Here is a 227,912-nt window from a genome sequence, read left to right as displayed (position 1 = left end):
TTCATCGGGAGGGTTTCCTGTCGGGTGCTGTGACCATGGTGAACCTTCTCAGCTTGCCTGAGCAGGGGCGTCCCGTCGTCATGTGTCGGCCGACACTCCCGGCTACTGAGAACGCAGTAGCAAACGACCGGTATGTCCTACCTGAGCATGACGAGCGGTCCGGCGTGCACGTCTGCCGCGCGCGGGGGACACGGGTGCCGGACAGGCCCTAGTCGTCGGTCACCAGGATGAGGTCGAGGAAACGGTTCAGCGGTTCGATGATGTCGAGGCGCTGGTTGAGCAGCCACTGCGCCTGCAGGCCGTTGAGTACCGCCTGGAAAAGGGTCGCCGCACTGTCCGGACCGAGGCCCTCCCGCAGCTTCCCCTCCGCCTCCAGCTCCCTCAGGCGCCGCGTGACATGGGTGCGGCTGCGCTCGTACCGCTCGACGAAGTAACCGTGCGCGGGGTGGTCCGGCCGCGAGGCGGCCGCCGCCAGCTCCAGCCACAGACGCATCAGCTCGGGGGTCTTCTGGTGGCGCACCAGCAGAGTGCCGAGGTAGGGCGCGAGCGCTTCCAGGCTGTCGACCTCGGCCACGCCCTCCTCCCACTCCTCGGTGTCGCGCTGGGCGAGCACCTCGGCGAGCAGCTCGTCCTTGCTGCGGAAGTGGTGCAGGAGGCCGGCGTGGGTGATGCCGGCCCGCTCGGCGATGTCGCGGAGGGAGGCCCGGGCGTATCCGCGCTCGGCGAAGCTGTCGCGCGCCGCACGCACGATCTCCGCTCGCCGGGCCGGTGTCTTCGCGTACGGGCCACGTGCCTTCCCCTGATCCACCAGCGCATCGTAGCGCTGTGTGAGCGCTTGCTACGGGGACGGCATCAACCGGGTCCGCGCGGCAAGGCTTCGGTGACGAACGTCAGTCATGAACGTCAGTCACGAACGCCGGTGACGAACTCCGGTCTCGAACTCCGGTCACGATCTCGGGACGCGCACACCGGCGCCCGCTTCGGCGTCGGTGTGCTCCGCACGGTCCTTGTCCGCATCCGAGCGCGTCCGCGCCTTGCCCGGCGCACTCGATCGGAGGGGGCTCGGCCTGTGCCCGAGCCCCTCTCGGAACTTACTTGAGTCAGGCAAGCAGTGCTACCTTGGGTCCATGCCTACACCAGTGCCGCAGGCGCCCGCCTCGTCCGACGTGGTCGAGATCGAGCGAGCCCTCAATCGCATCTCCTACCTGAACAGCCGGGTCCGGCAGCACGATCGCCTGATGGCCATGGCAGGACTGCGGCTGGACCGTGCCGCCGTGGCGCTGCTGCGGCAGATGGCCGACTCCGATCCCCTGCGCCCCGGTGAGCTGGCGGCCCGGCTGGGGGTGGAGGCGTCCCACGTCACCCGTCAGGCGCAGCAACTGCAGAAGGCGGGCTATGTGAGCCGCGCGCCGGACCCGGACGACCGGCGGGCCCAGCGCATCGAGCTGACGCCGGCCGGCCGGGACGCGATCGACCGGATCCGTGCGACGAGCTCGCGAGGCATGCAGATGGCGTTGGCGGAGTGGACACCGGCGGAGCTGCGGCGCCTCGCGACGCTGTTCCACGGGATGGTCGACGACTTTCTCGCGCATGCCACCGAGGACGAGGAGAGCGAGGGTCGGCCCGGGGTGGCCGGGCCCTCGGGTGGTGTGGGCGAGGTGCGGGATGGGGTGGCCGGGGGTGGAGGGGTGACGTGGTCGGAGTGAGGATGCGGAGGTATCGCCCTTGAGGGGGAGGGGTGTGGTCGCCCGTGGAGGGGGCCCGCGCGAACTCCAGCCCCTGGGTGGGCGCGGCGTCGATGTGGTGAGCGCCTGGTCGTCCGTGGCGACCCTGGCCGGTAGGTCGGCGGCCGTCATTCGGACGTTCTGACGCACCGACCGGCGAGGTCGACCGGGTGAGGCCGTGAAGTCGTGATGTTCCAGCTCCGCACGAATGGTCGTTCCAGGGATGGAAACATGAGTGAGAAGCGGTCGCCGGCTCGCGGCGACGGACCACATGTGCTGGTCGTCGTCGAGGACGCCGAGACCACCGAACTGCTCGCGACGACCATGGAGTTGGCGGGCTATCGGGTCAGTGCGGTGAGCACCGGCGCCGAGGCCATGGTGCGCCTCGTCGAGCACCGCTTCGACCTGGTCGTCCTCGACGTGACCCTGCCCGATCTGCAGGGCCTCTCCCGCGGGAGCCGCTTCACGCCCGCCGAGCGCCCCCCGGTGCTCTTCCTGACCACCTATCAGACCCTGGCTCGACTCGTCCCCGAACTCGGTGCCGGCAGGGAGGACTACGTCACCAAGCCGTTCCGGATCGCCGAGGTCCTCGCGCGGGCCGAGGTGCTGCTGCGCGACCGGGGTCCCGAACGGGAAGGACCGTCCTACGGAGACCTGGTCCTGGACGACGACACCTGTCAGGCGTGGCGCGGCCAACGGGAGATCGACCTCACCCCCGCGGAATACCGACTGTTGCGGCATCTGCTGGTCAACGCCGAGCGGGTGCTGTCCAAGGAACAGATCTGCCGTCATGTGTGGGGCGAGGGCCGCGCCGACAACGCGATCGAGAAGCTCGTCTCCCGTCTGCGCCACAAGGTGGACCGGGAAGGTCCCGCGCTGATCCACACCCGCAGGGGCTTCGGGTACTGGCTCGGCCACTGACCTCGCCCGGGGTGGTGATCTGCGTCACGTCAGCTTGTGGTCAGGGAACTGACCGGAGCGTGTCAGTCCGGTCCGGTTGCCTATGCGTACTGGCCTTTCCGCCGTTCTTCGTTCTCCGTCCCGACGGAGCCCCCGCCGAGGAGTGACATGGCTGCGCCCCTGGCAGGCGCCGTGCGCGACGCGGCCCGCCTGATCGCCGGGTTCTCGACGTCCGCGGCTACGAGCGGCCGCCCCTGCGCGTCGGCCCCGGTACCGGTGGAGCCGCGTGACCCGAAGACGGTCGCAAAGGTTCGCATGTGGGACGAGAGCACATCTTGGCTCATCGCCCACTTGGGCGGTTTCCCGCATGTGACCGAGCACCGGGAGTGGATCGCGAAGATCACCCCGATGTGAGTTCTCCCCTTGCGAATGCGATCGCGGCCGCGCGCCGACCTGTACCGACCGAAAGGAAAAGATCATGCGTGTGGAACTGGACGAACCGAAGTGCGTCGCGTCGGGGCAGTGCGTGATGGCCTCGCCGGAGGTGTTCGACCAGCGGGAGGACGACGGCGTCGCGATCCTCCTGGCGGAGGAGCCCGGCGCCGAACTGCTCGACGGCGTGCGCGAGGCCGTCGCGATCTGCCCGGCCGCGGCGATCCGGCTGGTCGAGAAGTGAGGCGGATCCTGGTCGTCGGCGCCTCGGCCGCCGGGCTCGCGGCGGCCGAGACGCTGCGCCGGGAGGGGTACGACGGCACGCTCACCCTCGTCGGTGAGGAGGCCCACCCGCCCTACGACCGTCCGCCGCTGTCCAAGCAGATCCTCTCCGGCGAGTGGAGCCCGGAGCGGCTGCCGCTGCGCGCCCGTGCCGATCTCGACGCCCTCGACCTCGATCTGCTTCTGGGGCACGCCGCGACCGGCCTCGACCTCGCCGGGCGCGCGGTACTGCTGGCCGACGGGGCGCGACTGCCGTACGACGGCCTGATCGTGGCGACCGGCGTACGGCCGCGCAGGCTGCCCGGCGAGGGGGACGCGCATGTGCTGCGCACCCTGGACGACGCGCTGGCCCTCAGGGACCGGCTGGGTCCCGGGCGGCGACTCGTGGTCGTCGGTGCGGGGTTCCTCGGCGCGGAGGCCGCCGCGGTGGCGCGGGGGCTGGGCACGGAGGTCACGCTCCTCGAGCCGGCGCCGGTTCCGCTGGCGCACGCGGTCGGTGAGCAGGTGGGACGGGTCCTGTCGGGGGCTCATCTGGACCATGGCGTGGACCTGCGCACCGGGGTCGGTGTGGCCGAGGTGTCCGACAGCGGCGTACGGCTCACGGACGGGGAACTGGTCGCGGCCGACGAGGTGTTGGTGGCGATCGGTTCGCTGCCGAACACCGAGTGGCTGGAGGGCAGCGGTCTGAAGGTGGCGGACGGGCTCGTGTGCGACGAGTACAGCGCCGCCGCGCCGGGTGTGTACGGGGCCGGGGACGTGGCACGCTGGCACAATCCGCTGTTCGGTACGTCGATGCGGATCGAGCACCGGACCAACGCCGCCGAGCAGGGCATGGCCGCCGCCCGCAATCTGCTCCGTCCGGACGCGCGCAAGCCGTTCGCGCCGGTGCCGTACTTCTGGTCGGACCAGTACGACATGAAGGTGCAGGCGTTCGGCCATCTGCGGGGACACGACGAAGTCGCCGTGGTGGAAGGCGAGTTGGCCGCACGTCGGTTCGTGGTCGCCTACCGTACCGGTGACCGTCTGGTGGGGGCCCTGGCGATCGGCATGCCGCCCAAGGCGATCCGCGGCTGGCGGCAGGCCGTGGCCACCGGCGCGTCATGGCACGAGGCCGTCGACACGCCGCCGCCCACCGGGGCCGCGGCCCGCCGGACGCAGGACACGGCGCCGAAGATCCCGTAACGGCCCATGGCCTGCGTGCCGTTGTCGCTCAGCGGCTCACCCGAGCCGGGCCACGATGTGCGGAAGGTCGGCCGTCGAGCGGATCCCGGGGGACGCCTCGCACAGCACCGGTACGGCGTTGACGGCGCGGTTCGCCGTGTACGAGGGCGACATGGCGGCCATCCGGTCCAGGGGCACCGGGAAGCGCAGGTCGATGTCGAGCGGTGCGTCGCCGTCGACCGTGATGTGCCAGCCGGTGGCGCGGACGTCCCAGGCGCGGTCGAGGTCGGTGGTGCAGTACCAGGTGGCCCGGAAGCGCAGCAACGGTCGGCCGCCGCGCAGTCCCGAGACCGTGATCCGCTGGGCGGCCACGGTGTTCGGCCGCAGGGTGCCCGCCGCGATGTGGACGGGGCGGGGCGCGGTCGCGACCTCCCCCTCGGCCTCCACCGAGTCGAGCGGGATCGAGAGCGTGTCGGCGACCATGTGCAGCGACGGGCCGAAGCTGTCGCGCACCACGGACAGCCGCCGCTCGTCGTACTCGGCGGGGGGTTTGCCGAACCCCATCACGTCGAAGAGGAGTCCGGGGGAGTCGCGCTGGGAGAGATCGGCGAACTCCTCGATCGTCAGGCCGTCGAGCCGCCGTTGGATCGAGCTCAGGGCGAGGGGCAGCGCCTCCGTGATGAACCCCGGGCTGCTGCCGGTGCTGTGGATCGAGGACTTGCCGCTCTCGCACGCGGCCTCGACCCGCTCGCGCACCGCGGGGTCGAGACTGGCGGCGCGATGGAACTCGCCCCGCGTCGTCACGACGTTCGCGCCCGAGGCCAGCAACCGGCACACCTCGTCCATGTCGCAGGCGCGCGGCATGTAGAGGACACAGTCGGCGCCGAGCGCCACGATCTCGTCGATGTCGTGGGTGGCGATCACACCCGTCGGGCCCAGGCCGCACAGCTCGCCCGCGTCACGTCCCGCCTTGTCCGGCGTGTGCGCGTACAGCCCCGCCAGCGTCAGGTCCGGATGTTCGAGGACCGCCCGCAGCGCGCGGGAGCCGATGTTGCCGCTGGCCCATTGGACGACCCGGAGTTGAGGCCTGGCGTCCGTCCGTACGGTCATGGGAACCCCCTGATCCTCCGGCACAGTGGTGAGAACCATACTCTCCGAAATAGAGAATGGAACTCCCCAGCGGGAGGGTCAGGGGGACGGAACCCGTGTTACGCGGAGGCGGACCTGCCCGCCGTGGCCGGAACGCCCGAGATGCCACCCAGGCAGAACTGCCAGACCTCCTCGGAGGTCACGGGGTGGGCGTGGCTGTCGGCGGGGACGCCGTGGGCCTGCGAGGCGAACATGACCGTCTGCATGACGAGAGCGGCCTGACGGCGGGGTTTCCCGCCGGAGATGAGACCGGCCTCGGCGGCCTGCTCGATGATCTCGGTGAAGACCGTGAGCAGCGGGATGTGGGCGGTCGCCACCTGCTCGGGGTGCTTGACCAGCAGTTGCAGCGCGAAGTCGTTGAACAGCGGGCGCTGGACGCCGGGGCTGGGGTGCGACTGTTCGTAGAGCGTCTCGACGGCGATCCGCAGGCGCTGCAGCGGGTCGCTCTCGGTGGCGGCCGCCTCACGGACCTTGGCGGCGCCCATCGAGAGGGCGTCCTCGAACAGGGCGAGGAGCAGCTCGTGCTTGCCGTCGAAGTGCTGGTAGAAGCTGCGCAGGGACTGCTTCGAGCGGTCGACGACCTCCTGGACGGTGAAGTCGGTCGTGCCCTTCTCGACGATCAACTCCTGTGCCGAGTCCAGGAAGCGCTGCACGCGTTGCTCGGCGCGAAGCTTCGCGGCACGGGTCGATCGCTCTACGGCGCGCTGGCGCCACGCGGGTTCTTCGGGGACTGCGGTCACTTGCAGAACGATACTCCACTTCAGTGGGAATAAGTTGCGGCGCCCTACCGAATCGCGCATCACAGGTTCCGAGACTCTTACTTGCATTCACTGAGAATGATATTCTCACCGCATGCATCTGGGATGGCAGGCGAAGCAGCGCCCCGACGCGATCGCGGTCATCGAGAGCGGCGGCAGGACCGTCACGTACGCCGAGCTCGACGCACGGTCCCGGCAGCTGGCGGCGGCCATCGGCCTCAGGCCGGGAGACGCCATCGCGATCCGTATGCCCAGCGGCGCGGCCTTCCTGGAAGTCGCCTGGGCCGCCCAGCGCTCCGGCCTCCTCTACACGCCGGTCAACACCCACCTCCTCCCCGCCGAGGTCGAGGAGATGGCGCGGGGCAAGCTGCTCATCACCGAGGAGGTGTACGAGCGCCTGCTCGCGGCGCCCGGCACGGGGGAGTTCGAGGAGTGCGAGGGGCGCGAGCTCCCCTTCTCGGGAGGGACCACCGGGCGCCCCAAGGCCGTGCGCAAGCAGCTCACCGCGGGCCCGATGGGCGACCCCGCCGCCGAGTGCGTACAAGTGGCCCAGGGGCTGGCCCACTACGGCTTCGGCCCCGACGCCGTGTACCTCTCGACGGCCCCGTTCCACCACGCCTCGCCGCTCGTCCACTGCATGTCGCTGCTCCGGCTCGGCGCGACCCTCGTGGTCATGGACCGCTTCGACGCGGCCGAGTGCCTGGAGCTGATCGAGCGTCACCGGGTCACGCACGCACAGTTCGTCCCCACCATGTTCGTCCGCATGCTGAAGCTGCCCGCCGCGCGGCGCGCCCGTGACCTGAGCAGCTTGCGCGTGGTCCTGCACGGCGCCGCGCCCTGCCCGGTGGAGGTCAAGCGGCGGATGCTCGACTGGTTCGGCCCGATCATCCACGAGTTCTACTCCGGGACCGAGGCGTACGGCTTCACGGTCATCGGTCCGCAGGAGTGGCTGGCCCACCCGGGATCGGTGGGCCGGGCGGGCGACGACGTCCGCATCGTCGACGGCGTCGTCCACTTCGGCGAGAACACCCTGGGCGACATCGGACACCTCGACGAGGACGGCTATCTGTATCTGACCGACCGGGTCGCGCACACGATCGTGTCCGGTGGGGTCAACATCTACCCGCAGGAGGCCGAGGACGTCCTGGTCATGCACCCGGGGGTGGCCGACGTCGCGGTGATCGGGGTCCCGGACCCCGAGAGGGGCGAACGGGTCCTCGCGGTGGTCCAGCCGGCCGCCGCCGACGTGACCGCCGACGAGCTGCTCGCGTACTGCCGGGAGCGTCTCGCCCCGTACAAGTGCCCGCGCGCCGTCGACTTCGTCCTCGGTCTGCCCAGGGACCCCAGCGGCAAGCTGCGCAAGGGCCTGCTCCGGGAGACGTACTGGCGGAACCACGAAACGAGGATCGTCTGACATGGCATGGGACTTTTCCACCGAGCCGGAGTTCGAGAGGAAACTGGAGTGGATCAGGTGGTTCCGCGCCGAGCGTGTGGACCCGCTGGACCTGGTCTATCCGGACCGGGCCTTCCACCCCCTCGACGAGGAGACCGGCCCGGTCGTCCGGGCCCTCAAGCAACAGGTGCGCGACCAGGGCCTGTGGGCGCCCCACCTCGGCCCGGAGCTCGGCGGACGCGGCTTCGGGCAGCTCAAGCTGGCCCTCATCAACGAGATCCTGGGCGAGTCCAGTTGGGCCCCCGTCATCTTCGGCACGGCCGCCCCGGACACGGGCAACGCGGAGATCATCGCCCGCTACGGCACCGAGGAGCAGAAGGAGCGCTATCTCAAGCCGCTGCTCGAAGGCGAGTGCTTCTCCTGCTTCTCCATGACCGAGCCGCAGGCCGGCGCCGACCCGAAGATGTTCACCACACGCGCCGAACGGGACGGCGACGACTGGGTCATCACGGGCCGCAAGTTCTTCTCCTCCAACGCGCGGACCTCCAAGTTCGTCATCGTGATGGCGGTGACCGACCCGGACGTCAGCGCGTACCGGGGCATGTCGATGTTCCTGGTGCCCAGCGACACCCCCGGCATCCGGATGGAACGCCACCTCGGTCTGATGAGCGAGGCCCCGGACGAGGGCATGCACGCGCTCATCGAGTACGACGGCGTCCGCGTCCCCGGTGACGCCCTGCTCGGCGGCGAGGGCCAGGCCTTCGCCATCGCGCAGACCCGGCTCGGTGGCGGGCGGGTCCACCATGCGATGCGGGTCGTGGGCCAGTGCCAGAAGGCGTTGGACATGATGGCCGAGCGTGCCCTGTCCCGGGAGACCCAGGGCAGCAGGCTGGCCGACAAGCAGCTCGTCCAGGCCGACCTGGCCGACTCCTACGCGCAGTTGCAGCAGTTCCGGCTGTTCGTGCTGCACACGGCCTGGCAGATCGACCGGTACCAGGACTACAAGCGGGTCCGCAAGGACATCTCCGCCATCAAGTTCCTGACGCCGAAGGTGCTGCACGACATCGTGTACCGCTCCATGCACCTGCACGGCGCCCTGGGTGTGTCCAACGAGATGCCCTTCGCCGACATGTGGACCGGCGCGGCCGTCATGGCGGTCGTCGACGGGCCCTCGGAGATCCACAAGGTCACGGTGGCCAAGGACCTCCTGCGCGGCTACGAGGCCGCGCCGGGGCCCTGGCCCTCACAGCATCTGCCCGCTCGCCGGGAGTGGGCCCGCAAGCAGCTGGAGAACATGTGAACATCGAGTCGCTCGCCCGCTGGCTGGACGGTCAGGACATCGCTCCGGGGGGACCGGTCGAGGTGTCCCTCATATCCGGGGGCACCTCCAACGACATCTTCGACATCCGGCGCGGCGAGCGGCGGATGGTGCTGCGCAAGCCCCCGGAGAAGGTCCCGCCGGGCCGCAACGAGACCATGCTGCGGGAGTTCCGGGTACTGAACGCGCTGGGCGGGACGGAGGTGCCGCACCCGGAGGCCATCGCGGTCTGCGACGACACCGACGTGATCGGCTCGTGCTTCTACCTCATGGGCCATGTGAACGGCTGGTCGCCGATGAACACCGACGGCTGGCCCGAGCCCTTCAAGAGCGATCTGTCCCTGCGCCCCGGTCTCGCCTACGAGCTGGTGGAGGGCATCGCCAAGCTGGGCAACGTCGACTGGCGGGCCCGGGGACTCGAGGGGTTCGGCCGGCCGGACGGCTTCCACGACCGCCAGGTGGACCGCTGGCAGGCGCACCTGGCGAAGTTCAGGTTCCGCGAGATACCGGGACTGGACGCGGCGGCCGCGTGGCTGCGCACGCACCGGCCCCGGCACTGGGAGCCGGGCATCATCCACGGCGACTACCAGTTCGCCAACGTGATGTTCAAGCACGGGGCGCCCGCCGAGCTCGCCGCCCTGGTCGACTTCGAGATGGCCACCGTGGGCGACCCGCTGCTCGACCTCGGCTGGGTCGTCATGGGCTGGCCGAACGCCGACGAGGACCGGGACGCGGCGGGCCGGTACGCCGACTACACGGGCATGCCGGACCGGGCCGACATCATCGAGCACTACGCCAAGGTCAGCGGCCGGGACGTCGCCGACATCGACTACTACGTGATCCTCGCCCGGTTCAAGATGGCGATCGTGCTGGAGGGCGGCTACGCCCGCCATGTGCAGGGCGACGGCGGCAACCCGAAGATGGCCTACTACGGGGACGCGGTCCTGCAGATGGCGGCCCAGGCGGCCGAACTGGCCGCGACGACACGGCTATGAGAGCGGCCCGATGCCATGCCGTCGGCGGCCCGGTGGTCGTCGAGGAGATGCCCGACCCGGACGGTGAGGTACCCGTCGACGTGCACTACGCGGCGGTGAACTTCGCCGACGTCCTGGTGATCGAAGGCACCTACCAGGTGAAGGCGGAACCGCCGTTCACTCCCGGCAGCGAGTTCGCCGGAGTGGTCGCCGAGTCGGGGCACGGGTTCGAGAAGGGCGAGCGGGTCTTCGGGTCCGTCTTCGTCGGCGCCTTCGCCGAGCGGGTCGCCGTCCGGGCGGCCAGCCTGTACCGGATCCCCGACACGATCCCGACCCGGCGCGCGGCGGCCTTCGGGGTCTCGCACGCCACCGCCTACAACGCGCTGACGCTGATCGGCCGCCTCCAGGAGGGGGAGCGGGTGGCGGTGCTGGGCGCGGCCGGCGGGGTCGGTCTCGCGGCCGTCGAACTGGCCGCGCTGCTCGGGGCGGAGGTGGTCGCCGTGGCCTCCACCGAGGAGAAGCGGGCGGCCTGTCTGGAACAGGGCGCCCATGAAGCGCTCCCGTACGACGACCTCAAGCGGCGGCTGCGGGACTCGGGCGGCGCCGACCTTGTGATCGACCCGGTGGGGGGACCGCACTCCGAACAGGCGCTGCGGGCCATGCGCTGGGGCGGCCGGTTCGTGAACGTCGGCTTCGCCAGCGGCGAGGTGCCCCGGCTCCCGCTCAATCTGGCGATGCTCAAGGGCGTCACGATCCACGGCTTCGACTTCGGCGGCTGGGCGCGGCACGGCCGGGAACAGCTGGCCGTCACCCGCGGCGAGCTGAACCGCATGTTCGCCGAGGACCTGATCCACCCCCGGGTCCACGCCGTCCACCCGCTCGACGAGGTGGCGACGGCCCTGGACCTGGACCGCCGTGCCATCGGCAAGACCCTTCTGGAGGTGGGCCGTGGAGTTTGAGTTCGACGAGGACCAACGGCTGCTGCAACGGCTGGTACGGGAGACGGTCGCCAAGTCCCGCTCACAGCCACCGGACCAGCTCTGGGCGACCTATCTGGAACTGGGGTGGCTGGAGGCCCCTCCGGTGGAACTCGCCATCGTCCTGGAGGAGTTGGGGTACGCCGCCGATCCCACCCCCTTCCTGGCCACGGCCACCTGGTTCGCTCCGCTCGCCGGGCGGCTGCCGAGCGGCTCGGGAACCGGAGTGTTCGACGGCACCGGCCGGTTCGTCCTCGACGCGGACCGGGCGGACGAGATCGCCCTGCTCACCCGCGACGGCGTGCGGATCGTGACGGGCCCGGAGCTCGGCGCGGCACGCGTCGACATCTTCGACCCCACCCTCCATGCGGCCCATGTCGAGGTCCCCGACCTGGTCCCCGGGATCCCGGACCTCGCCCTGATGGGCCTCGCGATCTCCACGGTCGGCAGCTGCCGGCGCATCCTGGACCTGGCGGTGGCCCATGTGAAGGAACGCGTCCAGTTCGACGTGCCCATCGGCTCCTTCCAGGCCGTCAAGCACAAGGCGGCGGACATGTACGTCGCCATCGAACGGGCCCGCGCCCTCGCCTACTTCTCCGCGCTGACCAGCGCCGAGGACGACCCACGGCGTGGCAGGGCGGCCTCGATGGCCAAGGCCGCCGCCGGGGAGTGCCAGCGGATCGTCTTCCGTAACGGCTTCCAGCTGTTCGGAGCGATGGGCTTCACCTGGGAGAACGAACTGCAGATCCACCTCAAGCGGGCCAAGGCCGGCGATCTGCTGCTGGGGACGGCGGCCGTACACCGCAGGGCGTTGCTGGAGAAGACGCGGCAGCTACAGGAGAAGGCGCGGCAGGAACGGGAGAGGTCCGGGCCGCAGCGACGGAGGTCCGGACCGGATCGGGAGACGAGCGGGCAGGAAGGGGTGGTGGCGGGATGAAGCTGGACTCCGGCTCCGAAGTGGAGGAGTTCCGCGCCGAGTTCGCCGCCTTCCTCGACGCCCATCTGCCCACCCCGGACGAGGCCCACCCCACGTCGCGGTCGAGCGCCGACGTCCCCGCCTGGGCGCGCCGCTGGCAGCGCACACTGTTCGACGCGGGCTGGCTGCTGCCCGGCAAACCCCCCGAGTACGGCGGCCGGAACGCCACCCTGCCGCAGCAACTCGCCCACCTGGAGGAGCTGTCGAGGCGACGGATCTACCACAGCTTCAACCCCCAGGGCATCGGCATCATCGCGGCCTCGATCCTCACCTTCGGGACCGAGGAGCAGAAGAAGCGGTGGGCGATTCCCCTCCTGCGCACCGAGATCACGGCGGCGCTCGGCATGAGCGAGCCGGGCGCCGGATCCGACCTCGCCGGGCTGCGCACCCGCGCGGTCCTGGACGGCGACCACTTCGTCGTCAACGGGCAGAAGGTGTGGACGTCGGGCGCGCACGACGCGGACGTCCTGCTGACTTTCGTCCGCACCGACCCTGCCGCGCCCAAACACAAGGGCATCAGCGTGCTGCTCATCCCCACCGACACCGAGGGCGTGGTGCGCAGGCCGTTCGCGTCCATGGCCGCGCAGGACGACCTCGACTTCAACGAGGTGTTCTTCACCGACGTCCGGGTCCCGCGCGAGAACCTCGTCGGTCCTCTGAACAAGGGCTGGTCGGTGGCGCACGGCTCGCTCGGGCACGAGCGGACCATGCTGTGGCTGAGCTTCGCCGAGCGCCTCGACGACCTGATCCGGGACGCGCCCAGCGACGAGGAGTGGTACGCGACGCTCCTCATGGACGCCCAGGCGCTCAGGCTGCTCGGCTACCGCCAGTTGGGCGGCGACCGTGACCCGGCGGAGCTGTCGGTCCTCAAGCTGCTCGGCTCCGAGGCGATCCAGGTCGCGAGTCTGCACGCACTGGAGGACCGCGGGCCGGAGGGGCTGGTCCATCCCGAAGTGACCGGTCCGCCCAACCACATGAGCACGGACGACTTCATCTCCAGCTGGTTCGAGCGGTACGCGCGCAGCTTCGCCGGGACGATCGCGGGCGGCACCTCGGAGATCCAGCACAACATCATCGCCGAGCGCATCCTCGGCCTGCCGAGATAACCCAGGAGGACGTGGATGGACCAGATTCTGTACGAGGTCCAGGACCGGGTCGCGGTCATCAGCCTCAACCGTCCCGAGGTCGCCAACGCCCAGACCATGGGCCTCCTCGACGACCTGGACGCGGCCTGGACCCGCGCCGCGGCCGACGAGGACGTAAGGGTGATCGTGCTGCGGGGCAACGGACGGCACTTCTCGGCCGGCCACGACCTGAAGGACCGCTGGCCGAGCCCCGACAAGATCACCCTGGAGTGGATCTACACCGCTGAGGCGCGCCGGTACCTGGAGTACACCCTGCGCTGGCGCAATGTGCCCAAGCCGTCGATCGCCGCGGTCCAGGGCAAGTGCATCGCGGGCGGCCTGATGCTGTGCTGGCCCTGCGATCTGATCGTGGCCGCCGAGAACGCCGAGTTCTCCGATCCCGTGGTGCACATGGGCATTGGGGGAGTGGAGTACCACGGTCACACCTGGGAGCTCGGACCGCGCAAGGCGAAGGAGATCCTCTTCACCGGCCGGGCCGTCACCGCCGAGGAGGCGGAGAAGGTCGGCATGGTCAACCGTGTCGTCCCGCTGGGGGAACTGGACGCGGCCACCCTGGAGTTGGCCGGTCAGATCGCGCGGATGCACCCCTTCGCGCTCCGCCAGGCCAAGCGGGCCGTCAACCAGACCCTGGACGTGCAGGGCTTCTACGCGGCCGTCCAGTCGGTGTTCGACATCCATGAGACCGGGCACGGGAACGCGCTGAGCGTGGGCGGCTACCCGATCCTCACACGGCTGGAGGAGATGAAGGACCACATCAAGGCGCAGTGAACGCGGCTGGCTTGAGGACGACGTCTTGAGGGGCGGGGCGCGAAACGCGCCCCGCCCCTCGGAACAACCCGGCGGGCAGACCTTGTTCAGCCGCGTTCGTGACGGAAGACCTTCCCTCCCTTCATCACGAAGCGGACGTCGGCCATCACCGAGATGTCCTCCAGCGGATTACCGGGTACGGCGATCAGGTCCGCGAGGAGCCCCTCGGCGATCCGTCCGCGGTCCTCGGCGTCGATCAGTTCGGCCGCGTTGACCGTCGCCGCCCTGAGCACCTCCAGCGGGGTCATCCCGCGCTCGACGAGGGCGATGAGCTCCTGGGCGCCGCGACCGTGCGGGATCGCCGGCGCGTCGGTGCCGACCGCGATCTTCACGCCCGCCTTGAGGGCCCGGGCGACGACCGTCCTGGCGTGCGGGAAGATCTCGCCGGCCTTGGCCTTCAGTTCGGGCGGGGCCTTGGAGATGTCCATGCCGTCGATCAGGGCGGTCGTCGCGACGAGGAAGGTGCCGCGCTCGGCCATCAGCTCGATGGTCGCGTCGTCCAGCAGGAAGCCGTGCTCGATGCAGTCGATGCCGGCCTCCACGGCCGACCGGACGGCGGCGGCGCCGTGGGTGTGCGCCGCCACCTTGAGTCCGCGCCGGTGGGCCTCGTCCACGATGGCCCGCAACTCCTCGTCGGAGTAGTGCTGGGCGCCCGCGGTGCCGGTGTGGGACATGACCCCGCCCGACGCGCAGACCTTGATGAGCTGGGCGCCGTACTTGATCTGGTGGCGGACGGCCTTGCGCACCTCGTCGACGCCGTTGGCGATGCCCTCCTCCAGGGAGAGGGGCATGATGCCGGGGGCGTACGCGGCGAACATCGTGGGGTCCAGATGCCCTCCGGTCGGGGTGATCGCGTGCCCCGCGGGGACGATGCGGGGGCCGTCGATCCAGCCGGCGTCGATGGCCTTGGCCAGGGCGACGTCCAGCAGATAGCCGCCGGTCTTCACGAACAGGCCGAGGTTCCTGACGGTGGTGAAACCCGAGCGCAGGGTCCGGCGTGCGTTGGCGACCCCGCGGAGCATGCGCAGCGGCGGGTCGTCCTGGACGGGGGAGAGGCCCGGGACCTCGCCCCGGCCTCCCATGAGGAGGTTGACCTCCATGTCCATCAGGCCGGGCAGCAGGGTGACGTCGCCCAGATCCAGGATGTCACCCTCGCCGCCTACTCCGCCGTCTGCGATGCGGTCGCCGTCGACGGTGACCAGGCCCGGTGCCTCGATCCGTCCCGTCTCGACGTGCAGGACGCGGGCGGCCTTGAGCGTGACCACCTCAGACCTGCGGCTCGGCGATGACGTCGAGGTAGGCGGCGCCCGAGTCGGGGACGCGGGGCTGCTTCCAGACCTCGATGGGGAACGACACCATGACGAGGGAGAACATGAGCAGCATCAGGTTGCGTTCGGGCTCGGGCAGGTCGTCGAGCGGGAACTTGTCGAGGTGTGTCGTCGCGCGGTCCAGCAGGGGGAACGCCGCGTCGTAGAACGCCTGCATGTCCGCCATGCTGCTGGCGAGGCGCTTGGCGTAGCGCTCGCGTTCGCTGCCGAGGATCCAGTCGCTGTGGGGCTCGAGTTCGGCGAAGTCACTCGGCAGCATCGGCGTGCTCCTTCACGTAGTCCCTGACGACCTTGTGGAGGTGGCGCAGGAGGATCTCCTGGTCGTTGAGGGGGAAGTCGGTGACATAGCGGCCCTTGAGCATGGTCTGGGTGGCCTCGAGGGTGTTGGCGTCCTGGAGGGCGTACTCCTTGAAGGTGACGGCGGTGAGCTCCTGGGCGAGGCGGTCGCGGGCCGTCTTCGCGGGGACGAAGTAGAGGTTCGCCTCGAACAGGTGCTTGTCCACGGCCGTCGGCCAGTAGTGGTACGTCAGATACCAGCCGGGTGCCCACAGGAGCAGCATGAAGTTGGGGAACAGCACGAAGGAGTCGGTGCCCCAGGAGCGGTGGCGGGCCGGGTTGACACCGGCCGGCAGCGGGTCGAGGCCCGCGATGTCGGGCCGGTCCCAGGGGCCGAACAGGCCGCTGCGCAGCTCCCGTTCGATCGGCTTGACCATCGAGGGGTCCTTCGGCGGCGCCATGCCGCCCCAGGACGAGATCATCGAGTGGGGGCTGTGCAGCTCGTAGTGGAGTGCCTCGAAGCCGTAGCCCAGGAGCTTCTCCGCCTCCTCCTTGGTGGCCTGCTTCTGGTGCAGGACGGGAGCGTGGTAGAACTCCGCGAAGGCGTCGATGAACAGCTTCCAGTTACTGCCGATCTCGGCTTTGTAGGTGAAGACGTCGGTCATCTCGTGGAAGGGGTAACCCTCCAGGCCCTTGGCCATGTCCCCGAGGTACTCCCGCAGGCTCTGCCGGGGGTCGAGGTTGACGAAGACGAAGCCTTCCCAGATGTCGCAGGCGACTTCCTTGAGGCCGTAGTCGTCCTTGTCGAGGTCGAAGAACTCGCCCTCCTGCTGGACGAAGGTGAGCTTGCCGGTGAGGTCGTAGCGCCAGGCGTGGTACTTGCAGGTGAACTGGCGGCAGGTGCCCTTGACCTCCTCGCCCGGGAAGTCGTTCCAGACGAGCTTGTTGCCGCGGTGGCGGCAGACGTTGTGGAAGGCGCGGATCTGCTGGTCGCGGCCGCGGACGATGATCAGTGAGGTGCCGGCCGCGGCGAGTTCCTTGGTGAAGTAGTGGCCGGGCTTGGGGACCTGTTCGACGCGGCCGACGTTGAGCCAGGTCCGCTTGAAGATGGCCTCCCGCTCGGCCTCGTAGTAGGCGGGATCGATCGAGTCCTCGTAGTTCACGGGACTCGTGCCCAGTTCGGGGTACTGCTCGGTCCAGCTTCCGGCCTCAGGCTTGCTGAAGTGTGGCATGGCTGCTCCCCTTTCCTGAATGAGAATAGCATTCTCATTCAGTGATAGTGAAGTTCTCCGCAGGGAGGCCGGGATCGAGCTCCACCTCGAAGGTGTTGAGGACCATGGCCAGCAGGCCGTACGTGCCGATGGTGAAGACCAGATCCATCAGCTGCCGGTCGTTCAGCTCGGCGGCGAGCGCCCGGTAGGTGTCGTCGGACAGGCCCGAATCCGCCTCCAGTTCGTCCACCGCCCGGGTGATCGCCGTCGGCTCGCCGGCACGGATCGCGTCGATCTCCTCGTCGGTGACGCCGGCCTTCCGGGCGATCAGCACGTGCTGGACCCACTCGTACTGGCAGCGTCTGCGCCAGGCCACCCGCAGGATGGCCAGTTCGCGGGTACGCGGTGACAGTGTCGAACGGCGGCTCAGTAGGTATCGGTTGTAGCCCAGGAAGGCCGTGGCCAGTTCCGGGTGCTGCGCGAAGAGCCCCAGGGCGTTGGACGGCAGCAGTTTGCGCCCCGGCGCGAAGGACGCCATCGCCTCGGTGTCCCACTCGTCGTAGGGGAGCGGCGGGATGCGGTTCATGTGTTGCGGCCCCCGTTCACGCCCAGGATCTGGCCCGTGATGTAGCCGGCCTCCTCCGACACGAGGAACGCGCAGGCCGCGGCGATGTCCTCCGGGCGGCCGACCCGTCGTACCGGAGTGCGCTGGATGTGCTCCTCGACCGTCCCGCCGAGCAGTTCGCGCGCTTCCGCCTTGCGCAGCATCGGCGTGTCGATGAAACCGGGCGGCACCGCGTTGACGGTCACGCCGAACGGGCCCAGCTCCAGGGCCAGCGCCTTCGTCAGGCCGTTGACCGCCGACTTGGACGCCACGTAGTGCGTCATGAACGGCTGGCCCGACTGGGCGCTCGAGGAGGAGATGTTGACGATCCGTCCCCAGCCCGCCTCCATCATGTCCGGCAGCGCGGCCTGCACGCAGTGGAAGACGCCGTTCAGATTGACGTTGATCACCCGCTGCCAGGCCTCGAAGGTGAGGTCGGAGAAGCGCTTGAAGCCGTCCATTCCGGCCGCGTTGACCAGGATCGTGACCGGTCCCAGCCGCTCCCTCACCGCGGCCAGCGCCGCGTCCACCTGGGCCCGGTCGGCGACGTCGGTGGCGGGCACGACACTCGTGTCCGACGGATTGAGGTCGAGCGCGGCGACCCGGTAGCCGTCCTTGGCCAGCCGCTCCGCGATGGCCAGACCGATACCGGAAGCGCCGCCGGTGACGACCGCCGTCCTCATGACAGCTCCTCGTCGCCGACGATGGTGGTGCGCTGGAGCGTCCGCTCCGAGTCGGCGGTGTACGGCAGCGCCCGGTGCAGCATCCCGGTGTTGTCCCACACCACCAGGTCGCCGACCCGCCAGTCGTGGGTGTAGCGGAACCTCTCCCGGGTGGTCCACTCCAGCAAGTGGTCCAGCAGGGCCCGGCTTTCGGCGGCGTCCATGCCGACGATGTGGTCCGCCGTCGCCCCGATCACCAGTGAGCGGCGCCCGTCACGGCGCTTCCACACCAACGGCGTCTCGTGGGTGGGGACTCTGCGCCAGCCCGCGAGCATCTCGGGACCTGGGTCGGGCGTCACCAGCCGCTGGGCCGCCTCGAAGCTGTGCACCACGCGCAGGTCGTCGTACTGCTTGCGGTCCGCCTCCGGAAGGTTCTCGTACGCCGCGTAGGTACTGGCGAACTCGGTCCCGCCGCCGGTCATGGCCACGTGCCGGGCGGTCAGGGTGGTCGTCCTGGTCGGTACGGGGTCGGTGGTGCCGTCGATGTGCCAGTGGAACGTCCCCTTGAGGTACTCGGCCGTCGGGTTCCTTGCCGGGTCGAGCGAGACGGTGAAGATCTCCTTGCCCCGCACCGCGAAGACCTTGCCCAGCCTGCGGCTGAAGGCCAGTTGGCCTTCGTCGTCGAGGTGCAGTCCGCGGATGAGAAGGATGCCGCGCCACTGGAGCGCCTCCGCGCACCGGCTGATCAGTCGATCGTCGAGCGGATTGCCGACACCGGTGACCTCTACGCCCAGGCTCGGGCTGAGGGCCTTCGTTGCGATCATGAAAATCTCCCTTCCGGATGCGAGAATAGTATTCTCGCCAGTCGGTCGACCGGAAGGCCCGGGACGACGGGCCTCTCGCCTCCCGCTGTCCGCCGGGATGGGTCTCCGATCCTGAATGATGGTCAGGTTTGGCCGGTCCTCACCTTCTCTTGCCTGTCATGACGTTCTCGTTTCCGGAATATTGATTTGCGTAAGCTGAGAATGTAGTTTCCACCACATCCGAGCAAGGAGGCAGGATGCGGTTCCAGGACAAGGTTGCGATCGTCACCGGCGCAGGCCAGGGCATCGGCGAGGGCTATGCCCGGGCACTGGCGGCCGAGGGCGCACGCGTGGTGGTCGCCGAACTCAACGAGGAACAGGGCGAGCGGGTCGCCAAGGAGATCGGCGACGCGGCTCTGTTCGTCAAGGTGGACGTGGCCGACCCGGCGTCGGCGGAGGCGATGGCGGCCGCCGTGATGGCGGAGTTCGGACGCATCGATTACCTGGTCAACAACGCTGCCATCTTCCACAGCATGAGGCGCGACGGCCTCACCACGGTCCCCCTCGACTACCTCAACCGCTTCCTCCAGGTGAACCTGATGGGCGCGCTGCACTGCACCCGCGCCGTCGTCCCGCACATGCCCGAGGGCGGCGCCATCGTCAACCAGTCGTCCACCGCCGCCTGGCTCGGCGGGGGTTACTACGGACTGGCCAAGGCCGGGATCAACAGCCTGACCGCCTCGCTCGCCGCCGAACTCGGCGGCAAGAACATCCGGGTCAACGGGATCGCGCCGGGGCCCACGGACACCGACGCCACCCGGAGCGTCGTGCCCGATCAGTTCCTGGAGCAGATGACGAACACCCTGGCCATCAAACGGATGGGCACCCCCGAAGACCTGGCGCCCGCCGTCCTGTTCCTGCTCTCCGACGAGGCGCGCTGGCTGACCGGTCAGGTCGTCAGCGTCGACGGCGGACAGGTGGTCCGGCTGTGAAGCGCCTGCTCATCGACGGCCGGCTCGTCGAGACCGAGAAGACCTTCCCCTCGCTCAACCCCGCGACCGGCGAGGTGCTCGACCAGGCCCCCGACGCCACGGCCGCCGACGCCGAAGCCGCCGTCGTGGCGGCCCGCCGCGCCTTCGACACCACGAGCTGGGCGACCGACACCGCCCAGCGCCTGCGCTGTCTCCGCCAGTTGCACCAGGCGCTGACCGACCATCAGGAAGAGCTGCGCGACCTGACGATCGCCGAGGTCGGCGCGCCCCGCATGCTCACCCACGGCCCCCAGCTGGACGAGCCGATCAAACTGGTCCCGTACTACACCGACCTGCTGGAGAAGTACCCCCTGACCGAGGAGCTCGGCGAGACCGAGATCCGCGGGCAGCGCCACCGCCGCTGGGTGGAGAAGGAGGCGGCCGGGGTCGTCGCCGCGATCATCCCGTACAACTACCCGAACCAACTGGCGCTCGCCAAGCTGGTCCCCGCGCTCGCCGCCGGCTGCACGGTCGTCCTCAAGGGCGCCCCGGACACCCCGCTGACCACGCTGTACCTGGGCGAACTGATCGCCGAGCACACGGACATCCCGCCCGGCGTGGTCAACGTCATCGTCTCCTCCGGGGTCGAGGCCGGCGAGGTGCTCACCAAGCACCCCGACGTCGACATGATCACCTTCACCGGCTCCACCGCGACCGGCCGCCGGATCATGGAGGCCGCGAGCGTCACCGTGAAGAAGGTCTTCCTGGAACTCGGCGGCAAGTCCGCCATGATCGTGCTCGACGACGCCGACTTCCGCGCCGCCTCCATGTTCGCGGCCTTCACCATCTGCTCCCACTCGGGCCAGGGCTGCGCGCTCACCTCCCGGCTGCTCGTGCCGAGGGAGCACCACGACGAGATCGTCGCCATGGTCGCGGCCGGCCTCGAACGCGTGTCGTACGGCGATCCGACCGACCCCAAGACCTTCATGGGACCGCTCATCAGCGAACGCCAGCGCGACAAGGTCGACGGCATGGTCCAGCGGGCCGTCGCGGCCGGCGCCACCCTGGTCACCGGCGGCAAGCGCGTCGACCCCGGCTTCTTCTACACGCCCACCCTGCTCAGCAACGTCGACCCGAGCAGCGAGATCGCCCAGGACGAGGTCTTCGGGCCGGTGCTCGCGGTCATCCCGTACGACGGCGAGGACGACGCCGTACGCATCGCCAACGACTCGATCTTCGGCCTGTCGGGCGCGGTGCACAGCGCCGACGACCAGCGGGCCATCGCCGTGGCGCGCCGGATCCGTACCGGCACCTTCAGCATCAACGGCGGCAACTACTTCTCCCAGGAAGTCCCCTTCGGCGGATACAAGCAGTCGGGCGTCGGCCGGGAGAGCGGGGTCGCCGGGCTGGAGGAGTTCCTGGAGACCAAGTCGTTCGCGGTGGTGGTCCCGTAATGCGCCCGCTCGAAGGCATCCGCGTCCTCGAAGTCGCCATGTACGGGTTCGTGCCCTCGGCGGGAGCCGTGCTCGCCGACTGGGGCGCGGACGTCATCAAGGTCGAGCACGCCGTCACGGGCGATCCGCAGCGCGGTCTGCGGCAGACCGGCACCCTGCGCGTCGAGGGCGACCCCAACCCCAACGTCGAGCACGCCAACCGGGGCAAGCGCAGCCTGGGCCTCGACATGACGCGGCCCGAGGGCAAGGAAGTGCTCTACGACCTGGCCCGCCGCTCCGACGTGTTCCTGACCAGCTTCCTGCCCGGACACCGGCGGCGGTTCGGCATCGACGTGGACGACATCCGCGCGGTCAACCCCCGGATCATCTACGCCCGGGGCAGCGCGCTCGGGCCGCGCGGACCGGAATCCGAGAAGGGCGGGTACGACATGACCGCCTTCTGGGCCCGGGGCGGCAGCGCCGCCAGCATCACCCCGCCCGGTGTCGAGGGGATGATCAATCCCATGCCCGCCTACGGGGACACGATCTCCGGCACGAACCTCGCCGGAGGGATCGCGGCGGCACTGCTCCAGCGCGAGCGCACCGGCGAACCGTCGGTCGTGGACGTCTCCCTGCTCGGCAGCGGCGTATGGGCCAACGGCCACGCCACCGCGGTCTCGCTGCACCTCGACAAGCCCTGGGTGGCGCCGATGCCCGGTGCCCACGGCTCACCGAACAACCCGCTGTCCGGCGTCTACGTCACGGCGGATGGCCGCTATCTGGCCTTCGTCATGCTGCAGCCCGGCAAGTTCTGGGCCGACGTGTGCCACCACATCGACCACCCGGAGTTGGCCGACGATCCCCGGTTCGCCACGGCGGAGCTGCTCGCCGCCCACACCGAAGAGGCCGTCAAGATCCTGAGGGCGGCGCTGGCCGGCCGCACCCTCGCCGAGTGGACCGAACGCTTCGCCACCCTCGCCGGGCCGTGGGCACCGGTGCAGGACACCCTCCGGGTGGGCGCCGACGTGCAGATCCGGGCGAACGAGTACCTGCTCCGGGTCGGCGAGATCGATCTGGCCGCCAGCCCCGTGCAGTTCGACACCACCGCTCCCTCACTCGGGCCGGCGCCCGAGTTCGCCGCCCAGACCGAGGAAATCCTCCTGGAACTGGGACTGGACTGGCCCCGCATCATCGAGCTGAAAGAAGCGGGCGCGGTCACCTGACCACCCTTTGTCGGGGAACGAATCCTAGGAGAACCGATGAGACGCTTGCTCATCGCTGTGGCCGTCCTGGCCCTGGCCGGGTGTTCCGCCCGCTCCACCACGTCGCCGAGCGGCGACAATCCCTCCGCTTCGGCGTCCGACTCCGCCGCGGCGGCCGACTTCGGCACGCTCAAGAACGTCTGCCACTCCGGCACCGCCAAGGCCTCCACCTCCCAGGGAGTCACCAACTCCGAGATCAAGGTCGGCGTCTTCAGCGACGTCGGCTTCACCAAGAACCCGGAGTTCGTCGACGCGGCCAAGGTGTTCACCTCCTGGTGCAACGACGCGGGCGGCATCAACGGACGCAAACTCGTCCCCGTCACCCACGACTCCAAGCTCGTCGAGGTCCGCCAGCGGATGATCGAGGCCTGTCGCTCGGACTTCGCGCTCGTCGGCGGCGGCGCCGCGCTCGACGGCATGGGCGTCAAGGACAGGCTGAACTGCCTGCTCCCCGACTTCCCCGGTCAGACCAGCCAGGCCATCGGAGCGGACCTCCAGGTGACCGTCCAGGGCGCCGCCACCGGTTACTCGCCCTACGGGGGCTACTTCTCCTGGCTGCTCAAGGAGGCGTACCCGGCCTCGGCGAGCAGCGTCGGGATCATCGCGGGTGACTCCCCGGTCGTCAAGCCCATCACCGCGCAGGACAAGGAGACGCTGACCGCGGCGGGCGGCAAGATCACCTACTCGGACCTGTATCCGGCCCAGGGTGTCTCCGACTGGACACCGTACGCGCAGTCCATCAAGAACAAGAAGGTCAAGGGGCTGGTCTTCCTCGGCGACTTCGCCAGTCTGGCCAAGCTGGAGCAGGTCCTCACCAACATCGGCTACGCACCCGACTGGATCGACGCCAACAGCAACGCCTACGGCCCCGCCTTCATCCAGCTGGCCGGCACCGCGCTGGCGAAACAGGCCAACTTCGCCGACCTCGGCGGCTTCTCGCCGCTGGAGGACGCCTCCGCCAACCCGGCGACCAAGAGGGTCGAGGAGCTCTACAAGAAGTACGCCCCCAACGCCCAGGTCACCCTGCCGGCGCTGAAGGCCTTCTCCAGCTGGCTGCTGTTCGCCACGGCCGCAGGCGACTGCGCCGAGCTCACCCGCACCTGTGTGTACGACAACGCGCGCAAGCAGACCGCCTGGACGGGCGGTGGCCTGCAGGCCCCGATGGACCTGTCGTCCTCCACCGTGCCTCCCAAGTGCTTCGACCCGGTCAAGGCGACCGCCAAGGGCTGGGTGGCCGCCGACTTCAAGCCCGACACCGGCGCCTATCGCTGCAACGGGACCCCCTACAAGTTCAAGGGCACCTATCCCAAGCCCATGACCCTGGCCGATGTCGGCAAGTCGTTGGCCGACCTCAAGTAGCCATGCCCCGCGGTAGGAAGGAAACGACGTGAAGGTACGGGTAGACCCGGAGCGCTGCCAGGGTCACACGCTCTGCGCCATGCGTGCTCCGGACATCTTCGAGCTCAGCGAGATCGACGGTCACTCATCGGTGATCAAGGAAGAGGTCTCGGACGACCAGCAGGACGAGGCCGTCGAGGCCGTCAGGTCCTGCCCCGAGCGAGCGATCTTCATCTCCTGAGGGGAGAACACTCCGATGACCACGGACGACACCGTCAACGACGACCCCAAGAGGAACCCGGTGCACTTCGACCGGCACACTCCCGAGTACCGCCACGAATTCCAAGCGGTCACCCAGGAGTTGCAGTCCAAGTGCCCCATCGCCTGGTCGGAGACCTACGGCGGTCACTGGGTCGCCAGTGGCAACCGCGAGGTCTTCGAGCTGGCCCGGTCCGCCGAGTTCCTCTCCAACGACCATGACGTCAAGGGCGAGCGGCGCGGGTACCAGGGCATCACCATCCCGCCGCCGCCCCGGGCGAAGGCCGTCAGGGGCGGGTTCCTGGAGATGGATCCGCCCGAGCAGCGCTACTACCGCCAGACGCTCAACCCCTATCTGTCGCCCGCCGCCATCAGCCGCTGGATTCCCTTGATCGACGAGGTGGCGCGCGCCTGCATCGACGAGAACATCGAGTCGGGGCGGATCGACTTCGTCGACGACCTCGCGAACGTCGTGCCGGCCGTGCTCACGCTCGCCATGATGGGCATTCCGGTCAGGAAGTGGACCATCTACAACGAGGCGGCGCACGCCTCGGTCTACACACCGCCGAACTCGCCCGACCAGGCCCGCGTCGTCGAACTGCAGAAGGCGATGGGCACGGACCTGGCCCTGACCATCGCGGAGATCCGACAGACACCGCGGCCGGGTCTGGTGGACGCCCTGGTCCGCGCGGAGATCAACGGCCAGACCCCGCCCGACGACGAACTCCTCGGCGTGCTCGCCCTGTTGATCGGCGGCGGCTTCGACACCACCACGGCGCTCACCGCGCACGCACTGGAGTGGCTCTCGGAGCACCCGGCCGAACGGGACCGCCTAAGCCGGGACCGCAGGGCACTGCTGGACTCCGCGACCGAGGAGTTCCTGCGCTTCTACGCCCCCGCGCCCGGGGACGGACGGACCTTCTCCGCGGACTGCGAGATCGCCGGCACCCGGTTCAAGGAGGGCGAACGGCTCTGGCTGTCCTGGGCGATGGCGAACCGGGACCCACAGGTGTTCCCGGAGCCCGACTCCATCGACATGGAACGCAAGGGCAACCGGCACAGCAGCTTCGGCCTCGGCATCCACCGCTGCATCGGCTCCAACGTGGCACGCACGGTGTTCAAGCGGATGGTCACCCAGGTCCTCGACCGGATGCCCGACTTCCGCTGCGACCCCGAGGGCGCCGAGCACTACGAGACCATCGGCGTCATCCAGGGCATGCGCCACCTCCCGGCGACCTTCACGCCGGGCCCCCGGACCGGTGCCGGGCTCGACGAGACCCTGGAGACCCTCCAGAGGGTCGTCGACGAACAAAGGCTCGCCGAGCCGGTCACGGTACGCAAGGGGCAGGCGAGGATCGACCGCTGATCTTCGGCGGCCCGTCAGGAGTACGTGTGCCACCCGAGCGGTGGCACGGTGAGGAGACGATGTGGCCGGACCCACGGGACGTCCGCTGCCGGTGATCACAGAGGAGAACGAGTTCTTCTGGACCTCCGGCGCGGACGGACGGTTGCGCCTGACGGAGTGTGAGTCCTGCTCGGCACTGCTGCATCCACCCCGGCCCGTCTGCCGCTACTGCCGGGGGCACGAGACCGGGGTGCGGGCCGTCTCCGGGTACGCGACGCTGATCGGCTTCACCGTCAACCACCGGTTCAGCGCGCCCGGCATGCCCGCGCCCTACGTGGTGGCGCAGGTCGCCGTCGAGGAGGACACCCGGGTCCGGCTCACCACCAACCTCGTGGAATGCGACCCCGACGAGCTCGAACTGGGCATGCGGCTGGAGGTCGTCTTCGAACAGGTCGAGGACGTGTGGCTGCCGCTCTTCCGCCCCGCGGCCGAGCACGGGCCCCCGGCTCCGCTGCCCTCGGACGAGGTGGAACCCGAGCACATGCGGCGCCACGTACGCCCCATGGCCACGCCCGAGAAGTTCGAGGACAAGGTCGCGATCAGCGGCATCGGGATGTCGGAGATCGGGCGCCGGCTGATGGTCCCGCCGCTGTCGCTGACCGTGCGGGCCTGCGAACGCGCGGTCGCGGACGCGGGCCTGACCCTCGACGACATCGACGGCCTGGCCACCTACCCGGGCGCGGGCGCCTACGGCGGCTTCGCCGAGGGTGGCATCACCGCGCTGGAGGACGCCCTCGGCATCAGGCCGACCTGGTACAACGGCGGCGCCGAGACCTTCGGTCCCGGCGGCTCACTCATCGCCGCGATGCTGGCCGTCGCGGGGGGACTCGCCCGGCATGTGCTGTGCTTCCGTACGGTCTGGGAGGCCTCCTACGGCGAGCTGATCCGGCGCGGCCGGATCACCCAGGAAGCCGGTCGCAGGGTCACGGGCTGGCAGAAGCCCTTCGGGGCGATCTCGGCGGCCCACACCCTGGCCCAGAACGCCCAGCGGCACTTCCACCGTTACGGAACCTCGCGCGAGACGCTGGGCTGGATCGCGCTCAACCAGCGTGCGAACGCCGCGCTCAACCCGACCGCGATCTACCGGGATCCGATGACCATGGACGACTACTTGTCGGCCAGGACGGTCACCACCCCCTTCGGGCTGTACGACTGCGACGTGCCCTGCGACGGATCGGTGGCCGTCATCGTGTCGGCCGTGGACGCCGCGCGGGACCTCGCCAAGTCTCCCGTCCTGGTGGAGGCCGTCGGCACCCAGATCATGGAGCGGCTCGAATGGGAACAGAGCTCCCTCACCCACGAACCACAGGTGCTCGGCCAGGCCGCCCACCTGTGGACGCGCACGTCACTGCGTCCCTCGGACGTCGACGTGGCCCAGCTCTACGACGGCTTCACCTTCAACTGCCTCTCCTGGATCGAGGGGCTCGGCTTCTGCGGCATCGGTGAGGCCAAGGACTTCCTCGACGGAGGCAAGAACATCGCCAGGGACGGACTGCTCCCGCTGAACACCCACGGCGGCCAGCTCTCGCACGGCCGCACCCACGGCCTGGGGCTCGTCCACGAGGCCGTCACACAGGTGCGCGGCGAGGCCGGAGCGCGCCAGGTGGACGGCGCCCGGGTCGCCGTGACGAGCACCGGCGGCCTCACCCCGAGCGGGGTCATCCTGCTGCGGGCGGACACATGACCGGCGTCTCCCGTGTCGTCGACGTCGACGGCATCCCCGTATCGGCGCTGCTCCAGGAGGCGCGCCGGCCCCGGGCCGTCGTCCTGGCGCTGCACGGCGGGGCGGCGCACTCGGGGTACTTCGACTACCCGGGCAGGCCGCACCTGTCGCTGCTGCGCACCGGTTCGGCGCTCGGGTTCACCGTCCTCGCGCTCGACCGGCCGGGATACGGCAGCTCCGCCCCGCACGGTGGGGAGCTGGCCCCGGTGGAGCGGCGGGTCGACCTCGCCTACGCGGCGGTGGACCGGCTGCTCGCCTCGCGTCCGCGCGGAGCGGGCGTCTTCGTGCTGGCGCACTCGATCGGCTGCGAGCTGGCGCTGCGCATGGCGGCCGACGAACGGGGGAGCGACCTGCTGGGCGTGGAGATCGCCGGCATCGGGCGCCACCACCACGACGACGCGGTGGACATCCTGGGCGTACGGCACAACGAGTCGTGGCCGAGGCCGGCGGCCGGCAGCGTCCGGGACCTGCTGTGGAATCCCTCGCACCTCTACGAGGACGATGTCGTCGGCGGCGCCCGGTTCGCCTCGCCCTCGCCCTCCTACGAGGGGGTCGTGGCCAGGAGTTGGCCGCTGGTCCTTCCCGAACTCGCCCCACTGGTGCGCGTCCCCGTGCACTACAGCCTCGGCGAGCACGAGCGGGTGTGGCGGTCCGGGCCCGCGGCGCTGGCCGACATCGCGTCCCTGTTCACCGCCTCGCCGCGCGTCGTGGTCGACGAACAGGCGGACGGCGGCCACAACTTGAGCATCGGGCTGACGGCGATGGCGTACCACCTCAAGATCCTGTCCTTCGTCGAGGAGTGTGTGCTGGCTCGCGCGAGCGCGGCACAAGAGCGGCCCGGGAGGGCGAGTTGAGCGACGCGGACGTGGCAGCGCTGCTGCTGGTACGGGTGGTCCTGGGGATCGTGATGATCGCGCACGGACTCAATCACTGGCGGGGCGGCGGCCGGATCGAGGGCACCGCCCGCTGGTTCACCGGCCTCGGCCTGCGCGGCGGCACGCTTCAGGCGTGGATGAGCGTGGTCACCGAGATCGGCGCGGGCGTCCTGCTGATCGCCGGGCTGCTCACCCCGCTGGCCTGCGCGGCGGTCATCTCCGTGATGCTGGTCGCGGGGGTCCTCGCGCACCGGCCCAACGGGTTCTTCGTCTTCAAGGAGGGCTACGAGTACGTCCTCGTCCTCGCGGTGGTCTCGCTGGCCCTGGCGGTACTGGGCCCCGGCCGGCTCTCCGTGGACCATGCCGGGGACATCGAGGTGACCGGCTGGGCCGGCGGCGGCATCGCCCTCGGGGTGGCCGTGGCGGCGACGGCCGGTCTGCTCGGCGTGTTCTGGCGCCCGGCAACGAAGTCGGCCGAACCGCAGCCGACCGACACGGCGGAAGCCCCCGCCGCGCCCGGTCAACCGGCCGAGCAGGAGACCCGTTGATGCGCGTCGGATTCATAGGCCTGGGCAGTCAGGGCGCCCCCATGGCACGCCGGATCGTCGACGCGGGCTTCGAGACGACCCTGTGGGCACGCCGACCCGCCTCGCTCGCCCCCTTCGACGACACGCCCGCGAAGCGCGCCGTGTCCCCGGCCGAACTGGCCGCCGGCAGCGACCTCGTGTGCGTGTGTGTCGTCGACGACGCGGACGTCGAGGAGGTCGTCGCGGGGGATCGCGGGGTGCTGGCGGGGCTTCGGCGGGGAGGGGTGATCGCCGTGCACAGCACCGTCCACCCCGACACCTGCCACCGTCTCGCCGACCGGGCCCGCGCCCATGGCGTCACGCTCATCGACGCGCCGGTGAGCGGCGGCGGCCCGGCGGCGGCCGAGGGCCGTCTGCTGGTGCTGGTCGGGGGCGAGTCCGGCACCGTCCGGTTCTGCCGCAAGGTGTTCGAGACGTACGGCGATCCCGTGGTCCACATGGGCCCGCTGGGCTCCGGGCAGCTCACCAAACTCCTCAACAACGTGCTGTTCACGGCCAATCTCGCGACCGCGGCGGGCACCCTCGCGCTCGGCCGGGAGTTCGACGTCGATCCCGCCGCTCTCGCCGAGGTGATGGCCCACGGCAGTGGATCGAGCTTCGCGCTGGGCCGGATCGCGGCGGCCGGCGGGACGCTCGACCGCATCGCGTCCCAGGCCGGAGCGCTGCTGCGCAAGGACGTCCGGCTGGTGGCCGATCTGGCCGGCGCGGCCAAGGCCTCGACGGGCATCGTGCTGGACGCGGCCGACGCCACCCTCGCCCTGATCGAACACGAGCGCTGAGCCCCGGTCGTACGGGCGCCGGGCGCCGAACGGCGCGTGTTCGAGGGGTCCCCCGACGGCGACGGCGACCGTAGTGTTACGTCGGCACGGTCCGTCGCGGGAGGGGTACCGGATGGAAGAGACCCGGCGCGAGGAGATCCTCGAGGCGGCCCTGCGGGTGTTCGCGGAGCGGGGCTTCCGGGGGACCTCGATCGACGCGGTCGCCGAGCGGGCGGGGCTGACCCGGCAGGGTGTGCTGCACTACTTTCCGAGTAAGAAGAAGCTCTTCATGGCGCTCCTGCGCTTCAGGGAGAAGCTCAACCGCGAGCATCTCGAGGGCCATGACGACAAGGACGACTGGCCGGGGATGCTCGCCGCTGCGGTCGCCTACGACCACACCTACCCCTGTCTGGCCCAGGTTCACAGTGTGATGCTGGCCGAAGGGGTCACGGGAGCCGCTCCGGCGCAGCAGTACCTGCACGACCACTACGAGACCATGCAGGCGCTGATGATCGCCCAGCTCACCGAGCGGTACGGCGAGCGTCTTCCCAGCGGTCTGTCCCCGCGGGCCGCGGCCCGGGCCATGCTGGCGATGCTCGACGGAATGCAGCAGCAGTGGCTGTTGGACGGCGAGCAGGACGACTACCCCGAGATCATGCGTGATGTGCTGTCCGTGCTGCTGGGGTCCACGCCCGTATGAAGTCGCCCATGGCGGTGACGGACTCCGGGTGCAGGCTCGTCGCGTCGGGCCGGATCCGCAGGTCCACCGTGACCCCGGAGTGCGCCGCGCGGGTGGCGAACCCCAGGGAGTCGTCCAGCAGGGGATCGGTGCCCGCCGCGAGCAGCTGGACGGGGGGCAGCCCGTGGAGGTTCGCGTGCAACGGGCTCAGCAGCGGATCGGTCCGCGAGGTGCCCGCGGCGTAGTGCGCGCAGCGGCGCCGCAGTTCGGAGACGTCGAAGGTCGGATCTGCTGCCGCGTTGAGCAACAGGCTCGGGGAGTCCAGGGTCAGGTCGAGCAGCGCCGAGTTCAGCACCCCGCACAGGGGCGGCGGGGCTCCGAGGTCCCGCAGCCGCACCAGCAGGGCCGCCGCGAGCCCGGCCCCCAACCGCTCGCCCGCCACCGCCACCGGTCCCCTGGACTCGCAGTAGTCGTACGCGGCGTGCACGTCGTCCAGCGCGTCCGGGAAGGTGCCCCCGTAGCGGGCGCAGACCACGACGGCGTCCGTCCACAGGGCGAGGCGGCCGGCCAGGTCGAGCGCGGCCTCCGGGGTGCACGAGAGGTGCCGGTCGCCGTGCAGATAGAGCACGACCAGTTCGGGGCCGCCGGGCGGCCGTACGACCGGACCGACGGGGCTCGTCTCCACCTGGACCTCACTTGCCACGGGACATCACCTTCTCCGCTGCGTGCCAGTGTTCGTCGGCCACCCACAGGCGGGCGAAGGCGCGCGCCGCCTCGGTGGCCGGTACGGCCCCGCTCATGACGTGCTTGATCTCCCGCGCCGGGACGGAGGCGAGGGAGCGGGCCAGGGCGCGCCAGCCCTGGTCGAAGTCGGCCCGCGGCAGCACCCGGTCGATCACCCCGAGCCGCTGGGCCTCCTCGGCGCCGAGCACGGTTCCGGAGCCGGCGAGCATCAACGCCCGCCCCCGGCCGATCAGTTCCGCGAGCCGCTCGGCGCCGCCCCACGCCGGCATGATCGCGAGGTTCACCTGGGTGAAGCCGATCCTGATGTCGTCCGCGGCCACCCGGATGTCGGCGGCCATGGCGAACTCGGCGCCGCCGCCCAGGGCATGGCCGTTCAGGGCGGCGATCACCGGTCCGGGGAAGTGCGCGAGCCGGTCGCAGATCCCGCGCATCCGCAGGGCCATGGCCGTCGCCTCGTCCTCGGTGCGGATCGCGGCCAGTTCCTTCAGGTCGCCGCCCGAGACGAACGCCCGGTCGCCCGCGCCCCTGACGACCAGGGCCAGGGCGTCGGCGGCCGTGTCGAGGGCCTTGTCCAACTGGTCCATGGTGGCCGGCGCGATGGCGTTGCGGGCGTGCGGACGGTCGATGGTGATGACCGCGAGCCCCTGGTCCAGTTCAAGATCAACCATGCAGGCTTCTCCATGAGGGAGAGTGGGATTCTCGCTGAGTGAATATCATATTCTTACGAAGGGTGGCGGTCCAGACCGACGCGGCCCCCATCTGGTCGCGCGTCGCACGTCAGTCCTCGTAGACGACGGTGATGTCCGGGGTCACCGGCTCGCCCTGACAGGTCAGCACCCAGCCCTCGGTGACCTCGTCGTCGTCGAGCGCGTTGTTGACGCGCATCTTGGCCTCGCCCTCGGTGACCTGGGCGATGCAGGTACCGCAGTTGCCCGACTCGCAGGAGAACGGCGGCATGAGACCGGCCCGGCGGGCGCTCTCCAGCAGGGTCTCGCCGGAGTGCCGCGGCACCGAGCGCCGCTTGCCGGCGAGGACGATGCTGACCGTGCCCTCCCTCTCCGCAGTGTCCGTGCCCCCGCTCCCGGGGCTGCCGGGAGTCTCCCCGGCCGCCGGGGTGAAGCGCTCGGCGAAGATCTGCTCGGCCTCGACGCCGTGCACGAGCAGGGCGCGCTCCGCCAGGTCCATGAAGGGCGCGGGGCCGCAGAGATAGAAGTCCGCGTCCACATCGACGCCGGCGAACTCGCGCACCTGGAGATCCGTGAGGAAACCGCCCTGGTCGTCCAGGTGGTGGCGGATCTCGAACCGGTCCGGATGTCGCTCGGCCAGTTCGGTCAGCGCGGACCCGAAGATGATCGAGTCGGCGTCCCGGTTGGCCGACAGGACGCGCACGCGCCGGTCCGTTCTCGCCAGCGCGGTCTTGACGAGTGACAGGACCGGCGTGATGCCACTGCCCCCGCAATAGGCCACCAGGGGCTCGTCGGTCTCCCGCAGGCAGAACACCCCGGCGGGCGCCGTGGTCTCTATGACGTCCCCGGGTGCGAGATGTTCGTGCATCCAGTTCGACACCAGGCCGCCCGGCACGCGCTTCACCGTCGTCATCAGCTCGTCGTCGGTCTCCGGGGAACTCGACATCGAGTAGCTGCGCAGGGCGCCGCAGGCCCTGACCGTCAGGAACTGCCCGGCCCGGTAGGCGAACGGCGCGTCGAGCACGTATGTGCGCGTGTCGGCTGTCTCCTGGACGATCCGCTTGATCCGGACCGGGTGGAAGCCGTGGTCTCGTACCATGTATGGAATTTAGCTTCTCCCTCTGCGAGAGTGCAATTCTCGCACCGAGGAGGGAGCTCTCGCCATGCGGACCGCCATGCGAACGATGCCCGCCGAGCTGATCGAACGGTACGAAGCGGAGGGCTGGTGGACTCGGGAGACGATCGGGGACCTGCTGGCGTACGGCCTCGACGCCACCCCCGATGCCGAGTTCCGAGTGCACTCGGCCGTGCGGCCCTGGGAAGGGACCTTCGCCGACGTCGAACGGACGGCCCGCAGGCTCGCGGCGGGGCTGCGCGCCCGAGGAGTGGGCCCCGGTGACGTCATCGCCTTCCAGCTGCCCAACTGGATGGAAGCCGCCGCGGTGTTCTGGGCCTCGGCCTTCCTCGGAGCGGTCGTGGTGCCCATCGTCCACTTCTACGGGCGCAAGGAGGTCGGCTACATCCTCGACGCCGTCGCGCCCCGCGTCTTCGTCACGGCCGAGCGCTTCGGCCGGATGGAACACCAGCCGGACCTGTCGGCCGCCGTGCCCGTCGTCGGCGTCGTGGGGCGGGACTTCGACGACCTGCTCGCCGACGAGCCGCTGTCCGGTGTCCTCGCGACCGACCCGGCGGCGCCCGCGCTGATCGCGTTCACCTCCGGGACCACCCGTGACCCCAAGGGTGTCGTCCACTCCCATCAGACACTGGGCTTCGAGACGCGCCAGCTCGCCGGGCTCTACCCGCCCGATCGGGGCCGTCAGCTCACCGCGGCCCCGGTCGGGCACTTCATCGGGATGGTGAACTCCTTCCTCATCCCCGTCCTCGACGGCTCAGCGGTGAACCTCGCCGACGTCTGGGACCCCGGGCGGGTGCTGGAGTTGATGGAGAGCGACGGGCTCACCGTGGGCGGCGGGGCGGCGTACTTCATGACGAGCCTGCTCGACCACCCCGACTTCACCCCCCGGCACCTGGCCGCCATGAAATACGCGGGTCTCGGCGGGGCGGCGGTCCCGGTCGCGGTCACCACCCGCCTCACGGAACTCGGCATGACGGTCTTCCGCTCGTACGGCAGCACGGAACACCCCTCGATCACCGGCTCCCGGTACACCGCTCCCGAGGTCAAGCGGCTCCACACGGACGGCGACGCCCTGCCCGGCACGGAGATCCGGCTGGCCGAGGACGGCGAGATCCTCAGCCGCGGACCCGACCTCTGCCTCGGGTACACCGATCCGGCCCTGACCGAGCGCGCCTTCGACGGCGAGGGCTGGTACCGCACCGGTGACATCGGGGTGATCGACGAGGACGGCTACCTCACCATCACCGACCGCAAGGCCGACATCATCATCCGCGGCGGCGAGAACATCGGCGCCCTGGAGGTCGAGGAGGCGCTGCTCGCCCTGCCGGCCGTGGCCGAGGCCGCCGTGGTGGCGGCCCCCGACGCCCGCTTCGGCGAACACGCGGCTGCGGTCCTGCGGCTGAGGCCCGGTCACCCCGCGCCCACGCTCGACGAGATGCGCGCCCACCTCGAACGGGCGGGCCTGGCCCGGCAGAAGTGGCCGGAGGAGCTGCATGTCGTGCCGGAGTTCCCGCGGACGGCGAGCGGCAAGGTGCAGAAGTTCGTTCTCCGTCGAGACATTGCCGCACGAGAAAATTGAGAATAGGATTCTCATAATCAGCGAAGGAGGATCTCATGCCGTCGCGCGTGTTGCCGTATCCGTTGTTCGACGCCGACAACCACCTGTACGAGACGGAGGATGCGCTCACCCGGTACCTGCCGAAGCAGTACGAGGGCGCCATCCAGTACGTGCAGGTGAAGGGTCGTACGAAGATCGCGATCCGTGGTCGGATCAGCGACTACATCCCCAACCCCACGTTCTCGGTGGTGGCCCGGCCGGGGGCGTGGGAGCAGTACTTCCGGGAGGGCAATCCGGAGGGCAAGTCGCACCGCGAGCTGTTCGGCGAGCCGATGAAGTCGATTCCCGCGTTCCGTGAGCCCGGGCCGCGTCTGGAGCTCATGGACGAGATGGGGATCCAGCAGGCGCTGAACTTCCCGACTCTGGCCAGTCTCATCGAGGAGCGGATGCGGGACGACCCGGAGCTCATCCACGCGGTCGTCCACTCGCTGAACGAGTGGCTGTACGACACCTGGAAGTTCAACTACAAGGACCGGATCTTCACCACGCCGGTGATCAGCCTGCCGATCCTGGACAAGGCGATCGCCGAGCTGGAGTGGTGTCTGGAGCGCGGCGCGCGGTCGATCCTCGTCCGGCCCGCCCCGGTCCCCGGGTTCGGCGGCTCGCGGTCCTTCGCGCTGCCGGAGTTCGACCCCTTCTGGAAGCGGGTCGAGGAGGCCGGGGTGCTGGTGTCGATGCACTCCTCCGACAGCGGCTACTCCCGCTACTCCAGCGACTGGGAGGGCAAGAGCCAGGAGATGACGCCGTTCCAGGCGCAGACCTTCCGGATGCTGGGCGAATGGCGGCCGGTCACCGACTCCGTGGCCTCCTGGGTCTGCCATGGAGCGCTGTTCAGGTTCCCCGAACTCAAGGTCTCGGTCATCGAGAACGGATCCTCCTGGCTGGTGCCGCTCCTCGACCAGCTGGCCGACGTCTACAAGAAGCAGCCGCAGGGCTTCCTGGGCGATCCGGTCGAAGAGGTCAAGAACCGGATCCACATCAGCCCGTTCTGGGAGGAGGACATGGCCGAGCTGGCCGGGATCATCGGCGTCGAGCGGGTGCTGTTCGGCTCCGACTACCCCCACCCCGAGGGCCTGGCCGACCCGGTCACCTACATCGACGCGATCCAGGGCATGAAGGAGGCCGACCAGGCCATGATCATGGGCGGCAACCTGGCCCGGTTGATCGGCGTATGAAAGGGGAGACCATCCCGCGGATGGTGCTGGGCGCGGCCGACCGCTTCGGTGACGCCGAAGCGGTCGTGGACGGTCAACTTCGGCTCACCTTCAGGGAGTTGGCCGATCGCGTGCGCACCGCCGCAGGGGCGTTCGCGGCGGCGGGCGTCGGCAGGGGCGACCGGGCGGCGATCTGGGCGCCCAACTCCGCCGAGTGGATCATCGCGGCCTTCGGGCTGCTGACCGCCGGCGGTGTCCTGGTCCCGGTCAACACCCGGTTCAAGGCGGACGAGGCGGGTGACATCATCCGCCGCAGCGGAGCCAAGGTCGTCCTCGTCGAGAAGGGCTTCCTCGGTCTGGACTTCGAGGTGCCGTCCGGCGTGCCCGTGTTCGACATCAAGTCGGACTTCCTCGCGAGCGGTTCGCCCTACGAGGCCGAGGTGAGCGGCGACGACGTGTGCGACATCGTGTTCACCTCGGGGACCACCGGGCGGCCCAAGGGCGTGCTGATGACACACGCCCAGACACTCCGGCTGTACGCGGAGTGGTGCGACCTGGCGGACCTCAGGGAGGGCGACCGCTATCTGATCGTCAACCCGTTCTTCCACATCTTCGGCTACAAGGCGGGCTGCATCACGTCCCTGATCAGGGGCGCGACCATCCTCCCGGTGCCGGTCTTCGACGTGGACCGGGTCCTCGCACTGGTCGAGCGCGAGAAGGTGACGGTCCTGCCGGGCCCGCCCACCCTCTACCACTCACTGCTGGCCGCACAGGGCGGCCACGACCTGTCCTCGCTGCGGGTCGCCGTCACCGGAGCCGCCGACATCCCGGTCGACCTCGTCCGCAGAATCGTCACCGACCTGCCCTTCCGCACCGTCATGACGGGCTACGGCCTGACCGAGGCGGGTACGGCCACGGCCTCGCGCCCCGGCGACTCCTTCGAGGACATCGCGACGACCGTCGGCACCCCCTGCGACGGCGTCGAGATCCGGATCGCGGACGACGGAGAGGTCCTGGTGCGCGGGTACAGCGTCATGCGCGGCTACCTCGACGACCCGGCCGCGACCGCCGAGGCGATCGACCCGGACGGCTGGCTGCACACCGGGGACCTCGGGACGCTCGACGAGCGGGGTCGGCTGCGGATCGTCGGCCGCAAGAAGGACATGTTCGTCGTGGGCGGCTTCAACGCCTACCCGGCCGAGATCGAGGGCTTCCTGATGGAGCATCCGGCCGTCGCCCAGGCCGCCGTGATCGGCGTACCGGACGAGCGGCTCGGCCAGGTGGGCAAGGCTTTCGTGGTCCCTCGCGGGGCCCTCGCGGCGGGTGAGCTGATCGCCTGGAGCCGGGAGCGGATGGCCGGGTTCAAGGTGCCCAGGTATGTGGAGTTCCTCGAAGAGCTGCCGCTGAACGCCACCGGCAAGGTGATGAAGGACCAATTGCGATGACGTCTGAAGCGAAGCCACCGGAGAAGAGTCCCGTGAAGCCGCCTGAGAAGGACGACTTCTCCCGCACGGCCTCCGGGATTCCCCTCAAGGCGGTCTACGGGCCCGGGGACCGGACCGTCGAGCCGCCCGCACCGGGGCGCTTCCCCTTCACCCGCGGCAACTACTCCGCCGGCTACCGGGGGCGGCTGTGGACGCTGCGTCAGTACTCCGGCTTCGGCACCGCCGAGGAGTCCAACCGGCGCTACCGCTACCTCCTCGAACAGGGCGGCACCGGACTGTCCGTGGCGCTCGACCTGCCCACCCAGTGCGGCTACGACTCCGACGATCCGGAGGTGAGCGAGGAGGTCGGCCGGGTCGGCGTCGCCCTCGACACGCTCGCCGACGCCGAGGTGCTCTTCGAGGACATCCCCCTCGACCGGATCAGCACCAGCTTCACCATCAACGGCACGGCGGCGATCCTGCTGGCGTTCTACGTGGCCGCCGCCGAGCGCGGCGGAGTACCCCGGGCGAAACTCACCGGGACGATCCAGAACGACATCCTCAAGGAGTACGCGTCCCGGGGCACCTGGATCTGGCCGCCGGAACCGTCGCTGCGGCTGATCGCCGACACCATCGAGTTCTGCGCCGCCGAGGTGCCGCGGTTCAACGCGATCTCGGTGGCCGGCGCGCACTTCCGCGACGCCGGCGCCAACGCCGTGCAGGAGATGGCGTTCACGCTCGCCGACGGCGTCACCTACTGCGACACGGTGCTGGCGCGCGGCCGGATGACGATCGACCGGTTCGCCCCGCAGATCTCCTTCTTCTTCTACACCCACGGCGACTTCTTCGAGGAGATCGCCAAGTACCGTGCGGGCCGCAGACGTTGGGCGACCATCGTCCGCGAGCGGTACGGCGCGAGCACCGACAGGGCGTCGATGTTCCGCTTCGGCTGTGTGGCCGGCGGGGCCTCCCTGTACGCGCCGCAGGCGCAGAACAACACGGTCCGGGTGGCGTACGAGGCGATGGCCTCGGTGCTGGGCGGCGTCCAGTCGATGTTCACGGCGGCCTGGGACGAGCCGTTCGCGCTGCCCAGCGAGGAGTCGGCGACGCTCGCCCTGCGCACCCAGCAGATCCTCGCCCACGAGACCGGCGTCGCCCGGGTCGCGGACCCACTCGGCGGCTCGTACTTCGTGGAAGCCCTCACGGACGCCACCGAGGAACGCATCGTCGAGATCATGGCGGACCTGGAACACCACGGGGGAATGGTCCGGGCGATCGAGGACGGCTACCTCCAGGGCCTCATCGCCGACGAGGCCTACCGCCTCCACCAGGACGTCGAAGCGGGCACCCGGCCGGTCGTCGGCGTCAACCGCTTCGCCACGCCCGAGCCGCCGCCCCGGCTGGAGACGTACGAGCTCGACGGAGAAGGCCGCGACCGGCAGTTGAAGCGGCTCGCCGACGTGAAGGCCACCCGCGACGCCGCGGCCGTACGGGACCGCCTCGCCGCCCTCGCCCGCGGCGCCGAGGGCACCGACAACCTCATGCCCCTGCTCATCGACTGCGCCAAGGCCTACTGCACGGTCGGCGAGATGGTCGCCGCCCTCAAGGCGGTCTGGGGCGAGTTCCGGCAACCGGTGGTGTTCTGATGTCGTCCCGTGTGCTCATCGCCAAACCCGGTCTGGACGGCCACGACCGGGGGGCCAAGATCGTCGCGCGGACGCTGCGGGACGCCGGGTTCGAGGTGGTCTTCACCGGCATCCGTCAGCGCGTCGACACCATCGTGGCGACCGCGCTCCAGGAGGACGTGGCCGTGGTCGGCCTCAGCATCCTCTCCGGCGCGCACCTGGCACTGACGACGCGGGTCGTGGAGGGGCTGCGGGCCGCCGGGGCCGAGGACATCGCCGTCGTCGTGGGCGGCACCATCCCGCCGGACGACGTGCCCCGCATGAAGGCGGCGGGTGCGGCGGCGGTCTTCCCCACCGGAACCCCCCTCGACGCCATCGTGGCGCAGATGCGTGCCCTGACGGCGGTCGTCCCCGCCTCGCCCGCGACCCCCTGACCTGCCGCCGCCGGACGACGCGGGAGGCCGGCCACTCGAAATACCCGAACCTCGGAACAACGGAACAACGGAACCCGGGAACCCCGGAACCCCGAAACCTCGAAAACTGGGAGGCACTGTGCGGGTCGGTGTGATGATCGGGCCGGAGCGTGGGGACTCCGCGCGCAAGGTCGCGCGGATGATCGACGACGTGACCTGGGCGGAGCGGGCGGGCCTCGACACCGCCTGGGTGCCCCAGATCCCCACGGACTTCGACGCGTTGACGGCCGTGGCCCTGATGGGCGCGCGGACCGAGCGGATCGAGATCGGGACCGCGGTCGTACCGCTCCAGACACAGCACCCGATCGCCCTCGCGCGCCAGGCGCTGTCCGCACAGGGCGCCGCGAACGGGCGGCTCGCCCTGGGCCTCGGACCCTCCCACCACTGGATCGTCCAGGACATGCTCGGACTGCCCTACGAGCGGCCCGCCGCCTTCACCCGTGACTATCTGGAGGTCCTGGACGCGGCGCTGCGCGGACCGGGCCCGGTCGACGTCGAGAACGGCACGTTCACCGTGCACAACCCGCTCGACCTCGGCCCCGTGGCCCCCCTTCCGGTGCTGCTCGCCGCGCTCGGCCCGGTCATGCTGGCACTCGCGGGCGAGCGGGCGGACGGGACCGTGCTGTGGATGGCCGACGAACGCGCGGTCGCCGACCACGTCGTACCCCGTATCACCAAGGCGGCGGACGGCGCGGGGCGTCCGGCGCCACGGATCGTCGCGGGCATCCCGGTGTGTCTGTGCCGGCCCGGCGAGGTCGACGCGGCGCGCGAGCGGGCCAACCGGATCCTCGGGGAGGCCGAGATCTCGCCCAACTACCAGCGGCTCCTCGACTACGGCGACGCCCGGGACATCGGCGACCTGTGCGCGGCCGGTGACGAGAGGGCCATCGCGGCCCGCTTCCGGCGCTTCGCCGACGCCGGCGTCACCGATCTGTCGGTACGGCTGCTGCCGATCGGCGAGGGCCGCGAGGAACTGATCGCCTCCAAGCGCCGGACCCGTGAGGTGCTCGCAGGGATCGCGGCGGACTTCCGATGACCACCGGCCCCGAGACCACCGGCCCCGAGACCGCCGGGCCGCTGTCCGGCATCCGCGTCCTGGAGGTCGGCCACATGCTGGCGGGCCCCTACGCCACGATGATGCTCGCCGACCTCGGCGCCGAGGTCATCAAGATCGAGCCGCCGGGCGGGGACATCTCCCGGCAGGTGAGCGACGCGTACTTCGCCAGCCTCAACCGGGGCAAGCGCAGTGTCCGCCTCGACCTGACCACGCCGAGCGGTCAGGAACGACTCGGCGAACTCGTCGCGGACGCCCACGCGTTGCTGGTCAACCTGAAACCGTCGGCGATCCGCCGGCTCGGCCTCACCTACGAGGCGCTGAAGAAGTGGAACGAACGGATCGTCTGTGTCGCGCTCACGGGCTTCGGCCTGGACGCGGGCGACGACCCGGCCTTCGACTACGTCGTCCAGGCGGCCACCGGCGTCGCCGCGCTGACCGGCGACCCGGCGGGGCCGCCGACCCTGCCCGGCTACTCCTCGGCCGACAACTCCTCCGGCCTCACCGCGGCACTGGGACTGCTCGCGCAGATCGTCTCGGGCCGCGGCGGGCAGGTCGAGGTGTCACTGCGGGACGTGATGCTCTCCCAGCTCAACTACCGGGCGTCCGCCTACCTCAACGAGGGGGTCGAGCCGCGCCGTCTGCCGCTGGGCGCGCACTCCTACTACGTACCGGCGCAGCTCTTCCCCACGGCGGACGGCCACTTGGCCCTGTTCATCACCCACGACAGCTTCTGGAAGTCCTTCGCCGGGGAGGCGGGCATCGAGGGCTTCGCGGCGATGGCCGAACGGGCGGCGCGTCGTGAGGAGGTGCTCGACCTGGTGACGAAGGCGCTGGCGAGCGACACCGCGACCGCCTGGGAGACACGCCTGCGCCCCCTGGGCGTGCCCGCGGCGGCCGTACGGACGTTGCCGCAGGCGCTGGCGGCGACGCCGGAGGCGATCGTGACGGCCGGGGACTTCCGCCTCGTACGCGGTCCCGTGCGGGTGGCCGGGTACGAGCCCGTGTACGGACCCCCGCCCCGCCTGGGCGAGCACGGCTCGTAGGGCGTGGGCCGCGCGCAGCGACATGCGAAGGGGTCCCGGGAGTTCGACTCCCGGGACCCCTTCCGTTCACCCCGGCATCGACTCCGACTTCTGCACCGTGCCGGTGATACCGCTCGCGTCCTGGCCGGCCAGGCGTATCGCGGCGTGGGCCATCGCCTCCGGGGGCTCGATCATCTCCGGTGGGATCTCGCGTCCGCCGCCCCCGGCCCGCCAGCCCTCGGTGACGACGACACGCGACGGGGCCAGGCAGTTGACCGCGATGTTGTCGGACTTGAGGGTGGCGGCGAGCCCGAGATAGAGGCGCTCGACCCCCGCCTTGGAGACCCAGTACGCGTTGGCGCCCCGGTCGGTCATGCCGACCCCGTTGGTCGTCACCGCCACCAGCGAGCCCCCGCCGCGCGCCCTGATGTGCGGGATGACCGCCTTGGTGACGAGGAAGACCCCGGTGAGATTGACGTCCAGGCACAACTGCCAGCGCTTGAGCGGTGTGGACTCGACCGGGCCGAGCCACATGACCCCGGCGTTGGCGATCAGGATGTCGATCCCGCCGAACTCCGCGACGGTCGCGGCCACGGCGGCCTCGACCGACGCCTCGGAGGTCACGTCGCACGCGACCGCGAGGGCGCGGCCACCCGCCGACGTGATCCGCTCGGCGACGGCGTGGATCGTGCCCGGTATCCGGCCCTCCTCCTCGGAGCGCGCGGCGACCGCGACCGCGGCTCCGGCCCCCGCGAGTCCGCGCGCGATGTTGCGGCCGATGCCCCGGCTCGCCCCGGCGACGAACGCCACCTTCCCCTTCAGCTCGCCGCTCACGTTCGGTCGGCCGTTCACTTCGGCGGGAAGCGGAGGGCGCCGTCGAGGCGGATGACCTCGCCGTTGAGGTAGTCGTTCTCGCAGATGTGCTCCACGAGAGCCGCGTACTCGGGGGAGCGGCCCATGCGCTGGGGATGCGGGACCTTGGGCCCCCAGTAGGCCTCCAGTTGGTCGCCCGCCGCGCCGTAGGCCGGGGTGAGGAAGGTGCCCGGGGCGATCGTGACGACCCGGATGCCCAGCGGCGAGAGGTCGCGCGCGGCGACGAGGGTCATGGCGACCACCCCGCCCTTGGCGGCGGCGTACGGGATCTGCCCGATCTGCCCCTCGTACGCCGCGATCGACGCGGTGTTGACGATGACGCCCCGGTCGCCGTCGACCGCCTCCTGGCGTGCGATGGCCGCGGCCGCCAGGCGCATGACGTTGAAGACGGCCGTGAGGTAGAAGTCGATGGTCTTCCGGAAGCCCGCGAGGTCCAGGGGTTCGCCGTCCTTGCCGACGAGGCGGCCGCCACTGGCCGGGCCGCCGTGCGCGTCCACCGAGATCCTGAGCGGTCCCGCCGCCTCGGCCTCGGCCATCGCCGCCTTGACGTCGTTCTCGTCGGTGGCGTCCGTCCGTACGTATCGCACCCCCAACTCCGCCTCGAGCGCCTTGCCCTTCTCGTCGGCGAGGTCGGCCACGACCACCTTCGCTCCGGCCGCGTGGAGGCGACGGACGGTGGCCTCGCCCAGGCCCCCCGCCCCACCGACCACGACCGCGGAACTCCCACTGATCTGCATCAAGGTTATCCTCTCTTGCAAGCAGGGCTCTGTGTATATGAGAATAGCATTCTCATGAATATCACCATGATCCTTGAGATGGCGGCTTCGGCCGGCGATCGGGCGGTGATAACGGCGGGCGGCCGTTCGCTGACCGCCGCCGGACTGCTGCGCCGCGCCCATGCCGCCGCCCACCGCTTCCGGGGCCGTCAGGCCGTCGTCCACCTCGGCGCCAACCAACTCGCCTATCCCGTCGCCCTGTTCGGAGCCGCTCTGGCGGGCGTTCCCTTCGTCCCGGTCAACTACCGGCTGGGCGAGCAGCAGTTGAACGCCCTGCTGGCCCGTCATCCCGGCGCCGTGGTCCTGCGCCCGGCCGACCTCGAAGCCCTCCTCGACGAGCGGCAGGACGTGGAGTTCCTGGACCCGCCGCAGGACCAGGACTCCGTCGCCGTGCTGCTCTACACCAGCGGCACGACCGCCGAGCCCAAGGCGGCCGTGCTCCGGCACCGCCATCTGCTCGCCTACGTGCTGAACACCCAGGAGTTCGCCTCGGCCGAGGAGGACGACGCGTCGCTGGTGGCGGTACCGCCGTACCACGTCGCGGGACTGATGAACCTGCTGACGAACCTCTACTCCGGCCGCCGGATCGTGTACCTGCAGGCCTTCGAACCACGGCAGTGGCTGGAGACCGTGCGCGAAGAGCGGATCACCCACGCCCTCGTGGTCCCCACCATGCTCGCCCGGATCGTCGCCGAGGTGCCCGGCGACGACGCCGGGACGCCCCTGCTGCGCAGCCTCGCCTACGGCGGTGCGCGCACCCCGGGGCCCATCGTGGAACGGGCGTTGCGCATCTTCCCGCAGACCGGCTTCGTCAACGCCTACGGCCTGACCGAGACCGCCTCCTCCATCGCCGTCCTCGGCCCCGACGACCACTGGCAGGCGTCCGTGTCGGACGACCCCGCGGTACGCGACCGCCTCGGCTCGGTGGGCCGGGCGCTGCCCGGAATCGAGATCCAGATCCGCACGGACGACGACAAGCCGGCCCCGGCGGGAGAGACCGGGCTGGTCTTCGTGCGGGGTGAGCAGATCTCCGGCGAGTACGGCGGGCGTAGCGCCCTGGACGCGGCGGGCTGGTTCGCCACCCGGGACCGCGGACGGCTCGACGCCGAGGGTTACCTCTTCATCGAGGGGCGCGCCGACGACACCATCATCCGTGGCGGCGAGAACATCGCCCCGGCCGAGATCGAGGACGTACTCCTCGCCCACCCCGGCATCGTCGAGGCGGCCGTCGTCGGGCTGCCCGACCCCGAGTGGGGGCATCGGATCGTCGCCATCGTCGTCGGCGCGGGCGACCCGGCCGAGATCCGGCAGTGGGTCAAGGACCGGCTCCGCTCGTCCAAGACCCCGGACGCCATCGTGTTCCGAGCCGAACTCCCCAAGACCGAGACCGGAAAACTGCTGCGCCGCACCCTCCTGGCCGAGTTGGAGACCACCCATGCCTGAAGCAGTCATCGCGTCCGCCCTGCGCACCCCCATCGGCACCGCCCTCAAGGGCACCCTGCGCGACACGACCGCGTTCGACCTGGCCCACCACATCGTCACCGCGGCGGCCGAGGGCCTCGACCCGGCCCTCATCGACGACGTGATCCTCGGCGAGGGCCTCTACGGCGGTGGCGTCCTGGCCCGGCACGCCGCGGTCACCGCGGGGCTCACCTCGGTCGCGGGGCTGGCCAACAACCGGCACTGCGCCGCGGGCATGGCCGCCGTCCAGAGCGCCGCCGCGAGCGTGATGGCGGGCATGGACGAACTCGTCATCGCCGGCGGCGTCAACTCGGCCTCCACCTCCCCGAAGGCGCTCTTCCGGGTCGACGGCGAGTGGGAACCCTGGATGTCACCCACCCACCCCGACCGCCCCGACGCCCCCAACAAGGACATGTCGATCACGGTGGGCTGGAACACCGCCGTCGCGGTGGGCCTCACCCGCGCCGAACTGGACGCCTGGGCACTGCGCTCCCACCGCAACGCCGTGGCGGCCATCGACGAGGGCCGCTTCAAGGAGGAGATCGTCCCGATCGAGACCCCGCACGGGCTGTTCTCCGTCGACGAGCACCCGCGCCGGGACACCAGCGCCGAGAAACTGGCCAAGCTGAAGCCCCTGCACCCGGAGATCGACGGGTTCAGCATCACGGCGGGCAACGCGGGCGGTGCGAACGACGCCGCGGTCGCTCTGGTCGTCGCGAGCGAGGCGACGGCGGCCCGCGAGGGGCTGACGGCCCTCGCCACCGTACGGTCCTGGGCGTCCGTCGGCGTCGACCCCGCCGAGATGGGCCTCGCCCCGGTGAAGGCGATCCCCAAGGCCCTGGCCCGCGGGGGCCTGTCGATCGCCGACGTCGACCTGTTCGAGATCAACGAGGCGTTCGCCTCGGTGCCCGTCGCCGCAGTCCGGCTGCTCGAACTCGACCCGGACACGGTGAACTTCAGCGGCAGCGGCTGCTCCCTCGGCCACCCGGTCGCCGCCACCGGGGCCCGCATGCTGGTCACGCTCGTCCACGAACTGCGCAGGCGCGGCGGTGGCATCGGGGTGGCAGCCCTTTGTGCGGGCGGCGGTATGGGGTCGGCGACGGTCATCGAGGTCCCGGCTCCCTGACCGTCCGGGGCGCCCCACTGATCGGCACCCCGGACCAACCCCGCCGCCGGTGCATCAGCCTAGGAAGTCGACGCTGGATCAGCTCCGGAAGCGGAGCAGTGCCTCCTGGGCGTACGAGGCGACGAGAGCGCCGTCCTCGGTCAGGACGTCCCCCCGGCCGAAGCAGCGGCCGTGGGCGAGGATCGGGCTGTGCTGGTGCAGCAGCAGCCAGTCCTCGGTGCGCGGTGGCCGGTGGAACCAGAGGCTGTGCGAGGTGACGGCGGAGGTGAACGCCGTGCGCGAGTCCCGCTGGGAGATCCCGTCGAGGCGGCGCACGGCGGTGCCGATGAGCGTCAGGTCGGTGGCGTAGGAGATGAGCGCCGGGGCGAGTTCGGGGGCGACCTCCGGCGTGCGCATCCACAGGTCGTACGCGGGCGGCTCCGCCTTCGGGGACTCCAGGTCGGTGACCGACCGGGTCGTCCAGGGGATGAGGCCGAGGTCCGTGTCGTGCTCCGCGCCGGGCACGGAGGGGACCTCGAAGTCGCTCTGCTGGTCGAGTCCGTCCTCCTCGGCGTGCAGGGACACCGAGGCGGTGGCGATGACGCCCGGCGTCTGCCGGGCGACGATCGTCAGCGTCGCGAAGGTGCCCCCCTCGCGATGGCGCGTCACTTCGTAGCGCACGGGTTCGTCGGTCAGGCCCTCGCGCGGGAACTGGGCGTGCAGGGACTTGACGGCCTTGTCCGGGCAGGTGAGAGCGGCGGCCCGGACGAACTGGGCGAGCAGCTGCCCGCCGAACAGCCGGTGATAGCTGAGGTGTTGGTTGGAGCCCTCGAAGCCCGTGACGGCCTCGGGTGCCGAGGGGGCGGGGCGCAGTTCCAGGCAGGTGAGCAGGTCGTTCCAGAGGTCGGTCACAGGCACTCCCGGTGCGGTTCGGTGGGATGCGAGGGGATGAGAGGGGTGCGATGGGTGCGATGGGTTGTGGTGCGGCGTGGTTCAGCAGGCGCGCAGACGCGCGACGAGGTCCATGGCGGCTTCACGGTCCAGGCTCGGCGGAGGGGTGAACGAGAGACGGGTCAGCAGCCCGCCGAAGCGGTCGGCGACTCGGGCGGGCAACTCGTCCGCGGGGGCGACGACCGCGAACGCGTCGACCATCTCGTCCGTGATCAGCCCCGCCATGTCCTGCCAGCGCCCCGCCTTCGACAGCGCGGTCAGCTCCTCGCTCGCGGCGTCCCATCCGTGCAGTGCGAAGACGCCCCGGTACGCCGGTGTGGAGGCGTAGAAGGCGATACGGCCGCGGAGCACCGGGAGGGTCGTTTCGATCTCCTTGTCGGTGCCCGTGACGAGGAACGGGGTGCCCAGCACCTCGAAGTCGTCGAGGGACGCGCCCGCGCGTGCGCGCCCCTCGCGCAGGGCGGGCAGCGTCCGTTCGCGGATCCAGCGGGCGGTGGTGTAGCCGTGGCAGAGGAAGCCGTCCGCGACCTCACCCGCGACCCGGGTCATCACGTCGCCGACGCCGGCGAGCAGCACGCGTGGCGGCCCGAAGTCGTGCGGGGGCGGCACGAAGTCCGGGGGCATCAGGGTGTGGCGGTAGTACTCGCCCTGGAAGTCCAGGGGGGTGCCGTCGTGCCACGCCGACCAGATCGCCCGCAGGGCGAGGACGTACTCGCGCATCTGCGCGGCCGGTCTGCCCCACGGCATGGAGAAGCGGCGTACGACATGGGCCTTCACCTGGGAGCCGAGTCCGAGCACGAACCGGCCGCGGCTGTGTCGTTGGAGGTCGTCGGCGGTGTGGGCGAGGGTCATCGGGGAGCGGGCGAGCGCCACCGCGACGGACGTGCCCAGGGTGATGCGCCCGGTCGCCCCGGCGGCGACGGCCAGGGGGAGGAAGGGGTCCTGATTGACCTCTCCGGCCCACGCGGCGTCGTAGCCGTGCTCCTCGAGGGTGCGAGCCCGTTCCGCGGCGTCCGACAACCCGCGGACCGTACCGTCTATTTTCATGTGACGATATTAAGGTATGCACATTCTGAGAACGAGGTTCTTGCGGCTGTGAGGTCGCGTCGGCTGTGAGGTGCTTTCGGGTGGAGGGTGGAGGTGGCGTTTTGGCCGGGCGGGAGCCTGTTGTCCTTGTCGACGTCGAGGAGCGGATCGCGACGGTGACGCTCAACCGGCCCGAGGCGCGCAACGCGCTGAGCCGGGAGGTCATCTTCGCGCTGTGGGACGCGATCACGGCCGCGGGCAAGTCCCTCGACGTCGATGCCGTGATCCTGACCGGCACGGATCCCGCCTTCTGCGCCGGGGTCGACCTCAAGGAGGTGTCGGGGGAGTCGCCGCCGACCGCGATCCCCCGGGCGCCCGGTCAAGGGCCGGAGCGCGACGCCAACGGACTCTTCCGCTTCCTGCCGGTGATCGGCAAGCCCGTCATCGGAGCGGTCAACGGCGTCGCGGTGACGGGCGGGCTCGAAGTGGCCCTGCAGTGCACGTTCCTGGTGGCGTCGCGGCGCGCCCGGTTCGCCGACACCCACGCCCGGCTCGGCATCATGCCGGGCGGCGGCGCGACCGTACTCCTCGCCCAGGCCGTCGGGCACCGGCGGGCCGTCGAGATGTCGCTCACCGGCAACTTCCTGACCGCCGAGGAGGCGCTCGGCCTCGGACTGGTCAACCATGTCGTGCCGCACGACGAGTTGCTCCCCTTCACCCATAGGCTGGCCGCCGACATCGTGAACAACGACCAGCGCGGTGTCCACCGGTTGCTGCGGCACTACCGCCAGATCGCCGGCGCGGCCACCCTCGACGAGGCGCACCTCATCGAGGGGTATATGGCCGAGACCTGGCAGCCGGGCACGAGCGAGGTCGCCGCCCGGCGCGCCGACGTCACCGCGCGGGGACGGACGCAGGCACGGTTCTGACGTCACGGCAGAAGGGCACGGACGGTATGACGGCGTACGTCGTGGACACGACCGGCGGCAAGGTGCGGGGCGCCGAGATCGACGAGGGCGTCCTCGCCTGGCGAGGCATCCCCTACGCGGCTCCGCCCGTGGGCCCGTCGCGCCTGCGACTGCCGCGTCGGGCCGAGCCGTGGAGCGGGGTGCGCGACGCGACGGCGTACGGGGCACCCGCCCCGCAACCGCCGATGCCAGTCCCCGCCGGTGCGGCAGGTCCCACCGACGCTCCCGTGCTGCCGGAACCGTCCGAGGACTGCCTGTACGTCAATGTGACGGCCCCGGCCGACGCGGGGGGCCTCCCCGTCCTGCTGTGGATCCACGGCGGCGGATACCAGGTCGGTACCGGGAGCGACATCGCCGGGGACGGCCGTACCTTCGCACGCCGCCACGGCGTGGTCGTCGTGACGTTCAACTACCGGCTGGGCGCGCTCGGGTTCCTCGCCGTGGACGGCGAGGAGCACACGGGCGCCTTCGGTCTGCACGACCAGATCGCCGCGCTGCGCTGGGTTCGCGAGAACATCGCCGGCTTCGGCGGCGACCCGGACCGGATCACGCTCTACGGACTGTCCGCCGGCGCCAAGTCCGTCGCCAACCTGCTCGCCTCACCCCTCACCCGGGGCATGATCCACCGGGCCGCCTCGTCGAGCGGCGGGGCGGACCACATCGCCGACCGGGACCAGGACGCCGCGATCACCCGACGGTTCCTGCGCACACTGGGAGCCGGAACGCGGCACCTCCGGAAGGTGAGCGCCGAGGAGATCCTCGCCGCGCAGACCATGCTGGGCGAGGGCACGCGGGCCGGCTGGCTGTGGCGCCCGTCCCTCGACGGTCTCGCCCTCACCGTCAGGCCGTTGGACGCCATCGAGGCGGGCGCCGCCGCGGGGATCCCACTGCTGGTGCAGACGTGCGTCAACGAATGCGCCCTCTACCAACTGCTGGATCCCGACGCGGCCGAGCAGGCCGACCGCGTGCTGGAGGAGTACTTCGGTACCGCCGCGCGCGACCGGATCCTCGCCGCGTACATTGCGGCGCGTCCCGAACTCGCCCAAGATCCGCTCCAGTTGCGGGTCGACCTCATGACCGACGAACGGTACGGCATCCCCTCGACCCGCCTCGCCGACGCCCAGTCCGCGCACGCCCCCGTGTGGCGCTCCCGCTACGACGTGCCGCTGACCGGCCTGCCGCCCGCCGTCGCCCCGTCCGGTGCCCTGCCCGCGATGCATGGCACGGACGGCGACGCCGTCTGGCTCGGCGGGCAGGGCGTGAACCAGCGGCTGCACGAGGCCTGGGCGGCGTTCGTCACGACCGGCGTCCCCACCGCCGAAGGCCTGCCGAGCTGGCCCGCTTATGGCGTCGCCCGGCGCACCACCATGGTCCTCGACGCGGCCGGGGCCCACACCCTCGACGACCCCCGTGGCGCCCAACGCGCCGTCTGGGACGGCCGCCTGTGGCAGTCGGGCACGTGGTGGACCCTGGACGACATCGCGGGTCACGGGTGAGTGTCACAGCTGAACAAGTCGCGGAGCCGAGCGGCCCTCCCGTACGAGGCGCCCAGCCTCCCGCGTCAACTCCCGGGCGCTGCCCAGCAGTCCGTCCAGCACGAGGGCGCGCCGGACGTGCCGGTGCAGATCGTGCTCGGCGGTGAAGCCGATCCCGCCGAGGACCTGCTGACAGTGCCGGGCGGCCGTCAGCGCTGCCTGTCCGGCCGCCGCCTTGGCGAGCAGGCAGCCGAGGTCGTCCTCGGCGGCCAGGAGGGTCGCCTCGGCGCCGTCGAGCGCGACGAGGGTCTCGGCGAGCCGGTGCCGTACGGCCTGGAAGGAGGCCAGGGGACGGCCGAACTGGGTCCGGTCGAGCACGTGCGAGCGGGCGAGCGCGAGCATCGCCCGGCCGGTGCCCAGGAGCCACCAGCCGAGCGCCCGGCGTCCCGCGGCGAGCGGGACGGGATCCCCGGCCGCGACGGTCCGCAGCGGCAGCTCGCCGTCCAGCGTGCCGCCCGCCTCGTCCGTGCGCTCCCACACGACCCACGCGCCGCCCGTGTACGGCAGGGGCAGGGTGCCCCCGACGGCACGTCCCGCCGCGTGCAGCAGGACGTCGTTGAGCAGCGGCGCGTGCGCGCCGGTCTCGCCGAGCAGCCCGAAGGCGAGCGGGACCGCCACGTCCGGCACTTCGGTCAGCAGATCGGACCAGCCGAGGTCGGCCAGGGCCGTGTCGAGGGCGCGGCCCGACGCCGCCGTCATCGTCTTGCGGAGCGTCTGCGCGAACAGGTCCCGCTCGACGGCATCCATCCTGTCTCCTTCGTGGGTTCCCCCGGCTTCAGCCGGGGGGTGAAACGAAGCTCCCGCGGAGCGGGGCAAGCGGCGGCGATTCGCCGCTAGGCGGACCGCCGTTGTCAGTGGCGTGCACTACGTTGATCACACGAGTTGGAGGGGGTGACTCCATTGATCCGCGCGTACAAGTTCCTTCTGTATCCGACCATGCGTCAGACCTGGGCGTTGGGCGAGATGCTGCGGGATCACTGCTCCCTCTACAACGGGGCGCTTGAAGAGAGGCGGTCCGCGTACCGGCACGCGTCGAGGACGACCGTGCGCTACGGCCGGCAGTCCGGACAGCTCAAGGACATTCGGGCGTTCGATCCGGAGCGTCAGGGCCGGTGGTCTTTCTCCTCGCAGCAGGCGACGTTGCGCCGCCTGGACAAGGCGTTCGCCGCGTTCTTCCGCCGCATCAAGTCCGGTGAGGCTCCCGGCTACCCCAGGTTCCGGGGTGTGCGCCGGTTCGACACGGTGGACTTCCCCAAGGACGGGGACGGCTGCCGGTGGGACTCCACGCCGCACGATCCGCAGACCCGTGTCCGCTTCCAGGGCGTCGGGCACGTCAAGGTCAAGCAGCACCGGCCGGTGGCCGGGAAGGTCAAGACCGTTTCCGTCAAGCGTGAAGGGCGCCGCTGGTACGTGATCCTCACGGCCGACCAGGCACCGCCCGAACCGCTCCCCGCGACCGGAGCCGTGGTCGGTATCGATCTGGGGATCGCCTCGTTTCTGACCACCTCCGACGGCCGGCACGTCGACAACCCGCGCCACAGCCGCAACGCCGCGAAAAAGCTGGAGGCGGCGCAACAGGCCCTCGCCCGCAGCAAGCGCGGGTCGAAGCGACGACGCAAGGCCGTGGAACGCGTCGCCACCCTGCACCGCAAGGTGCGCCGCCAACGCCTCGACCACGCACACAAGACCGCGCTCGGTCTCGTCCGCGACAACGATCTGATCGCGCACGAAGACCTCAAGATCCGCAACATGAGCAAGGCCCCCGAGCCGCGCCCGAACGGGGACGGAACCTACGCCCCGAACGGAGCCGCGGCGAAGGCCGGACTCAACCGAAGCATCGCCGACGCCGGGTGGGGGGTGTTCCTCGCGATCCTGGCCGCCAAGGCGGAAGGTGCCGGACGGGAAGTGATCGCCGTGGATCCCCGCAACACCTCCCGCACCTGCCCCGACTGCGGGCACGTCGCCAAGGAGAACCGGCCTACCCAGGAAAAGTTCCACTGCCAGGCCTGCGGCCACACCGCACACGCCGACGTCGTAGGGGCTTCCAACGTACTGCGGGCCGGGCTGGCCCGTCGTCAAGCCCAACCAGCTTGACGAGAAGCCCCCTCGTTCACGAGGGGGAGTAGTCACCGTGTGTCAGTCCCTTCCCAGGTCCAGCAGCCGACGGGCGATGATGTTGCGCTGGATCTCGGCGGTGCCGCCGTAGATGGTCGCCGCCCGCGAGTACAGGTACTCCTCCCGCCATGGCGCGTCCGTCAGTTCCAGTACGCCGGGGAGCAGGTCCCGGGCGGTGTCGAAGAGTTGCTGCTCGGCGGTGGCAAGCAGCACCTTGTCGACGGAGGTCTCCGGGCCGAGCCGGGCGCCCGCCGCGAGGCGCCGCTGGGTGCCGTGGGAGCGGCAGCGCACGGTGTGCAGCGTCAGATAGGCGGCGCCCAGGGCCAGGTCCTCCCCGGCGTCCTGCGGTTCGGCCAGTTCCGTGAGCAGCCGGTCGAGCCGGGTGTAGAGGTGGGCGACGCGGTGCCAGAAGCAGGTGGAGCGCTCGTGCGGGAGCAGGTCCATCGCGAGTCGCCAGCCGTCGCCGGGGCGGCCGAGCATCCGGTCGGGGGGGACGACCACGTCGTCGAAGAACACCTCGGCGAACTCGTCCACGCCGTGCATCGTGCGCAACGGCCGCACGGTGATGCCGGGGGTGTCCATGTCGACGAAGAAGGCGGTGATCCCGTCGTGGCCCGGCGCGGTGCGGGTGAGCAGGACACAGCGGGCCGCGTACTGCGCGAGGCTCGTCCACACCTTCTGGCCCGTCACCACCCAGTCCCCGCCGCGGGGGACGGCCCGGGTGGTGAGGGAGGCGAGGTCGCTGCCCGAGCCGGGTTCGGAGAAGCCCTGGCACCACTGCTCCCGGCCGCCGAGCAGCAGCGGGACCATCTCTGCCGCCAGTTCCGGACGGGCGTACGAGATCATCGTCGGGGTGAGCACCTCGATCATCGAGTAGATGCCGGGCTCGGCCAGGCCCCGGGAGGCGATCTCCTCGCCGAGCGCGGCCCGCAGCACGGCCGGCCCGCCGAGGCCTCCCACCTCGGCGGGCCAGCCGTACCGCATCCAGTCCGCCTCGTAGAGCGCGCGCCGGACCCGGGCCAGCTGCGCGACCTGGCCGTCGAGGGAGTGATCGGGCCCGGGGGAGAGGTCGTTCCGGTCGAGCCAGTGGCGCAGACCCGACCGGAACTCCGTGACGTTCACGCGTCCGGGCGTTCGAAGGCGTGCGGGCGTCCTGAGTCGTGCGCCCCGCTGCGGCGGATGAACGTCATCGCCCGCGTCCGCAGCCGCCAGCCGTCGGCGGTCCGCAGATAGGTGTCGTTGTAGTAGCCGATCCGCATGGCGTGGGTGGCGTGGTCGATGAAGCACAGCGGCTGGGTGCCGGTCGCGGTGTTCCTGTCCGTCTCCCCGTGCTCGGGCGGCTCGATCACGGCCGTACCCACCAGGAACAGACCCTTGGGAGCGGCGGCGACCAGGGCCGGGAACTCGTCGAGGCCATAGGTGTCCCCGAAGGCGCTGTAGGTGCCGTCGGGGGTGAAGACCGCGAGCACCCCGTCGATGTCGCCCCGGGTCATGTGGACCGCGTAGCGGCCCAGCAACTGCTGAATCTCCATCAGGTCGTCAGTGGACAAGGACCTTCCCGCCCTTCGATGAGAATGGCATTCTCAATTCATGAGTGGCAGGTTTCCATGTGTGGGTCATGGCGTCAACGGGCGTGGCGTCGACGGTCATGGCGTCAACGGTCGCGGCGGAGCTTCGCGAAGTCCCAGCTCACGACCTTCTCCGCGGTGAGCCGGAGCCAGCCGTGCTTCCTGTCGTACCGGAACGCGCCGCCGCCCATGTACTTGTCCGCGAAGAGCTGTTCGGGGCGCACGAGCTCGTCCAGGGGGTCCCCCTTGCGGGGTGCCTCGCCGACGACCTCGATGCTGCCCCGCAGTTCGACGCCGCGCAGAGCCATGAAGTCCGTGCCCCCGTCGTCGACGATCACGCTGAGCCGGCGATCCCGGTCCAGATCGGTCCAGCGTTGGCTGCGTACCAGCGAGTTGAGCCACAGCGTGGACCCGTCCCACACGAACCACAGGGCGCTGACGTGGGGATCTCCGTCCCGTCCGACGGTCGCGACCCGGCACAGCGGCTGGGTTCGCAGGAAGGTGTCCCGCTCGGGGTCGGTCATGGCGATCGCGGTTCCCCTGCGCTGTCCGCTCATCGTCTCTCCTGCCTTTGTGTGAATGGTTGATTCTCTCTTATTGAGAAGCTAGTTTCCACCAATAGAGAGGAGGAGAACCACCTCGCGCTCAAGGTGGCCGGGGCGATCACCTGTTCCCGCCGGCCGCTCGGGGACAGCACCGAGGAGGAGACCCCTTGAACCAGCCCACACCCTTCGCCGCCCTGGGGGCGGTCGCCAGGTACGCCTTGCAGCAGATGGCACCGCCGCCGCTGCGGCCCTTTCAGGCCTGGTTGACGTTCGCCACGTCCGCCGCGCCCTGCGAGGACGCGGCCCTCTGCTCGTGCGCCACCACGACCGGCTCCGCCGCCACCACAACCGGCTCCGCCGCCACCGCTACCGTCACCGCCTCCCGGCCGACCGGCCGCCGAGACCATTCGTCCTCGCCGGCCTCGGCGAGAGCGTGAGTGACGGCCCGTCATGGAGCAGTTCCTCACCTTCGGGATCGTCGGCCTGAGCACCGCCGCGATCTACGCGGTCATCGGCAGCGGACTGGTGCTCACCTACACGACGACCGGCGTCTTCAACTTCGCGCACGGCGCGGCGGGCATGCTGTCGGCCTTCACCTACTGGCAGCTCACCGGCGGCTGGGGCTGGCCGGTACCGGTGGCGCTGGCCGTGGTCCTGCTCGTCCTCGCCCCGGCCTTCGGCCTGTTCGTCGAGAAGGTCGTCCTCCGGCCCGTCCAGGCGCTGGGCGAGGCCGAACGGCTGGTCATGACGGTGGCGCTGCTGAGCGGCCTCATCGCCGTCGCCCGCTGGATCTGGGACCCCAACGTGCCGCGCACGCTGCCCACGTTCTTCGCCGACCGGAAGCCCTTCCACATCGGCTCGGCCGTGGTCACCTGGCACCAGGCCCTCACCATGACCGTCGCGGTGCTGGTCGCGGTCGGCCTGCGGATCCTGCTCTACCGCACCCGCCCCGGCGCCGAGATGCGGGCGACCGTCGACGACCGCGCCCTGGTCGGGCTGACGGGAGCCCATCCCGTACGGGCCAACAAGACCGCCTGGATCCTCGGCACCCAACTCGCCGCGATCGGCGGCATCCTCATCGCGCCGACCGTCACCCTCGACGCCGCCCAGCTCTCGCTGCTGATCGTCAGCGCCTACACCGCGGCCATCTTCGGCCGACTCCGCAGCGTGCCCCTGACCTTCGTCGGCGCGATCGTGGTCGGCTGCATGGAGAGCTATCTGACCGGCTATCTCCCGCAGAACGCCTACCTGCCCGGCCTCAGGCTGGCCGCCCCCGCGCTGCTGCTGTTCGTGGCCCTGCTGGCGTTCCCGCACCGGCGAATGCGCGGCCGGGACCGCAAGCTGCGCCCGGTGCCGGTTCCGACGGCCCGCGGCACGGCCGTGTTCGCCGTCTGTGTCGTCGCGTTCGGCGCGGTACTGGCCTCGGTCCTCGGCGAGGCCGACCTCATCACCTACGGCGCCATCTTCTCGCTCGGCGTGGTCGCCCTGTCGTACGTACCCCTGGCCGGGTACGCCGGACAGATCTCGCTCTGCCAGCTGAGCATGGCCGGGATCGGGGCCGTCGTCTGGGCCCACCTCGGCGCGCACGGGGAGTTCTGGGCCCTCGGGGCCGCGATCCTGGTGTCCGCCGTGGCCGGCGCCGTCGTCGCGCTGCCCGCGCTGCGGCTGTCCGGGGTGTACCTGGCGCTCGGGACCGCCGCCTTCGCGGTCGTCCTGGACCGGTGGATCTTCACCCTGCCGTCGTTCCACCTGTTCGGGATGCGGATCGCCCTGTTCGACCAGGGCTCGGTGGACGTGGCCGGACCCCGGCTCTTCGGCCTCGAACTGGACACAGCCGCGAAGCAGTTGGTGTTCGCGGCCGTCTGCCTCGCGCTCGCCTCACTGGTCGTGGCGGCGGTGCGCCGTGGCCGGTTCGGACGGCGGCTGATCGCGCTGCGCGACAGCGAGGCCGCCTACGCCACCCTCGGCGGCAGCCTGCTGCGGGCCAAGGTCCTGGTGTTCGCGCTCTCCTCGGGCATTGCCGGGCTCGGCGGCGCGCTGTACGGAATGCAGCAACGCTCGATTACCGCCGACCAGTTCAACCTGGTGGCGGGACTGCCGGTCTTCCTCGTCGCGGTGGTCGGCGGCCTCGGCGCGGTGGGCAACGGACTGTTCGCCGGGACCGCGTACATCGGCCCGACGAACGCGCTGGTCGCCGTGGCGCCCTGGGCGCAGAACCTCGTCGCCCTGCTGCCCGGCCTCGCCGGCATCGGACTCGGTCACAACCCCGACGGCATCGTGGTCCGCTTCCGCCGCGAGTGGGAGCCGCTCGGCCGGGACCGGATCGCCCTGCCCGGCCTGCTCTGCGTGCTCGTCCTGCTGTGGGTCCTGCGACTCGGCGACCTGATCAACGGCTGGACGTTCCTGGGCTGTTCGGTGGCCGCCGGGGTGGCGCTGCGGATCTGCGCGACGGCGCGGCAGACCGCCGCACCGACCGAACCGGAGGTCCCCGTCGAATGGTGGGGACTGCGGCGCGCCTGGCGCCCCGAGGACAGGGAGGTGCTCGCCCGTGGCCTCGCTGCGGATTAGCGGAGTGACCGTCGCCTTCGGCGGCAACCGGGCCCTGGACGGCGTCGCCCTGAGCGCCGAACCGGGCCGCGTGACCGGACTCATCGGCCCCAACGGAGCAGGCAAGAGCACCCTGTTCGACGTCGCCTCCGGGCTGCGCAGGCCCTCCTGCGGACAGGTGTTCCTCGACGGCCAGGACGTCACCCGGACCAGCCCCGCGGGCCGCGCCCGGCGCGGACTCGCCCGCACCTTCCAGCGGCTGGAGCTCTTCGGCCGACTCACCGTCCGCGACAACCTCCTCGTCGCGGCCGAACTCGGTCCCGACCGGCGTCGGGCCCACCACGCCGTCACCGAGACCCTCACCAGGCTCGGCCTGACCCATCTCGCCGACAGCCCACCCGACGCACTGCCCACCGGAGTCGGCCGCCTGGTCGAGGTCGGCCGCGCGATGGTCATCCGGCCCAAGGTGCTCCTCCTCGACGAACCCGCCGCAGGACAGGACAGCGAGGAGACCGAACGGTTCGCCGCGCTGCTGCGCTCGCTGACTGACGACGGCACGGCCGTGGTCCTCGTCGAACACGACATGAGCCTCGTCATGGGCGTGTGCGACGAGGTGTACGTACTCGATCTCGGCAAGGTCATCGCGTCCGGCCCGCCCGAGGTGATCCGGAACGACGAGACCGTCCTGGCGGCCTACCTGGGGGACGCGTGAGCGCCATTCTCGAACTGAGCGGCGTCCGTGCCGCCTACGACCGGATCACGGTCCTGCACGGCGTCGACCTCCAGGTCGCCGCCGGGCAGGTGGTGGCCCTGCTGGGCCCGAACGGGGCGGGCAAGACCACCACCCTGCGCGTGGCCTCCGGAGTCCACCCCCTCGAATCCGGCCGTCTCCGGCTGGGCGGCCGGGACATGACCGGAGCCGACCCCCGAGACCTGGCCCGCGCCGGGGTCTGTCTGATCCCCGAGGGCCGTGGCGTGTTCCCCAACCTGTCCGTCCGCGACAACCTCCTGATGATGACCTTCACCGGCCGGGGCCGCGCGGAGATCGAGGAGATCGCCTTCCAACGCTTCCCGATCCTCCACCGCCGCGCCTCGCAGGCGGCCGGCACCCTCTCCGGCGGCGAGCAGCAGATGCTCGCCCTCGCCCGCGGCCTCGCCACCGACCCCGCCGTCCTGCTGCTCGACGAACTCTCCATGGGACTGGCCCCGTTGATCGTCCGCCGGCTCTACGAACAGGTCGCCGAGATCGCCCGGCAGGGCGTGGCCGTCCTGGTGGTCGAGCAGTTCGCGGCCGCCGTCCTCGACATCGCCGACCACGCGGCCGTCCTCGTACGTGGCCGGGTCCAACGGCAGGGCCACCCCGACGGCGGGCTGCGCGCCGAACTGTCCGCCCTCTACCTGGGGAGTTCCGCATGACCACCACCGAGCCGCGCGCGGACCGCTTCGTCCGAGAACTGGCGGTACTGAAGATCCCCGACCCGGCCGCCGCCCGCGCCACCCTCTGGCTGCGCCTCGGAGTCGTGCTGATGGTGGGCGGCCTGGTGCTCGGCGTGTCGGGCTACCTGGTGTCCCACAACACCGTCGACCCGCTCGTGCAGGGCGACGGACTCGCACTCGGACTGGGCGGCATCTGCGCGACCGTGGTGGGCTCCGCGCTCTTCCTGCGGTACTCGCTGACCGGCTTCCTGCGGTTCTGGATGGCCCGCCAGTCCTACGACATCAACCTGCTCGCCGATCGCCTGCTCGAAAGGGACATCCACCATGACCCCACCGGTACCGACGCCGCGCCCCGGTGACCAGCTCGCCAGCGCCGTCTGCAGCACGCGGGTGGTCGTCGTCCGCGCCCCCTCGGGCGGCTCGGTCCAGCTCTCCTGCGGAGGCAGTCCGATGGTCCCCGCGACCGCCGCGAAGCCGGCGCCAGGCGACGCGGCCGAGGCCGTCACCCTCATCGGCAAGCGGTACGTGGACGCCGACGGGGCCCTCGAAGTGCTCTGCACCTCCTCAGGCACCGGCGAACTGAGCTGCGACGGCGTCCCGATGACCCTCAAGGCGGCCAAGCCGCTGCCCGCCTCCGACTAGACGTACGCCCCTCCACCCCCACCTGAGCCGCCTGCCTCCCCCTTCCGGAAGGGAACCCGTCATGGATCGAGACGATCTCATCCTCATCAGCGTCGACGACCACATCATCGAACCCCCCGACATGTTCGTGAACCACCTCCCCGAGCGGTACAAGGACGACGCGCCCCAATTGGTCCACCAGGACGACGGCACCGACACCTGGACGTTCCGGGAGACGGTGATCCGCACCGCCGCGCTGAACGCGGTGGCCGGCCGGCCCAAGGAGGAGTACGGCCTCGAACCGCAGGCCCTGGACGAGATCCGTCCCGGTTGCTACGACGTGAACGAGCGCGTCGCCGACATGAACGCGGGCGGCATCCTGGCCCAGATGAACTTCCCGTCCTTCCCGGGGTTCGCGGCCAGGCTGTTCGCCACGGAGGACGCCGACTTCTCGCTCGCGCTGGTACGGGCCTACAACGACTGGCACATCGACGAATGGTGCGGAGCGCATCCCGGGCGGTTCATCCCGATGGCGATCCCGGTCATCTGGGACGCCGAACTGTGCGCGGCGGAGGTCCGCCGGGTGGCCGCCAAGGGCTGCCACTCGCTCACGTTCACCGAGAACCCCGCGGTGCTCGGGTATCCGAGCTTCCACGACCCGTACTGGAACCCGCTGTGGCGGGCGCTGTCCGACACCGGCACCGTCCTGTCGGTGCACATCGGTTCCTCGGGCAAGCTGGCGATCCCGGCGGTCGACTCGCCGCCCGACGTCATGATCACCCTGCAGCCGATGAACATCGTCTCGGCCGCCGCCGACCTGCTGTGGTCCCAGCCCGTCAAGGACTTCCCCGATCTGAAGATCGCCCTGTCGGAGGGCGGCACGGGCTGGATCCCCTACTTCCTGGAGCGGGTGGACCGCACCTTCGAGATGCACGCGGCCTGGACCCTCCAGGACTTCGGCGGGAAGCTGCCGTCGGAGGTCTTCCGGGAGCACTTCCTCACCTGCTTCATCAGTGACCCGATGGGGGTGAAACTCCGTCACGAGATCGGCATCGACAACATCGCCTGGGAGTGCGACTACCCGCACAGCGACTCGATGTGGCCGGAGGCGCCCGAGGAACTCATGGGCGTGATGGAGCGCTTCGACGTGTCCGACCCGGACATCAACAAGATGACCCACGAGAACGCGATGCGCTGGTACTCCTTCGATCCCTTCACCCATGTCCCGCGCGAGCAGGCCACGGTGGGAGCGCTGCGCAAGCGGGCCGAGGGCCACGACGTGTCCATCCGTTCGCGCAGCCACCGTCTGATCGAACCCGCAGAGAAGCTGGAGGCGTACCGCTCCCGGGCACGCGCGGCGACGGGCGCCGCCCGATGAGCGACCTGGTCCTGACCGAACGGGTCGACAACGTCCTCGTCGCCACCCTGAACCGGCCCGAGGCCCGCAACGCCCTGAGTCCGGAGCTGATCGACGACCTGTCGGACGTACTGCGGGAGGCGGACGCCGATCCGGGGGTCCGGGCGATCGTCCTGACGGGCGCCGGAACCGTGTTCTGCGCCGGCATGGACCTCAAGGCGTTCGCGAAGGGCGGCGGCAAGTTCGACGGCCTGGTGTGGTTCTTCCGCGACGGCGTCGGCACCCCCGTGATCGCGGCGCTGAACGGCTCCGCGCTCGGCGGCGGCTTCGAGATGGTGCTGGCCTGCGACCTGGTCGTCGCGGCCGAGGACGCCAGGCTCGGGATTGCCGAGGTCAAGCGGGGTCTGTTCGCGGCAGGGGGCGGTACGACGCTCGCCGACCGGGTGCCGCTGGCGGTCGCCCTGGAGATGGGCCTGACCGGCGATCCGGTCACGGCCGCGCAGGCCGAGCGGGCCGGCCTGGTGAACCGTGCGGTCCCCGCCGACCGGGTACGGGAGGAGGCGCTCGCCCTGGCCGGGCGGATCGCCGCCAACGGTCCGCTGGGCGTCGCCATGACCAAGAAGCTGATGAGGGAACGCCGTTGGGCCGAACCGGACGAGGCCATGTCGGTGTTCCGCAGCAAGGACGCGGCGGAGGGTGCCCGGGCCTTCGCGGAGCGCAGGACACCGGTGTGGAACGGCAGTTGACGCGCGGCATCCCCCGGCCGTCGTACGGCGCCCACGTGACCCGCTGACCACCGCGCCGCGCGGTGGGTTCAGCGCCCGGCCGTCGTCGCGTCGGACGAGGAGGGGGCGTCCGACGCCGTGGCGGCTGGGGTGCCGGTGGCTGTGGCGGGCGGGGCATCGGTCACCGTGGCGGGCGGTGCGGGAGCGCCCGTCGCGGTGACCTCGCCGATCTCGTCGACCAGGCCCCAGCCGAGCGCCTGCGCCGCGCTCAACGTGTCGCCCGACAGGGCGAGATACGCGGTGCGCTCCCGGCCGATCCGGACCGGGAGACTCGCCGTGCCGCCCGCGCCCGGGATCAGCCCCATCCCGACCTCCGGCAACCGGATCACCGTGTCCGGCGCGGCCAGCACCCGCCCCGCGAACGCCGCCAGTTCGATCCCGGCGCCGACACAGGCGCCGTGCAGATGCGCGGTCACCCGGGGACCGCACTCCTGGAGCAGCGCGGCCGGACTGCGCCGCACCCGCAGCAGGTGGGCCTGGGCCGGATCGCGGGACGTCCCGAACTCCGCCAGGTCACCTCCGCTGCAGAACGCGGCACCGTTCCCGTACAGGTCGACGTGCGCGATCGACGGATCCGCCACGGCGACGTGCAGCGCCTCGCACAGGGCGTCCCGGGTCCGGGCGTCGAACGCGTTGCGTACCCACGGCCGGTCGAAGGTGATGGCAAGCCGGTCGCCGTCACGACACAGCCGTACGGGCTCGGCGGCCGGACGTGGAGTGCGCGGGCGCGCCGAGGCCAGCCAGGCTCGGAAGCCCGCGCCGCTCTGCAGCATCGAGTAGGCGAGGGACTCCAGCACCAGCCGCTCGGGCGGAGTGACTCGGCCGCCCATGCGCAGCACCTGCGTGAGCGCGACGGAGGCGGCCGGCTGCGCCGCGACGACCGCCCCGAGGCGCTGGGCGACGGCGTACGGGTCCGCGCATCCCACCCACGGTCGCGGGGGGTCGGCGACACCGGTGAGCAGGATGTCGAACTCCGGGCCAGCGTCGGCCGGTTCCGCCGCCACACCGACGCGGACCCGATCCTTCGCGTCGGCCCGCACCGGCGCCTCCCGGTCGAGGTCGACCAGGTGGAAGGGCGAGTCCAAGGTCATGTCGTTCCCCTCCCCAACCGGCGGCGACTGGAGTGTAATGGGAGATCGCCACGGCCGAGAAGGGAGTTCATGAATTGGAGAACGGTACTCTCCGCGGCTGGATGGAACCCGTCGAGCCGTTCCTCGGCCCCCTCCATGACGTGGCGAAGGCCTTCACCGGCCTCACCGGCGTGCGCGTGGACCTACCGGCGGCCCTCTTCCTCCGTGCCCGCCTCACCGGCCTCCCCCTGCCCGACAGGGTCTCGGCCGGCGGTTCCTGCCACCTCCTCGAGACCGCCGACGGCTGGGCCGCCGTCAATCTGGCCCGCCCCGACGACCTGGCCGCCGTACCCGCTCTCGTTGCGCTGCTCGGGGGAACCGGGACGGAGGAACCGCACGAGGCCGCGCGCCGCGCCGCGGCGGCCGACGTCGCGGCGCACGCGCAGCTGCTCGGGATCGCGGCCGCCGCCCACGGTTCGGCCCGCGGCACCCGCGCTCCCGTACGTGCCGAGCGAGGCGGGGCGGCAAGCCCAGGGGGCCCGGCCGGGCTGCGGATCGTCGACTTCTCGGCCCTGTGGGCGGGCCCCCTGTGCGCCCGGCTGCTGGGGGCGGCGGGCGCGAGGGTCGTGAAGGTGGAGAGCACCACCAGACCGGACGGCGCCCGCCGCGGATCGCCCGCCTTCTACCGCTGGCTGCACGACGGACACGAGAGCCTGGTGCTCGACTTCGCCTCCGGCGCGCCCGCCGAGGTCGTCGCCGAGGCGGACGTCGTCATCGAGGCGTCGCGCCCGAGGGCACTGCGCCGACTCGGTATCCACGCCGAGGAGTTCCTCGCGGCCCGCCCCGGTCGTGTCTGGCTGAGCATCACCGGCTACGGGCGCGACGAGGACCGTATCGCCTTCGGCGACGACGCGGCGGTCGCGGGCGGCCTCACCGGTCTCGACCGCGCCGGCGACCCCGTCTTTCTGGGTGACGCGCTCGCCGACCCCGTCACCGGCGTCTTCGCCGCCCACGCCGTCGCCCGCTCGCTGGCCGACGGCGGAGGCGAGTTGCTCAGCCTCTCCCTGGCCGCCTGTGCCGCCGCCCTCGCCGACAGCCTTTGACGTGCTGATCACGGACGTGGAGGTCGAGGGGTACGGCCGGGTGGACGTGCGCCTCGGGGGAGGACGGGTCGTGGGGATCGGCCGACCGGGGGCGCGGCGCGGCGATGTCGACGGCCGGGGCGGCGCGTTGCTGGTCGGTCTGCACGACCACCACGTACACCTGGCGGCGCTGGCGGCCGAGGCCGCGTCGGTGCGGGTCGGTCCGGCGGAGGCGGGCGACAGGGACGGACTGGTGGGGGCCCTGCGGAGCGGGCCGCCGGGGGAGTGGGTGCGGGCCGTCGGCTACCACGAGAGTGTCGCGGGGGAGCTCGACCGGTGGGTGCTGGACGACTTCGCGCCGGATCGGCCGGTGCGCGTCCAGCAGCGCAGCGGGGCGCTGTGGGTGTGGAACAGCGCCGCACTCCGGGCCGCCGGGCTGGACGGCGGGGGCCTCGGCGGCGACGGGGGCGACGGGCGGTTCTGGCGGGAGGACGAGCGGCTGCGCGGGTTCACCCCGCCCGTACGGCTGGATCTGCGCGGCGTGGGAGCCCGCGCCGCGGCGTACGGGATCACCGGGTTCACGAACGCGGATCCGCATCCGGGCCAGGACCTGCCGGAGTTGCTGTCGGTACTGCCGCAGCGGCTCGTCGTGATGGGGATCGGCGACGCGCCGGTGAAGTTCCTGCTCGACGACGCGACCCTGCCGACGCCGGGTGAGCTGGCGGCATCCGTGGCGGCCGTGCGGCCCCGCCCGGTGGCCGTGCACTGCGTGACCCGGGTGCAGTTGCTCGTGACGCTGCTCGCCCTGGAGGAGACCGGGCCGGTCGCGGGCGACCGGATCGAGCACGGGTCGGTGATCCCGGCCGAGACGATGCCCTGGCTCGCGCGGCTCGGCGTGACGGTCGTGACGCAGCCGCACTTTCCCGTGGAGCGGGGACGGGAGTACGCGACCGATGTGGACCCGGACGACCAGGCCCACCTGTACCGCTGCCGGTCCCTGGCCGAGGCGGGGATTCCGCTCGCCGCCGGGACCGACGCGCCGTACGGGAGTGCCGACCCCTGGGCGGTGATGCGCGCGGCCGTCGAGCGGTCCGGTGGCGAGGCGGTGGCCCGGCGCGCGGCGCTGGACCTGTTCGCGGGAGAGCCCCAACACGCCTCCCGGGTACGGCGGTTGGCGGTCGGGTCGGTCGCCGACCTGTGCCTCCTCCACGTACCGCTGAAGGAAGCCCTCGACCTCATGTCCGCCGACGTCGTACGCGCGACGTTCGTCGGCGGACGGCGGATCACGCCGCCGGAGTGAACTCCCGGGCCACTAGACGCTGTACCCGCCGTCCACCCCCAGCGCCTGCCCGGTGATGAAACCGGCTCGGTCCGAGGCGAGGAACGCCACCGCCTCCGCGATGTCCTTCGCCTCGCCGAAACGGCGCAGCGGGATGTTGCGCCGGGTGATGTCCAGGGCCGCCGTGTCGAGTTCGCCGGAGCTGATCAGACGGGCGGCGATGCCGTCGGTCAGCATGCCGGGGCCGACGCAGTTCACGCGGACCCCGTAGCGGCCCTCCTCGGCGGCCAGCGCCCGCGCCACCGCCTCGACCGCCCCCTTCGTACCCGACGACAGCCCGTCGCGCACGGGGAACCGTCGGGTGGCCACGGTGGTGACGGCGACGATGGAGCCCCGCGTCTCCCGCAGCCGGGGCAGCGCGGGATGGACGAGGTTGAAGAACGCCACCGCGTCCGCGTCGAGTTGGGCCCGATACTGACCCGGCGTCACCTTGCTGAGGTGCACCATCGGCACATGCGGGCCCGCCGCGTACACCAGCGTGTGCAGGCCCCCGAAGGCGTCGGACGCCTCGGTGACCGCCTCCGCCGTGGCCCGCTCGTCGCCCAGGTCGAGGCGCAGCGCGAGGACTTGGCGCCCGTACGCCTTCACCTCGGCCGCCAGGGCGTCGGCCCCGGCCTGGCTGGAGCGGTAGGTGAACGCCACGTCGCTGCCGCGCTCGGCCAGCATGCGTACGACGGCCGCGCCGATGCCGCCGGTGCCGCCCGCGACGAACGCGACGCCGGTCCTGCTGGAGAAGTCCGCCATGCTGCTCACAGTCCCAGGGATTTGGCGATGATGACCTTCATGACCTCGCTCGTGCCGGCGTAGATGCGGGTGATGCGCGCATCCGCGTACAGCCGGGCGATGGGGTACTCCAGGATGTACCCGTACCCACCGAAGAGTTGCAGACAGCGGTCGACCGCGCGTGCCTGCATCTCCGTGCAGAACAGTTTGACCTTGGCCGCGTCCGCGCCGGAGAGGTCGCCGTCGACGAGCTCGCGCACCGCGCGGTCGAGCATCGTCTGCGCGGCCTCGATCTCGGCGGCCACCGCGGCGAGTTCGAACTTCGTGTTCTGGAAGGAGGCGACCGGGGTCCCGAACACCTGCCGCTCCTTGACGTACGCGAGGGTCGTCTCGAGTGCCGCCTTCGCCTGCGCGACCGAGCCGACCGCCACCGTCATCCGCTCCTGGGGAAGGTTGTGGCCGAGATAGCCGAAGGCCGCACCCTCCTCGCCGAGCCGGTTGGCGACCGGGACCCGCACCTCGTCGAAGGACAACTCCACCGTGTCCTGCACCTTGATGCCCATCTTGTCGAGCACCCGGCCGCGCGCGAACCCGGGCATGCCGTCCTCCACGACCAGCAGGGTCAGGCCCGCCCGCCGGTCGCCCGGATCGGTCGACGTGCGCGCCACCACGATCACCAGGTCGGCGAGGAGACCGCCCGTGATGAACGTCTTGGCCCCGTTGAGGACGTAGGTGTCCCCGTCGCGTACGGCGGTGGTGCGGATGCCCGCGAGATCGGAGCCCGTGCCCGGTTCGGTCATGGCGACGGCGGTCAGGAGCCGGCCCGCCGCGAGGCCGGGGAACCAGCGCTCACGCTGGTGCTCGTCGGCGTACGCGAGGAAGTACGGCAGGACGACGTCGAGTTGGGTGCGTACCGTGCCGAGCGTGACCAGGGCGCGGGCCGCCTCCTCCTGGAGCACGACGTTGTAGCGGTAGTCGCGCAGGCCCGCTCCGCCGTACGCCTCGGGTATGGACATGCCCAGTACTCCGAGTGAGCCGAGCTTCTCGAAGAGCTCGCGCGGCAGCCGGCCCGCGTGCTCCCACTCCGTGTAGTGGGGGACCACCTCCTTGGCCACGAACTCCCGGACGAGCTGCCGGAACGCTTCGTGGTCGGCGGTGAGGAGTTCTCGGCGCACGACGTCCTCCGTGAGGGTGCTCAGGATGCGGGGGATACGAGCTCTACGAGGGTCGCGTTGGCGGTGCCGCCGCCCTCGCACATGGTCTGCAGGCCGTAGCGGATCCCGTGGTCCCGCATGTGGTGGACCATGCGGGTCATCAGCACGGCCCCCGACGCGCCCAGCGGATGGCCGAGCGCGATCGCGCCGCCCAGCGGATTGAGCAGCGCGGGGTCCGCGCCGGTCTCGGCGAGCCAGGCCAGGGGTACGGGCGCGAAGGCCTCGTTCACCTCGAAGACGCCGACCTCCGGCAGGCCCACGCCCGCCTTCCGCAGCACCTTCTCGGTCGCGGGGATCGGACCGGTGAGCATGAGCACCGGGTCGGAGCCGGTGACCACACCCGCGCGGTAGCGCACGAGCGGCGTCAGCCCCAGCTCGCGCGCCTTCTGCGGTGTCGTCACCAGCAGCGCCGCCGACCCGTCGGAGATCTGCGAGGCGTTGCCCGCGTGGATCACACCCTCCTCGGTGAACGCCGGCCTGAGCTTGGCGAGGGTCTCGACGCTCGTACCCCGCCGGATGCCCTCGTCGAGGGTCACGGTCGTCGCCCCCTCGGTCGACACGGCGGAGATCTGGGCCTCGAAGGCACCGGCGTCCTGCGCCGCCGCGGCCCGCTCGTGCGACAGCGCCGAGAACGCGTCGAGCCGCTCCCGAGCGAAGCCCCACTTCTGCGCGATCTTCTCGGCGGAGACGCCCTGGTTGAAGGAGAAGTCCTGGTAACGGGTGAGGACCTGCGGACCGTACGGCATGCCGGTGGAGCGCGCGGAGCCGAGCGGCACCCGGCTCATCACCTCGACCCCGCCCGCCACGACGACGTCCTGCTGGCCGGACATGACCGCCTGCGCGGCGAAGTCCAGCGCCTGCTGGCTCGATCCGCAGGCCCGGTTGACCGTGGTCCCCGGGATGCTCTCGGGCCAGCCCGCGGCCAGCACCGCATAGCGTCCGATATTGCTCGACTGGTCCCCGACCTGGGAGACACAGCCCCAGATCACGTCGTCGACGACCTCCGGATCGATGCCCGTCCGCTCGACGAGCGCGGCCAGGACGACCGCGGAGAGGTCGGCGGCGTGCATGCCCGACAGCCCGCCGTCGCGCTTGCCGACGGCGGTACGGACCGCCTCCACGATCACTGCTTCCCGCATGGCGACCCTTCCGGTCGTTGAGATGGCCTCCAACTCGCCACCGCCCAGCGGCCCGTGAAGACCGGCGTGCGCTTCTCCTTGAACGCGGAGTACGCCTCCGGGACGTCCGCCGTGGCGAAGTTGACGGCCTGGGCCCGCGCCTCGTTCGCGAGCGCGTCCCGCAGGGTGCGGTCGGCCCCCTCGTTCAGCAGCGCCTTGTTCTGGGCGAGGGCCACCGGGGCGCCCGCCACCAGCCTCGCGCCGAGGCGCGCCACGAAGTCGTCGATCTCCTCCGCGCGCACCACCCACGTCACCAGGTTCAGCGACCGCGCCTCCTCGGCGTCGATCGTCTCGGCGAGCAGCGCGAGCCGTTTGGCCTGCTGCAGACCCACGAGCCTCGGCAACAGCCAGGATCCCCCGCAGTCGAGGGACAGCCCGCGCCGCGCGAAGATCTGCGAGAACCGCGCCTCGGGAGTGGCGACCACCAGATCGCACCCGAGCGCCAGGTTCCAGCCCGCGCCGACCGCCACCCCGCTGACCCTGGCGACGGTCGGGACGGGCAACTCGTGCAGCAGCAGGGTCACTTCGCTCAGGGTGCGCATCCGGTACATGGGGTGCGCGGCACTGAGTCCCCCCGAGATGTCCGCGCCGGAGCAGAACGCGCCACCGGCCCCGGTCAGCACGAGTGCCCGTACGGACCGATCGTTCCCCGCGTCCGTGAGCGCGTCCCGCAGGGCGCGCCACAACTCCTCGTCGATCGCGTTCCTGCGGTGCGGACGGTTCAGCGTCAGCGTCCGTACGCCGCCCGAGTCGTCGCGGAGCAGCACCGGCTCCTCGCTCACAGCGACTCCCCGTCGGCGCCGATCCCCAGCTCGGCGAGGACGGCCGCGGTGTGTTCGCCGAGGGCCGGGATCGGCCCCATCGGCTGCTCGTAGCCGGAGATGACCGGGGGCGGCAGCAGCGCGGGCACCGGACCGCCCGGCGTGTCGATCTCGCGCCAGCGGTCGCGGGCCGTCAGATGCGGGTGCGCGACGACGTCGCTCGGGGTGTTGTAGCGGGAGTTCCCTATCCCCGCGGCATCCGCACGGTCCTGGACGTACGCCAGATCATGACGCGCGCACCAGGCGCCGATCTCCGCGTCGAGGACCTCACTGTGCGCGACCCGGCCGGAGTTGCTCCGCAAGCGCTCGTCGTCCGCCAGGTCCGGGCGGCCGAGCAGCTCACGCGCGAGCCGCTGCCACTCGCCGTCGTTGGTGGTGCCGAGGACGACGGTGTGACCGTCGGCCGTGGGATAGGCACCGTACGGCGCCACCGCGGGCGAGCCCATGCCCTTCGGCTCCTGGTCCACGCCCGTGTGCCGGGTGTAGGTCAGCGAATAGCCCATCAACTCCGTCATGGTGTCGAACAGGCTGACCGCGGCGGACGTGGGCCCCTGCACCCGGCCGCGCTCCTTCCCGCAGAGCAGCGCCATGATCGACAGGGCGGCGTACAGGCCGGTGCTCACATCGGCCATCGGCGGTCCCGCCTTGGCCGGCGCGCCCGGCCGGCCCGTGGTCGCGCACGCCCCCGACTCGGCCTGGACCAGCAGGTCGTAGGCGCGCTTGTGGGAGAGCGGCCCGCCGGGCCCGTACCCGTCGATCTCCACCGCGATGAGCCCGGGATGACTCACGGCCAGGTCGGCCGGGGCGATGCCGAGTTTCGCGGTCGCGCCGGGCGCGAGGTTGGAGACCAGGACGTCGGCGCGGTCGAGCAGCCGGCGCAGCACCGCCATCCCGGCCGGGGACTTGAGGTCCAGGGCCACCGACTCCTTGCCCCGGTTGAGCCAGACGAAATGGGCAGCGAGGCCGCCCACCACGTCGTCGTAATGCCGGGCGAAGTCGCCGCCCCGGGGGTTCTCCACCTTGATCACCCGCGCTCCGAAGTCACCCAGCGTGCGGGTGCACATGGGAGCCGACACCGCCTGCTCCAGGGTCACCACGGTGATGCCCGCGAGGGGACCGGCCGAGCCATGTCCTGGCGTGTCCACACGATCAGTTGTCACTCGGCTTGCTCCAATCGCGCCGCAGCCCGTCCTTCAGCACCTTCTGACTGGCGTTGCGCGGCAGCGCGTCGACGAACCGGACATGCCGGGGGACCTTGAAGTTGGCCATGTTCTCGCGTGCCCACGCGACGACGTCGGCCTCGGTGAGCCGGTGGCCCGGTCTCACGACGAGGAACGCGCAGCCGACCTCACCGAGACGCTCGTCCGGCACTCCGATGACGGCGGCCTGCTCGACGGCCTCGTTCCCGAGCAGCAGCTTCTCTATCTCGGCCGGATAGGCGTTGAAACCGCCGACGATGTACAGGTCCTTCTTTCGGTCGACGATGGCGAGGTTCCCCCTCTCGTCGAGGCGCCCGACATCACCGGTGTGCAGCCAGCCCTCGGCGTCGACGGCCGCGGCGGTGGCCTCGGGGTCGTCCCAGTACCCGCGCGTGACGTTGTAGCCGCGTACCAGGACCTCGCCGTCCTGCCCGGTGGGAACGGCCACGCCCCGGTCGTCGACGATGCTCACCTCGACGTCCGGGATGGTCCGTCCCGTGGTCCGCGCGACCGTCTCCTCCGAGTCCCCGATCCGGGTGGTCGTCACCAACGCGGTCGACTCCGTCAGCCCGTACGCGCTCATCACGATGTCGAAGGACAGTTCCGACTTCATGGCGCGGATCAGCGATTCCGGAATGGTGGTGCCGCCCGTCATGGACACCCGCAGTGAGGAAAGGTCGAACGCGGAACGGTCCGGATGGTTGACCAGGTCCTGGAAAATGGTCGGAGGCCCCAGGAGAATACTGACCCGTTCCCGGCCGATGATCTCGAGCGCCCGCCCCGCGTCGAAGGTGCGCATGGGGACGACCTTCACACCGTGGATCAGGGAAGCGAGCCACCCCGCCTTGTAACCGAAGCAGTGGAAGAACGGCGGGATGATCAGAAAGCTGTCGGAATGCGTGAACGTGTATTCCTCGGACATCCAGCCATAGGCGCGCAGGGACTGTCCATGGGTCAGCACGACGCCCTTGGGATGGCCGGTGGTGCCGGAGGTGAACATCACGTCGGACACGTCGTCCGGAGTCAGCCGGTCGATCAAGTCGTGGGCCGTGGACGACGAGTCGGCCTCTCCCGCGCGAAGGAAGTCCTCCCAGGCGAGTTCCGCCGCCCCCTGCGGGCCGAGAATCGACACCGTCCTGCGCAACGCGGGCAGATCCGGATCGGCGTTCCTCAACCCGGCTATGTAGTCATGGCCGAGGAAGGACGAGGCGAAGACGGCCTTCGCTCCGGACCTGCGCAGAATGTAGGCGATCTCCTGTGCCTTGAACCTCGTGTTGAGCGGCACCACGATGCCCCCGGCGCCCTGGATGCCGAGCGCGGCCAGGATCCACTCGGCGGAGTTCGGAGCGCACAGACCGACACGGTCCCCCGGCTCGACCCCCAGCGCGACGGCGGCCTTCACGGCCCGGACCATGTGGTGCTCCAACTCACGGAAACTCCACCGGCTACTCTCGTCGACGAGGGCCGGCGCGTCCGCGAATTGCTTGGCGGCAACCCTGATCACATGGGGAATGCTCCGGTATTCGAGGTCGTATCGCACGGGTGAACTCCCATCGGACATGAAATCCCGCTGATCCAGGTGCTAGTCGCCGGACGGCAGACCCAGGACCCGTTTCGCGATGATGTTGCGCTGGATCTGCGACGTTCCGCCGTACACGGACGCGGCTCTGGAATAGAGGTAGTCCCCGAAGAGCTCGCTCGCCCCCGCGCGCTCCTCGCCCTCGCCCCGGAGTTGTTCTTCGGGGAAGACCTTGAGGGCCGTCTCGTAGAGCCGCTGCTCGGTCCTGGTCATCAGCAGCTTGTCGATGGACGACTCCGGTCCGGCGAGCTGTCCGCCCAGCCGCTCGGCTGTGCGCCGCCGGGCGTGCGCCACCAGGACCTCGTAGTCCACGAAGCACCGGCCGATCTCGGACAGCAGCCCGTCAGGGAAGTCTGCCCGGCGTTCCCGGGCGGTGCGCCGCAGCCGTTCGACGAGCAGCCCGTACTTCGAGAGGTGTCCGGTGTCCAGGGCGTTGCGCTCGTACGACACCGTCGTCATGGCCAGTGGCCAGCCGTCGCCCTCGGCGCCGATGCGCTCGGAGCGGGCGACGCGTACGTCGTCGAGGAACAGCTCGCAGAACTCGTCGTCGCCGTTCGCCGCCCTGAGCGGCCGTACCGTCACGCCCGGCCGGTCCAGCGGCAGGGCGAACGCCGAGATCGACCGGTGCGCGGGCGCCGACCGGTCGGTCCTCGCGAGCAGCAGGCACAGACCGGAGTACTGCGCGTAGCTGGTCCAGAGCTTCTGCCCCCGTACGGTGTAGTGGTCCTCGTGCGGGGTCGCGACCGTGCTCATCCCCGCGAGGTCCGATCCGGCTCCCGGCTCGCTGAAGCCCTGACACCACACGTCGTCACCGGCGAGCATGCGCGGCAGCCACCGCCGGCGCTGCTCCTCGGAGCCGAACTCCAGGAGCGCGTGGGCGAGATAGCCGATCCGGGGGACTCCGGGGGCGTGACAGGCGCCGAGTTCATCGCTGATGGCGACCTGGTGCAGCGCGCTCAGGCCCTGGCCGCCGTACCGGACGGGGACGTCGAGGCCCACCCAGCCGCCCGAGTACAGCAGGCGGTGCCACCGGTGGAGGAAGACCGGGACCGGCTCGTCCGGGAGGCGTTCGGGCAGCGGGTGGTCGGCCAGCCAGGCACGGAACCGACGGCGCAGCCGGTCGAGGTCCGCGGGGTCGCCGAAGTCCAGGGGCGTGTCGGTCATCGGGTCAGCTCCGGCTGGGCCAGCGTCGTCAGGAGGTCGGCCGTCGACGCCAGCGTCATGGCGCCCAGGCGGACCTTGCGGAGGTACAGGTGCGCGACGTGCTCCCAGGTCTGGGCGATACCACCGAAGACCTGCATGCCCGTGTACACCGCGTCGAGGGCCGACGTGTTCACCTCGGCCTTGGCGACGCGCGCGGCCGTCAGGGCCCTCGTGGACGACTCGTTGTCCAGGCACCACGCGGCGTACCGGGTGGCACTGGTGCAGGCATCGACGAGGACCGTCGCGTCGGCGAGCAGATGCTGGACCGCCTGGAACGAGCCGACCGCCCGCCCGTACTGACGGCGCTCCCGTGCGTACTCCACGCTCAGCCGGACGAACGACCCCGCCGCGCCGACGAGTTCACTGCTCACCATGACGAGCGCGTAGGCCTGCCAGTGCCGGTACTCCTGTGCGTCGAGCCGGCCGAGGACCCGTGCGGGCGACTCGGGCGACACCGAGCGGATGCCGCGCAGGAGATCGATGCCCGGTGCGGTCGCGCCGAGTGCGAGGGCGGTCACCGTTCCGTCGGGTGTGACGCACAGCGCGCTGTCCGCTCCCTCGCAGTCCCAGGCGAGGAGCCGGGACGGGGAGGAGTCCGGAGCGGAGTCCGGGAAGCGCAGGTCGTGGCCGAGGGCGATCGTCGGTGTCCCGCCGTGGGCCGAGGGCTCGGCCCGCTCAAGGAGTCGCAGTAGTTCCGGGGCGAGGAGCACGGTGCCGACCAGGGAGGTGGTCAGGGGCTGCCGGCCGTGTTCCTCGGCGAGCAGGGCGCACTCCTGGACGGTGGCGGCCGGGGGTGAGGAGCGGCGCAGTTCGGCGAGACCCAGTTCGCCGAGCGCCTCCTGCGCGGCGGTGCGCGCGGTCGGCTTCACCTCGTCGGCCGAGCCGATCCGAAACCGTGCGGCGAACGTGCGGAACATGTCCCGCACGAGCAGGAACTCCTCGGCCTCCACCGTCAGTCCTCCCCGGCCCCGGCCCCGGCCCCGGCCCCGGCCCCGGCCCCGGCCCCGGCATCGGCGTCGGTCGGCCGGCGCCGGGCGCGGGATGCCAACTCCTCGACGATCCGGATGTGGTCGGGGCTGGTCATGGTCGCCCGCTCGGCCATCAGCGCCGCCTCCATGCCGCCCCGGGACACCTGCTCGACCACCACGGCGAGGGCCATCTTGGTGGCGCGCAGCGCCTCGGCCGGCTGGGCCGCCAGCCGCCGGGCCAGCGCGAGGGCCTCCTTCTGCAGGTCCTCGGGGGGAACGGTGCGGTTCGCCAGGCCCAGTTCGACCGCCGTGGCGGCCGGAATGCGGTCGCCGGTGAAGAGGTACTCCTTCGCGCGGAGCAGGCTGGTGAGCAGGGGCCAGAGGGTCACCCCGCCGTCGCCCGCCACCAGGCCGACCGAGACATGGGGGTCGGCGAGGTAGGCGTCCTCCGCCATCAGGACCAGGTCGCAGCCCAGGGCCAAGCTGCAACCCAGCCCGACCGCGGGGCCGTTGACCGCCGCGACGATGGGCAGCGGGAAGCGGATCATCGCCGTCTGGATGCTGCGGTCGAGCCGGATCGACCGCTCGCGCAGCTCCGGATCGCCGTGGTGGCGCCGCAGGTGCTCGAAGTCGCCGCCCGCGCTGAACGCCCGGCCCGCGCCGGTGAGGACGACGGCCCGTGCGCCGGGATCGTCCGCCAACTCCCGCCAGACGTCGGCCAGTCGGCGGTGGAGCTCCTCGGACACGCCGTTCAGCCGCTCGGGCCTGTTGAGCGTGACGATACGGATGTCGCCGTCCGCCTCGACGGTGATGACGGAGCTGACCTCGCCCATGGGGACCCCATCTCCAGTGCCTCAGTCGCCCCAACCTCAGATGATATTAAAGGTCAGACCGAATGGCCGTCAATGATCCGGGGAGGCCCGCCTCGGGCTCGCGGGAGTCAGCCCTCGGTGGGCCCGGACAGTTCCACCTGGCCCCGCCGGTCCACCCGCGCGGCCGCGTCGGCGAATCCGCACACATGGCGCGCCATGCGCCGCATCGCCGCCGGGCCGTCCTGGTCGCGGATCGCGTCGGTGATCTTCGCGTGCGCGCGGGCGGTGATCGAGCGGATCTCGGCGTCCATGAACTGTTCGAGGTTCGTGGCGGCGTAGATCGACTGCGAGAGCGCGCTCATGAACCCGATCAGGAGTTCGTTGTCGCTGGCCCTCGCCACCGCGCTGTGCCAGTCGATGTTCGCCCGCAGGAAGCGCGGGATGTCGTCCCCGGCCTCGACGAGATCCCGCTGGGCCGCGTCCAGTTCGTCGAGGTCGCGGTCGGTGCGGCGCACCGCCGCCAGCGCGGCACACGTGGGCTCGATCGCCTCCCGCGTCTCGTGCAGCGCCTCCAGCCGGATCCGCTGCCCGCGGATGACCAACTGCACGGTACTGGCGAGCGATTCACGGCCCGGCCGGTGCACGAAGGCCCCGCCGCCGCGGCCCGGCCTGATCTGGAGCAGCTTCTCCACCTCGAGGATCCGCAGCGCCTCCCGTACCGTGGCGCGGCTCAGCCCCGTCTGCTCGACGAGTTGACGCTCCGGCGGCAGCGCCATGCCCTCGGTGAACTCGCCGGAGAGAATGCGCTCACGTACCTCCGACGCCAGCACGTCCGACGCCTTCGGAACCGTCAGGGCGTCGAAGCGCGGGTGAGACCTACCGGGCATGTACGTACTCCTGGGACCGATGCCACTGCTTTGGTTGAATCATTCAGCATAGTACGGATGCTCATGGCCACCACGAGCCGCGGCCGCGGGTCACATGACCATGCCGCCGTCTACGGGCAGCACCTGCCCGGTGACGAAGGAGGCGGCGTCCGAGGCGAGGAAGACGAAGCCTCCGGCGATCTCCTCGGGCTCGGCCCAGCGTCCCAGCGGGATCCGGGCGAGCATCGCGTCCGCGAACTTCTTGTCGGTGCGGATCGTCTCCGTCATCGGCGTCGCGGCCAGTGGCGCGAGCGCGTTGACCTTGATCTGCTTGCGCGCCAGTTCACGCGCCAGGGACTTCGTCAGGCCGATGATGCCCGCCTTGGCCGCCGAGTAGTTCACCTGGCCGAGGGTGCCGACGATGCCGGCCGACGAGGTGACGTTGATGATCCGCCCCGTGCCGTCCGTGGGCAGGTACGGCAGCGCGGCCTGGGCGCAGTGGAAGGCGCCCATCAGGTGGATGTCGACGATCCGGCGGAACGCCTCCTCCTGGAGGTTCTCGAACATGTCCGGCGCGATGATTCCGGCGTTGTTGACGAGGATGTGCAGCTTCCCGCCGGTCAGCGCCGCCGCCCGGGCCATCGCCGCGTCGGCGGACGCGCGGTCCCGTACGTCCAGTACGGCACTGTCCGCCCGCTCGCCGGCCGCGGAGATCTTCTCGGCGACCGCCGCGGCCGCCGCCCCGTCGACGTCGGTGACGAGCACCGCCGCCCCGGCGTGCGCGAGCGCCTGGGCGACCGCGGAACCGATGCCCCCCGCGGCGCCGGTGACCAGGGCCGATCGTCCACTGAGATCGAACAGACCGGTGTTGTCGGCCATCAATAGCTCCTCGGCATTCCCAGAGTGTGCGATCCCAGATAGTTCAGGATCATTTCCTGACTGATCGGCGCGATCTTCATCAGACGGGCCTCGCGGAAGTAGCGGGCCACGTTGTATTCCTCGGAGTAGCCCATGCCGCCATGGGTCTGCAGGGCCCGGTCGGCGGCGGTGAATCCGGCGTCCGCGCAGAGGTACTTGGCGGTGTTCGCCTCACGCCCGCACGGCCGGCCGTTGTCGTAGAGCCAGGTCGCCTTGCGCAGGATCAGCTCGGCCGCGTCCAGCCGGGCGAGCGAGTCCGCGAGCGGGAACTGGATGGCCTGGTTCATGCCGATCGGCCTGCCGAACACCACGCGCTCGTTGCCGTAGCTCACGGCCTTCTCCAGCGCCACCCTGCCGATCCCGAGTGCCTCGGCGGCGATCAGCATGCGCTCCGGATTGAGTCCGTCGAGGAGGTAGCGGAACCCCTGACCCTCCTCGCCCACCCGGTCCTCGACCGGTACGCGCAAGTCGTCGATGAACAACTCGTTCGAGGTGACGGCGTTGCGGCCCATCTTCGGGATGGGGCGCACGTCGATCCGGTCGCGGTCCAGGTCGGTGAGGAACAGCGTCATTCCGTCGGTCCGCCTGGCGACCTCGTCGACCTTCGTGGTGCGGGTCAGCAGCAGGATCTTCTCGGACTCCACGGCTTTGGAGATCCACACCTTGCGGCCGTTGACGACGTAGTGGTCACCGTCCCGCCGGGCGAAGGTCGTGATGCTCGTCGTGTCCAGGCCGGCCTCCGGCTCGGTCACCCCGAAGCAGACGTGGAGATCGCCGGTGGCGACGCGGGGGAGCGTGCGCCGCTTGAGTTCCTCGGAGCCGTGCACCACCACGGGCTGCATTCCGAAGATCGACATGTGGATCGAGCTCGCGGCGTTCATCCCGCCGCCGGATCGCGCCACTTCCTCGAGCAGCAGCGTGGCCTCGGTGATGCCGAGACCGTGACCGCCGTACTCCTCCGGAATGGTGAGCCCCAGCCACCCGCCGTTCGCGACGGCGGCGTAGAACTCCTCGGGAAACCGGTGGTCCCGGTCCTTCTCCATCCAGTACCGGTCGTCGAAGTCGCGCAGGAGCCCGACGACTGCCTTGCGGATGGTTTCCTGATCTTCGGTCAGCTCAAAGTCCACGATGTGGGACCCCTCCGCAGCTTTGATATCTGCGAAACATAACAAAGGTCAGACCGTAAGTACAGTGTGGATGCGGCGACCCTCTGTGAGCGTGTGCGACCTGTCCTAGCGGTCCGCGGCCGGGTTGCCCTCGACCCACTGGATGAGGAGCCGGCGTACGTACGGGTTGCCCTCCTGCGCGGAGTGCGCCAGGTGCTCGGCGCTCGCGCGTGCCGCCCGCCAGGCCACCGGGGTGTCCTCGGTGTGCGCGGTGTCGGCGGCGGCCAGCGCGTCGGCCGCCAGGCCCCGGAGATCCTCGGCGAGGTCGTCGTGCGCCGCGGCCCGGTACGCCTCCAGACGCAGCGCCGCCAGTTCCTCGGCGGTGGGTGCGGGCCGCGCCGGGGGCTGGGCGTAGCCGCTGACCGCGATGACCACGCAGAAGGTCGCCACGTCCCGGCGGCTCTCCCGCTGTCCCCGCGCGATGGCGGGTCCGAGCCAGGAGGCGGCCTTCCAGTGGGCCATGGTGGTGGCCGCGAGGAGGGAGACGGTGAGCGCGGTAAGAGGAATCCAGCCACCGAGGAAGTAGCCGATCGGGCCGAGCACGAGCAGGCAGGCCCCGCTGAGCATCCAGATGCGACGGCGGCCGATTCTGAGGTGTCGGGACTCCATGCCCTTCAGTGTCGCAGGGGCGCGCAGGGAGCGGTGAGGCGGCGCGGGATTCCCGGAGCGCGCCGCCCGACGCCGGGGGAGCGGAGTCGTGCGGCCCGGGTGCCCACCCGGGCCGCACGCCCGGCGCTAACGTGGCGGACATGCGCCGTGGGAACTGGCTCGGATCCGTCGTGACGGCAGCCGTGGTGGCCCTCACCGCGGGGTGCGGGGGCGCCTCGAGGACACCCGCCGCGTCCGCGGCACCGACGCCGGGCGCCTCGGCGGCGATCGCGGTGACGAGCCCGGCCTTCGGGGACGGCGGCACCGTCCCACGCCGTTTCACCTGCGACGGTGCGAACGTGTCCCCGCCGCTGCGCCTCTCCGGTGTGCCGGGTGGCGCGGCCGAGCTGGTCGTGCTGGCCGAGGACCCGGACGCCGCGTCCGGCACCTTCGTGCACTGGCTCATGTGGGGCGTCGACCCGCACGAGACGACGCTGGGTGCGGGCGCCGTCCCGAAGGGCGCCGTGCAGGGCCGCAACGGCTTCGGGCAGCGCCGCTACGGCGGTCCCTGCCCGCCCGCGGGCAAACCCCACCACTACGTCTTCTCGGTCCTCGCCGCCGACGTGAGGCTGGACCTTCCCGGGGATGCCACCGTCGACGCCGTACGGCGCGCGCTGGCCGGTCACACCGTGGGCTCCGGCACCCTCGTCGGGCGCTACGGACGTACGGGCTGAATGGCCGGAGATCGCCCTGCCCAAGCGTGACGGGCGTACATACGATGCGGTCGATCCCGGCCTTCACAGCTCCTTCACAGGGCGGGGTCGCATAGGCATGTACTTGACATGTCCATGCTTCAACGATCCGCGCTTGATCCAACGCACTGGTCTGCGACGGCGCCGCACGTCCGCGTGAGGCGCCGCACCCCCCAATTCACGGCGGCACACGTTCCGTGCAGCCGTAGACACCAACGCAACGGATTGGAGCACCATGGCTGGTGGGCTGCTTCTGGGTGGCGCGATAGCCGCCCTGTTCGCCACCGCACTACCGGGTCCGGACCCGTCCTCCGGGATCGTCGACCCGCCCCCGGACAAGATCGTCATCAAGGTCGCCACCGTGAACGGCTCCGGCTGCCCGCAGGGAACCGCCGCCGTCGCGGTCTCCCCGGACAACACGGCCTTCACGGTCACCTACAGCGACTACCTCGCCCAGGTCGGAGGCAACTCCGACCCCACCGCCTTCCGCAAGAACTGCCAGCTCAACCTGATCGTCCACGTGCCGCAGGGCTTCACGTACGCCATCGCCAGCGCGGACTACCGCGGCTTCGCCGCACTCCAGTCGGGCGCGAGCAGCTCCGAGAAGGCCTCGTACTACTTCCAGGGCTCGTCGAGCACGGCGGCCATCACCCACCCCTTCCGCGGCCCCTACAACGACAACTGGCAGTCCACGGACGTCACCGACTGGGCCCAACTGGTGTGGGCACCCTGTGGTGTCCAGCGGAACTTCAACATCAACACCGAGCTGCGGGTCAACGCGGGCACGTCCACGCCCGGCAGCAGCAGTTTCATGACCATGGACTCCACGGACGGTGACATCAGCACCATCTACCACCTCGCCTGGAAGGAGTGTCCCGCCTCCTGACCCCCGCTCCGTCGGCACGACCTTGACCGGCTCCGCCGCATCGGAGCCGGTCAAGTGGAGCCGGCGAACTGAGTGGCCGGGTAGTCGGGTAGTCGGGTAGCCGGGCGAGCTAGGGAAGCAGTCGTTCGATGGCTGTGGGTCCGTCCTCCCGCAGCCTGCGCTCGGCCCAGGCGAGGTTCTTCGGACTGAGGTCGCGACCCGCGGCGAGCACCATGTCCTCGGCGGTCACGGGGCCTTCGGAGCCGGTGTGCAGCAGCGCGTCGGGGGTCGCCCTGTCGTCGGACGGTGAGGACGAATCGGGCTGGCTTGTTGGCATGATTTCTCCCTCTTCCACCTGACCTGTTCTCACGCTACGGGCATTCCGCACACCCCGCGCGACACGCCCCGTGCGGACGCTGTTCAGGGAGGGTTCGGGGTGCCCGCGCCCCATTCGGACGTACAACGATGTCGGTCGTCGGTCGCGGAGGTGATGGTGGAAGCACTCGCACCCCTGCGACTGATCGGAGCATGTAATGCGTATTCGTCTGATGGCCGCCGCCGGGCTGGCAGGTGTGGCCCTGCTGGCCACCGCCGGGACCGCCGCCGCCGACCCCACCCCGGTCGGTGTCGCCTCGAACAGTCCTGGTGTCCTGTCCGGCAACGTCATCCAGATCCCCCTCGACCTCGGCCTCAACCTCTGCGGCAACTCCCTCGATCTGCTGAGTCTGCTGAACCCGGCCACGGGGAACACCTGCACGAACAACTGAACCGGCTGACCGCCGAGCCGCGCCGGGCAGGTCTTCCCCTGCCCGGCGGACGGCCACCGTTTCCCGGCCACCATTTCTTGGCGGACGGCGATCGGCTTGAGCGGGTGGTCTCGTGCTTTGGCGGACGACTGCCGGTCATGGCGGACGACCGTCGACGTCGGCGCACGGTCGCCGGTGTTTGGCGGACGGCTACCGGTTCTGGCGGACGGCTGCCGGATGTGGTGGATGGGGACTGGTTCTGGCGGACGGTTCCGGCTTCGGCGCCGGGTCGCCGGTCCTGGCGGAGGGGGATCTGTCCTGGCGGACGGCCGCCGGCTATGGCGCACGGTCGTCGGCTTTGGCGAACCGGTGCCGGAGGCTGGTCGGCCAACGGTCCTGGCGGACGATCACCGGCTTCGGCGTGTGTCGTCGGTCTTGGCGGACGGCTGCCGGTTCTGGCGGACGATTGCCGGTCATGGCGGACGGCCGTCGACGTCGGCGCACGGTCGCCGGTGTTTGGCGGACGGCTACCGGTTCTGGCGGACGGCTGCCGGATGTGGTGGACGGGGACTGGTTCTGGCGGACGGTTCCGGCTTCGGCGCCGGGTCGCCGGTCCTGGCGGAGGGGGATCTGTCCTGGCGGACGGCCGCCGGCTATGGCGCACGGTCGTCGGTCTTGGCGAACCGGTGCCGGAGGCTGGTCGGCCATGTGTCATGGCGGACGATCACCGGCTTCGGCGTGTGTCGTCGGTCTTGGCGGACGGCTGCCGGATTTGGCGGACGGTCGCCGGTTCCGGCGAACGGCTGTCGGACGTGGTGGACGGCGACCGGATCTGGCGTACGGCTATGGCTACGGCTACGGCTTCGGTGCCGGGTCGCCGGTCTTGGCAGACGGCCATCGGTTCTGGCGGAGGAGGATCCGTCCTGGCGGATTGCCACGAGCGTCGGCGGGCCGCTGCTCGTCCTGGCGGATGGCCATCGATCCCGGCGGGCAGCCACCCGACCTGGCGGGCCGTCACCCGACCCGGCGGGCTGCCCCCAGACCCGGCGGGCCGTCACCTGTTCTGGCAGGCGGCCACCGGTCCCGGTGGGCTGTCACCCGCAGGCAGCCACTGGTTCTGGTGGAGCGCTACCAGGCCCCGCGATCCGTCATCCGAGCCGGGAATCTTTCCCCCGACCCGGCAGTCTGCCCCCCACCCGGCGAGGCGCCGCCCGTCCCGGTGGGGGTTCTGGGCCCAGCCGCCTGGTGCGGTCAGCGAGATCATCGAGATCGGACTGACCGTCATCGACCTAGACGCCGGTGAGCGCCTCGCCCGGCACCGGACCCTGGTGAGGCCCGTCAGGTCCACGATTAGCGAGTTCTGCACGGAGCTGACCGGCCTCACCCCACACGAGGTCGATCAGGGGGTCAGCTTCGCCGAGGCGTGCCAGCTGCTGGCGGCCGAGCACCGCGCAGGCACCCGGCCGTGGGTCAGTTGGGGCGACTACGACCGAAACCAGTTCACCCGGCAGTGCCAGGCCACACGGACGCCCTACCCCTTCGGCCGCCACTACACCAACGCCAAGGCGGTCTTTACCGAGGCGTATGGTCTGCGCAAACGTCCCGGCATGGCACAGGCCCTGGAGATCGCCGGGCGGCGGCTTGAAGGCCGTCACCACCGGGGCGAGGACGATGCCTGGAACATCGCGGCCCTCGTGCTCCACCTGTCCGAACGGGGTGTCTGGCCGGCCACGGTCGAACACCCCGCCTGACGCACCCACCCGGACCAGCAGAACCACCCGATCGAAGTGGGGCCGATTCACCTTGCTACAGGGGCGCGAATACCCTCCCCGCACGCCCCCTCCAGCCCGCCTATGGAGCCAAAAGAACTCCGTGCAGTGGGAAAGTGCTTACAGACACCCGCCTGCGCAGGGAGGACATGACGCTCGTACGGAACGGCGGCAACTCCGCCGGCTCACCCCCGCCTGCGCGGGGAAAGCACCTTCGCCGTGAATTTCGACCACGGCGAAGCCGGCTCACCCCCGCCCGCGCGACCGTTTCAGAATGAGGTGCGTAGTCGTCTCAAGTCCGGTCACAGCACTCCTAGCGGATCCTGCCGAGCCGGAACGCAGAAGCGGCGGGGGGGCCGGAAAGCCCTCCGCCCCCCCGCCACGGTCGACGACACGGTCACCGCGTCGCGTCCGAGCGCGGCAACGCGGGGCCGCGCGTCAGGGGGGCAGGAGGTCGTCGGCGGTGTACGGGTGGAGATGGAGGGGGAACGCCAACCGGCGGGTGACGAACCACTCGGCCATCGGCCCGCTCAGGCGCGCCAGTTCCCCGGGGTCGAGGACGGCCAGCTCATACGTCTCGGCGAACCATTCGGCCCGGCTCACCTTGGAGTACTCCGTGAAGGGGTTGAATCCGGATGCCCGGACCACCCACTGGAAGTACTCCAGGTACCGGGCGGATCCGCCGTACGCGAGGGCCTGTCGCAGCACCTTCGGCGTCTCGGCGAAGAGCATGTCGCAGACCTTGAGGAACCCCAGGCACTGGGCGCGCAGACCGGGGGTGCCGAAGGTGGCCTTCGCCAGCAGTAGGTCCCCGTAGGCCTTGATCTCCTCGTCGATCTCCTTGCCCACCCCGTAGGCCCAGCCGCCGAGGTCCTCGCACGCGTTCCGGGCGCCGTTGACGACGCGTCCCCATCCGGCCATCTCGTCACGCGAGACGCCGTAGCGTTCGAAGACGTCCGTGTAGGCCCAGAGGTCGTCGAAGTCCCGCCGGAGCGATTCCAGGTGCTCGCGGAGGCGCGCGTAATCGGACGTCCAGCGCCCGTGGAGCCGTAGGACGAATTCCCTCACCTTCGGCGCGTCCGCGTCGGTCGGCACGAACCGGTCGGCCTGCGCGACGGCCTCGCCGTGGAGAGCGAGGACCCGGTCGACGCCGTCGAGGAACGCTCTCCTGTTCCCGCGCACCAGGGTCGCTTCGGCGCGCAGATGACCCAGCTCGTGCAGGAGGGGGAAGTTCTCCCGTGCTTCGAAGAACACTCGTTTGTCGAAGGCGGCGTCGTAGAAGTGGATGTGCTTGACGTCTGTGTACCCGTAGACGTTCTTGCCGTCCTTGGCGTCATTCCACTTGTAGTGAGAGTTGGCCTCGACACGGCCGAGGGGGCTGGAGAGATCGCCTTCCCGGTACATCCAGCAGTCCCGCAGAACCCCCAGGTCCCATTCCGGAACGCAAGCCAGCTGTTCCAGGATCCGGGTCGCCTCGACCGCCGTCCACCGGCCGTCGCCGTCGTTCAGGGTCACGCCGTACCGCTCCGCGACATCGGCTTTGATCTCCGTGATGCCGCGAGCGGGGGGCAAAGCGCCCGCCAGGACCCTGTCCTCGCCGCCCAGGGCAGCGGGGTCGAGCACCTTCACCTCGTCCCCCGCCGTACCCGGCAGCACCGCCTGCGCCCGCAACGCCCGATCGGACCGCGGATCCCGCGCGGTTTCATGGAACACGGAGGCCGTCCGTCCCACTCGGGGTGCCGTCGCCGTCGGCGCCGCCCGGGACGCCGGCGCCCGGCACTCCCGTCATCGCGGCGTGGTCGATCTGGTTGACGATCTGCGGGCGCACGAACATCTGCTGGTACAGCCGCATGCGCTGCTCGTCGTTGTCCGACACGATCTTCAGCGCCAGCCGCAGCCGTTCCGCCTCCAGTTCGCGGAGCTGGTTCGCCGCCTCCTTGGCGCGTACCTCCTGCTCCTGCAGGCCGGTCGAGTAGGTGTCCAGGCCGTTGCCCTCGCCGAGGAAGGCCTCCACCACCACGCCGTCGGTGCGCAGTACGTGCTGCTCGGCGCCAACGATCACGCCGGGCACCGTCAGCGTCCGCCCGTCCGGCGAGGGGTAGGAGGAGGTCGCGTCCGGGTTGACGCGGGCGTAGGCGGTGGCGGGTTCGTCGCCGTCGCGGACGACCTCCACGAAGTCGGCCCGAGTCTCGCCGCGGTGGTCGGTGATCCCGCGCAGCTGCCCGAGCAGGTTCTCGTACACCGCGTCGACCCGCGCGGGCAGGACGCAGTCCTCCAGCAGGCGCCGGAGCTCGCCGAGCGGGACCTCGTCGCGGGATTCCGCGTGACCGTTGAAGAACGCCACCCGCACGTCCACCAGATGCAGCAGCGACACGTACTCCTGGTTCATCTGACGGAAGACGAAGTTGAGGGTGCGGCTGACGTTGATGTTCTCCAGGGTCCGTTCGACCGCCTGCTCCTCGCCCTCCTCCAGCTTGGTGTCCAGGCTGGTGTCGACCTGGATGTCGCGGCGGGAGGTCGCGCGTGCGGCGTTCTGGCTGACCGCGTTGGTGAGGTTCTTCGCGAACTCCTCCCGGGCGCTGTTGTTGCCGCCGGAGACGCCGCCGCTCACCTTGGCCTTCGCGCTGCCCCAGCCCCAGGTGGCCTGTCCCTCGGCCTCGGCGGACGCCCGGTACTCGAAGTTCTTGCTGGCGTTCTCCTGGGTGGACTGCTCCCGGTTGACGCTGTTGGTGAACTCCTGCTCGGTCTCGCTGTTGGTGGAGTCCAGGATCGACGACGCCTGCTGGAGGGCACTGCTGGACCGCTTGTAGGTGTTCAGCCGGATGTTCGTCCGCTCGCCCGGGAGCAGGGAGAACGTCTTGATCACCCGGCCGGCCCCGTAGCGGGCGGGATAGGCGGTCAGCCGGTAGTTCTCGACGAGGACGAGCCCGGGGTGGCAGTGCGCCGGGACGTCCAGGAAGCGGTAGTCGTACTCCCCGGTGACCCCGCGCTGGACCGCCAGGCGTGCGCCGGACAGCAGTTGTTTCACCACGGTCGTCTCGTCCAGCGGCGCCAGCGCCGCCATCACTCCGGCCAGCCCCGCCGCGTCCTGCGCGCCGCCGATGTTCGGGAACACCGCGGGGTCGAACCAGCCGGTGGACTTGGCGGTGCGCCACGCGGCGCCGATGCGCTCCGGGGTCAGCGCGATCGGCGGCACCCGGGTGATCGGCGTCTCGTAGCCGGAGTCCGGGTCCTCGTAGCCGTGCAGGTACAGCAGCGGCGTGTCGGCGTCCGTGGCGGGCAGGTCCCGCTCCCGGCGGTCGAGGGTGGTGTCCGCGACCGGCCGCTGGGCCAGGGTGAAGTTGATGGAACGGCGGTTGAGCGCCACCACCAGGGCGTCCCCGAAGTCGAGGGTGAGGATCAGGTCACGGACGTTCACGCTGTTGCGGTAGTTGAACCGGAACGTCAGCGACGTCCCAGGGAAACGGTCGAGTGTCAGGGGCACGCCCACGGCGTCGCCGCCCCACGGCCGCTTCGGGTTCTCCACCACGAGGTCCTGGACGTGCTCTCCGGTCTCGTTGAAGATTTGGCAGGTCAGCTCCAATTCCTCGTCCACGACGCGCAGACCGAACGATGTCGTGGAGACCGGAATCCCGATGTTGGGAGCGACGTGGTAACTGATTCCGAGGAACCGGAGCCAGTCCTGGTCGTCCACGCCCAGCGGAATGACGTACTGGCCGCGGTGGACCGCCGGTTCGGGCAGGTCGTCCCCCACCGCGGCGATCGCCGGCGACCATGACTCGATCTTCGCAGAACCCTCTGGCATGTTTCCCCCCCATATTGGCCTTCGGACTCGACAACGTTTCTACGGGGAGGTCGCACCGGCAAGGCGCGGTAGTGTCATGAGAGCCCAAAATGAAGTCGACGGCGAACGTCCGGTTCCCCTGCCTTTCAAGTACCGCCGACTGCTGTGGAAGCGCGGCATCAAGCCCCTCATCGCCCGCCGCGGCGTCACCCACGGCTTCCGGCCTGGGCAAAGCCCGCTGGGTCGTCGAGCGCACCTTCGCCTGGCTCCACCGGTTCAAACGACTCCGGACCCGCTACGAACGCCGCGCCGATCTCCACCAAGGCCTCCTGGAGCTGGCCTGCAGCATCATCTGCCTCAGGCGACTCCGCACGTCATTCTGAAACGATCAGTAAAAGAGCGTTTTGTCCCGGTGGGGTTGTTTGGTGGCGCTTCACCGGGACGAGTTGAGAAGACTGCCGGGGCGAGAGTGTTCCATGTGGTGGATGGGGCAGGCGTCGCCCTTCGGTCGCCCGTTTCCGCCAGTTCGCTCCTGTCTGATCCCAAGGCGCCCCCGCTTGGCCCCGTTTGCGCCCTGCAGGAACGGGCTGCCCGACGGTACTACCTAAACATGACGCGACAACGCCCATATCCCAGCGACCTCTCCGATGCACGCTGGGAACTGATCGGGCCCACACTCACCACCTGGCGGACCGAGCGCAGGAGCAAGGCGCTCGACATCGGCCGGCCGCCCGAGCACGATCTGCGCCGCATCATGGATGCCATCCTCTATGTCGACCGCACCGGCATTGCTTGGCGCTACCTACCTCATGACTTCCCGCCGTGGGAGACGGTCTACGGCTACTTCGCCGCCTGGCAGAAAGTAGGCGTCTTCGACCAACTCAACGGCCTTCTGCGGCACCTGCTCCGGGAGGCCGAAGGCCGCGACGGTGAGCCAACCGCCTGCGTGCTGGACGCGCAGAGCGTGAAGACCTCCGCGAACGTGCCCGCGGCCGGACAGGGCATCGACGCCGGCAAGAAAATCGCAGGTCGCGAGCGTCATATCGGAGTGGATACTCTCGGCCTGCTGCTGGCGGTCTGGGTCACCGCGGCGAGCGTCTCCGACAACGTCGGCGGCATGCACCTGATGTCCCACATCGCCGCCACTCACCCGCGCGTGACCAAAGCATGGGCCGACACCGGCTACCGCACCAAAGCCATCGACCACGGCGCACGCCTCGGCCTCGACGTCGAAGTCGTCCAACGCGACCCCGGCGTCAAAGGCTTCAAAGTGATTCCCCGTCGCTGGGTCGTCGAGCGCACCTTCGGCTGGCTCATGCACCACCGCCGCCTGGCCCGCGACTACGAAACCCACCCCCACCGCTCCGAAGCCATAATCCACGTCGCGATGATCGACCTCATAAGCCGCAGACTCACCCGCGAATCCACCCCCAACTGGCGCAACACCTGAACCTCGAACCAAACAACCTCGCCGGGACAAAACGCTCTTTAAGAGCAGCGGGCCGGCTCACCCCCGCCCAGGCGGGGGTGAGCCGACTCTGGTAATGCCGAACGCCGTTCAGGGGTAGCAAGAAACCTCCCGACACACGGTTTGTGCGGGAGGTCTTGTACTACCTACGGTAACTTAGGTAACCCTAAATTCTAGTCTTCGTCCGGGAGGTCCAGCGCGGCCCGAAGCTCCTCCGCGGGAAGCTCACGGCCCTCAGGCCAACGGATCACCATGCGCCCGTTTGAGGGCTCACGAGGCAGGGAACCCACGGCCCGCCAGGCATCCCAGGCTGAAGGTCCAAAACGGCGTTGTGCTCCTTGAGCAGGCGCTCGAATCGCTCTGCGGCAGTGCGCTGATTTTTAGTGAGCGCAGGGTCTCTGAGCCTGGATCCACCGGCTTGATGTCTGTGGACAGTTTCTCGGGGAACGAAGAAGTGCCTTGTGACCTGCGATGATGGGGTTTCTCTAGGACCACATCAGGCGCGATCAGCAAGGCACTTCCGAGATGCAATCTTCCCATGCCGCAGCGGCGGTCTCATCCGCGTTCGACGACCCGAACCTAATCGCGTACGGCGGCCTGGAGCCGGTGGTGCGGTTGGCCGAGCGGTGCGGTCTGCCCGCACTGGTCGGGGAGTACATCCGTCTGCCGGCCTCGAAGGACGGCACCGGTGCCTTCCCCGCGGCGAAAGTGATGTCGCTGGTGGGCGGCATGGTCGCGGGCGCCGACAGCATCGATGACATGCACCGGCTACGGCACGGCGCGATGGGCCGCCTGTTCTCCGGTGTGCGGGCCCCGTCCACGCTGGGGTCGTTTCTGCGTTCCTTCACGCACGGGCATGTGAAGCAATTGCACGCCGTGGCCCGCCGGTTCCTTCCCGAACTGGCCCGTCACGCCCCGCTGCTGCCCGGCGCGGACCAGGTCGCCTACGTGGACATCGATGACACCATCCGCCGCACCTACGGCTACGCCAAGCAGGGCACCGGTTACGGATACAGCAAGGTCAAGGGCCTGAACGCGCTGCTCGGCATCGTCTCCACACCCCTGGCCGCCCCGGTGATCGCCGCCACGAGGCTGCGCAAGGGACCATCGAACTCCGCGCGCGGGGCGGCAGCGTTCGTCGCCGAGACCATCCGCACCGCCCGCGCCTGCGGCGCGAATGGCCTGCTGGTGATGCGCGCGGACTCGGCGTTCTACGGCGCCGATGTCGTCAACTCCTGCCGGGCGCTGGGCGCGCGGTTCTCCATCACCGTGCGGATGAACGCTTCCGTCAAGGCCGCCATCGCCCGCATCGATGAGGACGCCTGGATGCCGATCAAGTACCCCAAGGCGGTCTGGGACGAGGAGGGCCAGTGCTGGATCTCCGACGCCGAGATAGCCGAGACCGGCTACACCGCCTTCACTTCCAAGCCGAAGAAGCAGCAGGTCACCGCCCGTCTGATCGTGCGCCGCGTCAAACGCCTGAGCACTGGCACCGTCCCCGCCGGACAGGGCACGCTGTTTGACACCTGGCGCTACCACGCCGCGTTCACCGACTCCCCGCTCTCCTTGAACGATGCCGAGCGTGATCACCGACGGCACGCTGTCGTCGAGCAGGTGATCGCGGATGTCAAGAACAGCGCCTTCGCCCACGCACCCTCCGGGCATTTCCAGGCCAATGCCGCGTGGCTCGCCCTGGCCGCCCTGGCGCACAACCTGACCCGCGCCGCTGGCGCACTGGCCGGCACGTTCCATGCCAGAGCGACCACCGCCACCATCCGTGACCACCTGATCAACGTGCCCGCCCGCCTGGCCCGCTCCGCCCGCCGCCTCACCCTGCACCTGCCCGAACGCTGGCCCTGGAGCACGGACTTCACCCAGCTCTTCAGCATCGTGCACGCGCCACCAGCCCCCTGACACTCCCCGACCGACCTGCCCGAAAGGGCCCGAGAACTGCGGAAAAGTGGAAAGGCTGGGCAGACCAGCGGCCGCCCCACGCCCGAATCCGCAACTCAGCCCCGACACGCCCTGCACGACCCCGAACCGATCACACCACAATCAAGCCGGTGGATCCGGGCTGAGTTGCCGACGCAGGAATGCATAAAGATCACGCGCACGATTCAGGTGAATGAATTCACCCCGTCGCGTTTCTATCGAAGGCCACGCAGCTTCGAGTATTTCCTTTGCCGTAGTCCGGAAAGGTGCACGCTTAATTCCCATTTGCTGAAGTCGCATATTGACAGCCTGAACGGTGACGTCGAACTGTACGGCAATTTCCTTATCGGAAAATCCGTTTCTGTAGAGCTTCAATAGCTCCGGGTTGTCCGGCAGTTTCGTCATCTTTTCCGAGTCCTGTCAGTGCGGTTTCATCACTGGGCGGTCAGTAAGGCGGCGGGAGCAATCACCGATACCAGCTCCCCTTGGAACGCGACAGGCTCTGCCGGATGAGACGGGCAATATGGGCTTCCCTCACGTCCCGCGTGCACCCCAAGTACTGGACAGTCCGCTTTCGTAGGCGGCGATGACGAGTTGGGCCCGGTCCCTGGCCCCCAGCTTTGTCAGCAGACGGCTGACGTGGGTCTTGACCGTGCCAACGGTCAGATACAGCTCGGCTGCGATTTCGTTGTTGGACAGGCCATGTGCGATCAGACCCAGCACGTCACGCTCGCGGCCGGTCACCCCGTCCAGGGCATGGGTGACCGGGCCTGTGTAGCCGGGGCGGCGGACGTAGGTCTCGATGAGCCTGCGGGTGACGCCGGGTGACAGCAACGACTCCCCGGTGGCGATCACCCGCACGGCGTCGATCAGGCGTGCGGGTGGAGTGTCCTTGAGGAGGAAGCCCGCGGCGCCTGCGCGGAGCGCCTCGAAGACATACTCGTCCAGGTCGAAGGTGGTGAGCACCAGGACGTGGACGGGCACCGGAGACGGGCCGCCGAGCAGCGTGCGGATGGCCTCGATGCCATTGATGCCGGGCATCCGGATGTCCATCAGGGCTACATCGGGGCGCAGTTCGCGGATCACCCTGACCGCCTCGGTCCCGTCGGCCGCCTCGCCGACGACCTGGAGATCGGTTTCCGACTCGAGCAGCACCCGGAACCCGGCACGCACCAGCGTCTCGTCGTCCACCACGACGACCCGCACCGTCATGCGCCCTCCAGATCGGCGCCCACGGGGAACTGGGCTGTTCGCTCGTTCGCGGCGTACGGCAGCCGGGCGGCGACGCGAAAGCCGTGCGGCGAGAGCGGGCCCGCGTGAACCTCGCCGCCGTAAAGGGCGGCGCGTTCCTTCATGCCGGTCAGGCCGTGGCCCTCGGTGATCGGGGTGGACGTGCGGCCGGCTCCGGCATCGACGACCGTGAAAGCGACCTCGCCCGGCGCGTAGGCGACCGTCGCCCGGGCGTGGCTGGTGCGGGCATGCTTGACGACGTTGGTCAGGGCTTCCTGCACGATGCGGTAGGCGGCGCGGTCCAGACCTCGGGGCACGGCGTGCGGGTGACCGCTGATCGTCAACTCGACCTGTACACCGGCCCGTCGGATCTGCTCGAGGAGCGTGTTGAGGTCGTCCAGGCCGCCGGGCAGCCATTCGGCACCGTCGTCATCGCGCAGGACACCCAGCAGCGAACGCAGCTCTCCCAGGGCATCCCTGCTCGTCGTCTCGATCGCGGAGAGGGACTTCGCGGCCTCGTCAGGTCGGCTGCCGATCACGTGGTGGCCGACGCCCGCCTGGACCGCGACGATGCTCAGGCTGTGCGCGACGACGTCGTGCAACTCCCGGGCGATACGCATGCGTTCCTCGACGAGGAGGAGCTGTGCTCGCTCTTCGGCCTGCTCGACGAGGCCTCGGGTGTAGGCGCGGCCCCGTCTGGTGGACCATCCGATCGCCCAGGCGGCGGCCTCGACGATGAGGCTTTGGCTCATCCCCGGCCACCCCCAGTAGTCGTGCCCTGTTATGCCCTGCATAGGGATCATCAAGGCGAGTTGTGCGGCGCCTGCCACCGCGCCCGCGTACGCCGCGACACGCGTGGGTCGGGCAACCGCCACCCCGTACACCAGCAAGGCAGTCGCCAGCACCCCCGTCAGGCTGAGCGCGCCGTCGGTGGCCATCACCACCGACGCCACCGCCAGTGCAGGCAGTGGCAGCAGCCGCCGGACGGCGACGGCCGCGCCCAACGAGCACGTCAGCACGGTCTGCCATGTCGGCCAGCCCGTGCGGTGCGTGCCAAGCGTCCACCACACGACGTTCGACGCCATCAGGACCACGGCGAAAAGCACATCCAGCGCGATCAGCTAAGTCGGCGTCAGCTTCCCGGCATGGGACGCCGCGTCATGCCTCACCATCATGCCTCGCATGCATCCGACCCTAGCCGGGAGGGCGATCATCCGCCTCTGTCCAGGGATAGAGATCAGCCGGTCATTCCGTGGTCAGATCCGCGGGGCGGGCACCCTCTGCCAGGGTCGGCCACATGGATCTCTCCCGGACGCCCGCCCGCCGATGGCTTTCCCCTGTGCCCTGGGGCTTCGCCCTGCTCGCCGCCGCGTCGTCCCTGACGTACGGCGGTGATCACGCGGTGAACGCCTGGGCATCGACCAACCTGGCCAATATGGGTGATCATCCTGTGGAGGCGCTCATCACCTCCGCCTTCCTGTTCGGCGCCGATCCCTGGGCCTGTCTGCGCAGCATCGCCCTCGCCGGGGCCATACTGGCGTTTCTCGTCATCCGGTTCGGCAACGTGCGGGCGGTCGCGCTGATCGCGGCCGGCCAAGTCCTCGGCACACTGGTGAGCGAAGGGCTGCTGGCAGCACGGATCGCGGCGGGCCAAGCAGACCCGGCGCTGCGTACGACGCTGGACGTCGGCCCGTCCTACGTGATCGTCTCGGCCCTGGCCGCTGTGGCGGTAGCGGGGGCCAGGCGGTGGCACCGATGGACCGCGCTCGCCGCGCTCGCGGTGCGCGCACCGCACATCACGAGCGGCCTGACCACGCTGGGGGTCACTCCCGTCGGCCACGTGACAGCACTGTCCACCGGGATGCTGCTGGCATGGGGTCCCCGGTCGTCCGACGCCCGCCACCGCTACCTGCACCGACTGACGTTACGCGCAGCGCCGCTTCAGACCGAGGAGCGTACCAATGGTCGGGCATTGTCAACTTGAGCTGGTGGCCTTGGGGCTGGGATGATCGCCGGGTTTGTTGATCACCGGGGAGGGCTGGCTGTGGGGACCGGGGCGGCGGTGTCGTAGAAGGGGTTCAGGTTCCCGGCGGAGATCACCGCCCATGCGGTGTGGCTGTATGAGGTGGAGGAGCTGCTGCTCAGCGCGGGGTCATCGTGCCCAGCGCCGTGTTCTCTCTCGAAGCCGACCGCAACGAGATCGGCATGCGGATCCTGTCCGCCGAAGCCCGCGTCGCGCTGCACCACATGCGCTCCGGCACCATGACCGACGAGGACTGGACCCGCCTCGCCCGGCGAATGCCGGACGTCAGCGCCGCCCCGGTCTACATCCAGGACGGCTCCTACTCCAACGTCCACGACCTGCGCACCCACTGTCGCTACCTGCAGGCCCGGGCAGGCGTGCGGCTCATCGTCGTCGACGCCGTGCACCTGCTCACCTAGGGCACCAGGCCGCTGGGCTCCCGCTATGAGGAGATCTCCGAGATCGCCCGCTGCCTGAAACTCCTCGCTAAGGAGCTCCGCCTCCCGATCGTCGCGATCTCCACCCTCAACCGCAGTCCCGAACAGCGCGCAGACAGGAAGCTGATGATCAACGATCTGCAGGACTCCGGAACCCTCGAGGACAACGCCGACGTCGTGATCCTCCTGCACCGCGAGGACGCGTACGAGAAAGACTCGCCCAGGGCCGGCGAGGCCGACTTCATCGTCGCCGAGCACCGCCACGGCCCCACCGCGACCATCACGGTTGCCTTCCAAGGCCACTACTCCCGCTTCGTCGACATGGCCCAGACGTAGCACACCGACTTGTAGGGTCTCAGATTTCGCTGCACAGTCTCATGCTCCGCTTCATATCGGCTGCACTTATGAAGTGGCCATGAGACTTGCAGTTCAGGGGTGTCCGTTCTCACTGGTCCTTTCAGCGTCTCACTGTGTTGCGCGCAGATCTGGCGAATTCTCAGGCGGCGGCCTAGCTGACAGGCTGGTTCGCCTCGTTTACACCAGTTTGGGTTGATGTGAGTCTCATCGGAGTTGGCGTTTCTCCCCAATGTCTGCCGTGACCGATGAGTTTTGTGCGGATCCGTGGTCGATACGGCTGGATACACCGACAGCGGTGGGCCTGTGCTGGGGACGTTCCAGCGCGGGAGGAAGCAGATGGAGGCTGTGATGAGCGTCGACGACTCCGAGCAGGAGCACACCATCCGGACGGGCGGGCAGGGGACGCGGGTGAGCGGTCCCAGGGTGTTGGTGGCGGGAGCGAGCATCGCGGGACCCGCGCTGGCCCACTGGCTGCGTCGGCGGGGGGCCGAGGTGACCGTGGTGGAGCGGGCTCCCGAGCTGCGTCCCGGCGGGCAGGCGGTGGACGCGCGCGGGGTCGCCAAGGAGGCCATCGGGCGCATGGGGCTGGACGCGGCGGTGCGCGCGGCGTGCACCGACACCGCCGGCGCCCACACCGTGGACGCGGACGGGCAGGTGCTGGAGACCTTCCGTGCCGACGACGACGGTGGCGACGGGTTCATCGCGGACATCGAGATCCTGCGCGGGGACCTGTCCCAGGTGCTCTACGACGACACCCGCGACGGCGTCGAGTACGTCTTCGGCGACCGAATCGCCGAGCTCGCCCAGGACGAGGACGGGGTCGACGTGGTCTTCGCGGGCGGCAACCGGCGGCGCTTCGACTTGGTGGTCGGGGCAGACGGACTGCACTCGGAGCTGCGAGCGATGGTCTTCGGGCCGCATAAGCGGTTCCTCCGCCACCTCGAGCACGTGCTGGCCTTCTACAGTGTGCCCAACGAGTTCGGGCTGGACCGCTGGCTGCTGGAGTACCGGGATCAGGAGTCCGGGCGCTCCGCCCTCCTGCGGCCCATCCAGGACGCTACCCGGGCGATGGCCATGTTCTACTTCCCCTCGGCTGACTTCGACGTCGACCACCGTGACGTCGCGGCCCAGAAGGTCCTGCTGCGGGAGCGGATGGCGGGCCTGGGCTGGTTGACCCCGGACATCCTCGCGCACCTGGACGACACTCCGGACTTCTACCTCGACCAGGTCGCCCAGGTGGTGATGGACCGCTGGTCGAGTGGACGGGTGGGGTTGCTCGGGGACGCGGCGTTCAGCTCGTCGCCGATGTCCGGGCAGGGCACCGGGCTGGCACTGGTCGGTGCCTACCTGCTGGCCGGAGAGCTGGCCGCTGCCGGATGGGACCCCGACGCCGGATTCGCCCGCTACGAGGCGCGGATGCGCTCGTTCGTCGAGGCCAACCAGGAGATCGGCCGGTTGAACGCCCGCAGCCGCGACCTCCCCGGGCCAGACGCCGAGCCGCGCCCTGATTTCGCCAGCGAATGGTTCACCGAGCTGGTCGGGCGCGCGATCAACGGCGTCGAGCTGCCCGACTACGCGGGGGTGCCGGACTCCGCAGCCCCGGCCGGATCGCCGATCACCTCGTCGGCCAAGCCGTAGGTGTCACATAACGTGTCGAGAGGGACCACGCTTCAGTAGGACACCGCCGGACGACCTCCGCTCATGTCGCATGGTGCGCGTTGGAGCGCCCGTTCGGCGGCCAGGCCACGTTCCGATGAGGCGGTGTTGGCTCGGAAAACTGACAAGATCGATGAGATTCCACCGCGCGGGGTCTCTGTGGTTCTGTCACTTGCCTGGTCGGCGCTCACCGGAGCTGACAAGACCATTGGGACATCGACCCCGTGACGTCCAAGCCCATTGATCCCCAGCCGGATCGCTCGCCCGTCTTGTCTCAAGGCAGTTGTCAGTGCGCAGCTCGCCGACATGGCTCCCTGACACGATGGATGAGAACGGACAAGGGGCTTCACTCGTTTGGTAGTCCGGGTCACCCAGGGGGTATCACCCGCGGAGCATATGGCCCGTGGCTCCCGGACGGGCGCTCAGCGCCTCGTCTCGTACCTGGTCAGGATCACGCCGCTGGGAAACGCCCGCGTCTCCACCAGGTTCAGGTTCACCCAGTTGTCCAGCGCGGTGAAGAACGGCGTGCCGCCGCCCACCAGGACCGGCGCGGTGGCCAGTACGTACTCGTCAATCAGCCCGGCCCGCATGGCCGCCCCGGCGAGCGTCGCGCCGCCGATGTCCATCGGGCCGCCGTCCTCGGCCTTGAGCCGGGTGATCTCGGCGACCGCGTCGCCGGTGACCAGGCGGGTGTTCCAGTCGACCTTGTCGATCGTCGAGGAGAACACCACCTTCGACATGTCCCGCCAGCGGCGCGCGAACTCGATCTCCGCCGGGGTGGCGTTGGGCTGCTGGTCGCCGGTCGGCCAGTAGGAGCTCATCGTCTGCCACAGCTTGCGCCCGTACAGCGACAGGTCGGTCGCCTGCAACTGGTCGGACCAAAACTGGAACAGCTCGTCGCTCGGCACGCTCCAGCCGATGTCGTCGCCGGGCGCGGCGATGTAGCCGTCCAGGGTCAGGTTCATGCCGTAGATCAGTTTCCGCATGGCGCCAGCCTTCCGTGAGTCGGTCTCACGCGTACAGACCGGCGCGGCGCGGGAAACTCATCGGTGCGCGATCTGAGCCCACGTGTAGTCCTCGTGCTCGGTGGCTCAGCCGCAGACTCATCGTTCCGCCGAGGAAATGGCATCGATCTGAGACTGATCTTGGATGACATCGCGGTGAGACAGCAGAGAACCAGCAGGTCACAGAAGATAGACATGTCATCGGCGGCGAGACACTGTCGACGCCCCCATGTGACAGGATCACGCTCATGATGGATGAGCCCAACGTCGGTGCTGACACTCACATACGGCTGCTGGCGGGCCACAACAGCATTGGACGGCCTGTCTTCGAGGTGCTTCCTGCCCGGGTACTGGGAGAGCACTCGTTCGAGCTGAGCGGCAGCCCCGGCCTGGTGCTGGGATGCGCTGCTGGAGACGTGCTGCAGGTCGCCGACGACGGGACGTTCGAGGTGGCCAGGCGCGGGGCTAACGTCTGCATCCAGGCCTACCGCGGAGGCCCCTTCTCATTGGAGGAACTGGCAGGGCTGGAGGCTGGCCTCACCGCGCTGAACGGGCTGGCCGAGGCGCCGGCGGACCGACGGTTCATCGTGGGGACGGTTGCCCGTGAGGTTGGATTCCCCGTCATCGAGCGAGTCATGAACGACTGGGCCGCCAGCGTGGACAACACGGAGTGGTGGTTCGGCAACGCCGACTGAACGGGCGGGGTCTGCTGTCGGACCGCGTCGTTAGGTTGGTTGGATTCGGTCAGAGGAGGGCACCCAGATGGTGGAACACCCGGGCGTGGCAGCGCTAACGCAGATCATGTCGCCGGACCACGGTGCCGACGAACAGGTCGACTGGGCGGTCGCTGAGACCACTTGGAACGTTCGGTTCCCTACTGACTACAAGGCCTTCATGTCTGTCTATGGCGGCGGGTCGATCAACGGCGAGGCCGGAGTCCTGCTCCCCGTCCCTACGGAAGGCATCCAATGGGATCCCGGCGACATGGCAGGGGAGACCGAGAACGCCCGCCATGGCTGGGAGATGGAGGGCGGCAGGGCTGCTCTCGACGTCGACCCGGCGCACATCCTTGCCTGGGGCATCACGTCTGGACCGGACATCCTCTGCTGGCTGACCGAAGACAGTGACCCGGACCGCTGGCCGGTCTTGGTCCACGGGCGGCACACAAGCCCGACCTTCACGGTCCACCCGTTCGGGATGGTCGAGTTCCTCCGTCGGCTGGTCCACGAGGACTATGACGGGTGGTCGTCCTGGCCGATCAGCATCGGTGGCGAGCTGTGGAACTGCTCGCCACCGACGTTCGTCCATTGGCGGGTGGGGCAACTCCGCTGGAAGGCAGGACTCGACCCGGCCACCGGCGAACCGGACCCCTACGCCGACATGTTTCCGCGCTGACCGTCCACGCTGGGCGAGGAATCCGCCGCCGGACTCGGACGGGACTGTACCCCGCCAACGATCTGGACCAACGGTATAGCGGCCGCTGAACGTCTGGAGGCACCGCCACGGGAAACCGGACCTTACACCGATGTAGGAGACTGATCTAGTTCATCAAGTGGCCGGGTATTTCAGCACTGCATCAGCAACATCCAGTAGTTCAGCATGGGTCAGTCGACACGGCAGCGCGGAGGCGTGATGCGGCAGGGCATGCGCTCGGCACGAGTGACGACGTTCACTTCCGAGCCAGGGCGCATCCTTTGGCCGACATTGGCGCGGGCCCAGTCGGGGCAGGTGGTGCTGCTCTCATCGTGCGAAGGCCAGGAGATCCGCCGCTGGGACATGTTCACCGGCCGAATGCTGTGGTGTTCGGCTGATGCATGGTCTGCCAATGCGCTCGCGGTCGCCTCACCGCCGGGCGGCAACCCGGTGGTCGCCGTGGCCACGGAGGACGGCGTCGTGCGGCTCGACGCGCTGACCGGCGCGGAGCTGGATGGGCACGAGATGGCCGCCGATGACACCATCTGGGACGTGGCCACCGGGATCCTGCCGAACGGCCGCGCGTTCATCGCCGGGGCCGGCCATTGCGGCTTTCGGGTGTACCGATGGGACGCGGCGACAGGTGAGCCCCTGGGCCCGCCGCTGGTCGGCCACACCACCTGCGTCAAGGCCGTCACAGCCATCACACTGCCCGACGGCACTGCGCTGATCGCCTCGGAGGACGAGGCAGGCCGCATCCTCCGCTGGAACGCCGCATCCGGCCAACCGTACGGAAACCCCATCCACGGGCCCGGTGACTACAACATGCAGTTGGTCTCCCTCGCCCTGAACGACGGGCGAGTCATGCTCGCCTCCCTGGACATGAACGGCACCCTGTCGCGCTGGGACGCGGTCACCGGCGAACCGATCGGCCCGCTCATGCGACCAGGCCCGGAAACCCGCCTGGCCTGCGCCACCGCAGCAGGCGGCGGCGTGCTGTTCATCGCTCCGTACGGCGGACCGATCCGGCTGTGGGACGCCGTCAGCGGCGAGGTACTGGGTGCTCCACTGCCGGGAACCGGCCCCGCTGCCCTGAGCTGTTCTGACGGATCGGTGTCGCTGGCGACCCGGGCCGGCGACACGGAAATGACCGTCCGTCGCCTGGTCGATCCACCCCGCTGAGCGGCGGCGAGGTGTCGGGCGTCGACCTGGCCAGGGTCGCGCTGCGGGCCGCGCTGGAGACGGCGCGCAAGAACGGCAGCCGTACGACGAAGGCGAAGCCGACGTCGTCGGTGATCCGGCGAGGCGGAAGGGATCCGATGGGACTGGGCGACGCCATCGGCATGCTCGTTGGCCTGGGAACTTCCGGCCGCGGGCGCGTCCCTGCGGGAGCGGTGGTCGGCCAGCGCCCCCGACCTCGCCGGGCACGTCACGCCGGTCGGCTCACCGTGTGCATGAAATCGGCGGCTTGGGCGACGAAACTGCGCCTGGGGCAGGCCCGCGTAAAATCGAGGATATCGAGAGCTGAAGCACGGGCACAGAGCTGAAGGTCCTGCTGGCTTCTGGGGTTGTTGCCTGGGAGGCCGGGAGCGTGGCGGGTGCTGGTGACATGCAAGATCGGCGCTCCGTACTCAGAGCGCCGATCTTGTGCGGGTTCACGCGGCAACGTGTATCCGCTGGTTCCTGATCGCATGGGTGGAGCCCGCAACTCACAGGAGTGGCCGGACGATTCCGACGACCGGCCGGTTTCGACGCAGAGAAGCGTCTCGCGGAGCCGCAAACGTTTGATGGACCTCCGGGCGTGGCGCTGCTTCGCCTGCCGACTGTCAGATCCGCGAAGCGCGTACTGCCAGGTCAGGGCCGTGATGATCGCCGGAAGGGTCTGTTCCGACGCCCAGCTGCAGCGCTGCACGGCCACTGGTTCACCGTGATGGCCGGGCGCCGGGGCAGGTCGTCCGCTCCCGGTCGTCGCCCGGCCGGACTACGGCAGAGGGCCGCCGGGTGCGGAGGGTTCGGCGTACGCCGGGCTGCGCGAGTCGGTCAACTGGGCGGCGACGCAGACGGGTTGGGCAACCGGCCCGGTTCGCGCTCAGCGGCGTCCGTGGCGGCGCTCGGCCCGGTTGCGGGGCGGGAGCGGTCGGGCGGCCTCGGCCCGCTCCTCCTGCTCGCGCACCCGGCGCTCGTAGTCCTCGCGGGCGCCGATCTCGGCGGCGGTGCGGCGCGCGAGCGTCGGGGCGGCCCAGGTGCCGATCGCCCAGGCGACGGTGGCGGGCAGGACGGGCGCGAGGAGCAGCAGCGTCCAGCGGCCGCCGGCGGCCGAAGCGGCGTTCCTGCGCTGCCGGGAACGGTGCTCCCGCCATGCCTGTTCGGGGGTGGGGATCTCCACCGGTGCGCGCCGGGTGCGCACGAAACCCGCGACGAGGCTGAGCAGGCAGGCGACCGCCGTCACCGCGTACACCGCGGTACGTGCGGAGCGGGGCACCCCCACCGCTTCCCAGAACCCCGCGTAGAAGGCGGTCACGACGAGCCCGGCGAACAGCAGCAGGGCGAGCTGGAAGCAGCCATGTGCGATCCGGCGCAGCCAGTACCCGGCGCCCCGGTCGAACCAGGTGGTGCCCAGGCGTGGAATCGCCGCCGGCTCCACCTGCTCCCCGGGGACGCCGTCCGCCGTACTTTTCATGTCGTCCCCACCAACATCAGAAGATCTTGTGCCACAGCGCCTTGGACTTGTCGCCGATCCAGTGACCGGTGCCGGTCACCATACCTTCGCCCGCGTGCCACGCCTGGGCCCCGGAGTGGCCGATGCCGTGCAGTGTGCCCACGACCGCGCCGTGGTCGTCCCAGTCCTCGCTCCAGTGCTCGTGGAACAGCTTGTCGGCGAAGGTTCCCACGCCGACGACGACCGCGCCGCCGACCGCGGCCGTGGCGACCACCCCGTCCACCGGGATCGAGGCCGCGAGACCGACACCGGCACCCAGGGCCACCAGGCCGCCGCCCACGTCGACGAGCACCGAGTGGCCCCAGGACCAGCCCTCGTCGTGGTCCTGCTTGGCCTCCAGACCACCGACGGCCACCGTGGCCGCGACGTCGATGACCGGGATCTCCTTGAGGAACCGGGGAGCGCCCTCGGCGAGTTCACTGCCGCGCAGGACGTCCGCCATCTTGTAGTTGAGGTACCGGTCGTACGGGACATGGGAGCTGCCGTTCTCCAGCCCGGCCAGCCGCCCTTCCAGGCTGTCGAGTTGGTCGGCGGCGGCCTGCCACTCCCCGCGCAGCTTGAACGCCTTGGGGAGGTTCGCGTCCGCCGTCCGGAACTTGGCCTCCTCGTCCTTCAGCGCGGACAGCGCCTTGTCGTGCTCCTCCTGGGCGTGCTTGATGTCGTCGGCCATGTCCAGGCCGAGCGCCCGGTCGCCCTCCGCCCCAGCGGTCCACAGGCCGCGCAGGTAGTCGGCGACCACGATCTTGTCGCCCTTCTGCATCGGCTCGCTGGGGTCGATCTCGGCGTAGAGCTGGCCGATGTGCTTGGCGGCGAGGAGCCGGGCACGCTGGGCCTGGTGCATCAGCTCCGTGTAGAGGGTGGTGTAGTCGTTGTTGTCCTTTATTGCCTGCTCCTCCTTCACGGAGGGCGGGTTGTTCGTCGCGAGGGGGATGGGCTCCCCCCTTGGCCCCATGGACACGCCCTTCTTCTGGGCGACATAGGCGGCGTTCTGCAGTGCCGTGTTGGCCGAGGACAGGTTGGTGGACAGGTCGGTGAGCTCCTTACCCACCGCGTACACCAGTTCGGCGAAGCCGCCGGCGGTGATCGCGTCCTTGGTCCAGGCGGCCTCGAACTTCTCCGCAGCCTCGCCCTTCCAGCCCGCGTCCTTGACGAGCTTGTCGACTCCCTTGCTGAGCGGTTTGACGATGTCGTCCAGGTGCTCCTTAGCACCGGTGAGGGCGGTGCCCATAGCGGCCAGACCGTCGATGTCGCCGCCCACCCAGGAATCCGTCACAGCTTGTGCCCCCCCGTCTCGCTATCCCATCAGGTCTTCGAAAAGCCCGTGCACGTCGATGTCGCGGTGCGTCAAGTGCTTGACCGCGGCGTCAAGGAGATCCCCTTGCTCCTCGATCCGGCCGGCGAGTCTGGCATGCAGACCGGAGATCGCGTCCATCATCGACTGGATCGTGTGGTCAAGACCGTCATCGCCTGACTTTGCGACGGCGGGGCTCACGGATGTGTGGAGTTTCGCGTAGAACTTGGCCTCCGTGTGAAACGTGGACGCCATTTTCGTCACGTCCGACGTAACGATTTTCAGGTCGGTCACTGGACTGCCTCCGTGTAGGTTCTGACGTCCTCGGCGCTCCAGACCCGTACACCGGGTGGGAGTTGCGGGTCGACGCGAACCGGGCCGAGCCCGTTGTTGTGCATCGCCCGGGCGAACCATCCGACGGGCACCGCCACCCACGGCTGCGCGTCGCCGAGCGCGGCGACCAGCTTCGCGGGGCTGGTGAACGCCACCGCCACCGGGTTTCCGTCGGCCCCCTGGAGGAGTTCAAAACCTATCGCGGGGCGGCGCCCTGGATCCGCGGCGTACCGCGGGTGTGCGGGGACGAGTACCTCCGCGTCCGGTTCGATCGGTGCTTTCGGACGCTCGGCGGGCGGCGTCAGATTCCGGTCATAGCCATCGAACGGAGAGGAATATGAAGTAGACATGCGCACCTGGGATCGACACCGGCCGTCGGTGTGATTACGGAATTCCGACGGCGCCTTGTCACTTTACGCGCAGTCGAACACCAGGGAACCGCGAGGCAGAGCGACGACCCATCAAGGTTTACTAAAAAGGCGAGTTGACCGCGTCCTTTTACGCAGACAAGTCCATCCATGCCATTCTTCCCACTGGCAGGCAATCCGCCGGAAAGAGCGTGAATCGCATTTTTTGCCCTGCTGAAGCAGGTACTACAGCCGGAGATCTTGTGACGGAGCCTGCGTGGTGTCGTTGACCGGGCATGATGCTGGGTGTGACGGCTGAGCAGATAGCCGGGTGGGATGCTGAACTGGCCACCTTGACTGGTTCGTTGGGGTACTTGTTCAACCGGCTGGAGCCTCGGGCGGTGTTCGCGTAGTTCATTGAGGGGCTGCTGGCGGAGCTGCCGAAGAAGAACGGCTGGACGCTGTCGGAACGTGCCGGGCATGTGACCGCGGACCGGATGCGGTGGCTGCTCAACGGATCGGTGTGGGACGACGACCGGCTGCGTGACGCGGTCCGCAGCTACGTCATCACGCAGCCGGGCTGCGAGGACGCCTCACTCGTCATCCAGGGCGGTGCCGTTCAGGGGATCTGTCCGGTTGGTCAGCGACTTCACACCAACCAGGACCGTGGGCGTCGCCATTCCCGGCGCAGATCAAGGAGCGAGCGACCGGTTGGGCAGAGATGGGAGGCGCTGGGTGGTGCGTCGGATGAGCGCGATGACCCGCCCAGGCGTGGGCTCGCGAGCACCGGTGGGCGCAGGTTCGGGCCCGGCAGGAGGCGGCCGCCAAGTCCCACGCCGAAGCCGCCGCCGGTGAACCGGCCGCTCCGTCGGCCCCGATCGTGATGCCCACCGCTATGGGGTGCGGTAGCGGTCGTGAAGGGCCTTGACGGTGTCGGTCCACGTGCTGCTGGCCTGCTGGGGCAGGTGGTGGCCGGCATGGTTGGCCAGCTGCCGGTAGATCGGGTGCATGGTCCCTGCCTCGGTGCTGATCAGGGCGGTGAGCAGGTCAGGGCTCTGGGGTTTGGGACTGCGGGGGCGAGCGGTGGGCTTGACCCGCCGAAGCACCTGCACCTGATCAGACTCCGGCAGTTCCCCCAGGGCCTTGACCTGAGCACACAGATCGGCGAAGGCCACGGTCTTCCCCACCCGGGCTGCGTGCTCCAGGACGTCCCGGACCGCGTCGGCAAGGCCGGCCGCGTCGAAGCGTGCGGAGTGTGGGGCCGCAGGAGGAATGCGCCGCGCCACGGCACGCACCGGCGGCTGAGGGTCGGCGCGGCGCGGGGGGGGTCTGTTCGTTGAATCCGGGGACCTCTGGGGGGTTGCAGGTCTTGACCGCTTCGCGCTGTTCGATCCCGGTGCGGGGCGCTCGGTGGGTCACTCGTCCCTTCCGACCAGCGGCTCGTTCGACGGGGGGATGATGCGGGCCGTGAGGTCCGGGTCGGGCATGTGCGGGTCGAAGGGGAACATGGGGCGGCGGATGCGGTGGTGGCCCAGCCGGACGAGGTCCTGGTCGACGCCGCCCGGGGTCAGCGCCATCTTCCAGCCGGCGGACATGGCGAACAGTTCCGGTTCCAGATAGCCGATCTTGACCACGACGACATCGGCGCCGCGCGGGTCGAGCGCCAGGCCGGTGAAGTCGTGCTCGTAGTGGTACGGCTTACGGAGCCGCGTGATGATCACGTACACGCTTCCGACCCGCAGGACGACCTCCGTCCCGGCGTCCCGGTCCCCGTGCCGGACCGCGTGGACCACGCCGGTCATGGTGAGCGGCCCGGCGTGCCGGTCGTCCACCTCGGCACCGGCCGTGACCGTGACGGTCGCGCCGACGCCCGCCTTCTCCGCGGCCTCGACGGCGGCCGGCCCCGGCACGGACGCGTAGATGACCGTCGGCCCGGACGGTTCCTTGAACTCCGGCCGGGAGAGGACGCGTTGGAGCCCCCACGTGACATCGCCCGCCCCGCCCGCCGTCGGGTTGTCGCCGGTGTCGCTGATGAAGAACGGCCGGGCGTCGGGCGAGGAGGCCAGCGCCTCGGCGAGGCACTCGTCCAGTGACCCGGTCGGCGCGACGAACGCGAACGCGCGCCGCGCCTCCCAGAATCCGCGCGCCAGCCGCTCGGCGCCCCGCCCGACGACGGCCTCGGACGGCCCGGTGACCACGACCGCGGCGCGGTTGCGCGGCTCGTCCGCCCACGCGTACCCGACCCAGATCGCGGCGTCGGTCACACCGGCCGTCGCCTCCACCTCGTCGATGGCCGCGTACACGCTCCTGGCGGGCTCGATACGCGTCGAGGTCTGCTCACCGGCCAGCAGCACGGGTACCGGGATCCAGGCCTTGACCGGCCGGGGCGCACCCGTGGCGAGCAGATCCACGAGATGACGGGCGGCCCGCTCCTTCGTCTCCATGTGGTCCTCGTGCGGAGCCATCCGGTAGCAGGTGATGAGGTCGCTCATGTGCGCGAGCTCGCGCGAGACGTTGCCGTGCAGGTCCATGGAGGTGGACACGATGACGTCGGCTCCGACGGTCTCGCGGATCCGGGCGAGCAGGACGGCCTCGGCGTCGTCGACACCCTCCACCGTCATGGCGCCGTGGATGTCGTACCAGAGCCCGTCGAGGCGCGGCAGCTCCCCGAGCCGCCGCAGGAGCTCCGCGGAGAGCTCCGCGAACGCGGCCGCGGTCACCGTACCCCCGGGCAGCGCCTTGCCGACGAGCGCGCCGCGCCAGGAGGCCTCGTCCCGCAGGGGCGTCCCGGGCGCGAGGAAGGGATAGCGCGTGAGGACGTCCTCGCCGCGCTGCGGGTGGAAGGCGGGTGCCTCGGTACGCGCCGGTGAGAACGTCGACGACTCGATGCCGAGTCCGGCGATGGCGATGACGGGCCGGGCGACGGCGGTACGGGGGTGCGTCATGGCTCCTCGATTCGTATGCGCTGGTCGGTATGGGGTCCCGTTCCTGCTCCCGCTCCGGTCACGGCCTGGAGTGCGTGGACCAGCGCCCGTTGGAGCGCGAACTGGCCCGCGCCGACCAGCCCCGCGTCCGCGCCGAGGCTCGCCCGCTCGATCACCAGGTGCTTGGTCACCAGCGGATGGCACCCCTCGTACAGCTGACTGCGGACGGCGGCGACGAACGGTTCGAGCGTGGAGAGGATGCCGCCGAGGTACACGGCGTCCGGGTTGAAGAAGTTGACGTTGGCGGCCAGCACCATGCCGAGGTAGCGGCCGGCCTGACGGACGGCGCGGGTCGCCTCCGGGTCGGCGTCGGACGCGAACCGGACGACGTCCTCGATCGAGTCGACGTCGAGCCCCCGCTCACGCAGGACGCGCACCAGCGCCGCGCCCGACGCGACGGTCTCCAGACACCCGGTGTTGCCGCAGGAGCAGGGAATGTCGTGGCCCGCCTCGACCCGTACGTGGGTGATCTCGCCGGCGGCGCCGGTCCCGCCCCGGTAGAGCCGTCCGTCGGCGATGACGCCCGCGCCGATCGCGGAACCCATCTTCACCATGATCGACTGGCGGCGCTCGGCCGGCTGGACACTGTGCTCGCCGACGGCCATGCAGTTGGCGTCGTTCTCGATCGCCGCCGGAACGCCGAAGCGGTCCTCGAGCCAGGCCCGGACGGGGAACCGGTTCCAGCCGGGCATGCGTGACGGCAGCGTCACCACCCCGGAGGCGACGTCGACCGGCCCCGGCAGCGAGAGACCGACCCCCTTGAGCAACTCCCGCCCATGCTGCTCGGCGAGGCCCTCCAGAGTCTCGGCGAGCCCGGGCAGCGCGGTCTCGGGCCCCTCCGCCGTCGGGAACGGCACCGTCGACACGTCCGTGAGCCCGCCGCCCGGCAGCACGACACCGACGTGCGCGTGTCTGCCCCCGAGTTCGGCCGCGACCGCGAACCCGTCGCTGCCGCCGAGCCGCAGGACCTTGCGCGGACGCCCTCCCGTGGAGGAGCGGGTGCCCTGCTCGGCCACCAGTCCGTGGGCGACGAGCTGACCGACCGTCAGGGAGATCGTCGAGGGCGCGGCCCCGAGCAGATCGGCTAGTTCGGTGCGCGTGGTCGCCTGCCCGGAGGCGAGGAGTTCGAGGACGCGCTCGGCCAGGGACGAGACGCCCGTGGCACCCCTGCGGTGTACCGCACTTTTTTCAGGCATGGACGAAGTAACTTCCGACGACGGGATCGGGATGCCGAGCGTACGTCCCTGAAGCCGCCTCTCCACTTTTTTCAGAACAGCAGAAACAGGCTTTTTACAGCAGGGCGTCTGTTTCTTCGAACAGTCGGGTCGTTGACTGGCTCCGCCACGCCCGTTGCCCCTTTGTTCACCCCTGTTCACCCCGAGGAGAGTCATGTCCCCTGCTCGCGCGACACTCGTCGCCGGTGCCGTCGTCTCGGCGGGCACGCTGCTGCTCGCGGGCTGCTCCGGGACGAGCGGCACGTCGTCCACGTCCCCCGACTCCATCAACTACGCGCTGCCCGCGAACTTCACCCCGAACTGGATCCTGCCGATCGGCACGGCGGCGCACCTCAACACCAACAACATCTCCATCGCCAACAGCCTTTGGGAGCCGCTCGTCGCGTACGACGGCTCGACCGGCAAGATCGCCTGGAACAAGAAAGGGTCCGTCGCCACCGCCGCCGCCTTCGCCCCCGACGGCAAGAGTGTCACCCTCACACTCGGCGACCGCAGATGGAGCGACGGCAAGCCGATCACCTCGCGCGACGTGGAGTTCTGGTTCAACCTCATCAAGGCGAACAAGGAACAGTGGGCGGGCTACAACCCCGGCAAGGCGCCGGACAACTGGACCTCGTTCAAGACCGTCGACGACCACCACTTCACGCTCACGTTCGACAAGGCCTACAACTCCGCCTGGATGCTCGCCAACGAGCTGAGCGCGATCAACCCGCTCCCACAGCACGCATGGGACAAGACCGACGCATCCGCCGCGGTGTCGGACGCCGACCGGACGGCCGCCGGCGCCAAGCGGGTGTGGACGTACCTCAACACCGCCGCGAAGAACATCTCCGGCTACGAGAAGGACGCGCTGTGGAAGACCATCAGCGGTCCCTACGCGGTCAAGTCCTTCTCGACCGCGGGCAAGGTCGTGCTCACCGCCAACAAGAAGTACGACGGTGGTGAGAAGCCGGACATCGCCACCGTGAACCTCCTCCCGTTCACGACGGCGGACGCCGAGAAGAACGCACTGCGCTCGGGGAGCGTCGACTACGGCTACATCGAGGCGACCGACCTCGACCAGAAGGACCGGTTCACCGCCCAGGGGTACACGGTCAAGCCCTGGTCGGGCTGGGCGATCACCTACATGCCGTACAACTTCAACAACCCTTCTATGGGCGCCGTGTTCAAGCAGCTGTACGCCCGTCAGGCGGTCCAGCGGTCGATCGACCAGAGCAGCCTGGCGAAGGTCATCTTCAACGGCACCGCGGTCCCCGGCTACGGCCCCATCCCGCAGGCGCAGTCGAGCGACTTCCTCTCGCCCACGCAGAAGGGCAATCCGTACCCGTTCTCGACCGCGGCCGCCAAGTCCCTGCTGACCGGGCACGGTTGGACCGAACAGGGCGGAGTCATGGTGTGCACGGATCCGGGCGCGGGTGCCTCACAGTGCGGTGACGGGGTCGCCAAGGGGACCAGATTCCAGATGCAGGTGCTGTCGCAGTCCGGCTCGACCGTCACCGACAACATGATGAGCGCGATCCAGTCCTCGCTGGAGAAGACCGGGATCAAATTCACGATCAAGACCGCGCCCGTGAACTCGGTGCTGTCCCAGACGCCGCCGTGCACCGCGAGCCAGTCGATCTGCGCGTGGCAGCTGTCGTTCTTCGGCACCGCCGGCAGCTGGTACTTCAACGCCTTCCCGACCGGCGACTCGCTCTTCCAGAGCAAGGGCGGCTCGAACTTCGGCAGCTACTCCAACCCGGAGATCGACCAGCTGATCACGGCCTCCACCACGTCGAACTCCGCGCAGGCCGTACGGGACTACAGCGCGGCCGTCGCCAAGGACCTCCCGGTCATCTGGCTGCCGGAGCCCGACTACCAGATCTCGGTCGTCAAGAACGGCCTCGGCGGCTTCTCACAGGACTCACTGGCCAACTTCCACCCGGCGCAGTGGAAGTGGAACCGCTGACCGCATGGACACCCTCCTCTATCTCACCCGGCGCGTCCTGCAGTCCCTCGCGGTGATCCTCATCGTGACGGTGGTGGTCTTCTGCCTGCTGCACGCGCTGCCAGGGGGACCCGCGCGCGGGATCCTCGGCCCGCAGGCGACGGCCCAGCAGATCGCGCAGTTCGACCACGAGCAGGGCCTCGACCGCTCGCTCCCCGTCCAGTACCTCTACTACCTGCGCACCCTGCTGCACGGCGACCTCGGCACCTCGTACACGCTGAACGAGGCGGTCTCCCGGCTCATCGAACAGCGTCTCCCGAAGACCCTGGTCCTCACCGTGCTGTCCGCACTGACCGGGCTCGCGCTCGCGATCCCGCTCGGCATGTGGCAGGCGGTCCGGCGCAACAAGCCGGTGGACTACGTCATCACGACGCTGAGCTTCGTCGCGTACTCGACTCCCGTGTACTTCCTCGGGCTCGTCCTGGTCCTGGTCTTCACGCAGCTGCTGCCCTGGTTCCCCTCGCAGGCGCCGCAGGGCGACACGCTCGGGCAGGTGCTCTCGCAGCCGAACGCGCTGGTCCTGCCGGTCGTCGCGGGAGCCGCGTCCATGGTCGCCGTCTTCAGCCGGTACATGCGCGCCGCGACCCTGGAGAACCTCTCCGAGGACTACGTACGCACCGCGCGGGCCGGCGGCTCCCGGCCCCGCGCGATCCTGTGGCGGCACGTGTTCCGCAACTCGCTGACCCCCGTCGTCGCGATGCTCGGCTACTACGTGCCCGTCCTCTTCGGCGGCGCCCTCGTCGTCGAGCAGCTCTTCAACTACCCAGGAATGGGGCTGCTGTTCTGGAGCGCCGCGCAGTCCTCCGACTATCCGGTGCTGCTCGGCTGCGTCCTTGTCATCTCCGTCGCGACGGTCGTCGGCACCCTGCTCGCCGACATCGTCCAGCGGATCGTCGATCCCCGAGTGAAGGCGGGCCGGTCATGAGCGCCGTATTGCCGGTGACACCCACCGTGGAGGCGGCCGCCGGCCACCGCCTCGTCCTGCGCCGCTTCACGCGCAACAGGCTCGCGGTCGCGGGTCTGGCGGTCGTCGTCCTGTTCCTGCTCTTCTGCTTCGCCGGCCCGCTGCTCCACTCGACCGACCAGACCCACACCCACCTGACCCAGGTGAACCTGGCGCCGAGCGGCGCGCACCTGCTCGGCACCGACGCCGTCGGACACGACGAGCTCGGGCGCCTCATGTACGGCGGCAAGGTGTCACTGCTCGTCGGCCTCGCCTCCGGCCTGCTGGCGACCGTCATCGGCACGCTCTGGGGCGCGGTCGCGGGCTACGCGGGCGGCTGGATCGACGCCGTGATGATGCGGGTCGTGGACGCCGGAATCGCCATCCCGGCGCTCTTCATCCTCCTCGTCGTCTCCGCCATCACCACCCCGGACACCTGGGGGCTGGTCGTCATCCTCGGCCTGGTCTCCTGGCTGGTCCCCTCCCGTCTCGTCCGGGCCGAGACACTCACCCTGAAGGGCCGGGACTACGTGCTGACACTGCGCGCCATCGGCGGCACGCACGGCCGGGCGATCGGCCGGCACATCCTGCCGAACTCCGTCTCGACGGTCGTGGTCGCCGCCACCTTCCAGGTCGCCGACGCGATCCTCCTCGTCGCCTACGTGTCCTATCTCGGCCTGGGCGTCCAACCCCCGTCGACCGACTGGGGCGGCATGCTCTCGGCCGGTCTGACAGCCGCGTACTCGGGACGCTGGTGGCTCATCGTGCCGCCCGGCCTCGCCATCATCCTCGTCGTCTGCGCCTTCAACGCCATCGGCGACGGACTGCGCGACGCCTTCGACGTGAGGGGACGCGGATGACAGCCGACATCCTGCGGATCGAGAACCTGGGCGTCACCTTCTCCACGGAGACGGGTGAAGTGGCCGCGGTACGAGAGGTCTCGCTGCGGATCCGGCCCGGTGAGACGCTCGCCCTCGTCGGCGAGTCGGGCTCCGGCAAGTCGACCGTCGCGCTCGCCGCGATGGGGCTGCTGCCGGGCACCGCCCGCGCCACGGGCCACGCCGTCGTCGGCGGCACCGACGTCGTCGGCGCCACCGAGGCCGACCTCGCGGGTCTACGGGGTCGCACCGCGTCGATGGTGTTCCAGGAACCCGCGACCGCGCTCGACCCGCTCACCCGCATCGGCGCCCAGATCGCCGAGGTCATCCGCAACCACCGTCCCGTCACGGCCAAGGAGGCCGCCGGGGAGGCGGTCGAACTCCTGCGCCGCGTCGGCATCCCGGATCCGGGGACACGGGCGTCCGCGTTCCCGTTCCAGCTCTCCGGGGGACAGCGGCAGCGCGTGGTCATCGCCATGGCGATCGCCAACGCCCCGAGCCTGCTCATCGCCGACGAACCGACCACCGCGCTCGACGTGACCGTGCAGGCCGAGATCCTCGACCTGTTGCGGTCGCTCGCCGCCGACTTCGACACGGGGGTGCTGCTGGTCACGCACAACATGGGCGTGGTCGCCGACTTCGCGGACCGCGTCGCCGTCATGCTCCAGGGGGAGATCGTGGAGACGGGGCCGGTGGAGGAGGTGCTCCTGCGGCCCACGCACGAGTACACCAGGCGCCTGCTCGGGGCGGTGCCGCGACTGACCGTCGCCGAGCCGGGGGCCGACCCCCGGCGAACCGAAGGGGATCGGCCCGCCGCGGACCCGGTGGTTCGCCTGCGGGACGTGAGCGTGCGGTTCGGCCGCGGCCGTCGCGCCGTCCGCGCACTCGACGGCGTCTCGCTGACGGTCGGGGCCGGAGAGACCGTGGGTCTGGTGGGGGAGTCGGGCTCGGGCAAGTCGACCGCGGCGCGCGTCGCGCTGGGCCTCGTACCACCATCGTCCGGCTCGGTGTCGCTGTTCGGCGCCGACCTCGGCAGGACCCGGGGGCGGGCCCGGCGAGCCCTGCTGGCCGGTGTCGGCGTGGTCCTGCAGGACCCGGTGGCCTCGCTCGACGCACGCATGAGCGTGGCCGAGTGCGTCGCCGAGCCGCTGCGCGTGCACCGCCGGGGCATGCCGGCGGCCGAGCGCCGGACCCGGGTCGGGGACGCACTCGAACTCGTCCGTCTGCCGAGGGAGTTGGCCCGGCGGGGTCCGCGCGAGTTGTCCGGTGGCCAGCGGCAGCGGGTGAGCCTCGCCCGGGCGCTGGTCCTCGAGCCGCGGTTGCTGGTCGCGGACGAACCGACGAGCGCGCTCGACGTGAGTGTGCAGCAGTCGGTCCTCGAGGTGATCGCGGGGCTCCAGGGCGAGCTGGGGTTCGCCTGCCTGTTCGTGTCCCACGACCTCGCCGTCGTACAGCAATTCGCCCAGCACGTGGTCGTCCTGCGGGCCGGGCGCATCGAGGAGGAGGGCAGTACCGCGACCACGCTCCTGCACCCGCGCACGGACTACACGCGACGGCTCATCGCCGCCGTGCCCGTGCCGGACCCGGTGCTGCAACGCCGTCGGCGCGAGGAACGGCGGGCCGCCACGGGGGTCACGGCGTGACCGTATCCGCGGACCGCACCCCGACGCCCGAGGTGTACGCCGGTGTCGACATCGGCGGTACGACCACCCAGGTCGTGCTCTGCGCGGCGGATCTGACCGTCGTCGACTCCGTGGAGGTGCCGACACCGGCGGCCGAGGGCGGACGTGCGATGGTCGGCGCCGCGCTCGCCGCTCTGCATCTGCTCCGCGAACGCGTGCCCTCGCGGCTGCTCGGCGTCGGCGTCGGTGCGGCAGGTGTCGTCGACAGCCGGGCCGGCCGCGTCCTCGTGGCGAGCGACTCCTTCCGCTCCTGGGCCGGGTTCCCCGTGACGGCGACGGTCGAGGAAGCGCTCGGCGTACCGGCCTTCCTGGACAACGACGTCAACGCCTTCCTGCGCGGGGAGGTCGCGAAGGGGGCCGTCGCGGGAGAGCCCGCCGCACTCGGGATGACGCTCGGCACCGGGGTCGGGGGCGCGCTGTGGCTGGACGGCGCGCTGTTCGAGGGGGCGCACGGGGCGGCGGGCGAGATCGGCCATCTCCCCGGTTTCGGCGACCTGCCGTGCACCTGCGGCGGCCGTGGCCACCTGGAGACGCTTGCCTCCGGCCGCTCCCTGGCGGCCCGCTACGGCGAGCGGACGGGCCGCTCACTGACCGCCCGGGGCATCGCCGAGGCGGCGGTCGACGGCGACCCCGACGCGCTCGCCGTCTACGAGGCCGCGGGGGCGGGAGTCGCCCGCGCGATCCTGATCACGGCGGGTCTGGTGGACCTCACGACCTTCGTGATCGGCGGCGGGGTCAGCCGGGCCTGGGACCTCCTCGAACCGTCGATCGCCGCCGCGCTCGCCGCCGAGCCACCGGTCAGCGGACAGCCGCTCCGGGTCGTACGGGCCCGACTGGGGAGCCGCGCGGTGGCTATCGGCGCGGCGTCCCGGGCCCGGACGGAACTCGGGGCGGTGACCAGGGTGTAGGGGGCGGGGTGGGTAACTGCCGTTGACCGGTTGGTGAGTTGACGGCCAACGCTCCTTCATTGGTCTGTACATGACCGCAGTTGACGGGTCAGACTGTGCGCCGAAACCGCACCCCCCACCGAGGAGCACCTCATGCGCATGCCCGCCCGGCAACGTTGTCACGCGGTCCTGGCCGGACTCGTCACCCTCGCCACGGCCGCCGTGCTGTCCGTCTCCGTCACCACGCCCGCCGCGGCCGCCGACACCTGGACCGAGGTCGGTTCCGACCGCGCCGATCCGCTGACCGAGAGCCAGGGCCTGACCTCGGTCGAGGTCCCGGCCGGCAGCCCCAACCACTACACCGGGATCGGCACCATCCCGATCGGCGTCAGCAGCCGCGGCTGGAACCACGTCGGCGACCCGGACGCCTCCTACAACGGCTACTACGTCGAGCCGTACCAGGCCGACTCCGGCAGCGCCAAGATGTTCCGGGTGCAGGCGCCCGGCGGCGCCTGGTCGGAGTACGTCCACGCGCTGAGCCCCGGCGAGGCGCTGAACAACTCCTTCGACACGATCTCCCCGGACGGCCAGTGGATGGTGTCGGGGGAGTGGGGCACGATGACCCGGCTGCTGGTGTTCCCGACCCCCGGCGTGAACCCGAGCACCTCCCCCTCGGCCAACCTCCCGCAGGCATCCACGATCAACCTCGACCACGCCGTCCGTGACGTACAGGGCTGCGACTTCGTCACCGCGACCCAGCTGCTGTGCTCCTCCGACGACCCGGCGGGCACCCTCTTCGGCATCACCAAGCCGCTGCTTCAGATCGACCTGTCCGCCGCCCCCAGTGGCAGCGGCGACGTGACGGGCCATGTCACCGCCCTGCGTCAGCTCCCGCTGCGCAGCTCCTGCTCGGGCACCTTCGAGGCCGAGGGCATCGACTACGACCGGCGCACCGGCACACTGCGGGTGATCGTCGTGTCGCCCGGTTTCTGCGTCCTGACCGACAGCAAGACCTACCGGTTCACCAAGAGCTGAGCGTCCGTACCCGGGGCGTGACACCGGCAGCGACGGGAGCGTAGGCGTCCGAGGTGGGGGAGGTCTAAGGTCGGAAGCAGAACCAGAGCAATGGGGAGGCGGCCGACAGTGGTGCAGGACGAGGCCGTGATCGGCTGTACCGGGGAGCTGCTCATCGGCACACGGGGAACCGCCGGTCCCGGCGAGATCCTCGTGCGGATCAGAGGCGGATCCGAGACCTTCCTCGCCTGGTCGCAGGAGCCCCTGCCCATAGGGGCTACCGTGCTCGTGGTCGAATCCCGGGGATGCCGTGAGGTCGACGTCATCCGCTGGGTCGATCCGCTGGACGCGTTGGACGGCGACTCCGTCGACGCCGGTTAAGGAGAAACAGGATGTTCGGTTACCGCGTTCCCGCTCCCGACGAGGCGATGCTGATCTCGGGAGGCAGGCGGGGACTGGGGGGCGCGCCGTTCCGAGTGGTGACAGGGCACGGAAAGTTCGTGCTCCCTGTCTTTCGCAAGACCCGCTTCCTCACGTTGTCGATGTGCGAGGCCGAGGTCACCGAGACCTGTGTGACCCGGCAGGGCATCGCGCTGCACGTCCGCGCCGTGATCGCGTTCAAGGTCGGCAACGACCACGAGAGCATCATCAATGCCGGTCAGCGGTTCCTCTCCGACCAGGACCAGATGTCGGTGCTGACCGGCCGGATCTTCGCCGGTCATCTGCGCGCCATCATCGGCTCGATGACCGTCGAGGAGATCGTCACCGAGCGGCAGAAGCTCGCCGCGGAGGTCCTGGACACCTCGAAGGTCGAGATGGCCAAGATCGGCCTGATCGTGGACTCGTTGCAGATCCAGTCGATCGACGACGGCGACGTCGGTTACATCGAGGCCATGTCCGCACCGCACAAGGCGGCCATCCAGCGCCAGGCCCAGATCGCGCAGGCCCAGGCCACCCAGGCGTCCGTCGAGGCGGAGCAGGTGGCCGCGCGCAACCAGGCCGAGTACGCCCGGCAGACCGCGGTCGTCAAGGCGGAGTACTCGGCCGAGGTGGACCGCGCGCAGGCGCAGGCCGCCCAGGCCGGACCGCTGGCGCAGGCGCACGCCCAGCAGGAGGTGCTCGCCGCGCAGACCGAACTGGCCCAGCGGGCGGCCCAGTTGCGTCAGCAGCAGCTCGTCGCCGAGATCGTCAAGCCCGCCGAGGCCGAGGCGGAGCGGATCAAGGTGCTCGCCATCGCCGAGGCGGAACGCATGAAGATCCAGGCCGAGGCCGCCGCCTCGCACGACCGCGTGGCGCTCGACCGGATGCTGATCGACCAGCTCCCGCTGATCGTGAAGGAGGCCGCGGGCGGACTCGCCGGCGCCAACGTCAACGTCCTGAACGGCGCGGACGGCCTGGGTGAGATCGCCGCCGGGCTGGTCGCCCAGGGCCTGACGATCCTGGACTCGGTCCGCCAGAACCTGAACGGTCAGAACGCGGGCGACCACAAGTCCGGGGGTCGTTCGGAGAAGACGGAAGGACTGCTGGAGCTCCAGAGCTACCGGCGGACCCCGGAACAGCAGGACAGGGACGGGAACGAGCCGGAGGGCGGTCCGTCCTCGACGACCTGACCCGAAGTTCCGCTACCGCAATGCCGCGGGCGCCCGGTTCGGTGCGGTGATGGACGAGTGACGGAGTGAAGCGGCCGCCGTTCCCTGGGGACGGCGGCACGCTCCCACCCGGGCGGCACACCGGAATTGACGTACCGTCAGGAAAGCCAGCCGGTGGAGCTGTTCCCGGGAGGAAGAGACGGGGGCAGCGCGCGAGGGCCGGGGCCCGGAGCGCCGGGCGGTCTCGGGAGGAGACCGCCCGACGAGGGATCCCTGTTGAGGATCCACTCGAGATCGCGCTGGATTCTGCGGGCCTCGTTGCGGACCTGCAGGGGTATGTCCCCTCGTTCGGAGATCAGTTGGGCGTAGATCGGTGCGTCGTGCACAGGTGGCGCTTCTCCTCGGGTCTGGTGCCTTCCCTCTACGGTAAGGCCGCGGCGGTACCGCGGGACTCATCCTCCCAGTTCGGCCAGAACCGGAAGCACCCGACCAAGGAATGGCACCTTCCCCACGAGCCTTCGGTGTGCCTACGAGTCGTTGGCGCTCGACGGACCGAACAACTCGATCTCGGCTATGGAGACCTGCTTGTCCCGGGCGGTGCCATAGGCCGAGCGGATGATGAAACGGACCGACGTGACATCACCCACGCGGAACGTGCGCTGCTGACCGCCCGCGACCTGGTCGAGGGTGAGGAAGCGGGTGCTCGTCTTGCCGTTCGCCGTGGTGATCCGGGCCTCGATACGGTGCGGCAGCGCCGACTTCGTGAGCTGGTCCGGGCGGGCGGAGGTGCCCGAGGTGATGATCACGTCCAACAGCCGGGTGGGCTGTTCGAAGCTGGCCTCGAGCCACTCTCCGTCGCCGGACTCCGAGACGCCGGGTCCCCACCAGGTGTTGTTGAGCTTGTCGAAGGCGAGCCCCGCGCCGTGACCGGCGAAGGAACGGGACGCCTTCACGTGGTCCGGGCCGACCGGAACCCGCTTGGCGAAGTGGTCCTTGACCGCCTGCACGGCCGTACCGGTGTTCGTCACGGCGAACACCAGCAGACCGAGCACCACCGCGCCGACCACCCAGTTCATGACGCGTCCGAAGCCCCGCCGCAGTCGCGGCCGGTCCCCGGCCCACGGCACCTCCCCGTTGCGGGAGTTGAGCACCCGACGCCACCAGGGCAGCCGGCCCGGCGCCTGCCGTTCCCCGGCCATGGACAGCGCGCAACGCCCGCAGAAGTGCCGGTCCGGCCGGTTGGTAGTGGCGCACCAGGGACAGGGCACACCCCCGTCCGCACCGGGCTCCGCGACCGGGGTACGGACCTGTGGGCGGCTCGCCGCGGGGCGGCCGGGCAGTACGGGTGCCACCGACGGCGCGACCCGCGGTTCCGGGTCCGCCACCGGCACCAGCAGGGACCTGGCCCGCTCGGCCGCGGAGTCCCGGTCGGGGGCGGCGGAGGGCAGGGGCTCGGTGGCCGCGGTCTCGTCCGGCCGCGCGGGAGCGGCCGGTACGGAATCGTGGGGGGCGACGGGGGCCGGGTGGGGACGCGCGGTGTCGTCGCTCATCGGGCTCGGATCCGCCGCGTCACCGAACACCGGCGCATCGGATACCGGCGTACTGGGGGCCGACGCCTCCGGTGCACTGCCGACGGTATCGTCCTCGTGCGGATCGGGTGCGGGTCGCGCGGTGCCTGCCCCGCCGGCGCTCACGGTGTCCGCCTCCGCGATGGAGCCCGCCGTGTCGTGCGCCGTACGAGCCGTTCCCGTACCGGCGCCCGGTCGCGCGAACGCGTCCCAGCCCGGCTCGCCCTCGGCCGACCCGGCGGATCCCGCCGCCCGGGAGCCCTGGTCGCCGGCCGTCGGTGCCGCCTCTTCGGCGGCAGCCGCGGGGCGACGGGTCCGGGCCGCGACCCCCGCCGGAGCCGGGTCCCCGGCCCAGTCGAGCACCGCGCCGCAGGCGTCGCAGAAGGACTGGCCGGGCTCCGCCCGGGTGCCGCACTCGGCGCAGGCCGGGGCGCGCCCGGGGCCGGTGCCTGGGGTCTGGGTGGTCATTTCTCGGGGATCCTTTCGGCGGCGGTCACCTGGACCGTGTAGGGCATGTGGGCGGGACGGGCTGCCGCCACGAGGTTCTCCAGCCGGTACTCGTCCGCCGGGGTCGGCTCGGGCAGCCGGAGCGTGACGTGCAGCCGGGGGCGGCGGTCGCCGGGGACCGGGCCGAGCGGACGCGGGTCCCAGGCGGCGGCGCCGCTCTCGGTGATCTCCGGCTCGACACCGAAGGCGAGGCGCACCGCTTCGGACAGGCCGCGGCGGGTGCCTCGTACGCGATGCAGGTACGCGGCGGCGGCGACGGCCGCGCGCAGCCGCGCGTCCGGTTCCGTGCCGTCGACCTCGGCGCCGACCCAGGTGCCCAGCCAGCGGGCGAAGTCGGCCGGAGCGAGCGCCGGGTCGAAGTAGGTGTGCAGACAGTCGAGGGCCAGCAGGATCGGCGCGACCACCTCGTCAAGTCCCGCGACGAAGCGCAGCGCCAGGTCGTCGTCGGCGAAGACCGCGGGAAGCATGCCGCCGATCGGCGCCGAGGACTCCAGACCGTCGATGGAGCCCCTCATGAGCCGTCTCCGATGACGCGGACCCGGTGGTCGAAGGAGAACACCAGCGAGGGGGCCTCCAGGTCGATCCGGTCGGTCGGGTCGCCGCGCTTGCCGGTCAGCGGGTCGGCGGGGTGGAGCTGCACCGCGTCGACGAGTTCGACGCCGGGCACACGTTGCAGCACCGCGAAGACCTCGCCGGCCTGCACGGGTCGGCCGAACGGCCAGCCGGTGCCGTCCGCGCCGCCGGTGAGCGGGTCCAGATGGCGGTAGAGGGCGTCGTGGGTCTGGCGGCGCACCCGGTCGGTGTCGACCCCGCGGAAGGCGTGCACGGTGGCGACGACGGTGACGCCCTGGTAGAAGGGCGGCCCGACCGCGAGCCGGGTGCCGATGAGCCGGCGCTCGTCGAGGTGGCGGGTGATGCGCTGCAACAGGGCGTCGCCGGGGACGAGTTGCTCGAAGCGCAGCCGGCCGCCGGGGTCGGGCACGGCCTGCGGGACGACCAGGACGCGGACCGCGTAGGCGCCGTGCTCGCCCTCCTCGCCCTCCAGGCAGGTGATACGGGCCGTCTCGGGGGCCGCGCGCCGGGCCAGTTCCTCGTAGTCGCGCAGGGTCACGGCCCGCTCCTGGGCGCGCAGCGTGATCGGCGCCCGGGTCTTCGCCTCCTCGACCGTCTCGCCCTCGACGCCGCCCCGGGCGGCCTCCCGGTTGACGACGTCGGCCACGTACGGCACCGAGCTGCGCAGCACCTGGACGGCGCCCCGGGCGACGTTCCCGGCCCGGCCGCCACCGGTGCGGTAGCGGCGGGCGCGGATCACGGCCCCCTTGGGCGCCGCCGTCCCGTACTGGCGCATCGTGCCGTCGGCTTCGCGGACGGCGGGGCCGAAGGCGATCTCGCCGGTCGCCGCGTCCAGCGTGATGTGCCGGTCGGTGGGACCGGACGCGGCGAAGTGCGGGACGACGTCCCAGTCGACCCAGCCGTCCCGCTCGGCGGTCTGCAAGAGCACCGGCGGAGTGTCGCCCACGACGGGGAAGTGGGCGAGCCGCAGCCGCTGCCCGGGCAGACCGGTGGACTCGCCGAGCGCCTCGTCCTGGACGGTCTCCGCGTGGATGGCCGAGGTGGTTCCGCCGAGGGTGAACGCCTCGGCAGACCGGATCGTCGGAGACGTGGTGTAGAAGGGCTGGTCGGACAGCGGTTCGGTGACCCGGCAGCGCAGCCAGCCCGCCTCCTGCCCGCCGGTGCGCGACAGGGTGTGGCCGCCCGGGATGTGCAGGACCACCTCACCGGGCCGGTTCAGACCACCGGTGCCGTCCCGGTCCACCTCGCAGGCCGCCCAGCCGTCCTCGGTCCACGCCTCCCAGACCAGCGGTGGCTGCCGCGGATCGACACCGACACCGTCGACCCGGCTGTCGAGCTCCAGGCCCAGCGCGCAGTGCGGTACGGCGGCGGTGAGGCCCAGGAGCATGCAGTCACCGGGGCTCGGCGACTCCGCGAAACACAATACGTCCTTGCCCTCGGCGAGATCGGCGGTCCGGTCGGTGACCGCGCCACCGTTCTGCTGCACGACGAGACGACGCAACGAGCAGGGAACCATGGTCAGTTCGCGCTCGGTCGCGAAGACGACCGCCTCCTCGTTCTCGGTGCGCACGGTGGCGGCCTCGGTTCCCACGGGCAGCACGATCGGCTCCTCGTGCGGCGCGGACAGCCAGAACGTGAGATCCGTACGGGCGGCCGAGGGCGGGAACAGCGTGATGCCGACGAGGTCGAGGAACGCCAGGTGGTTCTTCTCGGGGACCCGGTTGAGCCGGTAGACGATCTGGTCGGCCATGTGGGCGACCGTTTCCACGAGGGTGACGCCGGGGTCCGACACGTTGTGGTCGGTCCATTCGGGGGCGCGCTGCTGGATGTAGCGCTTGGCGTCGTCGACGAACTGCTGGAAGCGGCGGTCGTCGAGGTTCGGGGAGGGCAGTGCCATCAGCGGTCGCTTTCAAGGGAGTTGCCCGCACCGGAGGTGTCGGGCTCCTCGTGGGATGGGATGACGTAGAACGGAAAGACCAGGCTGCGCGGGTTGTTGGTGCCGCGGATCGAATAGCGCACGTCGATGAAGAGCACGCCCTGGTCGGGCCCCGCCGTCACCTCGACGTCGTTGACCTCGATCCGCGGCTCCCAGCGGTCGAGAGTGGTGTACACCTCGTGCTGGATCCGGCCCGCCGTCGCCTCGTTGACCGGCGCGAACACCAGGTCGTGGATGGCGCAGCCGAACTCGGGCCGCATCGGCCGCTCGCCCGGCGCGGTGGCCAGCACCAGCCGGATGGCCTCCTCGATCTCCCGCTCCCCGCTGACCATGGCGATGCCCCCGGTGGGACCGATGCGCATGGGGAACGCCCAGCCGGATCCAACGAACTGCTCGGCCATCAGAGGGCCACCCGCCTACTCCTGAAGTACGTCCCGGCCGTCACGGCAGCGGATACGGCTTGTTGTTGACCAGCACCACACCCTGCAGGGCGAGCGTGATGGCCCGAATGCCCACATTCGCGATGGAGTTGACCTGCACGCTGCCACCGGCGGTGAGCGTCGCGGCGCCTATCGCCTTGAGACTGAGCGCCCCCATCGCGTCGACGGTGACCGCACCGCCGAGCGACTTGAGGTTGACGAGCCCGCGGCCCTCGATGTTGAGCGGGCCGCCGCTCTTGATGGTCAGACTCCGGCGCGCGCTCAGGGTGAGATCGGTGCCGGCCTCGACCGACACCGACCGGCTGCCCTTGATGGAGACGGACCCCTTGCTGTCCACGGTGATCTCGGTCTTCGTGCGATCGAGATTGATGATCAGCCTGTCGTTGCCGGAGGCGATCCGCACCCCCTGCTTGCGGGCCCCGGTCTGCTGGCTGAGCAGGTCCACCCGGTTGCCCTTCCGGTCGGACAGGGTGTGCCGGATCGCCTGCTTCTTCAGCCCGTCGTGCAGCGGTACGTCACTGACCACGGTCGGTTTGTCCTTGCCGTTGTAGAGGCCACCGATGACGAACGGGTGGTCCAGGGCGCCGCGGTCGAAGGCCACCAGCACCTCGTCGTTGACGTCGAACGGGAACACCCCGCCGCCGCCCTTCCCGCCGAGCTGCACGGTCCGCGTCCAGTCGCTCTCGTACGCGTCGTCCAGCCAGGGGAACTGGAGCTTGACCCGGCCCTGCTTCAGCGGGTCCTGCACATTCGTCACCAGGGCGTTGGCCACGCTCGGCAGCTTCGGCGCGGTGGCCGTGCCCCCGCCGGACGTGAGGCCGTACAGGGAGCGCCACTGCCGGCCGCTGACGGTGATCCAGGTCTGGTAGTGCTCGTCGTAGCCGAAGACGTGCCGCACGGACGTCACCGTGTACTTGCCCTCGAACGGCTTGCCCACGTCGGTCAGCGTGACCGGAACGCCGGGACGCAGCTTGGGATTGCCGAACACCATGACCTCGAGCTCGGCGAAGGAGGACGTCACGTCGTCGGCGAGGGCCTTGGCGGCGACCTTCACCTCGGCCAGGCGGTCGTAGGGTGTGTCGGTCTCGACAAGCTTGGCCGTCTTGAACTTCTTCGCCGTCTTCTGCGGGGTGGTGCCGATCGCGAAGCCGTCGTTGGACGTCGCGGGCGACATGGCGGTGAGCTTCTTCTTGGTCGTGACGTTCCAGCCGCGCGCCTCGGTCTTGGCGACCTGGTCGGCGGAGGTCACCGCGGCCCGGCAGCGCAGTACGTCGACGCCGCCCTGCAGCACGAAGGGGCTCTTGTCGCCGGGGGTGCTGGTCGGCGGCGCGGTGGAGGCCGGGTCGGACTTGGCGAACTGGAACTTCCCCTCGGAGTCCAGCGACATGACCACGTCGTTCTCGTCGGCGAGCCGGGCGAGGAAGTCCCAGTCGGTCACGTTGGCCTGACTGATGAACTCGTAGACCGTCGTGGTGGGCTTGATGCCGCCCTTCCCCCTGCCGATCGGAATGCCGTTCATCGTGGCCAGTTTCTTCGCGATGTCCGCGGCCGTCTGGTTGCGGTACGCGGCCACCCTGCGCTGGCGCATCAGGCGGTGGCCCATGTCGTAGCCGCGGATGACGGTGAAGGTGCCGGTGCCGTCGTAGTCGGTCTCCATGCCGGTCACCTCGCCGGTCAGCAGCGGGGAGGCCGCGCCCTGGCCGTCCGCGACCGGCGCGAGCGTCACCGGGGTGCCGCACTGGATGTTGAGTTCGCCGAGCACCAGCCGGTCCGGGTCGCGGAAGGTCAGCCGGAACGCGGCCGGCACCCCCGCCCCGAGGTCGACCCAGCAGCCGACGAGGTCGGAGGCGATCTTCTCCGGGACCGGACTGCCGTCCACGGTCACGTGGACGACGTTGGAGTACGAAGGCTGGACCATCAGAAACCCACCTCTTCGGCGGCGGGCAGCACGAGCTCGGTGCCGTTCGAGAGCCGGTTCGGGTCGTCGATGTTGTTCGCCTCGGCGATCGCCCGCCAAGCCGCCGCGTCCCCGTACTCCCGCCACGCCAGCGACTGCAGCGAGTCGCCCGCGACGACGCGGTGCACACGCTGCGCGGTGAGCGCGCCCGACGTCGGGTTCTGCCCCTTGGTCTTGCTGGGGATCTCGTGCAGATGCACCTGACAGGTGGCGCGGATCGGCACGCCCGTCGTGCCGAACAGGGAGTAACTGGCGTCCACCGAGCTGACGTACGCAGTGAACCGCGCGGTCGAGAACGACCCCCACTGGAACACCACCCACGGAGTGGACGGCTGCTTGGCGGCGATGCTCTTCTCCGTCACCTCGCAGCAGGAGAACAGCGACTCGACCTTCTTCAGCACCGAATTGCTGGTCGGGTCGTCGGACGAGTCGAGGAAGATCTCGACGGTCATCTCTTGGGGCTCGGGCCCCATGAACTCCGGGAGTGAGCCCTTCCGTACGGCCGCGGTCGGGGTGGTCTTCCAGCGCGCGCGACGGCTGAGTGAGAGCGTCGAGGGGTTGAAGTCGAAGTTGAACGTCTTGATCAACGCGCCCGGAGTGGTGCTGCGGCCGATGGGCGGCTCGTGAATGGCCAGCGAGGCCCTCACAAGACTCTTGCCCGCGCCCTTTCCTGACTTGCCTGCCATGTTCTTCGCCGTTCCCTAGTCCGTGAACCCGTGGTGGGTGATTTCCAGCACCTCCGTGGCCACGGCCGGGCTGGCCGGGTCGAGGGAGGGCCCCTGCCAACTGACCGGGAGCACGTCGAGCAGACCCCAGCGGGCCACCTCCGAGCCGTCCGCGCGCAGCGCCGCGATCTGCGCCGTCGGCCGCTTGACCCCCGTGGTCACGGAGGACACCCAGGCCGCGACCTTCGCGGTGTCCGGTGTCAGGGGGCGGGTCAGCCGGATGTTGGAGAAGGTCACGCGGGACGGAAGCTGCCACACGAACCCGTTGTTGCCGCCCTCCTGGCGCTGCTCGATCTCCACCTGCGACGAGAGTCCTTCACACCCGTTGAAGTAACCGAGGCTCTCGCCGTCGATGGTGAGGGTGAAGAAGATGGTGGAGCCCGGGTCTCGATCGGTGGCCATCGGGGATCGGCCTTTCTTGGGGTGGCGTGTCGTTCGGGGTGGTGGGGGTCAGCGACGGGGATCGCGCAACTTGCCGATCCGCTCCCGCTCGAGGCGGAGTTCGGTCCGCAGCAAGCGGGTGATCGGCCCGGCCATCTTGTGTGTCAGCTCGTCGATCTGACCCTGGGTCAGGGACCGGGGATCGAAATCGACGGCGGTGTACGTGGGCGGGGCCTCTTCGCGCTCGGCGTGCGAGGGCAGTGGCCGACGGGGCGGCTCGGTCGCGGAGTACGGGGGCGGGGGGCCGCTCGGAGGAGGCGGCGGTGGCGGTGGCGTCGGCGGGGGAGAGGCGGGCGAGTACGCGGGAGGGGACATCGGGTTGACGTCCCGCTGGACCGTGGGCAGGGCTGGGGGCATGGCGGGGGTGGCGGGTGTGGTGATGGTGGTGGGTGCGGTGCCGATGGTGGTGGGTGCGGGAAATACGAGGGGTGGGGCGGGGAGGTACGGGAGGCACGGCCGAGGAACTACGGGCGGAGCGGCGGGGGGTTGCGTTGAGGGGAACGGCCGCTTTGGGGGTGGGGCTCGCGGAACTCGTCGAGGGCGCTGGGGGTGTTGGCTGCGCTGGGGTCGTCGACTTCAAGAGCTGAATCGGTGACGTAGGTCGCGTCGGTCGCGCCGTGTCTGTCGGGGCTGCCGGAAGGAGGAGTCCGTCCGACGGGCGAGGCATGGGCGCGCTCGGAGTGGAGGAACGCTGTACGACGGGGGTGGCGCTGTGCGTCGTCGGGGGCGTGAGACCGGGGGAAACGCCTTCGGCGGGCAGCGGGTGCGCAGGGGTGTGGCGAGCGGTCGGGCGCTGAACGGCGGGTGTGTCGGGCGCCTGCCGCGGCGGAGCGGGCTCGGAGGCGACTCGCTGGACGACAGGGACGCCGAGACCGAGACGGCGTGGGGTCGAGGCAGCGGAGTGAGGAGCGCGGTACTGCTTCGCGGACACCTGGGGTTGGGGTGCGGGTGTCGAGGTCTCGGGCTGCCGAACTGCCGAGCGCTGCACGGGGGGAACGGGGGGCATGGCGGGCCCGGCGACATTCGTACGGGCGATCCCGAGATGCTCGGGAACTGGAACTGGAGGTGGAGTCGGCACAGATGCGCGAGGGGCGAGTGGTTCTGTGGCACCCGTGGGTGTTGCCGGTGACGCACTCGCGCGGGGCAGCGGTGCCGACGGAGTCGAGGAAGTTGGGGGAGTCGAGGAGGCAACGCGCTGGACCACAGGGGCAGTTGTCGTCGGTGAGCCAGGCGTCGACGGCCTCGTAGAGCCTGCGGAGGCCGCGCTGCGTCGCGCCGACGAGCCGCTCGCAACGGTGCCCGGTCGAGCAAGGGGGACGCTGGCAAGGCGCCGGAGGACCGGAGCACCGGCGCCGGGAGCCTCGGAGCCACGCGCTGCCTGACCGCCGTGGGCACCGGCGACGGGCCCACCAACCGGGGGTTGCGACACCGCCCGCTGCACCACGGCACCGGCGCCACCGGCAACCCCAGGCGCCCTGGTCGACGAAGGTGCCGTTCCCGGTGCCTCAGGCGATCGGCGTATCGGACGGGGTACCAGACTGCCACCAGGCCCGGGACGGGTCCCGGTCGCCGAGGAACGTTGTACGGCCGGGGTCGTGGCCGGCGGCGAGGTCGGGGCCGTTCCGGCTGGGGCCCCACCGGGGACGAGGGACGTGCCCCCTGTCGGGCCGGCTGCTCCTGCCGGCCCGGCCCCGTCGGAGCGCCGCGCCGACGGGCCGTTCGCGGAACCGCCGTCGGAGCCGCCGGCACGGGACCCGCTCCGGCCGTTGTCGGCTGTTGTGGCGCGCCGCAGCGGTACGGCCGCGGGAGCGGTACGGCGCTGTACGGCGGCGGCAGGAGGCGTGCTGGGCAGCAGCGAGGTCAGTGCGCGTGCGGGAGCGAGCGGGCGCACCGGTGGACGCGGCGACGGCGGGGAGGTGGGAGCGACCGGCTCCGCGCCACCGTCCTGCCGGGGGACGACGGGCCGACTGCCCTCCGGACTCTTCGCCGTTCCCTCCACCGCACTCGTATGTTCCTGGGCGCGAGGCTCCGCCACGACGGCCCGCTGTACGACAGGGCTGCTCGCCGTGGCCGTCCCTGACGCGGCGGAACCTGCTGGAGCTGGAGCCGGAGCCGGGGAAGATACCGCACGCTGAACAGGCAGGTCCCCGGACGGGGCTCCCGCCTCGGGAATCTCCAGTCGAGACGGTGCCGCACCTGATGACGACGAACCCGAAGGTGGCATCCCTGGCTCAGGGGACGGCGTCCTGGGAGATGTAGTCGCGGAGGGAGCGGGGGGAGTCGTCGCACCGGTGTGTGCGGCCGGTCGTCCCGTTGGGGTTCCCGCCGCACGCTGCACCGGACGTCGTACCGGCGTCGCGTTCGAAGGCGGAGTGGACAAGGGCGCGCCCAGCCCCGAGCGTCGACGGGGCGGCCCCGCAGTCGGGTTGCCGCCCGGAGTCACCGGAGCCACTGGAGCGCTCGGTGCCGCCGATGCCGCCGGAAGGGGCGACGCCGGTACGGATGCCCCGGCCGACGGCTCGTCCCCAACGGACGGCGCCCCCAGCCCCGTACGCCCGGAACCACCTGACGTACTCCGCTGGACCGGAAGATCGGACCGGGCGGCGGAACCGTCGCGCGATCGCGGCACGGAGACGGGAGGCGCGGCCGGGCCGACGGAGGCAGCCGGTGTCCCGGAACCCGGGAGCGGGGCGGCGGCAGCCGAAGCCCGGGGAGCGGCGCCCGATGTCCGGGAAGCACTTACCGAAGCGGCAGAACCGACCGACGTTCCCCCACTGCCACTGCCACTGTCGCCGCCACCGGAAGCCGGGACGGTGACGGCGGGCGTCGACGACGGCTGCGGTACGGACTGCTGCGATACGGACGGCAACGGCGCGGACGGCAACGGTGCGGACGGCTTCATCGCCGGCAGAGCCCGTCGTTGTACCGCGGGCCTGGCCGGTGCCTTGGTCAGCGAGGTCGGCCGTGTGGGCCGGGGAGCGGCGGGCGTCACCCGTGGGCCTGCCGGGCCGAGGGCCGCCACCGGGGAAGTCATGCGCTGCACGGGCAGCGCACCGGTCTCCTCGCCCGACTCCACGGGCGAGGCCACCGGCAGGGACAGCGAGGGGAGTTCGAGCCCGGATGCAGGTCCCACCGGGGCGGCGAGCAGGCCCTTGACCAGTCCGCCGGGCGCGCCGTCGAGGACGGCGTGCGACAGCGTGCCGGTGAAGGAGGGGTTCTGCCAGGTCGTCAGCCGGCCACCGAACCCGGCGTCGGCGACGGCGCCCGGCCGGTCCATGGCCCGCTGGATCGGCGGCAGCGCGGGCCAGGCGGCAGGCCGGACCACACGCGCTCCGGCTCCCCGCCCCGCACCGCCGGCCGTGGACGTATCGCTCACCCCGGCATCCGTACCGTCGGCCGAAGCCGAAGCGCCCGCCGCTCCGGAAGCGGACGCGGCGGCGGAACCGCTGCCGGATCCCCGCTCGGGTCCGCCGCCCCCGCCGCCCCGCAGCCGATCAAAAAGCCCCACGCCGTGTCACCCTTCTCCGGCGCCGCGGTTGACGAGTGCCGCGATCTGTTCCGTGTAGCCGCGCCGGTCGCGGTGTTCGAGATCCAGGATGGTCTCCAGGCTCCAGTGGAAGTGATAGGCGATGTACGCGATCTCCTCCTGGATGCGGTCGGTCGCGTACGTCACGATTCCCCCAGGCGGCTCCCGCCGAGTTCGACCTCGAACGGCTCCTCGCAGTGCGGGCAGGTCACGGCGGCACGGGTGTGGCCCTCCGCGTTGACCTGACGGTAGAAGTCCTGCAGGAAGGCCAGGTCCGAGGCGAACATGTTCTCCACCACCCCGTCGTGCACCAGCGGAAGCGTGCCGAGCCGGGTGATGACCCGACCGAGCAGCACGACCGACAGATACGCCGGGTTCTCCTGCACCCGCATGTCCCGCAAGGGGACCAGCTCGTCGCGAGCGGTGGCGAGCCGCATCACGCCGTGCCGGTGCACGGTGCCGGAGTCGTCCACGTAGCCGCGCGGCAGCTCGAACTCGAACTCGGTGCGCAGCGGTTGCGCGGCTGCGGTCGGGGCCGGGCCCGGGGCCGGAGCCGGAGCAGCGGTCTGCTCCGGCTCCGGTTCGGCGACGGCCGCGGCCGTCGCCCGGGGAGCCGTACGGCGCATTACTCGATGACCAGTTCTTCGAAGGTGATCGTCACGGTCTCGGTGAGCGCGGACGCCTCGCCGGCCTTCACGGTGCTGGTGTCGATCTTGCTGCACCAGGCGTTGCGCATGTTGTACCGCTTGACCGGGTTGTTCATGTAGTCCATCACCATGATGGTCGCGTTCTTGCGGGCGGTGCTCATCTGACCGGCGACGGACTCGGTGATCCACTGGTTGAAGGCCGCCGACTGCGTCATGCCGCGGACGACCGTGCAGGTGCCGGCCTTCTTCACACCCGGCAGCTTCTTCGTGACGGGGATGCCCTGAGAGGAGACCTGCTGGTACTCGATGACGTCCTGCTCGATGCTGAGGCCGCTGACCTCCGCGAGGTACTCGACCATCACACCGTCGATCTGGAGGCCGAAATTGTGTGAAGTAAGGGCGTCACCCGGCTGGAGACTCATCTGTTCTCTGTCCTTCTAGGGTTTCTTGGGCGTACGGGGCGGAGCTGGTGGCCGAGAGGGCGGTACTACTCCTCCAACTCACCGCTGCCGCTGGAGAACTGGGCCAGCCGGAAGATCACGAACTCGGCGGGCTTGACCGGCGCGATACCGATCTCGCAGATGACGCGGCCGAGGTCGACCGACTCCGGCGGGTTGGTCTCCTCGTCACACTTGACGTAGTACGCCTCCTCCGGCCGCGAGCCGAAGAGGGCGCCGTTGCGCCACTCGTTGACCAGGAAGGCGGAGACATTGCGCCGGATCCGGGCCCAGAGGGCGTGGTCGTTCGGCTCGAACACCACCCACTGGGTGCCGATCAGGATCGACTCCTCCAGGTAGTTGAAGTACCGGCGGATGTTGAGGTAGCGCCAGGCCGGGTCGGAGGACATGGTGCGGGCGCCCCAGACGCGGATGCCGCGGCCGGGGAAGGCGCGGATGCAGTTGACGCCGATGGGGTTGAGCAGGTCCTGCTCACCGCGGGTGATCTGGAGCTCCAGGTCCACCGCTCCGCGTACGACCTCGTTCGCGGGCGCCTTGTGCACTCCGCGCTCGGAGTCGTTGCGGGCCCAGATGCCGGCGACGTGGCCGCTCGGCGGGATCAGCCGGGACTGACCTGTGGCCGGGTCGAAGGCCTTGACCCAGGGGTAGTAGAGGGCGGCGTACTTGGAGTCGTAGCCGGCCGTCTCCTGGCGCCACACCCGGATCTGACGGGCGTTGAGGCCGGGCGGCGGGTCGATGACCGCGACCCGGTCACCCATCAGCTCGCAGTGCGCGATCAGACCGAGCTGGACGGCCTTGACGGCCTCCAGGTCGATGGCGCCGCGCTGGTAGGCGGCCATCAGGTCGGGGACGGCGACCATCGAGACCTCGTCCACGGCCTCCAGGCCGCCGAAGCCGGTGCGGTCGGCGGAGTCGCCGAGGTACTGGGCGGGTCCGGGGTGGCCGCCGTCCGTGGTGGCCGGGACGGCGGGGGCGGAAGCGGACGGGGCGGCGAGCGCCACCGTCTGGTTGTCGGGGCGGGCCAGCTGGGCGGCGGGCGCGGCCTCCTGCACGGCGATGAGCTTCGAGCGCTCCTTCACCTGGGTGACCACGTAGTTGCGACCGCCCTTCTTGGCGGTCACGTCGAAGGTCTCGGCGACCTTGTCGCCGTCCTTGACGATCAGCTTGAACCGCTCGGCCGGCCCCTCGCCCTCGGGGTCGGCGACCTCGACGCTCAGCGAGCCGCCCGCGACGGCGCTCACCGAGAACGTGCCGAGCTGCTTCGGCTCACCCGGCGGCAGCGCGGCCTGCGCGCCGGAGCCGGTCACCGCGGCGGGGGCCGCGGAGTCGCCCGAGGCGCCGCCGGGCGTTCCGCCGACCCGGACGACATAGGCGGCGCTGCCGCCGTTGTTGAAGAAACCGTAGACGGAGTGCGCGAGGTAGTACCCGTCGGTGAACTCACCGAAGGCCGCCACGTACTGCGTCCAGTTGGTCACCAGAGTCGGCTCGTGCAGGGGGCCGATCGGGGCGAGACCGACGAAGGCCGCCACCGAGGTGCCCACGCCCTCGATCGGACGCGAGCCGCTGGCCACCTCCTCGACGTAGACGCCCGGCGACAGGTAGGACGGCATGCTCTGCTCTCCTCGGGGTACGAGATGGGACGTCACTCACCCTCACGCGCGAAGCGCGCCCCCCGAAACGTCCTGCGGTGCCGGGTCGGGGGCAGCTGTGTTGCCCCCAGGGGCAATTCAGGAGGGGGATTGCGGGAGCGGAGGGGCCCTGGCCCCCCGAGGGCCGGTGCACACACCTTTGCCGTACGGGTTGTTGTCTGCCGTACTAGTTGCTGATGCTCCACGCCCACGCGGCGCCCTTCGCGATTCTCGCGGCGAGCGTCAGGAAGTCCTGCTTGACGGCCTCCGGGGTTTTCTCCGGAGGGAAGAGCGGCTTGATCCGCGAGTCTTCGGGGAAGTCGGCCGACAGCAGGGCCCGGTAGCGGTTGTAGACCTGCGCGATGTCATTGCGGACCGCCTCCGATCCGCTCTTCGCGGGCGCTCCGAGGAGCCGGTTGTCATTCGTCGCCGCGATGGAGGCGACATCCATCAGGAAGCAGTCCAGAAGGTCGGTCACGTCCTCATGCTTGGCGCCGTCCACCTTGTCCTGCACGTCCTGCAGCAGACGTTCCGCCATTTCCGTGGTGACCGCCTTGTAGATCCCGTAGCGGGGGCCCTGGGGGATCACGCCGAGCACGTGGTCGGCCTGCTTCGCCTCGGCCGAGTTCATGAACTTGGGCTGCTCCTCGAGACCCGGAACGGGGAAGGGCATCCCCTTCAAATGCTGCTCTTCGTCGAGGAGTTGAGGCTTTGCCTCCGCGAGAGGATGTATGCCGAACTCGTGGGAGAGCATTCCGACGATGTAACCGATGTCGTAGTTCTCGAAGTAGTACGCGGCGAGAATGACCTTCACGCCCGCGTCCCCGTTGTCCTTGACCTCGGCCGGAGTGTCCGCGATCCGCTTCTCCAGGACGATGTCGCACGGGCGGCCGCGGAGATAGTCCTGGATGAGCTTGTGCTCCGACAGCAACTGAAGAACGCGCTGGGCCTTGCCGAAATACTGCGGGTATTTGTTGGCCACGTTGGTGAACGCGATCTTCCCGCTGGCCATGCGGGCCCGCTGGATCGGCAGTGCGGCGCGCTGCACCGGAGCCGCCTCGACCGCACCGGCGGAGGCCGGCCGGTTCTCCAGTGGGACCGGCCCGGACATGACGCGTTTCGCATTGGCCTCGGCCGCTTGCTCGAAGCTGTCCCCGGGGTCGGACATGTGCAGTCCGTTGCCGTGGTCGGTACCCGCCACGGGACCCTGCCGCTGCTGGACCACATGCGTGAGTTCATGAGCGAGCGTGTGCTTGTCGGCGCCCCCGGGGCCGATGACCACATGGCTGCCCGAGGTGTACGCATGGGCGCCGATCTCGGCCGCGGAACGCTGCGCCACGGTGTCCGTGTGCAGACGTACGTCGGAGAAGTCGGCGCCGAGACGGGCCTCCATCTCTGTCCGGACACCCGTCTCGAGCGGGCTTCCCGTGCTGCGCAGGACGTCATGGACCGCCGATCGCTGCACCGGTGCGGAGTGCCCGCACGTCGGGCCGTGTTCGTGAGCCTCCCGGGCCAGCAGTCCGGCGACCGCCGCGTTGCCCGCGGTGCGCTGGAGCGCGGTCACGGCCGAGGGGGAGAATCCGCCGCCGGGCAGCAGGGCGGGTCCAGGTACCGGGCCCACGCCCGCGGCCCCGTCCGTCCGCCGTGCAGCCGCCCGATCGGCAGGCCCACCTTTTCGGGCCTGCTGCTGGTCTGTCTGGCGTTCCTGCACCGTCTGCCTCCTCGGCCGTCCGCGTGTGGTCCGCCGAGCGCACGGTCACACAACTCACCAGAGGAATGATGCGAGCGTCCTCCGCCCGCCCCGCAAGGTCATGGGGGACCTGTTCGGGAGCAGACCCCGTGCCCGAATGGGCCACGGGGTGGGTCCGCGTGACGTCTGGCGCTCCGTCCGGGTGCCGTGGCAGGGGACTTGAGGGCAGCGTTTCTGCCCTCTGGTCTCCTGACCGGAGCCGGTTGTCCTCATAGCGTCGACGGGTGAGCCTTTGGACTTCGCTGGAGCCTGCCTCCAGCACTGTGGATCCCGGTGGTAGCACGAAGGTGCGGTTGCGGTTGCGCAACACCGGTGACGTGGTGGATGAGTACCGGTTCGAGCCGGTGGGTGATGTGGCGCCCTGGACGGTGGTGGAGCCGCAGACGTTGCGGTTGTATCCGGGGACGACGGGGACGGTGGAGTTGACGTTCTCGCCACCTCGTTCTCCCGATGCGGTGGCGGGTCCGAATCCGTTCGCGGTGCGGATCACGCCGACGGAGCATCCGGAGGCGACGACGGTTCCTGAGGGGAATCTGACGATCACGCCGTTCACTGAGGTGCGGGCGGAGTTGGTGCCGCCGACGGTGAAGGGGCGTTTTCGTGGGCGGCCGAAGCTGGCGGTGGACAATCTGGGCAATACGAGGTTGACGGCGTCGGTCAGTGGCAGTGACAACGGCGATCATCTGTCGTACGACATCCATCCGAGCAATGTTCAGATCGAGCCGGGTCGTGCGGCGTTCGTGAAGGCGACGTTGAAGCCGCGGCAGATCATCTGGTTCGGGTCGAAGGAGCAGCGGCCGTACACGCTGGCGATTCAGCGTTCGGGTACGGGGCCGCAGCCGGTGGAGGGCACGTATGTGCAGCGCGGGTTCCTGCCGCGCTGGCTCGCCACGTTCCTGGGTGTGTTCATGGCGCTGGCGATCACATTCGTGATGCTGTGGATCGCGTACAAGCCCCAGGTGCGCACGTCCGCCACGGAGAAGCTCCAGGAAGCCGGCATCAGCACGCTCCCGGCACCCACCCCGTCCTTGTCGCAGGCGCCGAGTTCCGCACCGGCGGACGTCCCGGCGGCTCCGTCCCAGCCACAGCAGACGCCCGAGAGCGGCGGTGGAGGGAGCGGTGACGGGGCGGCGGCCAGTCCCAAGGCGACGAAGAAGCCGGCGACCGGGCCGCTGCCCGCGAACAACATCGTGCTCAGAAACCCCACGACCAAGAAGTGCGCCGACATCCCGGGCTACGACAAGGGTTCGGTGAACGGCCCGGTCAGGGAGTTCACCTGCGACGGCACCACCCATGACAACCAGCTCTGGAACCTCGAAGTGCGCGAGAAGGGCGGCGGTCCCGAGAAGTCGGACCTCTTCCAGATCCGCAACGTCAAGGACCAGATGTGCATGGACCTGCCGGACTACGGCGCCAAGCCCGCACAGACGGGTGTGTTCGAGTTCCAGTGCGACGGCACGACCGCCGACAACCAGCTGTGGTGGCTCGACAAGCAGGACGACGGCCACTACTGGATCCGCAACTACTCCAGCAACCACCTGTGCCTGGACGTCGCCGGCTTCAGCACCGGAGGCAACGACACCCCGCTCACGATCTACTACTGCAGCAAGACCGACGACCAGGAGTGGGACATCGTCCACCCGTCCTGACCCACAAAGGGCAGTGCCCCGCAGCTCTTTGGGCAGCCGTCATGCCCCGACGCTTGCAGACGGGAGCGAGGTCCCGGCCATAGCGTCGACGGGTGAGCCTTTGGACTTCGCTGGAGCCTGCCTCCAGCACTGTGGATCCCGGTGGTAGCACGAAGGTGCGGTTGCGGTTGCGCAACACCGGTGACGTGGTGGATGAGTACCGGTTCGAGCCGGTGGGTGATGTGGCGCCCTGGACGGTGGTGGAGCCGCAGACGTTGCGGTTGTATCCGGGGACGACGGGGACGGTGGAGTTGACGTTCTCGCCACCTCGTTCTCCCGATGCGGTGGCGGGTCCGAATCCGTTCGCGGTGCGGATCACGCCGACGGAGCATCCGGAGGCGACGACGGTTCCTGAGGGGAATCTGACGATCACGCCGTTCACTGAGGTGCGGGCGGAGTTGGTGCCGCCGACGGTGAAGGGGCGTTTTCGTGGGCGGCCGAAGCTGGCGGTGGACAATCTGGGCAATACGAGGTTGACGGCGTCGGTCAGTGGCAGTGACAACGGCGATCATCTGTCGTACGACATCCATCCGAGCAATGTTCAGATCGAGCCGGGTCGTGCGGCGTTCGTGAAGGCGACGTTGAAGCCGCGGCAGATCATCTGGTTCGGGTCGAAGGAGCAGCGGCCGTACACGCTGGCGATTCAGCGTTCGGGTACGGGGCCGCAGCCGGTGGAGGGCACGTATGTGCAGCGCGGGTTCCTGCCGCGCTGGCTCGCCACGTTCCTGGGTGTGTTCATGGCGCTGGCGATCACATTCGTGATGCTGTGGATCGCGTACAAGCCCCAGGTGCGCACGTCCGCCACGGAGAAGCTCCAGGAAGCCGGCATCAGCACGCTGCCGCCCAGCCCCTCGACCTCCGCCGCGCCACCCACGCCGCCCTCGCCCAGCGCCGCGGCCCCGGTCGTGCCCTCGGCGCCCGAGACACAGGCCGCGAGCGGTTCCGGAGGGGGCGGTGGAGGTTCCTCCGAGACCAAGCCGAAGGAGTCGGCCGCACCGCCGGAGGACACGGCGGCGACCGCCGTCGCGCAACTGGCCGCGCAGGACCCCGGACGGCACATCTGCTACCGGGCCTATCTGACGGACGAGGGCTGGACCAAACCGGTGTGCGACGGCGCCATGGCCGGCACCGTGGGACAGAACCGCCCGATCAAGTCCCTCAACCTCGCCACGTCCGACACCGACGGCACCGCTGCCACTGCCTTCGTCTACGACTCCCAGTCGACCAACGGCAACGGGCACTATTTCGGGCCGTGGAAGGGCGTGGTCGACGGCGCCGACCTCTACATCGGCAGCACCAAGAAGGACGACCCCTACATGCTGGGCTTCGCCATGAACGTCGGCCAGAGCAAGAGCGTCGTCTGCCAGACCACGCACGTCCACAACGAGGGCTGGCACGGCCTGGGCTGCGACGAGCCCGGCGGGGACAACTACATCTTCGGCGGGACCCTGAGCAACCTGCTCTGGCTCGAGGCCGTCAAGTTCACCGTTTGACTGCTCCCCTCCCTGAAGGGAGGGGATTCCTTCCTTCAGGGCTGAGCGGGGATTCCTGGCTCAGGCTGCCTCTGGGAGCAGCGCTCCCGGTGGTCTTACGCCCTCGACACCAGCCGGGTTCAGACCTGCCCGGACGAGCATCACGCGGGCGGAGTTCTTGTCTCTGGGGGAGACGACTCCGCATGCGGTGCAGGTGTAGGTGCGTTCGGACAACGGCAGTGCGTGCTTGGTTCTCGCTCCGCACGATGCGCAGTCCATGGTGGTGTGCGCGGGATGCACGAGACGGATGTCCCGTCCGTGCTTGCGGCCCATCTCGATCAGGGCCTTCTTCGTGGCGCCGAGCGCGGCGTCCGCCGCCTTGCGCGCCATCGAGGACCTGGCGAGGAACTTCGGCCTGAAGTCCTCGACAGCGATGGCGTCATGGTCCGTCACGACCTTCTTCGCCCACTTGCGGCCGGCATCCTGCCGCTGCCGGGCGATCTTCGCGTAGGTCTTCGCCCGCCACTTCTTCGCCTCGCGGTAGCCCTTCGAGGCAGCCTGCCCCTTCTTCGGCCGGCGACGGGCCATCATCCGGTCGTAACGCGTCAGCCGGGTCTGCGCCTTACGGCCATACTGGGCGTGCGGCAAGTCGTGCGCGTCCGAGGTGGTGGTCGCGGTCTCCCTCACCCCCCAGTCCACGCCGAGCACCCGGCCGGTCTCCGGCAGCGGCCACACCTCGGCGCGGACCACGAACGATGCGTACCAGTGCCCGACACTGTCCCGGTACACACGCACCGAGGAAGGCTCACCAGACAGGTCGCGCGACCACACCACCGACAGCACGATCCCACCCGCCACATGCAGGCGACCGTCCTTCAGCCGGAACCCGCGCCGCGTGTAGTTCAGCGACGGCAACGCCTCACGCTTCTTCTTCCACCCCGGCATACCAGCCCGCTGCCGCTGAGGCAGGCCCTCCCGAATGTCCTTGTGCGCCTTCGCGCGGGACCTGCCGAAGTCCCGGATCAGCTGCTGCTGAACAACCGAACTACCCTCACGCAGCCACGGCATACGCTCCCGCGCCCCGGTCAATATCCGGTCGAGCTGCGCCGGGCCACAGGTCCGCTTCTCCCCCGTGGTCTTGTTGTGCAGGTGGACCGCCCTGGACCTGGCGACGCACTCGTTCCAGATCCACCGGCACCGTGCCCACTCCGCCTCCAGCGCCGTACGGGCAGTCGACGACACGCGAAGCCGGTAGGTGTACCGGGCGTGCCCGGCCCCGTCGGCTTCCCTTGGCGTCGCCATGATGCCACCGTAGCGTCATGATTCGCTTCTCACTCCGGATCCCGGCAGACCTACACGAACAGGTGACCGCCCAGGCCGCCGCGGACCGGCGGTCCCTCAACTCCGAGATCCTCCACCTCCTGGAGGTCGCCCTCACCGCTCCCCGGCCGGACGCCGGATCACCCGGCGGAGATCCGGCTTCCCCTGCCCCGCTCCGCGGGAAACCGGATTCCTCCCCGGCCTGAAGGACAGGGCATCCTCCGGGAACCCCGGTGAAGCGACCCTGCCCGGCCGACAGTCGTCGGCCGGGCAGGGTCGTCTGCGCGAGCAGCCGGGCGAGGAGCTACCAGGTGCCCTCGCCCGGCACCAGCCGGCCCGCCTTGCGGTACTCGCGGCGCGCGCCCTCCAGGAGGTCGGCCGTGTCGACCGGCGCACCGCGGCCGGCGGCGCCGTAGGCGGCCGTGACCACGGCGCTGCGGATCGAACCACCGGCCAGCTCGAAGTCACGGGCGACGGCCCGCGGATCGGTGTCCTCGACGCACGGCACATGGGTCAGGGCGTGCTGCCACAGGGCCAGCCGCTGGTCGGCGTCCGGGAACGGGAAGTCGATCACGAGGTCGAGACGGCGGGTGAACGCCTCGTCGATGTTGGCGCGCAGATTGGTCGTGAGCAGCGCGATGCCGTCGAAGGACTCGAGCCGCTGGAGCAGATAGGAGCTCTCCATGTTGGCGTACCTGTCGTGCGAGTCCTTGACCTCGGACCGCTTGCCGAACACGGAGTCCGCCTCGTCGAAGAGGAGCACGGCGTCGGTGCGGTCCGCCTCCGTGAAGATGCGCTCCAGGTTCTTCTCCGTCTCGCCGACGTACTTGTCGACGATCGAGGAGAGCTGCACGACGTAGAGGTCGAGGCCGAGTTCGGCGGCCACGACCTCCGCGGACAGGGTCTTGCCGGTGCCGGAATCGCCCGCGAAGAGGCCGAGGACGCCCCGGCCACGCCCGCCGCCCGCGCTCAGTCGCCAGTCACCGAGCACCTGGTCACGGTGGCGGGCGCGCAACGCCAGCTCGTGCAGTTGCACCAGCGGTTTGTCGGGCAGGACGAGATCCTCCCAGCCGACGTCCGGACGGATCCGGCGCGCGTGCCGCTCCAGCCCGGAGGCGGACTGCTGCCGGGCGGCCAGCCGCAGATGAGCGGGGGTCAGCGCGGTCCCTTCGAAGACGGCGAGGCGTTGCGCGGCACGGGCGGCGCGCAGGATCCGGTCGCCACCGAGCCGGTACGGCGCGACCACCGGGGCGAGGTCGAAGCCGGGGGCGGGTTCCGGTACGGGGGCGACATGAGCGGAGGTCTCGGTGTCGACCCCGGTGCCGAGCGCCACCGCCCAGGCGTCCACCGCTCCGGAGCGCAGCCGGGGCGCGTCGAGGACGAGCGGATCGCGATGGTCGTACCAGTGCGGATCGTACGGACGCGGATCGGTGAACAGCACGGACACGTCGTCCACCGCCAGCGCCCGCATCAACGGGGCTGGATCCTCCGGCAGCGGTGACACGACGATCGCGCAGTCACGCAGCCGGGCCTCGCGGAGCAGCTCGGCGATCGGCTCCTGTCCGGCGGTCCTGTCCGGAGCGAAGTGGAGCGCCTCCTGCCCCGAAGCGTCGCGCAGCGCGCCCGCGGCACAGGCGAGACCGTCTCCCGCCCGGTGTTCGCGCAGATAGACGGTGAGCGGGGCGGCCGCCAGCCGGCCGGCGAGCCTGCGCAGGAAGACCTCGTCGTACTGCTCGCCCCGCACCGGCGCCCGGAGTCGGTGGACATGGCCGGTCAGTGCGGCGTCCAGGGTGTCGTCGCCCAGCAGGTGCGCGATCAGCCGGTCGGGTACGCGCAACGACCTGCTCAGAAAGGGGCGTTCGGGCTCCTCGATCACTGCCAGGCCCAGCGCGGCCAGCGGAGCCGAGGGATGGAACCGGGCCCGGGCCTCGGCACGGTGTGCCGGAAGTCCGCACAGGTCGAGCGCGAGCCCGGTGGTGGCCCGGCGGCGGCTGACGTCGTCGTTGAGGTAGCCGTACAGCGGCTCGAAGGTGCGGTCGAGGTCCGGGGCCAGCGCGATGAGCAGGATCCGGACGTCCAGCTCGGTCAGCCCGAGCCGCCCGGCCAGCAGATCCAGCCGGTCGCCCCGCTCGGAGTCCCAGCTCTCGGGGGCGGGGTCCTGACCGGCCGGCTCCAGCAGATGCCGTACCGCGTCCTCGGACAGATACAGGCCGCGCAGCGGATCGGCCGCGGTGGGATCGGTCGCGCTGCGGTGTTCGACCAGCAGCGCCACCTGCTCGCGGAGTCGGGACACCCGGACCAGGAGCGCGTCGGCGGATCCCTCGAAGGCGGTGGCGGGTGACGTGTCGTCGGTGGACGACGAGGTGTCGGTGGCGGCCGACGCCGGGACGTGCGGGGTCACTTCGCTCGCTTCTCTCCGTTTCGATCCTCCGCGACCGGGCGGTCCCCGGCCGGGAGTTCCGTGCCCGCCGCCGTGTCGGCCGCGGTCGTGGACGCCAAGTGCCGTGCCCGGTGCCGCCGTTCGGGCGAGCCCTCCAGGGTTCCGTCCATCCCGCGTACGCGCACGCCGGCGCCCTCCGTGACCGGCGGCCCGGCGTCGTACTCCGGGAACGACGGGAACGGCGCGGTCACCACCAGATCCAGCGACGGCTTCAGCTCGCCGCCGAGCGCGGACCAGATCTCCGCGAGGGACCGGGACTCGGTGTGCAGATTCGCCACCGAGAGCGGCACGGACAGCCCCAGTGCGGCCAGCGCGTCGGGCAGTGCGTGCGGGGGCAGGATCTCGTGGGGGAGCAGTGTCGCCAACACCGCGGACAGCAGCCGGTGTTCGTCCTGCGGCTGCTTGGTCCAGGCCGTCACGAGATACGAAAGCCGGAACCAGCGGGGCGGCTGGCGGCGGCGCAGCACGATGCCGCGTTCGTCCCGCACGGCCATGGCGCCGCGCTCACGGCGCCGCACGTCCTCGCGGATGTCGTACAAGTAGGCGTTGATGGCGGGCGCGTTGCGGCGGGCGGCCCATTCGCGGCTCGGCGCGTCGAAGGCGACCTCGATACCGGAACCGGCCAGCGCACCGCTCCTGAGCAGCCCTTTGAGGACCTCGTCCACCTCGTGAATCACCGTCGTGCTCCCGCCGTGCCGTCACGTCCTGGCGCGTACCAGCCGTGGGCCGGCTGAGTACCCGCTGTGTACCCGTCTGCTGTGATCCGCCCGGTACCCCGTTCGGCAGGCCCCGTGCGAACGATCGGCCGCCTCAGATGTAGCCTTCCCTGAGTGCATAGGCCACGGCGTGGGCGCGATTGCGCAGATGGAGCCGGGTGGTCAGCCCGTGCATCACGTTCTTGACGGTACGTTCGGAGTAGGAGAGCTTGCTCGCTATCTCCCCGGTGTCCAGCCCCTCGGCGACGAGCCTCAGCACATCGATCTCGCGTGGCACCAGGCCGGAGAGCGGAACACCGGTCTGGCCGGAAGCGGTGCGCTGGAGCGATCCCACCTGAGTGATGAGGCGTCCCAGCAGATCCGCGGGCAGATCCCCGTCGCCCCGCGCGGCCGCGAGCACGGCCTGTACCAACCGGTGCGCACTGGCCTCGTGGCGCCAGACGATGGCCCCGACACCGCACTCGATGACGTCGAGCAGCTCGGCCTCGCGGATCGCGTTCACCACCAGCACGGCACGCGCCCCGTCGCTGCGTACGAGTCGGCGCAGCCGGGACAGCGTGGTCTCGTCCGGTCCCTCGTTGACCAGGACGGCCACGGTGCCGGGCCCGGCCTCCGCGCTGTCGAGGAGGTTGATCACCGGGTGCTGCGCCAACTGGCTGCGCACCCCGGCCCGGGAGATCGGGTCGGGTGCCTGGACCACCACCGGTATGCGGTTTCCGGAATCCACCGCACCGGTGTCGGCGGGCCGCTGTGACACGCCTGCGTCAGTGGTCCGTAATGAACTGCGCAACCGTTTCTCCCAAATTCCACGTGCTGGTCGCCCCTGTGTCGCCAGTGGCCGAAGGGCTTGTCCCAGACTTCTGTGCTCGGCGTGCCTCGCGCAATCGTGGAGGACCACGAGACGTACCACGAGATGGATCATGAAACGTCCCCGACAGGAGACATCGATGGGCGAGACCGAGGCGCTGCGTGAACGACGGGAGGCACTCGAGCTGGTGGCCGCCGAGGCGGACCGCGCCCGCGCCGGGTCCGGCCGTCTGGTGCTGCTCAAAGGGGCCACCGGCACGGGGCGCACCGCCCTCCTGGAGGCCGTCACCGAGCGGGCGGCGGCCCGTGGCATGCGGGTGCTGCGGACCCGCTGCTCGCCCGACGGCGAGGCCGGGGAGTTCGCGGCGGTCCTCCAACTTCTGTCATCGGGCGGCGAATCCGATGCCGGAACCAAGCTGTTTCCGGACGTTTTCGACGACAACCCGCACCACTGGTCGTACGCCGAACACCTGTGGAGGCGGCTGCGCTCCCACGCCGCCGACGCCCCGCTGCTGCTGGCCGTGGACGACGTCCACTGCGCCGACGAACCCTCGCGCCGCTGGCTCGTCGACGCCGCCCGGCGGATCGACGCACTGCCCGTCCTCCTGGTGGCGACCGAGCGCAGCCAGTACGACATCGACCCGCCGTCCGCCGGCCTGGCGCACGCGCTCTCGCCCACCCTGGTGCGCACCCACACCCTCGCCCCGCTGAGCGCGAACGCGGCGGCGCAGCTGGTCCGTTCGGACATCGACGCCGCCACGCCCGCCTGGGTGGACGACTGCGTCCGGGCCGGCGCGGGCAGCCCCCTGCTGCTGCGCGCCCTGCTCGACGACCTCCGCGCACAGGAACCGGACGGCGCGCCCCCGAGGCCCGTGCCGGACACCTGTGCCGCGCTCTACCCGGGTGCCTATCCGGCCGCCGTCTCCTGGTGGCTGGACAGCGCCGGAGAGGCGACGGCGAGGGTGGCCCGCGCCCTCGCGGCGCTGGACGCGGACGTGTGGGAGGAGGGCCACGCGGAGGAGTTCACCGAACTGCTCGCCGAGACGGCCGGCGCGGACCCCGCCCGGGTACCCGGCTGGCTGACCGCCATGACCCGCCTCGGCCTGCTGCGGCCCGATCCCGACGGGCGGCCGCGCTTCGCCCACCCGCTGCTGCGGGACGCGGTGCTCAGCGGCTGGCCCACCGTCCGGCGGCAGGCGGCCCACCGTACGGCGGCCGAAGTGATGCTGGGCCGTGGCGACCGCGCCGAAGCGGTGGCCGGACAACTGTTGAGGACCCAGGCCGTGGGCGCGGCCTGGGCCACCGTGGCGCTGCAGGACGCCGCGTCCGTGGCGGTGCGGGACGACAGGCCCGACGACGCCGTGTCGTATCTGCGTCGTGCGCTGGACGAACCGCTGACGCCGGCCCGCCGGACCATGGTCCTCACCGAGTTGGGTTCCCTGGAGTTCGCCGCCGCCCGCTCCTCGGCCGGGATACCCCGGCTGACCGAGGCGACCCGGCTGCCGGGCATGCCGCAGGACCGGGTACGGGCGGCCGTGGCCCTGGGCACCGTACTGGCCCGGCGCGGCAAGGCGCGCGCCGCGATGGACGTCCTGCGCGACCTGGACGAGCAACTGACCGGCCATCCGGACCTGACACGGCTGCTGGGGACCGCCTCGGCGCTGCTGTCGGACCACGACCAGGGCATCCGTCAGGAGGCGTACCGCTGGCTGCACGGTGCCGCCGAGCGGTCCCCGGACCTGGTCGGAACGGCAGGTCAGGCCCTTCTGGTCCGCTACGACGCGACGGCCGGACTGATCCCCGCCGCCACGGCCATGAAGCGGATCCACGCCCTGCTGGACGAACCGATCGACGCGCTCGCCGAACCCTTCCTGCTGGGTACGGCCGCCGCCGTCGCCCAGTGGGCCGACGAACTGGCCGAGGCCGAGGGGCTGGTACGCCGGGGACTGGACCGGCAGAGCCCGTCCCTGTTGCACCCCATGCACCTGGCGCTGCTCAACGTACGGGCGGACATCGCCGCGACGCGCGGACAGTACGCCGATCTGCTCGCCGAACCGGCGTCCTGGCAGGTCACCGAAGCCACCCGGCACCGGCCCGACCCGGCCAACGCGCACGGACACGCCGTGATCGCCCTGGTCGAGACGGGCCGCACCGAAGAGGCGGCCCGCCTTGCCGACAGCTTCGCCCTGGGCGACGCACACGACTCCTGGGAACTCAACCGGTTCCTCTACGCGCGGGGCGTGTTGCGGTCCGCGCAGGGGGATCACGCCGGCGCGCTGGACGACTTCCTGGAATGTGGCCGCCGGCAGACGGCACGGGACGTGGTGAGCCCCGTGGTCACCCCCTGGCGGACCGCGGCGGCCGAGTGCCGCAGCGCGCTGGGCCGTCCGCAGGAGGCTCTCACGCTGGCCCGCGAAGAACTGCGGCTCGCCCAGGTGTGGGACACCCCCCGGCTGGTGGGGCGGGCGCTGCGCGGGCTCGCCACCGCTACCGGGGGCCGTCGCGGTCTGGAACTCGCCGACCGTGCCGTCCGCATCCTGCGGGACGCCTCCGCGCAGACCGAGCTGATCCCCGCGCTGATCGGACAGGGGCGTCAGCTCGTCGCGGCGGGGGACCGGAGCCGGGCCCGTGACGCGCTGCGCGAGGCGGCCGAGCACGCCGAACGGCTGGGCGCGGTAAGGATGCGGGCGCTGGCCGAGGAGGTTCTCCCCGAAGGCCGCTCCCGCGGCTCGGCGACCGCGCTCACCGGTTGGGAGGCGCTGACCGGCAGTGAACGCCGGATCGCCGCCCTCGCGGCCGACGGGCGGACGAACGCCGAGATAGCCGAACTCCTGCACCTGGCCCGGCGCACCGTCGAGACCCATCTGACCAGCGCCTACCGCAAGCTGGGCATCCGCCGCAGGACGGAACTCACCGCGGTCATCGGCGAGCGGCCGGCGGATCCGGCGGAGGCGGTGGAGGAGCCGGGCGGCTGACACGCCCCCGCATCAGGACCTGAGGCGGCCGTCCGGGTCGTGGAGTTTGGTGTGGTTGGACGGATCCTGGAGCATACGGCGGGCCACGGGCGCCGGGATCCGCACGACGACCGGAGTGGGGACGGTGAAGTCCCGCACGGCGACGGAGGGGGCGCCGGGGCGGCCCCGGTTGCTCACCCGGGCCACCACCCGCACGTCCAGGGTGAACTGCACCAGCGTCGCCTCGAACTTGGGTTTGTGCAGAGGCATCGAGCCGGACCCGTGGGCCGAGCTGTCGGTGGCGCCGCCGACCTGGTCGACGTTGCCGAGGAGCTGGTTCATCCGGAACTCGTCCGCGTTGAGCACACCGGCGCCGCCCAGTCCCCGCACCGACTTGTTGTGCTCCACCGCCTGCTGGTGGTCCGTCCCCGTGGGCCGGGGCGCGTCCAGGGCGCTCTGCGCCACCGTCTCGAAGGTCATCTTGTCGCCGACGCCCAGCACACGTCCGGCGCGCAGCCGGGCGTGCAGTGAGGTCCGCAGATCCTGCCCCTGCGCGCCGGAGGCGTGCACGACGGGAAGGTCGACCCCCGCCGCGGTGAGCAGTGGCAGGGCGGAGATCAGCCACTCGGTGGACACTGCCTCGCGCTGCGCGTACGCCGCCGCGTCGCCCGTCTTGCGGTAGCGCTCCCCGCCGTGCGCCGCCCGCACCGCGTCGTCGATCACCCGGCGGATCTCGGGAGCGCCGCGGAACCCGTTGACCTGCGCCTCCATCGGCAGGCTCACCCCGCGGCCGTGCCAGGGGCCCAGCCGGCTCGCTTCGGCGTCGTCCTGCCGCAGGAACGCCTGTCCCGCCTCCGCGCGCGGCACCGGCCGCAGCCGGGACAGTGCCTCGAGGTCCTTGACCAGAACGCGGTGGACCAGGGACTGGCCGCCGAGGGTGGCGAGGCTCACCCGCCCACGGGACGAGTGCAGTTCGAGGGTCGCCTCGATCGGCACCCGCATTCTGACGGAACGGGCGGAGGCCTCGGCGACGGTCTTCATTCCGAGCTGACCGCGCCCCACGGTGGCCGACTTCGTGACATCGCTGACGCCGACGCCGAGCCCGCCGGAGCCGCCGACGCTCTTGAGTGGACCGCCGCCGCCCTCCGGCTTGCCCGCACCGGCCACGACCCCCTCGACGGTCCGCGTGTCGCTCGTCTCGCGGGTGTCCGCCCGCTGCGCGGCGGCCGAGGTGATGTACTCCATGTCGCGGCCGTCCTTCGCCTCGCCCTCGGACGTGCCCTGCCGAGTGCGGCGTACGCGGAACACGGCCCAGTACGGTGTGTCGCGCCCGCGGAAGAGTTCGACGGGCACCCCGCCGTCCATGGCCCCGGAGAGCAGTCCGGCCGACCCGTCCCGGTCCAGGACGCGCAGCAGCCGCTGCATGTTGTCGTGCGGATCGGCCAGTTGCCGCTTCGGCAGGAGTTCGTCGGCGAGAGACCGGTCACGCCGGCCGACGTCGGCGCGCAGCCGCTCGAGCAGGGGAACGAAGTCGGGCAGTTCCTCGATCATGCCGAAGCCGAGCGGCAGCTCCTGGGCGAGGGCGGGCGCCGCCGGGGCGGTCGTGCTCGACGACTCCCCGCTGCGGGACGCCTCGGTCTGCTCCTGGGTGGCCTTCCCGTTGCCCTTGGACTCTTCGCCCTTGGATTCCGGGCCCCTGGGCTCCGTGCCCTGGCGTGCGGACTCCCCCGGCGAGGACGTCTGCCCGGCGGCCCCGGGAACGCGCAGGCCGGCCGCCGCCAACTGTTCCTGGGTGAGCCAGACGGCGGCCGCGGCGGGCAGCGTCCGCTCGCCCTTCGCGACGTACGGGCCGCCTCCCGTGACCTTGACCTCGCTGACCATCCGGACCACCAGGTCGCAGTGGACCAGGTAGAGGGGCCGGGTGCGCGGGGTGTGGGCGTTGCGTTCGACGGTGCCGCTCAGCGTCGTCGCCGTCGCCGCGCTCCGGCCCAGGCTCCGCCCGGCCGACACGCCCTCGCCCAGCCGCCAGCCGGGGCCGTTCTCCGATCCGAGGGCGCCGCCCTGCACGGTCGTGGAGGTACCGCTGCCCTCCTGCCCGGTCATCTGGTGGCCGCCGAGCAGGAACGTCTCGGTACCCGCCCCGGTGCCCTCCGCCACCACCTCCGGGTTGGTGAGGGCGAACCGGGTACCGACCGCGCCGTTGAGCGCGTGGAGCCTGCGGGGGTACTGCAGGTTCTTCACCACCCACCCGGAGGACACCGCCTGGCGCAGCGCCGAGGTGATGGCCTGCGGACTGAAGCGTTCCTCGATCGCCAGTCGTGGCGCGAGGCCCTCCGTCCGCAGCGCGTGGTCCTCCCGCAGTTCCCGGTTGCGGCTCGCGGCCCGCGACAGGAGCTCGAAGGCGAGGTCCCGGATGGGTCCGCCGCCTCCGACGGTCTCCACCAGCGTCCAGTCCCGGACCGCCCGGCCCGCGATCGAGCGCGGCGCCATGGTCGACAGATCGCCGATGCCCGACGCGTTGAACTGCCGCTGCGGCGGCGCCAGTCCGGCGGTGCGCCTGCGGGTCCTGGCCGTCAGCCGGTCCTTCCCGGCCGTGTCCATGGTGAACGCGGTCGGGGTGAGCAGCCGTACGTCCTGCTCGGCCAGATCGAGAGCCTCGGTGTCCGCGGTCGAGGCGATGTGCACGGCGTCGGGTGTGTCCCGCCCCGGCATGCCCGGTGTGAGGGCACGTGTGGCGGTCCGCTCCCGTGTCGTCATGGTGACGTCCACGTCCAGGCGCAGGGCGCCGCCGAACGCGCTGGTCTTCTCACCGCCGTTGGTGAGCACGTCGGAGCGTGTCGCCGGACCCGCCTGGTTGCGCCGGGTGCTCTGCCGGGTCCGCTCGCCGCGCACCGTGGCGGACAGGGCACCGGGGATCAGCCGGAACTGGCCGAGCGCCAGTCCGCCGATCGATCGTGAACTGGACCGCCCGCTCTGCGAGTTGCTGGTGACGCCGCTGTGGCTGCGCACCAGCCAGTCCTTCGTCTCCCCCTGGTGGCCCGTCTCGCGCAGGGCGCCGACGACCTTGATCTGCACGTCGTGCGCGTGCCATCGGCTCTTGCGCCGCATCCGGACCCGGATCCCGGAGGAGAGCAACTGGTCCTTGTTGACCCGCAGGTTGGTCTCCGAGAGTACGGTGATCAGCTCGCGGTAGTTGCGCCGCTGCACCTCGCCCTCCTCGCGGCTCACCTCGGTCCCCGCCCCCGCGCCGAACGCGGGCAGATAGCCCGCGAGTCGCGGATCGGTGGCGAAGAGCTGCTCGATGCCGGAGAGCAGGGGAGCGGTGTCCAGCTGGCTGATCGCCACGCTCGACCCCATGGCTCCGAACGGCAGATGGCGCTCGGTGTCCTGACCGGCCGACGACCCGGCCCCGTCCCGTGCCTCTTCACCTTGCCGCCGGTCGAGCTTCTTCCCGTCCGCGTCCGTTCCCGGCTCCCTGATCATGGAGCCCGCCGTGACGCCTTCGGGCAGTTCGAGGCCCAGCGACCGGGCCTCGTCGGCGCGCAGACTGACCCACACATCCATCGAGTGCCGGGCCGTGCGGGCCCCGGAGCGCACCTTCATGGCGGGGGAGAGCGGTCCGGTGCCCTCGACGCTGAACCGCACCTTGCCGAGGTAGAGCACCTTGTCGCCCCTGACCTCGGCTCCCTGACGGCTCGACACCGTCTGCTCGGCCACCGTGAACCGCGCTTTGCGCGCGCCGGCCGTGGGCATGACCGTCGCGCGCACCGCGGCGGCGTTGCCCAGCACGCCGAACCCCGCCGCAGGGCCCGCGCCGAAGGTCCCTCCTCGGCCCTTGGCCGCCGTGTGGGACACCGAGTGCTGTGCCTGCTGGTGCGTACGCAGTTGGGTCTTGCCGGTCGTCCAGGTGGGCGACAGGGCGGTGAGGTCGGCGCGCATCCGGTAGGTGCCCGTGGCACTGCCGTCCTTGGAGACGAGATCCTCCCCGATCACCCAGCCGCTCAGCAGCCGGGGCAGGTCCTCCAGGACGGTCGTGGCGGAGGTGGCGTCGTGGAGCCGGGCCCGCCCGGGCGCACCGCGGGAGGTCAGGGAGGGATGCAGCACGGAGCGGACCGTGTCGAACAGGCCGCCGCCGCCCGGATGGGGGGCCGCGGCGTCGTCCAGGGCGACCGGGGCCAGCGAGTCCGCGAGCCGCACGCTCCGGGCGGTCCCCGTGCTGAGGGGGCGCGGTCGCGCGGGTGCCTCGGCGGTGACCGGCACCAGGTGTTCGGTGGGTACCCGCATCATGAGGGACCCGGAGCCGCTGAACGTCTGCGCCCGGCCGCCCCGCCCCTCGTCCTGGGGCTGGACCCGGACGCCGTAGCGCACCCGGCGCCGCATCTCGACGGACCCCTTGTCGCTGCGCAGCACCCGCGGTTCGGACATGGCCTTCTGCACACGGGAGTCGGTGGAGGACTGGAACGGCTGTGCGTTGGCCATGACCGCCCCGCCGAGCCAGACGCCCGGGACGACCGGCGCCAGCCCGAACGCCATGAAGTTGACACCCTTGCTGGACGAACCGCCCGAGGAGTGGCTCACCACGCCCGAGGTGTTGTGCTGGGCGTCCACTTTGACGGTGGCGCCCTCGGCCATCCGCGCGTCCTGGGCGGCCTGCCGGGGGACGACCTCGGTGCCGGTGCCGGTGCCGCCGTCGTGATCGTCGGCTCGGGCCTTCCCCTTCCCCTTGCCCATGGCGGCCTCCGACTCGGCCAGCAACGCGGCCATGGCCTTGGCCTGTTCCACGGCCGCGGCCTGAGCCTTCACGGCCTCCGGGGAGACGAAGGTCTCGGGCAGGTCGGTGCCGTCCCGGGAGATGGTGACGGTGACGTCGTACCAGCCCTTGCCCTCCGGCCCCTCGACGGCGAAGGAGCGGCCCTGGCCGTAGAACGTCTCCGGCCGCCCGGCCAGCTCCTCGCGTATCTCGGCCACCGTCCCGTCGGACCGTCCGACGACCGTCCCCAGGGCGGTGGACACGAACTCGTGCCCGGTGAGCCCGTACGCCGTGGAGAGCCCCGCCGCCCGTAACTCCCGCAGGTACGGCGGCAGTCCGAGCGGCGGATGGGAGGAGCCGGGTCCGCTGCCGGTCGGACGGGGGACCGGCCGACGTGTGCCCGCCCGTCGGGGGCGTGTCGTGGTGGCGGCGCGCGGCCGGGCGTTCTCCACGCCTTCCTCGGACTCCTCCGCCGCCTCGTCGATCGCGGGAAGCACCGCGGGCAGCCGGGTGGCGGCACTGCTCTCGGGCAGTTCCTCAAGGGTGGGCAGCACGGAAGGGGAGGGCCTCGGCGCACGCGTGGCGCCCGCCACGCCCTCGGCGGCCGGGAGCCGTCCACGCAGGGCGCGCGCGGTCGCCGCGTTGCCCGCGTCCCGCTGCAGGGCCAGCAGCGCCTGGGGAGTCATCCCCGGGCCGGCGGTCGTCGGGAACGCCGGGTGCGGCGCCGTGACCTCCGCGCCGTTCCTGGCGGCCGAGGCCGTGTCCCGGCCGACGGCTCCCCGGCCGTGGTCCCCGGTCCTGCCGTTCCCGCCCGATGCCTGCCGCTGCCTACGCACAGTGAGCCATTCCCGTCATGAGGACCGCCGTCCCGCCCCCATCGGATCCGTCCGCTGGGGAGCGTAACCACTGCGTAGGCCCCACAGGGAGCAAGATCATGGACTCGGACATATGGACGCCCGCCGACCACCGAAGGGACAACGGCAGTACACCCGCGCTCCATCTTCCGCAGCCGTGCGCTCACTTCGAACAGCGTTGAATGGCATTGCCGCCGTGCTCCCTCGGCGCCCACTGTGGCGGTGGTCGAAAGCGAAACACCACACACAGGGGGAGTTCCTCATGCGCCGTATTCCGGCCGTCGTCACCACGTGCGCCGCGACGCTCGCCTTCCTCGTCCCGGCCGGCCTGGCCGCCGCCGTGCCTGCCTCGCCCGCCGAGCAGTCGTACACCGTCGTGCCCTACGAGAACGTCAAGGTCCGCCAGCTGCCGACGCAGGACAGCGCCTACCTGGCCACCCTGACCGCCGGTCAGTCCTACACCGCGTACTGCTGGACCCACGGGCAGACCATCACGGACCACGGCTACACGAACGACATCTGGATCGGATTCGCCGACGGATTCAGCAGCGCCGTCTATTTCAAGGGCGACCAGTACGCGAATCTGCCGGCCTCCGCCCAGTGCTGATGGCAGCGGAACTCACCGGAATGCACCGCGATCGTCCCTCCGTGCCAAGGAGTTCACCCATGAGCATCCGACGCAAGGCCGCCGCCGTCCTCGCCGGAACCGTACTCGCGTGCGGCCTTCTGAGCGCGGGAACCGCCTCGGCCGCGGCGCCGACCGGTCACACGCGGCAGGCCGCCTTCGAGACGTACACCGTCGTGTCCCTCGTCGACGCGCCCATCCGTTCCGGTCCGGGCAACGGCCACCCCGTGATCGGCAGGCTGCGCGCCGGGTACAGCTACTCCGCCTTCTGCTGGCTCTCCGGCGAGACGGTCGTCGACCACGGTTCCACCAGCCACATCTGGGTCTATCTCTCCGGCGGCCCCGGCATCGGCAACGGCTGGGTCAGCGCCCTGTACCTGCGCGGCGACGAGCGGGCCGATCTTCCGGCCTCGGCGCAGTGCTGACCCGCTCGGACGGACCAGTCAGATGACTGAAGCTTCCTCGAGCCACCGCTTCGCACAATGGACGAGGCCCCGCCCGACCGCCTCACGAAGCGAAGGATCAGCATGCACGTGGACGCCCATGACGATGAGATCTGGGCCGTACTCGAAGGTGAGATCACCTTCTTCGTCGGAGAGCAGCGCTACGACCTGGGTCCGGGCGACGTCGCCTTCGGTCCGCGCGGCGTCCCGCGCCGCCATGTCGTGCGCAGCCCGGAATCCCGTCTGCTCGTGACCTCGGTGTCGACCGGGGTCGCGGAATGGTTCACCCGCAACGGCACACCGGTGGCCTTTGCCGGTGAACTGCCCCCGTCCCTCGGCCTCGACGCCGCCGCCGGCCTGGTGGGCGCCTACGACCTTCATGTCGTCGGGCCGCCGGCCAAGGGCGAGTGACGCGGGCGCGCCGGGCCGGGGCACGACGATCCGGCCGCCGCGGGGGAGCCGAAGGTCAGCCCTGATGGGCCCGCAGCGCGGCGAGGGCCCGGTCCGCGTGGGCGCTCATCCGCAGTTCGCTGCGCACCACCTCCAGGACGGTGCGGTCCTGCGCGATGACGAAGGTGACCCGCTTCGTGGGTGCCAGGGAGAAGCCGCGCTTCACCCCGAACCGCTCGCGGACCGTGCCGTCGACATCGGACAGCAGCGGGTATCCGAGCGTGTGACGCCCGGCGAACTCCTGCTGCTTGTCGACCGCGTCACCACTGATGCCGACCGGCCGCCCGCCGGCGGCGGTGAACTCGGCGGCCAGATCACGGAAGTGGCACGCCTCGGTGGTGCAGCCGGCGGAGAGCGCGGCGGGGTAGAAGAACAGCACGACCGGTCCCTCGCCGAGCAAATCGGTCAGCTTGCGCTCCGTGCCGGTCTCGTCGGGCAGGGCGAAGTCCTCGACCTTGTCGCCCACATCCACACCACGCGTCATGACTGACCCTTCCCACCATTGGCAACGCTGCGTGCCCACAGTACAAGGGGCACCTGCAAGGGGAGTCGCGCGATCGCCGCGGCCTTCTGCGGGGCGGGACGCCGACGCCAGTCCACGGCCATCTGGACGTTGGCGGGGAACACTCCGACGAAGAAGGCCGCGGTGGCCAGCGCGGCCACCCGCCGGGTACGGGGCACCGCCACCCCGGCGGCCAGCGCCAGTTCGGCGACACCGCTCGCGTACGTCCAGGTCCGGGGTGCCCCCGGCAGCGCCCGCGGAATGGTCGCGTCGAACTGCCGCGGCGACACGAAGTGACCGACACCCGCGGTGGCCAGCAGGCCGGCGAGCAACAGAGCTGAGCGTTCCGACCGTGGCACGGTTCCTCCTCCAGGGGACTGCCGCGAGATATTACTGGAGGGTAAGTGCGGTGTGGGCGACGGGGCGCACGAAGGGGTAGGAGTCCCCTCCTGCCCCGGGCCGATGTCAGCGCGCGGCGCGGACGCCGTCCAGCGCGACCGTGAGGACCCGGTCGCGCTGGGTGTCGTCGAGGAAGTTCGTCGAGGTGATCCCGGCGACCATGCGCAGCAGGTCGTCGAAGTCCATGTCCGCGCGCGCCTCGCCGGCCTTCTGCGCCCGCTCGAACAGCGGGCCGCCCGCCTGGTACATCGAGTCCCGGCAGGTCAGGAAGATCTCCGACTCGTTGTCGAGCGCCTCACGGATGGCCCGTTTGGTCACGGTGTAGTCCACGAACCGCCGCAGCCACGAGGTCAGCGCCTCCCAGGGCTCCCGCTCGGCGACTCCCAGGGCCACCTGGCACAGGGCGTCCACCTCGTCCGCGTACACGCTCTCGAAGAGGTGGCGGCGGGTGGGGAAGTTCCGGTAGAGGGTGCCGATGCCCACGCCCGCGCGCCGGGCGATGTCCTCCAGGGACGCCTCCGCGCCGTGCTCCGCGAAGGCCTCGCGTGCGGCGGTCAGCAGGGCGTCGTAGTTGCGCGCGGCGTCTTTGCGGTGCGGGCGCCGGGACGCCACGATCTCGCTGATGGGGAACGGCTGAGCCGTCACTTGGTGCCTCCCGGCCGAGAAGAAGTTGAAGCGGAGGGTTGCCTCCGTTACAGTGGAGGCATACCTCCACTTTAGCAGTCGGGGGTGCGTCCCCGTGGTGCCGTGCGTCCGCACGCACCGTCGACGCGCTCGTACCCCCTGTGACCTCGATCGGGCCGTGCGCAGCCCGCCCCCGCTCCTTGAGTGGCCGTTCCGCTTGCTCTGTTTCGTTCCCTGTTCCGATCCGCTCCGTTCGGAGAGGCCTTTCATGCCCACGAAGTCCACCCGCCTCACCTTCGCGGTCCTCGCGACCGGTGCGGGCGTGTTCTCCATGCTCCAGTCGCTGATCGCACCGGCCCTGCCGACCGTCCAGCACGCCCTGAACACCTCGCAGTCCACCGTGACCTGGGTGATGACGGCCTACCTGCTGTCCGCCTCGGTCTTCACCCCGATCCTCGGCCGGGTCGGCGACCTGATCGGCAAGAAGCGCACCCTCGTCGCCGTCCTCGTGACCGTGACACTCGGCTGTCTGCTCGCCGCGCTCGCGCCGAACATCGGCGTGCTGATCGTCGCCCGGGTCGTCCAGGGCATAGGCGGTGCGCTGTTCCCGCTCTCCTTCGGCATCATCCGGGACGAGTTCACCGCGGCCGAGGTCGGCCCCAGCATCAGCAACCTGTCCGCCGTGATCGCCGCGGGCGGCGGCGTCGGACTGGTGGCGGCCGGTCCCATCGTGTCCGCGCTCGACTACCGCTGGCTGTTCTGGCTGCCCGTCGGTGTCGTCGCGGTCACCACGCTGATCGCCCTGCGCTACGTCCCCGAATCCCCGAGCCGGGCCGAGGGACGCGTCAGCTGGCTCGGTGCCGTCCTGCTGTCGGGCTGGCTGGTAGCGCTGCTGCTCCCGCTCAGCCAGGCGGGCCAGTGGGGCTGGGGATCGGCCCGGGTGATCGGGCTGTTCGCCGCCGCCGTCCTGCTCTTCGCGCTGTGGCTGCTGGTCGAGGCGCGCTCCCGCACCCCGCTGATCGACCTGCGCGTCATGCGGCTGCCCGCGGTGTGGACCACCAACACCGCCGCGCTCCTGTTCGGCGCGGGCATGTACGCGATCTGGTCCTTCCTCCCCGGCTTCGTGCAGACCCCGAGCTCCGCCGGATACGGCTTCGGCGCCAGTGTCACCGCGGCCGGACTGCTCATGCTGCCGATGCTGCTCGCCATGTTCTGCTCGGGTGTGCTCAGTGGTCGGCTGGAGCCCGTCCTCGGCGCCAAGAAGCTGCTCACGACCGGTGCCGCGCTCGGTGCGGTCGCCTGTGCCTTCCTCGCCCTGTGGCACGACCAGCAGTGGCAAGTGGCCTTCGCCGCGGGCATCTTCGGCCTGGGCATCGGACTCGCCTTCGCCTCGATGGCCAACCTGATCGTCGGCAGCGTGCCGCCCGAGCAGACCGGCGCCGCGACCGGGATGAACGCCAACATCCGCACCATCGGAGGGTCCATCGGCGCGGCCGTGACCAGCGTTCTGGTGACCGGCCGGCTCCAGTCCTCGGGCCTTCCCTACGGCTCGGGATACACCCACGGGTTCACCCTGCTCGCCCTGCTCTGTCTGGCCGCGGCGCTGGCCGCCCTTCTCGTGCCGGTCCAGCGTGCCGGCCGGCTCTCCGCCTCGGCCCGCGCGGAAGCCCACTCCGCGCGTACGGAAACGGAACCGGAGGCGGCCGTCGCTCCGGGCACGCGGAGCTGACCTGGTCCACGCTCGGCGTGACCACGCTCGGCGCGACCGCGTCGATGCGTGAAATTGGTGGGTGAAGATGCTTGTCGGACAGGGTCATGGCTCCGAACGGGCGGCGCGTTCACCCGACTCGGTGAGCGGTACCACGGGCGCGTACCACCAGCGCGCGCACCGCCGTTGCTCCGACATGGACAGCACTCACACGGCCCAGCGGCGCCGTCCGGAGCAGGGCCTCGCGGGTCGGCCCTACGCCGAGCTGACGGACGGGCGCCTGGGTCACCCGCCGATCCACGACCAACCGGTCGCGGAGTGGCGGGTCAAGGGCCGGGTGGTTCCGGAGCACCGTGAGGTGGTCGCGGTGCTGTGGGCCTCCTTCGCCGCCTCCAGCCCCTTCGACAGCGCGGCGTGGCCGGTCGACTCCTGCGCGGAGAGGCGGGACGAGAAGACCGCCGGACCGGTACCCGCCGAACCCCGGACCGTACCTGCCGTCCCCGTACCTGCCGTCCCCGTACCCGCTGTCCCCGTACCCGCTGTCCCCGTACCCCGTGGCCTGCTGGGCTGGTGAACCTCTCCGCGCGCTGCCGCGGAGTACCGGTCACCCTCCGGGCGGGGGTGCGAGGACGGCGAGCGTCCCGTTGGCCCGCTGCAACGCCAGTTCCAAGGGGACCGCGGCATGCAGGTCTCCGGTCCCGTCGGGCGGGATCAGCCATTCCAGGAACCGCGCGGCGCGGTACGGCGGTGGAACGGCGACCCACGAGCCCTTGCCCGCGTGACGGAGCCCGGAGCCGACCCAGCGGCTGGCCGGGTCCGGCGGCAGGAAGAAGCCCACTCTCCGTGATGCGGTGTCCACCAGGGTGGGGCCGGGGGCGCGCAGCGGGTCGTTCCACAGGATGTCCAGGGCGAGCAGCCCGAGTTGCTCGGGAACGCTGAGTACGTCCCAGAACCGTCCGGCCTCCATGAGCACGGTCCCCGTCCCCTGATCCCACTCGCGCTTGCAGGCCCGGGGGTCCGAGGCGGCAGCCGCGAGCCACTCGACACCTTGCATCCACATCACATCCGGCATGACCAACTCCAGGACATTCGCAGGCCGTCTGACCAGGTGTGGAGCGGCGCACTCGGATGCGGAACCCGCACCTGGGCGCCGACCCGGCGCGTTCATGCTGGTAGATATCTCTATGTGACGGAAGGGGTGGCGCGGTCTGGCGTTTTCGCCGAAACGTTCTTCTGGGGACGTCCGTTGCCCGGATTTCCGTCAGGTCCGTGAAGTGTCCGTCAACTTCGTGCAGCCAGAATGCCGAGCACGTTGGCCGCGACGACGGCGCCGATGCCCGTCCACTCCGTCCAGTCCAGGCTCTGACCGAGGACGATCCACCCGACCAGACCGGCCAGGACGGGATTGACGCTCATGAAGAGACCGAAGGCCGGGGCCGGGACGCGGCGCAGGGTGAACAGGTCCGCGAGGCAGGGCACCGCGGAGGACAGCACGCCGGCGGCCACGGCGCAGCCGACCGCCGTCGGCGTCGGAGGATGCCGGACCGCGACGGCGACGCCGACCGGCAGGAACAGTAGGGCGGAGAGCCCGGCGGCAGCAGCGGACCCCGCGGCCCCGGGGATACGGCGGCCGACGGTGCGGTTGAGCAGGATGTACGACGCCCAGCAGCCGGCGGCCAGCAGCCCGAGGCCCATTCCGAGGAAGTCGGCGGAGGGGCGCGGACGCATCAGCGTGACGACACCCGCCGCGGCGATCACCGCACAGCACGCGTCCACGCGGCGGCGGGAGGCGGCCAGCGCGATGCTGAGCGGGCCCAGGAATTCGAGGGTCACCGCCAGCCCCAGGCCGATGCGGTCGATCGCCGTATAGAGGGACAGGTTCATGGTCCCGAACACCAGCGCCAGCAGCACGACCGGCCACCACTGCGCCCAGGTGAACGTCCGCAGCCGGGGGCGGCCCACTGCCAGCAGGACGACCGCGGCGACGTACTGACGGACCGCGACCACACCGACGGGGCCGAGGACGGGGAAGGCCAGGGAGCCGATCGCGGCACCGGTCTGGTTGGACAGGCCACTGCCGACCATGGTGACCACGCCGGTCAGGCGCGTGCCGTCCGGCTTCGGGGCCGTGGGTGCCGGGGGAGTGCGACGCGCGGGTGCTGCCGGGCGTGCGGAGGCTGCGTGCATGTCTCGATGCTGGGAGGCCGGGGCTCTTGCGCAAAATGCATCAGCCGATCCATCTATACGCTGGGGTCATGGATCCTTCAGCCGAAGACGCATCCGGCAAGGACGCTTCCGACGAGGACGCATCCGGCAAGGGCGCCTCCTTCGAGGACACCTCGGGCAAGGGCGCTTCCGACGAGGACGCATCCGTCAGGGACGCCTACGCCAAGGACGCCTCCGTCATGAATGTGGAGCTGCGGCAGTTGCGCTGTCTCGTCGCGATCGTCGATGAGGGCACCTTCACCGACGCCGCCATCGCGCTCGGGGTCTCCCAGGCCGCCGTGTCCCGCACACTGGCCTCGCTCGAGCGCGTCCTCGGGGTGCGGCTGCTGCGGCGCACCTCCCGCGAGGTCGCCCCGACGGTGACGGGACTGCGGGTGCTGGCGCATGCCCGGCGGGTACTCGGCGAGGTGGCCGACCTGGTCCAGGAGGCCACGTCGGGTCGCGCCTCGCTGCGGATCGGGTACGCCTGGTCCGCACTCGGCCGTCACACCCTGGCCTTTCAGCGCGACTGGGCGCGGGCGCACCCCGAGACGGAGCTGCGGCTCGTGCGTGTCAACTCCGTCACCGCCGGCCTCGCCGAGGGAGCCTGCGACGCGGCCGTGGTGCGCAGACCCCTGGACGACCGGCGGTTCGACTCCGCGATCGTGGGGCTGGAACGGCGGCTGTGCGCCGTGGCAGCCGACGATCCGCTGGCCGGACGCCGCTCGGTGCGACTCGCCGACCTCGGCGGGCGCGTCCTGCTGATCGACCGCAGGACCGGCACCACCACGACCGAGCTGTTCCCGCCCGACTCCCGCCCGGTGACCAGGGAGACCCACGATGTCGACGAGTGGCTCACCGAGATCTCCACGGGGCGCTGTGTGGGCATGACGGCCGAGTCCACCGCGCACCAGTACCCGCGGCCCGGCGTCGTCTACCGGCCGGTGCGCGACGCCGAGCCGATCGCGGTCCGGCTCGCCTGGTGGCGGGACGCCCCGCACCCAGCCGCCCCCGCCGCCATCGAACTCCTGACGGAGCTCTATCGCCGAGCCGCGTAGTCGACGCCGGGGCGGGCAACGCCATCGCGAGGTGGGTGTGGCCGCGGTCGGCGAGGTGTCGAATCCGCAGGGCGGCGTTCGCGGCGAACCCCGCCCGCCAGTCGCCCGCCGCCCCGGGCTCGTGGTCGGCGAGATGGTCCGGTGCGGATCGTCGGTGAGGACGAAGCTCACGGGTGCCCGCGAGACGCCGCTCGCCGTGGCGACGTCGCTCAGCGTCACGCGCCGTGCACCGGTCGTCATCACGCCCCCGATCGGTTGTGTCGCGGCGCTACCGGGACCGTGGACGACCGCCAGTGCAGGTCGTACGGCCGCACGCCGAACGGTCCCGTGTCGTCGGCGCGACGCGGGACCGTTCGGACAAGACCAGCCGTCTTCGGCGAGATGACGGGCCGTCAATCTTCAGATGTCAGTTGCGACCACTGGGGTCAGCGTCCGCCACCGCCACCACCGCCGTGGCCGCCCCCACCGCCACCGCCGCCGCCGTGGTCTCCGCCACCGCCGCCGTGGTCTCCGCCACCGCCGCCGTGGTCTCCGCCGCCGCCGCCGTGGTCTCCGCCGCCGCCGTGGTCTCCGCCACCGCCGCCGCCGTGGTCTCCGCCACCACCGTGGTCACCACCGCCGTAGTCACCGCCGCCGTGGTCTCCACCGCCGCCGTGGTCTCCGTTGTCGTTCCAGTTGCTGCTGTAGGAGTAGTCGGAGGAGTGATCCGAGTGGCTGGCCGCGCTGGCGATGCCGGCTGTGCCGAATGCCAGGGCCAGAGCGGCGAACAGGCTGGCGACCAGCCGGAACGTCGTTGAAGTGATGATCCGCATGGTGCTTTCCCTTCCCGGGAGCATAGACAGGTGCCGGCTCTGCACGGCCGCGGTGACGTCGGCAGCTTGGAGGCACTGAGACGTTCGCGATAAGGGTCCGGTACATCGGCGTTGAGAGTGACGGGAGTTGCCGTCGCCGACTCGCGCGCTGAGCACGCGTCATCGGGCCCACCCAGGCTGCTGAAGTGCAGCGAACCCCGCGGCGGGGCGCCCGTCCGTCTGTTAACCGACGACCGGGTTGTCGTCGGTCGGGATGTAGTCGGTCGGGATGTTGAGATTGTTTCTCTCTCACCAGGCAAAACGGATGTTTTCTGTTCAACCCGTACCTAACCTACGCATATAGGGACATTGAAGTCAAGCGCAGCAGGTGGCCCCTGGGGTGCGGGAAGTGGGCCGTGGCGCCGCGGGTAACTCCCTTTACTTTCTCTTGGCGTTGGGCGGCTGACGCCCGCCCAGGTCGGGGCTGGTCGGGGCGGTCCCGGTCGTCACCCTCGGCCCGTACGGCGCGTGACGCGCGCCCGGCCCGACCCACCCAAGGAATCGGATCCGGCCTCGAGTTGGCATTTCCCGCGACGGACCCTCGGCGGTCGTGCCCTCGGGTCGCCGGCATCCGCCGGTGTCCGCTGAGTGAACTGCGCCCTTGCCCGGCCCGGGAGATGAGGCGATGGCGTCCCCCTGTCGAGCGGCCGTGGGACGCTTGCGGCCGGTCAGCGCCCGGTGGTGGTGAGTGACCGTTCCGCCGACGAAGTATGTCGGCAACATAGAGAACAAAATTGTTGACAATCTTGTTGGGCTGGATTTAGGTTCGACAGGCACTCACTCAGGGAGGGCGCGATGCCGAAGGAAGCCCGACCAGGCACCGGCGAGCAGGCCAAGCAGCACGCACTGGTGCACCTGCGGCAGGCGATCCTGCACGGCGACATGGCACCGGCCCAACGGCTGGTCGAGAACGAGCTCGCCGAGCAGTTCGGTGTCACGCGGGCCAGCGTCCGGGCGGCGCTGATCGAGCTGGAGTCGGAGGGACTGGTCGAGCGGATCCGCAACCGCGGCTCGCGGGTGCGGGTGGTGACGGTCGAGGAAGCGGTGGCCATCACCGAGTGCCGCATGGTCCTGGAGGGCCTCTGCGCGGCCAAGGCGGCCGTCGAGGCGAGCGAGGACCAGCTGGACCAGCTGACCGACCTGGGCACGGCGATGTCCAAGGCGGTCGCGGGCGGCGAGCCACTGGTCTACTCCCGGCTCAACCACGAACTGCACGACCGGATCAGGGAGTTCTCCGGCCAGCAGGTCGCCGTGGGGCTGCTGGAGCGGCTCAACGGGCAGCTGGTGCGCCACCGTTTCCAGCTCGCGCTGAGACCGGGGCGCCCCCAGCAATCGCTGAGTGAGCACCTGGCCATGATCGATTCGATCAGGGCCCGGGACCCGCAGGCGGCCGAAGCGGCCGTCCGTATCCACCTCGCGGGAGTCATCGACGCGCTGCGCCAATGACGTCGCGGAGGTGGGGCATCCGGCCTGTCCACCAAGGAGATGTGAGCAATGACGCACGGCAAGGCGCCCACCACCCCACGATCGACACTTGTCATCACCGCGCATGCCGGGGACTTCGTCTGGCGGGCCGGGGGAGCCATCGCCCTGGCCGCCTCCCGTGGAGAGAAGGTGACCATCGCGTGCCTCACCTACGGGGAGCGCGGTGAGTCCGCCAAAGCCTGGCGCGAGGGCAATTCGCTGGCGGAGATCAAGGAGATCCGCCGTGCCGAGGCCGAGGCGGCGGCCTCGACCCTGGGCGCCCGCGTGCGCTTCCTCGACGCCGGCGACTACCCCCTGCTCGTCACTCAGGAGCTGACCGACCAGCTCGTACGCATCTACCGCGACACCCAGCCCGACGTGGTGCTGACCCACCCCCTGGACGATCCCTACAACGGTGACCACCCGTCGGCCGCCCGCATGGCCCTGGACGCCCGGGTCCTCGCCCAGGCCATCGGCTATCCCTCCGAGGGCGAGATCATCGGAGCCCCGCCGGTGTTCTTCTTCGAGCCGCACCAGCCGGAGATGTGCGGCTTCCGGCCCGAGGTCCTCCTCGACATCACCCCGGTCTGGGAGACCAAGCGCAAGGCCATGGAGTGCCTCGCCGCCCAGCAGCACCTGTGGGACTACTACACCGACCTGGGCAAGCGGCGCGGCGTACAGCTCAAGCGCAACGCGGGCCCCAACCTCGGCCTGCCGCACGCCACCTACGGCGAGGCCTACATGCGTCCCTACCCGCAGGTCACGGAGGAGCTGGGATGAGCGGCCTGATCGTCACCAACCCGCCGCGCGCCCAGGCCGAGGACGTCGAGGCACTCGGCGGCTACGGCGTGGCCACCGTCCAGGAGGGCATGGGCCGAACCGGCAGTCTCGGTCCCGGGTTCCGGCCCGTCCAGCAGGACGTGCGCATCGCGGGCACCGCGGTCACCGCCCTGTGCTGGCCCGGCGACAACCTCATGATCCACGCGGCGGTCGAGCAGTGCCGCGACGGCGACATCCTCGTGGTGACCACCACCTCGCCGTCCACCGACGGCATGTTCGGCGACCTCTTCGCCACCGCGCTCCAGTACCGCGGGGTGCGCGGCCTGATCATCGACGCCGGGGTGCGCGACACCGCCGACCTGCGAGCCATGGGCTTCCCCGTCTGGTCGAGGGCCGTCTGCGCCCAGGGCACGGTCAAGGCCACGGCCGGCTCGGTGAACGTACCCGTCGTGCTCGGCGGACAGGTCGTCCGCCCCGGTGACGTCATCGTCGCCGACGACGACGGCGTGGTGTGCGTACCCCGCGAGCGGGCCGGTACGGCCGTCAAGGCGGCCGAGGCGCGCACCGCCAAGGAGGACGCCTCCCGGGCCGCCTTCGCCGGGGGCCAGTTGGGCCTGGACCGCTACGGCCTGCGCGAGACCCTCGTACGGCTCGGGGTGCGGTACCAGGCCTACGACGAGTACGAACGCAACGGTTCCCCGTCATGAGCACCGACGAGGAACTGCGCTGCATGCTGATGCGCGGTGGGACCTCGAAGGGCGCCTACTTCCTGGCCGAGGACCTGCCGGCCGACGCCGGGGCGCGCGACGACCTGCTGCTGCGGGTCATGGGCAGCCCCGACCCCCGGCAGATCGACGGACTCGGCGGAGCGCACCCGCTCACCAGCAAGGTCGCGGTGGTCTCCCGCTCCCAGAGCCCCGACGCGGAGGTCGACTACCTCTTCCTCCAGGTGGGAGTGGACCGGGCCGAGGTCTCCGACCGGCAGAACTGCGGCAACCTCCTTGCGGGGGTCGGCCCGTTCGCCGTCGAACGCGGTCTGGTCGCCGCCCGGGACGGGCACACCTCGGTACGGATCCGGATGGTCAACAGCGGTGACCACGCCACCGCCACTTTTCCCACGCCGGACCGGCGCGTCTCCTACGCGGGGCCGGCCGAGATCTCGGGCGTGCCGGGCACCGCCGCACCCGTGGTGATCGAGTTCGAGCGGGGCAGCAGCCCCCTGCTGCCCACCGGGCACGCCCGGGACATCGTCGCGGACACGCCGGTGACCTGCGTGGACAACGGCATGCCGACCGTGCTGATCGCCGCCTCCTCCCTGCACGTCACCGGCTACGAAAGGCCGCGGGACCTGGAGGAGGACCTGACCCTGCACGACCGGCTCCAGCGGATCCGCCTGGAGGCGGGCCTGCTGATGGGCCTGGGCGACGTCAGCGAGACGACCGTGCCCAAGCTCAGCCTGCTGGCACCGCCCACGAACGGCGGCGCGGTCATGACCCGCACCTTCATCCCGGTCCGCTGCCACACCGCCATCGGTGTCCTGGGAGCCGCCAGTGTCGCCGCCGGGCTGCGCGTCCACGGCGGCGTCGGCCAGGACGTCGCCCGTCTGTCCGACAACGGCGGACGGTTGCGCATCGAGCATCCCACCGGATTCCTCGACATCGAGAGCGAGATCGACGACGGCACCCCGGGGGCCGCCCCCGTGGCCCGCCGTACCGCCGTCGTCCGCACCGCACGCAAGATCTTCGACGGTACGGTCTTCCCCCGGCCGGCCGGAGCCGCACTCCACCCTTAAGGAGGCCCGCATGGCCCCGCCCCTCGGCGACATCGCCCACCTCGGGCACGTCGAACTGCTCACCCCGGACCTGGACGGAAGTCTGCGGTTCTTCACCGACTACCTCGGTCTGACGGTCAACGGCCGCAGCGGTGACTCGGTCTACCTGCGGACCTGGGACGACTACGAGCACCACAGCCTCGTCCTCACCACGCACCAGACCTCCGGTCTGCGCCGCACGGCCCTGCGCGCCTCCAGCGAGGAGGCCCTGCAGCGGAGGGTCAAGGAACTGGAGGCCGCCGGTCACCAGGGCCGCTGGACCGAGGATGAGCCGGGCCTCGGCCCGCTGTACGTCACCACCGACCCCGACGGCCACGAACTGGCCCTGTACTGGGAGTCCGAGTGGTACCAGGCCCCGGACGAGCTGAAGCCGGGGCTGAAGAACCAGCCCCAGGCCAAGCCCGGTCACGGGGTGGGCGTACGCCGCCTGGACCATGTGAACTACCTGGCCGCCGACGTCGCCGCCAACGCCGACTTCCACCAGCACCTCCTGGGCGCCCGGCCGACCGAGCAGATCCAGCTCGACGGCGGCCGGATCGCCGCGAAGTGGCTGACGTTCACGAACAAGTCGTACGACGTCGTCTACACCGAGGACTGGACGGGCTCGCGCGGGCGGCTGCACCACATCGCGTTCGCGACCGACACCCGCGAGGACATCCTGCGCGCCGCCGATCTCGCCCTCGACACCGGTGTGTTCATCGAGACGGGCCCGCACAAGCACGCCATCCAGCAGACGTTCTTCCTCTACGTCTACGAGCCGGGCGGCAACCGCATCGAGCTGTGCAACCCGCTCACCCGTCTCGTACTGGCCCCCGACTGGCCCCTGATCACGTGGACCCAGGCCGAGCGTGCCAAGGGGCAGGCGTGGGGTCTGAAGACCATCGAGTCCTTCCACACCCATGGCACACCGCCGCTGGACCCGACCGCGGACCACTGAGAACAAGTCAGCAAGAACAAGTCAGCGAAACAGGCAGGGCGGCACATGGCTGTGTGCCGCCCATGGCCGTTTCACCTGCTGTTTCTCTCCTGTTGCAGCCTCTCGGAACCGGTGGCTGGATTGTTCCTGAGATTGTTGACAAAAGCGTTGACACTTAGGGAACCGGAACCCTAGCGTCGTGCGCACCATCGGGTCAGGCCGCTCGAGCCGCACCGACCCGCCTCACTCATCCCCTCCAGGGACACTTCTCCCGGACGAGAGGAAACAATGATGTCTCCCTCCCCAGACCTGCGCGCCCGCGGGACCGGACTGGCCACGCTGGTCGTCGGCCTGTGCTGGCTGGTCGTGCTCTTCGACGGCCTCGACATGTTCGTCTACGGCTCCGTGCTGCCCAACATGCTCGCCGAGCACGCCCTCGGGCTCCAGCCGTCCCAGGCCGGCGACCTGGGCAGTTACGCCACCTTCGGCATGCTGATCGGCGCGCTGTCCGCGGGTACGGTCACCGACTGGATCGGCCGCAAGAAGGTGATCATCACCTGTACGGCGGTCTTCTCGCTCGCGTCCGCCCTCTGCGCCGTCGCCCCCAGCCTCGGTGTCTTCGGACTCGGCCGGTTCGTCGCGGGTCTCGGACTCGGCGGTCTGCTCCCCACCACGATCACGATGGTCGCCGAGTACGCACCGCGTGGCCGCCGCGCTCTGATAGTCGGCACGTTGATGACCGCCCACCAGGCAGGCGGCATCCTGGCGGGCTTCGTCGGCCTGTGGACCACCGGCGCCGGCCAGTGGCGCGTCGCCTACTGGATCTGCGTGGTCCCGCTGCTCATCGGCGTCCCGCTGATCGCCAAGTACCTCCCCGAGTCGCTGAACTTCCTGGTCGCCAAGGGACGCACACGCGAAGCCCGCGAGCTCGCCGAGCGCTACGACGTCGAACTGCCCGCCCCCGCGGCGGAGCGTCCCGCGGCCGGGGACCGCTGGAGCGCCGTCGTCGCCCTGTTCCGCGGCGGCCTGTGGCGCACCACGCTGCTGTTCTGGCTGGCCTCGTTCTGTGGCCTGCTGCTCGTCTACGGCGTCAGCAACTGGCTGCCCACCATGATGCGCGGCGCGGGCTACGAGCTTGGCTCCTCGCTCTCGTTCGTCATCGTCATCAACCTCGGCGGCATCGCGGGCATGCTGATCGCCGGCCGCTTCTCCGACCACTTCGGCGGTGCGCGCGTCGCCACCGTCTGGTTCGCGGCCACCGCCCTGGGCGTCTATCTGCTCGGCATCCACATGGCGCTGCCGCTCACCTACGTCGTGGTGTTCCTGACCGGCCTGTTCCTCTTCAGCGCCCAGGCCATGATCTACGCGACGGTCGCAGGCCGCTCCAGCGACGACAACCGTGCCACCGCCGTGGGCTGGGTCTCCGGCATCGGCCGCTTCGGCGCCGTGTTCGGACCGTGGCTCGGCGGTCAGCTCGTCGCGGCCAAGTCCGAGAGCTGGGGCTTCACGGCGTTCGCCATCGCCGCCGTGCTCGCCACGGTCTTCGTCGCCCTCACCGGCCTGCGCGGCCCCCAGCGGACCCCGCGGCGCGACGCCGCCCAGCAGCTGACCACCACCGGCTGACCGCGACGACATGCCTGAGGCCGGGACCTGGCGGGGCCCGGCCTCAGGCATGTCCGGACCAGATCCGACCAGCGGCACCCATGGCCCTTCTCAGCCCATCTGGTCCTGTGCCGACAGGTGTTCCACCGTCACCCCGGTCCCGGTGAACGTACGCGTGACCGTGCCCGAGGTGTACACCCCCAGCATGCGCAGCGGGCGGTCGCCGATGTTGCGCGAGGATCGGCCCGGCCGTGGTGCGCGTTACGGGGCGTCGCCAAGAGCTTCGGCGGGGCGGCCACGCTCAAGGGCGTGGACCTCGATCTGTACCCCGGCGAAGTGCACGCGCGCTGTCCGGCCTCGGCATCGACATCGACGTGGAGCGCACCGCGCGTTCGCTCACCGTCGCCGAACAGACCATGGTCGTGGTGGCGCGTGAGGTCCGCCGCGGCGGCCGGATCCTGATCCTCGACGAGCCGACCGCCTGCCTGAGCGCCGAGGCGGCGCACCGTTCTGCCCCGGTGAGCGCGGTGCCGCCGTGAGTGTGCGGCGTGCCGAGAAGGGGGTACCCGTGCAGGCGAAGGTGTGGCGTGAACTGACGTAGAGCGCCCACAAGTTGGGCATCACGCCACCCGAGGCCCGCTCGCAGGGCCTGACAGTCACCTCCATGGAGAGGGGGATGGAGGAGCGGGTGGTCGGGGCGTCCGACGTGCGGCGGGCGCCTCGTCCGTCCCGGGGCCGCCCGCCCAACCGCCTCCGGGCCGTCTTGCCGATCCCGGCGTGCGACGCCGCTCAACCGGCCTCGCGGACCCCGGGGTTGACGGCGCGCCGCACATGACGGGCGATCACGGCGTAGGTCTCCAGGGCCTTCTTGTCGTCCTTGCCGTCGTACCCGTGGTCGACTCCGAGCACGTCGTGGTGCTCGACGAGGGCGCCCGCCCGCCGAAGACGCTCGGCGTAGCGCACGGCTTCCGCCTTGAGGAGGTCGTGCTCCGCCGTGACGACCAGAGCCGGGGCGATGCCCTTCAGGTCGGCGGTGTCGGCCGCGCCCGCGGGGGACACCAGTCGGTCGGCGCGCTCGCGCGGGTCGGGGACGTACGAGCTGTCGAAGATCTCTCCCATCCAGGGGCGCAGCACCGGCTTGGCGATGGCGGCGCGCTTGTCCCGGGCGCTCGTCGAGAGGTCCAACGGCGGGTAGTGCAGGACCTGCAGGGCTATAGCGGGCCCGCCCTCCTCGAGCGCCTGGCGCGCGACGGCCGCGGCGAGACCGCCTCCGGCGCTCTGCCCGCCCACGGACAGGCGGCTGCCGTCCCAGCCGTGCTCGCCGCCGTGCTCGGCGATCCACCGGACGACCTCGAAGGCCTGCCGGGGCGGGGCGGGGAACGGGTGCTGCGGGGCCACGACGTAGTCGACGTTGACCACGGCCACCCCTGCCTCGGCGGCGAGGAAACGACAGAGCGGATCGTCGATCTCCGTCAGCGGCATCACGTACCCGCCACCGTGGAAGTTGACGTGAACCGGCGGCGGACCCTCGGACGTCGGCAGGTACACCACGACCCGGGCCGGAGCGACCGAGGTCGGGACCGTCAACTCGCTCACGAAGCGCGGGAATTCGGGGAATCGGCCGTGTGAGGCGGCCGCCGAACCGCGGCCGCTCGGGCGCCGGTCGGCCGCCACGGCGAGGCGCTGTATCGACTTGGCGGCGAAGGAGGCCACTCCGGGCCGGGCAAGGAGAGACATACGGTTCCGATCGTCGAGCCGCGTCGCCAATCAACAGGATTCCTGGCAATTGGTGGGGTGATGCTAGCACGGGCACCGAGCCTGCGACCTTCGCCTTCGCACACTGCCGCGCTGCCCTTCTCCTGCGCGCCGGGCCCACGCCGGACGTCGGCGTGACGTGGCAGCCGCCGCGCCGCACGTCCGTAGGCTTCCCAGCGAGCCCCCGTGATGGACCCGACGAGTCCTAGGCGGTCCCCCCGTTGTTCCACAGTTGCTGGGGCTCGTCGCTGTTGCAGGTGGCCACCATCACCTGCTTGCCGCCGCCGTACGCCGGGGAGGCGATCTCCAGGCAATGCCCGGTCGCGGTGTTCTTCAGGGTCTGGCCTGCCGCGGTGGAGCTCCCGATACGCCACACCACGTAGCCAGTGCCTCCGACGCCGCCGCAGGCTTCCAGCCCGGCCCTGTAGTTGTTGTTGAAGGGCGCCGACAGGCAGTTTCCACTCGCGTGGTTGACCAGCTCGAAGGTGCCGCCGCCGGAGGAGCGCAACGTCCACACGTAGGCATCGCTGGAATCGCAGGTCCCGAAGCCGGGGTAGACGGAACCGTCGCCGGACGCGCACTGGTTGGCGGAGACGTTCCGCAGGCGCGACACGGACCCGGGGGAAAGCGTGGTTGCCCCGGACTCCACGGAGGGCGGCGCCCCGGCTTCGGGCGTGGCCGCCGCACCGGTCCGCTCCGGCTGGGTCACGGCTGCCGTGGAACCGGACGCGCGCACGATCGGTGCCGACGGGGACGCGGTGGCGGACGGGGAACCGGTGGCGGACGGCGGCCCGGAAGGTGACGGTGTCGCGGCGAACCACGGTGCCGTGGAGGACCGCCCCGGGCCCGACGGGGACGAGTCAGGCCCGAGAGTGACGGCCGTGATCGTCCCGCCCGCCACGACGACGGGTACGACCAGCATCCGCAAGCGGCGTGCACGCTGCTTGCGGATGTACGTGACATGGTCGGCGTGGCCGACCGCCACCGACCCATGGGAGGCGGTGACGTGCGGGGCCCGGCTGTCACCGGCGGTGCCGAGGCCCGCCACGTGCAGCAGTCTTCCGAGGAACGCGCCGCGGTCACGGCGCTGTTGAGGTGAGGAGCCGGGGGCGGTCAGTCCTGGACCGGCCCCGGCTTGGGAGGGTCCACGCGCACACCTCCGTTGACCACACCGGCGACAACCGATCCGTTTGTGGCCTTCATGGTGACGTCGCCGCTGACCGCGAACCCACCGGTACCGGCCGAGGCGCCGGAGCCGGGAGCGTGCTGCCGGGCCATTCAACACGCCTCGTCGGGTGCGGGGGCGGCGAATCCGACAACGGGGCGACCGACCGGGAAGACGGCTCGGCCCTCGGAACTCGCCGGACCGGCCACCTTCGCCGACGCGCACCCCGCTCTCCCGCCGGCGGCCGTTGACAAAGCGGAACGTCGCTCCGTATCGTAATCGGAACGACGCTCCGTTTGGTGCGGAGCCGATGCCGGACGCCCCTGACGGGGCCTGACCGCCTCACCCGCCGTCAGCCGAATGAGACCGGCAGCAGAGGTCATTGAAGGGAAATACGCATCATGAGTGAATCGACTTACCCCGCCCACACCTTCGGTCCGCCCACTCCAGTGCTCTCGGTCAGTCCCGTAGTGCTGCAAGCCCCCGGTCGAGCCGTGGACCTGGAGGTACGCGTCTCCGCGCCCGTGACCGGGAGCGACCTGCCGGTCATCCTGCTCTCGCACGGCCAGGGTTTCTCGAACCACCTTTCCTCGCTGAACGGCTACGCCCCCCTCGCCAACTTCTGGGCGGCGCACGGCTTCGTCGTGATCCAGCCCACCCATCTGAGCTCGAGGACGCTGAGCCTGGATCCCGGTACCCCCGGGGGACCTCTGCACTGGCGCTCACGGGCCGAGGACATGACGCGCATCCTCGACCAGCTCGACGTCATCGAGGCCGCCGTACCGCAGCTTCTCGGGCGCCTGGACCACGACAAGGTCGCCGTGGCCGGGCACTCGATGGGCGGGCACACCGCGAGCCTGCTGCTCGGCGCCCGGCTCACCGACCCGGACGACGGAACGGAAGTGAACCTGGCCGAGCCCCGGATCAAGGCGGGTGTACTGCTTGCCGCGCCCGGCAGGGGCGGCGATGCCGTCACCGAGTTCGTGGCCGAGAACTATTCGTTCTTCTCGACCATGGACTTCTCCAAGATGGCGACGCCCACGCTCGTGGTCGCCGGCGACAAGGACGCCTCCACCCACCTGACGGTTCGGGGCCCGGACTGGCACGCCGATCCGTACGTCCTCTCCCCGGGCCCCAAGTCCCTGCTCACCCTGTTCGACGCGGAGCACGGACTCGGCGGGGTTTCCGGATACGACGTCGCCGAGACCACGGACGAGAACCCCGAGCGAGTCGCCGCGGTCCAGCGGCTCACCTGGGCCTACCTCCGCACCGAGCTCCACCCCGGGGATTCCGCTTGGCAGGCGGCGCGTGACGCGCTGACGGCCGATCCCGACCCGCTCGGACGAGTCGAATCCAAGTGATCAGCAATACGGTGGCTGGTTGGTGAGGGACGCCGCTACTCGCATCCACACTCCGAACTGCCGGTAGAGGCTGGGCAGAGGGCCCTGCGCCTGCACGGTCCGCGTGTCCGTCGAGGTGACCCCTGGAATTCCCGGGAGGGTGGAGGCCACTGAAGCCGACTGCCAGCGGACGGTGAGCGTGGAGGGGCCCGATGGGACCACCGTGGCCGGTCGTTGCGCGGACAGACTGGCGACGACCGCCTCCTCGATCGCGGCACGTGCTTCCTCGGCAGGCCGCAGATCCGCCGCGAATCTGTCCCGCGCATTCTTCACGGCCACGGTGGTGACGGAGGCGTCCCACTCGGCCATCTCCGCGCAGGCGCGGTCGTCACCGGTGAGGACCGCAACCGGAACGCCGATGGCCTCCGCGGTGGCGTGGGCCAGGCCGATCTCACCCACCGGCCGGCCGTCCAGCCACATGTCCTCGATCTCGTGGCCCATGAAGCTGTGGCTCAGCACCCCGAGTGCGCCGGCCCGCGAGTGATAGCCGACGCAGACCATGGCATCGTGCTCGGGCGCGAGACCTTCGAGCATGAGCATGTGCTTGGGCTTGCCGCGGATGAGGCGGGCCGCCGGGTGCAGGGCCTCCGGAAGGATGTTGCGCATCGGTCCGTGAGCATCGTTGACAGTGATGTCGGTGGCACCGGCCGCGAGGGCACCCCGGATCGCGGCGTTGACGTCCTCCGCCATCATCAACCGCCCACGCTCGTAGTCCCGGCCGCCGGGCTGCACATCGTCGGCGTCGACGAGCCCTGTGACGCCCTCCATGTCCGCGCTGATGTAGATCCGCACTGCGCACACTCCTCAAGCTTGATCGCTGAGGAGACGACTGCCACTCCTCCTACGGTTCCGCTGGGCGCGATGGCCTGCGTCACGGTGTGGACGGGAGCGCGGACTTGCCTGTTGGTCCGCGGAGTGACCTGCCTCACATGCTGTCACAGCGATCGATTCCGCGGTGTCTTGAGGCCGAACCCCCGGAAACGAAGGAGACACCATGACGGAGAACACCGATGTGGTCGTGGTCGGCGGCGGATACGCCGGCGTCATGGCGGCCAATCGCCTGACACAGCGCGACGACGTGACAGTGACTCTGATCAACCCGCGCCCGACCTTCGTCGAGCGGATCCGCCTGCACCAACTGGTGGGCGGATCCCACGACGCGGTCCTCGACTACCGCAAGGTCATGAGCGAGCGCGTCCGGCTGGTGGTCGACACCGTGACCCGGATCGACGCGGCCGCGCGCAGCGTGACGCTCGCGACCCGCGGCACGGTCGGCTACGACTATCTGGTCTACGCGGTGGGCAGTGGCAGCGCCGACCCGCAGGTGCCCGGGGCGGCCGAGTTCGCCCACCCGATCGCCGGCCTGGAGGAGGCGCAGCGGCTGCGGCCGGTCGTCGACGCCGCGCCCGCAACGGCCGCGGTGACCGTTGTCGGAGCCGGTGCGACCGGCATCGAGACCGCCGCCGAACTGGCCGAGGAGGGGCGCACCGTGACCCTGGTCTGCGGCGGGGTGCTCGGCCCTGCCCTGCACCCTCGGGGTCGGCGCTCGGTCGCCAGGCGGCTGGCCGTACTGGGTGTGACCGTGCTCGAAGGCCCCGACACGAAGGTGACGGCGGTGAGTCGTGATGCCGTACGGCTCAGCGACGGCCGCGAGCTGCCGAGCGAGGTGACCATCTGGACCACCGGATTCGGTGTGCCGGACCTGGCCGCGCGCAGCGGACTGAGCACCGACGCCTTGGGCCGCCTGCTCACGGACGAGACCTTGACGAGCGTGGACGACGTGCGCATCGTCGCGGCCGGGGACTCGGCGGCACCCTCGGACCTGCCGTTCCGGATGAGCTGCCAGGCCGCCGTCCAACTGGGCCCGCAGGCCGCCGAGACAGTGCTCAGCCGGCTCGCGGGCGAGCAGCCCGCGCCCATCGACGTCGGGTTCGTCAGTCAGTGCATCAGTCTGGGCCGGCGCGGCGGCAGTCGTGGTCGGCGGCGGATACGCCGGCGTCATGGCGGCCAATCGCCTGACACAGCGCGACGACGTGACAGTGACTCTGATCAACCCGCGCCCGACCTTCGTCGAGCGGATCCGCCTGCACCAACTGGTGGGCGGATCCCACGACGCGGTCCTCGACTACCGCAAGGTCATGAGCGAGCGCGTCCGGCTGGTGGTCGACACCGTGACCCGGATCGACGCGGCCGCGCGCAGCGTGACGCTCGCGACCCGCGGCACGGTCGGCTACGACTATCTGGTCTACGCGGTGGGCAGTGGCAGCGCCGACCCGCAGGTGCCCGGGGCGGCCGAGTTCGCCCACCCGATCGCCGGCCTGGAGGAGGCGCAGCGGCTGCGGCCGGTCGTCGACGCCGCGCCCGCAACGGCCGCGGTGACCGTTGTCGGAGCCGGTGCGACCGGCATCGAGACCGCCGCCGAACTGGCCGAGGAGGGGCGCACCGTGACCCTGGTCTGCGGCGGGGTGCTCGGCCCTGCCCTGCACCCTCGGGGTCGGCGCTCGGTCGCCAGGCGGCTGGCCGTACTGGGTGTGACCGTGCTCGAAGGCCCCGACACGAAGGTGACGGCGGTGAGTCGTGATGCCGTACGGCTCAGCGACGGCCGCGAGCTGCCGAGCGAGGTGACCATCTGGACCACCGGATTCGGTGTGCCGGACCTGGCCGCGCGCAGCGGACTGAGCACCGACGCCTTGGGCCGCCTGCTCACGGACGAGACCTTGACGAGCGTGGACGACGTGCGCATCGTCGCGGCCGGGGACTCGGCGGCACCCTCGGACCTGCCGTTCCGGATGAGCTGCCAGGCCGCCGTCCAACTGGGCCCGCAGGCCGCCGAGACAGTGCTCAGCCGGCTCGCGGGCGAGCAGCCCGCGCCCATCGACGTCGGGTTCGTCAGTCAGTGCATCAGTCTGGGCCGCCGCGCCGGCGTCTTTCAGCTCACCGGCAGGGATGACACCGCGAAGGGGTTCTACCTCGGCGGCCGCCCGGGTGCGAAGATCAAGGAGCTCATTTGCCGGGGCATCCCCTGGCAACTGGCGTACGAGGCACGCAAGCCCGGTGCGCGCACCTGGTGGGCCAAGGACGCCAAACGCCGACAACTGTTGCAGACCAGGCGTCACGAGGCGCCTGCCACTGAACGGACGGCCTGACCAGGCACTCGTAGGGCGTCGCCTCGGGCCCAGGGCGCCTGATCACCACTCGGCAAATCCACGGGTATGGACGATTGCTCATGAGAAGGATCTCGCTGTGGATGCACGCATGAAGGACTTCGGCGACCGGCGTCGGCCGCGCAGGAGAGGGGCCGAGACATGAGCGACCACGTCACCGACACGGCGACCGAGACGTTCCTCGCCCACCGCAACCTGCTCTTCACCGTGGCATACGAGATGCTCGGATCGGCCGCCGACGCCGAAGACGTCCTCCAGGAAACCTGGTTGCGGTGGGTCAAGGTCGACTTGGGGCAGGTACGCGACCCGCGCGCCTACCTGGTCCGGATCACGACCCGGCAGTCGCTCAACCGGCTGCGCACAATGAGTCGCCGCAAGGAGGTGTACGTCGGTCCCTGGCTGCCCGAGCCGCTGCTCACCGCGCCGGACGTGGCCGAGGACGTCGAACTCGCCGAGAGTGTGTCGATGGCGATGATGCTCGTCCTCGAGACGCTGTCGCCGACCGAGCGCGCGGTCTTCGTGCTGCGCGAGGTCTTCGACGTCGGCTACGACGAGATCGCGGCCGCCGTCGACAAGACCCCCGCGGCCGTCCGTCAGATCGCACATCGCGCACGTCGGCACGTCGATGCCCGCCGCCCCCGCGAGGTGGTCCCCTCGGGCAGGATCCGGGCGGCTCTGGAGTCGTTCCAGCGCGCGTTCGAAGCCAGGGACCTGCAGGGTCTCATGGACGTGCTCGCTCCCGAGGTCGTCCTGGTGAGCGACGGTGGCGGCCTCAAGCAGGCCGCGCTGCGGCCGATCAGCGGCGCCGAGAAGGTGGTCCGCTTCATCGTCGGCGGGACCGGCAAGGCCGAAGGCACGCTCACCAGTGACCCCACCGTGGTCAACGGCAACCCGGCACTCGTCCTGCGCCTGGACGGCGAGGTCGACGGCATCATGGCGATCCGTGTCGAGGACGCCCGCATCACCGGCCTCTACTACGTCCGCAACCCGGAGAAACTGACCCGCGTCGCATCCGAGACCCCGCTCACCCTGCGATGACGACCGGTGGCGCAACGGCCCCCCGGGTATCAAGTGCCGCGTCCGGCGCGCGGTGTGTCGTGCGGGACCGGGCCAGATGCTCGTCCCGCTTCGGCCGTCAGCCGATCTTGTCGGTGAAGCCCACTGACAGGAACGTCTGACGGGTGACGGGCAGTTCGGCCGGCGCCCGGCGCAGTGCGGGGCCGGGCCTTCGACGTGGTCGGTGTGTGCCGAGTCAGCCGTTGACCCGGCCCGGGATCGTCGGCAGCACCTTCTCGGCGACGCTGAGCAGTGCCGCGTCGTCGGGTACGACGGAGTCCTGGCGCCAGATGGCGATGGCGATGGTCCGGTCCGAGTAGAGGACCGCCAGGTGTCCCAGGACCGTTCTCTTCTGCGCGGTCGCAGGACGCGGAGATCTTCACCGAGTAGGTCTTCAGCGTGACAGTGGCCTCGGGGTGGCGATCTCGGTGCCGCCGGCGAGCTTGACCGAGCTCTCGTTGCCTCCGGCCGTCTCCGCCTGCTCTGCCGGGGTTCCGAGGAGCGCCGGCAGGTCCGAGCGGTTCAGCGCCGTGCACAGCTGGGCTCCGGAGACGTGCTTCGACGACCCGGGGTCCTGCGTAGCCGGCGTGGCCTTCGAGGACGTGCAGATGGCCGGGTCCCTGTCACCGGAGTTCCGCTCGGAGACCCCCTGCAGCACCAGCAACCCGGCTCCCAGTCCACCACCGCCGCCGCGCTTGCAGGGCCCCAACTGTGCGGAGAGACACGCCGATACGCGTGTTCAGCCCCGCGCGTCCCCAGCCATGGACACCAAGCCGGGACGTGTTGGTCCTTGCAGTGGAATGACGGGAAACGGCCCGCGGTGACTCACGCGGCGATGACGGCGGCACCCACGCGACCGCCGTCGACGTCCACCACCGATCCGTGCACGAAGGAGGCCTCGTCACCGGCCAGCCAGACGGCGGCGCGCGCGATGGCGTCCGGGCTGCCGACTTCGCCGGCCGGTGTCCCCTTCATCATGACCTCGCCGGGGTGCGGGTCGCTCCCTTCCGCGGTGCGGGGGAGGATCACGCCCGGCGAGATGGCGTTCACCCGCACTCCCCGCGGTCCGAACTCCGCGGCCCATGCCCGGGTGAGGGTCTCCATGGCCCCCTTGGTGGAGCTGTAGAGCGCGCCGACCGGAATACCCAGGCGTGCGACCCATGACCCGAGATTGATGATGCTGCCCCCTCCGGCCTCCGCCATGGCCGGTGCGACGGCGGCGGTCAGGAAGAACGGTGCCTTGACGTTCACCGCGTAGACCCGGTCGAAGGTCTCCTCGTCCGTGGCGGTCGTCACGGCGCCCGGGTAGATGCCGGCGTTGTTCACCAGGATGTCGATGCGCCCGCCGAGGGACCTAAGTGCCAGCTCGGCCAGGTCCCGGGAGGCCCCGGCACTGCCGTCGAGGTCCGCCACGAGGAAATCGGCCCGCCCGCCGGCGGCGCGGATGCCTTCGACGACTCGGGCCGCCCGCTCCCGATCGCGCCCCGACACGATGACATGGGCCCCCTCGGCGGCGAACGCCTCGGCGATCGCCCGCCCGATATTGCTCGTCGACCCCGTGACGAGCGCGGTCTTGTTGTGCAGTCGTTCACCCATGATGTGGTTCCTCGTCCCGCTCTCAGCGGTCGGCCAGGCCGACCGGCTCCGTACGGCGGTCCACCAGTGGGCTGAACCGCGCGACCCACTGTGCATCGGCAAAAATGGACCGGCAAGTCCAGTCTGGGGCGCCTGTGAGGGCGTAAAATGGACTCGTCGGTCCAGTGAGTCAGCAGTGAGTCGGTCCAGCGAGTCGGGTCAGTACGCCGGTCCAGGGATGAAGGGAGCACGCCATGTCGCAGGCGCCGACCACGAAAGGCCGAGCCACGCGGGCCCGCATCATCGAGGGTGCCGCCGAGGTGCTCCGCGAAAGGGGTGTCGCCTTCACCACCCTCGACGACATCCGCGCCCGGACCGGCACGAGCAAGAGCCAGCTCTTCCACTACTTCCCCGAAGGCAAGGACGAACTACTGCTGGCGGTGGCACAGTTCGAGGCGGACCGCGTCCTGGAGGACCAGCAGCCGCATCTGGGATGCCTGGACTCCTGGGAGTCCTGGTACCAGTGGCGGGACGCGGTCGTGGAACGCTATGAACGCCAGGGTGATCAGTGCCCGTTGGGATCCCTGTTCCTCCAGGTCGGGCGATCCCGGCCGGGCGCACGGGCCATCGTGGCCGAGCTGATGCGTCAGTGGCAGGAGCAACTCGCCCGGGGCATTCGCGCGCTCCGGGCGCGTGGCCTGGTGTCGTCCACCCTCGACGTCGACACGACGGCCGCCGCACTGCTGGCCGGAGTCCAGGGAGGTGTGACGGTGATGATGTCCACGGGTGACTCGACCCACCTGAAGGCCGCGCTCGACACCGGTATCGAGTACCTGCGCGTGACGGCGGACCGGCACAGCCCGCGCTGACCGCGGCGCTCCCCGTGCCCGCGATCGGTGATCACGCGGGCGTGCCATGCGATGGTCAGGCGCTCGCTCCCCGAGGCCCCGTCAGGACGTTCCGCGCGGGACGACCAGGCCGCAGTCGTACGCCAGGATCACGGCCTGGACGCGATCGCGCAGCTGGTACTTCTCCAGGATGTGGGCGACGTGCGTCTTGACCGTGGTCTCACCCACGCCGAGTTCGCGCGCGATCTCCGCGTTGGACAGACCACGGGTGAGGGCGCGCAGCACGTCGAGTTCGCGCCCGGTCAGGGCGTCGAGCTTCGTCGGCACGGCCGACGTCGCGGGCGCGGCGAGGTCGGCGAAGCGGTCCAGCAGCCGGTGGGTGACGCGCGGGGAGAGTACGGCCTCACCGTCGGCCACCGTACGGATGGCGCCCACCAGGGAGTCGGCGGGACCGTCCTTGACCAGGAAACCGCTGGCCCCGGCGCGCAGGGCGTCCACGACGTGCGCGTCCAGGTCGAAGGTGGTGAGGATGACGATCCGGCTGGGTGAACCCGCCCCCACGATCCGGCGGGTGGCCTCCACACCGTCCATGTGCGGCATCCGGATGTCCATCAGGACGACGTCCGGGGTGAGGGCCTCGGCGCTCTCGACGGCGGCCACGCCGTCCGACGCCTCGCCGACGACGACGATGTCCGGTTCGGCCTCGAGGATGAGCCGGAACCCCGTCCGGATCATGGGCTGGTCATCGACCAGCAGGACGCGGATGGCTTGCATGCGGGGAGTGCCCTTCGTGCTGGGGGTCGGGTTCGGGGGAGGGGAGCGGGACGACCGCGTGGACGCAGTATCCGCCGCCCGGGCGGTTGCCGGTGTGCAGGGAGCCGCCCACGGCGCCGATCCGTTCCCGCATACCGACCAGACCGTGGCCGGAACCCCTCGCCGGCTTGGGCGGTCGCGATGTTTCGTCTCCCTGCCGCGGCCCGTCGTCGCAGAGCCGCAGGGTGAGCCGGTGCCGCTCCGGCTCCCAGGAGACGGTCAGCGCGGTGTGCGTGTGACCGGCGTGCTTGAGGGTGTTGGTGAGGGCTTCCTGTACGACGCGGTAGACGGCGAGTTGTGAACCGGCCGGGAGCTCGGCGGGGGTTCCCTTGGTGTCGAACTCGACCTGGAGACCGGCGGCGCGCACCGACTCCACGAGCGCCGGCAGGGCGTCGATGGTGGGCTGGGGCGGTTCCTTGTTCGGGTCGCTCTCCGCCTCCTCGTCGGTCCGCAGCACGTCAAGGAGCCTGCGCAGCTCGGTGACGGTGGCCCGTCCCGTCTCCTCGATGGTGCCGTGCAGTTCGTGGGCCTTGGCGCTGTCGCGGTCCTGGACCCGGTCGGCGGCGATGGTCTGCACCACCATGAGACTGACGTTGTGGGCGACGATGTCGTGCAACTCGCGGGCGATCCGGGCCCGTTCCTCCATCACGGCGGCGCGTGCGTTGGCGACCTGTTCGCGCTCGATCGCAGCGGCCCGTTCCAGCGCCTGGTTCCGGATGGCGGCGCGCGCCCTGGAGAGCCGGCCCAGCGCCCACGCGGCGACCAGGAGCACCGTCTCGATCAGCAGGGTGGTGACGCGGTACCCGGCCGGCGCGAGCAGCGACTCGGTGACGGCCGCGGCCGGGATGAGCGCCGCCACGACCAGGGTCGCCGTACGGGGGGTGGACCGTACGGCGGTGAGGAACACGCCCGTGGCCACGCCCACGTAGGTCGGTCCGATGGAGGTGCCCTCGGGTCCGGAGAGCTGCGGGATGTAGTGGAGGCCCTGGAGCGCGGCGGCCGCCGCCGCCATCACCAGCAGCGCGGGCAGCGGAGCCCGGCGGTGGAAGGCGAGCGGCAGCGCGGACACCAGCACGAGCACCAGGAACCAGGTGTCCGGCGCACGCAGTTCGGGCCCGCCGGGCGGGATCGCCAGCGGCGTGGCCGCGCATCCGGCGATGAGCAGCAGGGCCAGACCCGCGTCGGTGATGGCCGGGGGCACACGGCGCCCGGCGAACGAGTCCATCAGGTCCATGCGCCCCACGTTAGACGGCTCACCCGGTGCCCTGATCTGCCCCGAGGGTGAGAGCGCGCGGCCGGTCTCCTCCGCGGCGGCATCCTCCGCAAGGAGGAGGCGCCCCGCGCGGCCGGCGGCGCGAGGAGACCCTGCCCTCCTCCGTACGACGGAGGGCATCGCGGATCTCGCCCGACCGGCGGAGACCACGGTTCGACGGTGCGGCCGAGGCCGGGGCCCGTTGCCGCCGCTGGACTGGGAGCACCACTCACGGAACGCCGTGCGAGAAGCCGGAACTTGAGCAGCCGGACCTTTGGCATCCGGAACTTGAGAAGTCGGAAATTGAGAAGTCGAGGAGTCACAGTGCGGTCTTGGGGCCAACAACCGGACGGGCCGGCCGACGGCCGGTACGCGGTGCAGCTGACGGACGTGACCAAGCGGTACGGCGACGGCCCCTCGGCCGTGCTGGCGCTCGACAAGGTCGGCGCGGGCATCGCCCCCGGCACGTTCACGGCCGTGATGGGCCCTTCGGGATCCGGCAAGAGCACCTTCCTGCACTGCGCGGCGGGCCTCGACAGGCCCACCTCGGGCTCGGTCCGGCTGGGCGCACAGGACCTGTCGACACTGAAGGAGCGACGACTCACGGAGCTGCGACGCACCCGCATCGGCTTCGTGTTCCAGGCGTTCAACCTGCTGCCCTCGCTGACCGTCGAGCAGAACATCACGCTGCCCCTGCGGCTGGCCGGACGGCAGGTCGACGCGGGCTGGTTCGACCACATCGTGAAGGCCGTCGACCTCGGCGACCGGCTCGCGCGCTTCCCCGCCCAGCTGTCCGGCGGCCAGCAGCAGCGGGTGGCGATCGCGCGCGCCCTGGTCACCCGGCCCGAGGTGATCTTCGCCGACGAGCCGACCGGGGCGCTCGATCCGGAGACCGCTCGGGACATCCTCGGGCTGCTGCGGCAGGCGGTCACCGATCTGCATCAGACGGTGGTCATGTCCCCCACGATCCGGTGGCCGCCGCACACACCGACCACGCTCTCTTCCTGAGCGCGGGACACCTCGTCGACGCCTTGACCGAGCCGAGCGCCGACCGCGTCGCGGACGTCATGGCCGGCCTGCGGAGGGCCGCCTGATGCTGAGTCTCGCCCTGCTGACGCTCAAGGCCCGCAAGGGCGGTTTCGTCGGCACCTTCGTCGCCCTGCTGCTGGGCGCCGCCGTCCTGAGCGCGTGCGGGATCCTGCTGGAGTCGGGCATACGGGCCGGATCCTCCGCCGAGCGGTACGCGGCGGCCGATGTCGTCGTCACGGGCCGCCAGGAGGTGGAACTGACCTTCAAGGACCTCGACGGATCGACCCTGAAGGAGTCCCAGCCGCTGCCCGAACGCGTACCGCTGCGGGCCTCGTCGGCCGACCGGATCACCGGCGTGGACGGAGCGAAGACGGTGATCACGGACGTGGGCGCCCCGGTGCGGCTGGTGACCGATGCCGGTCAGCCGGTGCCGGGACACCACGGCGCGGGGGTGGAGGCGCACAACTGGTCGAGCCTGGGCCTCGGCGACTTCCGGCTGACCACCGGTCACGCGCCCCGCGCCGCCGGAGAGATCGTCCTGGACACCGAACTCGCCGCGCAGGCGGACGTCCGCCCCGGCGACGACATCCGTCTGATGACCACCTCGGTGCCCCGTACCTTCCAGGTCGCCGGACTGGTCGCCCTGAAGGACGGCGGCGCCCCCCGCCGGTCCGTGGCGTTCCTGGCCGACGCGACCCTGCGCCGGTCGGTTCCCGAAGCCTCCGTCCAGGCCTTCGGCGTCCTCGCCGCGCCCGGCGCGTCACCGCACCGACTCGCCGACGCCGTCCAGTCCGCGCTCCACGACGACACCCTCGCCGTGCACACCGGGGAGGGGCGCGGACGGGCCGAGTTCCTCGACGTCACCGTCAGCGGCTCCAACCTGGTCGTCCTGGCGGCCGCGATCGGCGGCAACGTCCTGCTCGTCGCCGTCTTCGTCCTGTACGCCACCACGTCCCTGTCGATCCGACACCGCCGCCGGGAGATCGCCCTGCTGCGCGCGATCGGTACCACCCCCGGCCAGATCCGGCGCATGGTCGCCGCCGAGGCCGCTGCCACCGGCCTGCTCGCCGGAGTGGTCGGCTGCCCGGCGGGTCTGCTCCTCGTGTACTGGCTGCGCGACCGGTTCGCCGGACACGGCATCGTGCCCTCCGACTTCGATCTCGCCCTCAGCCCCCTGCCCTTCCTCGCGGCGGTGCTCGTCACCGTCCTGACCGCGCTGGTCGCGGTGTTGTCCGCCGCGCATCGCGCGACCCGGATCCGGCCCACCGAGGCGCTCGGCGAGGCCGCCGTGGAGACCCCGGGGCTCGGCCGCGGACGCCGGATCACCGGCGGTGTGCTGCTCGTGCTGTCGGCCGGGATCTTCGTCACCGGACTGGCACAGGACGCCGACTTCTTCACCCTCGTCGGGCTCGCCAACTCCCTCGTCCTCGTCCTCGTCGTCGCGGTCGCCGTCCTCGGCCCGCTGGTCTCCCGTACCGCCGTACGCCTGCTCGCCCCGCTGCTGAACCGGACCGGTGTCACCGGCTACCTCGCGGCGGCCAACACCCGGGCCAACGTGGCCCGGCTGGCCGGCGCGATCACCCCGCTCGTGCTCGCCGTCTCCTTCTCGTCGACCGTCGTCTTCGCGCAGACCACCGGGCTCAGGGAGTCGGCCGACCAGCTGCGGGCCGGGCTCGTCGCCGACCACGTCCTCACCGCGCCGTCCGGAGTGTCACCCGAACTAGCCGAGAAGGCGAGGGGCATGAAGCAGGTGGCGTCGGCCACCGGACTGGTCAGGTCCAAGGTCGTCGCCATGGGCAGGATGCTGGGCGCCCAGGAGTCCGTCTCGCTCAGCGCGCAGGGCGTGGATCCCCGGGCGCTCGGCAGCGCCCTCGATCTGCGGCCGCGGGAAGGGAACATGAAGGCCCTGTCACGGGACACCGTGGCGATCAGCACCACCGCGGCCTCCTGGCTCGGGCTCGGCCTCGGCGACACCGCCCGGCTCCACCTCGGCGACGGCACCCCGTTGCGGGCCGAGGTCGTCGCCGTGTACGAACGCGGCTTCGGATTCACCGATGTGACCATGGACCACGACCTGCTGCTCGCCCACACCACAGGGAAGGTCGACGAGTCCGTCCTCGTACGCTCCGCCCCCTCGGCACCCGATCTGACCCAGGCCCTGTCGCACCTGGCCGCGGCCTACCCCGGCACGGTGCTCCGGGACGGCCTCGCCGTCGACGACCAGCTCGCGGAACAGCGGGCGAACGCGTGGGTCAACTACCTCGTCGTCGGCGTGATCATCGCCTACACGGCGATCACCGTCGTCAACACGCTGGCGATGAGCACGGCCGCGCGACGCCGCGAGTTCGCTCTGCTGCGGCTGTCCGGCACGGCCCGCGGGCAGGTCGTGGGCATGATGCGGCGGGAGAGCGTCATCGTCATCGCGGCCGGGGTGGGCATCGGGACCCTGCTCTCCGCGTTCCCGCTCGTCCTCGTGTCGTTGGCGGTGAGCGGCACCCCGATCCCGGCCGTACCCGGCCTCGGCTACCTGGCGATCGCCGGCGCGACGGCGGCCCTCGCGGCCGCGGGCACGATGCTGCCGACGCGGATGCTGCTGAGGATCCGGCCGGTCGAGGCGATCGGCGCGAGGGAATGACCTCGGCGTGAGCGGGCCCGGGGTGCCTCACCAGGCATCCCGGGCCCCGCCCGTGCCGGACCTCGATACGGGCCTCGCCGGGCCCCGGCGGTGGTCAGTCCCTCAGGCGGTCTATCTGGCGGATCTTGTTGGTGGCGTCCAGGGCGGCGACCTTGTAGGACTCGGCCAGCGTGGGGTAGTTGAACACCGCGTCGACGAGGTAGTCGACCGTGCCGCCGCACCCCATCACGGACTGCCCGATGTGGATCAGCTCGGTGGCCCCGGTACCGAAGCAGTGCACGCCGAGCAGCTTGCGGTCGTCCGGGGAGACCAGGAGCTTGAGCATGCCGTGCGAGTCACCGATGATCTGGCCTCGGGCCAGTTCGCGGTAACGGGAGATGCCGACCTCGAAGGGCACGCACTCCTCGGTGAGCTGGTCCTCGGTGCGCCCGATGAAGCTGATCTCCGGGATGGTGTAGATGCCGATCGGCTGGAGGTCGTGCATCGGGTGCACCGGCTCGCCGAAGGCGTGGTACGCGGCCGTACGGCCCTGCTCCATCGAGGTCGCCGCCAGCGCCGGGAAGCCGATGACGTCGCCCACCGCGTAGATGTGCGGCACCTCGGTGCGGTAGTTCTCGTCGACCTTGATACGGCCGCGCGGGTCGGCGGACAACCCGGCCTTGTCCAGGTCGAGTTCGTCGGTGAGGCCCTGTCGGCCCGCGGAGTACATCACGGTGTCCGCGGGGATCTTCTTGCCGCTCTCCAGGACGGTGAGAGTGCCCCCGGGATGATGCTCGACCGCGGCGACCGTCTCCCCGAAGCGGAAGGTGACGGCGAGGTCCCGCAGGTGGTACTTGAGCGACTCGATCACCTCGACATCGCAGAAGTCGAGCATCCCGGCCCGCTTCTCGACCACCGTGATCTTGCTGCCGAGGGCCGCGAACATGGAGGCGTACTCCATGCCGATCACCCCGGCCCCGACGATGACCATGGAGCGCGGCACCCGCTCCAGGTTGAGAACGTTGTCCGAGTCCATGATCGTGCGTCCGTCGAACGCGACGCTCGCGGGACGGGCCGGCCGGGTGCCGGTGGCGATCACGATGTGCTCGGCGGTCAACAGCTTTTCGTTGCCGTTCGCCTCGACCAGGGCGACCGTGTGGTCGTCCACGAAGCGGCCGGTGCCGGCGAACAGGGAGACGTGGTTGCGGGACAGTTGGCTGCGGATGACGTCGACCTCGCGGCTGACCACGTGCTGGGTGCGCGCGGTCAGGTCGGCGACGGTGATGTCCTCCTTGAGGCGGTAACTCTGGCCGTACATATCGCGTTGGGTGAGGCCGGTGAGATAGAGGACCGCCTCGCGCAAGGTCTTGGAGGGGATGGTCCCGGTGTGGATGGAGACCCCGCCGACCATGTCGGGGCGGTCGAGGACGGCGACCCGGCGGCCGAGCTTGGCCGCAGCGATGGCGGCCTTCTGACCACCCGGGCCGGATCCGATGACAAGCATGTCGAAGTCGCGCACCCTCCGGAGTCTGTCAGGCCGAAGTCCTCACCCGGAAGGGTGAATGGACAACAGTCGGTCCCGCGACGGAAATGAGAGTGGCTCAACGCACCAGACACGGACGCTTGCTGTCGAACTCCCAGCCGGGGACCAGGTAGCGCATCCCGACCGCGTCGTCACGCGCCCCCAACGCCTTCTCCTGGTAGAGCTCGTGGGCCGCCAGCAGCCGCTCCCTGTCGAGTCGGACACCGAGACCGGGCGCGTCCGGCACGGCGATCTCCCCGTCGACGATGCGCGGCGGTTCGACGGTCAGGCGCTCCAGACCTTCCTGCCAGATCCAGTGCGTGTCCAGGGCGTTGTACGCGCCCGGAGCCGCGGCCCCGCAGTGCGTCACCATCGCCAGCGAGATGTCGAAGTGGTTGTTCGAGTGGCAACCCCAGGTCAGCCCCATCGCGTTGCACAACTGCGCCACGCGCACCGAGCCCTGCATGGTCCAGAAGTGCGGGTCGGCCAGCGGGATGGACACCGACTGCAGGGCCAGGGCATGGGTCAGCTGCCGCCAGTCGGTGGCGATCATGTTGGTCGCGGTCGGCAGGCCCGTCGCGCGGCGGAACTCGGCCAGGATCTCCCGACCGGAGTAGCCGCCCTCGGCTCCGCAGGGGTCCTCGGCGTAGGCGAGTGTGCCCACCAGGGGCGAACACAGCTCGATCGCCTCGCGCAGCGACCACGCGCCGTTCGGGTCGAGGGTGATCCGCGCCTCGGGGAAGCGGTCCTTGAGCGCCCGTACGGCCTTGACCTCCTCCGCGCCCGCGAGGACACCGCCCTTCAGCTTGAAGTCCCGGAAGCCGTACAGGTCGTGGGTCGCCTCGGCCTGCCGGACGATCGCCTCCGGCGACAGGGCCTCCTCGTGCCGGATCCGGTACCAGTCCTCGGCCGCGTCCGGCTCGCGGACGTACTCCAGTTCCGTGCGGCCGGGGTCACCGACGTAGAACAGATAGCCGAGGACCCGTACGGAGTCGCGCTGCTGTCCGTCGCCCAGGAGCGCCGCGACGGGTACGTCGAGATGCTGCCCCAGCAGGTCGAGCAGCGCCGACTCGACCGCGGTGACGGCGTGGACGGTGGTCCGCAGGTCGAAGGTCTGGGCGCCGCGCCCACCGGCGTCGCGGTCGGCGAAACGGTCACCGATCTCGCGCAGGACGCGCTTGTAGTCACCGACCTTCGCTCCGACGACCAGGGACTCGGCATCCCGCAGCGTCCGGGTGATCTTCTCCCCGCCGGGGACCTCACCGAGACCCGTACGCCCCTCGGAGTCCGTCAGGACGACGACATTGCGGGTGAAGTAGGGGCCGTGCGCGCCGGAGAGGTTCAGCTCCATGGAGTCCCGGCCGGCGACCGGGTAGACGGAGAAGGCGGTGACGGTCGGCTGGCTCTTGCTCATGCGTCTCAAAGTCCTTGGGTACGGGGGTGACAGGGGCTGTGGTCAGAGGCTGAGGACGTCGAGGGCCCGTTCGACCGCCAGGACACCGCCCAGACCGAGGACGGCCAGCACGGTGGTGTACGTGGTGCGGACCTTGATCGCCTCGACGACCGAGAGGTCGAAGTACTCCTTGAACAGCCAGAATCCGGGGTCGTTGACGTGGGAGAAGGCGATCGAACCGCAGCAGACGGCGAGCACCATCATCTCGGGGTGTACCCCGCCGCCCGCCAGGAGCGGCAGCACCACGCCGGAGGCCGTGACGACGGCGACCGTCGCCGAGCCCAGTGCCACCCGGAGGATGACCGCGATGAGCCACGCGAGGACGATCGGCGAGATGGACCAACCGTGCGTCTGGTCCTTGATGTAGTCGGATATCCCGCCCTCGACGAGGACGTTCTTGTAGGCGCCGCCGGCACCGATCACCAGCAGGATCATGGCCATCGCCTGGGCGGCGGAGTTGCAGGAGGCGCTGACCTCCGCGAGGCTCCGCCCTATGCGCGGGCCGAACGCCCAGACCGCCAGCAGCAGGGTCAGCAGCAGTGCGATCGGCGCGGATCCGATGAAGGCGACGAAGTGCAGGACCGGGCTCGAACCGGACGTGGCCATGTCGGTCACGGCGGCACCGGCGATCAGCGCGACGGGGAACAGGGCCACGCCCAGTGACCAGCCGAGCCCGGGCATCTCCTCGTCCTCGAAGACCCGCTCGCTGACCAGGCCCGGGGGGATCGAGGGATTCATCGCCCTGACGAACGGCAGCCGTGGCCACACCAGAGCGATGAGCGCGCCGACCGGGACGGCGATGAACAGGCCGTAGAAGAGCGTCAGACCGACGGACGCGTGGAAGGTCGCGGCCACCGCGGTGGGACCGGGGTGGGGCGGCAGGAAGCTGTGCATGGTCGACAGGGCGATCGACATCGGCAGCCCGACCCACAGCAGCTTCGCGCCGGTCACCCGTACCAGGATGAACGCGATGGGCACGATGATGATGAACGCGACCTCGTAGAACATCGTCACGCCGATGAGCATCGACGTCACCACCATGGCGACCTGGACGCCGCGCGGGCCGAAGGCGTCGAGGAGCTTGCCGGCGATGCGCTGGGCGGCGCCGGAATCCCCCATGACACGGCCGACCATCGCGCCCAGCCCGATGGTGAGCATCGTGTCGCCGACCTGGCCGCCGATGCCCTCCGAGAGGACGTCAGGGATCTTCTCCAGCGGAATCCCACGGACCAGACCGACGCCGACCGCCACCAGTAGCAGGGCGGCGAAGCCGTTCAGTTTGAGCTTGGTCATGAGCAGCAGCAGGACCAGCACGCTGATCCCGACTACGAGAAGCGGCACGTCTCAGTTCCCCTTTGAACTGGTTGGACCGGGTGACGGGTGACGGGGGATGGGCGACGGATGGCGGAGGGCGGATGACGGATTGCGGCTGACAGGTGACAGATCACAGATGACAGATAACGTCAGCTGTCAGCCGGATCCCCGTACGGCCCCGACCACCTTCAGACCGTCGTCGAGCACCTTCGCCAGCGCGTCGAGATCCTCCGGCCCCGGGTCCGTGAGCGGCGCGCGTACCGGCCCCACCGGCAGACCGCGCAGCCCGGCGGCGGCCTTGACCAGCGACACCGCATAGCCGGGGACCCGGTCGCGCAGTTCGACGAGCGGGACGTAGAAGTCGCGCAGGAGCTTGGTCACTCCCGCGTCGTCGCCGTCCCGCAGGGCGGCGAAGAAGGCGTTCGCGATCTCGGGCGCGAAGGCGTGGACCGCCGAGGAGTAGGCGGGGACGCCCACGGTGGCGTAGGCGCGGGCCTGGATCTCGGCGGTGGAGGCGCCGTTGAAGAAGAGGAAATCGTCGGGCGCCGCGAGTGTGAGGCGCTGGAGGCGGTCGAGGTCGCTGTGTCCGTCCTTGAGGCCGATGACCGTGGGGATCTCCGCGATCCGGCGCAGACTGTCGGCGGTGAAGTCGACCTGGCCGCGCTGGTAGGCGATCAGCGGCAGAGAGGTGCCGGAGGCGATCCGCCGCAGTTGTTCCACCAGCCCGTCCTGCGGGGCGGCGACCAGGTAGTGGGGGAGTACCAGCGCGGCGTCCGCGCCCGCCTCCTCCGCGATCCGGGCGAAGCGCAGGGCCTGCGCCCAGCCGTAGCCGATGCCCGCGACGACCGGCAGTCGTCCGTCGGCGATCTCGACCGTGGCCCGGACGACCGTGCGGTACTCGTCCTCGTCCAGCGAGAAGAACTCCCCGGTGCCGCAGGCGGGGAACACCGCGCCCGGCGCGCTGTCCAACTGGGCGGTCAGGTAGGCCCGGTACGCCTCCAGATCGAGACCGCCGTCCTCCCGGAAGCTCGTGAGCGGGAAGGACAGCACTCCGCCCACCATGCCGTCCCGCAGTCGCTTGGCCACGTCCTCGGCCGCCGCAGTGAACCGTGTCATGAACTCTGTCCTCATATGCAGATGACGTCTATATATGAAGATGGAGGCTAGGGTCGTGAACGCGCGGGGTCAATGGGTGCGGCAGGGCGGATTTACGATGGGCCCCATGCCGGAGAGCAGTGGTGTCCGAGAAGTGAAGTCGGCGGCCCGCACGGTCGCGCTGCTGGAACTGCTCGCCGGGCGGGGCGACCGGCCGGCCCGGCTGGACGAACTCGCCGCGCAACTGGGGGTGCCGCGCAGCAGCATGTACCAGTTGCTGCAGACCCTCGTCGACCGCGGCTGGGTGCGCGCCGACACCACCGGTTCGCTGTACGGGATAGGGATCCGTGCCCTGCTCACGGGCACCAGCTATCTCGACAGCGACCGGCATGTAAGGGTGGTCCGCCCCTACCTCGACGAAGCCTCGGACGCGCTCGGGGAGACCATTCACCTGGCCCGCCTCGACGGCGCCGACGTCGTCTATCTCGCGACCCGCGAGTCCCACGAGTACGCGCGCACCCTCAGCCGGGTGGGCCGCCGGGTCCCGGCCCACGCCGGTGCCCTCGGCAAGGCCCTGCTCGCCGAGCGTCCGGACAGCGAACTGTCGCTTCCGGCGCAGCCGTTGACCGCTCTCACGGAGAACACGCACACCGAGTCGGCCACCCTGCTCGCGGACCTCGCGGAGGTACGGGAGCGCGGCTACTCCATCGACCGCGAGGAGACGGTGCCCGGTATCGCGGGCTTCGGCTTCGCCCTGCGTTACGACACGCCGGCCGTCGACGCGATCAGCTGCTCGGTTCTGGTGGCCCGGCTCACCGGCGAGCACGAGGCCCGTATCGTCGCCGTCATGCGGGAGATGCGGATGAAGATCGAGTCCCTGCTGTCGCCCGCCTCGGGTGCTCCCGACTGGCGTTGACCGGTTCGGTGGCGACGGTTTCGGTGGAACGGCCGGTGCGCCATCGGCCGCCGTTGTTACCGTCAATCATGGACACGACCTTGTACGGCCCCAGGGCCTGGGAGGGGCCGACGCGCCGCTACGGTCCCATGCGACGGGTCGCGGTCGTTTCCGACGTCCACGCGAACGTGCCGGCGCTGACCGCGGTCCTGGCGGAGATCGAGGGGGCCGGCGTCGATCTGGTGGTCTCGTGCGGAGACCTGACCTGGGGTGCCGAACCCGACCGTACGGTGGAGCTGATGGCCGGGCTGCCGCGGGCCCTGTGCGTCCGGGGCAACGGGGAGCGCGCCGTCGTGGACATTCACCGCGGGGTCCGTCGGCCGAGCACCGAACGTGAGGCGTGGGTGCCGCGGCAGCACTCGGACGCGAGCGTCGCGTTCGTCGCCGGGATCCCCTTCAGCGTCGTCGTGGACGTCGTCGGGCTGGGACCCGTGCGGTTCTGCCACGGATCGCCGCGCGGCGACACGGAGTTGGTCACACCCGCCACGCCTGCCGGGCGATTCGCGGAACTGGCCGCGGACGTCGAGGAGGCGGTGATCGTCACCGGGCACACGCACCTCCAGTTCGACCGCACCGTCGCCGGACGGCGCAGCGTCAACCCGGGCAGCGTCGGGCTCCCCTTCCACGAGGGCCCGCCGGGCACCGCCTTCTGGGCCCTGCTCGGCCCGGATGTGGAGCTGCGGCAGACCTCGTACGACGTCGACGCCGCCCGTGCCGCCGGGCCCCGCACGGGCGACCCCGCCGCCGAACGCATCACCGCCCTGCTGAACTCCCCGCCCACGCCGGCCGAGATCACCTCGGACGCGGAGGCGCGGGTCTTCTCCGACTAGTAGCGGGGCGCCCGGCCCACGGGGCGCCGGACAGCGGGCGACGTGTGTGGGGTTCACCCTGCTGGGGCCGTGCCCGCGTTCGCGCGGCCCGGTTCAACGACGGGCGGCCAGGGTCTCCTCCACCCACTGCCTCAGCGCCGGCGCGGGCGCCGCTCCCGTCTTGCGTGCGATCACCTCTCCCTTGTCGAGCAACAGGAGCGTCGGCACGGCCTGTACCTGGAACCGCTGGGCGAGCCGCGGGTTCTGGTCGATGTCGACCTTGACCAGCTTGACCCGCCCGGCGAGTTCGTGGGCGACCTGCTCCAGCGCGGGGCTGACCATCCGGCAGGGCCCGCACCAGGTGGCCCACAGGTCGACGACGACGTACGGCTTCGCCTGTTCGGCGACCTCCGCGAAGTCGGCGTCGCCGGCGTCGGCGATCCACGCGAGCGGGGACGCGCAGTTCCCGCAGCGCGGCGTGCCGGCGGCCGCCGCCGGCACCCGGTTCTTGCGACCGCAGTGGTCGCAGACGACCGTCGTGCTTGTGCCCGTACTCGTGGTCACCGCACTCACGCGGCTTTCCGCACGTCCGGTGCGGCCTGTCCGCCGTAGGTGACGACGAGTTCGCCGTTCTGGGCGTCGACGCGGATCGTCGTGCCGTCCTGCACGTCACCGCGGATCAACGCCCGGCCGACCATCGTCTCGACCTCGTGCGAGATGTACCGGCGCAGCGGCCGGGCTCCGTACACGGGGTCGAAGCCCTGCTCGGCGATGAGTTCGCGGGCGGCGTCGGTGAGCTCGACCGTGATCTGCCGTTCGGCCAGCCGTCGGCGCAGGTCGTCGAACTGCAGCTCCACGATCCGCTCGATCTGCGTCATGCCCAGCGGCTTGAACAGCACGATGTCGTCGACGCGGTTGAGGAACTCGGGCCGGAAGTGGCCCCGCAGATCGCTCATCACCAGTGCTCGCGCGTCGGACTTGATCTCGCCGTCGGCGGTCACCCCGTCCAGCAGGTGGGCCGAGCCGATGTTGGAGGTCATGATGATCACGGTGTTGCGGAAGTCGACGGTGCGGCCCTGGGAGTCGGTGACGCGGCCGTCGTCGAGGACCTGCAGCAGGATGTTGAAGACGTCGGGGTGGGCCTTCTCGATCTCGTCGAACAGGACCACGGAGTACGGCTTGCGGCGCACCGCCTCGGTGAGCTGGCCGCCCTCCTCGTAGCCGACGTATCCGGGAGGCGCTCCCACCAGCCTGCTGACGGTGTGCCGTTCCTGGTACTCGCTCATGTCCAGGCGGACGATGCTCTCCTCCGAGTCGAACAGCGCCGCGGCGAGCGCCTTGGCCAGTTCGGTCTTCCCGACGCCGGTGGGGCCGAGGAAGATGAATGAGCCGATCGGCCGGCGCGGGTCCCGGATCCCGGAGCGGGCCCTGATGATCGCGTCGGTGACCAGCTTGACCGCCTCGTCCTGGCCGATCACCCGCTCGGTGAGGATCTCGTCGAGGCGCAGCAGCTTCTCGCGCTCGCCCTCCTGGAGGCGGGTGACGGGGATGCCGGTCCAGGCGGCGACGATCTCCGCGATCTCGTCCTCGGTGACGACCTCGCGCAGCAGCCGGTTCTCGCCCTGCTTGGCGGCCAGCGCCTCCTCCTCCGCCGTGAGGCGGCGTTCGAGTTCGGTGAGCCTGCCGTAGCGCAGTTCGGCGGCCCGGTTGAGGTCGTAGCTGCGTTCGGCCTCCTCGGCCTCCTGCCGGACGTGCTCCAGTTCCTGGCGCAGCTCCTGCACCCGGCGGATGGCCTGGCGTTCGGCCTCCCACTGGGCGTGCATGGCGTCGGCCTCGGCGCGCAGGTCGGCCAGTTCGCGGCGCAGCTCGTCGAGTCGCTTCTGGCTGGCGGCGTCGGTCTCCTTGGCGAGCGCCGCGTCCTCGATCTCCAGACGGGTCACCCGGCGGGTGATCTCGTCCAGTTCGGCGGGCATGGAGTCGATCTCGGTACGCAGCCGCGCGCACGCCTCGTCGACCAGGTCGATGGCCTTGTCCGGCAGGAACCGGTCGGAGATGTAGCGGTGGCTGAGAGTCGCCGCCGCGACCAGCGCGGTGTCCTGGATCTTCACACCGTGGAAGACCTCCAGGCGCTCGCGCAGTCCGCGCAGGATGGAGATGGTGTCCTCGACGCTCGGCTCGTCCACCTGCACCTGCTGGAAGCGGCGTTCGAGGGCCGCGTCGGACTCGACGTACTTGCGGTACTCGTCGAGGGTGGTGGCGCCGATCATGTGCAGCTCGCCGCGTGCCAGCATGGGCTTGAGCATGTTCCCGGCGTCCATCGCGCCCTCGGCACCGCCGCCCGCGCCGACGACCGTGTGCAGTTCGTCGATGAAGAGCAGGATGCGCCCCTCGCCCGCCTTGACCTCGCTCAGTACGGCCTGCAGCCGTTCCTCGAACTCGCCGCGGTACTTGGCGCCCGCTACCAGCGAACTCATGTCGAGCGAGAAGATCGTCCGGTCGCGCAGCCCGTCGGGCACGTCGCCCCGCACGATGCGCTGGGCGAGTCCCTCCACGATGGCGGTCTTGCCGACCCCCGGGTCACCGATGAGGACGGGGTTGTTCTTCGTCTTGCGGCTCAGGATCTGGATGACCCGGCGGATCTCCGCGTCCCGGCCGATCACCGGGTCCATCCTGCCGCTGCGTGCCTCGGCGACCAGATCACGGCCGTACTTCTCCAGTGCCTCGTACGCCGCTTCGGGCGTCGCCGAGGTGACGCGCTGGTTGCCACGGATCCGGGTGAGCGCGGACAGGAACCCGTCCTTGCTGACGCCGTGCTCCTTGAGCAGTCGGCCGGATGCCGTGCGGGAGCCCTCGTCGGCGAGTGCGAGCACCAGGTGCTCGACGGACACGTACTCGTCCTTGAGCCGCCTGGCCTCCTGCTCGGCCGAGTCCAGTACCTTCGCCAGCCGTTGGGTGACGTACACCTGTCCTGGGGTGGCACCGGGGCCGGTCACTTTCGGCCTGCGGGCCAACTCCTCGTTCAGCGCGGTGCGCAGGGCCCGGGTGTCGGCGCCCGACTGGTCGATCAGCCGCGGTATCAGGCCGTCGGGCTGGTCGAGCAGGGCGAGGAGCAGATGCTCGCCGTCGACCTCGGTCTGGTTCAGCCGGCCGGCGATGGTCTGCGCTTCCTGGAGCGCCTCCTGGGACTTCTGGGTGAGCCGGTTCATATCCACGATTCATCACTCCTGGAGCCGGCGTTGCTGCGCCTCAGAGCGTCCTCCAACTCACTGATCCGGTCGAGCAGATCGAGCACCAGACCCAGGGAGGCGTAGTTGAGGGGGAGCGCGGCCCGTAGTCGTTGGACGCGGGCGAGGGTGGCGGGAGCGGACGGCTCGAACCACAGTCGCCCGGTGGCGTCCCGGGTGGCGTCGACGAGGCCGAGGGTGACGAACCGGCGCACGAGATCCGGATGGAGACCGGAACGGGTGGCGACGGCGTCGAGACCGAGCCGATGGGCCGGTCCGAGCGGGGCGGCGCGGACCACGATGTTCAAGGCCGGCCGGGCTACCGGGGTGGCGGAACGGCGGTGCGCACCGCCGGGGCGGGGGGCTGTGGTCATCGGGGCCTCCTCGGGTCGAAGGCGGACGCGGCGGCCAGTTCCTCGAAGAGCTCACGCTCACGGGCGGTCGGCTCGGGCGGCACCATGATGCGGACCTCCGCGTACAGGTTGCCGTCCTCGCCGCGCGGGTTGGGCATGCCCTCGCCGCGCAACCGCAGCCGGCGGCCGCTGGAGGAGCCCGCGGGGACGGTGACCTTGGCCGTGCCGCCGGGGGTGGACACCGGCACGGTCGCGCCGAGTGCCGCCTCCCACGGTGTCACCGGGAGGACCACGTGGATGTCGCGGCCCTCCAGCCGGAACCGCCCGTCGGGCTTGATCCGCACGCGCAGATACAGGTCGCCCGGCGGGGCGTCGGGGCTGCCCCTGCCGCCTTCTCCGGCCAGCCGGATGCGCTGCCCGTCCACCACCCCGCGCGGGATGTTGACGTCGTAGGTGCGCTGTCCGGTGGGGCCGCCCAGGGTGATGCCGCGCTTGCCGCCCCGGTACGCCTCCTCGACGCCGAGCTGGATCTCGGCCTCCTGGTCGGCACCCGGTACCGGACCCCAGCCGCCCCCCGCCCCCGCGCCCCCGCCGCGTCCGAAGATCCCGCCGAACAGGTCCTCGAAGTCGACGCCGGAGCCGTCGAAGTCGACACCGTCCGCCGTACGGAAGCGCACCCCCCTTCCGCCTCCTCCGCCGGCCCCTCCGACGCCCGCGCTCCAGCCGCCCCGGGCACCCGCTCCCGCGGCCACCCGCTCGTCGTAGTCCTCCGGGATCTGCCGGAAGTTCTCACCGAAGCGGTCGTAGCGCCGCCTGGTCTTCGGGTCGGACAGCACGCTGTACGCGTCGTTGATCTCCTTGAAGCGCTCCTCGGCTCCCGGGTCCTTGTTGATGTCGGGGTGGTGTCTGCGCGCCAGCTTGCGGAAGGCCTGCTGGATCTCCTCCGCGCTCGCGGTGCGCGGCACCCCGAGCACGTCGTAGTAGTCCCGTGCCATGGGGCGTCACTCCTGCCGCTTGCTGACCACGACGAAGGCGGGGCGCAACTGCTTGCCGTCCGCCCCGTAGCCCGGGCTCACCACCTGGGCCACGGTGTTCGGCTCGGCGTCGGGGGTGTCGACGACTCCGACGACCTCGTGCCGGGTCGGGTCGAAGGGCACCCCGGTCTCCTCGTAGCGGGGATACCCGAGGCCGCGCAGCACCTCGACCGCCTGGTCGCGTACGGCTTCGACGCCCTTCAGCACGGCGGAGGGGTCGGAGTCGGAGTGGGCCAGCGCCCGTTCCAGGTTGTCGAGGACGGGCAGCCAGGCCCCGGCGGTGCGGGCGCGCTCCTCGGCCCGCACGCGTTCCAGTTCCTTCGCGTGACGCTTGCGGAGGTTGTCCAGGTCGGCGAGCGCGCGGCGCCAGCGGTCGCGCATCTCGTCGAGGGCGGCGGTCTGTTCGTCCGCCTCCGGCGCCTGCGAGGGGGTCTCGCCCGGCTGTTCCGGGGGCGTCATCGGCTCCTGCTCGGTGGCCATGACCGCTCCTCAGCTCTTGTCGAATTCCGCGTCGATCACGTCGTCGCCGGCTGTTGCCGAGGCGCTCGCGGTGTCCTCCGTCCCGGTTCCGGTTCCGGCCTGGGCCTGTGCGGCCGCACCGGCCTGGTACTGGGCGAGCGACGCCAGCACCTGCTGGAGTTCGGAGGTCAGCGGCCTGGCCTTGTCCGGGGACGCCTGCTGCTGGACCGCCTCACGGGCATCGGCGACGAGCATGTCCGCCCGGGCCCGCTCGTGCGAGGGCACCGCGTCGCCCAGCTCGGTCAGCCGGCGCTCCACCTGGTAGGCCACGGCGTCCAGTTCGTTGCGGGCGTCCACGGCATCGCGCAGCGCCTGGTCCTCGCCGCGGTGCTGCTCGGCCTCCTGGACCATCCGCTCGACCTCGCCCTGGTCGAGGTTGGAGCCCTCGCTGATGGTGATGGTCTGTTCCTTGCTGGTGTCCTTGTCCCGTGCGGTGACGTTCAGGATGCCGTTGGCGTCGATGTCGAAGATGACCTCGACCTGCGGCTCGCCGCGCGGGGCGGGGCGGATGTCCTTCAGCTGGAAGCGGCCGAGGATCCGGTTGTCGGCGGCCATCTCGCGCTCGCCCTGCAGGACGACGACGTCCACGGCCTCCTGGTTGTCCTCCGCGGTGGAGAAGGTCTCCGAGCGGCGGACCGGGATCGTGGTGTTCCGGTCGATGATCTTCGTCATCACACCGCCACGGGTCTCCACGCCCAGCGACAGCGGAGTCACGTCGAGCAGCAGGACGTCCTTGACCTCGCCCTTGAGCACGCCCGCCTGGATCGCGGCGCCCAGCGCCACGACCTCGTCGGGGTTGACGCTCATGTTCGGGTCCTTACCGCCGGTCAGTCGGCGGACCAGGTTCTGCACGGCCGGGATGCGCGTCGAGCCGCCGACGAGGATGACCTCGTCGATGTCGTTCGCGCTGGCCTTGGCGTCGGCCATCGCCTGCTTGACCGGCTCCATGGTCCGCTCGACCAGGTCGGCGGTGATCTTCTCGAACGTGGACCGCATGATCGTCTCGGTCAGGTGCTTGGGGCCGGAGGCGTCCGCGGTGATGAACGGCAGGCTGACCTGCGTCTGCGTGACCGAGCTCAGCTCCGTCTTGGCCTTCTCCGCGGCTTCGAACAGTCGTTGCAGCGCCTGCGGGTCCTTGCGCAGGTCGATCCCGTTCTCCTTCTGGAAGCCGTCCGCGAGCAGGTCGACGAGGCGACGGTCGAAGTCGTCGCCGCCGAGGTGGCTGTCGCCCGCCGTCGAGCGCACTTCCACGACCCCGTCACCGACGTCCAGGATGCTCACGTCGAAGGTGCCGCCACCGAGGTCGAAGACGAGCACCGTCTCGTGCTGCTTCTTCTCCATGCCGTACGCCAGTGCCGCCGCCGTCGGCTCGTTGATGATCCGCAGTACCTCGAGCCCCGCGATGCGCCCCGCGTCCTTGGTCGCCTGGCGCTGGGCGTCGTTGAAGTACGCGGGCACGGTGATGACGGCCTCGGTGACCTTCTCGCCCAGCTGCTTGCCGGCGTCGTCGGCGAGCTTGCGCAGCACCAGCGCGCTGATCTCCTCCGGCGCGTACAGCTTGTCGCGCACCTTGAAGCGCGCGACTCCGCCCTCGCCCTCGACGACGTCGTACGCCACCGCCTTGGCCTCGTCGGAGATCTCGTCGAAGTGCCGGCCGATGAACCGCTTGGCCGAGTAGATGGTGCCCTTGGGATTGAGGATCGCCTGGCGCCTGGCGAGCTGACCCACCAGCCGTTCGCCGCTGTCGGTGAAGGCGACGATGGAGGGCGTGGTGCGCGAGCCCTCGGCATTGGGTATGACGGTCGCTTCACCGCCCTCCCATACGGCGATCACCGAGTTGGTGGTGCCCAGGTCGATTCCGACTGCCTTGCCCATGAGGAACTCCTTCGCCTGCCACCCCCGGCGTCCGCGCGTCTCCGGCGGCGGCGGTTGTCTTCAGGTGCGGTCGCGTGTCCGCGGGCGCGTCGGCGGGCGGACACGGGTCGTGGGTTCCGTCCTTGCCAGGGTGTTACGGGACGAAGGGCGACGCCTGCTCCCGGCGGGGCGAAATTCGGCCCCTCCTCTCCCCCCGGGAGTGCAGGAGGCCACGCGGCACGCGCCACCTCCAGGGGTGCCCGGCGCAAGAAGCGGCGAAAGGGGGTGAAAGCTAGTATTACGGCATGTCTGGCACGGCCGACGACGCGACCAGTGCGACGCACCGGAGCATCGCACCACGCGGCCTCGGCAGCCGGGCGCCGACCACCGCACTGACCGGCTGGGGGCGCAAGCAGTCGGCGAGCCTGTACGACGTGTTCGTGCTGGCCGTGACCATGCTCGACGGCCGCCCGGTGGACGAGATCCTCCAGTTGGCCATGGACGAGGTGCCACACCTCCTCGACTGCCGGCCCGAGGGCTGCTACATGCTCAGGGACGGCCGCTTCGAGCTCGAGGCCACGCCGAGCACACGGGCCCTCGGCGGCCGGGCGCCGCGCGATCTGACCGACCCGGTCGAACAGCTGACCGCGCTCGAAGGGGAGGACGGCGCCGTCCACTTCCGGGAGGGCGGCTGGGGCTGGGCAGTGGGCCTGCGCAGCTCCGGCGGAATGCTCGGCTACCTGCTCGTCAGCGCCGGGAAACCGCCTCCCGACGAGGACCGCTTCCTCGTCTACGCCCTTGCTCAGCCGACCGGCGCCGCGCTCTACAACGCCGAGGCCCGCCGCCGCGACCGCGAGTACGCCCGACAGCTGTTCCGGGCGATCGAGGAGCGGGACGCGGTCAACGAACGACTCACCGCGCTGGTGGCGGAGCTGGAGGAGCAGCGCACCGTGCACGACGTCCTCGCCCGGACCTCCCTCACCGACGAGGGCGAGCACGGCATCGCCGCCGCCGTGTACGAGCTGACCGGTCTCGCCACCCGTGTCGAGGACCGCTTCGGAAACCTCCTCGCCCGCGCCGGGCCGGTCCCGCCCGAGCTCGACACCAAGCCCGATCCGCTCCAGCGCGAGCAACTCATGCACGACGCGATGCGCGAACTCGGTCCGATCCGCCACGAGGGACGCCTCGTCGGACTGGCCCGCCACCACGGGGAGCCCCTCGGCAGCATCGAGCTGATCGACCCCGACGGCACGGCGGGCGAGGCCGAAAAGTTCGCACTCGAACACGCGTGCACGGCACTGTCCCTGGAACTGGCCCACCGCCGCAGTCTGGCGGAGGCCGAACTGCGCCTGCGCCGGGAACTCGTGGACGACCTGCTCACCGGCGCCGACGCCGGCGGCGCGTACGCCAGGGCCGAGGCCATCGGCCACGACCTGCACGGACCGCACCACGTCACGGTCGCGCAGTGGCGGGGAACGGCCGCCGACGACCGCTTCCTGGGAGCGGTGGGACGTGCCGCGCAGGGACGGGGCCTGCGGTCGCTGCTGGCCCGACGAGGCGACATGGCGGTGCTCGTGGTCCGGGGCGAGCCGCGCGACTCGGGTCTGTACCAGGCCCTCGCCGACGAAGTGGGCTCCCCGCACGGCGCGGTGGGCGTCGGCAGCCTGTGCGAGGCGGTGGCGGACATCCCGCGCTCCTTCGACCAGGCCGTCCGCGCGCTCGCCGTACGCCGCCAGTCCCACCCCGCGGACGGCACCACGACCTGCGAGGAACTCGGCCTCTACCGCATTCTGGCCCGGGACAAGGACGCGGGGGACGTCACCGACTTCGTCCGCGAATGGCTCGGCGCGCTCCTCGACTACGACGACGCCCATGGCACCGACCTGGTGCACACCCTCACCCGGTACTTCGACCACGGCGGCAACTACGACGAGACGGCGCAGGCCCTCGCCGTGCACCGCAGCACGCTTCGCTACCGTCTGCAGCGCATCAGGGAGGTCAGCGGCCGCCGGCTCGACGAGGTGGACAGCCGCTTCAACCTCCAGGTCGCCACCCGGATCTGGAAGGTCAGCGGCCCCGCCTTCTGACCGCCCGCCTCGCCCCGCACACTCGACTCACTCGAACCGGGAGGGATCGCCCGCCCCTCGTCGTACGATCTCGGGCTCGCCCTGCGAGAAGTCGATGACGGTCGTCGGCTCGACGCCGCAGTCGCCGGAGTCGAGGACCGCGTCCACCACGTGGTCGAGTTCCTCCTTGATCTCCCAGCCCTGGGTCAGCGGCTTCTCCTGATCGGGCAGGAGCAGGGTGCTCGACAGCAGGGGCTCGCCGAGCTCGGCGAGGAGCGCGCGGGCGACGACATGGTCGGGAATCCGGACACCGACCGTCTTCTTCTTCGGGTGCAGCAGCCTGCGCGGTGCCTCCTTCGTCGCCGGGAGGATGAAGGTGTAACTACCCGGAGTCGAGGCCTTGATCGCACGGAACACCGCGTTGTCCAGGCGTACGAAGTGGGCCAGCTGCGCGAAGTCCTGGCACATCAGGGTGAAGTGGTGCCGGTCGTCCAGCCGGCGGATCGAACGGATCCGGTCGAGTCCGTCCCGGTTGCCCAGCTGAGCCCCGAGGGCGAAGCAGGAGTCGGTCGGATAGGCGACGAGCCCGCCGCCGCGGATGATGTCCGCCACCTGGCTGAGAGTGCGCTGCTGAGGGTTCTCGGGATGCACGTCGAAGTACTTGGCCATGCGCCGAGCTTAGATCGGCGGCGTCGGGCGCCTGACGATTCGCCCCAGGGGCATTCGTTCGGTCGGCCCTGAGGCCTCGCACCCCAGGTACCAACCAGGTACCATCCGTGTATGCCATCACTGAACGTGACCTTCACGGAAGCGGAGCTCGAGGGAGTGCGCGCGGCCGCCGCGGCCGACGGCAAGAGCCTCAAGCAGTATCTGCACGACCTCGGTGTCCGGGAGATGCAGCGCAGGCAGTTCGTCGCAGGCGCCACCGCCTGGGCCGACCGGCTGCGCGGCGAGTTCGACGACGCCTTCCCCGACGAGGTGCCGCCCGCCGAGCGCCGGGACGGATCCGCGGCCGCCTGATGCACCTGACCATCGATGTCGCCTGGCTGCTCGACGTCCAGGAGGCCGCCCTCGCCCGCGAGGACATGTCCGTGTCGGACTACTCCGCGCTCGTCGCGGCCGTCGCCCGGCACAAGACCAAGCTCCCCACGCTCGCCGCGGCCGACCCGGACGCGGCCTGGCGCGCCGCCGCGCTGATGCACACCATCGTGCGCCTGGAGCCGCTGCCGCACCGCAACAGCCTGTTCGCGGCATTCGTCGCCGCCCAGTACATGGACCAGTCGGGCGAGGGAATCGACCCGCCCTACGGAGCCCTGTCCGACCTCGTCCGCAAGATCCGCGACACCCGCGTCGGCGTCCCCGCCGTCGCCGACCAGCTGCGCTCCTGGAAGGTCTGAGGACGCCTGTCCACCAGAGCCACCGCCGCGCCCCCGAGTCGTCATCGCAGGCAGGCGTGAGAGTGCGGGTCCCGATATCGGGACCCATACTTTTTGGACGGCCGGAATGTCCCTTCTATTGAAGGGGACAGTCGCCTGAATTCCCGGTTGTTCCGAGCTGGACGCGGCGCTGCCGCCGCTCTGGACGCTCTGCGAGCAAGTACAGGACGACTCGATCGGAAAGACTCATGCGAGCAACTCTGATTTACGGTGCCGGTGACGTGCGTGTGGAGGAGGTTCCCGACCCGAAGATCCAGCGGCCCACGGACGCGGTCGTACGCGTGCTGCGGTCCTGCATCTGCGGCAGCGACCTGTGGCCGTACGGGTCGCGCCCACCCTCCGAGCAGGGCGACCGCATCGGCCACGAGTTCCTGGGTGTCGTCGAGGACATCGGCGCGGAGGTGTCCGGACTGAGGACCGGAGACCTGGTGGTGGCCCCCTTCGTCTATTCGGACAACACCTGCGACTTCTGTCTCGAGGGCCTGCACACCTCGTGCCGACACGGGGGCTTCTGGGCCACGGACGGGGTGGACGGTGGCCAGGGAGAGGCGGTGCGGGTACCGCAGGCCCAGGGCACGCTGGTGAAGCTGCCCGTCGGCGAGGACTCCGCCCTGCTGCCGTCGCTGCTGACCCTGTCGGACGTGTTCTGCACCGGCCACCACTGCGCGGTGACGGCGGGCGTCACCCCGCGTACGACCGTGGCCGTGGTCGGTGACGGAGCGGTCGGGCTGTCGGCGGTGTTGTCCGCCAAGCGGCTCGGCGCCGAGCGGATCATCCTGATGGGGCGGCACAAGGACCGCACCGATCTCGGCCGCGACTTCGGTGCCACCGACATCGTCGCCGAACGCGGTGAGGAAGGCGTCGCGCGTGTGCGCGAGCTGACCGGCGGCGACGGTACGCACACAGTGCTGGAGTGCGTCGGTACGCTGCCCGCGCTGGAGACGGCGCTGGGCGTGGTGCGCGCGGGCGGCACGATCAGCAGGGTGGGCGCCCCGCAGTACGACCAGGCGCCACTGGGCTTCGAGGTGTTCATGAACAACATCACCGTCACCGGCGGTGTGGCTCCGGCCCGCGCCTACATCGAGGAACTCCTCCCCGACGTCCTCGAGGGGAAGATCGAACCCGGGCGCGTCTTCGACCGCACGGTGAGCGTCGACGAGGTACCCGACGGCTATCGCGCGATGGCCGCCCGGGAGGCACTGAAGGTGCTCGTCCAGCCCTGACACCGGGTGGTGCGCCCCACTCCGGCGCCCCCGTGACCTGCGCGGCAGCCCCGTGGGGGGCCCTGGCACGCCCCGGAACACCGCTCCCCTGAACAGCACGGTCTGCCGGGATGCGGGCCGGGCGAGCAGGCTGGATGCTCGTTGAAGATCCCATGTCCCGGGAGCATCCCATGCCCGTCCCCGTCACTCCGGCCCGGCGACCCGTCGGCGATCCCCCGGGGCAAACCCTCCCAAGTCCCGCGCCGGCGCTGGCGGCGGCCGTCCTCGGCTTCTTCGTGATCACCCTCGACGCGCTGGTCGTCAACGTCGCGCTCCCCTCGATCCAGGACGACCTCGGCGGTGGCGTCACGGGCCTGCAGTGGGTCATGGACGGCTACACACTGATGTTCGCCGCGCTGCTGCTCTCCTCGGGGGCCCTCTCCGACCGGATCGGCGCGCGCCAGGCGTACGCGGCCGGGTTCGCGCTGTTCATCGCCGCCTCCGCGGCCTGCGGATGCGCCCCCACGCTGGGCGTTCTGATCGGGGCACGCCTGCTGCAGGGGCTCGGCGCGGCGGTCATGCTGCCCGCCTCCATGGCCCTCATCCGCGAGGCCTACCCGGACCAGGTCGAGCGCGCCCGCGCCATCTCCATCTGGGCGATGGGCGGCGCGGTCGCCTCGGCGGCAGGACCGGTGCTCGGCGGCTTCCTGACCCTGCTCAGCTGGCGGGCGATCTTCTTCATCAACCTGCCGGTGGGCCTGGTCGCGCTGCTGCTGTTCACGAGGATCGCGCGCTCACCCCGCCGGGAGGCGCCGCTGGACCGGACCGGGCAGATCGCCGCGGTGGTGGCCATGGGCGGACTGACGTACGGCGTGATCGAGGCCGGTGCCGACGGCGTCGGCGCGCCCAGGGTGCTGATCGCGCTGGGCCTCGCGATCGTCGCGCTGATCGTGTTCCTGACGTCCCAGGCACGCGGCAGGCACCCCATGGTGCCCCTGGACCTGTTCAGGTCCCGCGGTGTCGTGGTCCCGCTGCTGGGCGGCTTCGCCTTCACCGTCGGCTTCTACGGACTGGTGTTCCTGCTCAGCCTGTACTTCCAGGAACTGCGCGGCCTGTCCTCGTCGGCCACGGGCCTCGCGTTCCTGCCGATGACCGTCGTGACCGCCTTCATGAACCTGGTGGCCGCCCGGGCCGCGGAGAGGTTCGGGGCGCGCGTACCGATCGCTGTCGGACTGTTCCTCATGGCCGTGGGCCTGATGGTGCTGTGCGTCGTCCCGCAGTCGACGCCCGTCCGGCTGATGGCCGTCCTGCTGGTCCCGGTCGGGGCCGGCGGCGCGCTGGCCGTGCCCGCGCTCACGGCGGTGCTGCTGGACAACGTCCCGGCCGAGCGGGCGGGCACCGCGAGCGGCGTGCTCAACACCTTCCGGCAGTTGGGCGGCGCCCTGGCCGTGGCGGTCTACGGCGCCCTGATCACCACCGACTTCCTGCACGGCATGCGCGTCGGCCTCACGATCTCGACGGTCCTGCTGCTCGTGATGGCCGCGGCCGCTCTCACGCTGAAGCGCCCGGCAGAAATGACCACATCCATGAAGGAGACCAGGCCATGACCGCGTCGTGGACGAGCGACGAACTCACCAGCATCGGCCGGGCGGAGGAGCTGGAGATCGCGTCCGTGCGCCGCGACGGCGCGCTGAGCAGCCCCCGGACGATATGGGTCGTCCGGGTCGGCGACGAGATCTACGTCCGCTCCGTGAACGGCCCGGGCTCCGACTGGTTCCGCGGCACCCGGGCCCGCCGCGAAGGCCGCATCGAGGCCGACGGCGTCGAGAAGGACGTCACCCTGACGGACGCCGACGGCGAGATCAACAGCGAGGTCGACGCCGCCTACCGCACCAAGTACGGCCGCTACTCCGCGAACACCATCGCCCGCATCACGAGCCCCGTGGCGGGCTCCACGACGACGCGACTGAGGCCACGCGGCGCAGCGGACGCCTAGTCAGACCTCGGCACCCGTCCGGCTGCCGACGACCCCATCAACCTCACCCCCCACTGGAGAACCGGTGCTTACCGTCCCCGCATACGCCGCCACTTCGGCGACCGAACCGCTCGCGCCGACCACCGTCGAGCGCCGTGACGTCGGCCCGCACGACGTCCTCATCGACATCAAGTACTGCGGCATCTGCCACTCCGACATCCACAACGTCCGCAGCGAGTGGGGCCCGGCGACCTACCCCCTGGTCCCCGGCCACGAGATCGCCGGCATCGTCACCCAGGTCGGTTCCGAGGTCACCCGGCACGCCGTGGGCGACCGGGTCGGCGTCGGCTGCATGGTCAACTCCTGCCGTGAGTGCGTGCCCTGTCTGCGGGGCGAGGAGCAGTACTGCCTCAAGGGCAACACCCTCACCTACGGCTCGATCGACGCCGACGGCACCCTGACCCAGGGCGGCTACTCCACCCACGTCGTGGTCAACGACGACTTCGTCGTCACCATCCCCGAGGGCCTCGGCCTCGACGAGGCCGCCCCGCTGCTGTGCGCGGGCATCACCACGTACTCCCCGTTGCGCCGCTGGGGCGCGGGCCCCGACAAGAAGGTCGCGGTCATCGGCCTCGGCGGACTCGGTCACATGGCGGTCAAGATCGCACACGCGATGGGCGCCGAGGTCACCGTCCTGTCGCAGTCGCTGAAGAAGATGGACGACGGCCTGCGGCTGGGCGCCGACCACTACTACGCCACCGGCGACCCGGCCACCTTCGAACAGCTCGCCGGCACCTTCGACGTCATCCTCAACACGGTCAGCGCCAAGCTCGACCTCGACACCTTCCTCGGCCTGCTCGCCGTGGGCGGCACGATGGTCAACGTCGGCGCTCCCGCGGAGCCGCTGTCGCTGAACGTGTTCTCGCTGATCATGCAGGGCCGCGTGTACGCGGGGTCGCTGATCGGCGGCATCCGCGAGACGCAGGAGATGCTCGACTTCTGCGCCGAGCACGGCATCGGCGCCGAGGTCGAGATCATCCCCGCCGAGAAGATCAACGAGGCGTACGAGCGTGTCCTGGCCTCGGACGTGCGCTACCGCTTCGTGATCGACACCGCGACCCTGGCCTGACCCGCCGCGGCACCGTCCGCCCGAGACCACCCCGTACGAGGCGTGCCCCCGAGCCCTCGTACGGGGTGCTGCCGCACGTGCCGAGGTCACCCGAGGGGCACGTGAAGAGGGGAGTGCTAGGGCCTGTCCGGCGGATCAGGTCGGAGGGAAGTAACGGCGCCTCATCAGCGCAGGTGAGCGGGGTCTGGTGCGTGCAGCTGCAAGGCGGAGGAGGGAGTCGACGCGGAGCGTCGGCGAGTGACGACAACGCCGCAGATGGGCGTGCCAGACCCCGCGTCTCCGGCATGATCCGCCGGACAGGCCCTAGCCGGCCGCGGGCCGGCCGGCCCCCGCCCGGGGGGCGGGCCGCTCTCCGGCCTTCCCTGCCGCGTCGAGCAGGAGCATCGCGTCGTACTCGGGGGTGCCGGGCGGGGCGTGGTACGCGACCAGGCGGTGGCCGTCGGTACCCTCCAGCGTCATGGACTGGTAGCCGAAGGTGACGTCGCCGACCCGGGGATGGTGGAAGGTCTTGCGGCCCGAGGAATGGCCCTTCACGTCGTACGCCTCCCACAGGCGCGCGAAGTCCGGGCTCTTGAGCAGGAGTTCGTCGACGAGGTCGGCGAGGTCCGGCGCGTCGGGGTCGGTGCCGGCGAGGGTGCGCAGCCGGGCGACGCAGCCGCGGATCTGGTTCTCCCAGTCGTCGAAGAGCGCGCGGGCGGCGGGGTGGAGGAAGACGTAGCGCACGATGTTGCGCTGCTTCTCGGGCCACTCCTCCAGCCCGGTCATCAGACGCAGGCCGCCCGGATTGGCGGCGATCAAGTCCATGGTGCGGCTGACCACGTGCGCGGGATGGGGCCGCATGCTCTCCAGCAGCAGCTCGACACCGGGATCCACCGAGCCGCCGGGAAGCCCGGAGCCGCCGGGCGCCGGCGACAGCTCCGGGACGGTGCGCGAGGCGCGCGCGGCGAGGTCGCGCAGATGCTCGCGTTCGGTCCCGTCCAGCCGGAGGGCGGCGGCGAGGGCGTCGACGACGGACGGGCTCGGATTGGTCTCCTTGCCCCGCTCCAGACGCGTGTAGTAGTCGATGCTGACCCCCGCCAGCGTGGCCAGCTCCTCGCGGCGCAGCCCGGGCGTGCGGCGCAGCCCGGGGCCCTCCGGTAGACCGACGTCGGCGGGTGTCACCCGGGCGCGGCGGGCGCGCAGGAAGTGCCCCAGTCCCGTACCGCCCCTGCCACCTGTGCTGCCGCTGCGCTGCTCACGTGCCATGCGATCCAGTGTGGCAGTCCCGTGACCTGGTCGGCAGCCGCGTGGGGGGCCCTGCCACACCCCCGAACACACCCAGGCGCGCGGCAGGAACCCGAGGGGCGGGCCGCCCACCCCACGGAAGTGACCCACGCGGCCCGAGCCCCTGTCAGGCGGTGGTTTCGGGGCGGTCGGGCTGCGACCAGTGGGTGTGGAAGGAGCCCTCACGGTCGGTGCGCCGGTAGGTGTGGGCGCCGAAGTAGTCGCGCTGCCCCTGGAGGAGGGCGGCGGGCAGGCGGTCGGCGCGCAGGGTGTCGTAGTGCGCGAGCGCGGCGGAGAACGCGGGGACGGGGATGCCACGCCGCGCGGCGGAGGCGACGATCTCCCGCCAGGGCACCTGGGCGTCGCTGATCTCCTGGGCGAAACCGGCCTCGGCGAGCAGGCTGACGAGGTCGGGGTCGGTGGCGTAGGCGGCGCGGATACGGTCGAGGAAGGAGGCGCGGATGATGCAGCCGCCGCGCCAGATGCGCGCGACCGAGCCGAGGTCGATCTTCCAGCCGTACTCGGCGGCGGCGTCCAGGATCATCTTCCAGCCCTGGTCGTAGGCGATGACCTTCGAGGCGTACAGGGCGTGTTCGACCTGGGCGGTGAAGCGTGCGGCCTCGGTGCGGCTGAGCGGGGGAGTCGTGCCGCCGGGCAGCCCTCGGTAGGCGGCGCGCAGGTCGCTCTGGCCGGAGGCGGCGCGGGCGAAGGTGGCCTGGGCGATGGCGGTGACCGGGGAGGCCAGGTCGAGGGCGGTCTGCACGGTCCAGCGGCCGGTGCCCTTCTGCCCGGCGGCGTCGTCGACGATGTCGACGAACGCGCCACCGGTGCGCGGGTCGGTGTGGGCGAGGACCTCGGCGGTGATCTCGACCAGATAGGAGCCGAGGCGGCCCTCGTTCCAGGTGCGGAAGACGTCGGCGATCTCGGCGGGGCTGTACCCGGCGACCTGGCGCAGCAGGTCGTAGGCCTCGGCGATGAGCTGCATGTCGGCGTATTCGATGCCGTTGTGGACCATCTTGACGAAGTGTCCGGCGCCGTCGGTGCCGATGTGGGTGGCGCAGGGTTCGCCGTCGACCTTGGCGCTGATGCTCTCGAACATCGGGCCGAGGACGGCGTACGACTCCGCCGAGCCGCCGGGCATGATGCTCGGCCCGTTGAGGGCGCCCTCCTCACCCCCGGAGATGCCCGCGCCGACGAAGTGCAGGCCGCGTTCGCGCAGCGCGGCCTCGCGGCGGCGGGTGTCGGCGAAGTGGGCGTTGCCGCCGTCGATGATCATGTCGCCGTTCTCGAGGAGCGGGGCGAACTCGTCGATGACGGCGTCGGTGGCCGCGCCCGCCTGCACCATGATCATGAGGCGGCGGGGGCGGGCGAGCGCGGCCACGAACTCCTCGGCCGTCTCGGCCGGGACGAAGGAGCCCTCGTGGCCGAACTCGTCCACCAGCGCGCGGGTGCGGCCGGCGGAGCGGTTGTGGACGGCGACGGTGTAACCGTTCCGGGCGAAGTTACGGGCCAGGTTGCGGCCCATCACTCCGAGGCCGGTGACGCCGATGGAAGCGGATGCGTTCATGAGGCTGCCTGTTCTTCGAATGTCGGCCATGTCAGGGGCGGGGCGACCCCATGACCATGGGTACGGGCCGACGGCCCGGTCTTCTCGATGTCGCGGCGGCCAATCTTGATCAGGTTCCCGGAGGACGTCGTCGTTGCGCGGTCCACGCCGGTCGTGACCTCCGGGGCGTGGGGGAGCTCGGCGCCGGTGAGTCGGCACCCCCGCCGGTCGGCGCCGACTCACCGCCTGTGGCAGCGGTCGGATGTTTCGGGTCATGGCTACGGGTAATGCGGAAGATATGGTGCAAATCGGCTACACGATGATGACCGAGCAGGCCGGCCCTCGCGACCTCGTGGAACACGTGGTCGAGGCGGAGCGGGCCGGTTTCGACTTCTCCGTCACGTCCGATCACTACTTTCCCTGGCTGGAGTCGCAGGGGCACGCCCCCTACGCGTGGAGCGTGCTCGGCGCCGCCGCCCAGGCGACGGCGCGGATACCGCTCATGACGTACGTGACCTGCCCGACGACCCGCTATCACCCGGCCGTCGTCGCGCAGAAGGCGGCGACCCTGCAACTGCTCTCGGAGGGCCGGTTCCGGCTCGGGCTCGGCTCGGGCGAGAACCTCAACGAGCATGTGGTGGGCGGTGGTTGGCCCTCCCCGCAGATCCGTCTGGAGATGCTCGAAGAAGCCGTGGAGATCATCCGAGAGCTCTTCGGGGGCGGCGACGTGCATCACCGGGGCACACACTTCGAGGTGGCGAACGCCCGGCTGTGGGACCTGCCGGACGAACCGCCCCCGATCGGGGTGGCCGTATCCGGCAAGCGGTCCTGTTCCCTGGCCGGCCGACTCGCGGACCTCGTCATCGCCACCGAGCCCGAGCCGGAACTCATCGAGGCCTTCGACCGAAGTGGCGGCCGGGGCAAACCACGCGTCGGGCAGCTGCCCGTCTGCTATGACCCGGACCGGGAGGCCGCGGTGGCCCGCGCGCACGAACAGTTCCGCTGGGCCCTCGGCGGCTGGCCCGTCAACGCCGAACTGCCGGGCCCCTCGGGCTTCGAGGACGCCACCCGGTACGTCACCCCGGAGGACACCGCGGGAGCCATCCCGTGCGGCGACGACATCGACACCTTCATGGAGGCGGTCCGGCCCTACATGGAGGCGGGCTTCACCGAGATCGCCCTGGTGCAGGTGGGCGGCGACCAGCAACTCCCGTTCATCGCCTGGGCCGAGAAGACACTGCTGCCCGCCCTGCGCGAACTCTGACGACGACGCGACCCGCACGCGGTTCGGCTCGGCTCCGCCGGTGCCGGGCCCGACCAGCAGACGTGAGAGGACACCATGAACAGCACGGCGCACCACACCGACACCGCGCACCACACCTCGTCATCCCCCGACCCGGCCGATCGGTCGGCCTCCTCCCCTGAGCGGGTGCAGGTCGTCCTGGACGCCTGTTCCGTCGCGGACGCGGACACCGTGTTGCGCGTCCTGGGTACACGCTTCGCTGAGGAGAGCGGTGACGACATGCCGCGGCACGACAGCACCGCGCGGTCCGACACCTGGACCGGAGCCTTCCTCGTGGGGCGGGACGCGCGCGACGCCGCGCTCCCGTCCGACCTCTCCCTGGACGGTTCCGTCGCCGTGGAGCTCCAAGGCGGTCCCGTGGCGGTGGACCGGCTGCGGCAGACCCTCACGTCCGCCTTCGGCGTCCAGGTGTCCGGGTCCGCCTCCGGCGACCAGGAGATCGACCTACGGCTCCGGCTGACGCACGCTTAGGCCCGCCCGGGGAACGAGTCGCCTCCTCGGACCCTCAGATCTCCTCCTCCATCCGGATCACGTTCCTGAGGTTCTCGTGCGCCTTTCCGGGTTCACCTTCCTGTGCTTCGAGCAGAGCGGCGGCGATGGCGTCCAACTTGCGCTGAATCGCTCGCTCGGCCCGGAGTTCCGAATTCTTGAGCAGCGCGAGGAGCAGCAAGGTCACCGCCGTCATGGAGTCGCCGGCGAGAAGGAGCCACTCCGTCGCGATTCCCGCGATGTGCACGGCGACAGTGAAGGAAACCAGCGCGAGACAGAAGACGAAGAAGGCCGGTGAACTGGTCACCGTCGACACGGACTCCGCGAATCGTTCGAACTTGCCGCGTCCGACACCGCCGCGGTCGGCGGGATGCTGAAGAGTCATGGTCCTGCGCGCCCTCCGTTGCGGGGTTCGGGCCCGACCCGGGCGGAGCCTCCGGCGCGTCGCGGACCCTGCCCGGTGGCGTGGTCGCGCACGCCGCCGAGAGGAACACGCCGCCGAGAGGAAGGGGCCGTCGAGAGGAAGGGGTTGTCGCCGGCATCGATCCCGGGCCGCTGACCTCGCAGGGCGACCTCGCAGGGCGCCGACCACCGCGATGGAGCAGGCGGGCCGGAACACGGTTCGTCACCGTGAGCGGATCGAGCGGCACCGTCCCATCCGCCGGAGGGGCGACGCCGAGGACCGCACCCCGGGGCGCCGAAGACCCTGCTCGGGCGCCGACGACCGTATCCGGGACGCCCGGGCCGTCGTCCTCAGTGCTTGGTCCGCTGGCGGATCTGGCCCGCGGCCTTTTCGGTCATCTCCTGGGCCTTTCCGCGCAGCTGTTCGCCGCGGCCCGCCCTCTGCATGGACTTGTTGCCCAGGGCTCTGCCGAGGGTCTCCCTCATCTTGCCCTTGAGCTGCTTCGTTCTGGCGTTGCCCTTCATCATCACAGTCGCTTTCCTCGAGGCCGCCGACGAGTGGGATGCGGCGACATGCCTTTCTTCACCGTGTGGCCAGGAGGTGGACACCGCAAACCGGCATGCGCGATTTCACCGTTCGGGTTCTCTTCCGTCAGTTCGCCACGGGAGGCCTCGTCGCGATCCCCTCACGTGCCGTGGACGAGGCCACCGGGGCGGTCACGAACACGGCCCCGGGCGTCCCCCTCTTGACGTCCTGGATCCCACCGCCCGACGCGTCCGTTCCGCGCACCGTCCCGTACGACGGTCCGGCGGGATCCGGCGCACCTCTTGCACGGCCCGGCGGTTGCTGATGTCATATTCAGCCGCAGGTCGGTGACTTTGGCTGATTACGCTTTCGGGTGATCCGAAAGTTTCGGCTACCTTGTGGCTGCACAGATGTTGATGCCTAAACAAGGCCTGCGTCGATGCCCTTCCCCGGTCTCGGTCGTGTCGATTCATCCCGCATGCCCGTTTCCCGACTCGCCCTCGTTCCGAGCGGAGTTCGTGTGACCCGACATCGCGCCATGGCATGGACGAGCAGTCCTCTCTCCACCGGTCCCGGTGGAGAGGCCCCCGCCGGTCCTGGCGCCGAGGCGGTCCGCACCACCCCGTAGGTGCCGCCGGTGTCGAACGGACCGCCGCCGGGGCGTCACGCCGTGGACGGCGGGTGGCTCTCCGGCTCGACGAACGTCGTGCGCCTGCCCGCCTGAGGGTCCTTCGAGCCCGCCGGGCGTTCCCCATCACAGCTGAGTGAAAGCCCCCCATACTCCGTGACCATTCAACTGTACGAGGGCCGACCGGCCGGTCGGCATGCCGCCGTACCACCCGGCAGCCTGCTCCGCCGGGTCTACGCACCGCGGGCCTTCGACGCACTCGCCTTCTCCATGTCGACGTACGCCATGCCGCTCCTGGTGCTGGCCACGACCGAATCCGCCTCGCTGACCGGGCTGGCCTTCGCGCTGGAATGGATACCTCGGGTGGCGGCCTTCGGCCTCGCCGGTGACCTGGTCGACCGGCGCGGAGCCGCCATCGTGTTCTTCCTCGCGTCCTCGGCGCGCGCGGTCCTCGTGGCCGGCGGGAGCGTCGCGCTGACGATGCTGGAACAAGGGTCGGCGCAGACACTCGTCGTGATGGCGCTGGCCGCCGCGACGGGCACCCTGACGCAGTTCAGCTTCATCGCCAACGAAGCCGTGGGCGCGATCGTGAGCCGCCGTGCGGACACCCAGGCACACAAGGTGCAGGCCGTCCTGATCGGCATCGACCAGACGGCCACGCTCACCGGACCCGCGCTCGGCGGCGTCCTGTTGCTGGCGGGGCCGACCCACATGCTCGCCGTTCTGAGCGTGCTGTCGTGCCTGGCGGCGGCCCTCGCCCTGCAGACCCCGCCGACCCCCCTTCGCGGCTCCCAGCCCGGCACCACACAGCGGGGAGCGGGCCTCAAGACGGGCTGGCGGACGCTGCGTTCGCTGCCCGCGCTCGGCTGGCTGGTGGGCGGCCTGACCGTCTCCAACCTCGCGCTCGGGCTGCTCCAGTCCGCCAGCCCGATCATCGTCGTCGAGCGCTTCGGTCTGTCCCCGGCGGCCGTCGGCACCCTCTGGTCGGCAGCCGCGGCCTCCACGCTCCTGACGGTCACCGTCTGCCGCTTCGCGCTCAACCGGCTGGGCCTGTGGGGAGTCGGCGTGGTGTGTTCCACCGTCGCGTCCGCGGCCTGTCTCGCCCTGGCCCACGCGCCCACGTACACCGCGTACGTCGTCCTCATGGCGCTGTTCATGGCGGGCGACGGCGGCCTGACCGTCGTCCTGCGCACGCTGCGCTCCCTGCTCATCCCGGCCGCGGTCTTCGGCAGCACCCTCTCCCTGACCATCCTGCTTCTGCTGCTGCCCTTCCCGCTCGCGGGCATCGTTGTCGCCCTCACCTCGCCGTGGGCCCTCGACTACGTCATCGCGGTGTGCGCCGCGCTGCAGGCCGTCGCCCTCGGTCTTGCCTTCCTGCGCCTGCGCACCGACCCGGTCCTGCGCACTCCGGGCAAACCAGCGCAGGTCACGGCCTGAACCACGGCCTGAATCAACGGGCGCCCCGCGGCGGCCCGTTCGTGCGGGCTGGGGTAGGGTCTGGCACCGGTTCGTAGCCGCTGAAGGGCCACGAACCGGTGGCGGGGAGCGTCGAAGGGCTGCGAACGGTGGAATCCCACATGGGGGACGGCGGATCCATGGACGTGGACGACACGCGGTTGGAGGCGATGACCGCGCAGCCGTTGCTGACCCGGGACTACGAGACGCGCCCCGCGCTCGTCTACGAGCGGCTCAGGCAGCGGCACGGCCCCGTCGCGCCGGTCGATCTGCTGGGCGTACCGGCGTGGTTGGTGCTGGGGTACCGCGAGTCGCTTCAGGTCCTCCAGGACGACGACGCGTGGCCCAAGGGGCTGGAGAACTGGCGGGCCCGGTCGGAGGGCAGGGTTCCCGCCGACTGGCCGCTCGGACCCTCCCTCGAGGTGAACCACGTGCTGATCCAGGGCGGTCCCGGCTACCCACCGCTGCGGACGGCGTGGGACGCGGCGCTCAAGCCCTTCCAGGATCCGCGCCACCCGCAGACCAAGCGGCTGAAAGCGGCCGTCACCGCCCACGCCGACGAGCTGATCACGCTGTTGGGACAGGGCGGCGGCACGGGCGTGGCCGACCTGTCGGCGCAGTTCGCGCGACCGCTGCCGCTGATGGTGGCAAGTCATCTGCTCGGCTTCCCCGGCTCGCAGGGCGACGACGCGCTGATGGACATGTGGCGGGTGCTCGACGCGGGGCCGGACGCGGAACCCGCCCTGGAACGCCTGTTGGAGACGCTGGTGGAGCTGGCGGCGGCCAAGCGGACGCGGCCGGGCGACGACTTCCCCTCCTACCTGCTGGCAGCCCACCCAGACCTTTCTCTCGACGCGCTCGCCCGTGAGCTGTTCATGCTGCTCGGCATGACGTCCGACCACGTCGGCATCCTGATCTCGAACACCGTGGTCGAGGTCATCGCGGGGGAGGGCAGCGCACGGGCAAGTCTGTCCGCCGGGATGGTCAGGGAGACCATGAACCGGGTCGTCATGCGCAAACCGCCGCTGGTGAACTTCGTACCGAGGTTCGCGGCCAAGGACACTCCGCTCGGCAACTACACGATCCGCGAAGGAGATCCGGTCTGGGTGTCCTCCGCCGCCGCGCACGCCGATCCCGTCTTCGCCGACCACGCGGCGGCCAATACGACGATCAGCAGCCGGGCGCACCTCGCGTGGGGCGCGGGCCGACGCCAGTGCCCGGCACGCGAGCTGGCGTCGACGGTCGCCGCGGTGGGGGTGAGCCGCTTGTTCGAGCGCTTCTCCCACCTGGAACTGGCGCTCCCGGTGGACCAACTGCCCTGGCGCTCCTCCCCGTTCATGCGCGGCCTGCGATCACTGCCCGTACGGTACGAACTCGCCTCGCCGGTCGCCGCGTTGGCGCCGGACGGGCAGGAGCGCGTCGCGGGCCCGGAGTCCGACACCCCTGACACCCCCGACGTGTCCGGGACGGTGACGACGGACCAGGCCGTCCAGCGCCGCTCGTCGCTCTGGCGCTACCTGACGGGCCTGATCCGGACGGGCCGTTGAGCCTCCGCCCCCCACACCGCAATCGACGCACCAGGCACACACCATGCCCGCCCCCGGGACACCGGCCGGCCATGGCGTCCCGGCCGAGGCGTACGCGGTGCTGCACGGCGTCCGGAACGCCCGGCGTGCCGCCCCGGGGAGCATTCAAAGGGACAGTTCCAGCACGAGCGGGCGATGGTCCGAGATCCCCGTCGCGGGCGTGCGCACTCCGCTCGCCGCTGTCACGCCGACGCCGGTCGCGAGCACATGGTCGAACTGCACGACCGGGCGGTGCGCGGGATAGGTCGGGGTGCGGGCCAGATCGAACCAGCCGCGGGGCGACGGTGGGGTGCGGGTCTTCCGGGGAGCGTTCAGTACGACCCTGGGCAGGGCACCGATCAGGTTGAAGTCGCCCAGCAGCACATGAGGTGAGGGCAGGTCGGCGATCCAGTCGCGGACGGCGAGCAACTGTGCGACGTTCCAGCCCGGTACGAACGACAGGTGCACCGCCACCGCCGTGAACGGACCACCCGGTCCCTCCAGTACGGCGGCCAGCGCGGCGCGCGGCTGGTCCCGGACCAGGGTGAGCCCGGGCCGCCCGGCCAACCTCAGGGGCATACCGAGGGGCGCCGGGGCCAACCGCCGGGCCCGCCAGTGCCGTACCGGAAACCGGGTCAGCAACGCGATCCCGTGCGAGGGGACGTCCGTGGCCGAGCCGACGTCCTGCGGGCCGTACACCCGCAGCCCCGGCTCGGCCGGGTCGCGGACCCACCCGTGGTCCGCCGTGGAACGGGCGTGGAACGCGCTCGCGTAGCGCCAGTGCTTCAGCCCCGCCGCGTCGGCGGCGACCGACGCCTGGTCCGCCCCGCCCGATCGCTCCTGGAGGCGGTCCAGTTCCTGCAGCGCCAGGACATCGGCGTCCAGGGACACGACGGCTCGGGCGAGCGGTCCTTCGGCCGGGTTCGCGGCGGGGGAGAGGGGCCCTCCGTCCGGCAGCGCCCTGCCGTGCAGCACATTGAACGTCGTGAGCCGCACCGTCCGACGGCGCGTGTCCGGGTCCCGCCGACTTCGCTGATTCATCGTCAGGCCAGTGTCCCCGTCGATGCGGTTCGCGGAAACCGGCGTGCGCGGCTTCCCGCGCTCGGCAACCCGTGCCACCCGTGCCACCCGTGCCACCCGTGCCACCCGGACCGTCCGGCTCCGGCCGAAAAGTGCCCTGAGCCGGGGTGAACACCCAGCAATCAATAGCCAATTTCAGCCGTTGCTTTGTCATCTCCATGACAAAACTGTGCATGCGATGCCAGTCTGCTCTTGAACGTTCACCGTTCCTTCACACCCCCCACCTGTCGCGCGCCGCCGAGTTCCGACACTCCCCTCGTGGGTCACCTCGTGCAGCGCCCTTCCCTGCTCAGCGCGTTGCCAGCCGGCCACACCCTGTCGGCCCGCTCTCTCGGCCTCGACCACGGGCCGATCGTCGCCAGAAGGAGAAGCCCTTGCTCCCGCCCCACCGCACCTCGCACCGACGCAGATACACCGCGGCGTTGGCGCTCACCGCCGCCGGCACGCTGCTCGCCGCCGGTTTCCACACCGGCGTCGCGTCCGCGGCCCCCCGTGACCGCGGCCACGCGAAGATCGTCGCCACCCCCCGGGCCGCCGCGGCCCCGGCGAAACTGTCTCCCGCCGCGCACGCCGCGCTGCTCAAGAGCGCCAGCGCCGCGGCCGGCGCCACCGCGAAGATCCTCGACCTCGGCTCCAAGGAGAAGCTGATCGTCAAGGACGTCTCCAAGGACGCCGACGGCACCACACACACCCGCTACGAGCGCACCTACGCCGGACTGCCGGTCCTCGGCGGCGACCTCGTCGTACACGTCAGGAACGGTCTGTCCACCGTGTCCGAGGCGAGCAAGGCCGACCTCAAGGTGCCGACCACCACCGCCCGCGTCACGTCCGCCACCGCCGCCCACAAGGCACTCGCGGTCGCGAAGAAGGCCGACGCCACGCGTCCCGCGGTCGACGGCGCTCCCCGGCTCGTCGTCTGGGCCGCCGGCGCCGAGCCGGTGCTGGCCTGGGAGTCGGTGGTCGGCGGCACCCAGGACGACGGCACGCCGAGCGAGCTCCATGTCATCACCGACGCCACCTCGGGCAAGGCCCTGTTCGACTTCCAGGCGGTACGCACGGGCACGGGCACGGGTCAGTACAGCGGATCGGTTCCGCTCAGCACCACGCCGTCCGGCTCCACATACCAGCTGGTGGACGGCGACCGCGCGGGTCACCGCACCTACGACCTCAACCAGGGCACCTCCGGCACCGGCACCCTCTTCACGGATGACAACGATGTCTGGGGAGACGGCACCCAGAGCAACCGGCAGACGGCCGGCGTGGACGTGGCCTTCGGCGCCGCGGCCACCTGGGACTACTACAAGGACGTCTTCGGCCGCAACGGCATCCGCAACGACGGCGTGGCCGCCTACAGCCGGGCGCACTACGGCAACAGCTACGTCAACGCCTTCTGGTCCGACACCTGCTTCTGCATGACGTACGGGGACGGCGCGAGCAACGCGCACCCGCTGACCGCCCTGGACGTCGCCGCGCACGAGATGAGCCACGGCGTGACCGCCGCCACCGCGGGCCTCACCTACTCGGGCGAGTCCGGTGGCCTCAACGAGGCGACCTCGGACATCTTCGCCGCCGCGGTGGAGTTCCACGCCAACCTGTCCGCCGACGTCCCCGACTACCTGGTCGGCGAGAAGATCGACATCAACGGCAACGGCACCCCGCTGCGGTACATGGACAAGCCGTCCAAGGACGGGGCGTCCCGCGACAACTGGGACTCCTCGCTGGGCGGCCTCGACGTCCACTACTCCTCCGGACCGGCCAACCACTTCTTCTACCTGCTCTCCGAGGGCAGCGGCGCCAAGACCGTCAACGGGGTCTCCTACGACAGCCCGACCTACGACGGCGTCCCCGTGACCGGCATCGGCATCGAGAACGCCCAGCGGATCTGGTACCGGGCCCTGACCACCTACATGACCTCCAGCACCAACTACGCCGGCGCCCGCACCGCGACCCTCCAGGCCGCCGCCGACCTCTTCGGCGCGTACAGCGACACCTACCTCGCCGTCGCCGCCGCCTGGGCCGGGATCCATGTCGGCGACCGGATCGCGCTGGGTGTCAACGTGGCGCCGATCGACGACCAGACCAGTGGCGTCGGCCAGCAGGTCTCCCTCCAGACCAGCGCCTACACCACCAACTCCGGCGCGGGCCTGACCTATGCGGCCACCGGCCTGCCGGACGGTCTGACGATCAGCGACACCGGCCTGATCTCGGGAGTTCCCACCACCACCGGGACCAGCCCCGTGACCGTGACGGTCACCGACAGCACGGGAGCGTCCGTCTCGGTGAGCTTCACCTGGCGGGTGGCGAACATCTACGCCAACAGCACGCGGGTGGACATCCCCGACGCCGGAGCCGCGGTCGAGTCACCCATCACCGTCACCGGCCGGACCGGCAACGCCTCGGCCACCACCCAGGTCTACGTCAAGATCATCCACACCTACCGCGGTGACCTGACGGTCTCCCTGGTGGGCCCCGACGGCACCGTCTACTCGCTCCTGAACCACAGCGGCGGCAGCGCCGACAACGTCGACCAGACCTTCACGGTCGACGCCTCCGCGCAACCCGTCAACGGCACCTGGAAACTGAGGGTCCAGGACACCGCCGCGATCGACGTCGGCTACATCCAGCAGTGGCAGCTCACCCCCTGACCTGTCCGCCCGCCGACCTCGCCCGTCCGGCCCGCCCCGCGCGGTCCGGGCGGGCGAACCGTCCTCACCCCCGATCGCCCTGGGCGTCGGGTGTGAGGACCAGCATCGCGACGTCGTCACGCACGGCGGTGCAGAACCGCAGGAGGTCCTCCCAGAGGCGGTCGGTGAGGTCGGCCGGTCTCTCCCGGGCCAACGTGGTCAGGCGCTCGGCCAGGGGATAGAAGGCGCCCGTCGCGTCCCGGCTCTCGGTCACTCCGTCGGAGCCGAGGAACAGTCGGTCGCCGCGCTCCAGCCGCACGGTGCAGATCTGCGGCGGAGAGATCTCGAAGAACCCGAGACCGAGGGGGGCTCCTGGTTCGAGTACGAGCTCGACGGCCTTGCCGTCGCGCAGCAGAAACGGATGCGGGTGTCCGCAGGACGTCAGGCGCACCGCGTCCGCGTCGGCCGAGAACTCCAGCAGCAGAGCGGTCGCGAACAGTTCGGCGTGAGCGGTCTGGGCCGAGTCCACGACGAGCCGGCGATCGAGGCGGGCCGCGGCCGATTTCAGGTCGCCCTGGTCGAGCACGGTCTCCCGGAACGCCCCGAGGAGGGAGGCGACGGTCGAGACGGCCGACAGCCCGTGCCCCTGCACATCGCCCATCACCGCCCGCACACCGTACGGGCCGGCGCGCACGTCGAAGAAGTCGCCACCCACCAGTGTCTCGCGCTGCGCCGCCCGGTAGAGCGCCGTGCAGCGCACCGGGCCGACGCGTCCGGGAAGCGGCGGCAGCACGGCGAGCTGGGCGGCCTCCGCGACGCTGCGCACCGTGACCAGGTGGGCGTCGCGCCGACTGCGCACCAGGGAGATGGCGACGCTCAGGATCGCGACGAACGTGATGGTCAGCAGGTCGGTGTTGCCCGGATGGTTGAGCTGGAGCGGCGGTACGAACAGGAACAGGATGACGATGGCGCCGAAGACGGCCGTCGCCACGGGTCCGTAGGAGAGCACGGCCAGCGACGGGATGGCGCCCAGCAGGAAGCCGATGTCCAAGGGGTACCGACTCAGGAGTTCGGCGGTGCAGACCGCCACCAGCAGGGAGGGCGGCAGCACCCGCACCCAGCGCGGTGGTGGTGCTCCGCGCAGCCAGCCTTGGCTCTCCCGGATGTGATGCCGGTGGTCGGCCGTGCCCATAACGCTCCTCCCTACCCCACCACGCTCCTCCTTCCGGCGGTCGTGCGCATCACGGTGGGTCGGGCGGCCCGCGGCTGCCGAGGATTTCCCTGCTCCGTGCCGAGTTGCGTGCGGAGAATTCCCGCTGTTGGTTGAAAGTCGCAATTCTCTGAGAATTCTCTTCGGGAAAAAGAGTGTCGGCGCGCGCTGAACGGACACCCGGTGTTTTCAAGCGCACCGCGACATAGCTGGAGGATTTCTTCATGTACGAGAATCTGTGGGCCTACACTCCGACCAGCGGCCACACCCCCGACTCGGATCTCACCGGGTACCGGGTGGAAGCGACCGATGGGCACATCGGGAAGGTCGACAAGCACTCGGACGAGGTCGGTTCCCAGTACATCGTGGTCGACACCGGCATCTGGATCTTCGGCAAGGAGGTCCTGCTGCCCGCCGGGACGATCACCACGATCGCCCACGAGGACAAGACCGTCCACGTCGCCCGGACGAAGGACGAAATCAAGTCGGCACCGGAGTTCGACAAGGAGAAGCACCTCGGCGACCCGCATTACCGCGATCAGCTCGGCGGACACTACGGGTCCGGACACTGACACCGCCCCGTCCGCCGGTGCTGCCCCTTTCGGGGGCGGTGCCGGCGTTTCCGCGCCGGGCATCACCGCGCCGGGCATCACCGCGACGACGGAGCCGTTGATCGAAGGAGTGTTCCCATGGTCGCCACCCGTGGTGGGCCGGATGTGCTGGTGGTCGGCGCCGGACTTGCCTGTGCCCGCGACCTGACCGGGGCGGGACTCGGTGTCCGCGTCCTGGAGGCCTCGGACGGGGTCGGCGGGCGCATGCGCTCCGACCGTCACGAGGGGTTCGTCATCGACCGCGGCTTTCAGGTGTTCAACACCTCCTACCCCCAGGTCCGACGGCGCCTCGCACTGCGCGCGCTGCGGTTGCGGCCCTTCACCCCGGGGGTCCTCGTGCACACCGACGACGGCCCGCTCCGCTTCAGTGACCCGACCCGGGGCCCCGCAGGCTCGGCGACCTGCGTCCGGGACGGCTCGCAGGCAGTCAGGACCTGGCCGCCACCACCGCGCCACCGGCTCCGTCCAGGGGGCCCTGGCCTCGGGGGCCCGCGCGGCCCGTGAGGTGGCCCGGGACCTGGCGGCACAGTCACCCATGGGCGGCTAGGCGTGTGAGGCGTTCGTCAGGGACGTGGGGCGCTTGGAGAACCAGGAGCCGATCAGGGTGGGGAGCGAGGGACCGCCGCGCAGGCACCAGAGGGCGATCACCGGGTCGCAGATCGCGCAGCCGAGCGACGAGTGCGTGGCGAACGGGATGATCGGGGCTCCCCGCAGGTAGTGCAGGGCGTCCCAGGCGGTGTGCAGCAGCCAGGCGACGCCGATCCAGACGTACGAGTCGAGGCCGCGGTAGGCGCAGTAGGTGACCGCGGCGGTGAAGACGAACTCCCAGGCGCCGAAACTGCCACTGCTCAGATAGGCGGCTCCGGCCCCGGCGACCATGATGGCGTTGAACCGCCGCCTCGTGGGCTCGCGGAGCAGGGACATGAGGAACGCGTAGAGAACACCGATGAGTACGGGTGCGACGAAGAGCATGTGCGAGACGCTACGAGGGTGATCGCGGCCCCGGCAGTGGCCGGAATGACAGAGTGCGACGGGTTCTCGCCAGTCTGCACCATCGACTCCGGGGACCGTTCCATCGTCGCGAGGCGGGGCGAGAGGTGGGGCGCGACGGCCGGGCCCGGGGGCCGCGGATCAGGAGCCGCCTCAGGAGGTCACGTCGGCGTCGAGGTGCCGGGCGAGTTCCTCCACGACCGCCGGGATCTCGCGGCGGAACGCGGCGAGGTCGAGACCTTCGTCGGCGACCACGACGAGCAACGCGCGGCTGCCGACCGCCGTGACGATCACGTGTCCCGTGCCGCAGCGGGCGCTCACTGATCACCCTCGGCGAGCAGTACCACCTCATCAGGCCGCTCAACGCCACCTCCGGCACGCTCTTCCTCTACCTGGCACTCGACCGTGGCCGCAGCAACCTCGCGCCGGCCCGGCACAACCTCAAGCGCCTGGAATCCGCTCTGGAGGTGTGACCGGTACGGTGCCGGTGGCGACCCGTCCGCGTGGCGGCCGGCGACGGACGACCCGTGGGCGGTGGGACACTTCTCCCACAGGCGGAGTCGGAACACGGGAAGAGCTGTGATGCGCGGCCGAACGCGGACAAGGACCTCTGGCGGACCGGCGCGTGGACCGGTCGGGGCCGACACCGCCCTGGTGCCGGTCCGTCACTCGGACGCGGCGCGTGCGGCCGTGCTCGTCCTGCACGGGGGCCGGGCCGACAGCCTGGCCCGCTCACGGCCCTGGAACGTGGCGGCGCTGCGGATGAGGCCCGTGGTCCGGGCCGTCGCCGCGGCCGTGCCGGACGACGAGGTCTTCCTCGGACAGGTGCGCTACCGCCTCCAGGGCTGGAACGGTTCACGGGCCGACCCCGTCGGTGACGTCCGGCGGGCGCTCGCGGAGCTCGTCCGCCTCGTCGGTGAGGTGCCGGTGATTCTCGTGGGTCATTCGATGGGCGGCCGGGCGGCTCTGCGCGTCGCGGCGGCGACACAGGTGGGCGGAGTGGTGGCGCTGGCGCCCTGGTGCCCGGAGGGCGAACCGGTGGCCCACCTCCAGGACAAGAAGGTCATCGCGCTCCACGGTGACCGCGACCGCGTCACCGATCCCTCGGAGTCGATCGCGTTCGTCCGCCGGGCCAGGGCCGCCGGTTCCCGCGCGGGTGTGCTGCTGGTCAAGGGCGGTGACCACGCCATGCTCCGACGGTACGGAACCTGGCACGGCGCCACGGGAGCGGCCGTCGCCGAACTGCTGAGGCCCACGGAGCCGCCCGGCGGACTGCTCGCCCGGGCGCTTTCGGCGGCCGACTCCGGCCTGCTCTGACCGGACGTGCCCCGAACCAACTCCGGGGCCGGGCGCGGCGCGAGGAGCGAAATTCCGGTGCGCCGACCGCTTCGCGCTCCCTACACTCACCCCACAACGCGCGCTCACCGCACCTGCGGAACATCACGGCGCGCGTCCTGACGAGTGAGGGGAGCCGGGCCGTGCGTCACCGCACCGCAGTCGTCGTTCCCCCTTCGCGCTACGAGGTGATCCTCGTGTCTCCGGGTCCCCGGTGCCGGCTGCGCGGCCGGCACCGGTGGTCCGTGACGAACATCTGACCTCTCTCCGCCCGTCACCGGGCAGATCGGCTCCGTACGCCCCCATGGGGATGTGCCGTGGCCGGAGGTCCCCGCACGGCCCGTGGCACGACCGCGGGCCGCTTCGTCCGGGAAATCGCGCCGTCCCGTCCGGATCATTCCGAAAGGCCATGGGCCGTGCGTACCGACCTGCACCGTCACCTCGACACTCCGCTCGCCGCCGTCCGCAACCTGGGCATCCTCGCCCACGTCGACGCCGGGAAGACCACCCTCACCGAGCGGATCCTCTACCTCACCGGGACCACCCACAAGCGGGGCGAGGTCCATGACGGCACCACCGTCACCGACTTCGACCCCCAGGAACGCGATCGTGGCATCACCATCTTCGCCGCGGCCGTGAGCTGTGCCTGGGACGCGCACCGGATCAACCTGATCGACACCCCGGGCCACGTCGACTTCTCCGACGAGGTGGCGCGCTCCCTGCGGGTGCTCGACGGCGCCGTGGCGGTCTTCGACGCCGTCGCGGGAGTCGAACCGCAGAGCGAGGCGGTGTGGCGCCAGGCGGACCGGTACGGCGTGCCGAGGATCGCCTTCGTCAACAAGCTCGACCGCGCCGGTGCCGACCTCGACACCGCGGTCGAGTCGATCAGGGAGCGGCTCCATCCGGCCCCGCTGGTCGTCCAGTTGCCGATCGGATCGGAGGCCGGGTTCACCGGTGTGGTGGATCTGCCGCGCATGCGGTCACTGGTCTGGCCCGAAGGCCGTGACACGGTCGAGGAAGGCCCGGTGCCCGAGGCGCTGAGGGACGCCGCGGAAGGCCGCCGCCGACAGCTGGAGGAAGCGGTGGCGGAACTCCACCCCGGCGCGCTCGAGGAGTTCTGCGCGGAAGGGACGCTCTCCGCGCGGACCCTGACCGCCGCGCTGCGCGACCTGACCCGTTCCGGCGACGGCGTGGTGGTGCTGTGCGGCTCGGCCTACCGCAACCGCGGGATCGAGCCACTGCTCGATGCCGTGGTGGCCTACCTGCCGTCGCCGCGCGACGTGCCCGCGGTACGCGGCACCCGGGACGGTGGGGAACAGGAGCGGTTCGCCGACCCGGCGGCACCGTTCGCGGCACTGGTGTTCAAGGTGAACGGGACCGCCACGGGCCGGCTGACGTACCTGCGTGTCTATTCGGGCACGATCGGGAAGGGAGAGACGGTGTGGGACTCGGGCACGGGGCGCACCGAGCGCATCGGCCGGATCCTGCGGGTGCAGGCCGACCGCCACGCCCCACTGGAGCGGGCGGTGGCGGGCGACATCGTCGCGGTGGTCGGGCTGAAGTCGGCCCGCGCCGGGTCGACCCTGTGCGCCCCCGGGGCTCCGTTGGTCCTCGAACCGCCGACCGTCGCCGATCCGGTCGTCTCGGTGGCCGTCGAGGCCGTCGGCAGCGCCGAGGCGGAGCTGTTGGTGTCCGCGTTGACGCGGCTGGTCGAGGAGGATCCCTCGCTGGTCGTACGCACCGACCCCGAGACCGGGCAGCTGGTCCTGTCGGGCATGGGCGAACTGCATCTGGAGGTGGCGGTGGAGAAGATCCGGCTCGCCCACGGTCTGGACGTCCGGGTCGGCCGGCCGAGGGTGGCCTACCGGGAGACGGTCGTCCGGGGAGTGTCGGGGCTGGTCCACCGGCACGTCAAACAGGACGGCGGCGCCGGTGAGTTCGCCCATGTCGTGCTCGACGTGGAGCCGCTGGAGGACGTCCCGGGCGACGGCGACGGGGGCGCGACGCGCTTCGAGTTCCGCTCGACCGTCGTCGGCGGACGGGTGCCACAGGAGTACGTCCGGGCGCTGGAGGCCGGGTGCCGTGACGCGCTGGCCGACGGGCCGCTCGGCGGGCATCCGGTCACCGGGGTGCGTGTCGTCCTCACCGATGGAGCGACCCATCCGAAGGACTCTTCGGAGCGGGCGTTCCGGACGGCCGGCCGGTTCGCGCTTCGGGAGGCACTGCGCGCCTGCGCGATGGTTCTCCTGGAACCGGTGGCCGACGTCACGGTCACCGTGCCGGACGACGCCGTGGGCGGGGTCCTCGGTGACCTGGCGGCGCGACGCGGGCAGGTCTCGGGGTCCGTCGCGCGGGCGGGCGTCGTGGTGATCACCGCGACCGTGCCGCTGGTCGAGCTGTTCGGCTACGCGACCCGGCTGCGCAGCCGGACCCGGGGCCGGGGAGTCTTCACCGCCCGGCCCGCCGGGTACGCCCCGGCACCGAGCACGGCGGCATCCGGGACTGTGACCCGGTGACGCACAGGACGGTCCCGCCCGATTTCGGGCGGGACCGTCCCGCGGCGCCCCGGTCGAACGCTGTCCCTGTAGAACGCTGCCCGGGGCGGGTGCGTCGGACGAACGTGGCGCGTCAGGCGACCGCGGGATCGAGCAGCCCGGTGCGAAGACGCTTGATGATGCGGGTGATCAGACGCGAGACGTGCATCTGCGAGATGCCGAGTTCCTCGCCGATCTGGGCCTGGGTGCGCTCCTCGACGAAACGCATGTGGATGATCCGGCGCTGACGTTCGTCCAGTTCGGCGATGAGCGGGGCCAGGGACTGGAAGTCGTCGACGAGTTCGAGCGAGGGATCGTCCTCGCCGATGAAGTCCGCGAGAACGGTGTCCCCGTCCGCGCCGTCGTCGGCCGTGAGCGCGGCGTCGAGGGACGAGGAGTTGTAGCCGTTGGAGGCCTTGCGCGCCTCGATGACCTCCTCCTCGGAGAGGGACATCAGCGCGGCCAGCTCACGCGTGGTCGGAGTGCGGCCGAGGCGGGTGCGCAGTTCTTCCGTCGCCTTGGCGAGTTCGATCCGCGCCTCCTGAAGACGGCGGGGCACGTGGACGGCCCAGCTGGTGTCGCGGAAGAAACGCTTGATCTCGCCGACGATGTACGGAACGGCGAAGGAGGTGAACTCGACCTCGCGGGTCAGCTCGAAACGGTCGATCGCCTTGATGAGTCCGATCGTGCCGACCTGGACGATGTCCTCCATCTCGTCCTGGTTGCGGCTGCGGAAGCGGGCCGCCGCGTACCGCACGAGGGAGAGGTTCATCTCTATGAGCGTGTTGCGCGCGTACTGGTAGTCGTGCGTGCCTTCCTCCAGCACGGCCAGCCGGTCGAAGAACTGACGCGACAACGAGCGCGCGTCCTTCGGGCTGATCTTCAGCGGCTCGTCGATCAGGGGGAGTGCCTCCTCCTGTGCCGTCCCTGCCTGCTGTGCCGTGTTGGTTGCCTTCGCTGCCGTCACGGCTGCCATGCGGTCCACCCCAGTTCGTTCGAAGGAATTGAAGACAGTGCCCGTCTGCCCCGTCTCAAGCCAGGCATGCCACCCAATCTCCGAAACCCGCGAAACGTCTCTGTTCCGCGGCCCGCCGGAGGTGGGGCCACTACCACTTCTCGCCGAAGCCCTCCGCCGGATGCACACCGACGGCAACCGTCGCCGCCTACAGTGGGATCCGAGGTGAGCCAGTGGGCATGGAGCAGGGAGAAGACGGAGCGCGGTCGCCCTTCGTCCGAGACCGGGCGGAGCCGTTCGCGCACCCCGCGCTCCTGTACCGCTCCGAGCAGGAGTACGCGCAAGGCACGCTGCCGTTCGTGTCCGAGGGCCTCGCCGCCGGCCTGCCCGTGGCGGTGGCGGCGCCTCCGTCTCGACTGGCGCTGCTCAAGGCGGAACTCGGACCGGTCGCCCACGAGGTCCGATGGATCGACATGACACAGGCCGGCCGGAACCCCGGCCGGATCATCCCCGCCGTCCTGCGATCCTTCGCCGACGCCCACCCCGGACGCCCTGTGCGCATCATCGGGGAGCCGATCTGGTACGGCCGTACGCCGATCGAGTACCCGGCCTGCGTCCAGCACGAAGCCCTCATCAACACGGCGTTCCACGGCCGCGACGCGACCATCCTCTGCCCTTACGACGCCCGAACCCTCTCCGACGACGTGATCGCCGACGCACACGCCACGCACCCCGTGGTGATCTGCGACGGGCGGCCGGGCGTCAGCCACGCCTACGATCCCGGACGCGTCCTCGCGCGCTACAACGAGTCCTTGCCGTATCCGCCGGGAGCGGCCACGGTCCGCTTCGCCGCCGGACTGCTGCCTGCCGCACGCGACTTCGCGCTGCGTGAGGCACGGGAGCGGGGGATGGCGCCGCCCCGGCTGCAGGATCTGAACCTCGTCGTCGCGGAGTTGACGACCAACAGCGTGGTGCACGGAGGCGGTTCGGGGACGCTGCGGATCTGGGCCGAGAGCGAGCAGATCGTCTGCGAGGTGCGTGACGAGGGACACCTGACCGACCCCCTGGCCGGCCGCCGCCCGGTGCGCCCGGACCAACTCGGCGGACGGGGCCTGCTCCTCGTCCACTTCCTGTCCGACCTGGTACGCGTCCACACCGCCGCGTCCGGAACGACCGTACGCAGCTATCTCGCCCGAAGATGACCGCGGTCGCTCCACCCGGGGCCGGCCGTGCCGCTCGCTGCTCGCCGTACGCGCTCTACTCGCCGCGGTGCCGCCAGTACCAGGCCAGGACCGCGACGAGCCCGCAGAGATAGACCAGGGGCAGGACCAGTCCCGGGACACGGGCCGCGTTCACGAAGCGGCCCCGACGGGAGAACAGGCCGATCCGGCCGGGGTGTGTGCCATGGCTGTCTGCTTTCGATGAGCTGCGGGCCGGTGGGGGCGTGTGCGGCGACAGGTGCGGACTGATCGGCACTCGCGGCCGGGTGGTGGGCTCAATGATGACGGCAGGACCCGCGGTTCGGCCCCGTCCGGGCCGGCCGGACTTGTGTACGGGGGTTCCGCCCGCGCGAGCGGTACGTGAGACCGGCTCCCGTTCCGGGCCCGCACCGACGCGCGAAGTTGTGTCGACAGGATTCCTGGGGGCACTCGGACTCCACCACCACTTCGGATGAGGAGAGTTCATGCTCGGAATCGTCGCGGCGATCGTGTTGTTCATCGCGTTCTTGATCAATGCCGCGGACCTCTCGACCAACGACGTCTTCACGTCGACCAACGTCATGCTCATAGGCCTCGCCCTGCTCGCCCTGCACGTCTCCGGCGTCGGCGGCGGCTGGGCGACCCGCGGCCGCAGGCGCTGACACCTGGGGTGGACGGTTCAGGAGGAACAGCATGACGATCGACAGAATCTGGTCGTACGCGCCGGGGTTCGGCAGCCCCGAGGCGCTGGACCTCACGGGCTACACCGTCGAGGCGAGCGACGGGACGATGGGACACGTGGACCGACAGGCCGACGATCGCGGTATGCGTCATCTGATCGTCGACACCGGCGTGTGGGTTTTCGGCAAGAGTGTTCTGGTACCTGTGGGTGTCGTCGCCGACATCGACACACAGGAGCGGAAGGTGACCATGGCCCGCACCCGGGAGGAGATGACCTCGGCACCGGTCTTCCAGACCGACCGCGAGACCCTGGACCCCGCATACCTGGCCCGGGTCGGCAGCTACTACCGAAGCCTGCCGCCCGGACAACTCGCCTGATGTCGTCGTCCCCGAGCGGACGACGACATCGCAGCCCAAGGAGCCCGAGTGACCTACGACGTCGGCGCGTTGCGCGCCCAGATCCCCGCCCTGCGGACCGGCATCGCGTATTTCGACGGTCCGGGAGGCACCCAGACGCCGGCGCCGGTCGGCGCGGCGATCGCCGACGCGCTCACCCGCCCGCTGTCGAACCGGGGGAGTGTCACGGCGGGAGAGGCGAACGCGGAGGCTCTCGTCAGGGAGTTCCGGCAGACCATGGCCGACCTGTTGGGCGGGGAGTCCTCGGGAGTCGTCTTCGGTCGCAGCGCCACCCAACTCACGTACGACTTCTCCCGGGCGCTCGCCAAGGACTGGGCCCCCGGCGACGAGATCGTGGTGAGCCGGCTCGACCACGACGCCAACATCCGCCCCTGGCTCCAGGCCGCGGAGCGGACCGGCGCCCGGGTGCGATGGGCCGACTTCGATCCGGTCACCGGCGAACTCCCGCCCTCGGCCGTCGGCGAACTGCTCACGGAACGCACCCGGCTGGTCGCCGTCACCGCCGCCTCCAACCTGATCGGCACGCTCCCCGACGTCGCGGAGATCGCCCGTCTGGTCCACCGCACGGACGCACTGCTCTACGTCGACGGCGTGCACTACACGGCGCACACGTTCGTGGACCTCGCACGGCTCGGCGCCGACTTCTTCGTCTGCTCGCCGTACAAGTTCCTCGGCCCGCACCACGGCGTGCTCGCCGCCGCACCGGCCCTGCTGGAGACGCTGCGTCCCGACAAGCTGCTGCCCTCCTCCGACGCGGTTCCGGAGCGTTTCGAGCTCGGGACGCTGCCCTATGAGCTCCTCGCCGGCACCCGCGCCGCCGTCGACCTGCTCGCCGGTCTCGGGACCGGTCCGGCGGACGACCGGCGCGCCCGGCTGCGGTCCGCGTTCGCGTCGATCGAGCGGCACGAGCGAGCGCTGCGGGACCGGATGGAGAACGGCCTGGCCGCACTCGCGGGCGTCACGATCCACTCCCGGGCGGCCGACCGCACCCCCACGCTGCTCCTGACCTTCGACGACCGCGACACGGACGACGCCTACCGCTTCCTGGCGGCGCGGAGCGTGCACGCGCCCGCGGGAACGTTCTACGCGCTGGAGGCATCGCGCCACCTCGGCCTGGGCGACACCGGAGGCCTGCGCCTCGGACTGTCGCCGTACAACGACGAGGACGACGTGGAACGGCTGCTGGAGGGCCTGGCGGCATTCCTGAAGTCGTGACCCCCGCGACCCCCGACATCGCGACCACCCGCACTTCCCGGGCCGCGACCACCGGCACTTCCTAGGCGGCGGGTCCCCGGGACGCCGTGTTCGCGGGGGTCGACACCGGTACTCCGAGGGGGCGGGCGAGGCCGATCACGCCTTCGTCCAGGCGCTGCAGATGCCGTAGGACCCGGTCGGTCACGCGGTCGTGCCGGGGAAGACCCGGCCGGTCCGTCTCCAGCATGGACGCGAGGCTGGGGCCGGTCTCGGCCACGCCCTCGGTGTCGTCGTCCTCGACGCGTGCGACAAGGACGTCGATGTTGTGCGCGATACGCCGGCCGGCTCCCTTGAGCCGGGGATCGGCCGCGACGGTCTTGCTGTAGGGCAGCAGCTCGGCCGTCGCCGCCAGGGAACGCGCGTGGTACGCGCATGTCTCCAGGAGCGCCACGAGGTAGCGCGCGGTCTGCCGGCGGGCCCGCAGCGGGGTGATCGGGTGGGTCAACGGCTGCGTGGAGGACCGTAGATCGTCCAGAGCCGTGTCGAGATCCCGCGCCTTGTCCAGCAGCTCGATCGCCGGGCCGCCGCTCAGCTGGTCGACCGCCGCACCGGTGACCTCCCCGAGCCGCTTCAGAACCGTGGCCAGCAGCTCGTCGGTGCGGCGGTCCGTGTTCACCGGCAGCACCAGGGCGGCCGCGATGACACCACAGGTGGCGCCGAGCGCCGTCTCCTCGATACGAAGGACGAGCACCCCGGTGCTGTAGGTGTTCAGCAGCGTGTACAGCAGGCCCAGCATCGCCGTGACGAAGAAGGACATCAGGGCGTACGACAGCGGCGCGGTGAAGAACATCGCGAAGATGAACAGCAGCACCAGGGCGAACGCGGTCCAGGTGTGCGAGCCGACCAGACTCGCCAGCAGGGCACCGGCGACGACGCCGAGGACGGTGCCGAGCAGCCGCCGGTACCCCTTGACCAGGATCTCTCCGGTGGACGCCGTGTTCAGGAAGACCACCCAGCAGGTCAGCACGGCCCAGTACCAGCGCTGACTGGAGAGGAACTCCCCACCGACGATGGCCAGGGCCGAACCCACCGACACCTGGACCGCGGTGCGGGTCGTCGGACGTTTCCACCCCGTGGGGCCGTGCGCGTCCTCCTCGTCCTCCTCTTCCCTGGCGATGGCGATGTCCTCGGCGTCCAACTCCTCACGGGAACGGGTCGTCGACGGTGTGTCGTCGGACTCGTCCTGCGGCCCGTCGAGGGCGAGCCGCAGTCCGAGGACGGAACGCCCCGTCTCCCCGATCCCGCGGAAGACGTCCTGGACGGCCGCCGAGGCGCGCGGCAGGTTCTCCTCGTCGCGGTAACCGAGCAGCCGGTTGCGCACATGGGCCACCCCGGTGCCGCGGTCCTCGGCGACCGGGCGCAGGACGAGCAGGCGCAGCGCTTCGAGATCACGGCGCAGGGTGGCGGTGGTGTCGTCCTGCGCCCGGAGCCGGTCGCTCGCCGCGGGCACGGGCGCGTTCGGCAGATGCAGGGTGAGCGTGTCGGCGCGTTCCGCGCTGCGGGCGGTCAGGATGAGCACCCCGAGCCGCTCGGCGGCGATCTCGGCGTCGGCGATACGCCGCTGCACGAGCGCGGCGGTGGCGCTGTCGCTGGTCCCCTCCGCCAGCCGTCCCTGGATCATCATCGCGCTCTCGTGGAGCCGGGCGGTGTGCCGCCTGACCTCCTCCAGAGCCTTCTCCACCCGGTCAGGTCCGGCGTCCAGCAACTCGATCTGGGCGGACACCAGTTGCGCCAGACGGGCCCGGAAGGCCGCGCGCAGCCGACGCAGCACACGCTCGGGCGTCTCCGGCA

Annotated in this window: 210 protein-coding genes and 6 pseudogenes (2 of these 216 cut by a window edge); 112 read left to right on the top strand and 104 right to left on the bottom strand. The window is 70.7% G+C overall.

The window, feature by feature from the left end:
• Together FNV62_RS05390 and FNV62_RS05385 are read right to left on the bottom strand one after the other, a co-directional pair.
• Window positions 1–5, bottom strand: the start of a protein-coding gene (locus FNV62_RS05390; RefSeq protein ID WP_054235672.1) for a sensor histidine kinase. The gene continues 1,210 nt to the left of window position 1, outside the view; 5 of the gene's 1,215 nt are visible here — the first part of the coding sequence; it begins with the start codon at window positions 3–5; the stop codon falls past the left edge of the window.
• Between the two features lie 203 nt (window positions 6–208).
• Window positions 209–808, bottom strand: coding sequence for a TetR/AcrR family transcriptional regulator (locus FNV62_RS05385; protein WP_054235673.1), 600 nt, complete (start codon window positions 806–808; stop codon window positions 209–211).
• 319 nt (window positions 809–1,127) lie between these two features.
• Between FNV62_RS05385 and FNV62_RS05380 the strand changes: the two genes are divergently transcribed.
• The 5 genes from FNV62_RS05380 to FNV62_RS05360 all read left to right on the top strand — a co-directional run bounded on the left by FNV62_RS05380 (window position 1,128) and on the right by FNV62_RS05360 (window position 4,520).
• On the top strand, window positions 1,128–1,706 hold the full coding sequence (locus FNV62_RS05380; RefSeq protein WP_143607018.1) for a MarR family winged helix-turn-helix transcriptional regulator: 579 nt from the start codon (window positions 1,128–1,130) through the stop codon (window positions 1,704–1,706).
• 249 nt (window positions 1,707–1,955) lie between these two features.
• Window positions 1,956–2,645: a response regulator transcription factor gene (locus FNV62_RS05375; RefSeq protein ID WP_225900148.1), complete on the top strand. Its 690-nt coding sequence runs from the start codon at window positions 1,956–1,958 to the stop codon at window positions 2,643–2,645.
• A gap of 147 nt (window positions 2,646–2,792) precedes the next feature.
• Window positions 2,793–3,038, top strand: coding sequence for a hypothetical protein (locus FNV62_RS05370; RefSeq protein ID WP_144314747.1), 246 nt, complete (start codon window positions 2,793–2,795; stop codon window positions 3,036–3,038).
• A 64-nt stretch (window positions 3,039–3,102) separates the two neighbouring features.
• Window positions 3,103–3,300: a ferredoxin gene (locus tag FNV62_RS05365; RefSeq protein WP_054235675.1), complete on the top strand. Its 198-nt coding sequence runs from the start codon at window positions 3,103–3,105 to the stop codon at window positions 3,298–3,300.
• Complete coding sequence (locus FNV62_RS05360; RefSeq protein WP_205523125.1) at window positions 3,297–4,520, top strand: NAD(P)/FAD-dependent oxidoreductase; 1,224 nt, start codon at window positions 3,297–3,299, stop codon at window positions 4,518–4,520. Before FNV62_RS05365 ends, FNV62_RS05360 begins: the two co-directional genes overlap by 4 nt.
• Window positions 4,521–4,556: 36 nt before the next feature.
• Here FNV62_RS05360 and FNV62_RS05355 read toward each other — a convergent pair whose 3' ends face one another.
• Both FNV62_RS05355 and FNV62_RS05350 read right to left on the bottom strand, forming a co-directional pair.
• Window positions 4,557–5,609, bottom strand: coding sequence for a dihydrodipicolinate reductase (locus tag FNV62_RS05355; protein ID WP_144314746.1), 1,053 nt, complete (start codon window positions 5,607–5,609; stop codon window positions 4,557–4,559).
• A gap of 98 nt (window positions 5,610–5,707) precedes the next feature.
• Window positions 5,708–6,388 (bottom strand): TetR/AcrR family transcriptional regulator, encoded by a 681-nt coding sequence (locus FNV62_RS05350; RefSeq protein ID WP_060897801.1) that lies wholly within the window; start codon window positions 6,386–6,388, stop codon window positions 5,708–5,710.
• 112 nt (window positions 6,389–6,500) lie between these two features.
• Here FNV62_RS05350 and FNV62_RS05345 point away from each other — a divergent pair, with 112 nt between their 5' ends.
• The 7 genes from FNV62_RS05345 to FNV62_RS05315 are packed head-to-tail and all read left to right on the top strand — an operon-like array spanning window position 6,501 to window position 13,957.
• Window positions 6,501–7,820, top strand: a complete 1,320-nt coding sequence (locus FNV62_RS05345; protein ID WP_097282817.1) for an AMP-binding protein — start codon at window positions 6,501–6,503, stop codon at window positions 7,818–7,820.
• Window position 7,821: 1 nt separating this feature from the next.
• Window positions 7,822–9,099 carry an acyl-CoA dehydrogenase family protein gene (locus tag FNV62_RS05340; protein ID WP_144314745.1) on the top strand — a complete coding sequence of 426 codons (1,278 nt, stop codon included), beginning with the start codon at window positions 7,822–7,824 and terminating at the stop codon, window positions 9,097–9,099.
• Window positions 9,096–10,112: a phosphotransferase family protein gene (locus tag FNV62_RS05335; protein ID WP_144314744.1), complete on the top strand. Its 1,017-nt coding sequence runs from the start codon at window positions 9,096–9,098 to the stop codon at window positions 10,110–10,112. The genes FNV62_RS05340 and FNV62_RS05335 overlap by 4 nt, the downstream gene beginning before the upstream one ends.
• Window positions 10,109–11,050: an NADPH:quinone oxidoreductase family protein gene (locus FNV62_RS05330; protein WP_097282813.1), complete on the top strand. Its 942-nt coding sequence runs from the start codon at window positions 10,109–10,111 to the stop codon at window positions 11,048–11,050. The genes FNV62_RS05335 and FNV62_RS05330 overlap by 4 nt, the downstream gene beginning before the upstream one ends.
• The gene (locus FNV62_RS05325) at window positions 11,040–12,005 is read left to right on the top strand and encodes an acyl-CoA dehydrogenase (protein WP_144314743.1); all 966 of its coding nucleotides are present in this window, start codon (window positions 11,040–11,042) and stop codon (window positions 12,003–12,005) included. The genes FNV62_RS05330 and FNV62_RS05325 overlap by 11 nt, the downstream gene beginning before the upstream one ends.
• The gene (locus FNV62_RS05320) at window positions 12,002–13,150 is read left to right on the top strand and encodes an acyl-CoA dehydrogenase family protein (RefSeq protein ID WP_144314742.1); all 1,149 of its coding nucleotides are present in this window, start codon (window positions 12,002–12,004) and stop codon (window positions 13,148–13,150) included. Before FNV62_RS05325 ends, FNV62_RS05320 begins: the two co-directional genes overlap by 4 nt.
• Before the next feature lie 15 nt (window positions 13,151–13,165).
• Entirely contained in the window at window positions 13,166–13,957 is a 792-nt protein-coding gene (locus FNV62_RS05315; RefSeq protein WP_097282810.1) for an enoyl-CoA hydratase, read from the top strand.
• An 86-nt stretch (window positions 13,958–14,043) separates the two neighbouring features.
• Here the strand turns inward: FNV62_RS05315 and FNV62_RS05310 are convergent, their stop codons facing one another.
• The 6 genes from FNV62_RS05310 to FNV62_RS05285 are packed head-to-tail and all read right to left on the bottom strand — an operon-like array spanning window position 14,044 to window position 18,901.
• Window positions 14,044–15,261 carry a metal-dependent hydrolase family protein gene (locus tag FNV62_RS05310; RefSeq protein WP_144314741.1) on the bottom strand — a complete coding sequence of 406 codons (1,218 nt, stop codon included), beginning with the start codon at window positions 15,259–15,261 and terminating at the stop codon, window positions 14,044–14,046.
• 1 nt (window position 15,262) lies between these two features.
• Window positions 15,263–15,583, bottom strand: coding sequence for a hypothetical protein (locus tag FNV62_RS05305; protein WP_054235685.1), 321 nt, complete (start codon window positions 15,581–15,583; stop codon window positions 15,263–15,265).
• A complete protein-coding gene (locus FNV62_RS05300; RefSeq protein WP_054235686.1) occupies window positions 15,570–16,832 on the bottom strand; it encodes an aromatic ring-hydroxylating oxygenase subunit alpha in 1,263 nt (420 codons plus the stop codon). The genes FNV62_RS05305 and FNV62_RS05300 overlap by 14 nt, the downstream gene beginning before the upstream one ends.
• A gap of 34 nt (window positions 16,833–16,866) precedes the next feature.
• Window positions 16,867–17,397 (bottom strand): carboxymuconolactone decarboxylase family protein, encoded by a 531-nt coding sequence (locus FNV62_RS05295; RefSeq protein WP_144314740.1) that lies wholly within the window; start codon window positions 17,395–17,397, stop codon window positions 16,867–16,869.
• Window positions 17,394–18,098 (bottom strand): SDR family NAD(P)-dependent oxidoreductase, encoded by a 705-nt coding sequence (locus FNV62_RS05290; RefSeq protein ID WP_144314739.1) that lies wholly within the window; start codon window positions 18,096–18,098, stop codon window positions 17,394–17,396. Before FNV62_RS05290 ends, FNV62_RS05295 begins: the two co-directional genes overlap by 4 nt.
• Window positions 18,095–18,901, bottom strand: coding sequence for a TauD/TfdA dioxygenase family protein (locus FNV62_RS05285; protein ID WP_144314738.1), 807 nt, complete (start codon window positions 18,899–18,901; stop codon window positions 18,095–18,097). Before FNV62_RS05285 ends, FNV62_RS05290 begins: the two co-directional genes overlap by 4 nt.
• A 236-nt stretch (window positions 18,902–19,137) precedes the next feature.
• Here FNV62_RS05285 and FNV62_RS05280 point away from each other — a divergent pair, with 236 nt between their 5' ends.
• The 11 genes from FNV62_RS05280 to FNV62_RS05230 all read left to right on the top strand — a co-directional run bounded on the left by FNV62_RS05280 (window position 19,138) and on the right by FNV62_RS05230 (window position 30,190).
• Entirely contained in the window at window positions 19,138–19,872 is a 735-nt protein-coding gene (locus FNV62_RS05280) for an SDR family oxidoreductase (protein ID WP_060897813.1), read from the top strand.
• Window positions 19,869–21,305 (top strand): aldehyde dehydrogenase family protein, encoded by a 1,437-nt coding sequence (locus FNV62_RS05275; protein ID WP_181360843.1) that lies wholly within the window; start codon window positions 19,869–19,871, stop codon window positions 21,303–21,305. The genes FNV62_RS05280 and FNV62_RS05275 overlap by 4 nt, the downstream gene beginning before the upstream one ends.
• Window positions 21,305–22,507, top strand: coding sequence for a CaiB/BaiF CoA transferase family protein (locus FNV62_RS05270; RefSeq protein WP_143600085.1), 1,203 nt, complete (start codon window positions 21,305–21,307; stop codon window positions 22,505–22,507). Before FNV62_RS05275 ends, FNV62_RS05270 begins: the two co-directional genes overlap by 1 nt.
• A gap of 36 nt (window positions 22,508–22,543) precedes the next feature.
• Window positions 22,544–23,905: an ABC transporter substrate-binding protein gene (locus tag FNV62_RS05265; protein WP_143600084.1), complete on the top strand. Its 1,362-nt coding sequence runs from the start codon at window positions 22,544–22,546 to the stop codon at window positions 23,903–23,905.
• Window positions 23,906–23,933: 28 nt separating this feature from the next.
• Window positions 23,934–24,125, top strand: a complete 192-nt coding sequence (locus FNV62_RS05260) for a ferredoxin (protein ID WP_054235694.1) — start codon at window positions 23,934–23,936, stop codon at window positions 24,123–24,125.
• 15 nt (window positions 24,126–24,140) lie between these two features.
• Window positions 24,141–25,508, top strand: coding sequence for a cytochrome P450 (locus FNV62_RS05255; protein ID WP_097282800.1), 1,368 nt, complete (start codon window positions 24,141–24,143; stop codon window positions 25,506–25,508).
• 61 nt (window positions 25,509–25,569) lie between these two features.
• Window positions 25,570–27,231 (top strand): thiolase C-terminal domain-containing protein, encoded by a 1,662-nt coding sequence (locus tag FNV62_RS05250; RefSeq protein WP_143612344.1) that lies wholly within the window; start codon window positions 25,570–25,572, stop codon window positions 27,229–27,231.
• Window positions 27,228–28,124: an alpha/beta hydrolase gene (locus FNV62_RS05245; protein ID WP_054235697.1), complete on the top strand. Its 897-nt coding sequence runs from the start codon at window positions 27,228–27,230 to the stop codon at window positions 28,122–28,124. Before FNV62_RS05250 ends, FNV62_RS05245 begins: the two co-directional genes overlap by 4 nt.
• Window positions 28,121–28,693 carry a DoxX family protein gene (locus tag FNV62_RS05240; RefSeq protein WP_097282797.1) on the top strand — a complete coding sequence of 191 codons (573 nt, stop codon included), beginning with the start codon at window positions 28,121–28,123 and terminating at the stop codon, window positions 28,691–28,693. Before FNV62_RS05245 ends, FNV62_RS05240 begins: the two co-directional genes overlap by 4 nt.
• Window positions 28,693–29,511 carry an NAD(P)-dependent oxidoreductase gene (locus FNV62_RS05235; protein ID WP_143600081.1) on the top strand — a complete coding sequence of 273 codons (819 nt, stop codon included), beginning with the start codon at window positions 28,693–28,695 and terminating at the stop codon, window positions 29,509–29,511. The genes FNV62_RS05240 and FNV62_RS05235 overlap by 1 nt, the downstream gene beginning before the upstream one ends.
• A 112-nt stretch (window positions 29,512–29,623) precedes the next feature.
• Entirely contained in the window at window positions 29,624–30,190 is a 567-nt protein-coding gene (locus tag FNV62_RS05230; protein WP_054235700.1) for a TetR/AcrR family transcriptional regulator, read from the top strand.
• Here FNV62_RS05230 and FNV62_RS05225 read toward each other — a convergent pair.
• The 3 genes from FNV62_RS05225 to FNV62_RS05215 all read right to left on the bottom strand — a co-directional run bounded on the left by FNV62_RS05225 (window position 30,144) and on the right by FNV62_RS05215 (window position 32,698).
• On the bottom strand, window positions 30,144–30,872 hold the full coding sequence (locus FNV62_RS05225) for an alpha/beta hydrolase fold domain-containing protein (RefSeq protein WP_143607004.1): 729 nt from the start codon (window positions 30,870–30,872) through the stop codon (window positions 30,144–30,146). The two genes, FNV62_RS05230 and FNV62_RS05225, sit on opposite strands and share 47 nt — an antisense overlap.
• Window positions 30,862–31,581 (bottom strand): enoyl-CoA hydratase/isomerase family protein, encoded by a 720-nt coding sequence (locus tag FNV62_RS05220; protein WP_143607003.1) that lies wholly within the window; start codon window positions 31,579–31,581, stop codon window positions 30,862–30,864. Before FNV62_RS05220 ends, FNV62_RS05225 begins: the two co-directional genes overlap by 11 nt.
• A gap of 109 nt (window positions 31,582–31,690) precedes the next feature.
• Window positions 31,691–32,698 (bottom strand): ferredoxin--NADP reductase, encoded by a 1,008-nt coding sequence (locus FNV62_RS05215; RefSeq protein ID WP_144314737.1) that lies wholly within the window; start codon window positions 32,696–32,698, stop codon window positions 31,691–31,693.
• A 64-nt stretch (window positions 32,699–32,762) separates the two neighbouring features.
• Here FNV62_RS05215 and FNV62_RS05210 point away from each other — a divergent pair, with 64 nt between their 5' ends.
• The 7 genes from FNV62_RS05210 to FNV62_RS05180 all read left to right on the top strand — a co-directional run bounded on the left by FNV62_RS05210 (window position 32,763) and on the right by FNV62_RS05180 (window position 41,128).
• Window positions 32,763–34,313: an AMP-binding protein gene (locus FNV62_RS05210; protein ID WP_205523124.1), complete on the top strand. Its 1,551-nt coding sequence runs from the start codon at window positions 32,763–32,765 to the stop codon at window positions 34,311–34,313.
• 35 nt (window positions 34,314–34,348) lie between these two features.
• Window positions 34,349–35,527: an amidohydrolase family protein gene (locus tag FNV62_RS05205; RefSeq protein ID WP_097282793.1), complete on the top strand. Its 1,179-nt coding sequence runs from the start codon at window positions 34,349–34,351 to the stop codon at window positions 35,525–35,527.
• Window positions 35,524–36,951, top strand: a complete 1,428-nt coding sequence (locus FNV62_RS05200; RefSeq protein ID WP_097282792.1) for a FadD3 family acyl-CoA ligase — start codon at window positions 35,524–35,526, stop codon at window positions 36,949–36,951. Before FNV62_RS05205 ends, FNV62_RS05200 begins: the two co-directional genes overlap by 4 nt.
• Window positions 36,948–38,576: a methylmalonyl-CoA mutase family protein gene (locus FNV62_RS05195; protein ID WP_225900147.1), complete on the top strand. Its 1,629-nt coding sequence runs from the start codon at window positions 36,948–36,950 to the stop codon at window positions 38,574–38,576. Before FNV62_RS05200 ends, FNV62_RS05195 begins: the two co-directional genes overlap by 4 nt.
• Complete coding sequence (locus FNV62_RS05190; protein ID WP_054235705.1) at window positions 38,576–38,989, top strand: cobalamin B12-binding domain-containing protein; 414 nt, start codon at window positions 38,576–38,578, stop codon at window positions 38,987–38,989. The genes FNV62_RS05195 and FNV62_RS05190 overlap by 1 nt, the downstream gene beginning before the upstream one ends.
• Window positions 38,990–39,122: 133 nt before the next feature.
• The gene (locus FNV62_RS05185) at window positions 39,123–40,064 is read left to right on the top strand and encodes an LLM class F420-dependent oxidoreductase (RefSeq protein ID WP_211179330.1); all 942 of its coding nucleotides are present in this window, start codon (window positions 39,123–39,125) and stop codon (window positions 40,062–40,064) included.
• Window positions 40,061–41,128 (top strand): CaiB/BaiF CoA transferase family protein, encoded by a 1,068-nt coding sequence (locus tag FNV62_RS05180; protein WP_144314736.1) that lies wholly within the window; start codon window positions 40,061–40,063, stop codon window positions 41,126–41,128. Before FNV62_RS05185 ends, FNV62_RS05180 begins: the two co-directional genes overlap by 4 nt.
• A 66-nt stretch (window positions 41,129–41,194) precedes the next feature.
• Here the strand turns inward: FNV62_RS05180 and FNV62_RS05175 are convergent, their stop codons facing one another.
• Both FNV62_RS05175 and FNV62_RS05170 read right to left on the bottom strand, forming a co-directional pair.
• The gene (locus tag FNV62_RS05175; RefSeq protein ID WP_205523123.1) at window positions 41,195–41,959 is read right to left on the bottom strand and encodes an SDR family NAD(P)-dependent oxidoreductase; all 765 of its coding nucleotides are present in this window, start codon (window positions 41,957–41,959) and stop codon (window positions 41,195–41,197) included.
• Window positions 41,956–42,717, bottom strand: coding sequence for an SDR family NAD(P)-dependent oxidoreductase (locus FNV62_RS05170; protein ID WP_054235707.1), 762 nt, complete (start codon window positions 42,715–42,717; stop codon window positions 41,956–41,958). Before FNV62_RS05170 ends, FNV62_RS05175 begins: the two co-directional genes overlap by 4 nt.
• Window positions 42,718–42,771: 54 nt before the next feature.
• Between FNV62_RS05170 and FNV62_RS05165 the strand changes: the two genes are divergently transcribed.
• A complete protein-coding gene (locus FNV62_RS05165; protein WP_186003043.1) occupies window positions 42,772–44,199 on the top strand; it encodes a class I adenylate-forming enzyme family protein in 1,428 nt (475 codons plus the stop codon).
• Entirely contained in the window at window positions 44,192–45,343 is a 1,152-nt protein-coding gene (locus FNV62_RS05160) for a thiolase family protein (RefSeq protein WP_097282788.1), read from the top strand. The genes FNV62_RS05165 and FNV62_RS05160 overlap by 8 nt, the downstream gene beginning before the upstream one ends.
• 78 nt (window positions 45,344–45,421) lie before the next feature.
• Here the strand turns inward: FNV62_RS05160 and FNV62_RS05155 are convergent, their stop codons facing one another.
• Window positions 45,422–46,234 carry an acyl-CoA thioesterase gene (locus FNV62_RS05155; RefSeq protein WP_144314735.1) on the bottom strand — a complete coding sequence of 271 codons (813 nt, stop codon included), beginning with the start codon at window positions 46,232–46,234 and terminating at the stop codon, window positions 45,422–45,424.
• A gap of 81 nt (window positions 46,235–46,315) precedes the next feature.
• Window positions 46,316–47,320, bottom strand: coding sequence for a TIGR03617 family F420-dependent LLM class oxidoreductase (locus FNV62_RS05150; RefSeq protein ID WP_144314734.1), 1,005 nt, complete (start codon window positions 47,318–47,320; stop codon window positions 46,316–46,318).
• 101 nt (window positions 47,321–47,421) lie between these two features.
• On the opposite strand from FNV62_RS05150, the gene FNV62_RS05145 reads away from it, so the two are divergent.
• Both FNV62_RS05145 and FNV62_RS05140 read left to right on the top strand, forming a co-directional pair.
• Entirely contained in the window at window positions 47,422–48,228 is an 807-nt protein-coding gene (locus tag FNV62_RS05145) for an enoyl-CoA hydratase (protein WP_144314733.1), read from the top strand.
• Between the two features lie 26 nt (window positions 48,229–48,254).
• Window positions 48,255–49,763: a carboxylesterase/lipase family protein gene (locus FNV62_RS05140; RefSeq protein WP_144314732.1), complete on the top strand. Its 1,509-nt coding sequence runs from the start codon at window positions 48,255–48,257 to the stop codon at window positions 49,761–49,763.
• Between the two features lie 3 nt (window positions 49,764–49,766).
• On the opposite strand, the gene FNV62_RS05135 is transcribed toward FNV62_RS05140, so the two are convergent.
• The gene (locus tag FNV62_RS05135; RefSeq protein WP_144314731.1) at window positions 49,767–50,549 is read right to left on the bottom strand and encodes an acyl-CoA dehydrogenase family protein; all 783 of its coding nucleotides are present in this window, start codon (window positions 50,547–50,549) and stop codon (window positions 49,767–49,769) included.
• Window positions 50,550–50,702: 153 nt separating this feature from the next.
• Between FNV62_RS05135 and FNV62_RS05130 the strand changes: the two genes are divergently transcribed.
• The gene (locus FNV62_RS05130) at window positions 50,703–51,896 is read left to right on the top strand and encodes an RNA-guided endonuclease InsQ/TnpB family protein (protein ID WP_144314757.1); all 1,194 of its coding nucleotides are present in this window, start codon (window positions 50,703–50,705) and stop codon (window positions 51,894–51,896) included.
• 42 nt (window positions 51,897–51,938) lie between these two features.
• On the opposite strand, the gene FNV62_RS05125 is transcribed toward FNV62_RS05130, so the two are convergent.
• The 4 genes from FNV62_RS05125 to FNV62_RS56970 form a co-directional block, all read right to left on the bottom strand.
• Complete coding sequence (locus tag FNV62_RS05125; protein ID WP_144314730.1) at window positions 51,939–53,039, bottom strand: acyl-CoA dehydrogenase family protein; 1,101 nt, start codon at window positions 53,037–53,039, stop codon at window positions 51,939–51,941.
• On the bottom strand, window positions 53,036–53,467 hold the full coding sequence (locus tag FNV62_RS05120) for a nuclear transport factor 2 family protein (RefSeq protein WP_225900146.1): 432 nt from the start codon (window positions 53,465–53,467) through the stop codon (window positions 53,036–53,038). Before FNV62_RS05120 ends, FNV62_RS05125 begins: the two co-directional genes overlap by 4 nt.
• A 104-nt stretch (window positions 53,468–53,571) precedes the next feature.
• A complete protein-coding gene (locus FNV62_RS05115) occupies window positions 53,572–54,042 on the bottom strand; it encodes a pyridoxamine 5'-phosphate oxidase family protein (protein ID WP_144314729.1) in 471 nt (156 codons plus the stop codon).
• Window positions 54,043–54,283: 241 nt separating this feature from the next.
• Window positions 54,284–54,406 (bottom strand): hypothetical protein, encoded by a 123-nt coding sequence (locus tag FNV62_RS56970; RefSeq protein WP_257040122.1) that lies wholly within the window; start codon window positions 54,404–54,406, stop codon window positions 54,284–54,286.
• A 74-nt stretch (window positions 54,407–54,480) separates the two neighbouring features.
• Here FNV62_RS56970 and FNV62_RS05110 point away from each other — a divergent pair, with 74 nt between their 5' ends.
• The 7 genes from FNV62_RS05110 (at window position 54,481) to FNV62_RS05080 (ending at window position 60,738) form a co-directional block, all read left to right on the top strand.
• Window positions 54,481–56,598, top strand: a complete 2,118-nt coding sequence (locus FNV62_RS05110; RefSeq protein WP_144314728.1) for an ABC transporter permease subunit — start codon at window positions 54,481–54,483, stop codon at window positions 56,596–56,598.
• Window positions 56,579–57,289, top strand: coding sequence for an ABC transporter ATP-binding protein (locus FNV62_RS05105; protein ID WP_054235253.1), 711 nt, complete (start codon window positions 56,579–56,581; stop codon window positions 57,287–57,289). Before FNV62_RS05110 ends, FNV62_RS05105 begins: the two co-directional genes overlap by 20 nt.
• Window positions 57,286–57,993, top strand: coding sequence for an ABC transporter ATP-binding protein (locus tag FNV62_RS05100; protein WP_144314727.1), 708 nt, complete (start codon window positions 57,286–57,288; stop codon window positions 57,991–57,993). Before FNV62_RS05105 ends, FNV62_RS05100 begins: the two co-directional genes overlap by 4 nt.
• Window positions 57,990–58,373, top strand: coding sequence for a hypothetical protein (locus FNV62_RS05095; RefSeq protein ID WP_097282777.1), 384 nt, complete (start codon window positions 57,990–57,992; stop codon window positions 58,371–58,373). Before FNV62_RS05100 ends, FNV62_RS05095 begins: the two co-directional genes overlap by 4 nt.
• Window positions 58,339–58,656 (top strand): hypothetical protein, encoded by a 318-nt coding sequence (locus FNV62_RS05090; protein ID WP_097282776.1) that lies wholly within the window; start codon window positions 58,339–58,341, stop codon window positions 58,654–58,656. The genes FNV62_RS05095 and FNV62_RS05090 overlap by 35 nt, the downstream gene beginning before the upstream one ends.
• A gap of 61 nt (window positions 58,657–58,717) precedes the next feature.
• Complete coding sequence (locus FNV62_RS05085) at window positions 58,718–60,013, top strand: amidohydrolase family protein (protein ID WP_144314726.1); 1,296 nt, start codon at window positions 58,718–58,720, stop codon at window positions 60,011–60,013.
• The gene (locus tag FNV62_RS05080; protein WP_144314725.1) at window positions 60,010–60,738 is read left to right on the top strand and encodes an enoyl-CoA hydratase-related protein; all 729 of its coding nucleotides are present in this window, start codon (window positions 60,010–60,012) and stop codon (window positions 60,736–60,738) included. The genes FNV62_RS05085 and FNV62_RS05080 overlap by 4 nt, the downstream gene beginning before the upstream one ends.
• 68 nt (window positions 60,739–60,806) lie before the next feature.
• Here the strand turns inward: FNV62_RS05080 and FNV62_RS05075 are convergent, their stop codons facing one another.
• Window positions 60,807–61,868 (bottom strand): enoyl-CoA hydratase/isomerase family protein, encoded by a 1,062-nt coding sequence (locus FNV62_RS05075; protein WP_144314724.1) that lies wholly within the window; start codon window positions 61,866–61,868, stop codon window positions 60,807–60,809.
• Between the two features lie 74 nt (window positions 61,869–61,942).
• Between FNV62_RS05075 and FNV62_RS05070 the strand changes: the two genes are divergently transcribed.
• Together FNV62_RS05070 and FNV62_RS56965 are read left to right on the top strand one after the other, a co-directional pair.
• Window positions 61,943–62,950 carry a CoA transferase gene (locus FNV62_RS05070; RefSeq protein WP_225900145.1) on the top strand — a complete coding sequence of 336 codons (1,008 nt, stop codon included), beginning with the start codon at window positions 61,943–61,945 and terminating at the stop codon, window positions 62,948–62,950.
• A gap of 1 nt (window position 62,951) precedes the next feature.
• Entirely contained in the window at window positions 62,952–64,229 is a 1,278-nt protein-coding gene (locus FNV62_RS56965; RefSeq protein ID WP_144314723.1) for an amidohydrolase family protein, read from the top strand.
• Between the two features lie 12 nt (window positions 64,230–64,241).
• On the opposite strand, the gene FNV62_RS05060 is transcribed toward FNV62_RS56965, so the two are convergent.
• The 13 genes from FNV62_RS05060 to FNV62_RS05000 all read right to left on the bottom strand — a co-directional run bounded on the left by FNV62_RS05060 (window position 64,242) and on the right by FNV62_RS05000 (window position 77,524).
• The gene (locus FNV62_RS05060) at window positions 64,242–65,012 is read right to left on the bottom strand and encodes an SDR family NAD(P)-dependent oxidoreductase (protein ID WP_144314722.1); all 771 of its coding nucleotides are present in this window, start codon (window positions 65,010–65,012) and stop codon (window positions 64,242–64,244) included.
• A gap of 5 nt (window positions 65,013–65,017) precedes the next feature.
• Window positions 65,018–66,166 carry an acyl-CoA dehydrogenase family protein gene (locus FNV62_RS05055; protein ID WP_143600062.1) on the bottom strand — a complete coding sequence of 383 codons (1,149 nt, stop codon included), beginning with the start codon at window positions 66,164–66,166 and terminating at the stop codon, window positions 65,018–65,020.
• Between the two features lie 20 nt (window positions 66,167–66,186).
• Window positions 66,187–67,344 carry a thiolase family protein gene (locus FNV62_RS05050; protein ID WP_144314721.1) on the bottom strand — a complete coding sequence of 386 codons (1,158 nt, stop codon included), beginning with the start codon at window positions 67,342–67,344 and terminating at the stop codon, window positions 66,187–66,189.
• Window positions 67,329–68,165, bottom strand: coding sequence for an enoyl-CoA hydratase/isomerase family protein (locus FNV62_RS05045; RefSeq protein WP_225900144.1), 837 nt, complete (start codon window positions 68,163–68,165; stop codon window positions 67,329–67,331). The genes FNV62_RS05050 and FNV62_RS05045 overlap by 16 nt, the downstream gene beginning before the upstream one ends.
• Window positions 68,162–69,349 (bottom strand): CaiB/BaiF CoA transferase family protein, encoded by a 1,188-nt coding sequence (locus FNV62_RS05040; RefSeq protein WP_225900143.1) that lies wholly within the window; start codon window positions 69,347–69,349, stop codon window positions 68,162–68,164. The genes FNV62_RS05045 and FNV62_RS05040 overlap by 4 nt, the downstream gene beginning before the upstream one ends.
• Before the next feature lie 4 nt (window positions 69,350–69,353).
• A complete protein-coding gene (locus FNV62_RS05035) occupies window positions 69,354–70,943 on the bottom strand; it encodes a FadD3 family acyl-CoA ligase (RefSeq protein ID WP_144314720.1) in 1,590 nt (529 codons plus the stop codon).
• A gap of 42 nt (window positions 70,944–70,985) precedes the next feature.
• The gene (locus FNV62_RS05030; protein WP_144314719.1) at window positions 70,986–72,146 is read right to left on the bottom strand and encodes an acyl-CoA dehydrogenase family protein; all 1,161 of its coding nucleotides are present in this window, start codon (window positions 72,144–72,146) and stop codon (window positions 70,986–70,988) included.
• Window positions 72,143–73,135 (bottom strand): acyl-CoA dehydrogenase family protein, encoded by a 993-nt coding sequence (locus FNV62_RS05025; RefSeq protein WP_144314718.1) that lies wholly within the window; start codon window positions 73,133–73,135, stop codon window positions 72,143–72,145. The genes FNV62_RS05030 and FNV62_RS05025 overlap by 4 nt, the downstream gene beginning before the upstream one ends.
• 2 nt (window positions 73,136–73,137) lie before the next feature.
• Entirely contained in the window at window positions 73,138–73,986 is an 849-nt protein-coding gene (locus FNV62_RS05020) for an enoyl-CoA hydratase/isomerase family protein (protein WP_144314717.1), read from the bottom strand.
• A 107-nt stretch (window positions 73,987–74,093) separates the two neighbouring features.
• On the bottom strand, window positions 74,094–74,852 hold the full coding sequence (locus tag FNV62_RS05015) for a FadR/GntR family transcriptional regulator (RefSeq protein WP_144314716.1): 759 nt from the start codon (window positions 74,850–74,852) through the stop codon (window positions 74,094–74,096).
• Between the two features lie 90 nt (window positions 74,853–74,942).
• Window positions 74,943–75,710: an SDR family NAD(P)-dependent oxidoreductase gene (locus FNV62_RS05010; protein ID WP_143654362.1), complete on the bottom strand. Its 768-nt coding sequence runs from the start codon at window positions 75,708–75,710 to the stop codon at window positions 74,943–74,945.
• Entirely contained in the window at window positions 75,710–76,876 is a 1,167-nt protein-coding gene (locus FNV62_RS05005) for an acyl-CoA dehydrogenase family protein (RefSeq protein WP_143600054.1), read from the bottom strand. Before FNV62_RS05005 ends, FNV62_RS05010 begins: the two co-directional genes overlap by 1 nt.
• Before the next feature lie 105 nt (window positions 76,877–76,981).
• A complete protein-coding gene (locus FNV62_RS05000; protein WP_144314715.1) occupies window positions 76,982–77,524 on the bottom strand; it encodes a hypothetical protein in 543 nt (180 codons plus the stop codon).
• Between the two features lie 140 nt (window positions 77,525–77,664).
• Between FNV62_RS05000 and FNV62_RS04995 the strand changes: the two genes are divergently transcribed.
• Together FNV62_RS04995 and FNV62_RS04990 are read left to right on the top strand one after the other, a co-directional pair.
• A complete protein-coding gene (locus FNV62_RS04995) occupies window positions 77,665–78,237 on the top strand; it encodes a YbhB/YbcL family Raf kinase inhibitor-like protein (RefSeq protein ID WP_144314714.1) in 573 nt (190 codons plus the stop codon).
• A gap of 253 nt (window positions 78,238–78,490) precedes the next feature.
• Window positions 78,491–79,141 (top strand): DUF4360 domain-containing protein, encoded by a 651-nt coding sequence (locus tag FNV62_RS04990; protein WP_054235273.1) that lies wholly within the window; start codon window positions 78,491–78,493, stop codon window positions 79,139–79,141.
• Window positions 79,142–79,250: 109 nt separating this feature from the next.
• On the opposite strand, the gene FNV62_RS04985 is transcribed toward FNV62_RS04990, so the two are convergent.
• The gene (locus FNV62_RS04985) at window positions 79,251–79,457 is read right to left on the bottom strand and encodes a hypothetical protein (RefSeq protein ID WP_054235274.1); all 207 of its coding nucleotides are present in this window, start codon (window positions 79,455–79,457) and stop codon (window positions 79,251–79,253) included.
• 196 nt (window positions 79,458–79,653) lie between these two features.
• Between FNV62_RS04985 and FNV62_RS04980 the strand changes: the two genes are divergently transcribed.
• A complete protein-coding gene (locus tag FNV62_RS04980) occupies window positions 79,654–79,887 on the top strand; it encodes a chaplin (RefSeq protein WP_054235275.1) in 234 nt (77 codons plus the stop codon).
• 1,217 nt (window positions 79,888–81,104) lie between these two features.
• Window positions 81,105–81,617 (top strand): annotated as a pseudogene (locus FNV62_RS04975) (exonuclease domain-containing protein); the annotation flags it as partial.
• A 456-nt stretch (window positions 81,618–82,073) separates the two neighbouring features.
• On the opposite strand, the gene FNV62_RS04970 reads toward FNV62_RS04975, so the two are convergent.
• Both FNV62_RS04970 and FNV62_RS04965 read right to left on the bottom strand, forming a co-directional pair.
• Window positions 82,074–83,348 (bottom strand): hypothetical protein, encoded by a 1,275-nt coding sequence (locus FNV62_RS04970; RefSeq protein WP_143600050.1) that lies wholly within the window; start codon window positions 83,346–83,348, stop codon window positions 82,074–82,076.
• A complete protein-coding gene (locus FNV62_RS04965; protein ID WP_144314713.1) occupies window positions 83,338–85,440 on the bottom strand; it encodes a hypothetical protein in 2,103 nt (700 codons plus the stop codon). The genes FNV62_RS04970 and FNV62_RS04965 overlap by 11 nt, the downstream gene beginning before the upstream one ends.
• A 133-nt stretch (window positions 85,441–85,573) precedes the next feature.
• Here FNV62_RS04965 and FNV62_RS04960 point away from each other — a divergent pair.
• From FNV62_RS04960 to FNV62_RS04950, 3 genes and pseudogenes are all read left to right on the top strand, one after another.
• Window positions 85,574–85,802: pseudogene (locus FNV62_RS04960) on the top strand (transposase); the annotation flags it as partial.
• Window positions 85,803–86,029: 227 nt separating this feature from the next.
• Entirely contained in the window at window positions 86,030–86,869 is an 840-nt protein-coding gene (locus FNV62_RS04955; protein WP_143600048.1) for an IS5 family transposase, read from the top strand.
• Between the two features lie 543 nt (window positions 86,870–87,412).
• Window positions 87,413–88,801, top strand: a complete 1,389-nt coding sequence (locus FNV62_RS04950; protein WP_144314448.1) for an IS1380 family transposase — start codon at window positions 87,413–87,415, stop codon at window positions 88,799–88,801.
• Window positions 88,802–88,942: 141 nt separating this feature from the next.
• On the opposite strand, the gene FNV62_RS04945 is transcribed toward FNV62_RS04950, so the two are convergent.
• From FNV62_RS04945 to FNV62_RS04935, 3 genes are all read right to left on the bottom strand, one after another.
• A complete protein-coding gene (locus FNV62_RS04945; RefSeq protein ID WP_144314712.1) occupies window positions 88,943–89,224 on the bottom strand; it encodes a hypothetical protein in 282 nt (93 codons plus the stop codon).
• Between the two features lie 129 nt (window positions 89,225–89,353).
• A complete protein-coding gene (locus FNV62_RS04940) occupies window positions 89,354–90,031 on the bottom strand; it encodes a response regulator (RefSeq protein WP_143600046.1) in 678 nt (225 codons plus the stop codon).
• On the bottom strand, window positions 90,028–91,134 hold the full coding sequence (locus FNV62_RS04935) for a sensor histidine kinase (protein ID WP_143600045.1): 1,107 nt from the start codon (window positions 91,132–91,134) through the stop codon (window positions 90,028–90,030). Before FNV62_RS04935 ends, FNV62_RS04940 begins: the two co-directional genes overlap by 4 nt.
• A 212-nt stretch (window positions 91,135–91,346) precedes the next feature.
• Here FNV62_RS04935 and FNV62_RS04930 point away from each other — a divergent pair, with 212 nt between their 5' ends.
• From FNV62_RS04930 to FNV62_RS04920, 3 genes and pseudogenes are all read left to right on the top strand, one after another.
• On the top strand, window positions 91,347–92,033 hold the full coding sequence (locus FNV62_RS04930) for a rhomboid-like protein (protein WP_143600044.1): 687 nt from the start codon (window positions 91,347–91,349) through the stop codon (window positions 92,031–92,033).
• A gap of 173 nt (window positions 92,034–92,206) precedes the next feature.
• Window positions 92,207–92,845, top strand: a pseudogene (locus FNV62_RS04925) (DnaB-like helicase C-terminal domain-containing protein); the annotation flags it as partial.
• Between the two features lie 369 nt (window positions 92,846–93,214).
• On the top strand, window positions 93,215–94,504 hold the full coding sequence (locus tag FNV62_RS04920; RefSeq protein WP_205523121.1) for an FAD-dependent monooxygenase: 1,290 nt from the start codon (window positions 93,215–93,217) through the stop codon (window positions 94,502–94,504).
• 440 nt (window positions 94,505–94,944) lie between these two features.
• Here the strand turns inward: FNV62_RS04920 and FNV62_RS04915 are convergent, their stop codons facing one another.
• Entirely contained in the window at window positions 94,945–95,508 is a 564-nt protein-coding gene (locus FNV62_RS04915) for a dihydrofolate reductase family protein (protein ID WP_143600043.1), read from the bottom strand.
• A 266-nt stretch (window positions 95,509–95,774) separates the two neighbouring features.
• Between FNV62_RS04915 and FNV62_RS04910 the strand changes: the two genes are divergently transcribed.
• The 4 genes from FNV62_RS04910 (at window position 95,775) to FNV62_RS57885 (ending at window position 98,486) form a co-directional block, all read left to right on the top strand.
• Window positions 95,775–96,221, top strand: coding sequence for a DUF4265 domain-containing protein (locus FNV62_RS04910; RefSeq protein WP_143600042.1), 447 nt, complete (start codon window positions 95,775–95,777; stop codon window positions 96,219–96,221).
• A 67-nt stretch (window positions 96,222–96,288) separates the two neighbouring features.
• Window positions 96,289–96,921, top strand: coding sequence for an SMI1/KNR4 family protein (locus FNV62_RS04905; protein ID WP_181360842.1), 633 nt, complete (start codon window positions 96,289–96,291; stop codon window positions 96,919–96,921).
• 237 nt (window positions 96,922–97,158) lie between these two features.
• Window positions 97,159–98,121 carry a WD40 repeat domain-containing protein gene (locus tag FNV62_RS04900; protein WP_164404830.1) on the top strand — a complete coding sequence of 321 codons (963 nt, stop codon included), beginning with the start codon at window positions 97,159–97,161 and terminating at the stop codon, window positions 98,119–98,121.
• 137 nt (window positions 98,122–98,258) lie between these two features.
• On the top strand, window positions 98,259–98,486 hold the full coding sequence (locus FNV62_RS57885) for a DciA family protein (protein ID WP_358232543.1): 228 nt from the start codon (window positions 98,259–98,261) through the stop codon (window positions 98,484–98,486).
• A gap of 542 nt (window positions 98,487–99,028) precedes the next feature.
• On the opposite strand, the gene FNV62_RS04890 is transcribed toward FNV62_RS57885, so the two are convergent.
• From FNV62_RS04890 to FNV62_RS04860, 7 genes are all read right to left on the bottom strand, one after another.
• Window positions 99,029–99,619 (bottom strand): hypothetical protein, encoded by a 591-nt coding sequence (locus FNV62_RS04890; RefSeq protein ID WP_097282755.1) that lies wholly within the window; start codon window positions 99,617–99,619, stop codon window positions 99,029–99,031.
• Window positions 99,620–99,635: 16 nt separating this feature from the next.
• Window positions 99,636–100,931 (bottom strand): WXG100 family type VII secretion target, encoded by a 1,296-nt coding sequence (locus tag FNV62_RS04885; RefSeq protein WP_143600040.1) that lies wholly within the window; start codon window positions 100,929–100,931, stop codon window positions 99,636–99,638.
• Between the two features lie 21 nt (window positions 100,932–100,952).
• A complete protein-coding gene (locus FNV62_RS04880) occupies window positions 100,953–101,243 on the bottom strand; it encodes a DUF6317 family protein (protein ID WP_225900142.1) in 291 nt (96 codons plus the stop codon).
• Window positions 101,240–101,632, bottom strand: a complete 393-nt coding sequence (locus FNV62_RS04875) for an SAV_915 family protein (protein WP_097282753.1) — start codon at window positions 101,630–101,632, stop codon at window positions 101,240–101,242. Before FNV62_RS04875 ends, FNV62_RS04880 begins: the two co-directional genes overlap by 4 nt.
• A gap of 890 nt (window positions 101,633–102,522) precedes the next feature.
• Window positions 102,523–102,915, bottom strand: coding sequence for a hypothetical protein (locus FNV62_RS04870; protein ID WP_143612118.1), 393 nt, complete (start codon window positions 102,913–102,915; stop codon window positions 102,523–102,525).
• A gap of 129 nt (window positions 102,916–103,044) precedes the next feature.
• Window positions 103,045–104,574, bottom strand: coding sequence for a M81 family metallopeptidase (locus FNV62_RS04865; RefSeq protein WP_143600037.1), 1,530 nt, complete (start codon window positions 104,572–104,574; stop codon window positions 103,045–103,047).
• A complete protein-coding gene (locus FNV62_RS04860) occupies window positions 104,571–105,809 on the bottom strand; it encodes an ROK family transcriptional regulator (protein ID WP_143600036.1) in 1,239 nt (412 codons plus the stop codon). The genes FNV62_RS04865 and FNV62_RS04860 overlap by 4 nt, the downstream gene beginning before the upstream one ends.
• A gap of 193 nt (window positions 105,810–106,002) precedes the next feature.
• Here FNV62_RS04860 and FNV62_RS04855 point away from each other — a divergent pair, with 193 nt between their 5' ends.
• The 8 genes from FNV62_RS04855 to FNV62_RS04820 all read left to right on the top strand — a co-directional run bounded on the left by FNV62_RS04855 (window position 106,003) and on the right by FNV62_RS04820 (window position 114,849).
• Entirely contained in the window at window positions 106,003–107,796 is a 1,794-nt protein-coding gene (locus FNV62_RS04855) for a peptide ABC transporter substrate-binding protein (protein ID WP_143600035.1), read from the top strand.
• Between the two features lie 4 nt (window positions 107,797–107,800).
• The gene (locus FNV62_RS04850) at window positions 107,801–108,760 is read left to right on the top strand and encodes an ABC transporter permease (RefSeq protein WP_095856641.1); all 960 of its coding nucleotides are present in this window, start codon (window positions 107,801–107,803) and stop codon (window positions 108,758–108,760) included.
• Complete coding sequence (locus tag FNV62_RS04845; protein WP_060897382.1) at window positions 108,757–109,638, top strand: ABC transporter permease; 882 nt, start codon at window positions 108,757–108,759, stop codon at window positions 109,636–109,638. The genes FNV62_RS04850 and FNV62_RS04845 overlap by 4 nt, the downstream gene beginning before the upstream one ends.
• Window positions 109,635–111,299 carry a dipeptide ABC transporter ATP-binding protein gene (locus FNV62_RS04840; protein ID WP_144314711.1) on the top strand — a complete coding sequence of 555 codons (1,665 nt, stop codon included), beginning with the start codon at window positions 109,635–109,637 and terminating at the stop codon, window positions 111,297–111,299. The genes FNV62_RS04845 and FNV62_RS04840 overlap by 4 nt, the downstream gene beginning before the upstream one ends.
• 32 nt (window positions 111,300–111,331) lie before the next feature.
• Window positions 111,332–112,246, top strand: coding sequence for an ROK family protein (locus FNV62_RS04835; protein ID WP_144316408.1), 915 nt, complete (start codon window positions 111,332–111,334; stop codon window positions 112,244–112,246).
• Between the two features lie 132 nt (window positions 112,247–112,378).
• The gene (locus FNV62_RS04830) at window positions 112,379–113,260 is read left to right on the top strand and encodes a hypothetical protein (protein ID WP_097282747.1); all 882 of its coding nucleotides are present in this window, start codon (window positions 112,379–112,381) and stop codon (window positions 113,258–113,260) included.
• A gap of 108 nt (window positions 113,261–113,368) precedes the next feature.
• Entirely contained in the window at window positions 113,369–113,620 is a 252-nt protein-coding gene (locus FNV62_RS04825; protein ID WP_054235283.1) for a hypothetical protein, read from the top strand.
• Between the two features lie 11 nt (window positions 113,621–113,631).
• Complete coding sequence (locus FNV62_RS04820; RefSeq protein ID WP_054235284.1) at window positions 113,632–114,849, top strand: flotillin family protein; 1,218 nt, start codon at window positions 113,632–113,634, stop codon at window positions 114,847–114,849.
• 506 nt (window positions 114,850–115,355) lie between these two features.
• On the opposite strand, the gene FNV62_RS04815 is transcribed toward FNV62_RS04820, so the two are convergent.
• From FNV62_RS04815 to FNV62_RS04760, 13 genes are all read right to left on the bottom strand, one after another.
• The gene (locus FNV62_RS04815; RefSeq protein ID WP_144314710.1) at window positions 115,356–116,864 is read right to left on the bottom strand and encodes an NADase-type glycan-binding domain-containing protein; all 1,509 of its coding nucleotides are present in this window, start codon (window positions 116,862–116,864) and stop codon (window positions 115,356–115,358) included.
• Complete coding sequence (locus tag FNV62_RS04810) at window positions 116,861–117,418, bottom strand: phage tail protein (protein WP_060901264.1); 558 nt, start codon at window positions 117,416–117,418, stop codon at window positions 116,861–116,863. Before FNV62_RS04810 ends, FNV62_RS04815 begins: the two co-directional genes overlap by 4 nt.
• A complete protein-coding gene (locus tag FNV62_RS04805) occupies window positions 117,415–119,373 on the bottom strand; it encodes a putative baseplate assembly protein (protein WP_143600032.1) in 1,959 nt (652 codons plus the stop codon). Before FNV62_RS04805 ends, FNV62_RS04810 begins: the two co-directional genes overlap by 4 nt.
• Window positions 119,373–119,813 carry a GPW/gp25 family protein gene (locus FNV62_RS04800; protein ID WP_143600031.1) on the bottom strand — a complete coding sequence of 147 codons (441 nt, stop codon included), beginning with the start codon at window positions 119,811–119,813 and terminating at the stop codon, window positions 119,373–119,375. The genes FNV62_RS04805 and FNV62_RS04800 overlap by 1 nt, the downstream gene beginning before the upstream one ends.
• Window positions 119,814–119,853: 40 nt before the next feature.
• Window positions 119,854–121,770 (bottom strand): VgrG-related protein, encoded by a 1,917-nt coding sequence (locus FNV62_RS04795; protein ID WP_097282744.1) that lies wholly within the window; start codon window positions 121,768–121,770, stop codon window positions 119,854–119,856.
• Window positions 121,770–122,495 (bottom strand): LysM peptidoglycan-binding domain-containing protein, encoded by a 726-nt coding sequence (locus FNV62_RS04790; protein ID WP_143600030.1) that lies wholly within the window; start codon window positions 122,493–122,495, stop codon window positions 121,770–121,772. The genes FNV62_RS04795 and FNV62_RS04790 overlap by 1 nt, the downstream gene beginning before the upstream one ends.
• A gap of 15 nt (window positions 122,496–122,510) precedes the next feature.
• Window positions 122,511–122,936: a phage tail protein gene (locus FNV62_RS04785; RefSeq protein WP_054235291.1), complete on the bottom strand. Its 426-nt coding sequence runs from the start codon at window positions 122,934–122,936 to the stop codon at window positions 122,511–122,513.
• Between the two features lie 48 nt (window positions 122,937–122,984).
• A complete protein-coding gene (locus tag FNV62_RS04780) occupies window positions 122,985–123,332 on the bottom strand; it encodes a hypothetical protein (protein ID WP_144314709.1) in 348 nt (115 codons plus the stop codon).
• 3,157 nt (window positions 123,333–126,489) lie between these two features.
• Window positions 126,490–126,648 (bottom strand): DUF6760 family protein, encoded by a 159-nt coding sequence (locus FNV62_RS54510; protein WP_095856654.1) that lies wholly within the window; start codon window positions 126,646–126,648, stop codon window positions 126,490–126,492.
• Entirely contained in the window at window positions 126,645–127,127 is a 483-nt protein-coding gene (locus FNV62_RS04775) for a hypothetical protein (protein WP_143600029.1), read from the bottom strand. The genes FNV62_RS54510 and FNV62_RS04775 overlap by 4 nt, the downstream gene beginning before the upstream one ends.
• Window positions 127,127–127,570, bottom strand: coding sequence for a phage tail protein (locus FNV62_RS04770; RefSeq protein WP_054230236.1), 444 nt, complete (start codon window positions 127,568–127,570; stop codon window positions 127,127–127,129). Before FNV62_RS04770 ends, FNV62_RS04775 begins: the two co-directional genes overlap by 1 nt.
• A 65-nt stretch (window positions 127,571–127,635) precedes the next feature.
• Entirely contained in the window at window positions 127,636–129,216 is a 1,581-nt protein-coding gene (locus FNV62_RS04765; protein WP_143600028.1) for a phage tail sheath subtilisin-like domain-containing protein, read from the bottom strand.
• Window positions 129,217–129,421: 205 nt separating this feature from the next.
• Window positions 129,422–130,855, bottom strand: a complete 1,434-nt coding sequence (locus FNV62_RS04760) for a DUF4157 domain-containing protein (RefSeq protein ID WP_143600027.1) — start codon at window positions 130,853–130,855, stop codon at window positions 129,422–129,424.
• Window positions 130,856–131,208: 353 nt separating this feature from the next.
• On the opposite strand from FNV62_RS04760, the gene FNV62_RS04755 reads away from it, so the two are divergent.
• Both FNV62_RS04755 and FNV62_RS04750 read left to right on the top strand, forming a co-directional pair.
• Entirely contained in the window at window positions 131,209–132,633 is a 1,425-nt protein-coding gene (locus FNV62_RS04755; protein WP_143600026.1) for an RICIN domain-containing protein, read from the top strand.
• A 92-nt stretch (window positions 132,634–132,725) separates the two neighbouring features.
• Complete coding sequence (locus FNV62_RS04750) at window positions 132,726–134,165, top strand: hydrolase (protein WP_143600025.1); 1,440 nt, start codon at window positions 132,726–132,728, stop codon at window positions 134,163–134,165.
• A gap of 60 nt (window positions 134,166–134,225) precedes the next feature.
• Here FNV62_RS04750 and FNV62_RS04745 read toward each other — a convergent pair whose 3' ends face one another.
• The gene (locus tag FNV62_RS04745; RefSeq protein WP_143600024.1) at window positions 134,226–135,446 is read right to left on the bottom strand and encodes an RNA-guided endonuclease InsQ/TnpB family protein; all 1,221 of its coding nucleotides are present in this window, start codon (window positions 135,444–135,446) and stop codon (window positions 134,226–134,228) included.
• A gap of 17 nt (window positions 135,447–135,463) precedes the next feature.
• Between FNV62_RS04745 and FNV62_RS57490 the strand changes: the two genes are divergently transcribed.
• Complete coding sequence (locus tag FNV62_RS57490; RefSeq protein ID WP_143600023.1) at window positions 135,464–135,670, top strand: Arc family DNA-binding protein; 207 nt, start codon at window positions 135,464–135,466, stop codon at window positions 135,668–135,670.
• A gap of 98 nt (window positions 135,671–135,768) precedes the next feature.
• Here the strand turns inward: FNV62_RS57490 and FNV62_RS04735 are convergent, their stop codons facing one another.
• The 3 genes from FNV62_RS04735 to FNV62_RS04725 form a co-directional block, all read right to left on the bottom strand.
• Window positions 135,769–137,865, bottom strand: a complete 2,097-nt coding sequence (locus FNV62_RS04735) for an ATP-binding protein (RefSeq protein ID WP_144314708.1) — start codon at window positions 137,863–137,865, stop codon at window positions 135,769–135,771.
• Window positions 137,862–138,581 (bottom strand): DUF4255 domain-containing protein, encoded by a 720-nt coding sequence (locus FNV62_RS04730; protein ID WP_143606978.1) that lies wholly within the window; start codon window positions 138,579–138,581, stop codon window positions 137,862–137,864. The genes FNV62_RS04735 and FNV62_RS04730 overlap by 4 nt, the downstream gene beginning before the upstream one ends.
• A gap of 133 nt (window positions 138,582–138,714) precedes the next feature.
• Window positions 138,715–139,377 (bottom strand): helix-turn-helix transcriptional regulator, encoded by a 663-nt coding sequence (locus FNV62_RS04725; RefSeq protein WP_054229465.1) that lies wholly within the window; start codon window positions 139,375–139,377, stop codon window positions 138,715–138,717.
• Window positions 139,378–139,567: 190 nt separating this feature from the next.
• On the opposite strand from FNV62_RS04725, the gene FNV62_RS04720 reads away from it, so the two are divergent.
• Window positions 139,568–142,402 carry an AAA family ATPase gene (locus tag FNV62_RS04720; RefSeq protein ID WP_144314707.1) on the top strand — a complete coding sequence of 945 codons (2,835 nt, stop codon included), beginning with the start codon at window positions 139,568–139,570 and terminating at the stop codon, window positions 142,400–142,402.
• A 12-nt stretch (window positions 142,403–142,414) separates the two neighbouring features.
• Here the strand turns inward: FNV62_RS04720 and FNV62_RS04715 are convergent, their stop codons facing one another.
• Entirely contained in the window at window positions 142,415–147,967 is a 5,553-nt protein-coding gene (locus FNV62_RS04715; protein ID WP_144314706.1) for a hypothetical protein, read from the bottom strand.
• A 280-nt stretch (window positions 147,968–148,247) separates the two neighbouring features.
• Here FNV62_RS04715 and FNV62_RS04710 point away from each other — a divergent pair, with 280 nt between their 5' ends.
• The 3 genes from FNV62_RS04710 (at window position 148,248) to FNV62_RS04700 (ending at window position 149,464) form a co-directional block, all read left to right on the top strand.
• Window positions 148,248–148,592 carry an SH3 domain-containing protein gene (locus FNV62_RS04710; protein ID WP_144314705.1) on the top strand — a complete coding sequence of 115 codons (345 nt, stop codon included), beginning with the start codon at window positions 148,248–148,250 and terminating at the stop codon, window positions 148,590–148,592.
• Between the two features lie 59 nt (window positions 148,593–148,651).
• Entirely contained in the window at window positions 148,652–149,035 is a 384-nt protein-coding gene (locus FNV62_RS04705) for an SH3 domain-containing protein (RefSeq protein WP_144314704.1), read from the top strand.
• Window positions 149,036–149,143: 108 nt separating this feature from the next.
• On the top strand, window positions 149,144–149,464 hold the full coding sequence (locus tag FNV62_RS04700; RefSeq protein WP_240361149.1) for a cupin domain-containing protein: 321 nt from the start codon (window positions 149,144–149,146) through the stop codon (window positions 149,462–149,464).
• Between the two features lie 55 nt (window positions 149,465–149,519).
• Here FNV62_RS04700 and FNV62_RS04695 read toward each other — a convergent pair whose 3' ends face one another.
• The 3 genes from FNV62_RS04695 to FNV62_RS04685 form a co-directional block, all read right to left on the bottom strand.
• Window positions 149,520–149,987: a peroxiredoxin gene (locus FNV62_RS04695; protein WP_097282727.1), complete on the bottom strand. Its 468-nt coding sequence runs from the start codon at window positions 149,985–149,987 to the stop codon at window positions 149,520–149,522.
• Complete coding sequence (locus FNV62_RS04690; RefSeq protein ID WP_097282726.1) at window positions 149,984–150,364, bottom strand: MauE/DoxX family redox-associated membrane protein; 381 nt, start codon at window positions 150,362–150,364, stop codon at window positions 149,984–149,986. The genes FNV62_RS04695 and FNV62_RS04690 overlap by 4 nt, the downstream gene beginning before the upstream one ends.
• Window positions 150,365–150,470: 106 nt before the next feature.
• On the bottom strand, window positions 150,471–151,049 hold the full coding sequence (locus FNV62_RS04685; RefSeq protein WP_144314703.1) for a TetR/AcrR family transcriptional regulator: 579 nt from the start codon (window positions 151,047–151,049) through the stop codon (window positions 150,471–150,473).
• Window positions 151,050–151,296: 247 nt separating this feature from the next.
• Between FNV62_RS04685 and FNV62_RS04680 the strand changes: the two genes are divergently transcribed.
• On the top strand, window positions 151,297–152,757 hold the full coding sequence (locus FNV62_RS04680) for an MFS transporter (RefSeq protein WP_143600016.1): 1,461 nt from the start codon (window positions 151,297–151,299) through the stop codon (window positions 152,755–152,757).
• 61 nt (window positions 152,758–152,818) lie between these two features.
• The gene (locus FNV62_RS04675; RefSeq protein ID WP_186003040.1) at window positions 152,819–153,310 is read left to right on the top strand and encodes a hypothetical protein; all 492 of its coding nucleotides are present in this window, start codon (window positions 152,819–152,821) and stop codon (window positions 153,308–153,310) included.
• 30 nt (window positions 153,311–153,340) lie between these two features.
• On the opposite strand, the gene FNV62_RS04670 is transcribed toward FNV62_RS04675, so the two are convergent.
• Together FNV62_RS04670 and FNV62_RS04665 are read right to left on the bottom strand one after the other, a co-directional pair.
• Window positions 153,341–153,808 (bottom strand): hypothetical protein, encoded by a 468-nt coding sequence (locus FNV62_RS04670; RefSeq protein WP_097282724.1) that lies wholly within the window; start codon window positions 153,806–153,808, stop codon window positions 153,341–153,343.
• 209 nt (window positions 153,809–154,017) lie between these two features.
• Window positions 154,018–154,923, bottom strand: a complete 906-nt coding sequence (locus tag FNV62_RS04665; RefSeq protein WP_143600015.1) for an EamA family transporter — start codon at window positions 154,921–154,923, stop codon at window positions 154,018–154,020.
• A 218-nt stretch (window positions 154,924–155,141) separates the two neighbouring features.
• On the opposite strand from FNV62_RS04665, the gene FNV62_RS04660 reads away from it, so the two are divergent.
• Window positions 155,142–155,999, top strand: a complete 858-nt coding sequence (locus FNV62_RS04660) for a LysR family transcriptional regulator (protein WP_143605157.1) — start codon at window positions 155,142–155,144, stop codon at window positions 155,997–155,999.
• A gap of 406 nt (window positions 156,000–156,405) precedes the next feature.
• On the opposite strand, the gene FNV62_RS04650 is transcribed toward FNV62_RS04660, so the two are convergent.
• Complete coding sequence (locus tag FNV62_RS04650; RefSeq protein WP_164657603.1) at window positions 156,406–156,645, bottom strand: hypothetical protein; 240 nt, start codon at window positions 156,643–156,645, stop codon at window positions 156,406–156,408.
• 1,000 nt (window positions 156,646–157,645) lie between these two features.
• Here FNV62_RS04650 and FNV62_RS04645 point away from each other — a divergent pair.
• From FNV62_RS04645 to FNV62_RS55325, 7 genes are all read left to right on the top strand, one after another.
• Complete coding sequence (locus FNV62_RS04645) at window positions 157,646–158,296, top strand: GntR family transcriptional regulator (RefSeq protein WP_143600014.1); 651 nt, start codon at window positions 157,646–157,648, stop codon at window positions 158,294–158,296.
• A 48-nt stretch (window positions 158,297–158,344) separates the two neighbouring features.
• Window positions 158,345–159,094, top strand: a complete 750-nt coding sequence (locus FNV62_RS04640) for a PIG-L deacetylase family protein (RefSeq protein WP_143600013.1) — start codon at window positions 158,345–158,347, stop codon at window positions 159,092–159,094.
• A complete protein-coding gene (locus FNV62_RS04635; RefSeq protein ID WP_143600012.1) occupies window positions 159,091–159,801 on the top strand; it encodes a 4-carboxy-4-hydroxy-2-oxoadipate aldolase/oxaloacetate decarboxylase in 711 nt (236 codons plus the stop codon). Before FNV62_RS04640 ends, FNV62_RS04635 begins: the two co-directional genes overlap by 4 nt.
• Window positions 159,798–160,886, top strand: a complete 1,089-nt coding sequence (locus tag FNV62_RS04630; protein ID WP_143600011.1) for a 4-oxalomesaconate tautomerase — start codon at window positions 159,798–159,800, stop codon at window positions 160,884–160,886. The genes FNV62_RS04635 and FNV62_RS04630 overlap by 4 nt, the downstream gene beginning before the upstream one ends.
• A 10-nt stretch (window positions 160,887–160,896) precedes the next feature.
• Window positions 160,897–161,862, top strand: a complete 966-nt coding sequence (locus FNV62_RS04625; protein WP_144314702.1) for a catechol 2,3-dioxygenase — start codon at window positions 160,897–160,899, stop codon at window positions 161,860–161,862.
• Window positions 161,863–162,132: 270 nt separating this feature from the next.
• Complete coding sequence (locus FNV62_RS04620) at window positions 162,133–163,464, top strand: MFS transporter (RefSeq protein WP_054229446.1); 1,332 nt, start codon at window positions 162,133–162,135, stop codon at window positions 163,462–163,464.
• Window positions 163,465–163,817: 353 nt separating this feature from the next.
• Window positions 163,818–163,982, top strand: coding sequence for a hypothetical protein (locus FNV62_RS55325; protein ID WP_225900141.1), 165 nt, complete (start codon window positions 163,818–163,820; stop codon window positions 163,980–163,982).
• 250 nt (window positions 163,983–164,232) lie between these two features.
• Here the strand turns inward: FNV62_RS55325 and FNV62_RS04605 are convergent, their stop codons facing one another.
• The 3 genes from FNV62_RS04605 to FNV62_RS04595 form a co-directional block, all read right to left on the bottom strand.
• Window positions 164,233–165,180 (bottom strand): alpha/beta hydrolase fold domain-containing protein, encoded by a 948-nt coding sequence (locus FNV62_RS04605; RefSeq protein WP_143600009.1) that lies wholly within the window; start codon window positions 165,178–165,180, stop codon window positions 164,233–164,235.
• Window positions 165,181–165,403: 223 nt separating this feature from the next.
• Window positions 165,404–166,246: an RICIN domain-containing protein gene (locus tag FNV62_RS04600; RefSeq protein ID WP_143600008.1), complete on the bottom strand. Its 843-nt coding sequence runs from the start codon at window positions 166,244–166,246 to the stop codon at window positions 165,404–165,406.
• A gap of 65 nt (window positions 166,247–166,311) precedes the next feature.
• Entirely contained in the window at window positions 166,312–166,476 is a 165-nt protein-coding gene (locus FNV62_RS04595; protein WP_164331528.1) for a hypothetical protein, read from the bottom strand.
• 288 nt (window positions 166,477–166,764) lie between these two features.
• Here FNV62_RS04595 and FNV62_RS04590 point away from each other — a divergent pair, with 288 nt between their 5' ends.
• Window positions 166,765–167,724, top strand: coding sequence for an alpha/beta hydrolase family protein (locus FNV62_RS04590; protein ID WP_143600007.1), 960 nt, complete (start codon window positions 166,765–166,767; stop codon window positions 167,722–167,724).
• Here FNV62_RS04590 and FNV62_RS04585 read toward each other — a convergent pair whose 3' ends face one another.
• Entirely contained in the window at window positions 167,725–168,555 is an 831-nt protein-coding gene (locus FNV62_RS04585) for a M55 family metallopeptidase (RefSeq protein ID WP_144314701.1), read from the bottom strand. It abuts the gene before it with no gap.
• A 202-nt stretch (window positions 168,556–168,757) separates the two neighbouring features.
• On the opposite strand from FNV62_RS04585, the pseudogene FNV62_RS04580 reads away from it, so the two are divergent.
• The 3 genes and pseudogenes from FNV62_RS04580 to FNV62_RS04570 all read left to right on the top strand — a co-directional run.
• Window positions 168,758–169,732 (top strand): annotated as a pseudogene (locus FNV62_RS04580) (NAD(P)/FAD-dependent oxidoreductase); the annotation flags it as partial.
• Between the two features lie 31 nt (window positions 169,733–169,763).
• Window positions 169,764–170,909, top strand: a complete 1,146-nt coding sequence (locus FNV62_RS04575; protein WP_144314700.1) for an NAD(P)/FAD-dependent oxidoreductase — start codon at window positions 169,764–169,766, stop codon at window positions 170,907–170,909.
• A gap of 159 nt (window positions 170,910–171,068) precedes the next feature.
• Entirely contained in the window at window positions 171,069–171,965 is an 897-nt protein-coding gene (locus tag FNV62_RS04570; protein ID WP_143600003.1) for an RNA polymerase sigma-70 factor, read from the top strand.
• Between the two features lie 412 nt (window positions 171,966–172,377).
• Here FNV62_RS04570 and FNV62_RS57485 read toward each other — a convergent pair whose 3' ends face one another.
• Complete coding sequence (locus FNV62_RS57485; protein ID WP_375336684.1) at window positions 172,378–172,692, bottom strand: DUF6215 domain-containing protein; 315 nt, start codon at window positions 172,690–172,692, stop codon at window positions 172,378–172,380.
• A gap of 116 nt (window positions 172,693–172,808) precedes the next feature.
• Window positions 172,809–173,579, bottom strand: coding sequence for an SDR family NAD(P)-dependent oxidoreductase (locus FNV62_RS04560; protein ID WP_143600001.1), 771 nt, complete (start codon window positions 173,577–173,579; stop codon window positions 172,809–172,811).
• A 233-nt stretch (window positions 173,580–173,812) separates the two neighbouring features.
• Between FNV62_RS04560 and FNV62_RS04555 the strand changes: the two genes are divergently transcribed.
• Entirely contained in the window at window positions 173,813–174,427 is a 615-nt protein-coding gene (locus tag FNV62_RS04555; RefSeq protein WP_143600000.1) for a TetR/AcrR family transcriptional regulator, read from the top strand.
• Between the two features lie 81 nt (window positions 174,428–174,508).
• Here the strand turns inward: FNV62_RS04555 and FNV62_RS04550 are convergent, their stop codons facing one another.
• Window positions 174,509–175,180, bottom strand: a complete 672-nt coding sequence (locus FNV62_RS04550) for a response regulator (protein WP_143599999.1) — start codon at window positions 175,178–175,180, stop codon at window positions 174,509–174,511.
• Window positions 175,149–176,453, bottom strand: a complete 1,305-nt coding sequence (locus tag FNV62_RS04545) for a sensor histidine kinase (RefSeq protein WP_143599998.1) — start codon at window positions 176,451–176,453, stop codon at window positions 175,149–175,151. Before FNV62_RS04545 ends, FNV62_RS04550 begins: the two co-directional genes overlap by 32 nt.
• 342 nt (window positions 176,454–176,795) lie before the next feature.
• Here FNV62_RS04545 and FNV62_RS04540 point away from each other — a divergent pair.
• Window positions 176,796–177,565 (top strand): annotated as a pseudogene (locus FNV62_RS04540) (ABC transporter ATP-binding protein).
• Window positions 177,565–180,135 (top strand): FtsX-like permease family protein, encoded by a 2,571-nt coding sequence (locus FNV62_RS04535; RefSeq protein WP_144314699.1) that lies wholly within the window; start codon window positions 177,565–177,567, stop codon window positions 180,133–180,135. Before FNV62_RS04540 ends, FNV62_RS04535 begins: the two are co-directional and overlap by 1 nt.
• A gap of 94 nt (window positions 180,136–180,229) precedes the next feature.
• Here FNV62_RS04535 and sthA read toward each other — a convergent pair whose 3' ends face one another.
• The 4 genes from sthA to FNV62_RS04515 form a co-directional block, all read right to left on the bottom strand.
• Window positions 180,230–181,633 (bottom strand): Si-specific NAD(P)(+) transhydrogenase, encoded by a 1,404-nt coding sequence (gene sthA, locus FNV62_RS04530; protein ID WP_060900162.1) that lies wholly within the window; start codon window positions 181,631–181,633, stop codon window positions 180,230–180,232.
• A gap of 82 nt (window positions 181,634–181,715) precedes the next feature.
• Window positions 181,716–183,050 (bottom strand): enolase C-terminal domain-like protein, encoded by a 1,335-nt coding sequence (locus tag FNV62_RS04525; RefSeq protein WP_097282705.1) that lies wholly within the window; start codon window positions 183,048–183,050, stop codon window positions 181,716–181,718.
• A gap of 42 nt (window positions 183,051–183,092) precedes the next feature.
• Complete coding sequence (locus FNV62_RS04520; RefSeq protein WP_143599996.1) at window positions 183,093–184,430, bottom strand: gluconate:H+ symporter; 1,338 nt, start codon at window positions 184,428–184,430, stop codon at window positions 183,093–183,095.
• A 129-nt stretch (window positions 184,431–184,559) separates the two neighbouring features.
• Window positions 184,560–185,519: a 5-dehydro-4-deoxyglucarate dehydratase gene (locus FNV62_RS04515; protein ID WP_143599995.1), complete on the bottom strand. Its 960-nt coding sequence runs from the start codon at window positions 185,517–185,519 to the stop codon at window positions 184,560–184,562.
• A gap of 106 nt (window positions 185,520–185,625) precedes the next feature.
• Between FNV62_RS04515 and FNV62_RS04510 the strand changes: the two genes are divergently transcribed.
• Both FNV62_RS04510 and FNV62_RS04505 read left to right on the top strand, forming a co-directional pair.
• Window positions 185,626–186,414 carry an IclR family transcriptional regulator gene (locus FNV62_RS04510; RefSeq protein ID WP_143599994.1) on the top strand — a complete coding sequence of 263 codons (789 nt, stop codon included), beginning with the start codon at window positions 185,626–185,628 and terminating at the stop codon, window positions 186,412–186,414.
• A 68-nt stretch (window positions 186,415–186,482) separates the two neighbouring features.
• Window positions 186,483–187,283, top strand: a complete 801-nt coding sequence (locus tag FNV62_RS04505) for a metallophosphoesterase family protein (RefSeq protein ID WP_205522219.1) — start codon at window positions 186,483–186,485, stop codon at window positions 187,281–187,283.
• 93 nt (window positions 187,284–187,376) lie between these two features.
• Here the strand turns inward: FNV62_RS04505 and trxA are convergent, their stop codons facing one another.
• Genes trxA through dnaK form a run of 6 tightly spaced genes read right to left on the bottom strand, consistent with a single transcriptional unit; the run spans window position 187,377 to window position 194,267 of the window.
• On the bottom strand, window positions 187,377–187,835 hold the full coding sequence (trxA, locus tag FNV62_RS04500) for a thioredoxin (RefSeq protein ID WP_225900139.1): 459 nt from the start codon (window positions 187,833–187,835) through the stop codon (window positions 187,377–187,379).
• Window positions 187,832–190,474: an ATP-dependent chaperone ClpB gene (clpB, locus tag FNV62_RS04495; RefSeq protein ID WP_143599993.1), complete on the bottom strand. Its 2,643-nt coding sequence runs from the start codon at window positions 190,472–190,474 to the stop codon at window positions 187,832–187,834. The genes trxA and clpB overlap by 4 nt, the downstream gene beginning before the upstream one ends.
• Window positions 190,465–190,860, bottom strand: a complete 396-nt coding sequence (locus tag FNV62_RS04490) for a chaperone modulator CbpM (protein WP_097282700.1) — start codon at window positions 190,858–190,860, stop codon at window positions 190,465–190,467. Before FNV62_RS04490 ends, clpB begins: the two co-directional genes overlap by 10 nt.
• On the bottom strand, window positions 190,857–191,834 hold the full coding sequence (locus FNV62_RS04485; protein ID WP_097282699.1) for a DnaJ C-terminal domain-containing protein: 978 nt from the start codon (window positions 191,832–191,834) through the stop codon (window positions 190,857–190,859). Before FNV62_RS04485 ends, FNV62_RS04490 begins: the two co-directional genes overlap by 4 nt.
• 6 nt (window positions 191,835–191,840) lie before the next feature.
• Window positions 191,841–192,353 (bottom strand): nucleotide exchange factor GrpE, encoded by a 513-nt coding sequence (locus FNV62_RS04480; protein ID WP_143599992.1) that lies wholly within the window; start codon window positions 192,351–192,353, stop codon window positions 191,841–191,843.
• Between the two features lie 9 nt (window positions 192,354–192,362).
• Entirely contained in the window at window positions 192,363–194,267 is a 1,905-nt protein-coding gene (dnaK, locus tag FNV62_RS04475) for a molecular chaperone DnaK (RefSeq protein ID WP_097282697.1), read from the bottom strand.
• Between the two features lie 284 nt (window positions 194,268–194,551).
• On the opposite strand from dnaK, the gene FNV62_RS04470 reads away from it, so the two are divergent.
• Window positions 194,552–196,333 (top strand): PucR family transcriptional regulator, encoded by a 1,782-nt coding sequence (locus FNV62_RS04470; RefSeq protein WP_143599991.1) that lies wholly within the window; start codon window positions 194,552–194,554, stop codon window positions 196,331–196,333.
• A 27-nt stretch (window positions 196,334–196,360) separates the two neighbouring features.
• Here FNV62_RS04470 and FNV62_RS04465 read toward each other — a convergent pair whose 3' ends face one another.
• Window positions 196,361–196,981, bottom strand: coding sequence for an L-threonylcarbamoyladenylate synthase (locus FNV62_RS04465; protein WP_060900152.1), 621 nt, complete (start codon window positions 196,979–196,981; stop codon window positions 196,361–196,363).
• A gap of 111 nt (window positions 196,982–197,092) precedes the next feature.
• Here FNV62_RS04465 and FNV62_RS04460 point away from each other — a divergent pair, with 111 nt between their 5' ends.
• The 6 genes from FNV62_RS04460 to FNV62_RS04435 all read left to right on the top strand — a co-directional run bounded on the left by FNV62_RS04460 (window position 197,093) and on the right by FNV62_RS04435 (window position 202,054).
• Entirely contained in the window at window positions 197,093–197,332 is a 240-nt protein-coding gene (locus tag FNV62_RS04460; protein WP_060900151.1) for a hypothetical protein, read from the top strand.
• On the top strand, window positions 197,332–197,709 hold the full coding sequence (locus tag FNV62_RS04455) for a hypothetical protein (RefSeq protein WP_054229421.1): 378 nt from the start codon (window positions 197,332–197,334) through the stop codon (window positions 197,707–197,709). Before FNV62_RS04460 ends, FNV62_RS04455 begins: the two co-directional genes overlap by 1 nt.
• A 227-nt stretch (window positions 197,710–197,936) precedes the next feature.
• Window positions 197,937–198,971, top strand: coding sequence for a zinc-dependent alcohol dehydrogenase family protein (locus FNV62_RS04450; protein WP_143599990.1), 1,035 nt, complete (start codon window positions 197,937–197,939; stop codon window positions 198,969–198,971).
• A gap of 170 nt (window positions 198,972–199,141) precedes the next feature.
• Window positions 199,142–200,557, top strand: a complete 1,416-nt coding sequence (locus FNV62_RS04445; protein ID WP_144314698.1) for an MFS transporter — start codon at window positions 199,142–199,144, stop codon at window positions 200,555–200,557.
• The gene (locus tag FNV62_RS04440; protein ID WP_144314697.1) at window positions 200,554–200,946 is read left to right on the top strand and encodes a DUF2255 family protein; all 393 of its coding nucleotides are present in this window, start codon (window positions 200,554–200,556) and stop codon (window positions 200,944–200,946) included. The genes FNV62_RS04445 and FNV62_RS04440 overlap by 4 nt, the downstream gene beginning before the upstream one ends.
• Before the next feature lie 64 nt (window positions 200,947–201,010).
• Window positions 201,011–202,054 (top strand): NAD(P)-dependent alcohol dehydrogenase, encoded by a 1,044-nt coding sequence (locus FNV62_RS04435; RefSeq protein WP_143654329.1) that lies wholly within the window; start codon window positions 201,011–201,013, stop codon window positions 202,052–202,054.
• 303 nt (window positions 202,055–202,357) lie between these two features.
• Here FNV62_RS04435 and FNV62_RS04430 read toward each other — a convergent pair whose 3' ends face one another.
• Together FNV62_RS04430 and gndA are read right to left on the bottom strand one after the other, a co-directional pair.
• Window positions 202,358–203,299, bottom strand: coding sequence for a helix-turn-helix transcriptional regulator (locus FNV62_RS04430; RefSeq protein WP_144314696.1), 942 nt, complete (start codon window positions 203,297–203,299; stop codon window positions 202,358–202,360).
• A gap of 145 nt (window positions 203,300–203,444) precedes the next feature.
• The gene (gndA, locus tag FNV62_RS04425) at window positions 203,445–204,884 is read right to left on the bottom strand and encodes an NADP-dependent phosphogluconate dehydrogenase (RefSeq protein ID WP_143599985.1); all 1,440 of its coding nucleotides are present in this window, start codon (window positions 204,882–204,884) and stop codon (window positions 203,445–203,447) included.
• 277 nt (window positions 204,885–205,161) lie between these two features.
• On the opposite strand from gndA, the gene FNV62_RS04420 reads away from it, so the two are divergent.
• The gene (locus FNV62_RS04420; RefSeq protein WP_143612197.1) at window positions 205,162–206,127 is read left to right on the top strand and encodes an LLM class F420-dependent oxidoreductase; all 966 of its coding nucleotides are present in this window, start codon (window positions 205,162–205,164) and stop codon (window positions 206,125–206,127) included.
• A gap of 75 nt (window positions 206,128–206,202) precedes the next feature.
• Window positions 206,203–206,637 carry a hypothetical protein gene (locus tag FNV62_RS04415; RefSeq protein WP_054229414.1) on the top strand — a complete coding sequence of 145 codons (435 nt, stop codon included), beginning with the start codon at window positions 206,203–206,205 and terminating at the stop codon, window positions 206,635–206,637.
• A 34-nt stretch (window positions 206,638–206,671) separates the two neighbouring features.
• Here the strand turns inward: FNV62_RS04415 and FNV62_RS04410 are convergent, their stop codons facing one another.
• Window positions 206,672–207,040: a low affinity iron permease family protein gene (locus FNV62_RS04410; RefSeq protein ID WP_144314695.1), complete on the bottom strand. Its 369-nt coding sequence runs from the start codon at window positions 207,038–207,040 to the stop codon at window positions 206,672–206,674.
• A gap of 368 nt (window positions 207,041–207,408) precedes the next feature.
• Window positions 207,409–207,585, bottom strand: a complete 177-nt coding sequence (locus FNV62_RS04405; RefSeq protein WP_143612194.1) for a CsbD family protein — start codon at window positions 207,583–207,585, stop codon at window positions 207,409–207,411.
• A gap of 782 nt (window positions 207,586–208,367) precedes the next feature.
• On the opposite strand from FNV62_RS04405, the gene FNV62_RS04400 reads away from it, so the two are divergent.
• A complete protein-coding gene (locus tag FNV62_RS04400) occupies window positions 208,368–209,648 on the top strand; it encodes an MFS transporter (RefSeq protein ID WP_054229411.1) in 1,281 nt (426 codons plus the stop codon).
• 140 nt (window positions 209,649–209,788) lie between these two features.
• On the top strand, window positions 209,789–211,213 hold the full coding sequence (locus FNV62_RS04395) for a cytochrome P450 (protein WP_205523120.1): 1,425 nt from the start codon (window positions 209,789–209,791) through the stop codon (window positions 211,211–211,213).
• A gap of 144 nt (window positions 211,214–211,357) precedes the next feature.
• Here the strand turns inward: FNV62_RS04395 and FNV62_RS04390 are convergent, their stop codons facing one another.
• Window positions 211,358–212,272: an endonuclease/exonuclease/phosphatase family protein gene (locus tag FNV62_RS04390; protein WP_205523119.1), complete on the bottom strand. Its 915-nt coding sequence runs from the start codon at window positions 212,270–212,272 to the stop codon at window positions 211,358–211,360.
• Window positions 212,273–212,685: 413 nt separating this feature from the next.
• Between FNV62_RS04390 and FNV62_RS04385 the strand changes: the two genes are divergently transcribed.
• Window positions 212,686–214,956 carry a M4 family metallopeptidase gene (locus tag FNV62_RS04385; protein ID WP_097282682.1) on the top strand — a complete coding sequence of 757 codons (2,271 nt, stop codon included), beginning with the start codon at window positions 212,686–212,688 and terminating at the stop codon, window positions 214,954–214,956.
• A 64-nt stretch (window positions 214,957–215,020) separates the two neighbouring features.
• Here the strand turns inward: FNV62_RS04385 and FNV62_RS04380 are convergent, their stop codons facing one another.
• Both FNV62_RS04380 and FNV62_RS04375 read right to left on the bottom strand, forming a co-directional pair.
• Window positions 215,021–216,127, bottom strand: coding sequence for a PP2C family protein-serine/threonine phosphatase (locus FNV62_RS04380; RefSeq protein ID WP_097282681.1), 1,107 nt, complete (start codon window positions 216,125–216,127; stop codon window positions 215,021–215,023).
• A gap of 49 nt (window positions 216,128–216,176) precedes the next feature.
• On the bottom strand, window positions 216,177–216,371 hold the full coding sequence (locus tag FNV62_RS04375) for a hypothetical protein (protein ID WP_144314693.1): 195 nt from the start codon (window positions 216,369–216,371) through the stop codon (window positions 216,177–216,179).
• Here FNV62_RS04375 and FNV62_RS04370 point away from each other — a divergent pair.
• Both FNV62_RS04370 and FNV62_RS04365 read left to right on the top strand, forming a co-directional pair.
• The gene (locus FNV62_RS04370; protein WP_144314692.1) at window positions 216,370–216,717 is read left to right on the top strand and encodes a PRC-barrel domain containing protein; all 348 of its coding nucleotides are present in this window, start codon (window positions 216,370–216,372) and stop codon (window positions 216,715–216,717) included. The two genes, FNV62_RS04375 and FNV62_RS04370, sit on opposite strands and share 2 nt — an antisense overlap.
• Before the next feature lie 117 nt (window positions 216,718–216,834).
• Window positions 216,835–217,208: pseudogene (locus FNV62_RS04365) on the top strand (FAD-dependent oxidoreductase); the annotation flags it as partial.
• A gap of 91 nt (window positions 217,209–217,299) precedes the next feature.
• On the opposite strand, the gene FNV62_RS04360 reads toward FNV62_RS04365, so the two are convergent.
• Window positions 217,300–217,728, bottom strand: coding sequence for a DUF6010 family protein (locus FNV62_RS04360; protein ID WP_144314691.1), 429 nt, complete (start codon window positions 217,726–217,728; stop codon window positions 217,300–217,302).
• 171 nt (window positions 217,729–217,899) lie between these two features.
• Entirely contained in the window at window positions 217,900–218,067 is a 168-nt protein-coding gene (locus FNV62_RS04355) for a hypothetical protein (RefSeq protein WP_181360840.1), read from the bottom strand.
• Window positions 218,068–218,400: 333 nt separating this feature from the next.
• Here FNV62_RS04355 and FNV62_RS04350 point away from each other — a divergent pair, with 333 nt between their 5' ends.
• Window positions 218,401–219,063: an alpha/beta hydrolase gene (locus FNV62_RS04350; protein ID WP_225900138.1), complete on the top strand. Its 663-nt coding sequence runs from the start codon at window positions 218,401–218,403 to the stop codon at window positions 219,061–219,063.
• Between the two features lie 434 nt (window positions 219,064–219,497).
• Complete coding sequence (gene fusA, locus FNV62_RS04345) at window positions 219,498–221,597, top strand: elongation factor G (RefSeq protein WP_143612186.1); 2,100 nt, start codon at window positions 219,498–219,500, stop codon at window positions 221,595–221,597.
• A 112-nt stretch (window positions 221,598–221,709) separates the two neighbouring features.
• Here fusA and FNV62_RS04340 read toward each other — a convergent pair whose 3' ends face one another.
• Window positions 221,710–222,591 (bottom strand): RNA polymerase sigma factor SigF, encoded by an 882-nt coding sequence (locus tag FNV62_RS04340; protein WP_097288676.1) that lies wholly within the window; start codon window positions 222,589–222,591, stop codon window positions 221,710–221,712.
• Window positions 222,592–222,809: 218 nt separating this feature from the next.
• Here FNV62_RS04340 and FNV62_RS04335 point away from each other — a divergent pair, with 218 nt between their 5' ends.
• The 4 genes from FNV62_RS04335 to FNV62_RS04325 all read left to right on the top strand — a co-directional run bounded on the left by FNV62_RS04335 (window position 222,810) and on the right by FNV62_RS04325 (window position 226,082).
• Window positions 222,810–223,772: an anti-sigma factor RsbA family regulatory protein gene (locus FNV62_RS04335; RefSeq protein ID WP_144314690.1), complete on the top strand. Its 963-nt coding sequence runs from the start codon at window positions 222,810–222,812 to the stop codon at window positions 223,770–223,772.
• Between the two features lie 482 nt (window positions 223,773–224,254).
• Window positions 224,255–224,431: a hypothetical protein gene (locus tag FNV62_RS54505; protein WP_095856747.1), complete on the top strand. Its 177-nt coding sequence runs from the start codon at window positions 224,255–224,257 to the stop codon at window positions 224,429–224,431.
• Between the two features lie 31 nt (window positions 224,432–224,462).
• On the top strand, window positions 224,463–224,828 hold the full coding sequence (locus FNV62_RS04330) for a hypothetical protein (protein ID WP_054229402.1): 366 nt from the start codon (window positions 224,463–224,465) through the stop codon (window positions 224,826–224,828).
• A 48-nt stretch (window positions 224,829–224,876) separates the two neighbouring features.
• Window positions 224,877–226,082 (top strand): cysteine desulfurase-like protein, encoded by a 1,206-nt coding sequence (locus tag FNV62_RS04325; RefSeq protein WP_060900543.1) that lies wholly within the window; start codon window positions 224,877–224,879, stop codon window positions 226,080–226,082.
• 61 nt (window positions 226,083–226,143) lie between these two features.
• Here the strand turns inward: FNV62_RS04325 and FNV62_RS04320 are convergent, their stop codons facing one another.
• On the bottom strand, window positions 226,144–227,912 hold the 3' portion of the coding sequence (locus FNV62_RS04320) for an FUSC family protein (protein ID WP_060900542.1). It continues 508 nt past the right edge of the window; only the last 1,769 of its 2,277 coding nucleotides appear in the window; its start codon lies beyond the right edge, outside the window; it ends in the stop codon at window positions 226,144–226,146.

This window comes from Streptomyces sp. RLB3-17, from assembly GCF_007113425.2.
In the GTDB taxonomy this organism is placed as follows: domain Bacteria; phylum Actinomycetota; class Actinomycetes; order Streptomycetales; family Streptomycetaceae; genus Streptomyces; species Streptomyces mirabilis_D.
The sequence above is the reverse complement of the archived record's forward strand: the minus strand, read 5'-3'. Positions and strand labels throughout refer to the sequence as shown.

Coding starts and splice junctions, on each gene's coding strand:
- FNV62_RS04665 (WP_143600015.1), bottom strand. CDS start 154,923: ATGCACGCAGCCTCCGCACGCCCGGCAGCACCCGCGCGTCGCACTCCC.
- FNV62_RS05140 (WP_144314732.1), top strand. CDS start 48,255: ATGACGGCGTACGTCGTGGACACGACCGGCGGCAAGGTGCGGGGCGCC.
- FNV62_RS04930 (WP_143600044.1), top strand. CDS start 91,347: ATGGATCTCTCCCGGACGCCCGCCCGCCGATGGCTTTCCCCTGTGCCC.
- FNV62_RS04810 (WP_060901264.1), bottom strand. CDS start 117,418: ATGAGGGGCTCCATCGACGGTCTGGAGTCCTCGGCGCCGATCGGCGGC.
- FNV62_RS04860 (WP_143600036.1), bottom strand. CDS start 105,809: ATGCCTGAAAAAAGTGCGGTACACCGCAGGGGTGCCACGGGCGTCTCG.
- FNV62_RS04765 (WP_143600028.1), bottom strand. CDS start 129,216: ATGCCGTCCTACCTGTCGCCGGGCGTCTACGTCGAGGAGGTGGCCAGC.
- FNV62_RS04695 (WP_097282727.1), bottom strand. CDS start 149,987: ATGACGCGTGGTGTGGATGTGGGCGACAAGGTCGAGGACTTCGCCCTG.
- FNV62_RS04905 (WP_181360842.1), top strand. CDS start 96,289: ATGGTGGAACACCCGGGCGTGGCAGCGCTAACGCAGATCATGTCGCCG.
- FNV62_RS05060 (WP_144314722.1), bottom strand. CDS start 65,012: ATGGCGGACTTCTCCAGCAGGACCGGCGTCGCGTTCGTCGCGGGCGGC.
- FNV62_RS05270 (WP_143600085.1), top strand. CDS start 21,305: ATGCGCCCGCTCGAAGGCATCCGCGTCCTCGAAGTCGCCATGTACGGG.
- FNV62_RS05320 (WP_144314742.1), top strand. CDS start 12,002: ATGAAGCTGGACTCCGGCTCCGAAGTGGAGGAGTTCCGCGCCGAGTTC.
- FNV62_RS05355 (WP_144314746.1), bottom strand. CDS start 5,609: ATGACCGTACGGACGGACGCCAGGCCTCAACTCCGGGTCGTCCAATGG.
- FNV62_RS04660 (WP_143605157.1), top strand. CDS start 155,142: ATGAATGTGGAGCTGCGGCAGTTGCGCTGTCTCGTCGCGATCGTCGAT.
- FNV62_RS04340 (WP_097288676.1), bottom strand. CDS start 222,591: ATGGCAGCCGTGACGGCAGCGAAGGCAACCAACACGGCACAGCAGGCA.
- FNV62_RS04535 (WP_144314699.1), top strand. CDS start 177,565: ATGCTGAGTCTCGCCCTGCTGACGCTCAAGGCCCGCAAGGGCGGTTTC.
- FNV62_RS04395 (WP_205523120.1), top strand. CDS start 209,789: ATGGGGGACGGCGGATCCATGGACGTGGACGACACGCGGTTGGAGGCG.
- FNV62_RS04605 (WP_143600009.1), bottom strand. CDS start 165,180: ATGTCTCTCCTTGCCCGGCCCGGAGTGGCCTCCTTCGCCGCCAAGTCG.
- FNV62_RS04545 (WP_143599998.1), bottom strand. CDS start 176,453: ATGGACCTGATGGACTCGTTCGCCGGGCGCCGTGTGCCCCCGGCCATC.
- FNV62_RS04795 (WP_097282744.1), bottom strand. CDS start 121,770: ATGGTCCAGCCTTCGTACTCCAACGTCGTCCACGTGACCGTGGACGGC.
- FNV62_RS04335 (WP_144314690.1), top strand. CDS start 222,810: ATGGAGCAGGGAGAAGACGGAGCGCGGTCGCCCTTCGTCCGAGACCGG.
- FNV62_RS05150 (WP_144314734.1), bottom strand. CDS start 47,320: ATGAAAATAGACGGTACGGTCCGCGGGTTGTCGGACGCCGCGGAACGG.
- FNV62_RS04410 (WP_144314695.1), bottom strand. CDS start 207,040: ATGACTCTTCAGCATCCCGCCGACCGCGGCGGTGTCGGACGCGGCAAG.
- FNV62_RS04820 (WP_054235284.1), top strand. CDS start 113,632: ATGTTCGGTTACCGCGTTCCCGCTCCCGACGAGGCGATGCTGATCTCG.
- FNV62_RS04875 (WP_097282753.1), bottom strand. CDS start 101,632: ATGTCTACTTCATATTCCTCTCCGTTCGATGGCTATGACCGGAATCTG.
- FNV62_RS05340 (WP_144314745.1), top strand. CDS start 7,822: ATGGCATGGGACTTTTCCACCGAGCCGGAGTTCGAGAGGAAACTGGAG.
- FNV62_RS04445 (WP_144314698.1), top strand. CDS start 199,142: ATGCCCGTCCCCGTCACTCCGGCCCGGCGACCCGTCGGCGATCCCCCG.
- FNV62_RS05000 (WP_144314715.1), bottom strand. CDS start 77,524: ATGGAGTCCCGACACCTCAGAATCGGCCGCCGTCGCATCTGGATGCTC.
- FNV62_RS05170 (WP_054235707.1), bottom strand. CDS start 42,717: ATGCAGATCAGTGGGAGTTCCGCGGTCGTGGTCGGTGGGGCGGGGGGC.
- FNV62_RS05200 (WP_097282792.1), top strand. CDS start 35,524: ATGAAAGGGGAGACCATCCCGCGGATGGTGCTGGGCGCGGCCGACCGC.
- FNV62_RS05135 (WP_144314731.1), bottom strand. CDS start 50,549: ATGGATGCCGTCGAGCGGGACCTGTTCGCGCAGACGCTCCGCAAGACG.
- FNV62_RS05015 (WP_144314716.1), bottom strand. CDS start 74,852: ATGCCCGGTAGGTCTCACCCGCGCTTCGACGCCCTGACGGTTCCGAAG.
- FNV62_RS04330 (WP_054229402.1), top strand. CDS start 224,463: ATGACGATCGACAGAATCTGGTCGTACGCGCCGGGGTTCGGCAGCCCC.
- FNV62_RS05300 (WP_054235686.1), bottom strand. CDS start 16,832: ATGCCACACTTCAGCAAGCCTGAGGCCGGAAGCTGGACCGAGCAGTAC.
- FNV62_RS04840 (WP_144314711.1), top strand. CDS start 109,635: ATGACAGCCGACATCCTGCGGATCGAGAACCTGGGCGTCACCTTCTCC.
- FNV62_RS04950 (WP_144314448.1), top strand. CDS start 87,413: ATGCAATCTTCCCATGCCGCAGCGGCGGTCTCATCCGCGTTCGACGAC.
- FNV62_RS04720 (WP_144314707.1), top strand. CDS start 139,568: ATGGGCGAGACCGAGGCGCTGCGTGAACGACGGGAGGCACTCGAGCTG.
- FNV62_RS05180 (WP_144314736.1), top strand. CDS start 40,061: ATGACCACCGGCCCCGAGACCACCGGCCCCGAGACCGCCGGGCCGCTG.
- FNV62_RS04570 (WP_143600003.1), top strand. CDS start 171,069: ATGAGCGACCACGTCACCGACACGGCGACCGAGACGTTCCTCGCCCAC.
- FNV62_RS05080 (WP_144314725.1), top strand. CDS start 60,010: ATGAGCGACCTGGTCCTGACCGAACGGGTCGACAACGTCCTCGTCGCC.
- FNV62_RS05305 (WP_054235685.1), bottom strand. CDS start 15,583: ATGCTGCCGAGTGACTTCGCCGAACTCGAGCCCCACAGCGACTGGATC.
- FNV62_RS04450 (WP_143599990.1), top strand. CDS start 197,937: ATGCGAGCAACTCTGATTTACGGTGCCGGTGACGTGCGTGTGGAGGAG.
- FNV62_RS05375 (WP_225900148.1), top strand. CDS start 1,956: ATGAGTGAGAAGCGGTCGCCGGCTCGCGGCGACGGACCACATGTGCTG.
- FNV62_RS04420 (WP_143612197.1), top strand. CDS start 205,162: ATGGTGCAAATCGGCTACACGATGATGACCGAGCAGGCCGGCCCTCGC.
- FNV62_RS05220 (WP_143607003.1), bottom strand. CDS start 31,581: ATGGTTGATCTTGAACTGGACCAGGGGCTCGCGGTCATCACCATCGAC.
- FNV62_RS04550 (WP_143599999.1), bottom strand. CDS start 175,180: ATGCAAGCCATCCGCGTCCTGCTGGTCGATGACCAGCCCATGATCCGG.
- FNV62_RS04560 (WP_143600001.1), bottom strand. CDS start 173,579: ATGGGTGAACGACTGCACAACAAGACCGCGCTCGTCACGGGGTCGACG.
- FNV62_RS05190 (WP_054235705.1), top strand. CDS start 38,576: ATGTCGTCCCGTGTGCTCATCGCCAAACCCGGTCTGGACGGCCACGAC.
- FNV62_RS04680 (WP_143600016.1), top strand. CDS start 151,297: ATGCCCACGAAGTCCACCCGCCTCACCTTCGCGGTCCTCGCGACCGGT.
- FNV62_RS05075 (WP_144314724.1), bottom strand. CDS start 61,868: ATGACCTTGGACTCGCCCTTCCACCTGGTCGACCTCGACCGGGAGGCG.
- FNV62_RS05085 (WP_144314726.1), top strand. CDS start 58,718: ATGGATCGAGACGATCTCATCCTCATCAGCGTCGACGACCACATCATC.
- FNV62_RS04915 (WP_143600043.1), bottom strand. CDS start 95,508: ATGCGGAAACTGATCTACGGCATGAACCTGACCCTGGACGGCTACATC.
- FNV62_RS05295 (WP_144314740.1), bottom strand. CDS start 17,397: ATGAACCGCATCCCGCCGCTCCCCTACGACGAGTGGGACACCGAGGCG.
- FNV62_RS04965 (WP_144314713.1), bottom strand. CDS start 85,440: ATGCCAGAGGGTTCTGCGAAGATCGAGTCATGGTCGCCGGCGATCGCC.
- FNV62_RS05245 (WP_054235697.1), top strand. CDS start 27,228: ATGACCGGCGTCTCCCGTGTCGTCGACGTCGACGGCATCCCCGTATCG.
- FNV62_RS04590 (WP_143600007.1), top strand. CDS start 166,765: ATGAGTGAATCGACTTACCCCGCCCACACCTTCGGTCCGCCCACTCCA.
- FNV62_RS04850 (WP_095856641.1), top strand. CDS start 107,801: ATGGACACCCTCCTCTATCTCACCCGGCGCGTCCTGCAGTCCCTCGCG.
- FNV62_RS04770 (WP_054230236.1), bottom strand. CDS start 127,570: ATGAGTCTCCAGCCGGGTGACGCCCTTACTTCACACAATTTCGGCCTC.
- FNV62_RS54505 (WP_095856747.1), top strand. CDS start 224,255: ATGCTCGGAATCGTCGCGGCGATCGTGTTGTTCATCGCGTTCTTGATC.
- FNV62_RS57885 (WP_358232543.1), top strand. CDS start 98,259: ATGGGACTGGGCGACGCCATCGGCATGCTCGTTGGCCTGGGAACTTCC.
- FNV62_RS04785 (WP_054235291.1), bottom strand. CDS start 122,936: ATGGCCACCGATCGAGACCCGGGCTCCACCATCTTCTTCACCCTCACC.
- FNV62_RS04745 (WP_143600024.1), bottom strand. CDS start 135,446: ATGGCGACGCCAAGGGAAGCCGACGGGGCCGGGCACGCCCGGTACACC.
- FNV62_RS05095 (WP_097282777.1), top strand. CDS start 57,990: ATGACCACCACCGAGCCGCGCGCGGACCGCTTCGTCCGAGAACTGGCG.
- FNV62_RS04855 (WP_143600035.1), top strand. CDS start 106,003: ATGTCCCCTGCTCGCGCGACACTCGTCGCCGGTGCCGTCGTCTCGGCG.
- FNV62_RS05030 (WP_144314719.1), bottom strand. CDS start 72,146: ATGACCGACACGCCCCTGGACTTCGGCGACCCCGCGGACCTCGACCGG.
- FNV62_RS04630 (WP_143600011.1), top strand. CDS start 159,798: ATGAGCACCGACGAGGAACTGCGCTGCATGCTGATGCGCGGTGGGACC.
- FNV62_RS04920 (WP_205523121.1), top strand. CDS start 93,215: ATGAGCGTCGACGACTCCGAGCAGGAGCACACCATCCGGACGGGCGGG.
- FNV62_RS04485 (WP_097282699.1), bottom strand. CDS start 191,834: ATGGCACGGGACTACTACGACGTGCTCGGGGTGCCGCGCACCGCGAGC.
- FNV62_RS05215 (WP_144314737.1), bottom strand. CDS start 32,698: ATGGTACGAGACCACGGCTTCCACCCGGTCCGGATCAAGCGGATCGTC.
- FNV62_RS04815 (WP_144314710.1), bottom strand. CDS start 116,864: ATGACCACCCAGACCCCAGGCACCGGCCCCGGGCGCGCCCCGGCCTGC.
- FNV62_RS04415 (WP_054229414.1), top strand. CDS start 206,203: ATGAACAGCACGGCGCACCACACCGACACCGCGCACCACACCTCGTCA.
- FNV62_RS05185 (WP_211179330.1), top strand. CDS start 39,123: ATGATCGGGCCGGAGCGTGGGGACTCCGCGCGCAAGGTCGCGCGGATG.
- FNV62_RS05160 (WP_097282788.1), top strand. CDS start 44,192: ATGCCTGAAGCAGTCATCGCGTCCGCCCTGCGCACCCCCATCGGCACC.
- FNV62_RS05195 (WP_225900147.1), top strand. CDS start 36,948: ATGACGTCTGAAGCGAAGCCACCGGAGAAGAGTCCCGTGAAGCCGCCT.
- FNV62_RS04845 (WP_060897382.1), top strand. CDS start 108,757: ATGAGCGCCGTATTGCCGGTGACACCCACCGTGGAGGCGGCCGCCGGC.
- FNV62_RS04790 (WP_143600030.1), bottom strand. CDS start 122,495: ATGGCAGGCAAGTCAGGAAAGGGCGCGGGCAAGAGTCTTGTGAGGGCC.
- FNV62_RS04865 (WP_143600037.1), bottom strand. CDS start 104,574: ATGACGCACCCCCGTACCGCCGTCGCCCGGCCCGTCATCGCCATCGCC.
- FNV62_RS05330 (WP_097282813.1), top strand. CDS start 10,109: ATGAGAGCGGCCCGATGCCATGCCGTCGGCGGCCCGGTGGTCGTCGAG.
- FNV62_RS04910 (WP_143600042.1), top strand. CDS start 95,775: ATGATGGATGAGCCCAACGTCGGTGCTGACACTCACATACGGCTGCTG.
- FNV62_RS04945 (WP_144314712.1), bottom strand. CDS start 89,224: ATGACGAAACTGCCGGACAACCCGGAGCTATTGAAGCTCTACAGAAAC.
- FNV62_RS04775 (WP_143600029.1), bottom strand. CDS start 127,127: ATGCGCCGTACGGCTCCCCGGGCGACGGCCGCGGCCGTCGCCGAACCG.
- FNV62_RS04375 (WP_144314693.1), bottom strand. CDS start 216,371: ATGAAGAAATCCTCCAGCTATGTCGCGGTGCGCTTGAAAACACCGGGT.
- FNV62_RS04940 (WP_143600046.1), bottom strand. CDS start 90,031: ATGACGGTGCGGGTCGTCGTGGTGGACGACGAGACGCTGGTGCGTGCC.
- FNV62_RS04625 (WP_144314702.1), top strand. CDS start 160,897: ATGGCCCCGCCCCTCGGCGACATCGCCCACCTCGGGCACGTCGAACTG.
- FNV62_RS04780 (WP_144314709.1), bottom strand. CDS start 123,332: ATGCCCCCAGCCCTGCCCACGGTCCAGCGGGACGTCAACCCGATGTCC.
- FNV62_RS05205 (WP_097282793.1), top strand. CDS start 34,349: ATGCCGTCGCGCGTGTTGCCGTATCCGTTGTTCGACGCCGACAACCAC.
- FNV62_RS05090 (WP_097282776.1), top strand. CDS start 58,339: ATGACCCCACCGGTACCGACGCCGCGCCCCGGTGACCAGCTCGCCAGC.
- FNV62_RS04515 (WP_143599995.1), bottom strand. CDS start 185,519: ATGACACGGTTCACTGCGGCGGCCGAGGACGTGGCCAAGCGACTGCGG.
- FNV62_RS04440 (WP_144314697.1), top strand. CDS start 200,554: ATGACCGCGTCGTGGACGAGCGACGAACTCACCAGCATCGGCCGGGCG.
- FNV62_RS04670 (WP_097282724.1), bottom strand. CDS start 153,808: ATGCCGGATGTGATGTGGATGCAAGGTGTCGAGTGGCTCGCGGCTGCC.
- FNV62_RS04525 (WP_097282705.1), bottom strand. CDS start 183,050: ATGAGCAAGAGCCAGCCGACCGTCACCGCCTTCTCCGTCTACCCGGTC.
- FNV62_RS04900 (WP_164404830.1), top strand. CDS start 97,159: ATGCGGCAGGGCATGCGCTCGGCACGAGTGACGACGTTCACTTCCGAG.
- FNV62_RS05020 (WP_144314717.1), bottom strand. CDS start 73,986: ATGGGCGAGGTCAGCTCCGTCATCACCGTCGAGGCGGACGGCGACATC.
- FNV62_RS05380 (WP_143607018.1), top strand. CDS start 1,128: ATGCCTACACCAGTGCCGCAGGCGCCCGCCTCGTCCGACGTGGTCGAG.
- FNV62_RS04490 (WP_097282700.1), bottom strand. CDS start 190,860: ATGACCACAGCCCCCCGCCCCGGCGGTGCGCACCGCCGTTCCGCCACC.
- FNV62_RS04575 (WP_144314700.1), top strand. CDS start 169,764: ATGGCGGCCAATCGCCTGACACAGCGCGACGACGTGACAGTGACTCTG.
- FNV62_RS05365 (WP_054235675.1), top strand. CDS start 3,103: ATGCGTGTGGAACTGGACGAACCGAAGTGCGTCGCGTCGGGGCAGTGC.
- FNV62_RS04710 (WP_144314705.1), top strand. CDS start 148,248: ATGCGCCGTATTCCGGCCGTCGTCACCACGTGCGCCGCGACGCTCGCC.
- FNV62_RS05290 (WP_144314739.1), bottom strand. CDS start 18,098: ATGAGGACGGCGGTCGTCACCGGCGGCGCTTCCGGTATCGGTCTGGCC.
- FNV62_RS04455 (WP_054229421.1), top strand. CDS start 197,332: ATGCACCTGACCATCGATGTCGCCTGGCTGCTCGACGTCCAGGAGGCC.
- FNV62_RS05280 (WP_060897813.1), top strand. CDS start 19,138: ATGCGGTTCCAGGACAAGGTTGCGATCGTCACCGGCGCAGGCCAGGGC.
- FNV62_RS04935 (WP_143600045.1), bottom strand. CDS start 91,134: ATGGCGTCGAACGTCGTGTGGTGGACGCTTGGCACGCACCGCACGGGC.
- FNV62_RS04430 (WP_144314696.1), bottom strand. CDS start 203,299: ATGGCACGTGAGCAGCGCAGCGGCAGCACAGGTGGCAGGGGCGGTACG.
- FNV62_RS04890 (WP_097282755.1), bottom strand. CDS start 99,619: ATGAAAAGTACGGCGGACGGCGTCCCCGGGGAGCAGGTGGAGCCGGCG.
- FNV62_RS04620 (WP_054229446.1), top strand. CDS start 162,133: ATGTCTCCCTCCCCAGACCTGCGCGCCCGCGGGACCGGACTGGCCACG.
- FNV62_RS04640 (WP_143600013.1), top strand. CDS start 158,345: ATGACGCACGGCAAGGCGCCCACCACCCCACGATCGACACTTGTCATC.
- FNV62_RS05235 (WP_143600081.1), top strand. CDS start 28,693: ATGCGCGTCGGATTCATAGGCCTGGGCAGTCAGGGCGCCCCCATGGCA.
- FNV62_RS05265 (WP_143600084.1), top strand. CDS start 22,544: ATGAGACGCTTGCTCATCGCTGTGGCCGTCCTGGCCCTGGCCGGGTGT.
- dnaK (WP_097282697.1), bottom strand. CDS start 194,267: ATGGGCAAGGCAGTCGGAATCGACCTGGGCACCACCAACTCGGTGATC.
- FNV62_RS04980 (WP_054235275.1), top strand. CDS start 79,654: ATGCGTATTCGTCTGATGGCCGCCGCCGGGCTGGCAGGTGTGGCCCTG.
- FNV62_RS04370 (WP_144314692.1), top strand. CDS start 216,370: ATGTACGAGAATCTGTGGGCCTACACTCCGACCAGCGGCCACACCCCC.
- FNV62_RS05315 (WP_097282810.1), top strand. CDS start 13,166: ATGGACCAGATTCTGTACGAGGTCCAGGACCGGGTCGCGGTCATCAGC.
- FNV62_RS04995 (WP_144314714.1), top strand. CDS start 77,665: ATGCGCCGTGGGAACTGGCTCGGATCCGTCGTGACGGCAGCCGTGGTG.
- FNV62_RS04470 (WP_143599991.1), top strand. CDS start 194,552: ATGTCTGGCACGGCCGACGACGCGACCAGTGCGACGCACCGGAGCATC.
- FNV62_RS04555 (WP_143600000.1), top strand. CDS start 173,813: ATGTCGCAGGCGCCGACCACGAAAGGCCGAGCCACGCGGGCCCGCATC.
- FNV62_RS04955 (WP_143600048.1), top strand. CDS start 86,030: ATGACGCGACAACGCCCATATCCCAGCGACCTCTCCGATGCACGCTGG.
- FNV62_RS05050 (WP_144314721.1), bottom strand. CDS start 67,344: ATGCGGGAAGCAGTGATCGTGGAGGCGGTCCGTACCGCCGTCGGCAAG.
- FNV62_RS04805 (WP_143600032.1), bottom strand. CDS start 119,373: ATGGCACTGCCCTCCCCGAACCTCGACGACCGCCGCTTCCAGCAGTTC.
- FNV62_RS04635 (WP_143600012.1), top strand. CDS start 159,091: ATGAGCGGCCTGATCGTCACCAACCCGCCGCGCGCCCAGGCCGAGGAC.
- FNV62_RS04985 (WP_054235274.1), bottom strand. CDS start 79,457: ATGCCAACAAGCCAGCCCGATTCGTCCTCACCGTCCGACGACAGGGCG.
- FNV62_RS05115 (WP_144314729.1), bottom strand. CDS start 54,042: ATGAGCGGACAGCGCAGGGGAACCGCGATCGCCATGACCGACCCCGAG.
- FNV62_RS04800 (WP_143600031.1), bottom strand. CDS start 119,813: ATGGCCGAGCAGTTCGTTGGATCCGGCTGGGCGTTCCCCATGCGCATC.
- FNV62_RS04480 (WP_143599992.1), bottom strand. CDS start 192,353: ATGGCCACCGAGCAGGAGCCGATGACGCCCCCGGAACAGCCGGGCGAG.
- FNV62_RS04390 (WP_205523119.1), bottom strand. CDS start 212,272: ATGAATCAGCGAAGTCGGCGGGACCCGGACACGCGCCGTCGGACGGTG.
- FNV62_RS05285 (WP_144314738.1), bottom strand. CDS start 18,901: ATGATCGCAACGAAGGCCCTCAGCCCGAGCCTGGGCGTAGAGGTCACC.
- FNV62_RS57490 (WP_143600023.1), top strand. CDS start 135,464: ATGATTCGCTTCTCACTCCGGATCCCGGCAGACCTACACGAACAGGTG.
- FNV62_RS04465 (WP_060900152.1), bottom strand. CDS start 196,981: ATGGCCAAGTACTTCGACGTGCATCCCGAGAACCCTCAGCAGCGCACT.
- FNV62_RS04645 (WP_143600014.1), top strand. CDS start 157,646: ATGCCGAAGGAAGCCCGACCAGGCACCGGCGAGCAGGCCAAGCAGCAC.
- FNV62_RS04510 (WP_143599994.1), top strand. CDS start 185,626: ATGCCGGAGAGCAGTGGTGTCCGAGAAGTGAAGTCGGCGGCCCGCACG.
- FNV62_RS04405 (WP_143612194.1), bottom strand. CDS start 207,585: ATGATGAAGGGCAACGCCAGAACGAAGCAGCTCAAGGGCAAGATGAGG.
- FNV62_RS05010 (WP_143654362.1), bottom strand. CDS start 75,710: ATGGCCGACAACACCGGTCTGTTCGATCTCAGTGGACGATCGGCCCTG.
- FNV62_RS05210 (WP_205523124.1), top strand. CDS start 32,763: ATGCGGACCGCCATGCGAACGATGCCCGCCGAGCTGATCGAACGGTAC.
- FNV62_RS04380 (WP_097282681.1), bottom strand. CDS start 216,127: ATGGGCACGGCCGACCACCGGCATCACATCCGGGAGAGCCAAGGCTGG.
- FNV62_RS04990 (WP_054235273.1), top strand. CDS start 78,491: ATGGCTGGTGGGCTGCTTCTGGGTGGCGCGATAGCCGCCCTGTTCGCC.
- gndA (WP_143599985.1), bottom strand. CDS start 204,884: ATGAACGCATCCGCTTCCATCGGCGTCACCGGCCTCGGAGTGATGGGC.
- FNV62_RS04360 (WP_144314691.1), bottom strand. CDS start 217,728: ATGCTCTTCGTCGCACCCGTACTCATCGGTGTTCTCTACGCGTTCCTC.
- FNV62_RS05110 (WP_144314728.1), top strand. CDS start 54,481: ATGGAGCAGTTCCTCACCTTCGGGATCGTCGGCCTGAGCACCGCCGCG.
- FNV62_RS05255 (WP_097282800.1), top strand. CDS start 24,141: ATGACCACGGACGACACCGTCAACGACGACCCCAAGAGGAACCCGGTG.
- FNV62_RS05370 (WP_144314747.1), top strand. CDS start 2,793: ATGGCTGCGCCCCTGGCAGGCGCCGTGCGCGACGCGGCCCGCCTGATC.
- FNV62_RS04460 (WP_060900151.1), top strand. CDS start 197,093: ATGCCATCACTGAACGTGACCTTCACGGAAGCGGAGCTCGAGGGAGTG.
- FNV62_RS04830 (WP_097282747.1), top strand. CDS start 112,379: ATGCGCATGCCCGCCCGGCAACGTTGTCACGCGGTCCTGGCCGGACTC.
- FNV62_RS04595 (WP_164331528.1), bottom strand. CDS start 166,476: ATGGCCCGGCAGCACGCTCCCGGCTCCGGCGCCTCGGCCGGTACCGGT.
- FNV62_RS05345 (WP_097282817.1), top strand. CDS start 6,501: ATGCATCTGGGATGGCAGGCGAAGCAGCGCCCCGACGCGATCGCGGTC.
- FNV62_RS04705 (WP_144314704.1), top strand. CDS start 148,652: ATGAGCATCCGACGCAAGGCCGCCGCCGTCCTCGCCGGAACCGTACTC.
- FNV62_RS05230 (WP_054235700.1), top strand. CDS start 29,624: ATGGAAGAGACCCGGCGCGAGGAGATCCTCGAGGCGGCCCTGCGGGTG.
- FNV62_RS04505 (WP_205522219.1), top strand. CDS start 186,483: ATGGACACGACCTTGTACGGCCCCAGGGCCTGGGAGGGGCCGACGCGC.
- FNV62_RS05165 (WP_186003043.1), top strand. CDS start 42,772: ATGAATATCACCATGATCCTTGAGATGGCGGCTTCGGCCGGCGATCGG.